General features: G+C 73.0%; 202 protein-coding genes, 7 tRNA genes, 4 pseudogenes and 1 riboswitch (1 of these 214 running past the window's edge). Of the genes and pseudogenes, 90 read left to right on the top strand and 123 right to left on the bottom strand.

The genetic code is table 11. From position 1 onward, the window contains the following. Window positions 1-562, bottom strand: the 5' portion of a protein-coding gene (locus LUZ64_RS01205; protein WP_095583289.1) for a methyltransferase domain-containing protein. Its footprint begins 404 nt before the window's first position; 562 of the gene's 966 nt are visible here — the first part of the coding sequence; the start codon lies at window positions 560-562; its stop codon lies beyond the left edge, outside the window. 95 nt (window positions 563-657) lie between these two features. On the opposite strand from LUZ64_RS01205, the gene LUZ64_RS01200 reads away from it, so the two are divergent. Then, on the top strand, window positions 658-1,062 hold the full coding sequence (locus LUZ64_RS01200) for a globin (RefSeq protein ID WP_095583290.1): 405 nt from the start codon (window positions 658-660) through the stop codon (window positions 1,060-1,062). Window positions 1,063-1,202: 140 nt separating this feature from the next. On the opposite strand, the gene LUZ64_RS01195 is transcribed toward LUZ64_RS01200, so the two are convergent. The 7 genes from LUZ64_RS01195 to LUZ64_RS01165 all read right to left on the bottom strand — a co-directional run bounded on the left by LUZ64_RS01195 (window position 1,203) and on the right by LUZ64_RS01165 (window position 10,796). Then, window positions 1,203-1,964, bottom strand: a complete 762-nt coding sequence (locus tag LUZ64_RS01195) for a DUF8010 domain-containing protein (RefSeq protein ID WP_095583291.1) — start codon at window positions 1,962-1,964, stop codon at window positions 1,203-1,205. Continuing rightward, entirely contained in the window at window positions 1,961-2,428 is a 468-nt protein-coding gene (locus LUZ64_RS01190; RefSeq protein ID WP_095583292.1) for an acyl-CoA thioesterase, read from the bottom strand. Before LUZ64_RS01190 ends, LUZ64_RS01195 begins: the two co-directional genes overlap by 4 nt. A 2-nt stretch (window positions 2,429-2,430) precedes the next feature. After that, window positions 2,431-4,095, bottom strand: coding sequence for an energy-dependent translational throttle protein EttA (gene ettA / locus LUZ64_RS01185; RefSeq protein WP_095583293.1), 1,665 nt, complete (start codon window positions 4,093-4,095; stop codon window positions 2,431-2,433). Between the two features lie 287 nt (window positions 4,096-4,382). After that, window positions 4,383-5,834, bottom strand: coding sequence for a Cys-Gln thioester bond-forming surface protein (locus tag LUZ64_RS01180; RefSeq protein ID WP_095583294.1), 1,452 nt, complete (start codon window positions 5,832-5,834; stop codon window positions 4,383-4,385). 234 nt (window positions 5,835-6,068) lie between these two features. Further along, complete coding sequence (locus LUZ64_RS01175) at window positions 6,069-6,656, bottom strand: single-stranded DNA-binding protein (protein WP_095583295.1); 588 nt, start codon at window positions 6,654-6,656, stop codon at window positions 6,069-6,071. Window positions 6,657-6,834: 178 nt separating this feature from the next. Continuing rightward, on the bottom strand, window positions 6,835-8,811 hold the full coding sequence (locus tag LUZ64_RS01170; protein WP_095583300.1) for a YfjP family GTPase: 1,977 nt from the start codon (window positions 8,809-8,811) through the stop codon (window positions 6,835-6,837). A 335-nt stretch (window positions 8,812-9,146) separates the two neighbouring features. Then, on the bottom strand, window positions 9,147-10,796 hold the full coding sequence (locus tag LUZ64_RS01165; protein WP_095583296.1) for a dynamin family protein: 1,650 nt from the start codon (window positions 10,794-10,796) through the stop codon (window positions 9,147-9,149). A 305-nt stretch (window positions 10,797-11,101) separates the two neighbouring features. On the opposite strand from LUZ64_RS01165, the gene LUZ64_RS01160 reads away from it, so the two are divergent. The 5 genes from LUZ64_RS01160 (at window position 11,102) to LUZ64_RS01140 (ending at window position 14,818) form a co-directional block, all read left to right on the top strand. Next, window positions 11,102-11,174 (top strand) — tRNA-Arg (locus tag LUZ64_RS01160). Between the two features lie 264 nt (window positions 11,175-11,438). Continuing rightward, window positions 11,439-11,960: a hypothetical protein gene (locus LUZ64_RS01155; protein WP_095583297.1), complete on the top strand. Its 522-nt coding sequence runs from the start codon at window positions 11,439-11,441 to the stop codon at window positions 11,958-11,960. Window positions 11,961-12,086: 126 nt separating this feature from the next. Then, on the top strand, window positions 12,087-12,929 hold the full coding sequence (locus LUZ64_RS01150; protein ID WP_095583298.1) for a DUF4097 family beta strand repeat-containing protein: 843 nt from the start codon (window positions 12,087-12,089) through the stop codon (window positions 12,927-12,929). A 93-nt stretch (window positions 12,930-13,022) separates the two neighbouring features. Continuing rightward, window positions 13,023-14,009: an ATP-binding cassette domain-containing protein gene (locus LUZ64_RS01145; RefSeq protein ID WP_095581659.1), complete on the top strand. Its 987-nt coding sequence runs from the start codon at window positions 13,023-13,025 to the stop codon at window positions 14,007-14,009. Continuing rightward, entirely contained in the window at window positions 14,006-14,818 is an 813-nt protein-coding gene (locus tag LUZ64_RS01140; protein ID WP_095581658.1) for an ABC transporter permease, read from the top strand. Before LUZ64_RS01145 ends, LUZ64_RS01140 begins: the two co-directional genes overlap by 4 nt. Before the next feature lie 327 nt (window positions 14,819-15,145). Here the strand turns inward: LUZ64_RS01140 and LUZ64_RS01135 are convergent, their stop codons facing one another. Next, window positions 15,146-15,385: a chaplin gene (locus LUZ64_RS01135; RefSeq protein ID WP_095581657.1), complete on the bottom strand. Its 240-nt coding sequence runs from the start codon at window positions 15,383-15,385 to the stop codon at window positions 15,146-15,148. A gap of 287 nt (window positions 15,386-15,672) precedes the next feature. Continuing rightward, complete coding sequence (locus LUZ64_RS01130; protein WP_232390278.1) at window positions 15,673-16,641, bottom strand: polyprenyl synthetase family protein; 969 nt, start codon at window positions 16,639-16,641, stop codon at window positions 15,673-15,675. Between the two features lie 797 nt (window positions 16,642-17,438). Here LUZ64_RS01130 and LUZ64_RS37045 point away from each other — a divergent pair. The 4 genes from LUZ64_RS37045 to crcB (LUZ64_RS01110) all read left to right on the top strand — a co-directional run bounded on the left by LUZ64_RS37045 (window position 17,439) and on the right by crcB (LUZ64_RS01110) (window position 20,543). Next, on the top strand, window positions 17,439-18,887 hold the full coding sequence (locus LUZ64_RS37045) for a styrene monooxygenase/indole monooxygenase family protein (protein WP_143593009.1): 1,449 nt from the start codon (window positions 17,439-17,441) through the stop codon (window positions 18,885-18,887). A gap of 371 nt (window positions 18,888-19,258) precedes the next feature. Further along, window positions 19,259-19,735, top strand: a complete 477-nt coding sequence (crcB, locus tag LUZ64_RS01120; protein ID WP_095578799.1) for a fluoride efflux transporter CrcB — start codon at window positions 19,259-19,261, stop codon at window positions 19,733-19,735. A gap of 104 nt (window positions 19,736-19,839) precedes the next feature. After that, a complete protein-coding gene (locus LUZ64_RS01115) occupies window positions 19,840-20,187 on the top strand; it encodes a DUF190 domain-containing protein (protein WP_232390311.1) in 348 nt (115 codons plus the stop codon). Further along, complete coding sequence (gene crcB, locus LUZ64_RS01110; RefSeq protein WP_232390280.1) at window positions 20,184-20,543, top strand: fluoride efflux transporter CrcB; 360 nt, start codon at window positions 20,184-20,186, stop codon at window positions 20,541-20,543. Before LUZ64_RS01115 ends, crcB (LUZ64_RS01110) begins: the two co-directional genes overlap by 4 nt. 5 nt (window positions 20,544-20,548) lie before the next feature. On the opposite strand, the gene LUZ64_RS01105 is transcribed toward crcB (LUZ64_RS01110), so the two are convergent. Then, complete coding sequence (locus LUZ64_RS01105; RefSeq protein ID WP_095584324.1) at window positions 20,549-21,496, bottom strand: LysR family transcriptional regulator; 948 nt, start codon at window positions 21,494-21,496, stop codon at window positions 20,549-20,551. Between the two features lie 88 nt (window positions 21,497-21,584). Here LUZ64_RS01105 and LUZ64_RS01100 point away from each other — a divergent pair, with 88 nt between their 5' ends. From LUZ64_RS01100 to LUZ64_RS01090, 3 genes are read left to right on the top strand one after another with little or no spacing between them, the layout of a single operon-like run. Beyond that, window positions 21,585-22,289 (top strand): succinate dehydrogenase cytochrome b subunit, encoded by a 705-nt coding sequence (locus LUZ64_RS01100; RefSeq protein ID WP_095584323.1) that lies wholly within the window; start codon window positions 21,585-21,587, stop codon window positions 22,287-22,289. Between the two features lies 1 nt (window position 22,290). Beyond that, entirely contained in the window at window positions 22,291-24,282 is a 1,992-nt protein-coding gene (locus LUZ64_RS01095) for a fumarate reductase/succinate dehydrogenase flavoprotein subunit (RefSeq protein ID WP_095584322.1), read from the top strand. Next, entirely contained in the window at window positions 24,282-25,052 is a 771-nt protein-coding gene (locus tag LUZ64_RS01090) for a succinate dehydrogenase/fumarate reductase iron-sulfur subunit (protein ID WP_095584321.1), read from the top strand. The genes LUZ64_RS01095 and LUZ64_RS01090 overlap by 1 nt, the downstream gene beginning before the upstream one ends. A 175-nt stretch (window positions 25,053-25,227) precedes the next feature. On the opposite strand, the gene LUZ64_RS01085 is transcribed toward LUZ64_RS01090, so the two are convergent. The 3 genes from LUZ64_RS01085 to LUZ64_RS01075 form a co-directional block, all read right to left on the bottom strand. Beyond that, window positions 25,228-26,925 carry a sigma-70 family RNA polymerase sigma factor gene (locus tag LUZ64_RS01085; RefSeq protein WP_443728951.1) on the bottom strand — a complete coding sequence of 566 codons (1,698 nt, stop codon included), beginning with the start codon at window positions 26,923-26,925 and terminating at the stop codon, window positions 25,228-25,230. A gap of 67 nt (window positions 26,926-26,992) precedes the next feature. Further along, on the bottom strand, window positions 26,993-28,510 hold the full coding sequence (locus LUZ64_RS01080) for a PH domain-containing protein (RefSeq protein ID WP_095584945.1): 1,518 nt from the start codon (window positions 28,508-28,510) through the stop codon (window positions 26,993-26,995). Then, complete coding sequence (locus tag LUZ64_RS01075) at window positions 28,507-29,034, bottom strand: PH domain-containing protein (RefSeq protein ID WP_095584946.1); 528 nt, start codon at window positions 29,032-29,034, stop codon at window positions 28,507-28,509. Before LUZ64_RS01075 ends, LUZ64_RS01080 begins: the two co-directional genes overlap by 4 nt. A gap of 87 nt (window positions 29,035-29,121) precedes the next feature. On the opposite strand from LUZ64_RS01075, the gene LUZ64_RS36840 reads away from it, so the two are divergent. Beyond that, a complete protein-coding gene (locus LUZ64_RS36840) occupies window positions 29,122-29,724 on the top strand; it encodes a TetR/AcrR family transcriptional regulator (RefSeq protein WP_232390282.1) in 603 nt (200 codons plus the stop codon). A gap of 248 nt (window positions 29,725-29,972) precedes the next feature. Here LUZ64_RS36840 and LUZ64_RS01065 read toward each other — a convergent pair whose 3' ends face one another. Beyond that, on the bottom strand, window positions 29,973-32,090 hold the full coding sequence (locus tag LUZ64_RS01065; protein ID WP_095581283.1) for an FUSC family protein: 2,118 nt from the start codon (window positions 32,088-32,090) through the stop codon (window positions 29,973-29,975). Between the two features lie 170 nt (window positions 32,091-32,260). On the opposite strand from LUZ64_RS01065, the gene LUZ64_RS01060 reads away from it, so the two are divergent. Beyond that, window positions 32,261-32,656 (top strand): VOC family protein, encoded by a 396-nt coding sequence (locus LUZ64_RS01060; RefSeq protein ID WP_095581282.1) that lies wholly within the window; start codon window positions 32,261-32,263, stop codon window positions 32,654-32,656. Window positions 32,657-32,684: 28 nt separating this feature from the next. On the opposite strand, the gene LUZ64_RS01055 is transcribed toward LUZ64_RS01060, so the two are convergent. From LUZ64_RS01055 to LUZ64_RS01040, 4 genes are all read right to left on the bottom strand, one after another. Then, the gene (locus LUZ64_RS01055) at window positions 32,685-32,891 is read right to left on the bottom strand and encodes a helix-turn-helix transcriptional regulator (RefSeq protein ID WP_095581281.1); all 207 of its coding nucleotides are present in this window, start codon (window positions 32,889-32,891) and stop codon (window positions 32,685-32,687) included. 442 nt (window positions 32,892-33,333) lie between these two features. Continuing rightward, window positions 33,334-34,335: a Gfo/Idh/MocA family protein gene (locus tag LUZ64_RS01050; RefSeq protein WP_211305013.1), complete on the bottom strand. Its 1,002-nt coding sequence runs from the start codon at window positions 34,333-34,335 to the stop codon at window positions 33,334-33,336. A gap of 17 nt (window positions 34,336-34,352) precedes the next feature. Then, window positions 34,353-35,375, bottom strand: a complete 1,023-nt coding sequence (locus LUZ64_RS01045) for a Gfo/Idh/MocA family protein (protein WP_095581279.1) — start codon at window positions 35,373-35,375, stop codon at window positions 34,353-34,355. Window positions 35,376-35,424: 49 nt separating this feature from the next. After that, the gene (locus LUZ64_RS01040) at window positions 35,425-36,342 is read right to left on the bottom strand and encodes a sugar phosphate isomerase/epimerase family protein (RefSeq protein ID WP_095581278.1); all 918 of its coding nucleotides are present in this window, start codon (window positions 36,340-36,342) and stop codon (window positions 35,425-35,427) included. 180 nt (window positions 36,343-36,522) lie between these two features. On the opposite strand from LUZ64_RS01040, the pseudogene iolC reads away from it, so the two are divergent. From iolC to LUZ64_RS01005, 7 genes and pseudogenes are all read left to right on the top strand, one after another. Next, window positions 36,523-37,515 (top strand): annotated as a pseudogene (iolC, locus tag LUZ64_RS01035) (5-dehydro-2-deoxygluconokinase); the annotation flags it as partial. Window positions 37,516-38,138: 623 nt separating this feature from the next. Further along, window positions 38,139-39,026: a Cgl0159 family (beta/alpha)8-fold protein gene (locus LUZ64_RS01030; RefSeq protein WP_095583384.1), complete on the top strand. Its 888-nt coding sequence runs from the start codon at window positions 38,139-38,141 to the stop codon at window positions 39,024-39,026. A gap of 41 nt (window positions 39,027-39,067) precedes the next feature. Then, on the top strand, window positions 39,068-39,949 hold the full coding sequence (iolB, locus tag LUZ64_RS01025; RefSeq protein WP_095583383.1) for a 5-deoxy-glucuronate isomerase: 882 nt from the start codon (window positions 39,068-39,070) through the stop codon (window positions 39,947-39,949). Next, window positions 39,946-41,841, top strand: coding sequence for a 3D-(3,5/4)-trihydroxycyclohexane-1,2-dione acylhydrolase (decyclizing) (gene iolD, locus LUZ64_RS01020; RefSeq protein WP_095583382.1), 1,896 nt, complete (start codon window positions 39,946-39,948; stop codon window positions 41,839-41,841). Before iolB ends, iolD begins: the two co-directional genes overlap by 4 nt. Window positions 41,842-41,860: 19 nt before the next feature. Next, window positions 41,861-43,354: a CoA-acylating methylmalonate-semialdehyde dehydrogenase gene (locus LUZ64_RS01015; RefSeq protein WP_095583381.1), complete on the top strand. Its 1,494-nt coding sequence runs from the start codon at window positions 41,861-41,863 to the stop codon at window positions 43,352-43,354. A 133-nt stretch (window positions 43,355-43,487) separates the two neighbouring features. Beyond that, window positions 43,488-43,775, top strand: a complete 288-nt coding sequence (locus LUZ64_RS01010) for a heavy-metal-associated domain-containing protein (protein ID WP_372472021.1) — start codon at window positions 43,488-43,490, stop codon at window positions 43,773-43,775. A 41-nt stretch (window positions 43,776-43,816) separates the two neighbouring features. Further along, window positions 43,817-46,075 (top strand): heavy metal translocating P-type ATPase, encoded by a 2,259-nt coding sequence (locus LUZ64_RS01005; RefSeq protein ID WP_095583379.1) that lies wholly within the window; start codon window positions 43,817-43,819, stop codon window positions 46,073-46,075. Between the two features lie 419 nt (window positions 46,076-46,494). Here the strand turns inward: LUZ64_RS01005 and LUZ64_RS01000 are convergent, their stop codons facing one another. From LUZ64_RS01000 to LUZ64_RS00980, 5 genes are all read right to left on the bottom strand, one after another. Beyond that, a complete protein-coding gene (locus LUZ64_RS01000; RefSeq protein ID WP_095583378.1) occupies window positions 46,495-47,781 on the bottom strand; it encodes a citrate synthase in 1,287 nt (428 codons plus the stop codon). A gap of 225 nt (window positions 47,782-48,006) precedes the next feature. Beyond that, window positions 48,007-50,214 (bottom strand): SF1B family DNA helicase RecD2, encoded by a 2,208-nt coding sequence (gene recD2, locus LUZ64_RS00995; protein ID WP_095583377.1) that lies wholly within the window; start codon window positions 50,212-50,214, stop codon window positions 48,007-48,009. A 222-nt stretch (window positions 50,215-50,436) separates the two neighbouring features. After that, window positions 50,437-51,339 (bottom strand): sugar phosphate isomerase/epimerase family protein, encoded by a 903-nt coding sequence (locus LUZ64_RS00990; RefSeq protein ID WP_095583376.1) that lies wholly within the window; start codon window positions 51,337-51,339, stop codon window positions 50,437-50,439. Further along, on the bottom strand, window positions 51,336-52,493 hold the full coding sequence (locus LUZ64_RS00985; protein ID WP_095583375.1) for a dihydrodipicolinate synthase family protein: 1,158 nt from the start codon (window positions 52,491-52,493) through the stop codon (window positions 51,336-51,338). Before LUZ64_RS00985 ends, LUZ64_RS00990 begins: the two co-directional genes overlap by 4 nt. Then, window positions 52,490-53,647 carry a Gfo/Idh/MocA family protein gene (locus LUZ64_RS00980; protein WP_095583374.1) on the bottom strand — a complete coding sequence of 386 codons (1,158 nt, stop codon included), beginning with the start codon at window positions 53,645-53,647 and terminating at the stop codon, window positions 52,490-52,492. The genes LUZ64_RS00985 and LUZ64_RS00980 overlap by 4 nt, the downstream gene beginning before the upstream one ends. 64 nt (window positions 53,648-53,711) lie before the next feature. Here LUZ64_RS00980 and LUZ64_RS00975 point away from each other — a divergent pair, with 64 nt between their 5' ends. From LUZ64_RS00975 to LUZ64_RS00965, 3 genes are all read left to right on the top strand, one after another. Next, window positions 53,712-54,515: a sugar phosphate isomerase/epimerase family protein gene (locus LUZ64_RS00975; RefSeq protein ID WP_095583373.1), complete on the top strand. Its 804-nt coding sequence runs from the start codon at window positions 53,712-53,714 to the stop codon at window positions 54,513-54,515. Window positions 54,516-54,587: 72 nt separating this feature from the next. Next, on the top strand, window positions 54,588-55,211 hold the full coding sequence (locus tag LUZ64_RS00970; protein ID WP_095583372.1) for a TetR/AcrR family transcriptional regulator: 624 nt from the start codon (window positions 54,588-54,590) through the stop codon (window positions 55,209-55,211). A 394-nt stretch (window positions 55,212-55,605) separates the two neighbouring features. After that, window positions 55,606-56,250: a hypothetical protein gene (locus LUZ64_RS00965; protein WP_211304954.1), complete on the top strand. Its 645-nt coding sequence runs from the start codon at window positions 55,606-55,608 to the stop codon at window positions 56,248-56,250. A gap of 72 nt (window positions 56,251-56,322) precedes the next feature. Here LUZ64_RS00965 and LUZ64_RS00960 read toward each other — a convergent pair whose 3' ends face one another. From LUZ64_RS00960 to speB, 5 genes are all read right to left on the bottom strand, one after another. Next, on the bottom strand, window positions 56,323-57,753 hold the full coding sequence (locus LUZ64_RS00960; RefSeq protein ID WP_095579640.1) for a S28 family serine protease: 1,431 nt from the start codon (window positions 57,751-57,753) through the stop codon (window positions 56,323-56,325). A gap of 223 nt (window positions 57,754-57,976) precedes the next feature. Further along, complete coding sequence (locus LUZ64_RS00955) at window positions 57,977-61,843, bottom strand: ABC transporter ATP-binding protein (protein WP_095579639.1); 3,867 nt, start codon at window positions 61,841-61,843, stop codon at window positions 57,977-57,979. Between the two features lie 283 nt (window positions 61,844-62,126). Beyond that, the gene (locus LUZ64_RS00950) at window positions 62,127-63,173 is read right to left on the bottom strand and encodes an esterase-like activity of phytase family protein (RefSeq protein ID WP_095579638.1); all 1,047 of its coding nucleotides are present in this window, start codon (window positions 63,171-63,173) and stop codon (window positions 62,127-62,129) included. A 159-nt stretch (window positions 63,174-63,332) separates the two neighbouring features. Continuing rightward, window positions 63,333-65,486 (bottom strand): potassium-transporting ATPase subunit KdpB, encoded by a 2,154-nt coding sequence (kdpB, locus tag LUZ64_RS00945; protein WP_372472015.1) that lies wholly within the window; start codon window positions 65,484-65,486, stop codon window positions 63,333-63,335. Window positions 65,487-65,702: 216 nt separating this feature from the next. Continuing rightward, a complete protein-coding gene (speB, locus tag LUZ64_RS00940; RefSeq protein ID WP_095579637.1) occupies window positions 65,703-66,683 on the bottom strand; it encodes an agmatinase in 981 nt (326 codons plus the stop codon). 179 nt (window positions 66,684-66,862) lie between these two features. Here speB and LUZ64_RS00935 point away from each other — a divergent pair, with 179 nt between their 5' ends. After that, window positions 66,863-67,657 (top strand): phosphatase, encoded by a 795-nt coding sequence (locus tag LUZ64_RS00935; RefSeq protein WP_095579636.1) that lies wholly within the window; start codon window positions 66,863-66,865, stop codon window positions 67,655-67,657. Between the two features lie 69 nt (window positions 67,658-67,726). Here the strand turns inward: LUZ64_RS00935 and LUZ64_RS00930 are convergent, their stop codons facing one another. From LUZ64_RS00930 to LUZ64_RS00915, 4 genes are all read right to left on the bottom strand, one after another. After that, window positions 67,727-67,966: a hypothetical protein gene (locus tag LUZ64_RS00930; RefSeq protein ID WP_095579635.1), complete on the bottom strand. Its 240-nt coding sequence runs from the start codon at window positions 67,964-67,966 to the stop codon at window positions 67,727-67,729. Between the two features lie 86 nt (window positions 67,967-68,052). Then, window positions 68,053-68,940 carry an acyl-CoA thioesterase II gene (gene tesB / locus LUZ64_RS00925; RefSeq protein WP_095579634.1) on the bottom strand — a complete coding sequence of 296 codons (888 nt, stop codon included), beginning with the start codon at window positions 68,938-68,940 and terminating at the stop codon, window positions 68,053-68,055. A gap of 10 nt (window positions 68,941-68,950) precedes the next feature. After that, on the bottom strand, window positions 68,951-70,108 hold the full coding sequence (locus tag LUZ64_RS00920; protein WP_095579633.1) for an acyl-CoA dehydrogenase family protein: 1,158 nt from the start codon (window positions 70,106-70,108) through the stop codon (window positions 68,951-68,953). A gap of 109 nt (window positions 70,109-70,217) precedes the next feature. Then, on the bottom strand, window positions 70,218-70,844 hold the full coding sequence (locus LUZ64_RS00915) for an SACE_7040 family transcriptional regulator (protein WP_095579632.1): 627 nt from the start codon (window positions 70,842-70,844) through the stop codon (window positions 70,218-70,220). A gap of 88 nt (window positions 70,845-70,932) precedes the next feature. On the opposite strand from LUZ64_RS00915, the gene LUZ64_RS00910 reads away from it, so the two are divergent. Genes LUZ64_RS00910 through LUZ64_RS00895 form a run of 4 tightly spaced genes read left to right on the top strand, consistent with a single transcriptional unit; the run spans window position 70,933 to window position 76,830 of the window. After that, window positions 70,933-72,564, top strand: a complete 1,632-nt coding sequence (locus tag LUZ64_RS00910; protein ID WP_095579631.1) for a carboxyl transferase domain-containing protein — start codon at window positions 70,933-70,935, stop codon at window positions 72,562-72,564. Window positions 72,565-72,577: 13 nt separating this feature from the next. Continuing rightward, window positions 72,578-74,725, top strand: coding sequence for an ATP-binding protein (locus tag LUZ64_RS00905; RefSeq protein ID WP_095579630.1), 2,148 nt, complete (start codon window positions 72,578-72,580; stop codon window positions 74,723-74,725). After that, entirely contained in the window at window positions 74,722-75,660 is a 939-nt protein-coding gene (locus LUZ64_RS00900; protein WP_095579629.1) for a hydroxymethylglutaryl-CoA lyase, read from the top strand. Before LUZ64_RS00905 ends, LUZ64_RS00900 begins: the two co-directional genes overlap by 4 nt. Window positions 75,661-75,663: 3 nt before the next feature. Next, window positions 75,664-76,830: an acyl-CoA dehydrogenase family protein gene (locus tag LUZ64_RS00895; protein WP_269755733.1), complete on the top strand. Its 1,167-nt coding sequence runs from the start codon at window positions 75,664-75,666 to the stop codon at window positions 76,828-76,830. Window positions 76,831-76,982: 152 nt separating this feature from the next. Here the strand turns inward: LUZ64_RS00895 and LUZ64_RS00890 are convergent, their stop codons facing one another. Further along, complete coding sequence (locus LUZ64_RS00890; protein WP_232390284.1) at window positions 76,983-78,617, bottom strand: beta-N-acetylhexosaminidase; 1,635 nt, start codon at window positions 78,615-78,617, stop codon at window positions 76,983-76,985. 202 nt (window positions 78,618-78,819) lie between these two features. Here LUZ64_RS00890 and LUZ64_RS00885 point away from each other — a divergent pair, with 202 nt between their 5' ends. The 3 genes from LUZ64_RS00885 (at window position 78,820) to glmS (ending at window position 81,974) form a co-directional block, all read left to right on the top strand. Further along, on the top strand, window positions 78,820-79,731 hold the full coding sequence (locus tag LUZ64_RS00885; protein WP_095579627.1) for a DUF4429 domain-containing protein: 912 nt from the start codon (window positions 78,820-78,822) through the stop codon (window positions 79,729-79,731). Between the two features lie 86 nt (window positions 79,732-79,817). Further along, entirely contained in the window at window positions 79,818-80,093 is a 276-nt protein-coding gene (locus LUZ64_RS00880) for a hypothetical protein (RefSeq protein WP_087928022.1), read from the top strand. A gap of 60 nt (window positions 80,094-80,153) precedes the next feature. Then, the gene (gene glmS / locus LUZ64_RS00875; RefSeq protein WP_095579626.1) at window positions 80,154-81,974 is read left to right on the top strand and encodes a glutamine--fructose-6-phosphate transaminase (isomerizing); all 1,821 of its coding nucleotides are present in this window, start codon (window positions 80,154-80,156) and stop codon (window positions 81,972-81,974) included. Window positions 81,975-82,374: 400 nt separating this feature from the next. On the opposite strand, the gene LUZ64_RS00870 is transcribed toward glmS, so the two are convergent. Continuing rightward, window positions 82,375-82,896, bottom strand: a complete 522-nt coding sequence (locus tag LUZ64_RS00870) for a universal stress protein (RefSeq protein WP_087928020.1) — start codon at window positions 82,894-82,896, stop codon at window positions 82,375-82,377. Window positions 82,897-83,382: 486 nt separating this feature from the next. Here LUZ64_RS00870 and LUZ64_RS00865 point away from each other — a divergent pair, with 486 nt between their 5' ends. From LUZ64_RS00865 to LUZ64_RS00830, 8 genes are all read left to right on the top strand, one after another. Next, entirely contained in the window at window positions 83,383-83,739 is a 357-nt protein-coding gene (locus tag LUZ64_RS00865) for a hypothetical protein (protein WP_095579625.1), read from the top strand. A 368-nt stretch (window positions 83,740-84,107) separates the two neighbouring features. Beyond that, on the top strand, window positions 84,108-85,490 hold the full coding sequence (locus tag LUZ64_RS00860) for a helix-turn-helix domain-containing protein (RefSeq protein ID WP_095579624.1): 1,383 nt from the start codon (window positions 84,108-84,110) through the stop codon (window positions 85,488-85,490). 5 nt (window positions 85,491-85,495) lie between these two features. Then, complete coding sequence (gene orn, locus LUZ64_RS00855) at window positions 85,496-86,101, top strand: oligoribonuclease (RefSeq protein WP_095579623.1); 606 nt, start codon at window positions 85,496-85,498, stop codon at window positions 86,099-86,101. A 101-nt stretch (window positions 86,102-86,202) separates the two neighbouring features. Beyond that, window positions 86,203-86,275 (top strand) — tRNA-His (locus tag LUZ64_RS00850). A gap of 378 nt (window positions 86,276-86,653) precedes the next feature. After that, window positions 86,654-87,988: an ABC transporter substrate-binding protein gene (locus LUZ64_RS00845; protein WP_095579622.1), complete on the top strand. Its 1,335-nt coding sequence runs from the start codon at window positions 86,654-86,656 to the stop codon at window positions 87,986-87,988. After that, entirely contained in the window at window positions 87,985-88,977 is a 993-nt protein-coding gene (locus LUZ64_RS00840) for a carbohydrate ABC transporter permease (protein WP_095579621.1), read from the top strand. Before LUZ64_RS00845 ends, LUZ64_RS00840 begins: the two co-directional genes overlap by 4 nt. A gap of 9 nt (window positions 88,978-88,986) precedes the next feature. Further along, window positions 88,987-89,919, top strand: coding sequence for a carbohydrate ABC transporter permease (locus LUZ64_RS00835; RefSeq protein ID WP_095579620.1), 933 nt, complete (start codon window positions 88,987-88,989; stop codon window positions 89,917-89,919). Window positions 89,920-89,962: 43 nt separating this feature from the next. Further along, entirely contained in the window at window positions 89,963-91,351 is a 1,389-nt protein-coding gene (locus LUZ64_RS00830; protein ID WP_095579619.1) for a GH1 family beta-glucosidase, read from the top strand. A 22-nt stretch (window positions 91,352-91,373) separates the two neighbouring features. On the opposite strand, the gene LUZ64_RS00825 is transcribed toward LUZ64_RS00830, so the two are convergent. Together LUZ64_RS00825 and LUZ64_RS00820 are read right to left on the bottom strand one after the other, a co-directional pair. After that, complete coding sequence (locus tag LUZ64_RS00825) at window positions 91,374-92,243, bottom strand: spermidine synthase (RefSeq protein ID WP_095579618.1); 870 nt, start codon at window positions 92,241-92,243, stop codon at window positions 91,374-91,376. 131 nt (window positions 92,244-92,374) lie between these two features. After that, on the bottom strand, window positions 92,375-92,812 hold the full coding sequence (locus LUZ64_RS00820; protein WP_232390285.1) for a hypothetical protein: 438 nt from the start codon (window positions 92,810-92,812) through the stop codon (window positions 92,375-92,377). Between the two features lie 305 nt (window positions 92,813-93,117). Here LUZ64_RS00820 and LUZ64_RS00815 point away from each other — a divergent pair, with 305 nt between their 5' ends. After that, window positions 93,118-94,548, top strand: coding sequence for an NsdA family TPR-like regulatory protein (locus tag LUZ64_RS00815; RefSeq protein WP_095579616.1), 1,431 nt, complete (start codon window positions 93,118-93,120; stop codon window positions 94,546-94,548). A 29-nt stretch (window positions 94,549-94,577) separates the two neighbouring features. Here LUZ64_RS00815 and LUZ64_RS00810 read toward each other — a convergent pair whose 3' ends face one another. Further along, on the bottom strand, window positions 94,578-95,180 hold the full coding sequence (locus tag LUZ64_RS00810) for a histidine phosphatase family protein (protein ID WP_095579615.1): 603 nt from the start codon (window positions 95,178-95,180) through the stop codon (window positions 94,578-94,580). Window positions 95,181-95,494: 314 nt separating this feature from the next. Here LUZ64_RS00810 and LUZ64_RS00805 point away from each other — a divergent pair, with 314 nt between their 5' ends. The 12 genes from LUZ64_RS00805 (at window position 95,495) to LUZ64_RS00750 (ending at window position 106,084) form a co-directional block, all read left to right on the top strand. Next, window positions 95,495-96,496 (top strand): phosphatase PAP2 family protein, encoded by a 1,002-nt coding sequence (locus LUZ64_RS00805; protein ID WP_095579614.1) that lies wholly within the window; start codon window positions 95,495-95,497, stop codon window positions 96,494-96,496. Next, window positions 96,402-98,117 (top strand): hypothetical protein, encoded by a 1,716-nt coding sequence (locus tag LUZ64_RS00800; protein WP_095579613.1) that lies wholly within the window; start codon window positions 96,402-96,404, stop codon window positions 98,115-98,117. The genes LUZ64_RS00805 and LUZ64_RS00800 overlap by 95 nt, the downstream gene beginning before the upstream one ends. After that, complete coding sequence (locus LUZ64_RS00795) at window positions 98,108-99,715, top strand: hypothetical protein (protein ID WP_095579612.1); 1,608 nt, start codon at window positions 98,108-98,110, stop codon at window positions 99,713-99,715. Before LUZ64_RS00800 ends, LUZ64_RS00795 begins: the two co-directional genes overlap by 10 nt. Window positions 99,716-99,776: 61 nt before the next feature. Beyond that, window positions 99,777-101,147 (top strand): AAA domain-containing protein, encoded by a 1,371-nt coding sequence (locus LUZ64_RS00790; protein ID WP_232390286.1) that lies wholly within the window; start codon window positions 99,777-99,779, stop codon window positions 101,145-101,147. 249 nt (window positions 101,148-101,396) lie between these two features. After that, complete coding sequence (locus LUZ64_RS00785; RefSeq protein ID WP_095579611.1) at window positions 101,397-101,630, top strand: hypothetical protein; 234 nt, start codon at window positions 101,397-101,399, stop codon at window positions 101,628-101,630. Then, window positions 101,611-102,135, top strand: a complete 525-nt coding sequence (locus tag LUZ64_RS00780) for a DUF6879 family protein (RefSeq protein WP_095579610.1) — start codon at window positions 101,611-101,613, stop codon at window positions 102,133-102,135. Before LUZ64_RS00785 ends, LUZ64_RS00780 begins: the two co-directional genes overlap by 20 nt. A gap of 22 nt (window positions 102,136-102,157) precedes the next feature. After that, window positions 102,158-103,006 (top strand): helix-turn-helix domain-containing protein, encoded by an 849-nt coding sequence (locus LUZ64_RS00775; RefSeq protein WP_095579609.1) that lies wholly within the window; start codon window positions 102,158-102,160, stop codon window positions 103,004-103,006. A gap of 62 nt (window positions 103,007-103,068) precedes the next feature. Next, a complete protein-coding gene (locus LUZ64_RS00770; protein ID WP_095579608.1) occupies window positions 103,069-103,356 on the top strand; it encodes a hypothetical protein in 288 nt (95 codons plus the stop codon). Between the two features lie 101 nt (window positions 103,357-103,457). Continuing rightward, window positions 103,458-103,943 (top strand): hypothetical protein, encoded by a 486-nt coding sequence (locus LUZ64_RS00765; protein WP_095579607.1) that lies wholly within the window; start codon window positions 103,458-103,460, stop codon window positions 103,941-103,943. A gap of 84 nt (window positions 103,944-104,027) precedes the next feature. Then, complete coding sequence (locus LUZ64_RS00760; RefSeq protein ID WP_095579606.1) at window positions 104,028-104,690, top strand: class I SAM-dependent methyltransferase; 663 nt, start codon at window positions 104,028-104,030, stop codon at window positions 104,688-104,690. Window positions 104,691-104,755: 65 nt separating this feature from the next. Continuing rightward, complete coding sequence (locus LUZ64_RS00755; RefSeq protein WP_095579605.1) at window positions 104,756-105,421, top strand: nucleoside/nucleotide kinase family protein; 666 nt, start codon at window positions 104,756-104,758, stop codon at window positions 105,419-105,421. 72 nt (window positions 105,422-105,493) lie between these two features. After that, window positions 105,494-106,084, top strand: coding sequence for a lytic polysaccharide monooxygenase auxiliary activity family 9 protein (locus LUZ64_RS00750; RefSeq protein WP_095579604.1), 591 nt, complete (start codon window positions 105,494-105,496; stop codon window positions 106,082-106,084). An 86-nt stretch (window positions 106,085-106,170) separates the two neighbouring features. On the opposite strand, the gene LUZ64_RS00745 is transcribed toward LUZ64_RS00750, so the two are convergent. The 5 genes and pseudogenes from LUZ64_RS00745 to LUZ64_RS00725 all read right to left on the bottom strand — a co-directional run bounded on the left by LUZ64_RS00745 (window position 106,171) and on the right by LUZ64_RS00725 (window position 109,610). Then, window positions 106,171-107,022, bottom strand: a complete 852-nt coding sequence (locus tag LUZ64_RS00745; protein ID WP_095579603.1) for a cytochrome c biogenesis CcdA family protein — start codon at window positions 107,020-107,022, stop codon at window positions 106,171-106,173. Between the two features lie 7 nt (window positions 107,023-107,029). Then, the gene (locus tag LUZ64_RS00740) at window positions 107,030-107,896 is read right to left on the bottom strand and encodes a DsbA family protein (protein ID WP_095579602.1); all 867 of its coding nucleotides are present in this window, start codon (window positions 107,894-107,896) and stop codon (window positions 107,030-107,032) included. Between the two features lie 77 nt (window positions 107,897-107,973). Further along, a complete protein-coding gene (locus tag LUZ64_RS00735; RefSeq protein ID WP_095579601.1) occupies window positions 107,974-108,411 on the bottom strand; it encodes a hypothetical protein in 438 nt (145 codons plus the stop codon). 310 nt (window positions 108,412-108,721) lie between these two features. Next, window positions 108,722-108,795: transfer RNA gene (locus LUZ64_RS00730), tRNA-Lys, on the bottom strand. A gap of 67 nt (window positions 108,796-108,862) precedes the next feature. Beyond that, window positions 108,863-109,610: pseudogene (locus tag LUZ64_RS00725) on the bottom strand (IclR family transcriptional regulator). 456 nt (window positions 109,611-110,066) lie between these two features. Between LUZ64_RS00725 and LUZ64_RS00720 the strand changes: the two are divergent. Then, window positions 110,067-111,164: an LLM class flavin-dependent oxidoreductase gene (locus tag LUZ64_RS00720; protein ID WP_095579642.1), complete on the top strand. Its 1,098-nt coding sequence runs from the start codon at window positions 110,067-110,069 to the stop codon at window positions 111,162-111,164. Window positions 111,165-111,361: 197 nt separating this feature from the next. Here the strand turns inward: LUZ64_RS00720 and LUZ64_RS00715 are convergent, their stop codons facing one another. Then, window positions 111,362-113,092 carry a putative bifunctional diguanylate cyclase/phosphodiesterase gene (locus LUZ64_RS00715; protein WP_095579641.1) on the bottom strand — a complete coding sequence of 577 codons (1,731 nt, stop codon included), beginning with the start codon at window positions 113,090-113,092 and terminating at the stop codon, window positions 111,362-111,364. Between the two features lie 436 nt (window positions 113,093-113,528). Here LUZ64_RS00715 and LUZ64_RS00710 point away from each other — a divergent pair, with 436 nt between their 5' ends. Continuing rightward, complete coding sequence (locus tag LUZ64_RS00710) at window positions 113,529-114,749, top strand: M6 family metalloprotease domain-containing protein (RefSeq protein WP_095579600.1); 1,221 nt, start codon at window positions 113,529-113,531, stop codon at window positions 114,747-114,749. A 61-nt stretch (window positions 114,750-114,810) separates the two neighbouring features. Here LUZ64_RS00710 and LUZ64_RS00705 read toward each other — a convergent pair. From LUZ64_RS00705 to LUZ64_RS00690, 4 genes are all read right to left on the bottom strand, one after another. After that, window positions 114,811-114,884: transfer RNA gene (locus LUZ64_RS00705), tRNA-Lys, on the bottom strand. A 56-nt stretch (window positions 114,885-114,940) separates the two neighbouring features. Beyond that, the gene (locus tag LUZ64_RS00700) at window positions 114,941-115,600 is read right to left on the bottom strand and encodes a bifunctional DNA primase/polymerase (protein WP_232390315.1); all 660 of its coding nucleotides are present in this window, start codon (window positions 115,598-115,600) and stop codon (window positions 114,941-114,943) included. A 515-nt stretch (window positions 115,601-116,115) separates the two neighbouring features. Further along, complete coding sequence (locus tag LUZ64_RS00695) at window positions 116,116-116,481, bottom strand: DUF8844 domain-containing protein (protein WP_095579552.1); 366 nt, start codon at window positions 116,479-116,481, stop codon at window positions 116,116-116,118. Window positions 116,482-116,577: 96 nt separating this feature from the next. Beyond that, window positions 116,578-117,702, bottom strand: a complete 1,125-nt coding sequence (locus tag LUZ64_RS00690; RefSeq protein WP_232390287.1) for a C40 family peptidase — start codon at window positions 117,700-117,702, stop codon at window positions 116,578-116,580. Between the two features lie 151 nt (window positions 117,703-117,853). On the opposite strand from LUZ64_RS00690, the gene LUZ64_RS00685 reads away from it, so the two are divergent. The 3 genes from LUZ64_RS00685 (at window position 117,854) to glxA (ending at window position 122,162) form a co-directional block, all read left to right on the top strand. After that, window positions 117,854-117,927: transfer RNA gene (locus tag LUZ64_RS00685), tRNA-Lys, on the top strand. A gap of 321 nt (window positions 117,928-118,248) precedes the next feature. Beyond that, window positions 118,249-120,141, top strand: coding sequence for a glycosyltransferase family 2 protein (locus tag LUZ64_RS00680; protein WP_232390288.1), 1,893 nt, complete (start codon window positions 118,249-118,251; stop codon window positions 120,139-120,141). Continuing rightward, window positions 120,138-122,162 carry a radical copper oxidase GlxA gene (glxA, locus tag LUZ64_RS00675; RefSeq protein WP_232390289.1) on the top strand — a complete coding sequence of 675 codons (2,025 nt, stop codon included), beginning with the start codon at window positions 120,138-120,140 and terminating at the stop codon, window positions 122,160-122,162. The genes LUZ64_RS00680 and glxA overlap by 4 nt, the downstream gene beginning before the upstream one ends. A gap of 152 nt (window positions 122,163-122,314) precedes the next feature. Here the strand turns inward: glxA and LUZ64_RS00670 are convergent, their stop codons facing one another. The 14 genes and pseudogenes from LUZ64_RS00670 to LUZ64_RS38070 form a co-directional block, all read right to left on the bottom strand. Next, the gene (locus tag LUZ64_RS00670) at window positions 122,315-123,364 is read right to left on the bottom strand and encodes a glycoside hydrolase family 6 protein (RefSeq protein ID WP_095582991.1); all 1,050 of its coding nucleotides are present in this window, start codon (window positions 123,362-123,364) and stop codon (window positions 122,315-122,317) included. Between the two features lie 185 nt (window positions 123,365-123,549). Continuing rightward, a complete protein-coding gene (locus LUZ64_RS00665; protein WP_232390290.1) occupies window positions 123,550-124,284 on the bottom strand; it encodes a sortase domain-containing protein in 735 nt (244 codons plus the stop codon). 63 nt (window positions 124,285-124,347) lie between these two features. Beyond that, window positions 124,348-125,151, bottom strand: a complete 804-nt coding sequence (locus tag LUZ64_RS00660; RefSeq protein WP_232390291.1) for a hypothetical protein — start codon at window positions 125,149-125,151, stop codon at window positions 124,348-124,350. Between the two features lie 186 nt (window positions 125,152-125,337). After that, window positions 125,338-126,117, bottom strand: a complete 780-nt coding sequence (locus LUZ64_RS00655) for an HAD-IIA family hydrolase (RefSeq protein ID WP_095583734.1) — start codon at window positions 126,115-126,117, stop codon at window positions 125,338-125,340. A 99-nt stretch (window positions 126,118-126,216) separates the two neighbouring features. After that, entirely contained in the window at window positions 126,217-127,302 is a 1,086-nt protein-coding gene (locus LUZ64_RS00650) for a 2-aminoethylphosphonate ABC transporter substrate-binding protein (RefSeq protein WP_232390292.1), read from the bottom strand. Window positions 127,303-127,340: 38 nt separating this feature from the next. Next, on the bottom strand, window positions 127,341-128,138 hold the full coding sequence (locus tag LUZ64_RS00645) for an ABC transporter permease (protein WP_095582986.1): 798 nt from the start codon (window positions 128,136-128,138) through the stop codon (window positions 127,341-127,343). Then, window positions 128,125-129,051, bottom strand: a complete 927-nt coding sequence (locus LUZ64_RS00640; RefSeq protein WP_095582989.1) for a 2-aminoethylphosphonate ABC transporter permease subunit — start codon at window positions 129,049-129,051, stop codon at window positions 128,125-128,127. Before LUZ64_RS00640 ends, LUZ64_RS00645 begins: the two co-directional genes overlap by 14 nt. After that, entirely contained in the window at window positions 129,029-130,111 is a 1,083-nt protein-coding gene (locus LUZ64_RS00635; RefSeq protein WP_095582990.1) for an ABC transporter ATP-binding protein, read from the bottom strand. The genes LUZ64_RS00640 and LUZ64_RS00635 overlap by 23 nt, the downstream gene beginning before the upstream one ends. Before the next feature lie 227 nt (window positions 130,112-130,338). Further along, the gene (locus LUZ64_RS00630; protein ID WP_095582987.1) at window positions 130,339-131,085 is read right to left on the bottom strand and encodes a phosphonatase-like hydrolase; all 747 of its coding nucleotides are present in this window, start codon (window positions 131,083-131,085) and stop codon (window positions 130,339-130,341) included. A gap of 4 nt (window positions 131,086-131,089) precedes the next feature. Further along, window positions 131,090-132,211 (bottom strand): TIGR03364 family FAD-dependent oxidoreductase, encoded by a 1,122-nt coding sequence (locus tag LUZ64_RS00625; protein WP_095582988.1) that lies wholly within the window; start codon window positions 132,209-132,211, stop codon window positions 131,090-131,092. Between the two features lie 163 nt (window positions 132,212-132,374). Next, a complete protein-coding gene (locus tag LUZ64_RS00620; protein ID WP_232390293.1) occupies window positions 132,375-133,184 on the bottom strand; it encodes a GntR family transcriptional regulator in 810 nt (269 codons plus the stop codon). Window positions 133,185-133,424: 240 nt separating this feature from the next. Continuing rightward, window positions 133,425-134,210, bottom strand: coding sequence for a hypothetical protein (locus LUZ64_RS00615; protein ID WP_232390294.1), 786 nt, complete (start codon window positions 134,208-134,210; stop codon window positions 133,425-133,427). Between the two features lie 360 nt (window positions 134,211-134,570). Beyond that, the gene (locus LUZ64_RS37705) at window positions 134,571-135,668 is read right to left on the bottom strand and encodes an ROK family protein (RefSeq protein ID WP_372472022.1); all 1,098 of its coding nucleotides are present in this window, start codon (window positions 135,666-135,668) and stop codon (window positions 134,571-134,573) included. 141 nt (window positions 135,669-135,809) lie between these two features. Further along, window positions 135,810-136,367 (bottom strand): annotated as a pseudogene (locus tag LUZ64_RS38070) (ROK family transcriptional regulator); the annotation flags it as partial. Between the two features lie 104 nt (window positions 136,368-136,471). Here LUZ64_RS38070 and LUZ64_RS00600 point away from each other — a divergent pair. Next, the gene (locus tag LUZ64_RS00600; protein ID WP_095584384.1) at window positions 136,472-137,656 is read left to right on the top strand and encodes a Gfo/Idh/MocA family oxidoreductase; all 1,185 of its coding nucleotides are present in this window, start codon (window positions 136,472-136,474) and stop codon (window positions 137,654-137,656) included. After that, the gene (locus tag LUZ64_RS00595; RefSeq protein WP_372472016.1) at window positions 137,653-138,153 is read left to right on the top strand and encodes a heme-degrading domain-containing protein; all 501 of its coding nucleotides are present in this window, start codon (window positions 137,653-137,655) and stop codon (window positions 138,151-138,153) included. Before LUZ64_RS00600 ends, LUZ64_RS00595 begins: the two co-directional genes overlap by 4 nt. A 295-nt stretch (window positions 138,154-138,448) precedes the next feature. Here the strand turns inward: LUZ64_RS00595 and LUZ64_RS00590 are convergent, their stop codons facing one another. After that, window positions 138,449-139,402, bottom strand: coding sequence for a MerR family DNA-binding transcriptional regulator (locus tag LUZ64_RS00590; protein WP_095584787.1), 954 nt, complete (start codon window positions 139,400-139,402; stop codon window positions 138,449-138,451). Window positions 139,403-139,535: 133 nt separating this feature from the next. Then, the gene (locus tag LUZ64_RS00585; protein WP_170116948.1) at window positions 139,536-141,158 is read right to left on the bottom strand and encodes an FAD-dependent oxidoreductase; all 1,623 of its coding nucleotides are present in this window, start codon (window positions 141,156-141,158) and stop codon (window positions 139,536-139,538) included. A 339-nt stretch (window positions 141,159-141,497) separates the two neighbouring features. Between LUZ64_RS00585 and LUZ64_RS00580 the strand changes: the two genes are divergently transcribed. After that, on the top strand, window positions 141,498-142,022 hold the full coding sequence (locus LUZ64_RS00580; protein ID WP_232390295.1) for a TIGR00645 family protein: 525 nt from the start codon (window positions 141,498-141,500) through the stop codon (window positions 142,020-142,022). On the opposite strand, the gene LUZ64_RS00575 is transcribed toward LUZ64_RS00580, so the two are convergent. The 3 genes from LUZ64_RS00575 to LUZ64_RS00565 form a co-directional block, all read right to left on the bottom strand. Beyond that, window positions 142,019-142,765, bottom strand: a complete 747-nt coding sequence (locus tag LUZ64_RS00575; RefSeq protein WP_170116950.1) for a TylF/MycF/NovP-related O-methyltransferase — start codon at window positions 142,763-142,765, stop codon at window positions 142,019-142,021. The two genes, LUZ64_RS00580 and LUZ64_RS00575, sit on opposite strands and share 4 nt — an antisense overlap. A gap of 101 nt (window positions 142,766-142,866) precedes the next feature. Continuing rightward, window positions 142,867-143,097: a DUF6255 family natural product biosynthesis protein gene (locus tag LUZ64_RS00570; RefSeq protein WP_095584774.1), complete on the bottom strand. Its 231-nt coding sequence runs from the start codon at window positions 143,095-143,097 to the stop codon at window positions 142,867-142,869. After that, on the bottom strand, window positions 143,094-143,462 hold the full coding sequence (locus tag LUZ64_RS00565; RefSeq protein ID WP_095584775.1) for a hypothetical protein: 369 nt from the start codon (window positions 143,460-143,462) through the stop codon (window positions 143,094-143,096). The genes LUZ64_RS00570 and LUZ64_RS00565 overlap by 4 nt, the downstream gene beginning before the upstream one ends. Window positions 143,463-143,705: 243 nt before the next feature. On the opposite strand from LUZ64_RS00565, the gene LUZ64_RS00560 reads away from it, so the two are divergent. Together LUZ64_RS00560 and LUZ64_RS00555 are read left to right on the top strand one after the other, a co-directional pair. Beyond that, window positions 143,706-144,572 (top strand): helix-turn-helix domain-containing protein, encoded by an 867-nt coding sequence (locus LUZ64_RS00560; protein WP_232390296.1) that lies wholly within the window; start codon window positions 143,706-143,708, stop codon window positions 144,570-144,572. Window positions 144,573-144,579: 7 nt separating this feature from the next. Further along, window positions 144,580-144,801 (top strand): DUF397 domain-containing protein, encoded by a 222-nt coding sequence (locus LUZ64_RS00555; RefSeq protein ID WP_095584777.1) that lies wholly within the window; start codon window positions 144,580-144,582, stop codon window positions 144,799-144,801. Here LUZ64_RS00555 and LUZ64_RS00550 read toward each other — a convergent pair. From LUZ64_RS00550 to LUZ64_RS00535, 4 genes are all read right to left on the bottom strand, one after another. Then, window positions 144,798-145,151, bottom strand: coding sequence for a hypothetical protein (locus tag LUZ64_RS00550; RefSeq protein WP_095584778.1), 354 nt, complete (start codon window positions 145,149-145,151; stop codon window positions 144,798-144,800). The two genes, LUZ64_RS00555 and LUZ64_RS00550, sit on opposite strands and share 4 nt — an antisense overlap. A gap of 64 nt (window positions 145,152-145,215) precedes the next feature. Then, window positions 145,216-146,085 (bottom strand): fumarylacetoacetate hydrolase family protein, encoded by an 870-nt coding sequence (locus LUZ64_RS00545; RefSeq protein ID WP_095584779.1) that lies wholly within the window; start codon window positions 146,083-146,085, stop codon window positions 145,216-145,218. Window positions 146,086-146,222: 137 nt separating this feature from the next. Beyond that, window positions 146,223-147,038, bottom strand: coding sequence for a membrane protein insertase YidC (gene yidC / locus LUZ64_RS00540; RefSeq protein WP_095584780.1), 816 nt, complete (start codon window positions 147,036-147,038; stop codon window positions 146,223-146,225). Between the two features lie 173 nt (window positions 147,039-147,211). After that, window positions 147,212-147,547: a DUF6412 domain-containing protein gene (locus LUZ64_RS00535; RefSeq protein ID WP_232390297.1), complete on the bottom strand. Its 336-nt coding sequence runs from the start codon at window positions 147,545-147,547 to the stop codon at window positions 147,212-147,214. Between the two features lie 504 nt (window positions 147,548-148,051). On the opposite strand from LUZ64_RS00535, the gene LUZ64_RS00530 reads away from it, so the two are divergent. Both LUZ64_RS00530 and LUZ64_RS00525 read left to right on the top strand, forming a co-directional pair. Then, window positions 148,052-148,699 (top strand): hypothetical protein, encoded by a 648-nt coding sequence (locus LUZ64_RS00530; protein WP_095584782.1) that lies wholly within the window; start codon window positions 148,052-148,054, stop codon window positions 148,697-148,699. Beyond that, a complete protein-coding gene (locus tag LUZ64_RS00525) occupies window positions 148,699-149,118 on the top strand; it encodes a hypothetical protein (protein ID WP_095584783.1) in 420 nt (139 codons plus the stop codon). The genes LUZ64_RS00530 and LUZ64_RS00525 overlap by 1 nt, the downstream gene beginning before the upstream one ends. Window positions 149,119-149,166: 48 nt before the next feature. Here LUZ64_RS00525 and LUZ64_RS00520 read toward each other — a convergent pair whose 3' ends face one another. From LUZ64_RS00520 to LUZ64_RS00510, 3 genes are all read right to left on the bottom strand, one after another. Continuing rightward, window positions 149,167-150,708, bottom strand: a complete 1,542-nt coding sequence (locus tag LUZ64_RS00520; RefSeq protein ID WP_232390298.1) for a sodium:solute symporter family protein — start codon at window positions 150,706-150,708, stop codon at window positions 149,167-149,169. Then, complete coding sequence (locus LUZ64_RS00515) at window positions 150,705-150,902, bottom strand: DUF3311 domain-containing protein (protein WP_232390299.1); 198 nt, start codon at window positions 150,900-150,902, stop codon at window positions 150,705-150,707. Before LUZ64_RS00515 ends, LUZ64_RS00520 begins: the two co-directional genes overlap by 4 nt. A gap of 135 nt (window positions 150,903-151,037) precedes the next feature. After that, window positions 151,038-152,318 carry a DUF445 domain-containing protein gene (locus LUZ64_RS00510; protein ID WP_232390300.1) on the bottom strand — a complete coding sequence of 427 codons (1,281 nt, stop codon included), beginning with the start codon at window positions 152,316-152,318 and terminating at the stop codon, window positions 151,038-151,040. A gap of 306 nt (window positions 152,319-152,624) precedes the next feature. Between LUZ64_RS00510 and LUZ64_RS00505 the strand changes: the two genes are divergently transcribed. After that, window positions 152,625-153,950, top strand: a complete 1,326-nt coding sequence (locus tag LUZ64_RS00505; RefSeq protein ID WP_095584785.1) for an SGNH/GDSL hydrolase family protein — start codon at window positions 152,625-152,627, stop codon at window positions 153,948-153,950. 162 nt (window positions 153,951-154,112) lie between these two features. On the opposite strand, the gene LUZ64_RS00500 is transcribed toward LUZ64_RS00505, so the two are convergent. The 4 genes from LUZ64_RS00500 to LUZ64_RS00485 form a co-directional block, all read right to left on the bottom strand. After that, window positions 154,113-154,826, bottom strand: a complete 714-nt coding sequence (locus tag LUZ64_RS00500) for a DUF1707 domain-containing protein (RefSeq protein ID WP_095584786.1) — start codon at window positions 154,824-154,826, stop codon at window positions 154,113-154,115. Window positions 154,827-155,047: 221 nt separating this feature from the next. Beyond that, entirely contained in the window at window positions 155,048-156,019 is a 972-nt protein-coding gene (locus tag LUZ64_RS00495; protein WP_095584655.1) for an ABC transporter ATP-binding protein, read from the bottom strand. Between the two features lie 18 nt (window positions 156,020-156,037). Beyond that, the gene (locus LUZ64_RS00490; RefSeq protein ID WP_095584654.1) at window positions 156,038-156,802 is read right to left on the bottom strand and encodes an ABC transporter permease; all 765 of its coding nucleotides are present in this window, start codon (window positions 156,800-156,802) and stop codon (window positions 156,038-156,040) included. 61 nt (window positions 156,803-156,863) lie between these two features. Then, window positions 156,864-157,664: an ABC transporter permease gene (locus LUZ64_RS00485; protein WP_095584653.1), complete on the bottom strand. Its 801-nt coding sequence runs from the start codon at window positions 157,662-157,664 to the stop codon at window positions 156,864-156,866. Between the two features lie 288 nt (window positions 157,665-157,952). Between LUZ64_RS00485 and LUZ64_RS00480 the strand changes: the two genes are divergently transcribed. Next, a complete protein-coding gene (locus LUZ64_RS00480; protein ID WP_232390301.1) occupies window positions 157,953-160,256 on the top strand; it encodes a transglycosylase domain-containing protein in 2,304 nt (767 codons plus the stop codon). 86 nt (window positions 160,257-160,342) lie between these two features. On the opposite strand, the gene LUZ64_RS00475 is transcribed toward LUZ64_RS00480, so the two are convergent. From LUZ64_RS00475 to LUZ64_RS00465, 3 genes are all read right to left on the bottom strand, one after another. Continuing rightward, window positions 160,343-160,663 carry a DMT family transporter gene (locus LUZ64_RS00475; RefSeq protein WP_232390302.1) on the bottom strand — a complete coding sequence of 107 codons (321 nt, stop codon included), beginning with the start codon at window positions 160,661-160,663 and terminating at the stop codon, window positions 160,343-160,345. Between the two features lie 30 nt (window positions 160,664-160,693). After that, a riboswitch (guanidine-III (ykkC-III) riboswitch) is annotated at window positions 160,694-160,764 on the bottom strand. 87 nt (window positions 160,765-160,851) lie between these two features. Further along, window positions 160,852-161,154: a GroES family chaperonin gene (locus LUZ64_RS00470; protein ID WP_087930644.1), complete on the bottom strand. Its 303-nt coding sequence runs from the start codon at window positions 161,152-161,154 to the stop codon at window positions 160,852-160,854. Window positions 161,155-161,310: 156 nt separating this feature from the next. After that, the gene (locus LUZ64_RS00465; protein WP_095580303.1) at window positions 161,311-161,631 is read right to left on the bottom strand and encodes a DUF3618 domain-containing protein; all 321 of its coding nucleotides are present in this window, start codon (window positions 161,629-161,631) and stop codon (window positions 161,311-161,313) included. Between the two features lie 165 nt (window positions 161,632-161,796). Between LUZ64_RS00465 and bcp the strand changes: the two genes are divergently transcribed. Then, the gene (bcp, locus tag LUZ64_RS00460; RefSeq protein WP_095580305.1) at window positions 161,797-162,264 is read left to right on the top strand and encodes a thioredoxin-dependent thiol peroxidase; all 468 of its coding nucleotides are present in this window, start codon (window positions 161,797-161,799) and stop codon (window positions 162,262-162,264) included. Between the two features lie 195 nt (window positions 162,265-162,459). Here the strand turns inward: bcp and LUZ64_RS00455 are convergent, their stop codons facing one another. Together LUZ64_RS00455 and LUZ64_RS00450 are read right to left on the bottom strand one after the other, a co-directional pair. Beyond that, complete coding sequence (locus LUZ64_RS00455; RefSeq protein WP_095580307.1) at window positions 162,460-163,701, bottom strand: sensor histidine kinase; 1,242 nt, start codon at window positions 163,699-163,701, stop codon at window positions 162,460-162,462. Then, on the bottom strand, window positions 163,701-164,228 hold the full coding sequence (locus tag LUZ64_RS00450; RefSeq protein ID WP_095580309.1) for a hypothetical protein: 528 nt from the start codon (window positions 164,226-164,228) through the stop codon (window positions 163,701-163,703). Before LUZ64_RS00450 ends, LUZ64_RS00455 begins: the two co-directional genes overlap by 1 nt. A 259-nt stretch (window positions 164,229-164,487) precedes the next feature. Here LUZ64_RS00450 and LUZ64_RS00445 point away from each other — a divergent pair, with 259 nt between their 5' ends. From LUZ64_RS00445 to LUZ64_RS00430, 4 genes are all read left to right on the top strand, one after another. Next, window positions 164,488-165,984, top strand: a complete 1,497-nt coding sequence (locus LUZ64_RS00445) for an MFS transporter (RefSeq protein ID WP_095580311.1) — start codon at window positions 164,488-164,490, stop codon at window positions 165,982-165,984. Between the two features lie 171 nt (window positions 165,985-166,155). Further along, window positions 166,156-166,779: an HNH endonuclease signature motif containing protein gene (locus LUZ64_RS00440; RefSeq protein WP_095580313.1), complete on the top strand. Its 624-nt coding sequence runs from the start codon at window positions 166,156-166,158 to the stop codon at window positions 166,777-166,779. Then, entirely contained in the window at window positions 166,776-167,621 is an 846-nt protein-coding gene (locus LUZ64_RS00435; protein ID WP_095580315.1) for an HNH endonuclease signature motif containing protein, read from the top strand. The genes LUZ64_RS00440 and LUZ64_RS00435 overlap by 4 nt, the downstream gene beginning before the upstream one ends. Window positions 167,622-167,672: 51 nt before the next feature. Further along, window positions 167,673-167,745: transfer RNA gene (locus LUZ64_RS00430), tRNA-Leu, on the top strand. A 59-nt stretch (window positions 167,746-167,804) separates the two neighbouring features. On the opposite strand, the gene rdgB is transcribed toward LUZ64_RS00430, so the two are convergent. From rdgB to LUZ64_RS00410, 4 genes are all read right to left on the bottom strand, one after another. Further along, window positions 167,805-168,407: an RdgB/HAM1 family non-canonical purine NTP pyrophosphatase gene (gene rdgB, locus LUZ64_RS00425; RefSeq protein ID WP_087927956.1), complete on the bottom strand. Its 603-nt coding sequence runs from the start codon at window positions 168,405-168,407 to the stop codon at window positions 167,805-167,807. A 56-nt stretch (window positions 168,408-168,463) separates the two neighbouring features. Beyond that, window positions 168,464-168,853, bottom strand: coding sequence for a hypothetical protein (locus LUZ64_RS00420; RefSeq protein WP_095580317.1), 390 nt, complete (start codon window positions 168,851-168,853; stop codon window positions 168,464-168,466). A 110-nt stretch (window positions 168,854-168,963) separates the two neighbouring features. After that, window positions 168,964-169,695 carry a ribonuclease PH gene (gene rph / locus LUZ64_RS00415; RefSeq protein ID WP_095580319.1) on the bottom strand — a complete coding sequence of 244 codons (732 nt, stop codon included), beginning with the start codon at window positions 169,693-169,695 and terminating at the stop codon, window positions 168,964-168,966. A 96-nt stretch (window positions 169,696-169,791) separates the two neighbouring features. Next, window positions 169,792-170,025, bottom strand: a complete 234-nt coding sequence (locus tag LUZ64_RS00410; protein WP_087927953.1) for a PTS sugar transporter subunit IIB — start codon at window positions 170,023-170,025, stop codon at window positions 169,792-169,794. Between the two features lie 238 nt (window positions 170,026-170,263). Between LUZ64_RS00410 and LUZ64_RS00405 the strand changes: the two genes are divergently transcribed. Together LUZ64_RS00405 and LUZ64_RS00400 are read left to right on the top strand one after the other, a co-directional pair. Then, the gene (locus tag LUZ64_RS00405; RefSeq protein WP_095580321.1) at window positions 170,264-171,577 is read left to right on the top strand and encodes a PTS transporter subunit EIIC; all 1,314 of its coding nucleotides are present in this window, start codon (window positions 170,264-170,266) and stop codon (window positions 171,575-171,577) included. Window positions 171,578-171,808: 231 nt separating this feature from the next. After that, window positions 171,809-173,098: a PTS transporter subunit EIIC gene (locus tag LUZ64_RS00400; protein WP_095580323.1), complete on the top strand. Its 1,290-nt coding sequence runs from the start codon at window positions 171,809-171,811 to the stop codon at window positions 173,096-173,098. Window positions 173,099-173,208: 110 nt separating this feature from the next. On the opposite strand, the gene LUZ64_RS00395 is transcribed toward LUZ64_RS00400, so the two are convergent. Next, window positions 173,209-173,961, bottom strand: a complete 753-nt coding sequence (locus tag LUZ64_RS00395) for an MBL fold metallo-hydrolase (protein WP_095580325.1) — start codon at window positions 173,959-173,961, stop codon at window positions 173,209-173,211. 260 nt (window positions 173,962-174,221) lie between these two features. Here LUZ64_RS00395 and LUZ64_RS00390 point away from each other — a divergent pair, with 260 nt between their 5' ends. Beyond that, entirely contained in the window at window positions 174,222-176,429 is a 2,208-nt protein-coding gene (locus LUZ64_RS00390) for an NACHT domain-containing protein (protein ID WP_095580327.1), read from the top strand. A 65-nt stretch (window positions 176,430-176,494) separates the two neighbouring features. Here LUZ64_RS00390 and LUZ64_RS00385 read toward each other — a convergent pair whose 3' ends face one another. From LUZ64_RS00385 to clpS, 6 genes are all read right to left on the bottom strand, one after another. Continuing rightward, window positions 176,495-177,445 (bottom strand): PLP-dependent cysteine synthase family protein, encoded by a 951-nt coding sequence (locus LUZ64_RS00385; RefSeq protein ID WP_095580329.1) that lies wholly within the window; start codon window positions 177,443-177,445, stop codon window positions 176,495-176,497. A 14-nt stretch (window positions 177,446-177,459) separates the two neighbouring features. Next, entirely contained in the window at window positions 177,460-177,747 is a 288-nt protein-coding gene (locus LUZ64_RS00380; RefSeq protein WP_095580331.1) for a MoaD/ThiS family protein, read from the bottom strand. Window positions 177,748-177,895: 148 nt separating this feature from the next. Continuing rightward, the gene (locus tag LUZ64_RS00375) at window positions 177,896-178,318 is read right to left on the bottom strand and encodes a M67 family metallopeptidase (RefSeq protein ID WP_095580333.1); all 423 of its coding nucleotides are present in this window, start codon (window positions 178,316-178,318) and stop codon (window positions 177,896-177,898) included. A 100-nt stretch (window positions 178,319-178,418) separates the two neighbouring features. Continuing rightward, complete coding sequence (locus LUZ64_RS00370; protein ID WP_095580335.1) at window positions 178,419-179,924, bottom strand: amino acid permease; 1,506 nt, start codon at window positions 179,922-179,924, stop codon at window positions 178,419-178,421. Window positions 179,925-180,298: 374 nt separating this feature from the next. Continuing rightward, window positions 180,299-180,892 carry a DUF2017 domain-containing protein gene (locus LUZ64_RS00365; protein ID WP_095580336.1) on the bottom strand — a complete coding sequence of 198 codons (594 nt, stop codon included), beginning with the start codon at window positions 180,890-180,892 and terminating at the stop codon, window positions 180,299-180,301. Beyond that, a complete protein-coding gene (gene clpS / locus LUZ64_RS00360) occupies window positions 180,892-181,203 on the bottom strand; it encodes an ATP-dependent Clp protease adapter ClpS (protein ID WP_087930643.1) in 312 nt (103 codons plus the stop codon). Before clpS ends, LUZ64_RS00365 begins: the two co-directional genes overlap by 1 nt. Before the next feature lie 164 nt (window positions 181,204-181,367). Here clpS and LUZ64_RS00355 point away from each other — a divergent pair, with 164 nt between their 5' ends. Further along, complete coding sequence (locus LUZ64_RS00355) at window positions 181,368-182,696, top strand: nicotinate phosphoribosyltransferase (protein ID WP_095580338.1); 1,329 nt, start codon at window positions 181,368-181,370, stop codon at window positions 182,694-182,696. 223 nt (window positions 182,697-182,919) lie between these two features. Beyond that, entirely contained in the window at window positions 182,920-183,513 is a 594-nt protein-coding gene (locus LUZ64_RS00350; RefSeq protein WP_095580340.1) for an isochorismatase family protein, read from the top strand. 37 nt (window positions 183,514-183,550) lie between these two features. Here the strand turns inward: LUZ64_RS00350 and LUZ64_RS00345 are convergent, their stop codons facing one another. Then, window positions 183,551-183,892, bottom strand: coding sequence for a hypothetical protein (locus LUZ64_RS00345; protein WP_095580348.1), 342 nt, complete (start codon window positions 183,890-183,892; stop codon window positions 183,551-183,553). Between the two features lie 211 nt (window positions 183,893-184,103). Beyond that, window positions 184,104-186,479, bottom strand: a complete 2,376-nt coding sequence (locus tag LUZ64_RS00340; RefSeq protein ID WP_232390304.1) for an immune inhibitor A domain-containing protein — start codon at window positions 186,477-186,479, stop codon at window positions 184,104-184,106. A gap of 357 nt (window positions 186,480-186,836) precedes the next feature. Between LUZ64_RS00340 and LUZ64_RS00335 the strand changes: the two genes are divergently transcribed. Continuing rightward, on the top strand, window positions 186,837-187,109 hold the full coding sequence (locus tag LUZ64_RS00335; protein WP_095580342.1) for a hypothetical protein: 273 nt from the start codon (window positions 186,837-186,839) through the stop codon (window positions 187,107-187,109). On the opposite strand, the gene LUZ64_RS00330 is transcribed toward LUZ64_RS00335, so the two are convergent. Both LUZ64_RS00330 and LUZ64_RS00325 read right to left on the bottom strand, forming a co-directional pair. Then, on the bottom strand, window positions 187,095-187,826 hold the full coding sequence (locus LUZ64_RS00330) for an RDD family protein (RefSeq protein ID WP_095580344.1): 732 nt from the start codon (window positions 187,824-187,826) through the stop codon (window positions 187,095-187,097). The two genes, LUZ64_RS00335 and LUZ64_RS00330, sit on opposite strands and share 15 nt — an antisense overlap. A 65-nt stretch (window positions 187,827-187,891) precedes the next feature. Continuing rightward, window positions 187,892-189,115, bottom strand: a complete 1,224-nt coding sequence (locus tag LUZ64_RS00325) for an RDD family protein (protein WP_308251436.1) — start codon at window positions 189,113-189,115, stop codon at window positions 187,892-187,894. Between LUZ64_RS00325 and LUZ64_RS37435 the strand changes: the two genes are divergently transcribed. Then, on the top strand, window positions 189,114-189,431 hold the full coding sequence (locus LUZ64_RS37435) for a hypothetical protein (protein ID WP_308251437.1): 318 nt from the start codon (window positions 189,114-189,116) through the stop codon (window positions 189,429-189,431). The genes LUZ64_RS00325 and LUZ64_RS37435 overlap by 2 nt on opposite strands. On the opposite strand, the pseudogene LUZ64_RS37430 reads toward LUZ64_RS37435, so the two are convergent. Beyond that, a pseudogene (locus LUZ64_RS37430) lies at window positions 189,386-189,481 on the bottom strand (DUF2510 domain-containing protein); the annotation flags it as partial. The gene LUZ64_RS37435 and the pseudogene LUZ64_RS37430 overlap by 46 nt on opposite strands. A 380-nt stretch (window positions 189,482-189,861) precedes the next feature. On the opposite strand from LUZ64_RS37430, the gene LUZ64_RS00320 reads away from it, so the two are divergent. Then, entirely contained in the window at window positions 189,862-190,272 is a 411-nt protein-coding gene (locus LUZ64_RS00320) for an SsgA family sporulation/cell division regulator (RefSeq protein ID WP_095581164.1), read from the top strand. A 93-nt stretch (window positions 190,273-190,365) separates the two neighbouring features. On the opposite strand, the gene LUZ64_RS00315 is transcribed toward LUZ64_RS00320, so the two are convergent. Both LUZ64_RS00315 and hppD read right to left on the bottom strand, forming a co-directional pair. After that, the gene (locus tag LUZ64_RS00315; protein WP_095581165.1) at window positions 190,366-191,733 is read right to left on the bottom strand and encodes an FAD-binding oxidoreductase; all 1,368 of its coding nucleotides are present in this window, start codon (window positions 191,731-191,733) and stop codon (window positions 190,366-190,368) included. Window positions 191,734-191,851: 118 nt separating this feature from the next. Further along, entirely contained in the window at window positions 191,852-192,994 is a 1,143-nt protein-coding gene (gene hppD, locus LUZ64_RS00310) for a 4-hydroxyphenylpyruvate dioxygenase (protein ID WP_095581166.1), read from the bottom strand. 121 nt (window positions 192,995-193,115) lie between these two features. On the opposite strand from hppD, the gene LUZ64_RS00305 reads away from it, so the two are divergent. From LUZ64_RS00305 to LUZ64_RS00285, 5 genes are all read left to right on the top strand, one after another. Next, window positions 193,116-193,583 carry an Lrp/AsnC family transcriptional regulator gene (locus LUZ64_RS00305; protein WP_095581167.1) on the top strand — a complete coding sequence of 156 codons (468 nt, stop codon included), beginning with the start codon at window positions 193,116-193,118 and terminating at the stop codon, window positions 193,581-193,583. Between the two features lie 66 nt (window positions 193,584-193,649). Further along, complete coding sequence (locus LUZ64_RS00300; RefSeq protein ID WP_095581168.1) at window positions 193,650-194,297, top strand: ABC transporter permease; 648 nt, start codon at window positions 193,650-193,652, stop codon at window positions 194,295-194,297. Then, window positions 194,290-195,594 (top strand): betaine/proline/choline family ABC transporter ATP-binding protein, encoded by a 1,305-nt coding sequence (locus tag LUZ64_RS00295; protein WP_095581169.1) that lies wholly within the window; start codon window positions 194,290-194,292, stop codon window positions 195,592-195,594. Before LUZ64_RS00300 ends, LUZ64_RS00295 begins: the two co-directional genes overlap by 8 nt. Then, the gene (locus tag LUZ64_RS00290; RefSeq protein WP_095581170.1) at window positions 195,591-196,505 is read left to right on the top strand and encodes an ABC transporter permease; all 915 of its coding nucleotides are present in this window, start codon (window positions 195,591-195,593) and stop codon (window positions 196,503-196,505) included. Before LUZ64_RS00295 ends, LUZ64_RS00290 begins: the two co-directional genes overlap by 4 nt. Window positions 196,506-196,626: 121 nt before the next feature. Then, window positions 196,627-197,610 carry a glycine betaine ABC transporter substrate-binding protein gene (locus LUZ64_RS00285; protein ID WP_095581171.1) on the top strand — a complete coding sequence of 328 codons (984 nt, stop codon included), beginning with the start codon at window positions 196,627-196,629 and terminating at the stop codon, window positions 197,608-197,610. Between the two features lie 153 nt (window positions 197,611-197,763). Here the strand turns inward: LUZ64_RS00285 and LUZ64_RS00280 are convergent, their stop codons facing one another. Further along, window positions 197,764-198,585, bottom strand: a complete 822-nt coding sequence (locus LUZ64_RS00280) for a YlbL family protein (RefSeq protein WP_095578839.1) — start codon at window positions 198,583-198,585, stop codon at window positions 197,764-197,766. 318 nt (window positions 198,586-198,903) lie between these two features. Continuing rightward, window positions 198,904-199,545 (bottom strand): IclR family transcriptional regulator, encoded by a 642-nt coding sequence (locus LUZ64_RS00275; RefSeq protein WP_095578840.1) that lies wholly within the window; start codon window positions 199,543-199,545, stop codon window positions 198,904-198,906. A gap of 338 nt (window positions 199,546-199,883) precedes the next feature. On the opposite strand from LUZ64_RS00275, the gene LUZ64_RS00270 reads away from it, so the two are divergent. Next, window positions 199,884-200,456, top strand: a complete 573-nt coding sequence (locus tag LUZ64_RS00270) for a thioredoxin domain-containing protein (RefSeq protein WP_143593013.1) — start codon at window positions 199,884-199,886, stop codon at window positions 200,454-200,456. Window positions 200,457-200,487: 31 nt separating this feature from the next. Here the strand turns inward: LUZ64_RS00270 and LUZ64_RS00265 are convergent, their stop codons facing one another. The 5 genes from LUZ64_RS00265 to LUZ64_RS00245 all read right to left on the bottom strand — a co-directional run bounded on the left by LUZ64_RS00265 (window position 200,488) and on the right by LUZ64_RS00245 (window position 206,968). After that, a complete protein-coding gene (locus LUZ64_RS00265; RefSeq protein WP_095578842.1) occupies window positions 200,488-202,278 on the bottom strand; it encodes a DEAD/DEAH box helicase in 1,791 nt (596 codons plus the stop codon). 140 nt (window positions 202,279-202,418) lie between these two features. Next, a complete protein-coding gene (locus tag LUZ64_RS00260) occupies window positions 202,419-203,852 on the bottom strand; it encodes an MFS transporter (protein WP_232390306.1) in 1,434 nt (477 codons plus the stop codon). A gap of 278 nt (window positions 203,853-204,130) precedes the next feature. Next, window positions 204,131-205,189, bottom strand: coding sequence for a YeiH family protein (locus tag LUZ64_RS00255; RefSeq protein WP_372472017.1), 1,059 nt, complete (start codon window positions 205,187-205,189; stop codon window positions 204,131-204,133). After that, window positions 205,189-205,743 carry a cysteine dioxygenase family protein gene (locus LUZ64_RS00250; RefSeq protein ID WP_095582680.1) on the bottom strand — a complete coding sequence of 185 codons (555 nt, stop codon included), beginning with the start codon at window positions 205,741-205,743 and terminating at the stop codon, window positions 205,189-205,191. The genes LUZ64_RS00255 and LUZ64_RS00250 overlap by 1 nt, the downstream gene beginning before the upstream one ends. 319 nt (window positions 205,744-206,062) lie before the next feature. Next, a complete protein-coding gene (locus LUZ64_RS00245; RefSeq protein ID WP_095582681.1) occupies window positions 206,063-206,968 on the bottom strand; it encodes a LysR family transcriptional regulator in 906 nt (301 codons plus the stop codon). 88 nt (window positions 206,969-207,056) lie between these two features. Here LUZ64_RS00245 and LUZ64_RS00240 point away from each other — a divergent pair, with 88 nt between their 5' ends. Beyond that, the gene (locus tag LUZ64_RS00240) at window positions 207,057-207,980 is read left to right on the top strand and encodes an alpha/beta fold hydrolase (RefSeq protein ID WP_095582682.1); all 924 of its coding nucleotides are present in this window, start codon (window positions 207,057-207,059) and stop codon (window positions 207,978-207,980) included. A gap of 88 nt (window positions 207,981-208,068) precedes the next feature. Beyond that, a tRNA-Cys gene (locus LUZ64_RS00235) sits at window positions 208,069-208,140 on the top strand. Window positions 208,141-208,173: 33 nt separating this feature from the next. On the opposite strand, the gene LUZ64_RS00230 is transcribed toward LUZ64_RS00235, so the two are convergent. From LUZ64_RS00230 to LUZ64_RS00165, 13 genes are all read right to left on the bottom strand, one after another. After that, complete coding sequence (locus LUZ64_RS00230; protein ID WP_095582683.1) at window positions 208,174-208,605, bottom strand: hypothetical protein; 432 nt, start codon at window positions 208,603-208,605, stop codon at window positions 208,174-208,176. 94 nt (window positions 208,606-208,699) lie between these two features. Next, entirely contained in the window at window positions 208,700-209,905 is a 1,206-nt protein-coding gene (gene mycP, locus LUZ64_RS00225; RefSeq protein WP_095582684.1) for a type VII secretion-associated serine protease mycosin, read from the bottom strand. Window positions 209,906-209,916: 11 nt separating this feature from the next. Next, entirely contained in the window at window positions 209,917-211,575 is a 1,659-nt protein-coding gene (locus tag LUZ64_RS00220) for a WXG100 family type VII secretion target (protein WP_095582685.1), read from the bottom strand. A 21-nt stretch (window positions 211,576-211,596) separates the two neighbouring features. Beyond that, window positions 211,597-212,088, bottom strand: a complete 492-nt coding sequence (locus LUZ64_RS00215) for a DUF2563 family protein (RefSeq protein WP_095582686.1) — start codon at window positions 212,086-212,088, stop codon at window positions 211,597-211,599. A gap of 95 nt (window positions 212,089-212,183) precedes the next feature. After that, entirely contained in the window at window positions 212,184-214,517 is a 2,334-nt protein-coding gene (locus tag LUZ64_RS00210) for a xanthine dehydrogenase family protein molybdopterin-binding subunit (RefSeq protein ID WP_095582695.1), read from the bottom strand. A 23-nt stretch (window positions 214,518-214,540) separates the two neighbouring features. Next, on the bottom strand, window positions 214,541-216,679 hold the full coding sequence (locus LUZ64_RS37425; protein WP_095582687.1) for a (2Fe-2S)-binding protein: 2,139 nt from the start codon (window positions 216,677-216,679) through the stop codon (window positions 214,541-214,543). Then, window positions 216,676-217,575, bottom strand: coding sequence for an FAD binding domain-containing protein (locus LUZ64_RS00195; RefSeq protein ID WP_095582688.1), 900 nt, complete (start codon window positions 217,573-217,575; stop codon window positions 216,676-216,678). Before LUZ64_RS00195 ends, LUZ64_RS37425 begins: the two co-directional genes overlap by 4 nt. Before the next feature lie 295 nt (window positions 217,576-217,870). After that, the gene (locus LUZ64_RS00190; protein ID WP_095582689.1) at window positions 217,871-219,565 is read right to left on the bottom strand and encodes a beta-N-acetylhexosaminidase; all 1,695 of its coding nucleotides are present in this window, start codon (window positions 219,563-219,565) and stop codon (window positions 217,871-217,873) included. A gap of 4 nt (window positions 219,566-219,569) precedes the next feature. Beyond that, on the bottom strand, window positions 219,570-220,427 hold the full coding sequence (locus LUZ64_RS00185) for a carbohydrate ABC transporter permease (protein ID WP_095582690.1): 858 nt from the start codon (window positions 220,425-220,427) through the stop codon (window positions 219,570-219,572). Beyond that, on the bottom strand, window positions 220,424-221,356 hold the full coding sequence (locus tag LUZ64_RS00180) for a carbohydrate ABC transporter permease (RefSeq protein WP_095582691.1): 933 nt from the start codon (window positions 221,354-221,356) through the stop codon (window positions 220,424-220,426). Before LUZ64_RS00180 ends, LUZ64_RS00185 begins: the two co-directional genes overlap by 4 nt. Further along, on the bottom strand, window positions 221,353-222,714 hold the full coding sequence (locus LUZ64_RS00175; RefSeq protein ID WP_095582692.1) for an extracellular solute-binding protein: 1,362 nt from the start codon (window positions 222,712-222,714) through the stop codon (window positions 221,353-221,355). The genes LUZ64_RS00180 and LUZ64_RS00175 overlap by 4 nt, the downstream gene beginning before the upstream one ends. Before the next feature lie 212 nt (window positions 222,715-222,926). Beyond that, window positions 222,927-223,220, bottom strand: a complete 294-nt coding sequence (locus tag LUZ64_RS00170; protein WP_078660579.1) for a DUF3039 domain-containing protein — start codon at window positions 223,218-223,220, stop codon at window positions 222,927-222,929. A gap of 132 nt (window positions 223,221-223,352) precedes the next feature. Further along, a complete protein-coding gene (locus LUZ64_RS00165) occupies window positions 223,353-223,958 on the bottom strand; it encodes a YqgE/AlgH family protein (protein ID WP_095582693.1) in 606 nt (201 codons plus the stop codon). 263 nt (window positions 223,959-224,221) lie between these two features. Here LUZ64_RS00165 and murA point away from each other — a divergent pair, with 263 nt between their 5' ends. Continuing rightward, on the top strand, window positions 224,222-225,562 hold the full coding sequence (gene murA / locus LUZ64_RS00160; RefSeq protein ID WP_095582694.1) for a UDP-N-acetylglucosamine 1-carboxyvinyltransferase: 1,341 nt from the start codon (window positions 224,222-224,224) through the stop codon (window positions 225,560-225,562). A gap of 243 nt (window positions 225,563-225,805) precedes the next feature. Here the strand turns inward: murA and LUZ64_RS00155 are convergent, their stop codons facing one another. Further along, the gene (locus tag LUZ64_RS00155; RefSeq protein WP_071961969.1) at window positions 225,806-226,087 is read right to left on the bottom strand and encodes an HU family DNA-binding protein; all 282 of its coding nucleotides are present in this window, start codon (window positions 226,085-226,087) and stop codon (window positions 225,806-225,808) included. A gap of 272 nt (window positions 226,088-226,359) precedes the next feature. Next, window positions 226,360-227,156 (bottom strand): NAD(P)-dependent malic enzyme (locus LUZ64_RS00150; protein ID WP_276522571.1); only part of this gene is annotated, 797 nt, incomplete at its 5' end.

The following is a 227,156-nucleotide window of genomic DNA, read 5'->3' as shown; positions in this document are numbered from 1 at the left end:
GTACGGACGGGAGGGCGCACGTCGCCATCGTGCGGTCGAAGGGGGCGCGGGAGGGGCAGCCGAGCGCCCCGTCACCGGTGACGACCGTGGGGTGGAACCCTGCCTCCGCGAGATGGGCGCGGGCGGCGTCGGTGATCTCCGCGTCGAGGTCGACGGTGGTGACGGCGGCGTCGCCGAGCCGGTGCGCGAGCAGCGCCGCGTTGTAGCCGGTGCCGGCGCCGATCTCCAGGACCCGGTGGCCGTCGTGGACGTCCAGGGCCTCCAGCATCATGGCCATCAGGGACGGCTGGCTGCTGGAGGAGATCAGCTCCCCGTCCCGGAGGTGGGTGGCCAGCGGCTCGTCCGCGTAGGCCCCGGTCAGCCAGGCGTCACGGCCCCGGGGGTCGGGGTCGTCGCGCGAGAGCCGCCGGTAGCCGCCGGGGACCCCCGCGTAGTACGCGGGGACGAACAGCTCCCTCGGCACCTCCGCGAAGGCGGCCCGCCACCGGGGGTCGGTGAGCTCCCCCTCGGCCTGGAGTCTTTCGACCAGCCGCTCCCGCAGGTCCGCGCTCAGCTCGCCCATGACTCCACTGTGCGCCGCTACGGGGCATCGCGCGAAGTACCGGCGGAGGTCCTAGACCGCCGGTCCTCGGCCGGTCGGTCTGAGACCATGGAAGGGTGAACAAGATTCCGCGCGGCACGCTTCAGGAGCAGACCTTCTACGAGCAGGTCGGCGGCGAGGAGACCTTCCGGCGCCTGGTCCACCGCTTCTACCAGGGGGTCGCCGAGGATCCCCTGCTGCGACCGATGTACCCGGAGGAGGACCTCGGCCCCGCCGAGGAGCGCCTGGTGCTCTTCCTCATGCAGTACTGGGGCGGTCCCCGCACCTACAGCGACAACCGCGGCCACCCCCGGCTGCGGATGCGGCACGCGCCGTTCACGGTGGACCGGGCGGCGCACGACGCGTGGCTGCGGCATATGAAGGTGGCCGTGGACGAACTGGAGCTGGCACCGGAGCACGCGGAGCAGCTGTGGAACTACATGACGTACGCGGCGGCGTCGATGGTGAACACGCAGGGCTGAGCCACAGCGACCGGGCCGACGACGTATCCAGCCCGTCCGGCGCTTGAGGCCCGGGGTCCGGGGCGGAGCCCCGGGTCGGGAAGGGGCGGGTAGGGGAAAGCCCCGCAGGGGACCCACCGCCCGGCCGACACCCCGCGACCTCAGGCCGGAGTGACCGTAAGCCCCGTGACCCCACCGGTCCGCACCGCCACCGACCCGTAAGGCGTGCGCAGCCGCAGCCATCCCCCCGCCGCGAACAGCGTCAGCGGCTCGGGCGCCAGCGCGACGCCCCCGCCGGCACGGGCCGGCTGCCGGGCCACCGCGCCCGTGGGGAGCGGTCGCAGGAACCCCAGGGACTGCGCGGCGTGCACCGCGCGCAGCGGCAGCCCCGTCTCCCCCAGCGTGCGGGACCAGATCTCACGGCCGATGCGGTCGCGCTCCCCGCGGGTGCGGTGCTGCTCGGGCAGCGCCTCGTCCCGCGCGCGGAACTCGGCCACGGCGGCGGCGACGGCGCCCCGCGCGGCGGTGACGTCGGGCAGGCCCTCGACGCGCTGCCAGCCGCCGCGCGGCGGCAGCACACCGGCCCAGGGCGGGCCGGTGACGGCGTCGGGAACGGTGATCTCCAGCCCACCGGAGGCCGTGCGGCCCGCGGTGTCCAGGGCGTCGGCGAGCTGACCGGCCGAGACCGTGGTGTCGAACGGCGTGTCCCCGGCGTCCCCGGCCAGCCGCGCGGTGCGTATGGCGAGGACCTCGAAGGACGGCGGACGGCCGAAGACGGCGAGCACGCCGCCGCCGGCCTGGAGCCGGACGGCGGCGGCACGGTCGTAGTGGATCAGCCGGGCCAGGAAGGCGACCAGGTCGGCCGCCTCCCCGGCGTCGGCGAAGCTCAGCCGCTGCCCGTACGGAGGCCGGTGCGCCGTCATGCGGCGACGGCCCCCTTCGCGGGCGTGCCGCCCGTCTCCTCCTGGCCCTCCCGGCCGGCGTCGTCCTGGTACTCCGCCAGGAACATCCGCTCCTCGGCGGTGATCCGGCGGGGCCGGCCGGCCGCGAAGTCGTAGGGCACGACGACGGTGGAGGCGCGGACGTAGACCTGCTCCTCGTCCTTCACCTCGTAGGCGACGGTCAGGGAGGCCGCGCCCACCTTCGTCACCCACGTCTCCACGGTCACCGGCGCATGCCGGTGGACCAGGGGACGCAGGTAGTCGATCTCGTGCCGGGCCACGACGGACCCGCCCTGGAACGACGTGCTGCCCTCACCCGGCGCCAGCCGGAACATGAAGTCGATCCGTGCCTCTTCGAGGTACCGGATGAAGACCGCGTTGTTCACATGGCCGAAGGCGTCCATGTCCGACCAGCGCAGGGGGCAGGAGTAGAGGTGGCGCGCCACGGTCAGCCCCGGGTGAGCTTCTTGTACGTGGCGCGGTGCGGACGGGAGGCGTCCGGGCCGAGGCGCTCGATCTTGTTCTTCTCGTAGGACTCGAAGTTGCCCTCGAACCAGAACCACTTGGAGTCGCCCTCGTAGGCCAGGATGTGCGTGGCCACTCGGTCCAGGAACCAGCGGTCGTGGGAGACGACCACGGCTGCGCCCGGGAAGTCGAGCAGGGCGTTCTCGAGCGAGGACAGGGTCTCGACGTCCAGGTCGTTGGTCGGCTCGTCGAGGAGGAGCAGGTTGCCGCCCTGCTTGAGGGTGAGCGCGAGGTTCAGGCGGTTGCGCTCACCACCGGAGAGGACCCCGGCCGGCTTCTGCTGGTCCGGGCCCTTGAAGCCGAACGCGGAGACGTAGGCGCGGGACGGCATCTCGACGTGGCCGACGTTGATGTAGTCCAGCTCGTCGGAGACGACGGCCCACAGCGTCTTCTTGGGGTCGATGTTGGCGCGGCTCTGGTCGACGTACGAGATCTTGACGGTCTCGCCGACCTTGATCGAACCGGCGTCCGGGGTCTCCAGACCCTGGATCATCTTGAACAGCGTGGTCTTACCGGCGCCGTTCGGGCCGATGACGCCCACGATGCCGTTGCGCGGCAGGGTGAAGGACAGGTCGTCGATCAGGACCTTCTCGCCGAAGGCCTTGGAGAGGTTGTTGACCTCGACGACGATGGAGCCCAGGCGCGGGCCCGGCGGGATCTGGATCTCCTCGAAGTCCAGCTTCCGCATCTTGTCGGCCTCGGCGGCCATCTCCTCGTAGCGAGCGAGACGGGCCTTGGACTTGGCCTGACGGCCCTTGGCGTTGGAGCGGACCCACTCCAGCTCTTCCTTGAGCCGCTTGGCGCGCTTGGCGTCCTTCTGGCCCTCGACCTTCAGACGGGCCTGCTTGCTCTCCAGGTACGTGGAGTAGTTGCCCTCGTAGGCGAGCGCGCGGCCGCGGTCGAGCTCCAGGATCCACTCGGCGACGTTGTCGAGGAAGTAGCGGTCGTGGGTGATCGCCACTACGGTGCCCGCGTACTTCGAGAGGTGCTGCTCCAGCCAGTTCACCGACTCGGCGTCGAGGTGGTTGGTGGGCTCGTCGAGCAGCAGCAGGTCGGGGGCTTCGAGCAGCAGCTTGCAGAGCGCGACACGGCGCTTCTCGCCACCGGAGAGGTTGTTGACCGGCCAGTCGCCGGGCGGGCAGCCCAGGGCGTCCATGGCCTGCTCCAGCTGGGCGTCGAGGTCCCAGGCGTTGGCGTGGTCCAGCTCCTCCTGGAGCTTGCCCATCTCGTCGAGCAGGGCGTCGGAGTAGTCCGTCGCCATCAGCTCGGCGATCTCGTTGAAGCGGTTGAGCTTCCCCTTGATCTCCGCGACGCCGTCCTCGACGTTCTCCAGGACGGTCTTGGACTCGTCGAGCTTCGGCTCCTGCATGAGGATGCCGACGGTGTAGCCGGGCGACAGGAACGCGTCACCGTTCGACGGCTGCTCCAGACCGGCCATGATCTTGAGGACGGTGGACTTACCGGCACCGTTGGGGCCGACCACACCGATCTTCGCACCGGGCAGGAAGCTCAGCGTCACGTCATCGAGGATGACCTTGTCGCCGTGCGCCTTGCGCGTCTTGCGCATGGTGTAGATGTACTCAGCCAAGAGAAACCGTCCGGCAATCGAGAAGGGCCAATGTGCGGCTCCGCCGCGTGAGGGCAGATACACCCCATCTTGCCGCACCGGTACCCCTTGACGGAAACGGGTTCGCCGACGATCTCACTCCGGTCCGGGCCCCGCGGCCGCCCGCCCGGTGGCCGGACGGGCGGGCGGGAGCCGGTGATCAGCGGATTCGGTCACCGGCCCCGCCCGGGGGCTCCCGGGTCGCCTCCCGGGTCACCGGCCTGGGGGCGCTCCCGGGCCGCCCCCAGGCCGCTACGGGCCGCTCCGGGTCACTCCCCGGAGGCCGCCTTCTCCCGCCGCAGGAGGTAGACCGCGCCGCTGCCGACGACGATCAGGGCGATCGCTATTCCGGTGAACGTCGGGTTGGCGTTGCCACCGCCGGTGACGGCCAGGTCACCGTCGACGGAGGCGTTGACCGTGCCCTTGCCCGTGCCGCCCGTGCCGCCCGTCGAGGCCGGGCTCATCCGGGAGGCGAGGGTGGCCTTGGTGCCGGCCCCGGCGCCACCGTCGGCGGTCGCCGCCGCGCCGGTCTCCGCCGTGGCGCAGTCCAGGATCCCGGAGAAGGTCCGGGCGAGGCCGTGCGGACCCCTGATCGTGAATTTGTACGCCTGGTCCTCGGCGACCTTGACGAAGATCGTCTCCGTCCGGCCGGCCGGGACGGTGTGCTTCGCCCCGTCCAGCTCGAAGGTGTAGGGGGCGTCGCCCTGGTTGTCGGCGGTGACCTCCACACCGCCCTTGGCGCAGTTCTTCCGGGCGGAAAGGGCCGGGATGGCGCCCTTCGTCGCCCAGGTCGCCGTGGCGGAGGCCGAGACCGTGCTCTGGCTGGAGCCGGCCAGGATCTGGGTCTGCGTCGTGGTGTGGTCCCCGATGAAGACCCGCCCGACCGGGACCTTGGTGGCGGCCATGGCCCGCAGGGCCAGGGAGCCGTCGCGGACGCCCGGCCGCACGTCGAAGAAGAGCTCGCCGCCGTCGCCCGTGGAGGTGACCGGCTTGCCGTCCTTGTCGACGATCCGCACGCCCTTCGCGGCGGCGTCGCCGGAGGGGGTGACGGTGACGTTGCTCGCGTTGGTGTGGACGGTGACCGGGCCGAGCTTCTGGCCGGACCGGCCGGAGACCGCCGACGGGGTCAGCTTGAGCGACGCCTCGGGCTCGTCGGTGTCGCGGGCGTTCTTGTAGAGGTAGTCGGCGAGCTTCTCGGCCGCGGGGTCCTTGGCGTCGACCGCGACGCCGTCGGAGTAGCGCCAGATGGCGACCTGGGTGCCGGCGGCGGCCGTGTCGGCGTCGAGCGCGCCCGTGTCGGCCTCCTTGGCGAGCGCGGCGAGGTCGTTCACCTGGGGGTAGGAGTGCTGGAGGATCCAGCGGATCTTCCCGGCGTTCTTGTTGGCGTGCAGGGACGACTCGCCCCAGCCCACCTCCTTGTACCGCGCGCCGTCCACCGTGTTGGTGAGTATGTCGACGCAGTAGGTCTGGAGCGAGCCGCCGCCGTCGACCTTCATCTCGAACAGACCGGCCGTCATCTCCCCGGTCTTGCGCCGGTCGTGGACGACGGCGGCGGAGCCCGCGGTGATCCTGCCGAGCGTGGCGGTGACCCCACCGCTGTTCTGCGGCGCGTCGTCCGCCGCCGCCGGGCCCCCCGCGGCTATCGTGCCTACCGAGGCCAGGCCCGATACCAGCGCCGCCGCTGCACAGCGGACAGCCCTCCGCCTCATGACAGAAATCATCGATTTCCTTCCGGGCGATCGCAGAACCAGTCGATGCGCCTCGCCAGCGAACTCAAAACTCAGACGCCCCCGTTGCCACGTGCTGCGAACGTGATCTTAAAGAGCGAGCCGGTCATGATCCCCACTCAGGGCACTGCTCAACCGATCCGAATCGGAATCGTTACCCTCACACGCCAGCTGACCTGGCATTATCGATAAATCACTGGGGCAAATCCCCCATTTCAAACCCCGCTTTCACCGGGGTGGCGGCCCGGCGTACGCGGGGGCTCCCCCGGGGGCCGGTACCGGCCCCGTGGCCGGTTCCGGGGCTCGCTCCGCCGTGGGGCCGGGCCCTCGATCCGACATCCGGTACGACGCCCGTTCCGGGGATCGTTCCGGCACGCTTTCCGGCGCCGCCGCCACCATCCGCACCGGCTCGATCGGCAGCGGCCTGGACGGCGACACCCTGCGGAAGGCCGAGGTGCCTCGCGCGAGGTCATGGCCGATCGTCGCGGCGTCGATGTCCGCCGACAGCCACCGCCGGCCCCCGGTCTCCCGGCCCTCCGGGCCTTCCCGGTCCTCCCGCTCCTGGATCCGCAACTTCCCGCGCACGATGACCGGTTCGCCGACACTGACCGACGCCACCACGTTCTCCGCGAGCGCCCGCCAGGCCCACACCGTGTAGAAGCTGGTGTAGGCGTCCGCCCACTCCTCCTTGCCGCGGTCCCAGCGGCGCACCGTCGCCGCCAGCCGGAACCGTGAGACGGCCGAGCCGTTCGCCGCCTCCCTGAAGTCGGGCTGTGTCGCGACGTTTCCCACGACCGTCACCACTGTCTCGTTCATCCGGACCGCCTCCCCCGCCGCCCCGCACCACGCGCCGTCCTCGCTGACGTGAGCTCATGCTGCCCGCCCCGCCGGGAGTTCGCCGGACCCTGTGGCCGGGCGGACGGTTGTGGACAACGCCACCCCCCACAGGAGCCCCGGCCATGCGAGTCCGCGACCCGGGCCCCGCACGCGACGGTCAGGCCCCGCCCGCGGCGATCACGAACTGGGCCCGTACCTCCCGGTACCGCAGGAGCTCCGCCGCGACCGGCTCCAGCACCCGTTCCCGGCCGCAGCCGGCCGCCACGCTCCGCAGCCGCCGTTCCGTCTCCAGCCCGTGCCGCCGTGCCGGCCCGCGCGCCACCACCCGGCACCCCCACTCCAGCGCGGGACCGCCGGCCCCGCCGCCCGTGAGGACGAGCCCGGCGACCCACCAGTCACCGGCGCACAGCCCGAACAGAGTCCCCATCAGCCACGCGGTGCCCAGCAGTTGCAGCGCCGAGAGCACCCACTGAGTGGTCGCCGCCACGGCCCACCAGCCGGGCCGCACCACCCGGGGCGCCCCACCGCCCCGGGTGCGCCACACGCCCGTACGCCCGGAGCCCGTACCGCCGAAGTCGCCGCGCGCCCCGGACGTACGCGCTCCACGGCCGCGTCCCGCCGCCACCGGCCCGCCCGCCATCAGGGCGCCGGCCGCCGCGTCGAGGGCGTCCGCCAGCCCTTCCGCGCCGCGGCCGGCCGCCTCGCGGACGGCCCGCGCCCAGGGGTCGGGCAGCCCGGCGGACGCCTCGCACGCGAGGGCCCGTACGGCCTGCTCCACCAGCGGGCGGGAGACGGTGCGGCGCGAGGACGGCTCGTGGCTGAGGACGGGGGCGGCGGGCCGGGGTACGGGGGTCTCCCGGGCGGCGACGTCGGGCGCCGCGCCGGAGGAGAAGTCCGGGAAGGCGTCGGGCAGGGACCCGGCGACGTACCCCGTGCCCGTACGAGCCCCTGTGCCGCACGCTCCCGCGTCCGTGTCCGATCCCGCGCCCATGCCCGTGCCCATGCCCGTGCCTGTGCCTGTGCCCGTGCCCGTACTCGTAGCAGGGCCGCCTGACAGGAAGCCGCCCCGGGCCGCCCGCTGCCGCCCGTACCAGCGCAGCGCCACCGTCCAGGGCGTCCCGCAGGCCCGTTCGGCGTCCCGCAGCCACGCGCGTTCCGCCGCCAGACCGGTCGCCTGGGCGCCGACGGCCTCGGCCAGCCGGTCCTCGAACTCCTGCCGCGCCCGGTCCGTAAGACCGGGCCGCCCGTCGGCCACGTACGCGGGCCGCAGGCGCGCCGAGACGCCGTCGACGTCGGCGATCAGCCGCCGCTCCGCGACCGTCCGGGCGGCGGTGAACTGCGCGAGGGTCTCCCGGAGTTCACCGAGGCCCTTACCGGTCAGGGCGGACAGGGCGAGCACGGTGGCCCCCGGCTCGCCGTGCTCGCCGAGCGCCAGCCCGTCCTCGTCGAGCAGCCGCCGCAGGTCGTCCAACACCTGGTCGGCGGCGTCCTCCGACAGCCGGTCGATCTGGTTGAGGACGACGAAGGTCACCTCCGCGTATCCGGCGAGGGGCCGCAGATAGCGCTCGTGGAGCACCGCGTCCGCGTACTTCTCCGGGTCCACCACCCAGATCACGGCGTCCACCAGGGCCAGCAGCCGGTCGACCTGTTCGCGGTGCCCGGCCGACGCCGAGTCGTGGTCGGGCAGATCGAGCAGGACGAGCCCGTGCAGCCCCGGGTCGTACGGGCGGACGGGCTGCCTGCGCGCCCTGGGCGGGATGCCGAGCCGGTCCAGGAGGCCGTCGGCCCGGTCGGCCCGGTCCGTCCAGACGCAGGCGATCGGGGCGGACGTGGTCGGCCTGCGCACCCCGGTGTCGGAGAGCTGGGTACGCGCGAGGGCGTTGAACAGCGTGGACTTGCCGCTGCCCGTGGCTCCCGCGAGCGCGACGACCGTAAGGTCGAGCGAAAGCCTCTGACGTGCGACGGCCTCTTCCAGGACGCGGCCCGCCTCGGCGAGCGTCCGCCGGTCCAGGCGGGCCCGCGAGAGCCCGACGAGCTCGCGCAGGGCGTCCAGCCGGGGCCGCAGGACGCCGCCGAGGCGGGGACCGGCGGAGCGGGAGTCGGGGGCGGTCTGCGGACGCGGGGGGACGCTCATGGGGAGCTGCGACTCCGCCTGCCGGGGCGTCCGTTCCGGGCGGGCGCGGCGGGCGATCAGCCCGTCGTCCCAGGCGCGGTGGAGGGCGGCGGCGTCGAGGCGGCGGCGCCCGTCGGCACCTTCTGACACTCCTGCACCTTTCACCTCTTCCGCCCCCTCCGGCCCGGCGGGGGGCTCGCCCGGGCGGCCGGAGCCCTCGGGACCGCCGCCGGGGCCGTCACCGGAACGGCCGTCGACGGGGCCGGCCGTGGCTCCGGCCGCGTGGCCGCCGGGTACGTCCACGTCGTGGCTGCCGGCGTGGTTGCCGGCGTGGCTGTCGGCCTGGGGCACGGCGGTCACCTCTCCCTCTGCAGTACGGACAGGGCGGCGATGAGGTCGACCTGATGATCGGGGGTGACGTCGAAGGCGTCGAGGGGCGCGGTACGGCGGTCCCGTTCGGCGTCGAGTACGCCCTCGACGCAGTCGGCGAGGAGCCGGCGGCCGCGGTCGCGGAGCCGCAGGACGCCCTGGGCGCCGAGGGCTTCGGCGAGGACCTCCCCGGCCTCGCCGCGGGCCCGGCGGCCGCCCAGCAGGGAGACGGCCAGCAGCGCGCCGATCCGGTCGGGGTCGACGCCGGCGCCGCGCTCCGCGACCCGTACCTCCTCCTCCGCGATCTCCTCCAGACAGCGCCGCCAGCGTCGTACGGCCACGCCGATCCGGCCCTCGGCACCGTCCGGGTCACGCGGGGCGAGCACGGTCCCGGCGGCCGGGTCCCCGGCGGAGGCGGTGGCGATGCTCTCGTCGGCGGCGGCGGCCGCGCAGCTCAACAGGGCGGTGAGGGAGCTGGTGAGCGCGGTGAGCAGCTCGTCCGCGGTGCTGTCGTGCGGGTGGCCGCGCCAGTGGGTGAGGGCGTCGCCGGCCAGCACCTCGCCCGCGGTGATCTCCCGCCCCACGCGGTCGGAGGCACGCCCGTACGCGTCCTCGACGCGCTGGAGCAGCCTTACGGACGCGGCGTGCTGCATCGCCGCGGCGGCGGCCAGGGCGGGCAGCCGGGAGCGGAGCGAGGCGAGGAGCCCGGCGACCGTGCGGGCGGAGGCGACCGTACGGGCGGCGGGGTCCTGGGCGCGCTGGTCGAGCCAGGCGCGCAGCCCCGCGACGGCGGTGGCGGGCAGCAGTCCGCTGCCGCCGCCCGCGGACTCGGGGAGTTCGGGGATGGTGAAGCTGGGCACGTCGTCGAGCCCGGCGGCGGCGAGCAGCGCCGCGTAGTGCCGGGACACCTCCAGGGCGACCTGGTGCGGTACCCGGTCGAGGACGGTGACGAGGGTGACGTCGTACTCCTTGGCGGTGCGCAGCAGGTGCCAGGGCACCGCGTCGGCGTACCGGGTGGCGGTGGTGACGAGTACCCAGATGTCGGCGGCGCAGATCAGCTCGGCGGCGAGCTCGCGGTTGCGCTCGACGAGGGAGTCGATGTCGGGGGCGTCGAGAAGGGCGAGTCCGCGCGGGAGGGTGCGGTCGGTCTCGATGCGCAGCGCGGGGAGTTCGCCGCCCCCGTCGTCCGTTTCCACGTCGAGGACGTCCGCCTCCTCGTCGTCGGCCTCGCCGGCGGCGTGCGGCTCGGGGACGGCTTTGTCCTGGACGGGCACCCAGATCCTGCGGAGCTCGGGCAGTACGCGGGTGCCGGCGAACCAGTGGTGGTCGTCGGGATGACAGACCAGCACAGGCGTACGGGTCGTCGGCCGTAGGACCCCCGCCTCAGTGACCCGCCGGCCCACCAGGGAGTTCACCAGGGTGGACTTGCCGGCTCCGGTGGAGCCCCCGACCACGGCGAGCAGTGGGGCTTCGGGGGCGCACAACCGGGGCACCAAGTAGTCATCGAGTTGCGCCAGGAGTTCGGCGCGGTTTCGCCGGGCGCGGGCGGCGCCGGGAAGGGGGAGCGGGAAGCGCGCGGCTTCGACACGATCACGCAGTGCGGTCAGCGCGTCGAGCAGCCGGGGCCGTACGTCCAAGGTCGCCACAGGTGCAGAATGCCCAATTCTGTGGTGATTTTGAAGCGTATGCCCCGTGGCGCGCGAGGCGTGGCGGATGTTGCTCAGGCATAACGAGTACACAACACCCGTCGCTTGATGCGTAAAAAACGATGCAAGATTCGTACCTGCCTGCGATTATCAGGACCGCTTCACCAAACCTCCACATCGTGGCACGGAGGTGAAGCAACCGGGACGAGGTGAGCGGAGCCCTATCCTTGTCCCCGGCAAGGTCACGGCACCACCGAGCCCGGGGCTTCAGCCGTCCGCGACCGCCGCACACACCGGCCCCCGTAGCTCAGTGGATAGAGCAGGCGCCTTCTAAGCGCTTGGCCGCAGGTTCGAGTCCTGCCGGGGGCGCTCTCTCCGCACCGCACGCCCCTCCCTCCGGGAGGGGCGTTTTTGCTGCTTGCGGCCTGACGCCAGGCGACACCCCCCTGGCGCCACTTGGCGCCACATGGCGCCATACCGTGCCGCCACACCTACGCACGCACGCGCCACTCCATCACGACCCCGACCACACTCTTCACGTTTCCGCAGGTGAGAGGACATCCACCCGCGTCCGACCACACGCGGCGCCACCCAGGCTTGCACATGGCGCCATCGTGGCGCCATGATGACGTCATGGACCTCACCCCGTATGTCGACACTCTCCGCCGCGAACTCGCGGTGGCCGCCGAAGCCGGCGGGGAGGGTGCGCGCGAGCTGGCGCAGCGGCTCACCGCTCCTTTGGAGTCGGCGACTCGTCTGACGATGCTCAATGTGCTTTCCGCCGCGATGGACGAGATCACCCGCGAGCTCGCCCCCGGGTCGGTCGACGTGCGGCTGCGGGGGCTGGACCCCGACTTCGTGGTGACGTTGCCGCCCGTCGACAGCGGCGCCTCGGTGGAACCGGCCGCGCCTGTCGAGCCGTTCAAGGCGCCGGCCCCTGTCGGCGGTGGTGACGAGGGTGGCACCGCCCGCGTCAACCTGCGTCTGCCGGCCCACCTCAAGGCCCGTGCCGAGGAGGCCGCGGGGCGTGAGGGGCTGTCGGTCAACGCGTGGCTGGTGCGTGCCGTGTCGGTCGCGGTCGACGGCGGCAGCCGGACGCGCGCGGCGGAGAAGCCCCGGACCATCGGACAGAGCATCACGGGGTGGGTGCGCTAACCGCGCTCCCCGCCGCGTCATTTCACCGCACCGCTCCACACCCGCACCGCTCCACACCCGCACCACTTCACCCACACCACGTCCCACCAGCGGGGACGCCCACGGACTCATGAGGACGGGACAGCCATGCCTTCTTTCGACACCCCCGAACCGATCTCGGCCACGGCGCGCGTGGAGGCCGGTTCCCTCCAGGTCGTCGCGGGCGATCGCCTCGACACCGTCGTCGAGGTGCGGCCCCGCGACCCGCAGAAGGACCGGGACGTGCGGACGGCCGAGCAGACCGAGGTGACGTACGCGAGCGGCGTACTGACCGTCAGGACGCCCAAGTCCAATCCGTTCGGCCGCACCGGCATCGTCGACGTGACGGTCGAACTGCCCACCGGCTCGCACGTCGACATGACCGGCGCCTGGACCCAGATCCTCGCCGACGGCCGGCTCGGCGAGGTCCAGGTGAAGACCTCGTCCGGCGACGTACGACTCGACAGCACCGGTCCGCTGAAGCTGACCGCCTCCCACGGTTCGATCACCGTGGACCGGGTCGAGGGCAAGGCCGAGATCACCACCAGCACCGGCAGCCTGCGCGTCGGCACCCTGCACGGCCCCGCCGTCCTCAAGAACTCGCACGGCACCACGATCGTCGGCGTCGCGACCGGCGAACTGCGGGTGAGCAACGCCAACGGCGACATCGAGATCCGGTGCGCCGAGGACTCCGTCACCGCCACCACCGCACACGGCACCGTGCGGGTGGGCGAAGCGGTCCGCGGCGTCGTCCAGTTGGAGACGTCCTACGGCGCCATCGAGGTCGGCATCCGGGAGGGCACCGCCGCCTGGCTCGACGTCAGCTCGGGCTCCGGCCAGGTGCGCAACACGCTCTCCGCGTCCGAGACCCCGGAGAAGTCCGAGGAGACCGTCGAGGTCCGCGCCCGTACGCGCTACGGCAACATCGACATCCTGCGCGCCAAGGGCTGAGCGTCCCCGCCCGCCTTCGCCCCTCGCCCCGGCCCGCCCCCACCCACTTCAGCCTTCAGCCTTCGAACGGAGGGCCCCATGCCTTCTTTTGTCATGCCCACATCCAGGCAGGATGACGTCCGCACGCCCCCGGCCGCCGTCTCCGCCCTCGGTCTGCGCAAGTCGTACGGCGACAAGACCGTCCTCGACGGCATCGACCTGCGCATCCCGGCCGGTTCGGTGTTCGCGCTGCTCGGGCCCAACGGCGCCGGCAAGACCACCGTCGTGAAGATCCTGTCCACGCTCGTCACCGCCGACGGCGGGCAGGCCCAGGTCGCGGGCCACGACGTCACCGCGTCACCGCACGGCGTGCGCGCCGCGATCGGCGTCACCGGCCAGTTCTCCGCCGTCGACGGGCTGATCACCGGCGAGGAGAACATGCTCCTCATGGCGGACCTGCACCACCTGTCCAAGCGCGAGGGGCGGCGGGTCACCGCCGAGCTCCTGGAGCGCTTCGACCTGGTCGAGGCGTCGAAGAAGCCCGCCTCCACCTACTCCGGCGGCATGAAGCGCCGCCTGGACATCGCCATGACGCTGGTCGGCGACCCGCGGATCATCTTCCTCGACGAGCCCACCACCGGCCTCGACCCCCGCTCCCGCCACAACATGTGGCAGATCATCCGCGAGCTGGTCTCCGACGGCGTCACCGTCTTCCTCACCACCCAGTACCTGGAGGAGGCCGACCAGCTCGCCGACCGCATCGCCGTGCTCAACGACGGGAAGATCGCGGCCGAGGGCACCGCCGAGGAGCTCAAGCGACTGGTCCCCGGCGGGCACGTCCGGCTCCGCTTCTCCGACCCCACCGCGTACCGGAGCGCCGCCCTCGCCCTGCGCGAGGTCCACCGGGACGACGAGGCCCTGTCGCTGCAGATCCCCAGCGACGGCAGCCAGCGCGAACTGCGCTCCCTCCTCGACTGGCTGGACTCCACCGGCATCGAGGCCGACGAGCTGACCGTGCACACCCCCGACCTCGACGACGTCTTCTTCGCCCTCACCGGCGGCGGCGACATGAACAACCAGCCGAAGGAGGCTGTCCGATGAGCTCCACCCTGGCTCCCGCCCGCCCGGCCCGGATCACCCTTGCCCTGCGCGACTCGTCCACGATGCTCCGCCGCAACCTCCTGCACGCGCGGCGCTATCCCTCCCTCACGCTGAACCTGCTGCTGACGCCGATCGTCCTGCTGCTGCTCTTCGTCTACATCTTCGGTGACGTGATGAGCGCCGGCATGGGCGGCGGCGACCGCTCCGACTACATCGCCTACATCGTGCCGGGCATCCTGATGATGACCATCGGAGGCACCGTGGTCGGGACCGCGGTGTCCGTCTCCAACGACATGTCCGAAGGCATCATCGCCCGCTTCCGCACGATGGCGATCCACCGCGGGTCCGTGCTCGTCGGGCACGTCATCGGCAGCGTGCTCCAGTCGGTCGCCAGCGTGGTCCTCGTGGGCGCCGTCGCCGTGGCCATCGGCTTCCGGTCCACGAACGCCACGCCCCTGGAGTGGCTCGCGGCGTTCGGGCTGATGGCCCTGGTCGCCCTGGCCCTCACCTGGATCGCGGTCGGGATGGGCATGGTCAGCCCGAACGCCGAGGCGGCCAGCAACAACGCGCTGCCGCTGATCGTCCTCCCGCTCATCTCCAGCGCCTTCGTCCCGATCGACGCGATGCCGGGCTGGTTCCGGCCGATCGCCGAGTACCAGCCGTTCACACCGGCCATCGAGACGCTGCGCGGCCTGCTGCTCGGCACCGAGATCGGTCACAACGGGTGGCTCGCGGTCGGCTGGTGCCTGGCCCTCTCCGCGCTCGGCTACTTCTGGTCGAAGGCGGTCTTCGACCGCGACCCGAAGTAGCCGGGCCGGCCGCCCGGGCCGCCTCCCGCGGCACGTACCGCCCGAGGGCGGCGCACCCCGACACCACGTCGGCGTACGCCGCCCCGGCCGCGTTCCCGGCCGCCCGCCCGGCCCGGGACCGCGCACCTCTCCGGACGCCGGCCCCTCCGTGGTCCGGCGGCCCGGCCCGTCTCCCCGGCTCCTCTCCCGGCTCCTCTTCACGGCCCCGGGAACAGCCATGGCGCCCGCGAAGGATCGAGGGCGCCACACGGGTGCGGTCCTGGACGGGCGCCCGGGACCGCCGGCTGCTCGCACATCATCCGCGGGTGGTCGCCCCGCGGGCCGGCGTCACGCGTTGATGCAGGTGTTGCCGGAAGCCGCGTTCAGCAGGCCGATGATGTCGATGGTGTTGCCGCAGAGGTTGATCGGCACGTGGACCGGGATCTGGATGACGTTCCCGGAGATGACGCCCGGCGAACCGGCGGCCACGCCCTTGGCGCCGGCGTCGGCCACGGCGCTGCCGGTCAGGCCCGCGAGCGTGGCGCCGACGGTGGCGGTCAGAACAGCTGTTTTGGCGATACGTGACATGCGGAGACACCTTTGCTCGGTCGTTCTGGAGGGCACCCGGCCGGTGACGGTCGGGGCCCGGATCAACGCCGATCGCTCGCAAAGGTTTCGTACATGGCGCGGACGGGTGATTCCTGATTCCACCCGTTCATTCCGGTCATTTCACCGGGGAGAGGGGAGAGCGGGACCGGTGGCCCCGGGAGGGCCCGGCAGGCGGCCCCGGGAGGGCACCCCCGGTGGCCCGGGCCCAGGGAGCGGCGGGCCCCGGCGCCGCCTGAGCGGCGCCTCGCCCCGCCCCCGCCCGTCCCTCACGCCGGCTCCGCCGCCATCCTCACCGCGAACGCCTCCAGCTCCTCCCGCCACCCGGCCGCCAGCCGCGCCGTCGCCGCCGTGCGCGAGGCCCGGTCGACCAGCTCCCGGATGAGGCGCTCCGCGATGCCCCGCTCCTCCCGCTCCAGGAGGATCTCCCGCAGCAGCTCCGCGTCCCAGTCGTACTCGGGACCGCCGTCGAGGAAGCCGCGCAGGCGCCAGGCCGCGTGCAGGGAACGGGCGTAGGCGTCGTACGGGGCCTCCAGGTCGGGGCGGTCGGCGAGCGCGGCGCCCAGGCGCAGCGGGTGACGGACTGCGTACCAGCCGGCGCCGCAGCCCCGGTCGCATCCCGATATGCACCGCCCCGGCCACGGGTCGTCGAGATACTCGGCGGCCATGGCCTCGTGGGCGTACGTGCCGACGGCCCGCTCCACGCGCATGTCGTCCCACAGCTGCCAGGCGGTCGCGGGCAGTCGTGCCGCGAGCCGGTCGGCGAGGGTGAGCGCGAGGTCGCCGGCGAGGGTGGCGGTGGACTCGCCGAAGCGCCGGGCCTCGCCCGCCCAGCCGTTCCGCTCGTGCTCGGCGGCCCGGCTGACGTGGAGGGCGGGGATGCCCCGGCGCAGGGCCGCGTTGTCCCGGACGTCACCGCGGATGAGGGTGCAGGTGTCGAGGAGTTCGAGCGCGGCCGCGGCGTCCACGGCCTCGGGGGCCTCGGGGTCGCCGCCGGCCGCGAGGTAGCCGGTGACGAGGACGAGCGGACGGACCCGGTCGACACCCACGGCGACGAGCTCGGCCAGGGACTCGATCAGTCCGGCGCCCCGGGTGTCGGCGGTCCGCCAGCGCCGGTGTTCGTCGTTGAGGAGCCCCCGCAGGCGCTCCTCGACCCGGTCGAGCATCCCGGCGCGCTGGAGCTGGGGCGCCATCTCCTGAGGCGCCACCGCGCGCGGCAGCCTGGGTTGCGTCGTCATCGTGTGCCTCCCTGGATCGGCTTCGGCCCTGCGACCGACCCTGCCGGGCGGATGCTCCGCTCTCATCGGCGGAGCGTGACCGGCCGTAAGACTTCCCATCGCAGCGCGCGGGAAGCGACGGTTTCCTGCCATACCGGAATGGGTCATGCCTGGGGCGCGCCGAGGGGCCGCAGGCCCTTTATGCGGGCGCCCCCCGGGTCTCCTGGTGCGCCCGTTGCGCGCTCTTGCCCCGCGAGGGGAGTTCCTGCCCTGGCCGACGGGCGTCGGGGGCGTGTGAATGTGGCTCATATTCGGCTGTTGCGCAGATGCGCGAAATCGGTCCGGCCGCGGACGGGGCTGACGGTGGGCGTACCGCGTCGCGCACCGCCGCACGTCACGGTCGTACGGCCCTTCGACCGGGCTCCGGAGGCGGGGCGCCCGGAGCCTCCGTCGGCCACCGGGATCGGTGTCCCTGGCACACATCAGGCCAATTCCCGGGGCCCCGGGCGAGGGGGGACCGGGAGGCGGGAGAGCAGGGAGTACGGGCGCGCCCGGTCCGGTCCCGGCACCCACGCGGCGTCTGTACACCGGGCGCCGGACGCCGCTACAACGGATGAGGACCCGGCTTTCCGACCATGGACGTGGCTCCGGACCAGGATTCCGGACCGTTCCGGACGAGGTCTCCGGACCGTTCCGGACGGGGATCGCGGACGTTCCGGACGAGGACTCCGGACCGTCGGCCGCCCACCTCGCGGCGGCCGCACGGCGCTCTCGCGACGGCCACGCGGCGGACGACCCCCGGGCCCGTGGAGGCGGCGGTGCGCAGGATCGCGATTGTCGGCGCGGGGCAGGCGGGGCTCCAGCTGGCCCTGGGCCTGCTGGCCGGGCGCGCTGACGGGGGTACGGGGAACGCCGGGGGCGGCGGCGGGGCCGCTGGTGACAGCGGAGGCAGCAGGGGCGCCTGGGACGTTGGGGGCGACGGAGGCACCGGGGACGCCCCGGCCACCGGAGGCAGCACCGGGGGCACCGAGAGCACCGGAAGCACCGCAGGCACAGGAAGCGCCGGCACCACCACCGGCACCCCCGGCTACGAAGTCACCGTCCACGCCGCCCGCACCCCCGAGCAGCTCCGGACCGGCCCCATCCTCTCCACCCAGATCATGTTCGGCCCCGCCCTCGCCCTCGAGCGCGCCGCCGGGCTGGACCTCTGGGACGCGGAGACGCCCCCGCTCACGAGCCTGCGGCTGGCCGCCGCCGACCCGCCCGGCACGCTGTCCGCCCGGATGGGCGCGACGCTCGACGAGCCCGCGCGCTCGGTCGACCAGCGGGTGAAGACGGCCCGCTGGCTGGAGCTGGTGGAGGAGCGCGGCGGCCGGGTGGAGTACGGCGCGGTCGAGCCGGACCAGCTGGAACGGATCGCCGCCGCGCACGACCTGACGGTCGTCGCCACCGGTCACGGCCCGCTCTCGGAGATCTTCGGCCGCGACGCGCGGCACAGCCCGTACGACCGCCCCCGGCGGCATCTGGCCGCGCTCTACGCGCACGGCGTGGCCCGGGACCCGGAGGCCCGCGGCGCGCAGGTGCGCACCAACCCGGTCGCGGACCTCGGGGAGTTCTTCGCGATGGAGGGCACGACCGTGTCCGGGCCGTGCGCGATGCTGCTGTGGACGGCGCGGCCCGGCGGCCCGTTCGACTGCTGGCAGGACCGCCCCGGTCCGGACGCGACGGCCGCGCGGACGCTGGAGCTGCTGCGCGCCCACGTCCCGTGGGAGTACGAACTGTGCGCGGGGCTGGAGCCGACGGACGCGGGCGCGGCGCTGGCCGGCGCGGTCACGCCCGTCGTCCGGCACCCGGTGGCGCGGGTCGGGGCGGACCGCCACGTCCTCGGCATGGCCGACGCGGTGGTTCTCAACGACCCGGTGTCGGGCCAGGGTGCCAACAGCGCGGCCCGCTGCGCCGACACCTATCTCCGGGCCGTGCTCGGCCACGGCGACCGGCCCTTCGACCGCACGTGGATGCTGCGGACGTTCGCCGCGTACTGGGAGCACGCCCGCCATGTGACGGCCTTCTCCAACATGCTGCTGGAGCCGCTGCCCGGGCACGCCGCACGGATCCTGGACGCCGCGGCCGGTCACCCCGAGGTGGCCCACCGGTACTTCAACGGCTACGCCGACCCGGCGAGCTTCCAGGACTGGTTCATGGACGCCGACCGGGCCGACGCGTATCTGACGGCCGTGACGGGGCGGGCGCCGGCGGGCAGCGCCTGAGCCCGCCGGAACGCAGGGCTCGGGAACCGAGGTCACGGGAGCCGCGGGCACGGGAGCCGAGGGCACAGGAACCGAGGCCACAGGAACCGAGGGCACAGGAACCCAGGCCACAGGAACCGAGGGCACAGGAGCCGAGGGGCGTCGGCGGCCCCTCGCGCCGTCCCGGTGCCCCGCCGGTAGCCTGGAATCCGGTGGCGGCCGTGCCGGTCACCCGCCGGTTCCCGGCCGTCCGGCCCCGGATCCGGCTGCCGGCCGGGCCGCCGCACGGCGGTGGGGCCCGCCGTACCCGAACCGCGGCGCGGACGCCGCCGACGGTCCCTACTTGCGAACGACCGCGCCTCCGCGAGGGGGTCTGCGAGTAGGAGGCGGAGATGGGCCCGTCACGGGCAGTGGCAGACAGCGCTCCCGGGCTGCGCGCGCCCGGCCGCGCCCGGCCCCGGCGGGACGGACAGGGAGCGGTCGTCTGCGCCGTGTCGCTCGGCGGCGGCCTGGGCGCCGCCGCCCGTTACGGCGCGGGCCTGCTGTGGCCGACGGCGGGCGGGGCGTTCCCCTGGACCACGTTTGTGGTGAACACCGTCGGGTGCGCCCTGATCGGCGTTCTCCTTACGGTCATCGCCGGGCTTCCGGCGCCCCACCGGCTGCTGCGCCCGTTCCTCGGCACCGGGGTGCTCGGCGGTTTCACCACGTTCTCCACGTACGCGGTGGACGTCGAGCGCCTGGCCGGGGACGGGCGGCTGCCGACGGCGGTGGCGTACTGCGTGGGCACGCCGGTCGCCGCACTGGCGGCGGTATGGGCGGCGGCGACGGCGACCCGGCGCCTCACGGAAGGATGGAGGAGGACGGGATGAACGCGAAGCCCCCGAACGGGACGCCGGGGCGAGGCGGGCCTTCTGACGGCCCGTCTCCCAACGGAACGCCGGGGCACGGCGCGCCCCCGCCCGGCACCGCCCCCCTGGTCCGCCGCCCCGCCTTCCGGCTGACGGTCTACCTCGGCGATTCCGACACCTGGCACCACCGCCCGCTCCACACGGAGATCGTGCACCGCGCCCACGCCGCGGGGCTGGCGGGCGCGAGCGTCTTCCGCGGTGTCGAGGGCTTCGGCGCCTCCTCCGTCGTGCACACCGCCCGGCTGCTGTCCCTGAGCGAGGACCTGCCGGTGGCCGTCGTGATCGTCGACACCGAGGAGCGCGTACGGGCGTTCCTGCCCGTCCTGGACGAGCTCCTGGGCGCGGACCGTCTCGTCGTCCTCGACGAGGTGGAGGTCGTCCGCCGGCCCGGCGGCGGGGGGCGCCCCGCGTGAACTGGCTGCTCGTCGTCGGCGGGGCCATGGTGGGCGCTCCCCTGCGCTATCTCACCGACCGGGCCGTGCAGGCCCGCCACGACTCCGTCCTGCCCTGGGGCACGTTCACGGTGAACGTCGTGGGCTGCCTGGTCCTCGGCGTCCTTACGGCCGCCGCCCCGTCGCACCTCCGCCTGCTCCTGGGCACGGGCTTCTGCGGCGCGCTCACCACGTACTCCACCTTCTCCTACGAGACCCTGAACCTGGCCACCACGGGCGCCCGCGGCTACGCGGCGGCGAACGCGCTAGGGAGCGTGGTGGTGGGTCTGGGCGCGGCGTGGGCGGGGGTCGGGCTGGGCGGGGCGCTGTGGGGATGACCGCATCATTCGAACGTGTGATCCTTCGACTGTTCCACGCCGGACCCGGCCGCGGGGCCAGTACCCTCCCGCACCCCCAGATGCTCCAGCAGCACCGCCCGCAGTTCCCTCGCCGCCCTGGGCGGTGCGACGTCCTTACGGTGGGCCACCGCGATCGTGCGCCGCATCCGGGTGCCCTCGAAGGGCGTGACGCGCAGGCCCGAGCGGGCCGCGACCATGCCCGGGACGACGGCGAGGCCGAGCCCCGCGCGGACGAAGCCCAGGACCGCGTCCATCTCACCGCCCTCGACGGTGAACACCGGCTCGAAGCCCGCCGCCCGGCAGGCCGCCGTGGTGATCTCGCGGAGGTCGTAGCCCCGCCGGAACATCACCATCGGCAGGCCCTCCAGGTCCGCCACGCGCAGCGCGCGGCGCCGGGTGGGCGGGGGCGCGGTGGGGGCCGAGACCACGACCAGGTCCTCGCGGAGCAGCTCCGTGGCGGCCAGGGCGGGGGCGCCGACCGCCAGCGGGGTGATGATCAGGGCCAGGTCGAGGCCGCCCGCCGCGAGGGTGCGGACCAGGTCCTGCGAGCCGCCCTCGTCGACGACGAGCTCGATGCCCGGGTAGCGGGCGTGGTAGGCGCGCAGCACGTCGGGGACCAGGCTCGCGCACAGGCTCGGCGGGGCGCCGAGCCGGACCCGGCCGCGCCGTAGCTGGACGACCTCCTCGACCTCGCGGCGCGCGGTCTCGGTGTCGGCGAGGATCTGCCGGGCCAGCGGCAGCAGCGCCTCGCCCGCGTCCGTCAGCGTGATGTTGCCCCGGGCCCGGTGGAAGAGGGCGGCGCCCAGCTCTCTCTCCAGGGCCCGGATCTGCTGCGAGAGAGAGGGCTGCGCGACGTGCAGCGCCTCCGCCGCGTGGGTGAAGTGACGGACTTCGGCGAGAGTCGCGAAATAGCGGAGCTGCTGAAACTGCACCCGAGCATCGTATATAGGCATTTCCTATCGAAACCAGCTCGACCATGTCTTGGACGGATCGAACCTCGCGGTCCTAGCGTCGTGTCCCATGGCACTGGCGACCCGGACGGAACGGCCTCCGTCCCTCATCGGCTCCGTGTGGCGCTCGACCGTCGGCAAGAAGGCGGTCATGGCGGTCACCGGCGTGATCATGCTGGCGTACCTGGTCGCCCACATGCTGGGCAACCTGAAGGTGTTCTTCGGGGCCGGGGAGTTCAACCACTACGGGGCCTGGATCCGCACCATCGGCGAGCCCTTCCTGCACCACAAGTGGTTCCTGTGGATCGCCCGGGTGGCCCTGAGCGCGGCGGTGGTGCTGCACGGCGTGGCCGCGTTCCAGCTGAGCCGCCGCGACCTCGCCGCCCGGCCGGCCAAGTACGCGCACACCCGGCGCCGGGCGAGCTACGCGACCCGCACGATGCGCTGGGGCGGCGTGATCCTCGGGCTCTTCATCGTCTGGCACATCCTCGACCTCACCACCCTCACGGTGAACCCCAACGCCGAGGAGGGCCGCCCGTACGAGAACCTCGTCGCGTCCTTCGACCGGCCGCCCGTCACCGCCCTGTACATCGTGGCGATGCTGGCCCTCGGGCTGCACATCCGGCACGGCTTCTGGAGCGCCGCGCAGACGCTGGGCGCGAACTCCCCGCGCCGCGACCGTCTGTTCAAGGCCCTCGCCAACGCCCTGGCACTACTGCTGACCTGCGGCTTCATCGCCGTACCCGTGGGAGTCATGACTGGAGCCGTGAGCTGAGATGGACGCATCCGAGGACGTACGGGGCGGCGCGCCGGACGCCGCGCCGGACGAGTACCACCACTACCGCGTCGGTGCCCCCCTCACCGACAGCAAGGCACCCGGCGGCCCCATAGCCGAGCGCTGGGACAAGCGCCGCTTCGAGGCCAAGCTGGTCAACCCCGCCAACCGCCGCAAGCAGACCGTCATCGTCGTCGGCACCGGCCTCGCGGGCGGCGCGGCCGGCGCGACCCTCGCCGAACAGGGGTACCGCGTCGTCCAGTTCTGCTATCAGGACTCGCCGCGCCGCGCCCACTCCATCGCCGCGCAGGGCGGCATCAACGCCGCGAAGAACTACCGCAACGACGGCGACTCCGTGCACCGGCTCTTCTACGACACCGTCAAGGGCGGCGACTTCCGCGCCCGCGAGTCCAACGTCCACCGGCTCGCCCAGGTCTCGGTGGAGATCATCGACCAGTGCGTGGCGCAGGGCGTCCCCTTCGCCCGCGAGTACGGCGGTCTGCTCGACACCCGCTCCTTCGGCGGCGTCCAGGTCTCCCGGACCTTCTACGCCCGGGGCCAGACGGGCCAGCAGCTGCTCCTCGGCGCCTACCAGGCACTGAGCCGGCAGATCGACGCGGGCAACGTCGAGATGCACGCCCGCACCGAGATGCTCGACCTGATCGTCGTGGACGGGCGGGCCCGCGGCATCGTCGCCCGCGACCTGGTCACGGGTGCCGTCGGCACCTACACGGCCGACGCCGTCGTCCTCGCCTCCGGCGGTTACGGCAATGTCTTCTACCTCTCCACCAACGCCAAGAACTCCAACGCCACCGCGATCTGGCGGGCCCACCGCCGCGGCGCCCACTTCGCCAACCCCTGCTTCACCCAGATCCACCCCACCTGCATCCCGCGCTCCGGCGACCACCAGTCCAAGCTGACGCTGATGAGCGAGTCGCTGCGCAACGACGGCCGCATCTGGGTGCCCAGGGCCAAGGGCGACACCCGCCCGCCGGCCGCGATCCCCGAGGACGAGCGCGACTACTACCTGGAGCGGATCTACCCCTCCTTCGGCAACCTCGTCCCGCGCGACATCGCCTCCCGGGCCGCGAAGAACGTCTGTGACGAGGGCCGCGGCGTCGGCCCGGGCGGCCAGGGCGTCTACCTCGACTTCGCCGACGCGATCACCCGCATGGGCCGCGAGGCCGTCGAGGCGAAGTACGGCAACCTCTTCGAGATGTACGAGCGGATCACGGCGGAGGACCCGTACGAGGTCCCCATGCGGATCTACCCGGCGATCCACTACACCATGGGCGGCCTGTGGGTGGACTACGACCTCCAGACCACGGTCCCCGGCCTCTTCGCGATCGGCGAGGCCAACTTCTCCGACCACGGCGCCAACCGGCTGGGCGCGTCCGCGCTGATGCAGGGGCTGGCCGACGGCTATTTCGTCCTGCCCTCCACCATCAACGACTACCTGGCCCGGCACCCGCACACCCCGGTCGACCCCGCCCACCCGGCCGTCGCCGAGGCGGTCGAAGGCGTCACCGGCAGGCTCGCCCGGCTGCTCGCCGTCGACGGCGACCGCACCCCCGACTCCTTCCACCGCGAGCTCGGCGAGCTGCTGTGGGACGAGTGCGGGATGGCCCGTACCGACGCCGGGCTCCGCAAGGCGCTGGGGCGCATCCCCGCGCTCCGGGAGGAGTTCTGGCGGCGCGTCAAGGTGCCGGGTACGGGCGAGGAGCTCAACCAGTCGCTGGAGAAGGCCAACCGGATAGTCGACTACCTGGAGCTGGCCGAGCTGATGTGCCTGGACGCCCTGCACCGCACGGAGTCCTGCGGCGGCCACTTCCGCGAGGAGAGCCGCACGCCGGAGGGCGAGGCCGCCCGTAAGGACGACGCGTTCTCGTACGCGGCGGCCTGGGAGTTCACGGGGACGGGCCGCGCGCCGGTCCTCCACAAGGAAGCACTGACCTTCGAGTACGTCCACCCCACCCAGCGGAGCTACGCGTAATGAAGCTCACCCTGCGCATCTGGCGCCAGCGCGCCGCCGACGCGGCGGGCGCCATGACCTCCTACGAGGTCACCGGCATCAGCGAGGACATGTCCTTCCTGGAGATGCTCGACCACCTCAACGAGGAGCTGATCCTCGCCGGCGACGAGCCCGTCGCCTTCGACCACGACTGCCGCGAGGGCATCTGCGGCGCCTGCGGCATGGTCATCAACGGCCGGGCGCACGGCCCGGAGCGGACCACCACCTGTCAGCTGCACATGCGGCACTTCGCGGACGGCGACACCATCGACGTCGAGCCGTGGCGGGCGGCGGCGTTCCCCGTCGTGAAGGACCTGGTCGTGGACCGGTCCGCGTTCGACCGCGTGATCGGCTCCGGCGGCTATGTCTCCGTCCCCACGGGCTCCGCGCCCGAGGCCCACGCGACGCCCGTACCCAAGCCCGTGGCCGACCTGGCCTTCGAACACGCCGAGTGCATCGGGTGCGGGGCGTGTGTGGCGGCCTGCCCGAACGGGTCGGCGATGCTCTTCACGTCGGCGAAGGTCGTACACCTGAACGTGCTGCCGCAGGGCGGGCCGGAGCGGGAGTCGCGGGTGCTGGACATGGTGGGGGCGATGGACGCGGAAGGGTTCGGGGGGTGCACGAACACGGGGGAGTGTGCGACGGCTTGCCCGAAGGGGATTCCTCTGCAGTCGATCGCGACGATGAACCGGGAGTTCTTGCGGGCGTCGCTGCGGGGTGGGCGTGGCGGGCGGGGCGGGCGCGGCGCGTAGCCCCTGCGGAGGCCTTTTCCCCTACCCGTCCCTTCCCGGGGGCTTCGCCCCCGGGCCCCCTTTCCGCGCTTCGCGCGGTGTCCTCAATCGCCGGACGGGCTGAAAATCAGCCCGTCCGGCGATTGAGGGCATTCGGGAAGGGGCGGGTAGGGGAAGAGCGGCCGGCACGGCACCTTCACCGCGCCCCGAACACCTGCGTCCACCGCGGTCCGCCCGGCGCGTGGTTCACGCCCACCCCGATCTCCTTGAACGAGCAGTTCAGGATGTTCTTCCGGTGCCCGTCACTGTGCATCCAGGAATCCATCACGGACGCCGCGGTCCGCTGCCCGTACGCGATGTTCTCCCCGTACGTGCTCCAGCGGTACCCCGCGGCCGTCACCCGCTCCCCCGGGCCCGCGCCGTCCGGGTTGGTGTGGTCGAAGAACTTGCGGGCAGCCATGTCGTCGGAGTGGCCCTGCGCGGCGGCGTCGAGCAGGCTGTTCTGGGTGAGGGGGCCGCAGCCGGCCTTGGCGCGTTCGGTGTTGACGAGGGACGTGACCTGCTGGGCGAGGCCACCGCCGCCCGTGACGCCACGGCCCTGGCCGCCGGACGGGGCCTTGGACTTCTTGGGCGCGGCGGACTCCGTCGTGGGGTCCGCCTTCGGCGACGGGGAGGCCGGGGAGCCGCTCGGGGACGCGCTCGCGGAGGCGGAGGCGGAGGAGGACGCGCTCGCCGAGGCGGAGGCGCTCGCACTCGCGGACGCGCTCGCCGAGGCGGACGTCGGGGACGGCAGCGCCGACCCCTCGGCGCCCAGCGGCCCGACCCGGCCGGGCAGTTCCTCGCCGGCCTTCACCGGCCGGTCCTCGCCGTCCGGGGAGCCGGTGAAGAGCTCCATACCGCCCACCACCCCGCCGCCCAGGAGGGCCAGCGCGGCCGCGCCGACCGCGACCCGCCCGGCCGTGCGTGGCCGTCGCGCGCGGTGGCCGCGGCCGCGGGCCGTTCCGTCGCCCGCGCCCGTACGCCGGCGCCCGGCGCCCGCCGCGGAGGGCACGGCCGTCGTGGCGGCGGTGGGGGCCATGGCGTCCGTGGCGACCACCGCGCCGCCGCCCCACCAGCCCAGCAGCGCGCCGGTGACCGGCACCAGGCCGAGGCCGACGAGGAGGCCCTCCGCGGGCACCAGCGCCGACCAGGCCCCACCGCAGGCGGCGCAGCCGCGCGCGTGGCGGGCGACGCGCTTGCGCCACAGGGCGGACGGGACCCCGTCCCAGGGGGCGGTGAGCTCGGCGAGCTCCCGGCAACGCGGGGCGGCGGCGAGGGCCCGTACGATCCCGCGGGCGGTGTCGAGCTGCTCCTTGGTGCGCTGCACGCGGACGGCCGTGTGCGCGGCGGACAGCTCCAGGGCGGCGGCGACCTCGGCGCGGGTGAGCTCGCCGGCGGCCTCCAGCCACCACAGGGACAGGACGGTCCGCTCGCCCTCGTCGAGCCAGCGGGTGGCCTCGGCGACCTCCTTGCGCTGCCCCTGGAGGCCGAGGCGGACGATGGTCAGGTCGACGAAGTCCGCGCGGGGGTCGGGGACCTCGGCGGCCTCCTGAAGGCCACTGACGGGTGCCTCGGGGCGGTCCCGCCAGTGGCTGCGTATCTGGTTGGTGGTGACGGCGACGAGCCAGGAGCGGAAGCGCGCGGGGTCGCGCAGCTCCTCCAGGCCGTTGATGACCCGGAGCATGGTCTCCTGCACCACGTCGTCGACGTCGGCGTGGCCGTTCAGCGCCCGCCCCACGATGTTGTAGACGAGTGGCAGGTAGGCGGCGACGAGCTGATCCTGCGCCGCCGGGTCCCCGGCTCGCGCCGCCTCGACCACGGCCACGTTCTCACTCTTCACGCTCCGCCACCTCATTCCGTTCGGTCCGACACATGGGAGACGCGAGAGGGTACGCGGGATAACGAGAAGTGGGAAAAAATCTTCAACGGGTGGACGGATGAGCGAGAAATTCCGCCAGGATGCCCGGAGTTGCCCTGTCCACGAAGACTGCCGCCTCCTCCGCCGACATATCCCGAATGCGGTATCCGTCCTCTCCCCCGGCGACGGCCGCCGTCGCGGTGACGAGCCCGTTCCGGCGGCCGAAGGGGGTGTCCGTGAACGTCCACGCCTGGACCGCCCGCCGCTCCAGGACCGTGGTCTCCCGGCCGAAGGTGCCCGACCGTACGACCAGGTGGCGGCCCCGCACCCCGTGCCCGAGGCCGCGGTGGGCGTCCCGGGCCAGGGCGTACGCGAGCGGCGCGGCCGACAGCGCGTAGCCCGCCGCGCAGTACAGCAGGACGGGCGTGAGCAGCCACCCGAGGACGGCGAGCGCCGCCGTGGGCAGCGCGACGGCCCAGGCGAGGGCGCGCACCACCCGCCGGCGGAGGGCCGCGCGCGGGTGGGGCCGCAGCGCGTCCGCGTCCAGGGCCTCGCCGGACCGGCCGAACGCCCCGGGGTCGTCCGCCCCGCCGTCCGTGCCGAGCACGCCCGCGCACACCCGCAGCGCCTGCGCGCGAGGAGCCGGCGGCAGGACGACGCTCCGCCGGCGGTTCTCCTCCCGGTCGCCGAGACCACCCGCCACCGCCCGTACGGAGGCGCCGCCGCCCATGCGCAGCAGCAGCGGTTCGCGCAGGGTCACGCCGCGCAGCCGGGCGCGTTCGACGGAGACGGATCGGGTGGTGAACAGGCCCCGGCGGACGCGCAGCGTGTCGGCGTCGGTCCACTCCAGGCGGTAGTTCCACCAGTTCTCGGCGTACAGCGCCACGGCGCCGACGACGCCGAGGAGGGTGACGGCGAGGAGGGCGAGCGGGACGGTGAGCCACAGCGCGCTGTGGCCGAACTCCTGGAAGGCCCGGCGTACGGGGCCGATCCGCCAGGGTTCGACGCCGATGCCGTCGAGGACCCGCCAGAGCGCGCCGGCGGTGGCGAGGACGCCGCCGAAGACCCAGAACGTGAGGGGGGCGTAGCGCAGCCGGCGGAGATCGGCGGTCGCGAGGAGGGGTTCGGCGGCGTCGTGGGCCCCGGCGCGGGCGAGGAGCTCGGCCCGCAGCCGTACCGCCTCGGGGCGGGCCAGGGCGTCCAGGGACAGCTCGCCGCCGTGGCCGCCGGTCCCGGCGCGCAGCACGGCGAGGCCGAGCAGGCGCTGGACGGGGTTGGCGGTGAGGTCGACGGTGCGGACGCGGTGCAGGGGTATCGCGCGCAGGCCGCGGGTGAACAGGCCGCTGCTGAGCTCGAAGGAGTCGGCGGTGACGCGGTAGCGGGTGCGCCGCCAGCTGATCAGGCCCGCGGTGGTGAGGCACGCGAAGACCGCGCCGACGACGCCGAGGGTGATCCAGGCGCGGGCGCCCGGACGGCCGCCGGTGGCGAGGGCGGTGAGGGCGAGCGAGCCGAGGGGCGCGCCCAGCCAGGCGCAGTGGACGAGGACGGTCCGGGGGTCGAGGGTGCGCCAGGGCGTGCTCACGAGGCGTCCCCCGGGATCAGGCGGGCGGCGTCGGCGACGCGCTCGGCCAGCAGCCGGGCGTCGGCGTCGGACAGGCCGGAGATCTTCACGGCGCCGGCCGTGGAGGCGGTGGTGACGGTGACCGTGGCGAGGCCGAAGGCCCGCTGGAGGGGGCCGCGCGTGGTGTCGACGGTCTGGACGCGGGAGAGCGGGGCGATCCGGCGCCGGTGCCGGCACCAGCCGCTCGCCGCGTACACCGCGGACCCGCCCAGCTCCCAGGCGTGGACGCGGTACCGCAGGCGCGGCATGGCCAGGAGGTAGCCGAGGGCGGGCAGCACGAGGACGACGAGCAGCAGGGGGCCGAGCCAGGGCAGGGCGCCGGGGAAGAAGAGCAGGGACAGGACGAACAGCGCGACGGCGGTGAGCAGCAAGGGGCCGCTGAGGGTGAGCAGGGCCTGGACGGTCCACCAGCGGCGGGCGCGGGGGTCGGCCGCGTGGCGCGGCGGCCGGAGCCCGGCCTGTGGGTGGTGCCGGTGTGCGGCCATCACTGCCCCCGATTCTTTTCCAAGTCAGTTGTATTGGCGGCGCTAAGCTATAGCAATACAGACGACTTGTGAAACGGAGGGACCGGCGTGCCGAAGCGCGTGGACCACGAGGAGCGCCGCGCCCGGATCGCGGAGGCGCTCTGGCGGATCGCCTGCGCGCGGGGGCTCGACGGCGCGAGCCTGCGGGACGTCGCGGCGGAGGCGGGCATCTCGCTGGGCCAGCTCCAGCACTACTTCGCCAGCAAGGACGACATGCTCGTCTTCGCCCTGGAGCACATCAGCGACCTCGCCGCGCGGCGCGTCGGCGAACGCCTGCGGGGGCTCTCCGGGGAGCCGTCGCCGCGCGACGTCCTGCTGGGGTCGGTGCGGGAGATGCTCCCGCTGGACGACAAAAGCCGTACGGGCCATCTCGTGCAGATCGCGTACTTCGTCCGGGCCGTCCACGACGAACGGCTGCGCCGCCACGCGAAGGAGGGCGTACCGGGGCTGCGGGCGTTCTTCGCGGGGCAGGTGCGGGAGGGGCAGGCGCGCGGGGAGGTGGCGGCGGACCGGGATCCGGAGGTGGAGGCGGCGTTGCTGATCGCGCTGGTGGACGGGTTGGCGAGTTACGCGGTGCTGGAGGTCTGGTCGGCGGAGGAGGCGCTGGGGTTGGTGGCGGGGCATCTGGATCGGCTGTTCGGGGTGCGGTGAGGGGGCGGGGCGGAGGATGCGCGGGTGGGGGGTGCGCGGGTGGGGGGTGCCGCTGCGCGGGGCTTCGTCCCCACCCCGCCCCTTCCCGCTGCTTCCGATGTGCGGCTCCGCCGCGTGGCGGGGGGCAAGCCCCCGGACCCCCGTTCCGCGCTCCGCGCGGTGTCCTCAAGCGCCGGACAGGCTGAAAATCAGCCCGTCCGGCGCTTGAGGACATTCGGGAAGGGGCGGGGAGGGGACAAAGCCACCCGCTACGGCCGCCGCGCCGCCCGGTTCCGACCCCCCGGCCCCGGGGACAGCGCCGTCGCCAGTTCCCCCAGCGCCTCCATCAGCAGCTCCGTACCCCGCACCGCCACCCCCGTGTCGCCCGCCTCCGCCCGCCACGCGTCGAGGGCCGCGCGCGGGGCGGACCAGTCGGGTTCGCGGCGTTCGCGGACGGCCGCGGCGGCGTCGGGGAGGGCGGTGCGGAGGGCGTCGGCGAAGGCGGCGGCGCCTTTGGACGGGTCGGTGGAGCGGTCCGGGAGGTGGGCCTCCATCAGCATCGTCGCCCGGCCCATCGTCGCGAGCGCGGACTCCGCCGCCCGCTCGGCGGTACGGGAGATGCCGCGGTGGCGCACGGGCTCGGTGAGGGCGCGGGCGGCCACATCCTCCCAGGCCGTGCGCGCCGCCCGGGAGTCGAGCAGCGCCTCGCGCACCCGCCGCGGCCTGGACTCGGCGGGTTCGGCGAACGCGCCGAGCACGGCGAGGGAGTAGCGCCCGTTGGCCTCCAGCCAGTCGGCCAGCCGGTCCCGCAGCCGGGGCGTCTCCCAGGTGGGGAAGAGGGCGTACGCGGCCATCGCGAGCAGCCCGCCCAGCAGGGTGAGCGCCACGCGCGCCTGCACGGTCTGCGACCAGCCCTCGCCCGCGATGCCGAGCAGGAAGACGACGTAGCCGGCGATGCAGGCCGACGCCACGCTGTAACCCGTGCCCATCAGCAGGTACATCAGCCCGATGCAGAGCACGGCCAGCGCCGCGCACACCCAGATGCCGGGGTGGAAGAGGGCCATCAGGGCGCCGGCGATCAGCACGCCGACCACGGTGCCCACGAAGCGGCCGACGCCGCGCGAGTACGTCTGCCCGAAGTCGGGCCGCATCACCATCACCGAGGTCAGCGGCACCCAGTAGCCGTGTCCCAGCGGGAGTGCGCTGCCGAGGGCGTAGCCGATCAGCGCGACGACCGCCGTCCGCACGCCGTGCCGGCCGATCGGCGAGGACCAGCGCGCCTCACGGCGCAGCGCGCGCAGGGCGACCGGCACCAGCCGGGGCACGGAGGGCCGCAGCAGGTGCCGGTGCTCCTTCCCGGCGTCCCGCTTCGGCTCCCCATTGCGCGGGGTGGTGGTGCGGACGGGCTCGTCGGTGGCCTCGACCGCGTCGCCGAGCAGGGCGATGAGCCGGAGCGCGGAGCGGCGCGCGGCGCCGTCGAGTACGGGCCCCGACTCGGGCACCTCCAGGGTGTCCACGGCCTCGGGCGAGAGCCGCACGGGTCTGCCCCAGCGGATGGCGCGCGCCACCGAGTCGAGGACGGAGGCCGCGGCGCCCAGCAGGTCGCGCGCCCGGTCGCGCTCGGGGCCCTCGGCGGGCGCGCCCAGCACGGGGTCGGCGAGCGAGGCGAGCACCGGCCTGATCCGCTCGGCGACGCCGCGCGGCCCGCCCAGCTGCCGCGGCCGGCTGCGGGCCTGGCGTGGTGTCAGCTCGGCGGCCTCGCGGGCGTCCATCAGCGGCTGCGGGTCGAAGCGGGCCACCGGGTCGTGCCGGAGCCGGCGGGCGTAGTCGGCCTCCGCGGCCAGCGCGTCGGCGAGCGCGTCCCGCTGGAGGCCCCAGGGTCTGATGGGCAGCAGCACGATGAGCGTGGCCTGGACGAGCCCGCCGAAGGCGATCAGCCCGGCGTGGTGCAGGGCGCCGGACACCGAGGTCGGCAGGGTGACGGTGACCAGCATGACGGCGATCGTCTGCGTCGCGACCAGGCCCGACACCGGGCCGATGGCCCACGCCATGCCCGCCAGCAGCGTCCAGACGCCCAGCAGCACGGCGAAGGCGAGGTGGTCGGCGGCGGCGACGTAGCCGAGGAAGGTGCTGACGGCGAGGCCGACGGCCACCGCGAGGGCCAGCACCGGCCGGGGCCGCCAGCTCCGCTGGAAGGTCGCCACGCCCGCGGCGAAGGCGCCGAACGCGGACGACACCGCCAGCTTCGGCGTCCCGAGCCACAGCATCAGCCCGATCACGATCGCGACGCCGAAGGTGCCGCGCAGGGCGAGGAGCGGCGTCAGGGTGGTCCGCTCGACCGTGAGACCGGCCCGAACGGACTTCCGTAGCGCACTCGACCAGGTCATGCCACGAGCTTACGATCCCGCCCGCACCGAACCGGACTGGGAGGCTCCGGCAGCGGGCGCGTCGGAGCCGCGAATACGTGTGATAGGAAACTGTCACGGCATCGCACGCTGCCACCGTCAGGGTGGAGCGCGGAGGTGTCCGTGAGGTGCCCGTTGGAGGCATTCCACCCATGTCAGTCGAGCTGAACCACACGATCGTCCACTCCCGCGACCGCGAGGCCGCCGCCGCCTTCCTGGCCGGGATCCTGGGACTGGAGGTCGGCGAGCCGGCCGGCCCGTTCCTGCCCGTCGTCACCGGCAACGGCGTCGCCCTGGACTACGCGACCGTCGCCCCGGAGAGCATCACCCCGCAGCACTACGCGTTCCTGGTGCCCGAGGCGGAGTTCCCCGCCATGTTCGAGCGGATCAAGGCGGCCGGGGCCGAGTTCTACGCCGACCCCGCCGGGCGGAGGCCCGGCGAGATCAACCGCAACGACGGCGGATACGGCGTGTACTTCCTGGACCCGTCCGGCCATTACATGGAGCTCCTCACCCGCCCGTACGGGAGCGGCGGGACGGAGGCGTAGCACCGGCCGGGTCCCCCTTCCGGGCCGGTCAGCCCTTCTGGCCGCGGCGGGAGCGGTTGCCGGGCCGCTCGGCGACCCAGGTGCGGATCGTGTCCGCGAACCAGTAGGGCTTGCCGCCCTCCGTGAGGTCGGGGGCGGGCAGCATGCCGTGCTTGCGATAGGTCCGCACGGTGTCGGTCTGCACACCGATGTGCGCCGCGATCTCCTTGTAGGACCAGAGTCGACGGTCGGTCATCTCTCGCGCCTCTCCGCCGTGCCGCGGCGACGGAGGGGGATCCGTAGGGGGAGCCACGGGACGGCTGTCTCGATCACTTGAGCCTGCGCCCGGGGAACGACGCAGAGTGACCGGGCGGGGACGGCTGTCGGACTCCTGTGACGCGAGGCTCGCGGAAACGTGACGCTCGTAACCGGAGGATGACGGTGGGGCGGGCGCGGAGCAGGCGCGGGTCCGCGCGACGGGCCCTGGTGCGGCGGTGTGCGGGCCGGGGACGGGTGGTGCCCGCGCTGCTCGGGCCCGACGCGGGCACGCCCCGGGCGCGGGCGGCGCCCTCCCGGCTCGCGCCGTGGCGGCACGGCTGCACGGCGGCACGCCTCGGGCGCGGGCGTGCCTCACACCGCCTCCGCACCGCCTCCGCACCGCCTCCGCACCGCTTCGGATCGCCCCGGATCGCCCCGGATCAGGAAGCCGCGGGCAGCCGCACCGGCCGTCCCTCCCGCCGGGACGTCTCGCAGGCCACGGCGATCCGCAGGGCGCGCAGCCCCTCCTCCCCGGGGCAGGGGCTGGGCTCCTCGCCCCGCACCGCGCGGACGAAGGCCGCCAGCTCCGCGCGGTACGCGTCCGCGAAGCGCTCCAGACAGTCCGCCCACGGCCGCTCCGGCGGGGCGGCCGCGCCCGGTTCGGCGGACGTCACGGGCGTACGGGCGTCCAGCCCGGCCACCCACTGGTCCCGCTCGCCGGACAGCTCCGTACGGACGTCGTAGCCCGCGCCGTTGCAGCGGGTGGCGGTGACCGTGACGAGGGTGCCGTCGTCGAGGGTGAGGAGGGCGCAGGCGGTGTCGACGTCCCCCGCCTCGCGGTAGAGGGCACCGCCCGCGTCCGAGCCCCGGGCGTACACCTCCACCACCTCACGCCCCGTCAGCCACCGGACGGCGTCGAAGTCGTGGATCATGCAGTCGTGGATCAGCCCGCCGGACCGGGCGAGGAACCCGGCCGGCGGCGGCGCCGCGTCCGAGGTGACGCAGCGGATGGTGTGCACCCGCCCCAGCGCCCCGCTCCGCAGGGCCTCGCGCGCCGTCCGGAATCCGGCGTCGAAGCGCCGCTGGAAGCCGATCTGGAGCAGGGTGCCCGCCGCCGCGGCCTCCCGCAGCGCGGCCTCCGTGCCCGCGACGTCCGGCGCGAGGGGCTTCTCGCAGAACGCGGGGAGCCCGGCCCGCGCGGCACGGGCGACCAGCCCGGCGTGCGCGGCGGTCGGGGCGGCGACGACCACCGCGTCGACGGCGTCCGCGGCGAACACCTCGTCCACCGCGCGCGCGGGCCGGGCGCCGGTCTCCCGGGCCACGGCCGCCGCCCGGTCCGGGTCGGCGTCCGCGACCAGCAGCCCGGCGACGCCGTCCGCGCCGGCCAGGATCGCCGCGTGCCGGGCGCCGATGCGCCCCGCGCCGACCAGCCCGATCCGCAGTCCCGCCCGCATCCGGCTCAGCCTCCGTACAGCGCGGGCCGCGCCGCCAGTTCCACGGCGACCCGGGCGCCCGTCGCCTGGGCCCGTACGCCCGCCTCGCAGACGGCCGCCGCCGCGTAGCCGTCCCAGACGCCCGGGCCCTCGGTCTCCCCGCGCCGGGCGGCGTCGACCCAGCGCCGCACCTGGCGGTCGTAGGCGTCCTCGAAGCGCACCACGTAGTCCTGGGCGATCTCGCCGCCCCAGCGGCCGGCCGCGGTCACGTACAGCCCGTGGGCGTCGCCGAGCCGGGCCGCGCCGCGCTCACCGACGGCCTCGCAGCTCACCTGGTAGCCGAAGCCGCAGTTGACGAAGATCTCCACGTCGACGACCGCGCCGCCGGCGGTCTCCAGGAGGACGAGCTGGGGGTCGCCCAGCCCTTCGGGCGCGCCCCCCGAGGGGCGGGGCCTCAGGACCGTGACGGCGGTGATCTCCTCGCCGAGCAGCCAGCGGGCCGCGTCGATCTCGTGCACCACCGAGTCGTTGATCATCATCTGTTCGGTGAAGCCGGGCGGGGTGGCGACATTGCGGTGCCGGCAGTGCAGCATCAGCGGCCGGCCGAGCCCGCCGCCGTCCAGCAGGGCCTTGAGCCGCAGGTATTCGGCGTCGTACCGGCGCATGAAGCCCACCTGTACGCGCCGGTGGCCGAGCCGGGCCTCGGCCTCCATCACCCGCAGCGCGGCCGCGGCGTCCGGCGTGAGCGGCTTCTCGCAGAGCACCGGCAGGTCGTGCGCGAGCGCGGCCAGCAGCGCCTCCTCGTGGGCCGGTCCGGGCGAGGCGATCAGCACCGCGTCCACGTCGGGCGCGGCCATGGCGGCGGCCGCGTCGGTGTAGGCCGTGCAGCCCGCGATGCCGCGGGCCGCGCCCTTGGCCCGGTCGCCGTCGATGTCGACCACGGCCGTCACCCGCGCGCCGCTGACGACCTCGTCGAGCCGCCGGACGTGATCGGCGCCCATCCGCCCGGTGCCGACGACGGCGACGCCCAGCGTGCTGTGCTGCGTCATGGTGTGACTCCTGACTCGTGCGGGTGGCTTCCGCGGGCCCGCCGGGGGCTCAGACGCCGCAGCCGCGCAGGAACGCCCTGGTGCGGCGGGCGATGGGCAGCGGGCGGTCCGGCGGGCACGGGTACATGTCCTGCTCCACGATGGCGAACAGCTCCGCGTCGAGCTTCGCGGCGGCGGCCAGGACGGGCTCCAGCGCCGGTACGCCGCGCGGCGGTTCGCACATCACGCCCTGGCGCACGGCGGGCCCGAACGGCGTGCCCTTGGCGACGACGTCCGCGAGGACCTCGGGGTCGACCTGCTTGAGGTGGAGGTAGCCGATCCGCTCGCCGTAGGTCTCGATGAGCTCGACGCTGTCACCGCCGCAGTACGCGTAGTGCCCGGTGTCCAGGCAGAGGCTGACGAGCGCGGGGTCGGTGGCGTCCAGGAAGCGCGCGACGTGGGCCTCGGTGTCGAGGTGGGTGTCGGCGTGCGGGTGGACGACGATGTCGAGCCCGTACGTCTCGCGGACCTCGCGGGCCAGCCGCTCCGTCCCGGTGGTCAGCTCCCGCCACTGATCGGCCGTCAGCTCGGGGTCCTCGATGCGCTCGGCGGTCCGGTCGTCGCGCCAGAAGGAGGGGATGACGACCAGATGGCGGGCGCCCGTCGCGCGCGTCAGCTCCGCGACCCGGCCGACGTGCTCCCACGTCGCGTCCCAGACCGCCGGGCCGCGGTGCAGCGCCGTGAAGACCGTGCCCGCGGAGACGGCGAGCCCGCGCCGCTCGGTCTCGTCGCGCAGCCGGGCCGGGTCGGTGGGCAGATAGCCGTACGGTCCCAGCTCGATCCACGCGTAGCCCGCGTCGGCGACCTCGTCGAGGAAGCGCCTCCAGGGGACCTGCGCGGGGTCGTCGGCGAACCAGACGCCCCAGGAGTCCGGGGCGGAGCCGACGCGGAGGCGGGGCGCGGATGAGGGCGGGGGGCTGGCGGACATGGGGCGGGTCTCCTCGGTCCTGGGCCGCGAGGCGGTTTCGTCCGAGCTTCCCCGTGGGGTGGGAAGGTGTCAAGGCTTCGTCCGGACATACGGACGTAACGTCAAGTCACCCCGAGAGTACGTCTATATGTAAGGACAATTCCTTGACATGGTCGTGCGGGCCCGGCTAGACCTGACCCCATGACCGAGCCGAGACCGTACGACCTGCTCGCCATGGGCAGGGTCGGGGTGGACCTCTATCCCCTCAGGACCGGTGTGCCGCTCGCGCGGGTCGACACCTTCGGGCGGTTCCTGGGCGGGTCGGCGGCCAATGTCGCGGTCGCCGCGGCCCGGCTCGGCCGCCGCGCGGCGCTCGTCAGCCGCACCGGTGACGACCCCTTCGGCGCGTACGTCCACGAGGCGCTGCGGGACTTCGGCGTGGACGACCGGTGGGTGACCCCCGTCCCCCACCTCCCCACGCCGGTCACGTTCTGCGAGATGTTCCCGCCCGACGACTTCCCGCTGTACTTCTACCGCCGGCCCAAGGCGCCCGACCTGGAGATCCGCACCGCCGAGCTGGACCTGGACGCCCTGCGCGCCGCCCGGATCCTCTGGGTGACGGGCACGGGGCTGTGCGAGGAGCCGAGCCGGGCGGCGACGCTGGCGGCGCTCGCGGCCCGCGCCAAGCGCGGCACGACGGTCTTCGACCTGGACTGGCGGCCGCTGTTCTGGGGCGGGGCGGGCGGCGCCTCGGCGGACGGCGGTGCCACGGGCGCCGCCGCGATGGCCGCGGCCCGGCCGTTCTACGCGGCGGCCCTCGCCCACACCACGGTCGCCGTCGGCAACGCCGACGAGTGCGAGGTCGCCACGGGCGAGCGCGATCCGTACGCGGCCGCGTGGTCCCTGCTCGACGCGGGCGTCGAGCTCGCCGTCGTGAAACGGGGGCCGAAGGGGGTCCTCGCCGTCCACCGCGACGGCACCACGGTCGAGGTGCCGCCGGTGCCCGTCGAGGTCGTCAACGGCCTCGGCGCGGGCGACGCGTTCGGCGGCGCGCTCTGCCACGGCCTGCTCGCGGGCTGGGACCTGGAGCGCGCCGTGCGCTACGCCAACGCGGCGGGCGCGCTGGTCGCCACGCGGATCGCCTGCTCGTCGGCGATGCCGACGGAGGAGGAGGTGGAGCTGCTGCTGGCGGCCCCGCCGCACGGCGGGGAGGGCCGCCCCGGAGCCGGGGGTACGGGCGCGGCCGGTGGCGGCCTGGACGCCCCTGCCCGCGGTGGCCCCGGCGGCCCGGCCGGGAGGGGTACGGGCGGCCCCGGCGCGGAGGGCACCGGCAGCCCGGCCGAAACGGGTCCGGACCCCGCCGAGGCCCCCACCGCCGACCCTGCCCACGCCGGTTCGGCCCCCGCCACAGGCACCACCGGCAGCCCAACCCACACCGGCTCGAACCCCACCGAGAGCCCCACCACCGGCCCAGCCCACGCCGGCTCGGCCCCCGCCACACACACCACCGGCAGCCCGGCCCACACCGGCTCGGCCCCCACCGAGAGCCCCACCACCGGCCCCGCCCACACCGGCTCGAACCCCACCGAGAGCCCCACCACCGGCCCCACCGGCGCCGGTTCGGACCCCGCCGCGGACATCACCGCCGGCCCGGTCGGCGCCGGGCCCGGCGCCCCGCCCGAAGGGCGTCCCGGAAGCCCCGCGGACGGCCCCCCGAAGGCCCCCGCTCCCCCGCCCCAGGCCCGTCGTGACGCCCGGTCCCGTGCCAAGGGCTCCCGTCGCAAGCCGCCCCGCCCCGGACAGGAAGCGCCCCGCCCGTGACCGTCGCCCTCGCCGATCTCGCCCGGGTGCGGGCCCGGCACCCCGAAGCCGTCGCCGAGGCCGCCGCCCGGCGGGCCCGGCGGCCCCTCGTCGGGGACAGCGGGCGGGTGATGATCATCGCCGCCGACCACCCCGCGCGCGGCGCCCTCGCCGTCGGCGACCGCCCCCTCGCCATGGCCGACCGCGCCGGTCTCCTGGAGCGGCTCTGCCTCGCCCTGTCCCGGCCTGGCGTCGACGGGGTCCTCGGCTCCGCCGACGTCCTCGACGACCTGCTGCTGCTCGGCGCCCTGGAGCACAAGGTCGTCATCGGGTCCATGAACCGCGGCGGACTCGCCGGCGCCGCCTTCGAGATGGACGACCGCTTCACCGGCCACCGCCCCGAGGACCTGGCCGGGCTCGGCTTCGACGCGGGCAAGCTGCTGCTGCGCATCGACCACGACGACCCCGGCTCGCTGCGCACCCTGCACTCGGCCGCCCGCGCCGTCGACGCCATGGCCGCCCTCCGGCTGCCCGTCTTCGTCGAGCCGTTCGTCTCCCGGCGGGTGGCCGGCCGGGTGGTCAACGACCTGAGCGCCGACGCCGTCGTCCGGTCCATCGCCATCGCCTCGGGGCTCGCCGGCACCTCCGCGTACACCTGGCTCAAGGTGCCGGTCACGGACGACCCGGCCGACATGGCCCGGGTGCTGGCGACCTCCACGCTCCCGGCCGTACTGCTGGGCGGTGACCTCGCGGACGGCCCCGGCGGCCGGGACGCGGCGTTCGAGAAGTGGCGTGCCGCGCTGCGGCTGCCGACCGTGCAAGGGCTCGTCGCCGGCCGCTCGCTGCTCTACCCCGCCGACGGGGACGTGGCGGGCGCCGTCGACACGGCCGTGGGACTGCTGTGACGCCCGTACCCCACGCGGCGTCAGGAGAGACGAGAAAACGGATGACCTTCGCGACCCCCCATCTCCCGGCCGGCAGCGCCGCCGACGGAGGCCCGTACACCCTGGACATCAGCCCGGAACAGGCCGGCTGGGAGTACTCCTCGCTGCGCGTCCTGGTCCTCGCGCCCGGCTCCACACACACCTTCACCTCGGGCGACAGCGAGTGGATCGTGCTGCCGCTGGCCGGCGGCTGCGCGGTGACCGTGGACGGGCGGCCCTTCGAACTGGAGGGCAGGAAAAGCGTCTTCGCCGGGGTCACCGACTTCGCCTACGTCCCCCGGAGCGCCCATGTGACCCTCGGGTCCCGGACGGGCGGGCGGTTCGCGCTGGCCGGGGCGCGCTGCGAGCGCCGGCTGCCCGCCCGCTACGGGCCGGCCGAGGCCGTCCCCGTGGAGCTGCGCGGCACCGGCTCCTGCTCTCGCCAGGTCAACAACTTCGCCGCGGCGGGCGCCTTCGAGTGCGACCGGCTGATCGCGGTCGAGGTCGTCACCCCGGGCGGCAACTGGTCGTCGTACCCGCCGCACAAGCACGACGAGCACCGGGCCGGCCAGGAGTCCGAGCTGGAGGAGATCTACTACTTCGAGATCGACGGCGACGCGGGCCTCGGCTACCACCGCGTCACCCCGTCCCGGCGCGGCGGCACGGACGTCCTCGCGGAGGTCCGCGACGGCGACGCGGTGCTGATCCCGGACGGCTGGCACGGCCCGTCGATCGCCGCGCCCGGACACGACATGTACTACCTCAACGTGATGGCGGGGCCCGGCCCCGAGCGGGAGTGGCTGATCCGCGATCACCCCGACCACGCCTGGATCCGCGCCACCTGGCCGGAGCAGCCGCTCGACCCGCGGCTGCCGTTCTACCTCGCGCCCGGGGAGATGACATGACCGTTCCGCACTCCCGGCGGCCGGGCCGCCGGCTCACCACGGCCCAGGCCCTGGTGGAGTTCCTCGCCCACCAGCACACCGAGCGCGACGGCCGGCGGCAGCGCCTGGTCACCGCCTGCTGGGGCATCTTCGGCCACGGCAACGTGGCGGGCGTCGGCCAGGCCCTCCTGGAGGCCGAGGGCGCGCTGCCGTTCCTCCAGGGCCGCAACGAACAGGCCATGGTGCACGCCGCCGTCGGCTACGCCCGGCAGAGCGACCGGCTCTCCGCCCACGCCGTCACCACCTCGATCGGCCCCGGCGCCACCAACCTCGTCACCGGCGCGGCCCTCGCCACGATCAACCGGCTGCCCGTCCTGCTGCTGCCCGGCGACACCTTCGCCACCCGGCCCGCCGACCCGGTGCTCCAGCAGCTCGAACACCCCGGCGCGGGCGACGTCTCCGTCAACGACTGCCTGCGGCCGGTGTCCCGGTACTTCGACCGGATCACCCGGCCCGAGGCGCTGATCCCGGCCGCCCTCCAGGCGATGCGGGTGCTGGCCGACCCGGTCGAGACCGGTGCCGTCACCCTGGCACTGCCGCAGGACGTGCAGGCCGAGGCGTACAACTGGCCGGAGGAGTTCTTCGCCGACCGCGTCTGGCACGTCCGCCGCCCGGCGCCCGCCGCCGACGCGCTCGCGGAGGCGGTACGGGCGATACGGGCGGCCCGGCGGCCACTGGTCGTCGCGGGCGGCGGGGTGGCCCACAGCGGGGCCGAGGACGCGCTGCGGGCGCTGGCCGACGCCACGGGCGTCCCGGTCGCGTCCACCCAGGCCGGCAAGGGGTCGCTGCACCACGCCCACCCGTCGGACGTCGGCGGGCTCGGCCACACCGGCACCGCCGTCGCCGACGCGCTCGCCCGCGACGCCGATCTCGTGCTCGGCGTCGGCACCCGCTACACCGACTTCACGACGGCGTCCGGGACCCTGTTCGCCGCCCCGGGCGTCCGCTTCGTGAACCTCAACATCGCCGCCGCGGACGCCCACAAGATGGCGGGGCTCGCGGTCGTCGCCGACGCCCGGGCGGGCCTCGCCGCCCTGGCCGAGGGGCTGGCCGGGCACCGGGTCCCGGCGGCCTACGAACGGGAGTACGCGGCGGGCAAGGCCGAGTGGGAGGCGGCCGTCCAGCGGGCGTACTCCTGGCGGGACGCGGACGCGCGGCCCACCCAGGCCCAGGTGCTCGGCGCGCTGGACTCCGTCGTCGGCGACGAGGACGTGATCGTCAACGCGGCCGGCTCGCTCCCCGGCGATCTGCACAAGCTGTGGCGGTCCCGCTCCCGCCGCCAGTACCACCTGGAGTACGGCTACTCCTGCATGGGTTACGAGATCCCCGCCGCGATCGGCGTGCGGCTGGCCGCGCCGGAGCGGCCGGTGTGGGCGCTGGTCGGGGACGGCACATATCTGATGATGCCGACGGAGCTGGTCACGGCCGTGCAGGAGGGCATCCCGATCAAGGTGGTGCTGGTCCAGAACCACGGCTACGCCTCCATCGGCGGCCTCTCGGAGCAGGTGGGCGCCGAGCGCTTCGGCACGGCCTACCGGTTCCGGGCGGCGGACGGCACGTACACGGGCGGGCCGCTGCCGGTCGACCTGGGGGCCAACGCCGCGTCCCTGGGGATGGCCGTGCTCCGGCCGCGCACGGTCGGCGCGCTGCGCGAGGCGCTCGCCGAGGCGCGCGCCGCCGAACGCCCCACATGTGTCTATGTGGAGACCGGAACAGCCGACACAGTGCCGGGCGCGCCTCCCGCCCAGGCGTGGTGGGATGTGCCTGTCGCCCAGGCCGCGACCCGCCCGGCGGCCCTTCGGGCCCGGGAGGAGTACGAGCGCCGCGCGTCGGCCCGCCGCCGGTACCTTTGAATGTGAGAGAGGCCGCAGCATGAAGACCGTCAACCACTGGATCGGCGGCAAGGCCGTCGAGGGCGCCTCCGGCACGTACGGGCCGGTGACCGACCCGGCGACGGGGGTGGAGACCACCCGTGTCGCGTTCGCCTCGGCCGACGAGGTGGACGCCGCCGTCGCCGCGGCCAAGGCCGCGTTCGCGACCTGGGGCGGCTCCTCGCTGGCGGCCCGCACGGCCGTGCTGTTCCGCTACCGCGCCCTGCTCGACGCGCACCGCGACGAACTGGCCCGGCTGATCACCGCCGAGCACGGCAAGGTGCACGCCGACGCCCTCGGCGAGGTCGCCCGCGGTCTGGAGATCGTCGAGCTGGCCTGCGGGATCACCACCCAGCTCAAGGGCGAGCTGTCCACCCAGGTGTCGGGCGGGGTGGACGTGGCCGCGATCCGGCAGCCGCTCGGGGTGGTCGCGGGCATCACGCCCTTCAACTTCCCGGCCATGGTGCCGATGTGGATGTTCCCGCTGGCCGTCGCCTGCGGCAACACCTTTGTACTGAAGCCGAGCGAGAAGGACCCGTCGGCCGCGTTCCGGCTCGCCGAGCTGGCCGCCGAGGCGGGTCTGCCGGACGGTGTGCTCAACATCGTCAACGGTGACCGGACGGCCGTCGACCGCCTCCTGGAACACCCGGACGTCGCGGCCGTGAGCTTCGTCGGCTCCACCCCGATCGCCCGTCACATCTTCACCACCGGCACGGCGAACGGGAAGCGGGTGCAGGCCCTGGGCGGCGCCAAGAACCACATGCTGGTCCTGCCCGACGCCGACCTCGACGCCGCGGCGGACGCCGCCGTCTCGGCGGCGTACGGCTCGGCCGGCGAGCGCTGCATGGCGGTCTCGGCGGTCGTCGCGGTGGGTGACACCGGGGACGAGCTGGTCGCCAAGATCCGCGACCGCGCCGGGAAGATCAGGATCGGCCCGGGCGACGACCCCGCGTCCGAGATGGGCCCCCTCATCACCAAGGCGCACCGCGACAAGGTCGCGTCCTATGTGGCGGGCGCCGCCGCCCAGGGCGCGGAGGTCGTCCTCGACGGCACCGGCCACACGGTGGAGGGGTACGAGAACGGCCACTGGATCGGCCTGTCCCTGCTCGACAAGGTGCCCACCGACGCGGACGCCTACCGCGACGAGATCTTCGGACCGGTGCTGTGCGTGCTGCGCGCGGAGACCTACGAGGAGGGGCTGGCCCTGATCAACGGCTCGCCGTGGGGCAACGGCACCGCGATCTTCACCCGTGACGGCGGCGCGGCCCGCCGCTTCCAGCTGGAGGTCGAGGCGGGCATGGTGGGCGTCAACGTCCCCATCCCGGTGCCCGTGGGCTACCACTCCTTCGGCGGCTGGAAGGACTCCCTCTTCGGCGCCCACCACATCTACGGCAACGACGGCGTGCACTTCTACACCCGGGGCAAGGTCGTCACGACCCGCTGGCCGGACCCGGCGGAGAGTTCGGTCGACCTGGGCTTCCCCAGCCACCGCTGACCCCGGCCGGGCGGTACCACCGCGTACGGACGACGAACCCCCGTGGGCCCTCGGCCCACGGGGGTTCCCCCGTTCCCGGGAGCCCTCGCCGGCCCCTCGGAGAAACGGGAAACCCTTCCCAAGGGAATACCCCCTGGGGGTAAGGTGTTCTCACTGTTGTACGACGTGTACGAGTACTGAGTACCGATCCAGCGAGGAGACCCCCATGAGCGCCACCACCGTCTACAAGGTCACCGGCATGACCTGCGGCCACTGCGAGTCGGCCGTCACCGAGGAGCTCTCCGCGCTCGACGGCGTCACCGCCGTGAAGGCCGTCGCCACCACCGGCGAGGTCACCGTCACCGCCACGGCCCCGCTGGACGACGAGGCCGTGCGCGCCGCCGTCGACGAGGCGGGTTACGAGCTCGTCGGCCGCGCCTGACACACAGCCACAACCCCCCACCCCACCCCCGGGAACACGCCATGAACAGCACGACCCCCCACCGGACGGCCCCGCCCCGGGCCGAGGTCGAGCTCGCCGTCGGCGGCATGACCTGCGCCTCGTGCGCCGCCCGCGTCGAGAAGAAGCTCAACCGGATGGACGGCGTCGAAGCCACCGTCAACTTCGCCACGGAGAAGGCGCGGATCGCCTTCGGCGAGGGGGTGGCGGTCGCCGATCTCATCGCGACCGTGGAGAGAACGGGGTACACCGCGGAGGTGCCCCGGGCCCCGGAGCCCGAGCCCGGCCCCGAGGCCGGGGCCGGGCCGGGCGACGGCGAGGCCCGGGGGCTGCGGCAGCGGCTCCTGGTGTCGCTGGCCCTGTCGGTCCCCGTGGTGCTGATGTCGATGGTCCCCGCGCTCCAGTTCGACAACTGGCAGTGGCTGTCGCTGACCCTGGCCGCGCCCGTCGTGGTCTGGGGCGCGCTGCCCTTCCACCGGGCGGCGTGGACCAACGCCCGGCACGGCGCCGCCACGATGGACACCCTGGTCTCGATCGGCACCCTCGCGGCCCTCGGCTGGTCGCTGTGGGCGCTGTTCCTCGGGACGGCGGGGATGCCGCACATGCGGCACTCCTTCGAGTTCACCGTCTCGCGCACGGACGGGTCGTCCGCGATCTATCTGGAGGCCGCGGCCGGGGTGACGACGTTCATCCTCGCCGGGCGCTGGCTGGAGGCGCGGTCCAAGCGGAAGGCGGGGGCCGCGCTGCGGGCGCTGCTGGAGCTGGGCGCCAAGGACGTGGCCGTGCTGCGCGGCGGGCGCGAGGAGCGGGTGCCGGTCTCCCGGCTGGCCGTCGGCGACCGCTTCGTCGTGCGGCCCGGGGAGAAGATCGCTACGGACGGCGTGGTCACCGAGGGCGCCTCCGCGGTGGACGCCTCGATGCTGACCGGCGAGTCGGCCCCGGTGGAGGTCGCCGTGGGCGACGCCGTGGCCGGTGCGACGGTGAACGCGGCGGGTCGCCTGGTGGTCGAGGCCACCCGGGTGGGCGCGGATACGCAGCTCGCGCGGATGGCCCGGCTGGTGGAGGACGCGCAGAACGGCAAGGCCGAGGTCCAGCGGCTCGCCGACCGGATCTCAGCCGTGTTCGTGCCCGTGGTGCTGGTGATCGCCCTGGGCACGCTGGCCGGCTGGCTGCTGGCCACGGGTGACGCGACGGCCGCGTTCACGGCCGCCGTGGCCGTGCTGATCATCGCCTGCCCGTGCGCACTGGGCCTCGCCACCCCGACGGCCCTCATGGTCGGTACGGGCCGGGGCGCCCAGCTCGGCATCCTCATCAAGGGGCCGGAGGTGCTGGAGTCCACCCGGCGGGTGGACACCGTCGTCCTGGACAAGACCGGGACGGTGACGACCGGCCGGATGGGCCTGCGGGACGTGGTCACCGCGCCAGGCGTGGCGGAGCGCGACCTGCTGCGGTTCGCGGGGGCGGTGGAGCACGCCTCCGAGCACCCGGTGGCGCGGGCCGTGGCGGCCGGCGCCGAGGAGCGGGCCGGTGGACTGCCGGCCGTGGAGCACTTCGAGAGCGTGCCCGGGCTGGGCGTGCGGGGCCTGGTCGAGGGGCGTGAGGTCCTGGTGGGCCGGGAGGCGCTGCTGGACGCGGCGGGCGCCCCGCTGCCGGCGGCCCTGGCTGAGGCCCTGGCCGCCGCCGGGGCCGAGGGGCGGACGGCGGTGGCGGTGGCCTGGGACAAGGAGGCACGCGGTGTCCTCGCCGTCGCCGACACCGTCAAGGACTCCAGCGCGCGAGCCGTCGCGGAGCTGCGCGCCCTGGGCCTCCGGCCGGTGCTGCTGACCGGGGACAACCGTGCCGTGGCCGAGTCGGTGGCCCGCGAGGTGGGGATCGACGAGGTGATCGCCGAGGTGCTGCCGGAGGACAAGGTGGCGGTGATCGAGCGGCTGCGGGGCGAGGGCCGTACGGTCGCGATGGTCGGCGACGGCGTCAACGACGCGGCCGCCCTGGCCACGGCCGATCTGGGGCTGGCCATGGGCACGGGCACGGACGCGGCCATCGAGGCGGGCGACCTCACGCTCGTCCGGGGCGACCTGCGGGTGGCGGCGGACGCCATCCGGCTGGCCCGCCGTACGCTCGCCACCATCAAGGGGAACCTCTTCTGGGCCTTCGGCTACAACGTGGCCGCATTGCCCCTTGCGGCGGCGGGCCTGCTCAATCCCATGATCGCGGGAGCGGCGATGGCCTTCTCGTCGGTGTTCGTGGTGTCCAACAGCCTTCGGCTACGAACCTTCACGTAGCCCACAAAAGAGACACAACACCCACACATTCACCCCTTGCCCTTGTACGTCCCTTATGGCAGGAGACCTAGATCACAGCCTTTGGGAGGTAACCATTGAGGGGGGTCGTGGGTCTAACCGGGCAGTGCTGGATCGTCTTGGGGGACGGTACCGGCCACGCGTGGCCGGGGCACGTACCCGGGGAGCTTTGAGCGGCCCTCCCGTACGTACGCGTCCCGGCAGATCGCGTCGGCACCGCGCACCGCGGCTCCCGGCCGGATCCCGTGGGGGGAATCCGTTCCGGGGTAAGGAAAGCGCCCCGCTCCGACCCGTGGGGGGATCGGCAGCGGGGCGCTTTTCTCTGCGCTGTCTCTTCGTGCGCTGTCTCTTCTGCGCTGTTTTCCTGCGCTACGGGCGGCTCAGCCGCGCGCGGGCACGTCTCAGCCGCGGGTGAGCGGGAGGTCGCGCTCGACGACGCCGGTGTAGATCTGGCGCGGGCGGCCGATACGGGAACCCGGCTCCTTGATCATCTCGTGCCACTGGGCGATCCAGCCGGGGAGCCGGCCGAGCGCGAAGAGCACGGTGAACATCTCGGTGGGGAAGCCCATCGCCCGGTAGATCAGACCGGTGTAGAAGTCCACGTTCGGGTAGAGGTTGCGCGAGACGAAGTAGTCGTCGGAGAGCGCGTGCTCCTCCAGCTTGAGCGCGATGTCCAGCAGCTCGTCGGACTTGCCGAGCGCCGAGAGGACGTCGTGCGCGGCAGCCTTGATGATCTTCGCGCGCGGGTCGAAGGACTTGTACACCCGGTGGCCGAAGCCCATCAGGCGGACGCCGTCCTCCTTGTTCTTCACCTTGCGGATGAAGGCGTCGACGTCGCCGCCGTTGGCCTTGATGCCTTCCAGCATCTCCAGGACCGACTGGTTGGCGCCACCGTGCAGCGGGCCCCACAGGGCGCTGATGCCGGCGGAGATCGAGGCGAACATGTTCGCCTGCGAGGAGCCGACCAGACGCACGGTGGAGGTCGAACAGTTCTGCTCGTGGTCCGCGTGCAGGATCAGCAGCTTGTCGAGGGCGCTGACGACGACCGGGTCCAGGTCGAACTCGGCGGCGGGCACCGAGAAGGTCATGCGCAGGAAGTTCTCGACGTAGCCCAGGTCGTTGCGCGGGTAGACCACCGGGTGGCCGACCGACTTCTTGTAGGCGTACGCGGCGATCGTCGGCAGCTTGGCGAGCAGCCGGATCGTGGAGAGGTGACGCTGCTGCTCGTCGAACGGGTTGTGGCTGTCCTGGTAGAACGTCGACAGCGCGCTGACCACGGACGACAGCATGGCCATCGGGTGGGCGTCGCGCGGGAAGCCGTCGTAGAAGCGCTTGACGTCCTCGTGCAGCAGCGTGTGCTGGGTGATCTCACCCTGGAACGCCGCCAGCTCGTCGGCGCTCGGAAGCTCACCGTTGATCAGCAGGAACGCCGTCTCCAGGAACGTGCTGCGCTCGGCGAGCTGCTCGATCGGGTAACCCCGGTAGCGCAGGATGCCCTGCTCACCATCGAGGTAGGTGATCGCGGACTTGTACGCGGCGGTGTTGCCGTACCCGGAGTCCAGGGTCACCAGACCGGTCTGGGCGCGGAGCTTGCCGATATCGAAGCCCTTGTCGCCGACGGTGCTGTCGACCACCGGGTAGGTGTATTCGCCGTCCCCGTACCGCAGTACTACAGAGTTGTCGCTCACGTCATCCCTCACCGACGTTGTGCCTCTTCTTCGAGGTGCCCTGACTACCCCTACCTTCCCCCATTTGGACGATGCACGTGCACTCGGGGTCGGCCATAGGGCCTAAAGGCGGCACTCAGTGCCGCCCAGCCTGGCCATACTGCCCCGTTCGCCCCGGTTGGTAAACCGTCTAGAGACGAATCCCACCTCCGGGCGCCCCGGGGAAGGACCCCGGGAGACGCCCCCTCAGCCTCCCGCGAGCCGGTGGTCCAGAGCCGTGCAGCGCCGCCCCGCGGACACCGTGCGCACCGCCTGCCCCAGAGCCTTACGGGACCCTACGAGCACTACGAGCCGTTTTGCCCGAGTCGCTGCGGTATAGAGGAGATTGCGCTGAAGCATCATCCAGGCGCCGGTGGTGACAGGGATCACCACGGCGGGGTACTCGCTGCCCTGCGAGCGGTGGATGGTCACGGCGTACGCGTGGGCCAGCTCGTCGAGTTCGTCGAAGTCGTAGCCGACCTCCTCGTCCTCGTCGGTGCGGACGGTCAGCCGCTGTTCCACCGTGTCCAGGGCGGTGACCACGCCCACCGTGCCGTTGAAGACGCCGTTCTCGCCCTTCTCGTAGTTGTTGCGGATCTGGGTGACCTTGTCGCCGACGCGGAAGACTCGGCCGCCGAAGCGCCGCTCCGGCAGATCGGGCCGGGCGGGGGTGATGGCCTGCTGGAGCAGGCCGTTGAGGGTGCCCGCGCCGGCCGGGCCGCGGTGCATGGGGGCCAGCACCTGGATGTCGCGGCGCGGGTCGAGGCCGAACTTCGCGGGGATCCGGCGCGCCGCCACGTCCACGGTCAGGCGGCCCGCCTCCTCCGTGTCCTCCTCGACGAAGAAGAAGAAATCCGTCATCCCTTGGGTGAGGGGCGGTGTACCGGAGTTGATGCGGTGTGCATTGGTCACCACCCCGGACTCCTGCGCCTGCCGGAAGATCCGGGTGAGGCGCACGGCCGGAACGGGGCTGCCGGGGGCGAGGAGGTCGCGCAGGACCTCTCCGGCGCCGACGGACGGCAGCTGGTCGACGTCGCCGACGAGCAGCAGATGGGCCCCGGGCGGGACGGCCTTGACGAGCTTGTTGGCCAGCAGGAGATCGAGCATGGACGCCTCGTCGACCACCACCAGATCGGCGTCCAGCGGCCGGTCCTTGTCGTAGGCGGCGTCGCCGCCGGGCTTGAGCTCCAGAAGCCGGTGGACGGTGGACGCCTCGGCGCCGGTGAGCTCGGCGAGCCGCTTGGCGGCCCGGCCGGTGGGCGCGGCCAGCACGACCTTGGCCTTTTTGGCGCGGGCCAGTTCGACGACGGACCGCACCGTGAAGGACTTGCCGCAGCCGGGGCCGCCGGTGAGCACGGCGACCTTGCTGGAGAGCGCCAGCCGCACCGCCTCGCGCTGCTCGGGGGCCAGCTCGGCGCCCGTCCGGCCGGCGAGCCAGGCCAGCGCCTTGTCCCACGGGACGTCCTGGAAGGCCGCGAGCCGGTCCTCCCCGGCCCGCAGCAGCCGGCCCAGCTGGGCGGCGAGGGAGATCTCGGCCCGGTGGAAGGGGACCAGATAGACGGCGGTGACGGGCTCCCCGCCGTCCGGGCCGGGCACGGTCTCGCGGACCACGCCCTCCTCCTCGGCGGCCAGTTCGGCGAGGCAGTCGATGACGAGGCCGGTGTCGACCTGGAGGAGCTTCACCGCGTCGGCGATCAGCCGCTCCTCGGGGAGGAAGCAGTGCCCCTGGTCGGTGGACTGGGAAAGGGCGTACTGCAGACCGGCCTTGACGCGGTCGGGGCTGTCGTGCGGGATGCCGACGGCCTGGGCGATGCGGTCGGCGGTGAGGAAGCCGATGCCCCAGACGTCGGCGGCCAGCCGGTAGGGCTGGTTGCGGGTGACGGAGATGGAGGCGTCGCCGTACTTCTTGTAGATGCGGACGGCGATGGAGGTGGAGACGCCGACGCCCTGGAGGAAGACCATGACCTCCTTGATGGCCTTCTGCTCCTCCCAGGCGGCGCCGATCATCTTCGTCCGCTTGGGGCCGAGTCCGGGCACCTCGATCAGGCGCTTCGGCTCGCGCTCGATGACGTCCAGGGTGTCCGTGCCGAAGTGCTCGGTGATGCGGTCGGCGATGCGAGGGCCGATGCCCTTGATCAGGCCCGAGCCGAGATAGCGGCGGATGCCCTGGATCGTCGCGGGCAGGAGCGTCGTGTAGTTCTCCACGGTGAACTGGCGGCCGTACTGCGGGTGGGAGCCCCAGCGGCCCTCCATCCGCAGGGACTCGCCCGGCTGCGCGCCGAGCAGGGAGCCGACGACCGTGAGGAGATCGCCGCCGCCGCGCCCGGTGTCGACGCGGGCCACGGTGTAGCCGCTCTCCTCGCTGGCATAGGTGATCCGCTCCAGGACCCCTTCGACCACCGCCATCTGTGCCATGCCCCGACGGTACCGCCGGAGTCCGACAGGAGTTCGGGCCTGTGGAGAACACGGGGACCACGGGAGAGAGAGCGAAAGGCCGAGGGGCCCGGTCCTGCGACCGGGCCCCTCGGGTACCCCCCAAAACCGGCTTCCTCCGAATCCCCCCGGATCCCTCCCCAGGAAGCCCGATGCCCAGTACGACCCGTCATCCCGGCAAAGGGTTGCGCCGCATTCAAAGAGTTATCTTTCCGTTACCGATGGTGGGATCGGAGGTGGTTCGCTTACCGCGGGTATCCCGGTGGCGTACCGCCGGTAGCGGTCCAGGACCTCCGCGAGCGCCTCGGCGCCGTCCCGCGCCCAGAGCGCGGGGCTGAAGATCTCGGTCTCGACGGGCCCCCGGTAGCCCGCCGCGTCGACCCGTTCGCGGAACCACCGCAGGTCCACGCAGCCGTCGCCGAGCTGCCCCCGGCCCAGGAGCACCCCTTCGGGCAGCGGGGTGACCCAGTCGGCGAGCTGGAAGGCGGCGATCCGGCCGCCCTCCCCGGCCCGTACGAGCTGTCCGGCCACCGTGTCGTCCCACCACAGGTGGTAGGTGTCCACCACGACGCCCACCTGGCCGGCGGGGAAGCGCTCCGCGAGGTCGAGGGCCTGCCGGAGGGTGGAGACGACCGAGCGGTCGGAGGCGTACATCGGGTGCAGCGGCTCGACGGCGAGCCGCACGCCGTGCCCGGCCGCGTAGGGCCCGAGTTCGGCCAGCGCGTCGGCGACCCGCTCACGGGCCGCGGCGAGGTCACGGTCGCCCTCCGGCAGGCCGCCGGGCACGAGGACGAGCGTGCGGGTGCCGAGCTCGGCGGCCTCCGCCACGGCGGCCCGGTTGTCGGCGAGCGCGGCCCGTCGGCGCTCGGGGTCGGCGGCGGTCAGGAAGCCGCCCCGGCAGAGGCTGCTGACGGCCAGTCCGGCGCCGCGCACGAGCCGGGCGGCGGCCGCGGGCCCGTACTCCCGCACGGGCCCGCGCCAGAGCCCCACATGGCGCACCCCGGCCGCCGCGCAGCCGGCGGCCAGCTCGGGGAGGGTCCACTGCCGCAGGGTCCGCTGGTTGAGGCTGAACCGCGGGTCGGGGAGCGCCCGGGCGCCGCCGCTCACCGGTCCACCCCGTGCACGGCGAGCAGCCGGGCCATCCGGTCCTGGGCGAGCGGCGGGTCCGGGAACAGGCCGAGGCCGTCGGCCAGTTCGTAGGCCCGCGCCAGGTGCGGCAGGGTGCGCGCGGAGTGCTGCCCGCCGGCCATCGTGAAGTGCCGCTGGTGCCCGGCGAGCCAGGCCAGCAGCACGACACCCGTGCGGTAGCAGTGGGTGGGCGGCTCGAAGAGGTGCCGGGCGAGGGCCACGGTGGGGTCCAGGAGGGCCCGGAAGCCGTGCCGGTCGCCCGCGTCGAGCAGCCGCGCGGCGTGGGCGGCGAGCGGTCCCAGCGGGTCGAAGACGCCGAGCAGGGCGTCGCTGTGGCCGTGCGCGTCGCCCTCGATCAGCTCCGGGTAGTGGAAGTCGTCGCCGGTGTAGCAGCGCACTCCGGCGGGCAGGCGCCGGCGCAGGGCCCGCTCGCGGTCCTTGTCCAGGAGCGAGACCTTCACGCCGTGGACCTCCGCCGGGTGGTCCGCGACGATCCCGAGGAAGGTCTCCATGGCGGCGTCCGGGTCGCGGCTCCCCCAGTAGCCCTCCAGGGCGGGGTCGAACATGGGGCCGAGCCAGTGCAGGACGACGGGCCGGTCCGTCTGCCGCAGCAGCTGTCCGTAGACCGCGCGGTAGTCGTCGGGTCCGGTGGCGACGGCCGCGAGCGCCCGGGAGGCCAGGAGGACGGCCTGCGCGCCCTCCCCGTCGACCAGGGCGAGCTGCTCCTCGTAGGCGGCGGTGACGTCCGCCAGGGTGCCGTACGGGGGCGTGAGCTGGTCCGTGCCGGCCCCGCAGACGACCCGGCCGCCGACGGCCCGCGCCTCGGCGGCCGAGCGGCGGATCAGCCGGGCGGCGGCGGGCCAGTCCAGGCCCGCGCCGCGCTGCGCGGTGTCCATGGCCTCGGCCACCCCCAGGCCGTGCGCCCACAGGTGGCGGCGGAAGGCCAGGGTGGCCTCCCAGTCGAGTGCGGCGGGGCCGTAGGGCGTGGTGTTGCCGAAGGGGTCGGCGACGACGTGGGCGGCGGCGAGGATCCTGCGGGAGGTGGGCGGTGTGCCCTGGGCGCTGAGCTCCAGGGGCAGGCAGCGGGGTTCGTACCGGCGCAGGGCCCCGGAGGCGTCGGGCAGCCGGATCACGGTCCGGTCACCCGCAGCGGCAGCCTGCGGCCCTCCCTGGCGGACCTCCGGGCCAGCAGGGCGAGCCGGACGCCCCGGGCGCCCGCGAGGAGGTCGTGCCGCCAGGGCCCGCCGAGCGCCACATGGCGCAGGAAGAGCTCCCACTGCGCCTTGAAGGCGTTCTCGAACGGCTCGTTGTCGGGGACCTCCTGCCATTGCGCGCGGAAGTCGCCGGCCGCCGGCTCGTCGGGGTTCCAGACCGGCCGGGGGGTGACCGAGCGGTGCTGGACCCGGCAGTGCCGGAGCCCGGCGACGGCCGAGCCCTCCGTGCCGTCGACCTGGAACTCCAGCAGCTCGTCGCGGTGGACGCGCACCGCCCAGGAGGAGTTGAGCTGGGCGACGGCGCCGCTCTCCAGCTCCAGGACGGCGTAGACCGCGTCGTCGGCCCGGGCCTCGTAGGGCTTCCCGTGCTCGTCCCAGCGGCGTGGGATGTGGGTGGCCGTGTGCGCCTGGACGGACCTTATGGGGCCGAAGAGCTCGCTCAGGACGTATTCCCAGTGCGGGAACATGTCGGAGGTGATGCCGTCGTCCTCCCCGCGGTAGTTCCACGACGGCCGCTGGGCGGGCTGCTGGTCGCCCTCGAAGACCCAGTAGCCGAACTCGCCCCGGACGGAGAGGATCCGGCCGAAGAAGCCGCCGTCGACGAGCCGCTTGAGCTTGCGGACGCCCGGGAGGAAGAGCTTGTCCTGGACGACGCCGTGCCGGACGCCGGCCGCGCGGGCGCGGTGGTAGAGGTCGACGGCGCCGCCGGCGTCGAGGGCGGTGGGCTTCTCGCAGTAGACGTGCTTGCCCGCGGCGATGGCCTTACGGAGCGCGGCCTCGCGGGCGGAGGTGATCTGGGCGTCGAAGTAGACGCCGACGGCCGGGTCGGAGAGGGCGCCGTCGAGGTCGGTCGTCCAGTGCTCCAGGCCGTACCGCCCGGCGAGCGCGCGGAGGCGGCCCGCGTCCCGCCCCACGAGCAGGGGCTCCGGCCACAGCCGGGTGCCGTCGCCGAGGTCGAGGCCGCCCTGCTCCCGGAGGGCCAGGACGGAGCGGACGAGGTGCTGGTGGTGGCCCATGCGGCCGGTGACGCCGTTCATGGCGATCCGCAAGGTTCTGGTGTCGGTGCCGGTCATCCCTGGGACCCCCTTCTGCCGTACAAGGAGCATTTCCCGCCCGCACCCGGGGAACCCGGTCCCCATGAAACTGGCTTTCTCCACCCTCGGTGTCCCCGGTCTGCCCCTCCCCGACGTGGCGCGGCTCGCCCGCGCGCACGGCTACGACGGCGTCGAGCTGCGCGCGCACCCGGAGGAACCGGTGCACCCGGGCTCGGGCCCGCGCGAGCGGGCGGCGGCCGCCGCGGAGTTCGCCGGGGCGGGCGTCGGGATCCTGGCGGTGGCCGGGTACGTCCGGGTCGCCTCGCCCGGGCCGGACGAGGCGGTGCTCGGGGAGCTGTCCGCGCTGGTCCGGCTCGCCGGCGACCTGGGCGCGCGGTACGCCCGGGTGTTCCCCGGCGGCGGGGACAGGCCGGCGGCGGAGGCCGACGCGACCGCCGCGCGGCGGCTGGGGGCCGTCGCGCCGCTCGCCGCCGACCTGGGCGTCCACGTCCTGCTGGAGACCCACGACTCGCACCGCCGGGCCCGGGACGTGGCGCGGATCCTGGGCCCGGTCGGGCACCCGAACGTCGGAGCGCTCTGGGACGTCCTGCACACCTGGCTCGGCGGCGAGACGCCGGCGCTGAGCTTCCCGCCGCTCTCCCCGCACCTGGGCTACGTCCAGGTGAAGGACGTAGCCTCGGCGGAGGACACCGCGCCGCTGCCGCTGGGGTCGGGGGTGCTGCCGCTGCCCGACTGCGCGCGGGTGCTCGGCCGCGCGGGCTGGGACGGCTGGCTGTGCTGGGAGTACGAGAAGCGCTGGTACCCGCAGGCGGCGGAGTTCCAGCAGCTGGCGGGGCCCGGCCGGGAGTACCTGCTGGGCCTCGTCGACGGCGCCCGGGCGTCCTGAGCCCGCCGTCCCTCGCCCCGGGCCCGGCGGCGGCCCGAACCGTATGATCGACAGGGCGAGAGGGCTGCACACATGACGGTGGACACCAAGGAACGGCTGATCGGCGCGGCGGAGACCGTCCTGCGGACCCAGGGGTACGCCAAGTCCAGCGCGCGGACGATCGCCAAGGAGGCCGGGGTCAATTCCGCCCTGGTCTTCTACCATTTCGGCGGGGTCGACCCGCTGCTGTTCGCCGCCCTGGACCGGTCCTCCGCCGAGCGGATGGCGGTGCTCGCCGACGCCGTCGCCGGCTGCCGGACCCTGGAGGACCTCACCGAGGCCGCCACCCGGATCTACCGCCACGACATCGAGGCCGGGCACCTCACGCTCTTCGCCGAGCTGGTGGCCGCCGCCGTGGCCAAGCCGGATCTGCGGGAGCAGATCCGGGTGCGGGCCGAGCCGTGGATCGCCTTCGTCGAGGAGACCCTGGAGCGGGTGATCGGCGGCACCCCGCTGGCCCGGCTGACCCCGCCGCGCGACCTGGCCAACGCGGCCATCACCTTCTACCTCGGCGTCAACCTCTTCACGGTCCTGGACGCCGACCGCTCGCGTACGGACTCGGTGTTCGCGATGGCCCGGCGGCTGGCGCCGCGCGCCCGTCTGCTGACCCGGCGGCTGCCCGCCCGGCTCGTCATCAAGCGGCGCGCGCACGGCTGACGCCCGCCCCGCGCGGAACCGCTCCGGGGCGCCGCCCGTCCAAGACGCGTGCTGTTGTCGAACGGCCGCCGGACGGTGTCGGCGCGCGCCCCCGGCCGCGTCGCCGGCCTCCCTCTCCGCCGCCCGCGGTCGACAGCGCACCGCCGCCGGCGCGCCCCCTTCCACAGCGCCGGTGGCGGCTCCCCGGGTACCGGGGCGCGTCCCGGCGTACGGACCCGTCGGCACGCCCCGCACACACCCCGTTCCGCCCGTCCCGGCCGCCCCGGCGCGCCCCGCACGTCTGGCGTGCGCCGGGCCCGGAGAGTCAGGCTGAAGCGCACGGGGCGGCACGGACCGGGGGGAGTCGCCGGGGTACGGGGCAGGACGCGCGGGGACGGCGGGAACGGGGGGACACATGCGCCATCGGGTGCGGCGGGCCGCGCTGCTCGCGCTCGTCCTGTTCGCGGCACCGGCGGTGGCGGTCCCGCTGGCCGGCTGCCAGATGCCGGTCCGGGCGGCCGGGGACGACCGGAGGGCCGTGGCGGCCTCGGTGCCGCCCTGGCCCGGGCAGCCGCGGCCCGGGGCCACGTTCCTGGGCCGGAGCGCCTGCGCGGGCGGCGGAGGGGCCGCCTTCACCGAGGTCTCGTGCGCGAGCGAGCGGGCCGTCGCCCGGGTCCTGGCCCGCTTCAACGGCCCGCGGGCCGACGGTCCCCGCTGCCCGGCCGCCACGGACTTCGTGCTGCACATCACCGCGGTCGACCGGGGCACCTCGGAGGAGGACAGCGCTCCGGAGGGCTACGCCTGCATGCGCAACCTCCAGGCGCCGCACCCCGGCGACCCGGGGCGGGGCGGCGGCCCGGTGACGGTGACCGGAGACTGCGTGTACACCGAGCGGCGGGGCGTGGTGAAGGAGACCGCCTGCGACGGCTCGGGCCGGCACGCGCCGGAGTACCGGGTGACGCGCGAGGTCGGCGCGCGGCCCGAGTGCCCGGCCTCGACCGACCTGTACGTACACGTCGGCGGCGGGACACCCGTCGGGTGCGCCCGCCGCCTGGTGTGAACTCAGGGGCCCGCCTCACGGACTCGGAGGGAGCCCTTCGGCCTTACGGCCGTCCTGGCCGCTCCGTTGTCCTTACGGACGGAGGCTGTTCTGCCGGTCGACGACCGGACGGTCGAGCTTCGCGTCGAACGGAGCAAGCGGCTTGGCGTGCGTGGCGTCCTTGCGGACGGCCGCGGGCGCGACGCCGGCCCACTCCAGGACCTCGGCCGTGGCCTTGGCCCGGTCGTCGGCGACGAGCTGGGAGATGTTCGCGCCGTGGTTGCCGCCGGGGGCGTAGAAGCGGTAGTCGTCCCGCGCGGCCGCGTTCCGGCCGAGGTTGAACGGCTCGCCGCTCCACGGGTCGTTCTGCCCGTAGACGAAGAGCATCCGCTCGCTGTCGTTGCGCACCCAGCGGTCGATGTCGGCCATCGCCCTGGGCTTGAACTTCATCGGGATGTCACGCGCCACGTAGTTGCGCGGGCTGTAGATCCCGGGGTAGCGCAGCAGGCCCTTCAGGTGCGGGGTCTTGAAGCTCGGCGCGCCGAGCTCGGTGCCCGCCTGGTAGTAGTACGGCGTGAACCGCTCCAGGCCCTGGTCGGTGTAGCCGTCGAAGCCCGAGATGGTGTCGATGAACTTGTAGAGCTCGTCCGTGGAGGCGCTGGTCGCGGGCACGGTCGCGCACTCGCTCTGGAGGTGGTACTGCCAGAACGCCCAGACCAGGTCCATCACGACGTTCTCGTACGCCTTGTCGGCGCTGCCGACGACCTTGAAGGTCTTGCCGTTGGCGTCGGCCCACTTCTGGTAGCGGTCGACGATCTCGTCACGGCGGACGAGCGCCTGCTTCTGCACGGAGTTGAGCTGGGTGCGGCAGGCCTGGTCGCCGACGTTCGCGAAGAACTTGTCGTAGGCCGAGTCCTCGTTGTTGTTCACGTCGTTGGGCGCGACGTAGGCGACGGTGCCGTTCATGTCGTCCGGGTAGAAGCGGCGGTAATACGTCGCCGTCATACCGCCCTTGCTGCCGCCGGTGGCCAGCCAGTTCTTGTTGTAGACGGGCTTGAGCGCCTGGTAGAGGCGGTGCTGGTCGCTGGCGGCCTGCCAGATGTCCAGCTTCGACCAGTCGGCGGGCTGGGGCCGGGACGGGGTGAAGAAGCGGTACTCCATCGACACCTGGTTGCCGTCGACGATCCGGGTGGGCTCGCTGCGGCTGGGGTTGGTGCTGACGTTGTAGCCGGAGGTGAAGAAGACCGTCGGCCGGTCGGTGGACTTGTTCAGCAGCGTGAAGCGCTGCTTGAAGGTCCCCTTGGCCGGGTTCCGGTGGTCGACCGGCTGGTCGTAGGTGAGGACGAGGTAGCGGTAGCCCTCGTAGGGCTTCTCCTCCACGAAGCTCATCCCCGGGATCGCGAGGACGCGTTCCTTGATGTCCTGCTCGGTGGCCGCGGCCGCCGTCCCCGCCGTGGCACCGCCGACACCGACGGTGCCCGTGAGCACCGCCAGCGCCAGCAGCCCTCTGAGCGCCTTGCGCATTCGCCCTCCCCTGGGTTCACACAGTTCGCCGTGAACCTACCGGGGGCGACATCGGCTGCACCAGACCCTCAGGCGTATCAACTGACCAGCCGACCGGTCGAATACCGGTCGGCTGGTCTCTTTCTCCTGGTCTGTCGTGCTCCTGGCCTGTGGTGCTCCCGGCCCGTCGTGCTCACGGTCCGTCGTGCTCCTGGTCCGTCGCGTGGAGGGCCGGCGCCGCCGGCTACGCGGCGACCGCCTCGCCCGTGAACGTCCGCCACAGCACGGCGTACCGCCCGTCCAGCGCCAGCAGTTCGTCGTGCGTGCCGTCCTCCACCACCCGGCCGCGGTCGAGGACCACGACACGGTCCGCGCGGGCGGCGGTGGTCAGCCGGTGCGCGACGACCAGCGTGGTGCGCCGGCCCGCCAGCTTCTCGGTGGCCTGGTTGACCAGCGCCTCCGTGGCCAGGTCCAGGGCCGCCGTGGCCTCGTCGAGCAGCAGGACGTCCGGGTCGACCAGCTCGGCGCGGGCCAGCGCGATCAACTGCCGCTGCCCGGCGGAGAGGTTGCGGCCGCGCTCGGCCACGGTGTGCAGATAGCCGCCGTCGAGCGTGGCGATCATGTCGTGCGCGCCGACCGCCCGCGCCGCGGCCTCGACCTCGGCGTCGGAGGCGTCCGGCCGCCCGTAGGCGATGGCGTCGCGGACCGTGCCGGGGAAGAGGTAGGGCTCCTGCGGGACGACGCCCAGCCGGTGCCGGTAGGCCGTGGCGTCCAGCTCGCGCAGGTCGTGCCCGTCGACGCGGACGGTGCCCGACGTCGGGTCGTAGAACCGTGCCACCAGCTTGACCAGCGTGGACTTCCCCGCGCCCGTCTCGCCGACGAAGGCCACGGTCTGCCCGGCCGGGACGCCGAGGTCGATGCCCGCGAGGGCCCGCTCGCCGTCGCCGTAGTGGAAGTGGACGTCCTCGAAGGTCACCGCGCCGCGGAGCTCCGTCACCGCGCGCGGCCGCGTCGCCGGCGGGGTGGTCGTCGTCTCCCGCAGCAGTTCACGGATCCGGCCGAGCGAGACCGTCGCCTGCTGGTAGCCGTCGAAGACCTGCGAGAGCTGCTGGACGGGCGCGAAGAACAGGTCGATGTAGAGCAGGTACGCCACCAGGGCGCCCGCCGTCAGGGTGCCGGCGCCCACCCGGTTCGCACCGACGATCAGCACCGCCGCGGCGGCCACGGACGACAGCAGCTGCACGAACGGGAAGTAGACCGAGATGAGCCACTGGCCGCGCACCCGCGCCCGCCGGTAGGCGTCGCTGCGCTCGGCGAACCGCCGCCCGTCGGCCGCCTCGCGGCGGAACGCCTGCACGATGCGGAGACCGGCGACGCTCTCCTGGAGGTCGGCGTTGACGAGGCCGACGCGCTCGCGGGCGAGCTCGTACGCCTTGACGCTCTGCCGGCGGAAGACGACGGTGCCGATCACCAGCAGCGGCAGGGTCGCGAAGACGACGAGGGCCAGGCCCACGTCGATGACCAGCAGGGCGACGAGTATGCCGAAGAAGGTGAGGACGGAGACGACGGCGGTGACGAGCCCGGTCTGGAGGAACGTGGACAGGGCGTCCACGTCCGTCGTCATCCGGGTCATGATCTTGCCGGTGAGCTCGCGCTCGTAGTAGTCGAGGCCCAGCCGCTGGAGCTGGGCGAAGATCTTCACCCGGAGGGCGTAGAGCACGCGCTCGCCGGTGCGGCCGGTGAGCCGGGTCTCCGCGACCTGCGCGGCCCACTGGCCGACCACGACCAGCAGGGCGAGGCCGGAGGCCACCCACACCGCGCCGAGCGCCAGGCGCTGGACGCCCTGGTCGATGCCGTGCCGGATGAGGACCGGCAGCAGCAGACCGGCGACCGCGTCCACGGCCACCAGCAGCAGGCTCAGGGCCAGCGGCCCGCCGAAGCCGCGCAGCAGCTGCCGCAGCCCGAACTCCTTCTCGGGCCGGGCGGCGCGCTCCTCGTCGACGTCGGGGGTGTCGGCCGCGGGCGGCAGCGCGGCCACCTTGGCGAGCAGCTCGGGCGAGGCCGGCATCCCGGCGAGGTCGGCGGGCGCGCCGTCCCCGGTACGGACCCACAGGGACGGGGTGACGCCGTCGACGACGGCCCGCTTGCGGGGGCGCGGCGCGGACGCGGGGGCGTCGTCCGGGACCCCGGTCTCCTCCAGCGGCTCCGCGACGAGGGTCCCGGTGAGCGCGGTCCCGCCGCCGGGGCCGCCCGCGAGCGCCCGGCCCGCGGGGTCCTTGCGGACCCCGGCCAGCTCCTCCGGGTCGGTCAGCAGTCTGCGGTAGAGCTCGCTGCGCTCCTCCAGCTCCTCCGCCGTGCCGAGGTCGGCCAGCCGCCCGTTGTCGAGGACGGCGATCCGGTCGGCCAGGGCCAGTGTCGAGGCCCGGTGGGCGATGAGCAGCGTCGTGCGGTCCGCGGTGACGGCGCGCAGCGTCTCGTGGATCTCGTGCTCCACCCGGGCGTCGACCGCGGAGGTCGCGTCGTCGAGGAGCAGCAGCCGGGGGTCGGTGAGGATGGCGCGGGCGAGCGCGATGCGCTGGCGCTGGCCGCCGGAGAGGGAGAGGCCCTGCTCGCCGACCTCGGTGTCGTACCTGTCGGGCAGCCTGGAAATGAAGCCGTCGGCCTGGGCGGCCCGGGCGGCGGCCTGGATCTGCTCGGCGGTGGCCTCCGGGTGCCCGTAGGCGATGTTGTCGGCGATGCTCGCGGAGAACAGGAAGCTGTCCTCGGGCACCAGCCCGATCGCGGCCCGCAGCGAGGGCAGCGTCAGGTCGCGGACGTCGTGCCCGCCGACTCTGACGGCGCCGCCGGTGGTGTCGTAGAAGCGCGGCAGGAGCAGCGCGACCGTCGACTTGCCGCTGCCGGACGCGCCGACGACCGCGACGGTCTCACCGGGCTCGATGCGCAGCGAGAAGCCGTCGAGGACCGGCCGCTCGGGGTCGTAGCCGAAGGTGACGTCGTCGAACTCGACGGTGGCGGGCGCGTCGTCGGGCAGCGCGTGGGCGCCCGGCCGCTCCTCGACGACCGGCTCGGTGTCGATCAGCTCGAAGACCCGCTCGACGCCGGCCCGGGCCTGCTGACCGACGGTCAGCATCATGGTGAGCATCCGCACCGGGCCGACGAGCTGTGCCAGATAGGTGGAGAAGGCGACGAAGGTGCCGAGCGTGATCTGCCCGCGCGTGGCCATCCAGCCGCCGACCGCCAGCATGGCGACCTGGCCGAGGGAGGGCACGGCCTGGAGTGCGGGGGTGTAGCGGGAGTTGAGGCGGACCGTGCGCAGCCGGCCCGCGAAGAGACGGCGGCTCACCTCGCGGAGCTTTCCGGCCTCCTGCTCCTCCTGGCCGAAGCCCTTGACGACGCGGACGCCGGTGACGGCTCCGTCGACGACGCCCGCGACGGCCGCCGCCTGCCCCTGGGCGTACCAGGTGGCGGGGAAGAGCTTGGTGCGGCTGCGCTGGGCGAGGAACCACAGGGCGGGTGCCACGGCGAGCGCGATGACCGTGAGCAGCGGCGAGAGGCTCACCATGACGACCAGTGAGATCACGAACAGCAGGATGTTGCCGATCATCATCGGCAGCATGAAGAGGAGGCTCTGCACCAGCTGGAGGTCGCTGGTGCCCCGGCCGACGACCTGGCCGGTGGAGAGGTCGTCCTGGCGTCGGCCGTCGAGGCGGGCGATCGAGGCGTACATCTCGGTCCGCATGTCGTGCTGGACGTCGAGGGCGAGGCGGCCGCCGTAGTAGCGGCGGAGGTAGGTCAGGCCGTAGACGACGACCGCGGCGACGACGAGGAGCGTCGCCCAGGGGGCGAGCGGGCGGTCGCCGGCGCCTATGACGTCGTCGATGATCAGCTTGGGTATGAGCGGGACGAGGGCCATGACGGCCATGCCGCCCAGCGAGGAGCCGAGGGCGAGCAGCACGGTGCGGCGGTATCGCCAGCAGTACCGTGCGAGCCGCCTGGCCCAGCCTTCTCCGACTTCCGTCGCCGCCGGTTCACCGGCTTCCGTCGCCGCCACCCGAGACCTCCCGCTGTCCTCTGCCACGGACGGCCCAACGCCGTGGGCTGCGGATTTCATCCCGCGGCAACATTGCGGCGGCGGTGACCGTGGGGATTCTTCCCCAGCCCCGCCCCTTCCCGAACCGGGGCTCCGCCCCGGACCCCGGTCCTCAAGCGCCGGACGGGCTGAAAATCAGCCCGTCCGGCGCTTGAGGACACCACGCGTCAGCGCGGAAGGGGGCCCGGGGGCTCGCCCCCGCCACGCGGCGGAGCCGCACATCGGATGCAGCGGGAAGGGGCGGGTAGGGGACAAAGCCCCGCGCAGCGGTGGCCGCGGAACCGCGAGGGCCGGGCCCCGGACGTCACGGCAACCGCGCCGTCAGCGCGTACAGCCGCGTCGTCTGGCGGACGCTCTCGTTGTCGTCGCTGACGAGGAGCAGGCGCAGGCGCCCGCCCCGGGCCCGGCCCAGGACCGCGAGTCCCTCGATGTTGTCCAGCAGCGGATTCGTCTGCGGCTGCTTCGCCGGGGCGCCCAGGGACGGGCACTCCCCCAGGTCGGCCAGCAGCCGCTTGCGGACCGGCCGGGTGCCGGGGCCGCCGGGGAGCGTCTCGACGCCGGAGGTGTCGCTCGCGCCGCGCGCGTCCGCGACGTAGAGCCGTACCGTGTTCCCCGTCCCGGGGGTGAACCCGCGCTCCAGGACGAGCAGCCGGCCGTCCCCCGCCTCCGTGACCTCGGAGACGCCGAGGCCGGGGTCGACCGGATAGCCGTACTGCCGGCCGAGCCGGAATTCCGGGGCGCCCGGGCCCGTACGGGAGCGTTCCCAGGTCTGGAACCGGACCGTCCGCCCGTCACCTGCCAGCGGACCCTCCATCGCGGCGAGGAGACTCCGGCCGCCGGGCCGGAGGGTGAGGCCCTCGAAGGTCTGGTTGGGCAGGGCCCGGCCCGCCGGGGCGGGCCGCAGCGCGCCGGGGACGGGCAGCCGCCCGAGGAGGGTCCCGTCGCGGGCGTACCGGCGGACGGACGGCTCGGTCTCGGAGGCGACCAGCCGGGTGCCGTCGCGGTCGACGGCGAGGGCCTCGGCGTCGACCGCGCCGCCCCGCTCGTCGGCGAGCGCCCGGGCACGTACGGGCCGGGCGGCGGTGGGTCCCCGCCGGACGTCCAGGGCGAAGAGCCGGGAGCGGTCGGAGAGGGCGGCGACCGTGCCGTCGGTGTCGGCGGCGAGGGCGGAGAGGTTGCCCACGTAGGAGCCGTCGAACGCGGTCTTGTCGAGGCCGTCGCCGTAGCCGTCGATCCGGACGTGCGGGGAGCAGGCCCGCGAGGGCGGCGCCGCGGCGGCCGGGCCGGGCGCCTGGGCGGCCGCCAGCAGCGCGACGGCGGTGACGGTGGCGAGCGTGGGTCGGATGCGCACGATAACCCCTCCCGGTACGGCCCTGGTCCGGCTGGGGCCGACGGTAGGGGGCCGGTGACGGGGCCGGGAAGACTTCCGGCGGCGTCACGGGGACGCCCGCGGGAACTTCCGGTGCGGGCCCGCGCGCCGCCCGTCCCGGTCCGGCCCGGCCCGGCCGCGTCAGATCCCGGGGAGGTACTGGATCAGCAGGTCGATGAGCTTGATGCCGGCGAACGGCGCGACGAGCCCGCCCAGCCCGTACACGCCGAGGTTGCGCCGCAGCAGCGCGTGCGCCCCGGCGGGGGCGTAGCGGACGCCGCGCAGGGCGAGCGGGATCAGGGCGACGATGACGAGGGCGTTGAAGATGATCGCGGAGGCGATGGCCGAGGTGGAGCTGTGCAGGCCCATGACGTTGAGCTTCTCCAGGCCCTCGTAGCCGGCCACGCCGCCGAACATCGCGGGGACGATCGCGAAGTACTTGGCGACGTCGTTGCAGATGGAGAAGGTGGTGAGCGCGCCACGGGTGATCAGGAGCTGCTTGCCGACCTCGACGATCTGGATGAGCTTGGTGGGGTCGGAGTCCAGGTCGACCATGTTCCCGGCCTCCTTGGCGGCCGAGGTGCCTGAGTTCATGGCGACGCCGACGTCGGCCTGGGCGAGCGCGGGGGCGTCGTTGGTGCCGTCGCCGGTCATGGCGACGAGGTTGCCGCCCGCCTGCTCCTCGCGGATCCGGGCCAGCTTGTGTTCGGGGGTGGCCTCGGCGAGGTAGTCGTCGACGCCGGCCTCGGCGGCGATGGCCTTGGCCGTCAGCGGGTTGTCGCCGGTGACCATGACGGTCCTGATGCCCATGCCGCGCAGCTCGGCGAAGCGCTCCGCGATGCCGGGCTTGACGATGTCCTTGAGGTGGACGGCGCCCAGGACGCGGGCGCCGTCCCGGTCCTCGACGGCGACGAGCAGCGGGGTGCCGCCGCCGGCGGCGATGGAGTCGACGATCCAGCCGGCCTCGGCGGGGACCCGGCCGCCGCGCCGGTTGACCCAGGTGGTGACGGCGGCGCCCGCGCCCTTGCGGATGCGGAGGAAGTCGCCCTCGTACGCGAAGTCGGCACCGCTCATCCGGGTCTGCGCGGAGAACGGGACGAAGCGGCCGTGGGCGAAGTCGGTGGCGTCGTGGTCGATGCCGTGGCGGCGGGCGAGGCCGACGATCGAGCGGCCCTCGGGGGTCTCGTCGGCGAGGGAGGCGAGCTGGGCGGCGTCGGCCAGGAGGTCGTGCGGCACGCCCTGGACGGGCACGAAGGAGGTGGCCTGCCGGTTGCCGAGGGTGATGGTGCCGGTCTTGTCGAGGAGCAGGGTGTTGACGTCGCCGGCGGCCTCGACGGCCCGGCCGGACAGGGCGAGGACGTTGCGCTGGACGAGCCGGTCCATGCCGGCGATGCCGATGGCGGAGAGCAGGGCGCCGATCGTGGTGGGGATCAGCGTCACCAGCAGGGCGACCAGCACGGTGATCGTCTGCGGGGCGCCGGCCCAGGCGGCCATGGGCTGGAGCGAGACCACGGCGAGGATGAAGATCACGGTGAGGCAGGCGAGCAGGATGTTCAGGGCCAGCTCGTTGGGGGTCTTCTGCCGGGTGGTGCCCTCGACCAGGGCGATCATGCGGTCGAGGAAGGTGTGGCCGGGGCGGGAGGTGACCCGGACGACGATGCCGTCGGAGAGCACCTTCGTCCCGCCCGTCACACCGGAGCGGTCGCCGCCCGCCTCGCGGATGACGGGCGCGGACTCGCCGGTGACGGCGGACTCGTCGACGGACGCCACACCGTCGACGACCTCCCCGTCGCCGGGGATCGTCTCACCGGCCGCGACGACCACGAAGTCCTGCGGGGAGAGCTCGGAGGCGGGGACCCGCTCCTCCTCCCAGTCGCGCCGGTCCATGCCGACCCGCCAGCGCCGCAGCCGGCGGGCGACGGTGCCGGAGCGGGTCCGGCGCAGCGACTCCGCCTGTGCCTTGCCGCGGCCCTCGGCGACGGCCTCGGCGAGGTTGGCGAAGACCACGGTGAGCCAGAGCCAGGCGCCGATCAGCCAGGCGAAGACGGAGGGGGCGAGCAGCGCGGAGAGCGTGGTGAGCACGGCGCCCACCTCGACGACGAACATCACCGGGTTCCTGACCATCACCCGGGGGCGCAGCTTGCGGACCGCGTCCGGGAGGGAGGCGATCAGCAGCTTGGGGTCGAGCGCGCCGCCGGCCACCTGGCGGTGGCGCCGCCGGCCCCGGCCGGGCGGGGGCGGGGCGGCCGGGCGCGGCGGGGTGACGTCCTGGTCGGGGAGCAGGTGCAGGGGCACGGCGTGGCCTTCGACGGAGGTGGGTGATCACCCCAGCCAACCGTTCGGACACGGTGTGTTTCCGTGTCCTTACGGGGCCTTGTCGCCCGGCGGCCCGGGCCTGACGTGCCTTTGACGCGCGGGCCGGAACCGTGTCCGCCGCGCGTGGTGTCCCGGGCCGCCGGAACGAACCGGCACCCTCCCCGGCCCTTCGGAAGGGCCGGAGGGTCCGGGACGTCAGCCGCGCGACGCCGCGATCTGCCGCGACATGATCGTCGTCAGCTCGTACGCCGCGTGCGAGGCCGCCACGGACGTGATCTCGGCGTGGTCGTAGGCCGGGGCGACCTCGACCAGGTCGGCGGAGACCAGGTTGCAGGAGGACAGGCCGCGGATGATCTCCAGCAGCTCGCGGGAGGTCAGGCCGCCCGCCTCCGGGGTGCCGGTGCCGGGCGCGTGGGCCGGGTCCAGGACGTCGATGTCGATGGAGATGTACAGCGGGCGGTCGCCGACGCGCCGGCGCAGCTGGTCGGCGATCTCGTCGACGCCACGGCGCATCACATCGGCCGAGGTGACGATGCCGAAGCCCATCTTCTCGTCGTCGGTGAGGTCCTTCTTGCCGTACAGCGGGCCGCGCGTGCCGACGTGGGAGAGCGCCTCGGTGTCGAGGATGCCCTCCTCGACGGCCCGGCGGAACGGCGTGCCGTGGGTGTACTCGGCGCCGAAGTAGGTGTCCCAGGTGTCCAGGTGCGCGTCGAAGTGCAGCAGGGCGACGGGGCCGTGCTTCTTGGCGACCGAGCGCAGCAGCGGCAGGGCGATGGTGTGGTCGCCGCCGAGGGTCATCATGCGGGCGCCGGTGCCGAGGAGGTCGTCGGCCGCGGCCTCGATCGTCTCGACGGCCTCGTCGATGTTGAACGGGTTGGCGGCGATGTCACCGGCGTCCGCGACCTGCGCGAGGGCGAAGGGCGAGGCGTCCTGGGCCGGGTTGTACGGGCGCAGCAGGCGCGAGGCCTCGCGGATGGCGTTGCCGCCGAAGCGGGCGCCGGGGCGGTAGGAGACACCGGTGTCGAACGGCACGCCGACGACGGCGACGTCCGTCGTGCCGACCTCGTCCAGGCGCGGCAGGCGGGCGAAGGTGGCGGGGCCGGCGTAGCGCGGGATGCGGGAGGAGTCGACCGGGCCGCGCGGTTCACGGGGGGCGGAGCCGTTCTGGGGGGTCATGCGGAAGCCTCTCGAAATCACGGACGCGTTACGGTCGTACCAACGCGGCGTCGGCCTTGCTGGACGTACCCGAGGGTAGGCAGGGCGGCGGATTCCGCACATGTACGTATCCGTGAGTCCGGCCCCGCCATATGGACACGACGTCCAGCGAAGCGCTCTCGGGGGAGACAATGAGCCGCATGCCGATACCCAGCCACGCACCCAGTCGCGCCGAACTGATCGACCACCTCGTCCGGACCCGTATCGCGGGGGACGTGGCGACCCCCCGGGAGAACAACCTCGATCACTACCGCCGGCTCGCGAACGGCGACCGCCGGTACTGGCTGGGCCTGGAGCTGGGCGACCGCTGGACGGACGAGCAGGACGTGCTGGCGGTGATGGCGGAGCGCTGCGGGGTGAGCGACGACCTCGACCACCGGGCCGGGCAGGACACCATCGACCCGGAGCTGACCGTCGACGCGCTGGACCGGATGGCGAACGTCCTGCGCAAGGCGGCGGAGGGCCGGCGGCGGGTGCTGTTCGCCACGGGCCACCCGGGCGCGCTGCTGGACGTGCACCGGCTGACGGCCGACGCGCTGCGCGCGGCGGGCTGCGAGGTCGTCCGGATCCCGGGCGGGCTGCTGGCGGACGACGGCTGCGTCGTGCAGTTCGCGGACGTCGCGGTGTACGAGGGCGGGGCGACGCTCTGGCACACCCATTCGCCGCACCCGATGACCGCGATCCTCGACGGGCTGCTGCGGGAGGGCCGCCCGCTACCGGAGCTGGTCGTCGCCGACCACGGCTGGGCGGGCTGCGCGGCCCAGCGCGGCATCGACGCCGTCGGCTACGCGGACTGCAACGACCCGGCGCTGTTCCTCGCGGAGGCGGAGGGCACGCTCCAGGTGGCGGTGCCGATGGACGACCACGTCGTCGACCCGCGGTACTACGAGCCGATGACGGCGTACCTGCTGGAGGCGGCGGGTCTCAGGGCGTAGCCGGGCCGGGCGGAGGGGCTTCCCCTCCGCCCGAGGCCGCCTCGGTCCCTCCGCCTCAGTCCATCCGGCTCAGTCCATCCGCCCGTTCCAGCCCCGGACCGCGCACCACGCGCCGGCCGAGAGCACGGCGAATTCACCTGTGCGCAGGGCGAGGCCGCTCACCAGCCGGGCGGTGCCGACCATGTCGAGGATCCGGCCGTGCAGGAAGAATCCCAGGACGATCGCGGCGGCGATCAGCAGCACGCCGCCGACGAGGAGCAGGGCCCGGAAGGCCCCCGCTATCGGCCTTCCGGTAGTCGTGCCGCCCATCGTGTGCCCCTCTCCCCCGCCGCCCCGTGCGACAACCCGCCGATCCTACCGGGGAGATGGCGGGCGCGGGGGTGCGAGACGGCCGGTCAGGAGCCCTCCCGGGGGCGCGGCACCCGGATCACTCCCTCCTGGATGACGGAGACGGCCAGCTGCCCGCCCTCGGTGAAGATCCGGCCCCTGGCGAGGCCCCGGCCACCCTGCGAGGTGGGGCTCTCCTGGTCGTACAGCAGCCACTCGTCGGCGCGGAACGGCCGGTGGAACCACATCGCGTGGTCCAGGCTCGCGCCGACGACGTCGCCGACCGTCCAGCCGCCACGCCCGTGGGCGAGCAGCACGGAGTCCAGGAGCGTCATGTCGGAGACGTAGGTGACCAGGCAGACGTGCAGCAGCGGGTCGTCCGCCAGTTTGCCGTTGGTCCGGAACCACACCTGCGACTTGGGCTCGCGGGGCTCCCCCACGCTGGCGAACGGGGGCTCGTCGGCGTAGCGCAGGTCGACGGCGGCCCGCGCGTCCGACAGCCGTTGCGCGACCTCCGGGTCGACGAAGCGGTGGGCGTGGCGGGGCAGCATCTCGGCGGCGGTGGGCAGCGAGAGCGGGTCCGGCGCCGACGGCATCGGCTCCTGGTGCTCCATCCCCTCCTCGTACGCCTGGAAGGACGCGGAGAGGTGGAAGATCGGCTGCCCGTGCTGGACGGCCACCACCCGGCGGGTGGTGAAGGAGCGTCCGTCGCGGATCCGGTCGACGGTGTAGACGATGGGCGCGCCGGGGTCGCCGGGGCGCAGGAAGTAGGCGTGCAGCGAGTGCGGCAGCCGCTCCGCGGGGACGGTGCGGCCGGCGGCGACCAGGGCCTGGGCGGCGACCTGGCCGCCGAAGACGCGCGGCACGACGGAGGGGCGGCTGGTGCCGCGGAAGATGTCCCGCTCGATCCGTTCGAGGTCGAGGAGGTCGAGCAGGTCCTGGAGGGATTCGTTCATCGCGCGCCGTCTACAGGCCCATCGACTTGGCGATGATGGAGCGCATGACCTCGCTGGTGCCGCCGTAGATGCGGCTGACGCGGGTGTCCGCGTAGAGGCGGGCTATCGGATATTCCATCATATAGCCGTAACCGCCGTGCAGCTGGAGGCACTTGTCGATGACGACGGCGGCCCGCTCGGTGGTGAAGAGCTTGGCGGAGGCGGCGTCGGCGGCGGACAGCTCGCCCGCGTCGTGGGCCTCCAGGGCGCGGTCGACGACCGCCTGCATCGCGTCGACCTCGGCCTTGCAGTCGGCGAGGACGAACTTGGTGTTCTGGAAGGCGGCGACGGACTGCCCGAAGACGGTGCGGTCCCGGCAGTACGCCTTGGCGAACTCGACGGCCGCGGCCGACTGGGCGTACGCGCCGACGGCGATGTAGAGGCGCTCCTGCGGGAGGTTGTGGCCGAGGTAGCCGAACGCCTTGCCCTCCTCGCCGAGGAGGTCCCCGACGGGCACCTTGACGTCGGTGAAGGAGAGTTCGGCGGTGTCCGAGGAGTGCAGGCCGAGCTTCTCCAGCTTGCGGCCGACGGCGTAGCCCTCGGAGGTGGTGTCGACGACCAGGATGGAGATGCCGGAGCGGCGGTCCTCGGGGGTGGGCGGCGCGGTGCGGGCGCAGACCAGGACGCGGTCGGCGTGGACGCCGCCGGTGATGAAGGTCTTGGCGCCGTTGAGGACGTAGTGCGTGCCGTCCTCGGAGAGCTTGGCGGTGGTCTTCATGCCGGCCAGGTCGGAGCCGGTGCCGGGCTCGGTCATGGCGATGGCGGTCATCATGTCGCCGGAGACGAAGGCGGGCAGCCAGCGTCGCTTCTGCTCCTCGGTGCCGTACGTGAGGAGGTAGGGCAGGCAGAGGGCGGTGTGGACGCTGCTGCCGCCGAAGCTGACGCCCGCGCGGGCGCACTCCTCGGCGACGACGGCCTGGAACTTGAAGCTGCTCTCGCCGGCGCCGCCGTACTCCTCGGGCACCTCGATGCCGAAGACGCCGAGCTCGCCGAGCTTCTTGTAGAAGTCGCGGGGCGCGGCGCCGGCCTCGCGCCACTCGTCGTAGACGGGCACGACCTCCGCGGCGATGAAGTCGCGGATGGTCTCCCGGAACGCCTCGTGGTCCTCGTTGTACACGGTCCGACGCATCCTGCCCCCTCGTCGCGCATGCCCGTCCGGACATGTCTAAGCGCTCGCTCAGGCGGCAAGTTACCCGGGGGTCATGTCGGCTGTCCAGAGTGCGCGGATCACCGGCAGGTCACTCCTCCGCGCCTCCGGTGAGGCTCGCGAGCGCCCCCAGCGCCAGCCTGCGCAGCAGGGCGGCGGTGGCGTCGCGGCCCGGGAGGGCGCCGGGGCGGCCGAGGTGCGGGGTGGAGTTGAGCAGCCCGAAGACGGCGTGGACGGCGGCCCGGGCCTCCGCCTCGCCCGCGCCGGGGTGCAGGGCGCGCACGACCTCGACCCAGAGCTCGACGTACTGGCGCTGGAGGGAGCGCACCAGCTTGCGGTCGGTGTCCCTCAGCTGGCCCAGCTCGCGGTCGTGGAGGGTGATCAGGGCGCGGTCGTCGAGGGCGAAGTCGATGTGCCCGTCGACGAGCGAGTCCAGCACGGCCGCCGGGCCGCCGCCCCCGCCGGTGGCCGCCGCCACCCGCTCCCGGCCGCCCGCGAGGAGCCGCTCGCTGATGCCCACCAGGAGCTCCGAGAGCATCGCATCCTTGCCGGCGAAGTGGCGGTAGAGGCCGGGGCCGCTGATGCCGACCGCCGCTCCTATCTCGTCCACGCCCACGCCGTGGAAACCGCGCTCGGCGAAGAGCCGCGCGGCCTCCTGGAGGATCCGCTCCCGGCGGGTGGGGGCGGCGGTCGAGGTGCGGGTCGCTACGTCAGTCACGAAAGTAATTCTAGACAGCGGCGTTAGTGGTCGTTAACCTGAAGGAAATGTGTTAACGCTCATTAACCGAGCAAGGGAGCTCGAGTACATGCAGCAGGCACCGGCGCTGGGGAGCGCCGCCGATCCGGCGTCCGACGCCTGGCGGGCCAACGAGGCCGCTCACCGCGAGCTGTCCGCGGGGCTGCGGGAGCGGCTCGCCGCGGCCCGGCTGGGCGGGGGCGAGAGGGCCCGGGAGAAGCACACCGCGCGCGGCAAACTGCTGCCGCGCGACCGGGTGGACGCCCTGCTGGACCCGGGCTCGCCGTTCCTGGAGCTGGCCCCCCTGGCGGCCGAGGGGATGTACGGCGGCGCCGCGCCGGCCGCCGGGGTGATCGCCGGGATCGGGCGGGTCTCCGGCCGCGAGACGGTGATCGTCGCCAACGACGCCACGGTCAAGGGCGGCACGTACTACCCGATGACCGTGAAGAAGCACCTGCGCGCGCAGGAGGTGGCCCTGGAGAACCGGCTGCCCTGCCTGTATCTGGTGGACTCCGGCGGCGCCTTCCTGCCGATGCAGGACGAGGTCTTCCCCGACCGCGAGCACTTCGGCCGGATCTTCTACAACCAGGCCCGGATGTCCGGCGCGGGCATCCCGCAGATCGCCGCGGTGCTCGGCTCCTGCACGGCCGGCGGCGCCTACGTCCCGGCGATGAGCGACGAGGCCGTGATCGTGCGGAACCAGGGCACCATCTTCCTGGGCGGCCCGCCGCTGGTGAAGGCCGCCACCGGCGAGGTCGTCACGGCGGAGGAGCTGGGCGGCGGCGAGGTCCACTCCAAGGTCTCCGGCGTCACCGACCACCTCGCCGAGGACGACGCGCACGCCCTGCGGATCGTCCGCACCATCGTCTCGACGCTCCCCGGGCGGGCCGCGCCGCCCTGGCCGGTGGAGCCGGTGGAGGAGCCCGCCGTCGACCCCGCGGGGCTCTACGGCGCGGTGCCCGTCGACCCCCGCACGCCCTACGACGCGCGGGAGATCATCGCGCGCCTGGTGGACGGCTCGCGGTTCGCCGAGTTCAAGGCCGAGTTCGGGCAGACCCTGGTGACGGGCTTCGCCCGGATCCACGGCCACCCGGTCGGCATCGTCGCCAACAACGGCATCCTCTTCGCCGAGTCCGCCCAGAAGGGCGCGCACTTCATCGAGCTGTGCGACCAGCGCGGCATCCCCTTGCTCTTCCTCCAGAACATCTCCGGCTTCATGGTCGGCCGGCAGTACGAGGCGGGCGGCATCGCCAAGCACGGCGCCAAGATGGTGACGGCGGTGGCCTGCACCCGCGTCCCCAAGCTCACGGTCGTCGTCGGCGGCTCCTACGGCGCGGGCAACTACTCGATGTGCGGGCGCGCCTATTCGCCGCGCTTCCTGTGGATGTGGCCCAACGCCAAGATCTCGGTGATGGGCGGCGAGCAGGCCGCCTCGGTGCTCGCGACCGTCAAGCGGGACCAGCTGGAGGCGCGCGGCGAGAAGTGGGCCGCCGAGGAGGAGGACGCCTTCCGCGCCCCGATCCGGGAGCAGTACGAGACGCAGGGCAGCGCCTATTACGCCACCGCGCGGCTGTGGGACGACGGGGTCATCGACCCGCTGGAGACCCGGACCGTGCTCGGTCTCGCCCTTACGGCGTGCGCGAACGCGCCGCTGCCCGCCAAGGACCCCATGGCGCCCGGCTACGGCGTCTTCCGGATGTAGGGGGATGCACACAGTGTTCGACACCGTCCTGGTCGCCAACCGCGGCGAGATCGCCGTCCGGGTGATCCGTACGCTCCGGAAGCTCGGCATCCGTTCGGTCGCCGTCTTCAGCGACGCCGACGCGGACGCCCGGCACGTCCGGGAGGCCGACACCGCCGTCCGGATCGGCCCGGCGGCCGCGGCCGAGAGCTATCTGTCGGTGGAGCGCCTCCTCGGCGCCGCCGCCCGCACGGGCGCGCGGGCCGTGCACCCCGGCTACGGCTTCCTCGCCGAGAACGCCGCCTTCGCCCGCGCCTGCGAGGCCGCCGGGCTCGTCTTCATCGGCCCGCCCGCCGGGGCGATCGAGCTGATGGGTGACAAGATCCGCGCCAAGGAGACGGTGCGCGCGGCGGGCGTGCCCGTCGTGCCCGGCTCCTCGGGCAGCGGGCTGACGGACGCCCAGCTCACCGCCGCCGCCCGGGAGATCGGCATGCCCGTCCTGCTCAAGCCCTCGGCGGGCGGCGGCGGCAAGGGCATGCGGCTGGTCCGGGACGAGGCCCTGCTGGGCGAGGAGATCGCCGCCGCCCGGCGGGAGGCGCGCGGCTCCTTCGGCGACGACACCCTGCTCGTGGAGCGCTGGATCGACCGGCCGCGCCACATCGAGATCCAGGTGCTGGCCGACGGGCACGGCGGCGTCCTCCACCTCGGCGAGCGCGAGTGCTCGCTCCAGCGCCGCCACCAGAAGATCGTCGAGGAGGCGCCCAGCGTCCTCCTGGACGAGGCCACCCGCGCCGCGATGGGCGAGGCCGCCGCGCAGGCGGCGCGCTCCTGCGGCTACACGGGCGCGGGCACGGTCGAGTTCATCGTCCCCGGCGAGGACCCCTCCGCGTACTACTTCATGGAGATGAACACCCGCCTCCAGGTGGAGCACCCCGTGACGGAGCTCGTCACCGGCCTGGACCTGGTCGAGTGGCAGCTGCGGGTCGCCGCCGGCGGGCGGCTGGGCCTCGCTCAGGAGGACGTCACCCTCACCGGGCACGCCGTTGAGGCGCGCGTCTGCGCGGAGACGGCCCGGGTGACCGGTGAGCGGGTCGACTTCCTGCCGTCGGCGGGCGCGGTGCGGCTGCTGGGCGAGCCCGCGGGCGACGGCGTCCGCGTCGACTCGGGCCTCTCGGAAGGCACCGAGGTCGGCACGGCCTACGACCCGATGCTCGCCAAGGTCATCGCCTACGGCCCGGACCGCCCGACCGCGCTGCGCAGGCTGCGGGCGGCGCTGGCGGAGACGGTCGTCCTGGGCGTCGACACCAACGTGGGCTTCCTGCGGCGGCTGCTGGCGCACCCGTCCGTCGTCTCCGGCGCCCTGGACACGGGGCTCGTCGACCGTGACGCGGCGTCGCTGGTGCGGACGTCCGTCCCGGCCGAGGTGTACGCGGCGGCGGGCCTGCTCCGGCAGGCGGGACTGGCGCCGGTGGCCTCCTCCGAGGGGCCGGGCGCCTGGGTGGACCCCTTCTCCGTCCCGACGGGCTGGCGCCTGGGCGGCGAGCCCGCGTGGACCCTCCACCACGTACGGGCGCCGGGTCAGGACCCGGTGACGGTACGGGTGCGCGGGACGGGGTCCCGCATGGAGGTCGCCCTGCCGGAGGGGCTCGCGGCCCCGGAGGGATCCGGGGAACCCGGCGCCGGGCTAGCTGCGGGCACGCCCGCCGGGCCCGGCACGGGCACGTCCCCCGGCCTCGGCACGGGCTCTCCCGCCCCGGCGCCCGGGGAGAACCCCGCCCCCGCGCGAATCGTGCGGCTCACGCCCACCACGCTCACCATCGAGCTGAACGGCCTCACCCACACCTTCACCCACGCCCGTGGCCCGGCCGGCACCTGGCTCGGGCGGGACGGTGACGCCTGGCACCTCCAGGACCACGACCCCGTCGAGGCCCTGGGCGGGTCCGGCGCCGCGCACGCCGGGGCGCTCACCGCCCCCATGCCCGGCACCGTCACCGTCGTCAAGGCCGCCGTCGGTGACACCGTGGCCGCCGGTCAGAGCCTCCTCGTCGTCGAGGCGATGAAGATGGAGCACGTCATCTCCGCCCCGCACGACGGCACCGTCACCGAGCTGGACGTCACCGCCGGCACCACGGTCGCCATGGACCAGGTCCTGGCCGTCGTCACCCCGCGGGAGGAATCATGATCGACGGACTGCCGATGCCCGTACCGGACCCCGGCCTCCCGGACCGCGTCCGGATCCACGAGGTCGGCCCGCGCGACGGCCTCCAGAACGAGAAGACGGTCGTACCGGTGGAGGTGAAGGCGGAGTTCATCCGCCGGCTCGCCGCCGCCGGCCTCGGCACCGTCGAGGCGACGAGCTTCGTGCACCCGAAGTGGGTGCCGCAGCTCGCCGACGCCGAGCGGCTGTTCCCGATGCTCGACGGCGTCGCCGCCCGCCTCCCGGTCCTGGTGCCCAACGAGCGCGGCCTGGACCGCGCCCTGGCCCTGGGCGCCCGGGAGGTCGCGGTCTTCGGCAGCGCGACGGAGTCCTTCGCCAAGGCCAACCTCAACCGCACGGTCGACCAGTCGCTGGACATGTTCGCCCCGGTCGTGGCCAGGGCGAAGGAGGCCGGCGCCGGTGTGCGCGGCTATCTCTCCATGTGCTTCGGCGACCCCTGGGAGGGCCCCGTCCCCGTCGAGGGCGTCGTACGGGTCGCCCGCCGCCTCATGGACCTCGGCTGCGACGAGCTCAGCCTCGGCGACACCATCGGCGTCGCCACACCCGGCCACGTCGGCGCCCTGCTCACCGCGCTCGGCACGGCCGGCGTGCCCACCGCCCGGCTGGCCGTGCACTTCCACGACACGTACGGCCAGGCCCTGGCCAACACCCTCGCCGCGCTCCGGCACGGCGTGACCACCGTCGACGCCTCCGCGGGCGGCCTCGGCGGCTGCCCGTACGCGAAGAGCGCCACGGGCAACCTCGCCACCGAGGACCTGGTGTGGATGCTCGACGGCCTCGGCATCGACACCGGCGTCGACCTCCGCCTGCTCACCGCCACCAGCGTGTGGATGGCCGACCGGCTCGGCCGCCCCAGCCCGTCCCGCACCGTGCGTGCCCTCGCCCCCCAGGAGAACTGAGCCATGTCGCTGGACCACCGACTGACCCCAGAGCACGAGGAGCTCCGCCGCACGGTGGAGGAGTTCGCCCACGACGTGGTCGCACCGAAGATCGGCGAGTACTACGAGCGCCACGAGTTCCCGTACGAGATCGTGCGGGAGATGGGCCGGATGGGCCTCTTCGGACTGCCCTTCCCCGAGGAGTACGGCGGCATGGGCGGCGACTACCTCGCCCTCGGCCTCGCCCTGGAGGAGCTCGCCCGGGTGGACTCCTCCGTCGCGATCACCCTGGAGGCGGGCGTCTCCCTCGGCGCCATGCCGGTCTTCCGCTTCGGCACGGAGGAGCAGAAGCGGCAGTGGCTGCCCGCGCTATGCTCCGGCGAGACGCTGGGCGCCTTCGGCCTGACCGAGCCGGAGTGCGGCTCGGACGCGGGCGGCACCCGCACCACCGCCCGGCTGGACGAGGCCACGGGCGAATGGGTGATCAACGGCACCAAGTGCTTCATCACCAACTCCGGCACGGACATCACGGGCCTGGTCACGGTCACCGCCGTCACCGGCCGCACCGCCGACGGCAAGCCGCTGATCTCCACGATCATCGTGCCCTCCGGCACGCCCGGCTTCACCGTCGCGGCCCCCTACTCCAAGGTCGGCTGGAACGCCTCGGACACCCGTGAGCTGAGCTTCTCCGAAGTCCGGGTGCCGGCCGCCAACCTGCTGGGCGAGCAGGGCCGCGGGTACGCGCAGTTCCTCCAGATCCTGGACGAGGGCCGGATCGCGATCTCGGCCCTGGCCACCGGCCTCGCCCAGGGCTGCGTCGACGAGTCCGTGGCGTACGCGCGGACCCGCCGGGCGTTCGGCCGGCCGATCGGCGACAACCAGGCGATCCAGTTCAAGCTGGCCGACATGGAGATGAAGGCCCACACCGCCCGCGTCTCCTGGCGCGACGCCGCGTCCCGGCTGGTGCGCGACGAGCCCTTCAAGAAGCAGGCGGCGATCGCCAAGCTCTACTCCTCGACGGTCGCGGTCGACAACGCCCGCGAGGCAACCCAGATCCACGGCGGCTACGGCTTCATGAACGAGTACCCGGTGGCCCGGATGTGGCGCGACTCCAAGATCCTGGAGATCGGCGAGGGCACGAGCGAGGTGCAGCGCATGCTGATCGCCCGGGAACTGGGCTTCGCGAGCTAGCCCTTACGGGCCCTCAAGCGCCGGAAAATCCAGCCCGTCCGGCGCTTGAGGACACCACCCACACCAGCCCGTCCGGCGCCCGAGGACACCACCCACACCAGCCCGTCCGACGCCTGAGGACATTCGGGAAGGGGCGGGTAGGGGAAAAACCCTCACCCCACCCACGGCACCTGCGGCGACCGGTAATAAGAAACCCCCATCGCCTCCCACCGCGGCCCCTGAGCCGCGAGCCGCACCCGATACCCGCCCCACCCATGCGTGGAGCGCGGCGACCACCCCAGCTCCGCGACCCCCGGCAGCCGCGGAAAGGTCAGATACTCGCGCTGCGCCCGGGTCGAGACCGTCTCCGTCCACAGCGGCGCCTCCACCCCCGCGACGGCGCTCTCCGGGACGCCCGGCAGATAGCTCCCCGGGTCCCAGTCGTAGGACCGCCGCACCTCGACCAGGCCGGCCCATTCCAGGCCCAGTGGGGTGTCCTTGGTGTACTTCATGTCGAGGTAGGCCCGGTCCGCGGGCGAGAGGACCAGCCCGGCGCCCGCCCGCACCGCGGCCACGACCTGCGCGCGCTCGGCGGCGCCGGTGCGGTCGTAGCCCCAGTACTGGAGGAGCGCGCCGGGCGCCGGCCGGGCCCCGGCCAGCTGGTGCCAGCCGGCCACCCGCTTGCCGTGCCGCGCGACGGCCCGCTGCGCCTTCTCCATGAAGGCCGCGTAGTCGGCGTGACCGGTGGAGTGCGCCTCGTCGCCGCCGATGTGCAGGGTGGGCCCGGGCGTCAGTTCCGCCAGCTCGCCGAGGACGTCGTCCACGAACTCGTCCGTGTCCGGCTTGCCCACGCACAGCGAGCTGAAGCCGACGGACGTGCCCGTATAGAGGGGTGGGGCGACGCCGTCGCAGTTCAGCCGGGCGTACGAGGCGAGCGCCGCGTTCGTGTGGCCGGGCATGTCGATCTCGGGCACGACCGTGACGTGGCGGCTCGCGGCGTACCGGACGATCTCGCGGTAGTCGTCCTTGTCGTAGAAGCCCCCGGGGCCGCCGCCCACCTGGGTGCTGCCGCCGTACGTGGCCAGCCGGGGCCAGGAGTCGACGGCGAGCCGCCAGCCCTGGTCGTCGGAGAGGTGCAGGTGGAGCGTGTTCATCTTGTAGAGCGCGAGCTGGTCGACGGTGCGCTTCACCTCGTCGACCGGGAAGAAGTGGCGGGCGACGTCGAGCATGGCGCCCCGGTGGGCGTAGCGCGGCACGTCGGTGACGGTGCCGCCGGAGACGGTCCAGGGGCCGGGCTGCCTGTGGTCGCGCTCCACGCGCGGGGGCAGCAGCTGACGGAGGGTCTGCACGCCGTGGAAGAGCCCGGCGGGCTCGCGGGCGCTGAGCGTCACGGAGCGGCGGGTCACCGTGAGGCGGTAGCCCTCGGCCCCGAGGGCCGGGTCCGGGTCGCCGAGGAGCAGCCGGATGCCGTCACCTCCGCCGGGGCCGCCGGTGGAGGTGACGGGCAGCGGATAGCCGGTGGAGGGGCGCAGCAGCGCCGCGAGCCGCCCGGCGATCCGGCGTGCCTCGGGTGCGTCGTGGGGCACCCGGATACGGGTGCGTGCGGTGATCTCGTAGGGGTCGCCGCCGGGGTGTACGGACGCGGGCGCCGGGATGACGTGGGTGAGCGGGACGGGCGTGGCGGGGCCGGGGGCGCCGTCGGCCGCGCGGGCCTGCGCGGTGCCGGCGAGGGCGGCGGCGACCAGCAGCAGGGCGGACAGCAGGCGCGGCGGGCGGGTCACGCGGGCCGTGCGGGAACGTCGTCTCACGAGGGTCCCTTCGGCGAGCTGCTCGGAGGAGGTCTCTCGGGCGGAGGAGGACTCGGGGGGCTCGGTGGAAAACACGCGCGCGGACGACCACTTGGCTACCGCCCGCCCCGCTCCGCGTCAAGCCTCCGCACCGCGCGGCGGGGTCGGGGCGAGGCGCGCCGCACCCCTCTCGGCGGGGCTCCCGCCTGCGAGAATTCCCCCCATGGCTGAGATCCTTCAGAAGGACGGCATGTGGACGTTCGACGGCGACACGATACGCATCGTGCCGGGCCGGGAGCGGGGCGTGCACGTGATGCGGCAGACGGTCGGGGAGCTGGCCGTGCCGCTGGTGGCGGTGGCGGGCATCGCCTTCGAACCGGGCCGCAAGAGCGGGCGGCTGCGGCTGCGGCTGCGTGACGGGGCCGATCCGCTGTCGCAGGTCACCCGGGGGCGGCTGGCGGACGCGGCGGACCCGTACCAGCTGGCGGTGGAGTCCGACCGGTCGGGCGTCGCGGAGTACTTCGTGGACGAGGTCCGCAACGCCCTGCTGCTGGAGCAGGTGCCGACGGGCTCCACGGACCGCTATCTGCTGCCGGGCCCGGGGGTGCCGCTGTCGGTGGGCGCGGGGGACGGCACGGTGGCCTTCGACGGGGAGCGGGTCCGCCTGGAGTGGAACTGGACGACGGAGGAGAGCAAGAGCTCGGCGGGGCCGCAGGTGCTGCCGCTCTCGCAGATCGCCTCCGTGGAGTGGCTGCCGTCCTCCGGGCTGGAGAACGGCTATCTGCGGTTCACGGTGACGGGGGCGCAGCCCAAGCTGTCGCCGAAGCACGATCCGTACGCCGTGGAGCTCTTCGGCTTCAAGAAGGACCCGCTGATGGCGCTGGCCGCGGCGGCGGTCACGGTCCGGATGCCGCATCCGTACGCGCCGGTGGCCCCGGTCGCGGAGACGGCCGTACCGGCGCTCGCCCCGGGCGGGGAGCGGGGGGCGGCGGCCGCCCCGGCCGCCGGGAACCAGGACGCCGATCATGACGCCCTGCTGCGCCGGCTGCGCGAGCTGGGTGACCTGCGTCATGCCGGTGTGCTCACCGAGGAGGAGTTCAGTGCGGCGAAACAAGCCGTTTTGAAGCGTTTCTAGTCACTCATCCCTCCGTTTTCATGGATCCCTGCCCGATATCGGGCAGGATTCTTGCGAATGACCCCGTTACCCATCAATATCAACGGGTGCTCGAACGCCGTATGACCCATGACGACCTGGTGGACCACCTGGTGCGCAGCACGCCGCTTCAGCGCGGCGAGGCCGCCCGGGTGGTCCTGGACGTCCTGGCGTACTTCGACGAGACGACCGAGACCTTTGTGCGCCGCCGGCACCGCGAGCTCCAGTCGGGCGGCCTGCACAACGCGGAGATCTTCGAGCGGATCGCGGCAGAGCTGCCGCACCGCGCGGTGGCTCCGCCGGAGCTCTCGCTGCGGCAGCTGCGCCGCATCGTCTACGGCTGAGAACGGCGGCTCCTGCCGCTGCCGAGCATCACTGATCGTTTGCCTGGGAGGGTCAACACCATGTGCGGAATCGTCGGATATATCGGTAAGCGCGATGTCGCGCCGCTGCTGCTGGAGGGCCTCCAGCGCCTGGAGTACCGCGGCTACGACTCCGCCGGTATCGCCCTGCACGCCGGCGGCAAGGCCGGCGGCCTGAAGACCGCCAAGGCCAAGGGCCGCGTCCGCGAGCTGGAGGCCCGCCTCCCCAAGCGCTTCGCGGGCACCACCGGCATCGCGCACACCCGCTGGGCCACCCACGGCGCCCCGAACGACGTCAACGCCCACCCGCACATGGACAACGACGAGAAGGTCGCCGTCGTCCACAACGGCATCATCGACAACGCCTCCGAGCTGCGCGCCCGGCTGACCGCCGAGGGCGTCACCTTCCTCTCCGACACGGACACCGAGGTCCTCGCGCACCTCGTGGGCCGCTCCCAGGCCGAGACCCTGGAGGAGAAGGTCCGCGAGGCGGTCCGCCACATCGAGGGCACCTACGGCATCGCCGTGCTGCACGCCGACTTCCCGGACCGCATCGTCGTGGCCCGCAACGGCTCGCCCGTCGTCCTGGGCATAGGCGAGAAGGAGATGTTCGTCTCCTCCGACGTCGCCGCCCTGGTCAGCCACACCCGCCAGGTCGTCACCCTCGACGACGGCGAGATGGCCACCCTCAAGGCCGACGACTACCGCACGTACACCACCGAGGGCTCCCGCACCTCGGCCCAGCCGACCACCGTGGAGTGGGAGGCCGAGTCGTACGACATGGGCGGCCACGACACGTACATGCACAAGGAGATCTACGAGCAGGCCGACGCGGTGGACCGCGCCCTGCGCGGCCGGATCGACGACCGCTTCTCCACCGTGCACCTGGGCGGCCTGAACCTCGACGCCCGTGACGCCCGCGCCGTGCGCCGGGTGAAGATTCTGGGCTGCGGCACCTCGTACCACGCGGGCCAGATCGGCGCGCAGATGATCGAGGAGCTCGCCCGGATCCCCGCCGACGCCGAGCCGGCCTCCGAGTTCCGCTACCGCAACCCGGTCGTGGACCCCGACACCCTTTACATCGCGGTCTCCCAGTCCGGTGAGACCTACGACGTGCTCGCCGCCGTCCAGGAGCTCAAGCGCAAGGGCGCCCGCGTCCTCGGTCTGGTGAACGTGGTCGGCTCCGCGATCGCCCGCGAGACCGACGGCGGCATCTACGTGCACGCCGGCCCCGAGGTCTGCGTCGTCTCCACCAAGTGCTTCACCAACATGGTGGTCTCCTTCGGCCTGCTCGCCCTGCACCTGGGCCGCACCCGTGACCTGTCCGTCGCCGACGGCAAGCGGATCATCGAGGGCCTGCGCAAGCTGCCCGCGCAGATCTCCGAGATCCTGGCGAACGAGGGCGAGATCGAGAAGCTGGCCGCGGAGTACGCCGACGCCAAGTCGATGCTGTTCATCGGCCGCGTGCGCGGTTACCCGGTGGCCCGCGAGGCCTCGCTGAAGCTCAAGGAGGTCTCGTACATCCACGCCGAGGCCTACCCCGCCTCCGAGCTCAAGCACGGCCCGCTGGCGCTCATCGAGCCGGCCATGCCGACCGTGGCGATCGTCCCGGACGACGAGCTGCTGGAGAAGAACCGCGCCGCGCTGGAGGAGATCAAGGCCCGCAGCGGCCGCATCCTCGCCGTCGCGCACCAGGTGCAGGAGAAGGCCGACCACACGATCGTGGTGCCGAAGAACGAGCACGAGCTCGACGCCATCCTGATGGGCATCCCGCTCCAGCTCTTCGCCTACCACACGGCCAAGGCCATGGGCCGCGACATCGACAAGCCGCGCAACCTGGCGAAGTCCGTCACGGTCGAGTAGGACCGGCCGCCGCCGGGCCCGGCTTCGGTCCGCCCGGCGCCGCACGGCCCCCATGAGGGGCCCTCAAGACCCGGACCCGCTCAACCTGTCTGCGGCGGGTCCGTACAGGACAGCCCTCCCCACGCGTACCACCCGGCGCGCGGGGAGGGCTGTTCCCCTTGCCGGCGTCGCCCTCCCGCCGGCGGTGATGCCGCCGGTTCCGGGAACCGTCACCTCCCGTCCGGCAGCACGTCGTCCGAGCGGTACCTACCCGTCACCGGGGCGCTCCCCACCTTCTACGCGCGGGTAGATTCCACGGGAATGTCCAGCGGGTGCGTGCCGCGGCGCGTCCGGCGGCCGTCAAGGACGGCACGCGCGGGCATCACCCGCACGAGGTGCCGGGGCCGAGGCGCCGGACCGGCTACGGGATGACCACGACGGGCCGCTGGGCGCGCCGCGCCAGCCGCCCCGCCACCGAGCCGAAGATCCGGCCGACCAGGCCGTGCGTGGAGCCGACGACGATGGCGTCCGCCGAATACTCCCGCCCGACTTCCTCCAGTTCATGGCAGATGTCCCCACCGCGCTCGACGAGGATCCACGGCACCTCCGACAGGTGGTCCGCGCAGGCCAGTTCCAGGCCCAGGACCTCGGTGCGGTGGTCGGGGACGTCCACGAAGACCGGTGGCTCACAGCCCGCCCACACGGTCGTCGGCAGCCGGTTGGCCACATGGACGATGATCAGCCCCGAGCCGGAGCGCCGGGCCATCCCGATTGCATACGCAAGCGCTCGCTCGCTCGAGGTGGAGCCGTCGAAGCCCACCACGACACCGTGCTGGAACGCCGGATCGCAGGAATGGCGTGTTTCTTCCGCCGCTTCGGGGTGCGCCGCGTGATCGGCGACCCGCTTGCGGTCCGCGGGTTCGGAGAATTCGTGACCGGCCATCGGTGTCTCGGCGAAGGAAGTCCTCGTGCGGAGGGGAAGGGCGGTGGGCTGGTTGGAGTTGTCAGGGGCTGTCGGGCGAGGTCGGAGGGACGCCGCCCGGGTGGATCAAGGACGGGAAATCCGTCCGGGATTCATCTTTTCAAGCACTTACCCATAAGGGTACGGCGACACTCATCGCCTGCCCAGGGCCCGCCGGGCACGGCGGAGCCGCCGGGGCGTTCCCCGGAGCATGCACGAGCCCGGGCCGTAGCGCAATGGCCCGGAGCGTCCCACCCGTACCGTCCCGGCACCCGTCCGGGCGCCGGGGCCGCGCCCTCGGCGAGGCCCCGCGGCGGCCCGGGCGCGACCCCGGCCCGACCCGGGCGCGGCCCGGGCAAGGCCCCCTCCGGCCCGCCGCCGCGTCCCCCCGATGCCCCTCCCGCAGTGACCCGGGCGGCGGGCCGGGCGTTGTACCACCGTCAGCCGCCGTCAGCAGGGAGCCGCTCCGTGCCCGGAACCCGTGATCACCACCGCGCCGACGACACCGGGGCAGACTCCCCCGATCCGGTGAGCGATGTGGTCCGCTGGGCGGCGTTCAGCTGCGCCCTCGTCCCCGTCGTCCTGCTGATGTGCGGTCAGTCCTTCGGCGGCGCGGCGGGCACGGCCGCCGGCCTGGTCGCCCTCACCTGCGCCTGCCGGGCCCTCCTGCGCCAGTCCGAGCGCACCGCCGCTCGGCTGTCTGCGGAGCAAAGCGTTCCGCACCGGGGCCGGCACGGCCGCACGGGCGGCGGCGCGCACCGCGGCGGACGCCATCAGGGTGCCTCCGGACCGGGCGATACGCCCGGTAGTACGTCCGGTGAATGACGCCTTCGTACGTATGGACCCGTTGGTTTTCAGCCAACTTCAGGCCGAACCCCTCACCTTGGCCTGAGCGGCCCCCAACAGCCGGTCGACCAGCAAGGAAAGGACCACCGGGGGCGGTTGCACCCTACGGGGATTGGGCATGGGCGAGAGGCGTACTTTTCACCGAGCCCTGCAAGTGCAACGCTTCGTGATCGAACGCTTCGCGCCAAGTTGTCATGTCGACATAGAGCCGGGTGGTGAACTGGTCACCGCGACTCCATGCGACGCAGTAGATTCGATCTTGGCCATGACCGGCGGGGGAACCGTTCAGGACCGAGGGGAAACGTGCAGGACCGAGAGGACTCGACCGCCGAGGGGGGCTTAGCGCCATGAGCCAGGACTCCACGACCGTACCGGAGACCACGCGCAAGCTCTCCGGACGCCGCCGCCGGGAGATCGTCGCTGTGCTGCTTTTCAGCGGCGGCCCCATCTTCGAAAGCTCCATTCCGCTCTCAGTGTTCGGTATCGACCGACAGGACGCTGGAGTCCCCCGCTACCGCTTGCTGGTGTGCGCGGGCGAAGATGTGCCATTGCGAACAACCGGCGGCCTGGAATTGACCGCACCGTACGGCCTGGAGGCACTCTCCAGGGCCGGCACCGTCGTCGTACCGGCCTGGCGGTCGATCACCCAGCCGCCACCGACCGCCGCACTCGACGCGCTGCGCCGCGCCCACGAGGAGGGCGCCCGCATCGTGGGCCTGTGCACCGGTGCCTTCGTACTGGCCGCCGCGGGGCTGCTCGACGGCAGGCCCGCCACCACCCATTGGATGTACGCGCCGACGCTCGCCAAGCGCTATCCGTCGGTCCATGTGGACCCGCGGGAGCTCTTCGTCGACGACGGTGACGTACTGACGTCCGCGGGCACCGCGGCAGGCATCGACCTGTGCCTGCACATCGTCCGCACCGACCACGGCGCCGACGCCGCGGGGGCCCTGGCCCGCCGGCTCGTCGTGCCGCCACGCCGAAGCGGCGGACAGGAGCGCTACCTCGACAGGTCTTTACCGGAGGAGATCGGTGCCGACCCGCTCGCCGAGGTCGTCGCCTGGGCGCTGGAGCACCTCCACGAGCAGTTCGACGTGGAGACCCTGGCGGCCCGTGCCTATATGAGCCGTCGCACCTTCGACCGGCGGTTCCGTTCGCTCACCGGCAGCGCGCCGCTGCAGTGGCTGATCACCCAGCGGGTGCTCCAGGCACAGCGGCTCCTGGAGACCTCGGACTATTCCGTGGACGAGGTCGCCGGGCGCTGCGGCTTCCGCTCGCCGGTGGCGTTGCGCGGCCACTTCCGCAGGCAGCTGGGGTCCTCCCCGGCCGCCTACCGGGCCGCGTACCGCGCGCGCCGGCCGCAGAACGGCTCGGCCGAGCGGCCGGAGCGGGGTGAGCGGCCGGACCGTACGGACCGGACCGAGCGCCACGACCGGTTCGACCGGCCGGACCCGGTGGAGCAGCGGAGCGGGGAGCCCTCGGTGCTGGGGCTGCGCAGGGCGGCCCTGGCCACCACCGCGCACGCCGTCACCGGAGCCGCCATGTCCGCACCGCCGCCCCATACCGGGCACGGCGGACACGGCGGGCATCCGGCCGGCCACGGTGGCGGACCCGGCGGGCACGGGGGCGGACACGCCGGGAACACTCCCGGCGGGCCGGACCCGGGCAAGCCGGACTCCGACCTCTACAGCCCACGCCTGCCCGGCCAGCGAGAACGCCCCGTAGGGTGAGACGCATGAACGATCGCATGGTGTGGATCGACTGCGAGATGACCGGGCTCTCGCTGTCGGACGACGCGCTCATCGAGGTGGCCGCACTGGTCACCGACTCTGAGCTGAACATCCTCGGCGACGGTGTGGACATCGTCGTCCGCCCGCCCGCCGAGGCCCTCGTCACCATGCCCGAGGTGGTGCGCCAGATGCACACGGCCTCCGGGCTGCTCGCGGAGCTGGACAAGGGCACGACGCTGGAGGACGCGGAGGCCCAGGTCCTGGCGTACGTCCGTGAGCACGTCCCGGAGCCGGGCAAGGCCCCGCTGTGCGGAAACTCGGTCGGCACCGACCGCGGTTTCCTCACGCGGGACATGCCGGCGCTGGAGAGCCATCTGCACTACCGGATCGTCGATGTGTCGTCGGTGAAGGAGCTGGCCCGCCGCTGGTATCCGCGGGCCTACTTCAACAGTCCCAAGAAGAGCGGCAACCACCGGGCGCTCGCCGACATCCGCGAGTCGATCGCCGAGCTCCGCTACTACCGCGAGGCGATCTTCGTGCCGCAGCCCGGCCCGGATTCGGACGCGGCGAAGGCCATCGCGGCCAAGCACGTCCTGCCCGTTCAGGCGTAGTGACGCAGCTCGCTCCCAGGACGCGGGTTACCTGGGAGCGAGCACCCCTGAAAACCCTGTACACTTTTTCTCGGCCGGTGGGAAACACACCAGCCGACATGGTGGGTATAGCTCAGCTGGCAGAGCACCTGGTTGTGGTCCAGGATGTCGCGGGTTCAAGTCCCGTTACTCACCCTGATCGAAGGCCCCGGTCCGCGGAAGCGGACCGGGGCCTTCGTCATGTGCGGCCCCCATGTGGGGGAGGCGGGTGCCCGCGCGTGAGCCGTGCGGGCGGCGCGAGGCGCGTGTGACCCGCGTCATATTTCGCGGCGCGCGGGTGGCATCGCGCGACGCGCCAGGGCTTCCTTGACTCTCCGCCGGGATCCGACGACTCTTCATCACATCGGCCCGGGGCTCCCTCCCTCCCCGTCCCCGGCACCGCCCGGTCCCCGTCTCCTATGTGCTCCGTCCGCCGTACGCCGTGTTCCGCCGGACGGGCGGCACGCCCGGCGAAGGCCCACCGCTTCACTCCGAGCCCACGAGTCCGTACGCCGAGGCACCAGGAGACACCCCATGCGCCGACGCTCCCGCACGCCCCCGCGCCGGATGGCGGCCGTCGCCGCCGTCGCGGCGCTCGGCGTGGGGCTGTCCGGGGCCTGCGCCCGGGACGACGGCGGCCTCGGCAGCGCGGGCGAGGGACCCGGCGGCGGCGCCCGGAGGACCACCGTCACCATCGGCACCTTCGGCGTCTTCGGTTACAAGCAGGCCGGGCTCTACGAGGAGTACGAGCGGCTGCACCCCGACATCACGATCAAGGAGAGCGTGATCGAGCGGAACGACGCCTACTACCCCCAGCTGCTGACCCACCTCGCGGCCGGCGGCGGCCTGTCCGACATCCAGGCCGTCGAGGTCGGCAACATCCACGACGTCGCCACCACCCAGGCCGACCGCTTCGTGGACCTCTCCCGGGCCGAGGGCGTCCGCGCGGACACCTGGCTGGACTGGAAGTGGGCGCAGGCGACCGCGCCGGACGGCCGGACGATCGGCCTCGGCACGGACATCGGGCCGATCGCCGTCTGCTACCGCAAGGACCTCTTCGCCAAGGCCGGGCTGCCCACGGACCGGGAGGGCGTCGGCCGGCTCTGGGCCGGCGACTGGCGGAAGTACCTGGAGACCGGCCGGGCCTACAAGAAGCGCGCGCCGGCGGGCACGGTCTTCACGGACTCGGCGGCCGGGATCTACAACGCCGCGATCCACGGCTACGCCGAGCGCTACTACGACCGCCGGGGCCGGCGGGTGTACCGGACGAGCCCCGCGGTCCGGGAGTCCTGGAACCTCGCGGTGCGGGCCGCGCGCGAGGGTCTGACCGCCCGCCTCAAGCAGTTCGAGAAGCCCTGGGACCAGGCGTACGCCAACGGCCGCTTCGCCACCGTCGCCTGCCCGCCCTGGATGCTCGGCTACATCAAGGAGAAGGCCGGCCCGGCGGCCGAGGACAAGTGGGACATCGCCCCCGCGCCCCGGCCCGCCAACTGGGGCGGCTCCTTCGTCACCGTGCCGAAGGCGGCCCGGCACCGGAAGGCGGCGATCGCGCTCGCGGTCTGGCTGACGGCGCCGGAACAGCAGGCCAGGCTCTTCGACCGGCAGGCGAGCATCCCCTCCACCCCGGCCTCGTACGCCATGCCGCAGGTGAAGGACGCGCGGAACCCGTACTTCGGCGACGCGCCCACCGGGCGGATCTTCTCGGCGGCGGCCCGGTCGGTCCCCCGGCTGGTGATCGGCCCCCGGGAGCAGCAGATCGGCACCGCCTTCACCGATGTGGGGATCCCTCAGGTGGAGCAGCAGGGCCGGTCCCCCGCGGCGGCCTGGAAGGCGGCGCAGAAGGAGATCCACAACGCGGTGGACGAATGACGGCCGCGACCGAGGCGGTGGGCGACCGCCCGGCGCCGCCGCCCGAGGACCTCGACCGGCCACGGCGCGGCGGGCCGCGCCCCTGGCGCAGCCGCCTCTACCGCTGGGACGTCCGCTTCAGCCCGTACGCCTTCGTCGCCCCCTTCTTCCTCTTCTTCTCGGCGTTCGGCGTCTTCCCCCTGCTCTACACGGGCTGGGCCTCGCTGCACCGGGTGGAGCTTTACGCCCCGGACCAGCTGGAGTGGGTGGGGCTGCACAACTACGCCCGGCTGCTGGGGGACGACTTCTTCTGGAACGCCCTGCGCAACACCTTCACCATCGGTGTCCTGTCCACCGTCCCCCAGCTGCTGATGGCGCTGGGGCTCGCCCATCTGCTGCACTACCGGCTGCGCGCGGCGTCCTTCTGGCGGGTCGCGCTGCTGACGCCGTACGCCACCTCGGTCGCGGCGGCGACGCTGGTCTTCGTACTGCTCTACGGGCGCGACTACGGGATGGTCAACTGGGCACTGGGCGCGGTGGGCGTCGGCCCGGTGGACTGGCAGAGCTCCGCCTGGTCCTCGCAGATCGCGGTCTCCTCGATCGTGATCTGGCGGTGGACGGGCTACAACGCGCTGATCTACCTGGCCGCGATGCAGGCCGTGCCGGACGAGCTGTACGAGTCGGCCGCGCTGGACGGGGCGTCGCGCGCGCAGCAGTTCCGGTACGTCACGGTGCCGGCGCTGCGGCCGACCATCCTCTTCACGGTGATCGTCTCGACGATCGGGGCGACCCAGCTCTTCGGGGAGCCGCTGCTGTTCGGCGGGGCGGGCGGGCAGAAGGGCGGGGCGTCGCACCAGTTCCAGACGCTGGGGCTCTACCTCTACGAGCAGGGGTGGTTCAACTTCCACCTCGGGCGCGCCTCCGCCGTCGCCTGGACGATGTTCCTGATCCTGCTGCTGATCGGCGCGGTCAATCTGCTGATCGCGCGAGGACTGCGGAAGACCCGGTGAGGGGCTGATGTGACGACGACGACCGGACGGCCCGCCGGCCGGGCGAAGGGCCCGCCGAGGGAGCCCGCGAAGGGGAGGGCCGGATCGAAAGGCCCGGCGAAGGGCAGGAGCGGGGGCGCGGGCAGGCAGTTGCGCGCCGGGCCGGTCACCTACGCGGTGCTGGTCCTGTTCACCGCCGGCTCGCTGTTCCCGCTGGTCTGGACGGCGGTCACCGCGTCCCGGGACAACGCCCGGCTCGCCCGGACCCCGCCGCCCTTCCGCTTCGGCGACCGGCTGCTGACCAACCTGGGCACGGCCTGGGGCGAGGCCCATATGGGCCTGGCGCTGTTCAACACGGTGCTGGTGGCCGGGGCGGTCGCGCTCGGCACCGTCCTCTTCTCGACGACCGCGGGCTTCGCCTTCGCCAAGCTCCGGTTCCGGTTCCGGAACGTCCTGCTGCTGACGACGGTCGGCACGATGATGGTGCCGCCCCAGCTGAGCGTCGTCCCCCTCTTCATGGTCGTCGCCGAGCTGCGGTGGACGAACGAGCTCCAGTCGGTGGTGCTGCCCACGCTCGTCAGCGCCTTCGGCGTGTTCTTCATGCGTCAGTACCTGGTGGAGGCGCTGCCCACCGAGCTGATCGAGGCGGCCCGCGTCGACGGGGCGAGCAGCCTGCGCGTGCTGTGGCACGTGGTGTTCCCGGTGGCCCGGCCGGCCATGGCCGTGCTGGGGATGCTCTCCTTCGTCCAGGCGTGGAACGACTTCTTCTGGCCGATCATCGCGCTGACCCAGGAGAACCCGACCGTCCAGGTCGCCCTCACCGGCCTCGGCCGGGGCTATGTGCCCGACCAGGCCGTGATCATGGCCGGTGCGCTGCTCGGCACCCTGCCGCTGCTGCTCGCCTTCACCCTCTTCGGCAGACAGATCGTCGGCGGCATCATGCAGGGCGCCGTCAAGGGCTGACCCCTTTCCCGTCCCTCTCCTCCCCCACACCGAGAGCGCATCCATGACCGTGAACTTCCCGCCCGGCTTCCTCTGGGGCGCCGCCACCGCCGCGTACCAGATCGAGGGAGCGGCACAGCAGGACGGCCGCACCCCCTCCATCTGGGACACCTTCTCCCACACCCCCGGCAAGGTCCTCGGCGGCGACACCGGGGACGTCGCCACCGACCACTACCACCGCCGCGCCGAGGACGTGCGCCTGATGGCGGACCTGGGGCTGGGCGCGTACCGCTTCTCCGTCTCCTGGCCCCGGGTCCAGCCCGGCGGGCGCGGCCCGGCCTGCCAGGCGGGCCTGGACTTCTACCGCGCGCTCGTCGACGACCTCCTCGCCCACGGCATCCGGCCGGTGCTGACCCTCTACCACTGGGATCTGCCCCAGGAGCTGGAGTCGGCGGGCGGCTGGCCGGAGCGCGGCACCGCGCACCGCTTCGCGGACTACGCGCACCTGGTCGCGGAGGCGCTCGGGGACCGGGTGGAGCTGTGGACGACCCTCAACGAGCCCTGGTGCAGCGCCTTCCTCGGCTACGGCTCCGGGGTGCACGCGCCGGGCCGGACCGACGACGTGGCGGCCCTGCGCGCCGCCCACCACCTCAACCTCGCGCACGGACTCGGCGCCCAGGCGCTGCGCGCCGCGCTGCCCTCCCGGGCGGCCGTCTCCGTCACCCTCAACCCCGGTGCGGTGCGCGCCCTCACCGACTCCCCGCCCGACCTCGACGCGCGGCGCCGGGTCGACGCCCTGGCCACCCGGATCTTCACCGGGCCCATGCTGCACGGGGAGTACCCGGCGGACCTGATCGCCGACACGGCGGGGATCACGGACTGGTCCTTCGTCCACGGCGGCGACGCGGCGGCCGTCCACCACCCCCTGGACTCACTGGGCGTCAACTACTACGCCCCGTTCCTGGTCTCCGGCCAGGCACCGGGCGCGGCCGGCCCACCGGCGGGCGAGCCCTCGCCGTGGCCCGGCGCCGGGGGCGTCACCTTCCACCGCCCGCCCGGCAAGCGGACCGCGATGGACTGGTCGGTCGATCCCACCGGCCTGTACGACCTGCTGACGCGGTTCGCCCGGGAGGCCCCCGGGCTGCCGCTGATGGTCACCGAGAACGGCGCGGCGTACGACGACAAGCCGGACGGCGAGGGCGCGGTGCACGACCCGGAGCGCATCGCCTATCTGCACGCCCATCTCGACGCGGTGCACCGGGCGATCGGCGACGGCGTGGACGTGTGCGGTTACTTCCTCTGGTCGCTGCTGGACAACTTCGAATGGTCGTACGGCTACGGCAAGCGCTTCGGCGCGGTGTACGTCGACTACGCCACCCAGGTCCGTACGCCCAAGTCCAGCGCCCGCTGGTACGAGCGGGTCGCCCGGACGGGCCAGCTGCCGCCGTTCTGAGCGGGCCGGGGCCGCCCGGGCCTCACTCGAAGACGGACGGCGGCGGGGCCGGCGAGGGGCGGGCGGAGGCGTCGGTGACGGGCGCCGCGCCGCCGGTGAAGTCGTCGAGGGCGCGCCCGTGTTCGACCCTGCCCTGGTTCGGGTCGGTGGCGGCGCGCCGGGTCAGCTCGGCGACCGGCAGCTCGCGGTCGGAGGCGAGCAGCACGGCGTTGCCGAAGCGGCGGCCGCGCAGCACGGCGGGGTCGGCGGTCAGGCACAGTTCGGGAAAGACGGTCCGTACGGTCGCGATCTGCGCCTTGACGTAGGCGAGGGGCGGGCCGTCGGCGAGGTTCGCCGCGTAGAAGCCGCCCGGGCGCAGCGCGCGCCGCACCTCGCCGGCGAATTCGACGCTGGTGAGGTGGGCGGGGGTGCGGGCACCGGCGAAGACGTCGGCGATGATCAGGTCGGCCCAGCCGTCGGGCACCTTGGCGAGCCCTTCCCGGGCGTCGCCGCCGCGCACCCGGATCCGCCAGCCGGCGTCCAGGGGGAGCTCGCGGCGGACGAACCGGACGAGCGGGGCGTCGATCTCCACGATCTGCTGGGTGGAGCGGGGCCGGGTGGCGGCGACGTAACGGGCGAGGGTGAAGGCCCCGCCGCCCAGGTGCAGGGCCTGGACGGGCTTGCCGGGCGGGGCGACGAGGTCGGCGATGTGGCCGAGGCGCCGCTGATAGGCGAAGTCGAGGTAGGCGGGGTCGTCGAGGTCCACGTGGGACTGCGGGGCGCCGTCGATCAGCAGCGTGAAGCCACGGGGGCGGTCGCGGTCGGGCCGCAGCTCGGCGACACCGCCCTCGACCTGCTCGGACGCCGCCTCGACGGCGCGTCCACGCCCTTGCTTCTGCTTGCCTTTAGCCACATGGCAAGTATCGCCCGGCACGGCCGGGCGGGCGGAACGCGGCCGGGAGCCCCTGGCCGGGAGAACCTATGGCCCGGGGAGACTCTGGCCGGGAGAGCCTATAGTCCGGGGAGACTCTGGCCGGGGAGTCCCTATCGACAGCGGTCCACGGCCTCGATGGTCCGCGCGGCCTCGCCCAGCGCGGCGCGGAGCACCGCCGGATCCGTCGCCTCCGAGAACGCCGCCTCCGGCGCGACCAGCCACCCCGTGCCCATGATCGGCGGCTCTTCGAGGCCCGGCTGCTCGCCCTGGCCGAAGGTCTGGGTGCAGGCGCTGCCCGGGACGTCCCAGGCGTCGGCCGTGCCGGGCGGCACGAGGAAGCCGAGGGTGTCGCACTCGCCGTCGTGGAGCACGGGGCCGACGCCGTCGCGCAGCCGCAGGATGTCGACGGCCTCCAGGCCCTGCCGGGCGGGGACGGTGACGAGGTCGCACGGGCCCGCGTCCAGGGTGACCTGGGGGACGCGGGGGGACGGGCTGTGGTCCTGACGCGGCTGGTGCAGGGCCGTCGTCCGCGAGCTGCTGATGTCCACTCCGGCCTCCACCAAGGGAAACCCCTCCTCCGCCGTGCCACTCCGCGTCGAGCGCGCTCCAAGGAGTTCAACGCCCGCGGGCGTCAACGGCTACGGTGCCATGCCGTCACAAAGGATGGCAGTTCATGGCGGATCACGGGTGAGATATCCCGTTTGTAGCTAAACAGGGTGTAGTGGGACCCCGTCAGCCGGTACGGTCTTCTCCGCCGCTACGGCAGCCGACAGGCGGCACAGAGGCTCCAGCACAGCCGCACGCCACGCGCCCACCGCGCGGGGCGCGCGCTCGCCAGGGAGAGGGTCCGGCCATGGCGTCGTCCCAAGCGCACCACCCGAACACGGCCTTCCGGCAGCTGCGCGGGGCCCGGTCGCCGGGCGAGTTCGCGGCGGCCGTCCGGCGGGCGGCCCGCGAGATCGGCGAGCAGGTCTCGTGCGACGCGCGCTACATCGGGCGGGTCGAGTCGGGGGAGATCCGCTGCCCCAATTACGCCTACGAGCGGGTGTTCAGGCATATGTTCCCCGGTCGCGAACCGGCGGACATGGGTTTCGTTCCACGAGACGTGGTACGCGGTCGGGGGGCGCGGGAGAACGCCGACGCGTCACCGGCAGGGCCCTCCGGCGGCCCCGCCGGCGGTACGGCCGACGGGACCGCCGGCGGCTCCGCCCACAGTCCCGACCGTCACAAGGAGAGCAAGGAGAGCGACGTGTTGCGTCGCGCGTTCATGACCGGCGGCACGGCCGCGGTGGCCACCGCCTCACTGGGTGCCTCGCTGGGCGCCTCGTTCGGCACCGCGTGGGCCGCCCCCGCCCCCCCGGCCGCCCGCGACCGGCGCCGCGCCGGGGAGGCCGAGGCCGTCGCCGTGGAACAGGCCGTACGCCGGATCCGCCTGCTCGACGACCGCCACGGCGCGGACGGCATCTACCGGCGCGCCGCCCGCCCGCTGCGCGTGGCCTACGAGCTGCTCGACGCGGACACCCGCCGGCAGTCGGTCGCGGACCGGCTGTACACGGGCGCGGGCGAGCTCTCCCTGTCCGTCGGCTGGCTGGCCCATGACTCGGGCCGGTTCTCCGACGCCCGCTCGCACTACGCGGAGGCGCTGGCCACGGCGCGGGTGGCCGGTGACGCGGCGCTGGAGGCGCACGCCTTCTGCAACACCGCCTTCCTCGCCCGGGACGCCGGGCGGCCCCGGGAGTCCGTACGAGCGGCGCAGGCGGCGCAGCGGGCGGCCCGCAGGCTGCCGTCGCCCCGGCTGATGTCGCTGCTGACCCTGCGCGAGGCGGGCGGCTGGGCCGGGCTCGGCGACCGGGTGGCGTGCGAGGCGGCGCTGCTGCGGGCCCGCGACCTCTTCGAGCGGGGGCCGGGCCCGGCCGACCCGGAGTGGATGTCGTTCTTCGGCCCGGCCGAGCTGGAGGGGCTGGAGGCGCAGTGCTGGTCGGCGCTGGGCGAGTGGGCCCGCGCGGCGGAGCACGCCCGGCGCGCGGTGGACCTCCAGGACCCGCACTTCGCCCGGAACACGGCGCTGTTCACCACCCAGCTCGCGGGCGACCTGGCGCGCGGCGGGGCGCCCGACGCGGCGGCGGTCGAGGGCGGGCGCGCCCTGGACCTGCTGGAGGACGTCCGGTCGACGCGGGTCCGCACGATGCTGGCGGCGACGGCCCGGCTGCTGCGCCGCCACCGCGCGGACCCGGTGGTCGCGTCGTTCCTGGAGCGGCACGAAGGGGCCGCGGTCGCCGTCTGAGGCACCGCCGCGACCCCCTCGGGCCGTGATCAGGCGAGGTGGCCGGTGTCGTTCCAGCGCTCGATGGCGGGCGCGCCGTAGGCCCAGCCGAGGATCGACAGCGACGTGGGGTCGAGGCGGATCCGGGAGGCGAAGGAGATGTCCAGGCCGAGCCAGCGGGCGCCGATCGTGCGCAGGATGTGGCCGTGGGCGAAGATCAGCACGTCGCGGTCGGCCGAGCGGGCCCATTCCACGACCTGGTCCGCGCGGGCCGCGACCTCGGCCAGGGTCTCGCCCTCGGGGACGCCGTCGCGCCAGATGAGCCAGTCGGGGCGGTCCGCCTTGATCTCGGCCGGGGTCCTGCCCTCGTACGCGCCGTAGTCCCACTCCATCAGGGCGTCCCAGTCGGTCGCCCGGTCGCCGAAGCCGGCCAGCTCGCAGGTCTCCTTGGCGCGCACCAGCGGGCTCGTACGGACCTCGGCGTCCCGCAGCCCGTCCCAGGGGGCGCGGTGCAGGCGCTCGCCGAGCAGCTTGGCGCCGCGGCGGCCCTCGTCCAGGAGGGGGATGTCGGTGCGGCCGGTGTGCTTGCCGGAGAGCGACCACTCCGTCTGTCCGTGCCGGGCCAGCAGGATGCGCGAGGTCGTCGAAGCCATGGAGGACCCAGACCCTTCAGAAGATTTCGGTGATTTTCACTACAGATCGCCATCCGGACCGGCAAGGCACCGGCGGCGACGATCTGTTCGCTTTTCCATCATCGCTCACACCTGTCACAGGCAACCCGCAGGTCAATCCGGGCGTCTCCCCTCCTGACCCGCCCCCTCCGGCCCTCACGCATCGTGACCAGGGCGGAACGGCAGGGGAACTCGGGGTTTCCGGTAAGCCGCGGGGCGGTGTGCGCGCGATGTGGCGTACACCGTACGGTTGCATGCGCGCTTATTGGCCGCCTGAACACATGGAGAGCGTCCGGATGTACCGCACACCACTGGGGAAGCGGCCGCGCTGGTGGACCGAGCTGCCGCTGATAGCCGTGGTGTACGCGGTGTACTCGGCGGGCCGACTGCTGGTCCGCGGCAATGTCCAGCCGGCGATCGACCACGGTCTGGCGATCCTCGACCTCGAGAAGACCTTCCGAATAAATTTCGAACACCCGCTCAACCGGCTGTTCACGGAGCACGCGTCCCTCGGCATACCCGCCGACTTCGCCTACGCCTCCCTGCACTACATCCTGACGCCCGCGATCCTCGTGTGGGCCTTCCGGCGGCGCCCGCGCGACTACCGCTTCCTGCGCAGCTGGCTGATGATCTCCACCCTCATCGGCCTCATCGGCTTCACCCTGCTGCCCACCTGCCCGCCCCGGCTGCTGGACGCCTCGTACGGATTCGTCGACACGATGGCCCAGTACGGCTCCTACGGCTGGTGGGGCGGCGACGCCAGCGCCCCGCGCGGCCTCGGCGGCATGACCAACCAGTACGCCGCGATGCCGAGCCTGCACGTCGGCTGGGCCCTGTGGTGCGGCGTCGTGATGTGGCGCTACGGGCGCACGACCTGGGCGAAGATCGCCGGCGTGGTCTACCCGGCGGCGATCACGCTGATAGTGATGGGCACCGCCAACCACTACTTCCTGGACGCCGTGGCCGGCGCCGCCGTCATGGGCGTCGGGCTGCTGCTGGCCAAGCCGGCGCTGCGCCTGGTCGACCGCGTACGGGAACGTTTCTCCGCCGCCTCGCGTCAGGAAACGGCCGGGACTTCCGCGAATGTCGGTGCCGGATGCGAGACTTCGGCGGGTACAGCGCCTTCCCGGGCGGCGGTCTCCGGTTCCGGGGCCGGAGCCGGCCGGCCGGGGGCGCCGGAGACATCTCGCGAGGCGGGCACCGGTGACCACATTCCCCGAGAGCACATCCCCCGACAGCAGTCCCGCGACGAGGCCGGCGACAGCCTCGCCGACGACGCTGCGGCAGCGGCTCGCTGAACTGCGCGGCCCCGCCGCGGCGCCGCGTCCGCTCGACGCGCGCGCCCTGGCGGCCCTGGCCGCCAACCCCGGCTGCCGCCGTCGGGTCCTGCTCGACGGCGCCGGGGTGGACAAGGGCGCGCTGGCCCGCGCCCTCGGCGCCCCGGCCACGCACGGGCAGTCGCAGTTCGCCATAGCGCGGGGCAACGTCTTCGAGGCACGGGTCAAGGCGGACGGCGGCGAGGCCCTGGTCCGCCTGCTCCACGACCGGCTGCGCGACGACTCCCCCGCGCCCGGCCCCGCGTTCCCGCCCCTCACCCCCGACCTGTCGGCGGCCGGCCCCGAGGGCCGCACGGCCCGCACGGCCCTGGCCCTGCGCGAGGCCACGGCCGCCGGACGGTGGACGGTCCTGGACCACCCCCTGCTGGCCCTGGAGGTCGCGGGCACCCCCGCCTATCTGGAGCCGGACGCGATCGTCGTCCACCCGGACGGCGACTGGACGATCGTGGAGATCAAGTCCTTCCCGATGATCGACGGCGCGGCGGACCCGGGCAAGGTCGGCGCGGCGGCCCGGCAGGCGGCGGTGTACGCGCTCGCCCTGGAGGGGGTGGCGGCTCGGATGGGCGGGGGCCCGGGGGACGGCGAGACGGCCTCGCCGGGCACTCCCGGGGGCGACACTCACCCGTCACCGCCCGCCGACGGGACGGTGCCGCCGACCCGAGGGGCGTACGACGAAGGCGATGCCGCACACCTGCCACCCACTCCGGACACCGGCCGCACAGCGGAAGCCGCACAGGGCGCCGACGACACTCCCCCAGCCGGTACCAGGGCGCTCCCGGCCCACGCCCCGCACGACGAAGGCGATGCCGCACACCTGCCACCCACTCCGGACACCGGCCGCACAGCGGAAGCCGCACAGGGCGCCGACGACACTCCCCCGACCGGCACCACGGCGGCCCCGGCCCACACCCCGCAAGACGAAGGCGCTGCTGCCGCACCCCTGCCACCCGCTTCCGACGGCGGCCCCGTGGCGGAGGCCCCGGTCGCTCCGCCGGCCGACGGCGCTTCCCGGGTCGGCCGCGCGGCCGGAGCGTCCGTGCGGGAGCGGGTGCTGCTCGTCTGTCCCAAGGACTTCTCCAATCTTCCCGACGCCGAGCTCGTCGACGTGCGCAAGCAGATCGCCACGACCCGGCGGCAGCTCGCCCGGCTGACGCGCGTCGAGGACATCGCCGCCGCCCTGCCCGAGGGCACCACCTTCGACCTTCGCCTCGCCGACGACGGCCGGACGGCGACCCGGCCCGCGGCGGAGCTGGCGGCCGCGGTCGAGGCGGCCCCGGCGGCGTACGCCCCGGACTGCCTCGCCGCGTGCGAGCTGGCCTTCCACTGCCGGGCCCGGTCGCGAGCCGCGGACGCGGTGGAGACGCTGGGCCGCGGGGTCCGCGGTGAGCTGGGCGGCCTGGCCACGGTGGGGGCGGTGCTCGCCGCCGCCCGGGGCGAGGAGGGCGATCCGGCGGATCCCGCCGTCGCCGCCCTGCGCCGCGCGGCGGCCCTGCGCGCGGAGGCGCTGGAAGTACTGTCCGCGTCCGGGAGCCGGGTCCGGACGACCGCGGGGGCGGCCGAGGAGGAGAGCCCGTGTCCCTGATCACCGCACTCGCCCGGATGGAGGCCGTCCGGGAAGGCCGGGCGCGCCCCCTGGCGACCGTGCGCCACCGGCATCTGGCCGAGCGCCCGATGGTCTTCGTGCCGCTGACCACCGCCGGTGAGGCCGGTGCCCCGCTGGGGGCGATGGTCGGTACGGAGCGGGACGCCCCGCTGCTGCTGGTCGTGCCGCAGCCCCGCGACCGGGACCTGCGGTTCGCGTTCCTCGCGGAGCTGGCCGACGCCGTGCTGCCGTACGTCGAGGGGTTCGCCGACGACGTCGAGCGGGAGCAGCGGAAGGAGACCGACCCGGAGACGGGCAAGAAGGTCCCGGTCGAGGTCGAGCTGTGCGCCGACGCCCCGCAGTTGCTGGTGCCGAGCGCGGCGGGCGTGGAGTACGTCCGGCTGCTCGGGCGGTCCATGCGCTTCCGGCGGACGGCCGAGCAGGACCCCGACAGCCCGTACCCGGCGCCGCCGCGCGTCCCGCTGCTGGGCCGCTGGCTGACGCACTTCGGGGAGCGTGCCCGGCTGCCCGGTTCGTCGCTGCTGCTGCCGATGACGCAGGTGCTCGCCCGCCACTGGGCGACGGGCCAGAGCGGCGTGGAGGACCAGCACCTGGGGGCGCTGCTCGGCTGGCTCGCGCCCCCGCCGGGGACGACGGGCGCGGAGGCGGCCCTCCGCGCGGAGCTGGCGCGCGACGCGGAGGGCCTGCTGCTGTGCCCGCCCGCCGGCCCGGCCACGGACCCGGTGTTCGACAACAGGCGGCTGGCCCCGGCGACGGCGCGCTACGACCGCGCCCGTGCGGAGGCCGCGGCCGCCCCGGAGGCCGCGCAGGCCGCGCAAGCCGCGCAAGCCGCGCAGGCCCCGCTGCACCGCGCCGAGCGGGAGATCCGCGCCCTCCTGGAGTCACAGCTCCGCCCGACGTGGGACGCCGTGTGGCAGGGCGTCGACCTGCTGCGCGCGCTCCCGGAGGGCGAGCGGGTGGCCGAGCGGTGGAAGCGCGACCGCTGGTCGTACACCTCGCACCGGGACCGGGTGGCGGCCGGTGAGCCGCCGCAGCCCCGGCGGGACGACGCGGTGACCGCGGCCCGCAAGCTCGCGGCGCGGGAGACGGCGCACGCCCGGCTGGAGGCGCAGGAGGCGCTGGACGACCCGCTGGTCATGGCGGGCCGGAGGCTGGCGGGCGAGGCGTTCGCGGGGGAGGTCACCGAGGTGGTGATGGAGTACTCGGAGGCGAAGGTGCCGCGCCCACGCCCGCTGGTGACGGTGCTCACGGACGACGGCCCGCTGCTGACGGAAGGCGTGAAGGTGCACCGGGTGCTGCCGGACGGCAGGGCGCAGACGGCGGAGTTCGTCGGCCACGCCCCGGACGGCGGCGGCGCGCTGACGGTCCGCCTGACGGGCGGCATGGGGCGTGGCAAGGTGCCCGACGAGGGGTCCGTGCCGGAGAAGGGCGACCGCGTCTGCTGGACGCTCTTCGAGCACGCGCCGCGCGGCGGCCCCGAGCTGCCCGATCCCGAGCGGACGCCCTGGACCCACGGCGGCCCGCCGGGCGAGGCCGCCGACGCCCCCGACCCGCTGACCGCGGAGGACCTGCTGTGAACACGACCGGAGCGGCTCCCGCCGTACGCCCGAGCGAGGCACGCCCGTACGGGGTGCGGCCGTGATCGTCCGGGCGGCGGGCACCCGCGCCTCCGACGCCTTCGACCCGTCCGCCGCGGCCGCCGCCGCGACGGACGCGATCCTCCGCGACACCCTGCGCGGCCCGCATCGCGGCGTCGTCGTCGACTCACCGCCGGGCGCCGGCAAGTCGACGCTCGTGGTCCGGGCCGCGCGCGAGCTGGCCGCCGCGGGCCGCCCGCTGATGGTCGTCGCGCAGACCAACGCCCAGGTCGACGACCTGGTGCTGCGGCTGGCCGCGAAGGACCCGGAGCTGCCGGTGGGCCGGCTGCACAGCAGCGAGGCGCGCCCGTACGACCGGGCGCTGGACGCGCTGCCGTCGGTGGTCACGTCCACGAAGGCCGCGGACCTCGCGGGGCTCGACGTCGTGGTCTCCACGGCGGCGAAGTGGGCGCACACCAAGGTCGCGGAGCCGTGGGGGCACGCGATCGTCGACGAGGCGTACCAGATGCGGTCGGACGCCCTGCTGGCCGTGGCGGGGCTGTTCGAGCGGGCGCTGTTCGTGGGCGACCCGGGGCAGCTCGACCCGTTCAGCGTGGTGGGGCCCGACGGCGCGGCGCAGTGGGCCGGCCTGTCGTACGACCCGTCGGCGAGCGCGGTCAGCACCCTGCTCGCGCACAACCCGGGCCTGCCGCAGCACCGGCTGCCGGTCTCCTGGCGGCTGCCGGCGTCCGCCGCGCCGCTGGTGTCGGCGGCCTTCTACCCGTACACCCCGTTCCGCAGCGGCACGGGCCACGGCGACCGCCGTCTGGCCTTCGGCGTGCCGTCCGACGGCTCGGGCCCGGACCGGGTGCTGGACGAGGCGGCCGCGTCGGGCTGGGGCCTGCTGGAACTGCCCGCGCGCAGGACGCCGCGCACGGACCCGGAGGCGGTACGGGCGGTGGCCCTGGTCGTCCGCCGGATGCTGGACCGCGGCGGCGCGGCGACGAGTGAGCTGTCCCCCGATCCGGTGCCGCTCACGGCCGACCGGATCGCCGTGGGCACGGCCCACCGCGACCAGGCGGCGGCCGTACGGGCGGCCCTGACCGAGCTCGGCGTGGACGGCGTCACGGTCGACACGGCCAACCGCCTCCAGGGCCGGGAGTTCGACGTCACGGTGGTCCTCCACCCCCTCTCCGGCCGCCCGGACGCGACGGCCTTCCACCTGGAGACGGGCCGCCTGTGCGTCCTGGCCTCGCGGCACCGGCACGCGTGCGTGGTGGTGTGCCGGGCGGGCGTCGAGGAACTGCTGGACGAGCATCCTTCGACGGATCCGGTGCGGCTGGGGGTGACGGTGAAGTTCCCGGACGGCTGGGAGGCAATGCTCACCACGTGGGACTTCTGGTCCGAGCACCGCGTGCGCTGGCGCCCGTAGTCACGGGATCGGAGGCCTCCGAAAACAAGATCGCACAACAGCACAGAGCAGGACTGCGCCCGCTGTCCGGCCCGACTGCCAGAAGGGCCGTGACCTGCACAGATACTCACCTCAAGAGAGTCCTGCTCGGCATTTCTCCGTGAGCACCCCTGCAAGTCTTCACGACGGTCGCACGCCCTCTTGACGGCAGGCCGGGTGAGTACGAGGGTCATGCAACCGATCGCTGCTGGCTCGACAACGGAGGTAGTTATGGCACTACGGTTCGTCGGGAAAGATCCGGAGTCAGGAGATCATGGCTCCCCGGCCGTCTGGGTCGACGAGAGCACGAAGGATCTCCTGCTCCAGGGCTGGGAGGCGGACGACCAGACGCGGAGGGCCTGCGCGGCGGACGTCTCGCAGCCCGACCACGAGGCAGTGATCCGGGTACCGAAGCGGATGGTCCAGCTTCTTAGGGAGGCTCTTGATGTCGCAGAGCTTGAATAGCTTTGCCGACCTGTTGCGGTCCGTAGAGCGCTCGGCAGTGCATCTGGAGATGCGCGACGCGTACGGGGTGGAGAACGAGATCGAGGGCTTCGCGGCCTGGAAGAAGGGGCACCGCCTCAATCCGGCAGATCGCGAGTCCTGGTGGCGGCCCTGGCTGGACCTGGTGCAGGAGGTCACGGGCAAGGGCGTGACCATGCGCCGTGCCCGCGTCGTGTCGGAGCCCGTCAGCGACTACATCCGCTTCGAGCACTCCGGGACGTTCACCAACGTCGCGGCCGGTGAGGACATCCGTTGGCTGCCGAGGCGGCAGGCGTCGGACCTCGCACTCCCCGGCAATGACTTCTGGCTCTTCGACGGTCGAGTGGTGCAGTTCAACATCTTCGACGGCAACGGCCGATGGGTGCAGACGGACCAGACGGAGGACGCCGCGACGGCGAGGCTCTGCGCGTCAGCCTTCGAAGCAGTGTGGGAGCGCGCCATCCCTCACGAGAAGTACACGGTCTGACGCGGGCCGGGTCGGTCAGCTCATGTCTTCGTCCCCCTTCTCCAGCGCCCAAGCGGCACGGGCTGCCATCGCGTCCCGCCTGGACGAGATCAGGAGAGACGCAGGGCTCACAGGACACGAGCTGGCCGCCCGGTGCGGCTGGCACAAGTCGAAGTCGTCGCGCATCGCCCGGGGCAGGACCCTGCCCTCCGATGACGACATCAGGTCATGGTGCGCGGCCTGCGGAGCCGAGGAACAAGCGGCCGACCTGATCGCCGCGTCCCGGACCGCCGAGTCGATGTACGTCCAGTGGAAGCAGATCCACCGCGACGGGATGCGCCGCGTTCACCAGAAGACGACGCCGCTCTATCAGCGAACCCGGCACTTCCGCGTGTACGCCTCGAATCTCATACCGGGGATGCTCCAGACAGCCGAGTACGCCACCGGCCTCCTCCGCTCCATCACGGAGTTTCAGCAGACTCCCGATGACGTCGAGGCTGCGGTGAAGGCACGCCTCGACCGTTCGCGGGTCGTGCGTGAAGGCGACCACCGGTTCGCCCTGCTCGTAGAGGAAGCAGTCCTCTACTACCGCGTGTGCGACGACGAGGCCATGGCCGGTCAGCTCGGCTACCTTCTCTCGGTCATGGCACAGGCGAACGTCTCACTCGGGGTGATCCCCTTCAGGGCTCGCCGGAGGATCTGGCCCCTGGAAGCGTTCTACGCCTTCGACGAGGGGCTGGTGGCCGTCGAGACGCTGACGGCCGAGATCAACGTGGCGGCACCCGGGGAGGTCGGTACGTACCTCAAAGCCTTCGCGGAACTGTCACAAATCGCCGTCCACGGCGCACAGGCTCGGGCCCACATCACCAAGGCCCTCGACTCCCTAGCCTGAATCTCTGCAACCGCGTGCAACTTTCTGGCAGTTACCCTCCTCGGGTTCCTAGCGTCTTCGCCATGACCACGGACATCGGAGCAGCCGCAAAGCAAGCCGACGCCTTCCTGGCAGGCAAGAAGAAGGCCGACGACACGGCTTTCATGCTGGGTCGAGTGCTGGCGGAGATGGGCATCCGGGTGGGCGACAGGGACTCGTGGCCGCAACTCATCGGCCGTGCGTCCCTCTCCGGCGAGCCGTCGGTCTTCCTGGGAACCGTGCCCCTGCCCACCGTGCGAAAGCTGATCAATGCGCTGATCTACGCCGAGTCGGAGCAGCGAAGCCAGCGCGACCAAGGCCACGGCGCCTAGCCCCGTGCCCTTCTGAAACCCCCGTCCCCGTCGCCCGCATAACGGCCGGCGGCTGGGGCGGGTTCCGGCGCACCACCCCGCTCCATCGAGGGAAAGGGAACATGGTGGCAACAGCACTCCGGACGCGGACCCGCGATCCGCGCATCATCCTCAACGCCGTGCAGGGACGAGTACCGCACCTGGTCACCGAGGTAGGGGTAGAGGACCTGTGGGAGCGCGAGGTTCGCTTGCTGCTGCGTGACAGCGTGGCCGTCCGCAGCCTCGCCGAACGCATCCTCGGACAGGGCATCGCCTACCTGATCACAGCCATGGAGAACCCCGGCGTGGGAATGGGCGTCGGGTACACCGTGGACATCGGCGTCCATCAGCTCATCCTCGACACGCCCCTCTACTTCGCCCTGTGCGAGGAGTACAACGGCGGGCGGTACAAGCACCACGCCCCGCTCATTGAGCGCCGCCGGGACGGCACCGTGATGCGCACGGCCGAGCTGCTGCGCGAGAACGGCTTCACCGTCGATGAGGAGCTGTGGTCGGTGGACGCGTCCGACTGCTCGCCGTGTGACAACAAGGTCCCCGACAGCCACTGACGCGGGACTAGAGTGCCCTCGCCCCGGACTCCGAACGAGGGGAGAGGGCACCCTCTTGCCCGCCCCGACATAGAGGAAACGCCGTTGCCCGCACGACACGACATCGAAAGCGAACGCGAACTCTGGGACACCTTCGCGGAGAGCACCAAGGACAAGGTGTTCGACGCTGACCCCGTCTTCTGCTGGACGCAGTACGCCGGGCACGGGCCAGGATCCGAACTGCTGGGAGACCCGGCAACCGCCCTGGAGATCGGATGCGGTACCGGGCGGGCGCTGGCCCACCTCGCGCAGCAAGGCGTGAATGCAACGGGCGTGGACCTCTCCCCCATCATGATCGCGAACACCGTTGAACGATGGGGACCACTGGGAGCGCGTTTCGTGTGCGCCGACGTGCTGGACCACCTGAGCACCACGACGGAGACCTACGACGCCATTTACTCGATCTTCGGGGCGGCCTGGTTCGCCGACCCCGCCAAGCTGCTCCCGCTCGCTGCCGAGCGGTTGAACCCGGGCGGCGTGCTCGCCTTCTCCCAGCCTCCGGCCATCCCTGGCGCGTACGGGCCACAGGGCATGTACAAGGGAGGGTTCGCGGGCCGGGCCATGTACACGTACCGGTACAGCTACACGCCCCGGAAGTGGGAGAACCTCCTCCTGAGGGCCGGATTCGAGGAGGCGGAAGTGTGGGTTCTCGGCGCCCCCGAGCCTGACCACATCGGGACTTTGATCGCTCGCGCTGTGGTGAGCTGAGCCGAAGCGAACCAAGGACGCCCCGGCCGTGCCGACCGGGGCGTTTCTTTGGTTGGTTAGAGGCCATGGGCCTCACCGAACTCGCCGCCGACGCCTGGCGCCTCGCCGTCACCCGCCCCCGCGCCGCCCTGGGCCTCGCCGGACCGCCCGGTGCCGGGAAGTCCACCCTCGCCAGGGCGCTCGTCGCCGAGGTCGACGCCCGGTACGGGACCGGCTCCGCCGCCTATCTGCCGCTCGACGGGTTCCACCTCTCCAACGCCCAGCTCGCGCGCCTCGGGCTGACCGACCGCAAGGGGTCCGCGCCGAGCTTCGACGTGTGGGGGTACGTCGAGCTGCTGCGCCGGGTCCTGGCGGAGGATGCCCCGGCCGGCCGCGAGGTGTACGTGCCGGATTACGACCGAGCCCTCCACGAGCCGGTCGCCGCCCGGCACGTCGTGCCGGGCACGGCGCGGCTGGTCGTGACGGAGGGGAACTACCTGGCCTGTGACGAGCCGGGGTGGCGGGACGCCCGCGGGTTGCTGGCCGAGGTCTGGTACCTGGAGACATCTGACGAAGTGCGTCAAGGACGCCTCCTTGAAAGGCAAAGGACCGGAGGGCGGGACGAGGCCGCCGCACGGGCGTGGGTGCAGGGCAACGACCACCCGAACGGCGAGCGGGTGAAGGTCTCGCGACCGAACTGCGACCGGATTCTTCCCACCGTTGGCCTGGACATGACTAACGGCCGGTACTAGCCTCCGACTTGGTCTAGACCGCATTTCACTCGGCTCACAGAACCCCCCACGTTCTTCCCGAGGAGCGACAGCATGCGCAAAAAGATCAGTGCGGCGGTCATCGGCATAGGCATCATCGGCGTCTCCGCCCTCTCCACCGGCGGCGCGAGCGGCCACGGCTACACCGACTCCCCGACCAGTCGGCAGGTGTACTGCGCCAACGGCACCGTGAAGAACTGCGGCGAGATCCAGTGGGAGCCGCAGAGCGTCGAGGGCTCCAAGGGCTTCCCGGCCCGCGGGCCCGCCGACGGCACCATCTGCGCGGGAGGCAACACCCGCTTCCGCGAGCTCGACGACCCGCGCGCGGGCCAGTGGCCCGCCACCAAGGTGACGGCCGGCCAGAGCCTCGGCTTCCGGTGGAAGATCACCGCCCGGCACGCGACCACGGACTTCCGCTACTACCTGACCAAGAGCGGCTACGACCCCCGCAAACCCCTGACCAGGGCCGACCTGGAGACCCAGCCCTTCCTGACCGTCCCCTACGGCGGCCGGGTGCCCGACGCCACCGTCACCCACCAGGGCACCCTGCCCGCCGGCCGGACCGGCAAGCAGCTCGTCCTCGCCGTCTGGACGATCGCCGACACGGGCAACGCGTTCTACGCCTGTTCCGACGTCCAGTTCTGACGGCGGCCGCCGTCGACGGCGGCGCTCGCCGGCCGCCCAGGGCCTTCCCGGCCCCCACCCGGGAAGGCCCGCCGGCCTTCCCGGGCTCAGCCGTCCTCAGGATCCTCCGGACCCTCCGGGTCGCGCTCCGGCCGGAGCGCGATCCGGGCCAGCACCCCGGCCACGGCCAGCGCGACCACCGCCAGCAGGGCGTAGTCCGGCACGGCGTCGCCCACCGCCGAGGCGAACTCCTCCAGACGCGATTCCTGGTCGGCGTCCAGCAGGCCGGGCAGGCCCGTCGTCCCGTCGTAGGCGAGGAAGAGCACGCCGATGCCGATGAAGAACAGACCGGACAGCAGCGACGTGGTGTGCAGCCGCAGCCGGCCCAGGCGCAGCTCACGCCCGCGCAGCCAGCGCCTGCCGCCGAGCCGGAAACGGTCCCAGCACAGGGCCAGGACGAACAGCGGCAGCGCCATGCCCAGGGCGTAGACCGCGAGCAGCGAGCCGCCGAGGAAGGGGTTGCCGCCGACCGCGCTCATGGTCAGCACCGCGCCCAGGATCGGCCCGGCGCAGAATCCGGCCAGCCCGTACACACAGCCCAGCAGGAAGGTCGACGCGGCCGAGCGCGGGGTGATCCGGCCGGCCGCGGCCTGGGCCCGCTTGGAGGCGAAGCCGAGGCCGAGGATCTGCGCGGCGCCCATCGCGATCACCGTCCAGCCGCCGATCGTGATCAGCAGCTCGCGGTGGCCGTTGAAGAGCCTGCTGGCCGCGCTGGAGGCGACGCCGAGCGGGACCAGCGTGGTGGCGAGCCCCAGGTAGAAGACGCAGGTCCGGGCCAGGAGCCGGCCCGGACTCGTCAGCGAGTAGGCGAAGAAGGCCGGCAGCAGCAGCGCGCTGCACGGGCTGACCAGGGCGAGGACGCCGCCGAGGAAGGCGGCGAGGTAACCGATGTCGGTCACGCCGCGGTCACTTCCCGCCCTGCTTCGCGGCCTTGGCCCGTGCGATCGCCGACTCGAACACGTCGAGGGGCTGGGCGCCCGCGATCGGCTGCCCGCCCACCAGGAACGACGGGGTGGACTTCACACCGATGGAGTAGCCCTCCTCCTGGTCCTTCTTCACGGCGGCCTCGGACTCCGGGCCGTTCAGGTCCGCGCGGAACCGGTCGAGATCGGCGACCCCGGCGGTGCGGGCCATGTCGGTGAGCTTGTCCTCGGCGAGCGCGTCACCCTTGCGGGTCTTGGCGTAGACCTCGTCGTGGAACTGCCAGAACTTGCCCTGCCGGCCGGCGGCCCAGGAGGCTCGGGCGGCCCGCTCGGAGTCCTTGCCGAAGATCGGGAAGTTGCGGAACTCGATGCGCAGCACGCCCTCGTCCACATACTTCTTGATCAGTTCGGGCTGGCTGTCGCGGGTGAACTTCCCGCAGTACGAGCACTGGTAGTCGGCGTACTCGACGAGCACGACGGGCGCGTCGGCCTTGCCGACGGCGAGGGCGTCGCCGTCCTGGCGGCGGGCGGCGGCCCGGTCGAGCTCGGCGTAGACCTTCTGCTGCGGGTCGGCGGAGGGCGCGGACCCGTCGGAGCCGGCGACGTGGCGGGTGCCGGAACCGGAGTTCTCGCCGATGGCGATGCCGGCGGCGACGAGCGCGACGACGAGGGCGAGGACCGCGCCGGCGGCCGCGAGACGGCGCGGGGTGAGGGCCGACCGCTTCTTGGCGGGCCGCTTCTTCGCGGACTGCTTCTCGGCGGACGGCTTCTTGGCGGACGGCTTCTTGGCGGATTGGCCGGACGGGCGCTCGGCGGGGCCGGACGAGGGGCGGGAAGGCGTGCGGGACATGAGAGAAGAGCTCCTGGGGCGTACGGACGCGAGGCATGCCGAAGCGCGGCCCGGTGCGCGGGCCGTGCGGGGCGGACCTAGATCCGTAGGACGGGGAGGAGCTCGGCGCAGCCGGCGACCGGCACGGGCGGCGCCCGGGGCGCGCCCGGCCGGGGCGCCGGGGCGGAGGACAGGGTGGCCCGCGTGGCGGCCGGCGCGGTGAGCGGATCGGCGTGTCCGGCGGGCGCGACGGCCTCGGCACCCTTGAGCGGGACATCCAGCGGGCGGCAGCTGCCGCCGGTGTCCCCGGATCCGGCCGCGGGCCGGGCCTCGGGGGTGCGCTCACCCCGCTCGCCGACCGGGACGGCCGAGGCCGCGGAGGCGGCGGGGGGCGCCGAGGCGGGCTGTACGGCCACCGCGGTGACGCCCGTACCCGTGAGCGGGGCGGAGGCCGCCACCGCCAGGGACGGGGCGAAGACCACCGAGAGGAGGAGCAGCAGCGCGGCGACGGCCGTCGGGCGGCGGTGCGACGTCATCTGCTTTCTCCTTCCTGGCCGGGGGGCCGGGCACGGTCCTCCGCTTCCTGGCGGGGGGCGGGGCCGGGCACGGTTCTCCGCGCGGCCGGTCACCCATGCTACGGGCCGGACCTCCGCACACGCCGCTTCACGTCACGGCCACCGCGTCGCCGGGCCGCCGCCCGCCGACGCCTCCCCCGCCCCATGTCAACGGCCCGCGCCCCATCGACCGGAAAATCGGGCGGAAACAGCGGGCGGCAGCACACCGGGCGCCGGGCGCCTGGGAACGACGAAGGCCCCTCACCATGGGTGAGGGGCCTTCGCCTGTCTGTGCGCCGCCAGGGACTCGAACCCCGGACCCGCTGATTAAGAGTCAGCTGCTCTAACCAACTGAGCTAGCGGCGCCTGCTGACAGAGATAAATATACCTGGTCCGGAGGGGTGCCCGTAACCACCCGCCTCCGGGGCCGTGATCAGAGCGCCATCGACAGCACCAGGGGAGCGGCCCGCCGGTTCAGCGTGGCGCAGCCGGTGGGCGTGCGAGAGCGGGAGGGAGAGTGCGACACAGCCGACCGCGAGCCCGGCCGTGACCGGGACGGCCGCGCAGACCGTGCCCACCGCGTACTCCTGGAGGTCGAGCACGGGGACCGTCGCGGGCTGGGCGTCGAGCTTGCGGAAGAGGATCTGCTCGTTGGTGATCGTCCGGGAGGTGAGCCGGGCGGTCTTGTGGCGCGCGAGGTGGTCGCGGCGGTCGTCGTGGTCGAGCTGGGTGAGCAGGCACTTGCCGATCGCGCTCGCGTGGGCGGCCGAGCGGAAGTCGACCCACTCGTTGACCTTCGGGGTGTGCGGACTGTCCGCGTACTGCGTGATCCGGACCTCGCCGTCGATGTAGCGGCTGAGGTAGACGGCCGCGCCGAGGGAGTCGCGCAGCGCCGTCAGGGACTGCTGGAGCTTGCGCTGGAGCGCCTTCTGCCGGTCGCCGCCGGAGCCGAGCAGGACCAGGGCGTCACCGATCACATAGGCGCCGTCGCTCACCCGCTCCACATAGTCCTCGCGGCGGAGCATCAGCAGCAGATGGGCGAGGTGGGCGGCGGGCAGGCCGGTCTCGCGCGCGATCTGGGCTTCGGTCACACCGCCGGTGTGCTTGACGACCGCCTCCAGTACGCGCAGTGCGTACTGCACCGAATGGAACGGCGCGGTCGGGTCGGGCTTGAGCGCCACGGTTTCCCCCTTGCGGGCTTTCCAGCGAGTGTCCCGCTCACCACGATAACGGCGAAAGTGTCGCTAAGGAGAGGGTGTTGAAGAGAACGGTGCCGACCTGTGAGCCGCTGTCCTGCACCGCGCCACCTTGGCATATGTCCATGTCATAGGGGGTGTGACGGCATGGCCGGAAAGAGATGGCCGGAAAGGCGGCGGGGACGGCCTGAGCGTGGGCCGGGAATAACCGGAGACTTACTCCGGTTGAGCTGGGGTGATCGGGGGACGGGACAACGGAGACCGGGATCCGCGCGCCCCCGAACGCTCCCGAGCGCCCCCTGGGTGGCTCCGCGCGACCACGAAAGACCGTGGACGCGCGAAGCGCCCGACCCGGAGCACCTGAAAAACCCGAAGCACCCGAAGCACCCGAAGCGCCTCAAGAACCTGAAGCACCCGAAGAACGAGGAAGGCGGACCCCACGTGGCCGAGGTACAGGACGACACCATCCGGGGCACGGCCCTGGGCAGCGCCCCCGTGCCGCTGTCCGTGCTGGACCTGGCGACCGTCGGCAGCGGCCGGACCGCCCGGCAGGCGCTCGGCACCACCGTGGAGCTCGCGCGGCTCGCCGAGCGCAGGGGCTACCACCGCTTCTGGGTCGCCGAGCACCATTCCATGCCCGGCATCGCCAGCTCCTCCCCGGCCGTGGTCCTGGCCCACCTCGCCGCCCACACCGACCGGATCCGCCTCGGCTCGGGCGGGGTGATGCTGCCCAACCACGCGCCGCTGGTCATCGCCGAGCAGTTCGGCACCCTGGAGGCACTGGCGCCCCGGCGCGTCGACCTCGGGCTCGGCCGCGCGCCGGGCACGGACGGCGCCACCGCCGCGGCCCTGCGCCGGACCGAGCGGCTCCACGAGGGCGCCGACGAATTCCCGCAGCAGCTCGCCGAGCTCACCCGGTTCCTGGACGACGACTTCCCCGACGGGCACCCCTACGCCCGTATCCACGCCGTGCCCGGCCCCGTCCAGGGCCGGGTCCCCGGTGGCGTCCAGCGGGCCGACCGCCCGTCCGTCTGGCTGCTGGGCTCCTCCGGCTTCAGCGCGCGGCTCGCCGGGGCGCTCGGGCTGCCCTTCTCCTTCGCGCACCACTTCTCCGCGGCCAACACCGTCCCCGCGCTCCAGCTCTACCGCGACTCCTTCCGGCCCTCCGAGGTCCTCGACCGCCCGTACGCCAAGATCGGCGTGCAGGCGTTCGCGGCCGACGACGCGAAGGAGGCCCGCCGCCAGGTCCTCAGCGGCGCGCTGGCGATGCTGCGGCTGCGCCGCGGCCGGCCGGGTCTGGTCCCGACGCCCGAGGAGGCCGAGGCGTACGCGTACGTCCCGGCCGAGCGGGACTTCGTCGACGAGTGGCTGGGCAACGTCGTCCACGGCACGCCCGACGACGTGCGCGACGGGCTGGACGCGCTGGTGAAGCGGACGGGCGCCGACGAGCTGATGATCACGGCCAACGCGCACGACCCCGGGGCGCGGCTGCGCAGCTACGGGCTCATCGCCGACGCGTACGGCCTGCCGGGCGCCTGACCACGGCGGCCCGGCCTGTTCTCCGCCGGTTCCTACGGGGGTGGGGCCGGCGGGTCCCGCCGTCCCCCTTTCACGGGGGACGGCGGGACGCTTCTCAGGGCAGGACACCTCTCAAAGGTGGGACGCCTCTCAAGGCAGGACGTTTCTCCGGGCGGGACGCCTCCCCGCGCCTGGCACCCCTCACGGCCGCACGCCCCTCAGGGTCGGACGCCCGGCGCGCCGAGCAGCGCGGAGATCGTGTCCGGGGGCACCGGCCGGGAGTAGAACCAGCCCTGGCCGGTGTCGCAGCCGATCCGGCCGAGCCGCTCCGCCTGCTCCGCGCTCTCCACACACTCGGCCGTGACCTTGATGCCGAGCCGGTGCGCGAGCTGGACGAGCGCCTCGACGATCGTCTCGTCCGCCGGGTTCGGCGGCTCCTCGGAGTGGAAGCCCCGGACGAAGGAGCCGTCGAGCTTCAGGGTGGAGACCGGCAGCCGGCTGAGGTAGGCGAGGTTGGAGTAGCCGGTGCCGAAATCGTCGATGGCGATGGCCACGCCCATGTCGCTGAGCTGCTGGAGCTGCTGGAGCGGACGGCCCGCCGAGCCCATCACGGCCGACTCGGTGAGCTCCAGCTGAAGCAGGCGCGGCGGCAGGCCGGTCTCGGTGAGGATCGCCGCCACGTCCGCGACCAGGTCGGAGTCCCACACCTGCCGCACGGCCACATTGACGCTGACCACGATCGGTTCGGCCGGGTGGGAAAGCTGCCAGTGCCGCGCCTGGCGGCAGGCGGTGGCCAGCACCCAGCGGCCGAGCGGGACGATCGCGCCCGTCTCCTCGGCCAGCCCGATGAACCGGTTCGGCGCGAGCATCCCGAACTGCGGGTGGTGCCAGCGCACCAGCGCCTCCACGCCCCGCACGACGCCGTCGCCGAGCCCCACCAGCGGCTGGTACTGGAGGACGAACTCGTTCCGCTCGACGGCCGGCCGCAGGGTGCTGGACAGCGCCTGACGGGTCATCCGGTGGGCGTTGCGCTCGGGGTCGAAGAGCGTCCAGCGGGCCTTGCCGTCGGCCTTCGCCCAGTACAGCGTGGTGTCGGCGGCCTGCATCAGCTCGGTGGCGTGGGTGCCGGCGGCCGGGCGCTCGACGACGCCGATGCTCGCCGACACCGCCAGCCGGTGGCCCGCCACGTCGAACGGCCGCTGGAGCGCGGCCTGGACGCAGCCGGCGAGGTCGACGAGCTGCTGGGTGCCGGTGGAGTTCTCGACCAGCAGCGCGAACTCGTCGCCGCCCAGCCGGGCGACCAGGTGGCCGCCGGGCGCCGCGCACTCGGAGAGCCGTCTGGCCACCGCCCCCAGCAGCCGGTCGCCGGCCCGGTGGCCGAGGGTGTCGTTGATGGCCTTGAAGCCGTCCAGGTCCAGATAGCAGAGGCCGATCCGGCCGCTGCCCCGGCCGTCGGCCGCCGTGGTCAGCGCCGTGGTCAGCCGCTCGAAGAACAGGCTGCGGTTGGGCAGCCGGGTCACCGGGTCGTGCATCCGCAGGTGCCGCAGCCGGGCCCGCAGATCGCGCCGGTCGCTGATGTCGGCGACGGACAGGAGGGTGTCGCAGCTGTCCGGCAGCGGGGTGACGATCACCTCGGCCCAGACGCCCTGGCGGCCCCCGTGCCGCTTCAGCCGCCGGGTGCAGTGCAGTCGTGCCCGGCGGCCGAGCAGCACCTCGCGGTACGCGCTCCAGGTGCGCGGGTCCTCGCGCAGCCCGGTGAAGTCGGCGGCCGGGTCGCCCGCGAGCCGGGCCGGATCGGTGCCCAGCAGCTCGCCGAGCGCGTGGTTGGCGCTACGCACCAGGCCGTCGCGGCCCACCACGGCCATGGCGAGCTGGGCGGCGTTGAAGGCGGCACGGAAATCACTTGATTCGTTACGTTGCGTTACCACAGTAGGCGTCGAGCCGGGCATGCCGCCCTGGCCGTCGAGGGTTCCGCTCACCGCTCGCTCCCGCATGGCATTCGTTCCGCACTGGCTTCGTAAGGGTCTCGTGGATCTCGTACGCGTGGCCGGACAAGGGCGTACGGCCGCCTGCCCGGGGAATCCGTGCTGGAAATGTGGCGATCATAGGGCGCTGCTGCGGACCGTTCCAGCGGCCCGGCCCGCAGCACCCGGGCCGCCTTCTCCGGTTTGTCCATTTCTGCACGACCGTGCGCGCCCCTGGCTGAGCCTGTTGTGTGGCGCCATGTCGATTGACCATCAGTGACTGAGTGTGATGTACCCAGAAGTCGGCTTAGTCACTCGACCGGGGTAACGGAACAGGGCATATCACCACAGAACCACTGAGGGTGGATGAGGTGTCCCGAATCCGTCCCGGGAGGTCGACGTGGTGCGTCCGCAGACACCCATGGGAGTGGACCGGTCACGGCTGCGCCGCTTCGGCGCCGTGGTGACCTCTCTCTGCGCGATCGCCACGACCGTCGTCGCGGTCCCCGCACGGGCCGTGGGTCCCGGCGGCCCTTGTGCGCTGCCGCGCAGCCAGGCCCACCACTCCGAGGGGCTCGACAGCTGGAACCCCGCCTATCCGCGGCCCGCCGGCCGGCTCGACGCCGTCATGATCTTCCTGTCCTTCCCGGACGCCAGCCCCGAGGTGGGGCCCGACCGGCTCGCGGCCGACCACTTCCCCGGCACCACCCGCTTCTTCGACCGGGCCTCCTACGGGCGCTTCGCCCTCCACGCCCACCCCCAGAACCGCTGGTTCCGGATGCCCCGCTCGGCCACCTCGTACCGCATACAGCGCGACTGGGACAGCGAGCAGCGCTCGCAGTACCTGCGGGACGCCATCGCCGCGGCCGACGCCGACGTGGACTTCAGCCGGTACGACCTCGTCTATCTGGTCGCCGACCCGGACGCCCCGGGCGTGGACTCCGACGCGACCAAGGTCGTCAACCTCGACCGCCCCCTGATGGCCGACGGCACGGCGCTGCGCCGCGTCGTCACCGTCTTCGAGCGGCACCCGCCCGACCGCAACGTCCTCGCCCACGAGACCGGGCACGTCATGGACCTGCCCGACCTCTACCACCGGCCCACGGACGGGAAGGGCGACTGGGACACCCACGTCGGGGACTGGGACCTCATGGGCAGCCAGTTCGGACTGGCCTCGGACCCCTTCGGCTGGCACAAGTGGAAGCTGGGCTGGCTCACCTCCGCCCAGGTGGCCTGCGTCCGCGAACCCGGCAGCAGCCTGCACACCCTCCAGCCGCTGGAGACGCCGATGCTGCCGGGCGGTGACGCCCGTACCCGCATGGTGGTGGTCCGTACGGGCCCGGAGAGCGCCGTCGCCATCGAGGCCCGCGCCGCGTACGGCAACGACACCGCCACCTGCACCGAGGGCGTGCTGGTCTACCGGATCCTGAGCGACACGCCCTCCGGCGGCGGCCCCGTCCAGGTGCTGGACGGCCACCCCGGGCGGCAGGCCTGCTGGGGCGAGTCGGTCTACCCGGCCCTGGCGGACGCCCCGCTGGGCGTCGGGGAATCCCTGACCTCGGAGGAGGACAAGGTCCGGGTGACGGTACGGGGCAGGACGGCGGGCGGGTCCTGGACCGTCGGGGTGACCCGGCGCCGCTAAGCGGGCGCGGGAAAACGACCGAGGGCCCCTCACCAGTGGTGAGGGGCCCTCGGTCTGTCTGTGCGCCGCCAGGGACTCGAACCCCGGACCCGCTGATTAAGAGTCAGCTGCTCTAACCAACTGAGCTAGCGGCGCCTGCTGACGTGGAAAACTTTAGCACCCTGATCCGGCGGAACGAAAATCCATACGTTTCAGCGGGGCGAAAGCGTGCTCGTGCTGGTCACAGGGGCGGGAGCGGGCGGCTCGGCGACCGGCCCGCCGAGGGGCGGCGTGGCCGGGGCGGAGGGGGCGGGCCCGGCCGGGGCGGCGTCGGCGGCCGCGCGGGCGACCCGGACGCAGGCCCAGAGCAGCACCTCGGCGTCGGGCAGCCAGGGGTGCCGCACCTCCGGGGCGACCAGCCAGCGGGAGGCGGGCGGCACCGGCTCCTCCTCGCCCTGCGGGTAGAGCGGGGGGACGGTCACCGCGTCGCCCGTGCCGTGGCACAGCAGCGGGGGCATCGCGCGGGCCCACTCCTCCCAGCCGAGCAGCGCGGGCAGCCGCTGCGCGGTGCCGGGGGCGGCGAACAGCAGCAGCCGGCCGCGCTGCACGGCGACCGGGCCGGAGCCGGGGCCGCCGGCCCATAAGCGGTCGAGCACCCGGCGGCCGAAGAGCGCGGGGACGCCGACGACGTCGAAGACGGTGCCGCAGGGCAGCACCAGGGGCGCTGCGGGGTTGTCCGCCCACAGGGCGTGCACGCTGCGCGGGAAACGGCTGGCCGACGCGAGCCAGTCGGCGCCGGCGAGGGTGACGTACGCGGCGGTGGGCGGCTGCGTACGGGGTCCGGGCGGGCCGGAACGGCGCTGGGCGGGGATCCTGGGCCGCTGCGGCGGGACGGGGCGGGTGGGGAGGTCGGGGGCGAAGGGGTGTGCGGTGGGGAAGCCGCGCGAAGGGGGGAACGGGGAGACGGGGACGGGGGGCGCGGCGGGGGCGGAGGGGAGCGATGCGGAGGGGAGGGAGGGGCGCGGGTCGCGCGGCCAGGAGCTCATGGCCCCATGTTCCGGGGCGGCGCCCCGCCCGCTCGCGGTAGTTACCGGAATTCGGGACACGGGCGCGGGTGGTGCGCTATCTTCCGCCGCGCATATGCCAAAGGCCCATGGTCGGACGTCCCCGCCGGGCCGACCCGGGACCGCCCCGTCCCGGACCGTCCGCCCCGGCCGCGCGGGGCTCCGCGGCTCACCCGGGTCCTGTCGGACCGCTCCGGGCTCCCGGCCCCCGGACTTCCCCGGGCAGCGTCCGGGCCCCGTTTCCTCCCGGCCGGGCCGCGGCCTTCCGGAGTCGCTCCGGGCGCCGCCGGGCCCCTCCCCCGGCCCGTGGCCCCCGTCCGGGCTCACTCCACCGTGCGGTTGCCCCGCAGCAGGTCACGGCCGAATTCGACCATCTTCTTCGTGTAGTCCTCGCTCCACTCGGCGCGCTCCGCGATCACGGCGGTCGGCAGCCGGTCGAAGCGGCGGGGGTCGGCGAGCTGTGCGGCGGCCACCGCCTGGAACTCGGTCGCCCGGTCGGCCGCCGCGCGGAAGGCCAGCGCCAGCTCGGTGGAGCGGGCCAGCAGCTCACGCGGGTCCTCGATGGACTCCAGGTCGAAGAAGTGCTCGGGATCGGCGACGGCCTCGGGCGGCTCGAAGAGCAGCTGCGCGGGCTTCAGGCGGCGCGGACCACTGTCGCGCGCGCCGGGAGCCGGCTTCGGCTCGCACATGTACATACCTCCAGGATCGTCTGCACCGCCCTCCATTGTCCTGCTCCCCGCAAGGGCGCCCACGGGGCGGGGGCCGTGCCCCGGCCGACGTCCCGGTCAGCGGACACGGCCGTACAGGTTCGGGTTGTAGTACGAGAACGTCGAGATGCGGACCTTGCGGCCGGGCCGCGGCGCCTCGATGTAGCGGCCACCGCCCAGATAGATCGCGGCGTGGTGGATTCCGGAGATCCGGCCGTTGTTCGTCCAGAACACCAGGTCCCCTCGGCGCAGCGCGCTCCGTGTGATCCGGATCGTCGCGCGGTACTGGTCCGCCGCGATCCGCGGGAGCCGGACGCCGGCCCGGCGGTACGCCTGCTGGATGAGGCCGGAGCAGTCCCAGCGGCGCGGGCCGACGCCGCCGAGGACGTACGGGTCGCCGATGTGGGCCAGCGCGAAGGCGATCGCGGCCTCCAGGTCGTGGCCACGGGCCGCCGGTGGCTGTCTGGCGGGCTTTCCGGGGCCCTGCGGCTCGGGCGTCAGGCCGTCCGGCGGCCGCGCGGGCGGCCTCGTCTCCTCGGTGCCCCGGCCGGTGACCGGCGGCAGCTTCAGCGAGGGGTCCTTCAGGGCCGGGTCCTCCAGGACGACGTCCGGGTCCCGGCCGGGGGTCTCGGGCGCCACGCCCGGGATGACCGGCGTGGCCGGCACGGCGTTCTGGTCCGGGCCGATGAAACTGCCGGACTGCTCCAGGGCGACCGAGGTCACACCCCCGCCCGTGCCGCCGCCGGTGCCGGTGCCCGTGCCCGTGCCGGTGCCCGTGCCGTCGGCCGGGGTCCCCGTCGCGGCACCGGCCGGGACGGCCGCCCCGCCGGTCGCCTCACCGGACCCCGTGGCCCCGGTACCGGTACCGGTACCGGTACCGGCGGGCGTGACCCCCGACGCCGCCGCCGGCGCCGGTCCGCCCGTCGTCCCGTCACCGCCGCCGGGCCCGGTCTGCGCCTGCTGCGCCTGCTGCACCGGGCCCGCGGGCCCAGGGTCCAGGACGGGCCCGGGGTCCCGGGGCCGGGCCCCCACCGGCAGCGCCCCCGCCCGTACGAGCCCCGCCGGCACCGCCCCCGCCCGTACGGGCCCCACCGGCCCGAACCCGGCCAGCACCAGGGCGCCCACCGCGGCCATGATCAGGCCCCGGACGGCACACCGGCGGCGGCCGCCGGGTGCGCCCTCGGTGAATGCCGTAGTCCGCACGGCGCAGCCGCCTTCCCTCGGGGCCGGGGCACAGCAGCTTCTCAATCGTCCGTACCAGCTTCATGTCATGAAATGCACTTTTTACACGATTCAGCCGAGTGGATGGTCAGGAGCACCCGCCAGGATCAGGTAGAGTTTTCTCTGTCAGCAGGCGCCGCTAGCTCAGTTGGTTAGAGCAGCTGACTCTTAATCAGCGGGTCCGGGGTTCGAGTCCCTGGCGGCGCACAGACAGAGGAAGACCCTCTCACCACTGGTGAGGGGGTCTTCCTCGTTCTTGCGGCACACGCGAACACTTCACCCCCATTCGTACGCCTCTCCGACCAGCGCACCGCTTTGCCCGGTAAACACCTTGTTTCACCCTTGCGATCATGAGCCGCGTTCGGAGATCCTGAACCGGGAGCGATCGCCCAACGTCATTCTGTGAGCAATGAGTTGGGGTGGCGCCGGGGGGGCCGGTGCCCTTGGGTCCGTACGGCCGAGGGGGGCCACCAGGACTCATGGACCGACTGACACACGCGGTCAGTATGTGTGCGGGGGGAATGACTCATGACGTCCACGCCTGCCGACGCCCGGAGGCAGCCCGGCCAGAAACCGGCGGCGCCGGTGCCGCCGCGCCCGCCCGGCCTGCCCGGGGGTGTGCCGCTCCAGCCCGGCCCCGGCCGGGCCTCGGCGCCACCGCCCCTGCCGCCCCAGCCACCCCCGCCGCCCCTGCCGCCACGGCCGTCGCAGCCGCCCGGCAGAGAGCGCCCCCGGTTCGACTACGAGCACTACAGCCGGCTCGCGGGCCCGCTGACCGAGCCGGATCCCGACCGCCCCTACCGGGTGCGCTACCGCAGCCTGCTGGCGGACGAGACGCACCGCGTCCTCGGCGCCCTGCTGCTCGGGGCCGCGCCCGTCGTCTCGGTGGGGCTGCTGGTGTGGCTGATGCAGCCCGCCCACTGGACCCACCGCGATCACGCCACCACGCTGATGCGGGTGCTGGACGGCGTGATGCTGGTGTCGATCGGGCTGATCGAGCTCTTCCGCACGCTGAACGTCACATCCAACGCCCATGCGACGCTCGTCGCGCGGGACCCCGTCCCGGTCGTCCCGGAGACCGGCACCAAAGTCGCCTTCCTCACCTCGTTCGTGCCCGGCAAGGAGCCGATCGAGATGGTCACCCGCACCCTGGAGGCGGCCGTCCGGCTGCGCCACCGCGGCCCGCTGCACGTCTGGCTGCTCGACGAGGGCGACGACCCGGAGGTCAAGGAGGTCTGCCGGCGGCTCGGCGTCCACCACTTCTCCCGCAAGGGCGTGGAGAAGTGGAACCAGCCGAAGGGCCCGCACCGGGCCCGCACCAAACACGGCAACTACAACGCCTGGCTCGACGCCCACGGCGACGACTACGACTTCTTCGCCTCCGTCGACACCGACCACGTCCCGCTGCCCAACTTCCTGGAACGGATGCTCGGGTACTTCCGTGACCCCGATATCGCGTTTGTCGTTGGACCACAGGTGTACGGGAACTACGATGCGGCCGTGACCAAGGCCGCAGAAAGCCAGCAGTTCCTTTTCCACGCCCTGATCCAACGCGCCGGAAACCGCTATGGCGCACCCATGTTCGTCGGCACCAACAACGCCGTCCGCATCCGCGCCCTGAAGGGCATCGGCGGGCTCTACGACTCGATCACCGAGGACATGGCCACCGGCTTCGAGCTGCACCGGCACCGCAACCCCGCCACCGGTCACAAGTGGCGCTCGGTCTACACCCCGGACGTCCTCGCGGTCGGCGAGGGCCCCAACGCCTGGACCGACTTCTTCACCCAGCAGCTGCGCTGGTCACGCGGCACATACGAAACCATTATCAAGCAGTTCTGGAAAGGGCCCTTCACCCTCACCCCGGGGAAATTCCTCAACTACAGCCTGATGGTCATCTATTATCCGATGACCGCACTCAACTGGATGCTGGGCGCCTTGAGCTGCGCGCTTTTCCTGGGGCTCGGCGCCTCCGGAATCCAGATCAATTCCGAGATCTGGATGATGCTCTACAGCGATGCCGCGGCCCTCCAGATCGGCCTCTACATCTGGAACCGCCGGCACAATGTCTCACCGCACGAACCGGAGGGCTCGGGCGGGCTGGCCGGCATGGTGATGTCCGCGCTGTCCGCGCCGATCTACGCCCGCTCGCTGCTGGACGCGGTGCTCCGGCGCAAGAGCGGCTTCGTGGTGACCCCGAAGGGCGATTCGGCCAGTCCCGACACCCTCTTCGGCACCTTCCGCATCCATCTGTTCTTCCTGCTGGTGTTCGGCGGCTCGCTCGTGGCGTCCTTCTGGCTCGGCCACACCCACGTCGCGATGCGCACCTGGGCATCGCTGGCCATCGTGATCACCCTGGCGCCGATCCTCGCGTGGTGCTGGACGCTGCGCCGTCCGAAGCAAGCCGTGGAGGCCCGCCGATGAACTACCGGCGCTACCGTGTCAGCCGCCGCACCCGACGCATGGCGGTCGGGTCGGCGGTCGTGCTCGTCCTGGCGGGGATGAACGGGCCGGCGATCTGGGGCTACGCCTCCGACCAGTACCACGAGTACAAGATCAACCAGCCGGAGTACAAGGAGCGGAACGGCCACTGGACCGTCGTCGACGTTCCCGAGGAATACCGGATCAACACCATCCACGCGGCCCTGCTGCACACCGGCAAGGTCCTGCTGATCGCCGGCTCCGGTAACAACGCCGCCAACTTCAAGGCCAAGTCCTTCCGCACGGTCCTCTGGGACCCGGTGAAGAACAGCTACCGGAACATCCCCACCCCCAAGGACCTCTTCTGCGCCGGCCACACCCAGCTGCCCGACGGCAAGCTCCTGGTCGCCGGCGGCACCCAGCGCTACGAGAAGCTGGGCGGCGACGTCACCAAGGCCGGCGGCCTGATGGTCGTCCACAACGAGGACCCCGACAAGCCGATGACCCTGCCCGCGGGCACCCGGTTCACCGGCAAGAAGAACGGCAAGACCTTCGAGTCCAAGGACCCCGTGCTCGTCCCCCGCGCCAAGAAGACGCAGGACGAGGAGAGCCGCAAGGTCACCGTCACGGTCAGCACCGCCCGTGTCTATGTGGAGGCCCTCGGCAAGGGCCACGAGTACGAGACGGGGCTCACGGACAACTACAGCGTCCGCGGCCTCAAGGGCACCGACGCCCGGAACATCTACGGCATCGCCAACAAACTCTCCTTCGACAAGAAGGACTTCCAGGGCATCAAGGACTCCTACGAGTTCGACCCGGTCGCCGAGCGCTACGTCACGATCGACCCGATGAACGAGGCCCGCTGGTACCCCACGCTGACCACCCTCCAGGACGGCCGGGTGCTGTCCGTCTCCGGTCTCGACGAGATCGGCCAGGTCGTCCCGGGCAAGAACGAGATCTACGACCCGAAGACCAAGAAGTGGGCCTACCTCCCCAAGGAGCGGTTCTTCCCGACCTACCCGGCCCTCTTCCTCACCGACAAGGGCCGGATCTTCTACACCGGCTCCAACGCGGGTTACGGCCCGGCCGACAAGGGCCGCGTCCCCGGCGTCTGGGACCTGGCCAGCAACGACTTCACCGAGGTGCCGGGCATGAGCGACCCGGACGTCCTGGAGACCTCGATGTCGGTCCTGCTCCCGCCCGCCCAGGAGCAGCGGTACATGGTCCTCGGCGGCGGAGGCGTCGGCGAGGACAAGAAGTCCACGGCGAAGACCCGCATCGTCGACCTGCGCGCCGCGCAGCCGCGCTTCCGCGACGGCCCCGACCTCTACGCCAAGGCCCGCTATCCCAGCAGTGTCATCCTCCCCGACGACACCGTGCTCACCACCAACGGCTCGGGCGACTACCGCGGGCGCAGCGACTCCAACGTCCTCCTCGCCGAGATCTACGACCCGAAGAAGGACTCCGCGCGCGCCGTCGCCGACCCGCTGGTCGGCCGCAACTACCACTCCGGCGCGCTGCTACTGCCCGACGGCAGGGTGCTGACCTTCGGCTCCGACTCCCTCTTCGGGGACAAGGCCAACAGCAAGCCCGCCACGTTCGAGCAGCAGATCGACCTCTACACCCCGCCCTATCTCCACCAGGGCGGCAAGCGCCCCGAGATCAAGGACACCGCGCCGCGGGCGGTGGAGCTGGGCGGGAAGACGAAGCTCCGCACGGTGCAGAAGCGGCCGTTGGTGAAGGTGCGGCTGATCCGGCCGGGGTCGTTCACACATGTCACCAACATCGAACAGCGGTCCATCGCGCTGGACTTCACGCGCGAGGCGGACGGGGTGTCGGTGACGCTGCCGAAGGACCCCTCGCTGGTGCCGCCGGGTTGGTACATGCTGACGGTCGTCGACGACCGGGGGGTGCCGGCGGAGGCGGTGTGGGTGCGGGTGCCGAAGGTGGAGGCGGAGGCGGGTGCGGGGAAGACGGACGGGAAGGGGGCGGGCGACGAGGAGGAGGCCGCGGAGGAGGAGTAGGCGGGGGGATTTCCCCTACCCGCCCCTACCCGATTCCCGGGGCTCCGCCCCGGACCCCGGCCGCGCTGACGCGCGGTGTCCTCAAACGCCCCCGGAGGGCCGTGGGGCCCGCCTCCGGCGGACCCGCAGGCCAGGATCGAACGCTCCGTCCCTCAGCGTGAATTGCGGGCCAGGTCCAGCGCGTACGACTCCCACCACTGGCCCGCGCCGGGGCCGCCCTTGCAGGTGCCGTCGGACTCGCCCGGGCGCTTCACCCAGAGGTACGCGTCCACCAGGCGGTCGCCCGTGCGGGTCGTCGGGGGTTCGCCGAGGGCGCGGCCGGAGGGGTTGCACCAGGCCTTCTCGTGGTCGGCGCCGTTGAGGGGGCCGTTGCCGTTGCGGCTGGTGTCGATGACGAAGTGCTTGCCGCCCAGCAGGTGCGAGAGCCTGCGGCCGTATTCCTTATTGGCCCGGGTGGTCTGGAAGTTGGAGACGTTGAGCGCGAAGCCGTCGGCACGCTCGATGCCGGCCCGGCGCAGGGGCCCGGCCATCCGGTCGGCGGGCGTCACCCAGCTGGGGTTGCCCGCGTCGAGGTAGACCTTCGTGCGCGGCAGCTGCTTGAGCTTGTCGACGGCTTCCTTCAGGAGGGCGAAGCGCTCCTCGTGGAACTGCTGGGGCGTGCAGCCGTCCTCGATGTGCGGGAGGGCGTCGGGCTCCAGGATGACCGTCGCGCCGCGGTTGCCGATGCCCCGGGCGGCCTGGTCCAGCCACTGCCGGTAGGCGTTGCCGTCGGAGGCGCCGCCCTGGGAGTACTGACCGCAGTCGCGGTGCGGGATGTTGTAGAGGACCAGCACGGCCACCCGGTCGGCCTTGGCGGCCGCCTCGGTGTAGCCGCGGGTCTGGCCCTCGGGGTCGTCCGGGCCGATCCACTCCGCGACCGGCTGGGCGGCGATCTTGCGGAGCAGCTCGGCCTTCCCGCTCTTGCCGCCCTTCCGGAGCTCACCGGCCCGCTTGGCCGCGGTGGACTCCGGATTCACCCAGAAGGGTGCACGCGCCTTGGGCTGCTGGGCGGGTGCCTGGGGTGGTGGCGCGCCCTTCGGCGGTGCCGCCGACGACGAGGAGGACGAACAGCCGGCGAGGACCAGAAGGCCCCCCGCCGCGGCTCCTGCCACGGCCAGGGCCGCGCGGGCCCCGCGTGTGCGGCCGGTGTAGCTGCCGTACATCCACTCCCCCTCGGGTGTACTTCCATTAGGGGTTCTGCCCACGCCCCGTCGGGACATGACCGGTCCCTTCAATGCTTGCACAGAGAGCCGGGCCACGGTGTGCGGTACGCCGACGACCGGGTGTCAAGTCGCCCCGATGGAGCAGTTGGTGAGCCGCGGGAGGCGCGGGGGGCCGGGGCGCGTTCTCAGGAGCGGCCGGCTCCGGTCAGGTAGGCGGACACGACGACGTTCGCGCCGTACGGGCCGTGGGCGCGGCCGCCGTTCCCGTCGCTCTCGCGGGCGATGAGGCGGAGCTCGGCGCGGTCGCGTTCGCGGGGCCCGTAGACCTTGTGGGCGTCGAAGTCGTCCTTGGTGTAGACGGAGACGTCCTCGACGGTGAACTCGGCGGTGGTGCCGTCCGCGCGGGTGACGGTGATCTCCGCGCCGGGTTCGAGGGCGGTGAGGTCGTGGAGGGCGGCGGCCGGGCGGCCGGTGCCGGTGTGCCCGCCGCGTCCGAGGTCTCCGACGAGGACGGCCGCGCCGGGGGCGCCGGGCTGGGGGCCGCGGTACCAGCCGACGGTGCCGGCGCGTCCGGGGGGCGGGGGCCCGGCGGTGCCCGGGGGGACCGGGCCCCGGTCCTCGACGGGGGCCCGGACGCCGACGGCCTCGATGGCGAGCCGCTGCGGGCGGGCGCCGGGCAGCGGGGCGTGGGCGGGCGGCAGCGGGTGGTCGGCGGGGCGGCCCGCGGCGGCGGCGTCACCGGCCGTGGGGGTGGCGGCCCCGTGCCCGTCGGTGGCCTGCCGCCCCCACAGCCACAGGGCCAGCAGGAGGAGGGCCCAGGCGACACCGGTCACCAGGCGGCCGCGGCCGCCGGTGCGCGGTGAAGGCGGGCGCGTCCCCGGTGGGGACGTGCGCGGTTCGGACGTGCGCGGTTCCGTCATGACATCGGCCGTCTTTCCCTCAGCCGCCACCGCTGCCCGCGGCGCCCGCTCCCGCCGCCCGCGTCACTGGTCGTCCTCCGTGCGCCGGCGGGCCGCCGCCTCGTTGCGGCGGCGGTGCCAGATCAGCCCGGCGGCGATCAGCGCGGTGGTGCCCGCGAGGACGAGGCCCGGGGTGCCGGGCTCGGCGGAGGCGAGGGAGGTGCTGCCGTTGCCCGCGGATACGGCGGAGACGGGGTCGACAGGGGCGGCGGGGGAGGCGGGGGCGTCGTGGGAGGTGCGCCCCTGCTCACCCTGGGCGGGGTGTGCGGCGCGGTCGTCATGGGCGGACCCCGGCCCGGCCGCGTACCCGGCCCCGGCCTCGGTGTTCAGGGCCCGGTTGCCGGGCCGCTCGGGCAGGGGTTCGTTCGCGTCGACGATCGTCAGCCGGCCCTCGGCGACGGCGTCGTGGCCGTCGCAGTCGACCCGGACGGCGTAGGTGCCGGGCGCGACGGTCGAGCGGACGGTCGCCTCGGCGAACAGGCCCGCGGAGTCCTTGTTCAGCCGGGTGTCGGCCACGAACGCCTCGGAGGTGGCCGTGGCCCGGTCGCTGGCGCAGCCCGCGAGGCGCAGCTGGACCTGGGCGCCGGGGTGGCTGGTGACCGGGGTCATCTCGATCGTCCCGGACATGGTGACGGGCCCGTAGTCGGCGTCGGCGCTGCCCGGGAAGCGGGCGGAGGGGTGGCCGGAAGGGTGGGCGTACGCGGGCGCCGCGCACACGGCGACGGCCGTCAGGGCCCCGCAGAGGGCCGCGCGGACGGAGAGCGCGGGGCGGCGGCGGTACGGGCGGTCGGGGGCCGTTCGGGACGGGACCGTTCGGGAAAGGGCCACGGTGAACCTCCTGGTACACCAGAAGGTTCACCCGGGCGGCCCGGCGGGCGCATCCGCTCCGTGGCGGCATTGCTCCATCCGGTGCCGGAACGGCCGCGGCACGCCGGTCGGCGTCGGACGAGCCGCATCGGAAGAGCCGCATCGGACGAGCCGGCGACGGACGAGGCCGGCGACGGCGTCGGCGCGTCAGACGAGGTCGACGAGGTCCGCGATGGAGTCGACGACGCGGGAGGGGCGGAAGGGGTGCAGGTCGACCTCCTCGGCCCGGGTCAGCCCGGTGAGGACGAGGAAGGTCTCCATCCCGGCCTCCAGGCCGGCCAGCACGTCGGTGTCCATCCGGTCGCCGATCATGGCGCTGGTCTCGGAGTGGGCGCCGATGGCGTTGAGCCCGGCCCGCATCATCAGCGGGTTCGGCTTGCCGACGAAGTAGGGGTCCCGGCCGGTCGCCTTGGTGATCAGCGCGGCCACGGATCCGGTGGCGGGCAGGGCGCCCTCGGCCGAGGGGCCCGTCTCGTCGGGGTTGGTGGCGATGAAGCGGGCACCGGCGTTGATCAGCCGGATGGCCTTGGTGAGCGCCTCGAAGGAGTACGTCCGGGTCTCGCCGAGGACCACGTAGTCGGGGTCGTGGTCGGTGAGGACGTAGCCGATGTCGTGCAGGGCGGTGGTGAGCCCGGCCTCGCCGATGACGTACGCGGTGCCGCCGGGCCGCTGGTCGTCCAGGAACTTGGCGGTGGCCAGGGCGGACGTCCAGATGTTCTCGACCGGCACGTCGAGCCCGATGCGCGCCAGGCGGGCGTGCAGGTCGCGCGGGGTGTAGATCGAGTTGTTGGTGAGGACCAGGAAGGGCTTGCCGGAGTCCCGGAGCCGCTTGATGAAGGCGTCGGCCCCGGGCACCGGGATGCCCTCGTGCATCAGCACACCGTCCATGTCGGTGAGCCAGGATTCGATCGGCTTGCGCTCTGCCACGGTGGGACTCCTGCCGTATGCGCCCCTCGCTGGGGCTGGGGACACCGGGGCGGCACCGCTCGTGCGCCGTCCCGGCACCCCCAGCCTAATCAGCCGCGGTCAGCTGCCGGTGGCGGCCTTCCACGCGGCGACGTAGGAGCCGAGGTTCTCGTCGATGTCCGCCCAGTCGGGCCGGAAGACCTCGACCCCGCGCAGGAGGCCGGCGAGCGCGCGGGCGGCCGGGTCGTCGGCCTTCACGTCCGTACGGGCCGCGAAGCCGCCGCCCGCGGCCGAGACGTCGCGCTGCACCTCCTCGGTGAGGAGGAAGTCGAGGAACTTCCTGGCGTTCTCGGCGTGCGGGGCGCCCTTGACGAGGCCGGCCGCGTAGGGGAGGGCGAAGGTGGTGGGCTTTCCGCTGTCCCCGGCGGGGAAGAAGATGCCCTGGTGGGGCATGGACCTCATGTTGGCGAAGTTCATCTGGACGTCGCCGTTGGCCACCAGGAGTTCTCCCTTGTCGACCTTGGGGGCGAGCTGTCCGGTGGAGCGCGAGGGGCCGACGTTGTTCCGCTGGAGGTCCTTGAGGTAGGCCATGGCGGGGTCCTTGCCGCCGAGGTCGTGCATGGCCTTGATCAGGACGGCGGTGCCGTCGCCCGCGACGCCGGGCGTGGAGTACTGGATCCGGCCCTTGAACTTCGGGTCGAGGAGGTCCTTCCAGGTCTTCGGCGGGGTGTCCTTGAGCTTCTCCGAGTTGCAGATGAAGCAGAAGTAGTTGCCGGCGATCGAGGTCCACTTGCCGGCGGGGTCCTTGTCGCCGTCCGCGACCTTGTCGGCGCCCTTGGGCGTGTAGGTGTCGAGCAGCTTCTTGCCGTCCGCCTGCTGGATGAACGGCGGCAGGGTGACGACCACGTCGGCTTTGGTGCGGGACCTCTCCCGGGCCAGGCGCTGGACGATCTCGCCGGAGCCGCCCTCGACGTATTTGACCTTGATGCCGGTCCCGCGTTCGAAGTCCTTGAAGACCTTGCCGTAGAAGCCGCCGCCGTCCTCGGCCTTGAGGCCGTCGGCGCTGTAGAGGGTGATCTCCTTGCCGTCGCCGCCGGAGGAGGTGCCGCAGCCGGTCAGGACGGCGCCGAGGGCGAGAGCGAGGGCGGCCGGGGCGGCGGCCGACCGGAGGGAGCGGGGAAGGTGCGGGCGGGGCGGGACGGGCATGACGGGACAGCCTTCTCGGGGAGGGAGCGGTCGGCGGCTCACCGGTAGGTGGCCTTCGTACGGATCCGGGCGACGGCGGACAGCGCGAGGAGCGTGGTGACCATCAGGACGACGGCGAGCGCGGCGCCGGAGAAGAGCGCGCCGCGGTCGGTGGCGGCGAAGACCTTGACGGGCAGGGGCAGCCAGTCCGGCGGGTAGAGCATCATCGTGGCGCTCAGCTCCCCCATGGACAGGGCGAAGCAGAGTCCGGCGGCGGCCGAGAGGGAGGGCAGCAGCAGGGGGAGCCGCACCCGCCACAGCACGTACGGCGGGCTCGCGCCGAGGCTCGCGGCGGCCTGCTCGTACGCCGGGTCGAGGCGGGTGACCGCGGCCGTCACGGACCGGTAGGCGAAGGCGGTCACGAGGACCGTGTGGGCGAGGACGACGATCGCGCGGGTGCCGTTGAGCAGCACGGGCGGCCGTGAGAAGGCCACGAGGAGCGAGAGGCCGACGACCACGGAGGGCACGGCCACCGGCAGCATGAACAGCAGGTCCATCGCCCGGCGGGCGCGCCCGCGCAGCGCGTGGGCGGAGAGCGCGGCCCAGGTGCCGAGGGCGAGGGCCAGGGCACTCGCCGCGGCGGCGGTCAGGAGGCTGGTGACGAGGGCGTCGAGCGCGTCGCCGCGGACGGCGTCCCGGTAGTGGCCGAGCGTCGGGCCGGAGGGGAGCGCGCCGCTCCAGCCGGTGGCGAAGGACGCGGCCACGATCACCAGGAAGGGCAGCGCGAAGACGGGGAGGAAGACGACGAGGAAGGCGGCCCATACGCACACGCGGGCGCGGCGGCTATGCACGAGCACGGCGGACTCCGTCCGTACGAGGGGAGCGTGAGGGGCGTGAGGGGCGTGAAGAGGGGGCGGCGGGGGCGGCCCGGGAGGAGAGGACCCGGTAGAGGCCGTAGAGCGCCACGGAGAGCGCGATGTCGACGACGGCGACGACGCACGCGCCCGGGTAGTCGCCGTCGAGGATCGCCTTGCCGTAGACGAGCGTCGGCAGCGTCGTCACGCCCTTGGCGCCGGTGAAGAGGACGATCCCGAACTCGTTGAGGCACATGACGAGGACGAGCGAGCCGCCCGCCGCGAGGGCCGGCAGCGCCTCGGGCAGGATCACCTTCCGGACGATCCGCGGGGCCTTGGCGCCGAGCGAGGCGGCGGCCTCCAGTTGCGCGGTCTCCACCTGCGAGAACGCGGCGAGGAGCGGCCGCATCACGAAGGGCGTGAAGTAGGTGACCTCGGCCAGGAGGACGCCCCAGGGCGTGTGCAGGAAGTCGAACGGGCCCTCGGCGGCGCCGGTCGCCCCGGTCCACAGGCCGTTGGCCATGCCGGCCGTCCCGTAGACGAAGAGGAGGGCGAGGGTGATGAGGAAGGAGGGGAAGGAGAGGAAGACGTCGATGAACCGGCTCAGCGCCTTCCCGCCCGGGAAGGGGACGAAGGCGACGACCAGCGCGAGGGCGAAGCCGAGCAGCAGCGCGCCGACCGTGGCGCCGACGGCGATGAGCACGGTGTTCCGGAGCGCGCCGCGGAAGGCGGACTCGGCGAAGACCTGCCCGTAGGCGGCGACGGAGTGGCCGCCGCCGTCCGGCGAGACGGACTGCTGGACGACGAGCGCGAGCGGATAGAGGAAGACGAGCCCGAGGACGAGGACGGGCGGGAGGGCGAGGACCCACCGGCGCCCGGCGCCCCGCTCTCCGCTACCCCGCCCGGCGGCGCCCATCCGCCGCACCCCCTTCGTCCTCACCCGCGCCGGCCGGGAGCAGCACCGCGTCCCGCGCGGCGAAGTGCAGGGACACCTCCGTGCCCGGCGGTGGCGTCTCGCGGAGCTCCCGCACGTCCGCCTCCACCCGGTGCCCGCCCACCTCGACGTACAGGCGGTGCGTCGCGCCCCGCCAGCGCAGCTCCGCTAGCGTGCCGCGCAGGACGTTCGGCCCGTCGCCGAGCCCGACCAGGTGCGGGCGCACGCACAGCGTGGCCGACGCCCCGGGCGCGGCGGAGGCGGGCACCGGCACGTCCAGCACCGTCCCGGCGAACTCCACGCCTCCGCCCGCCGCGACGGTCACCGGCAGCAGGTTCGCGTCGCCGACGAACGACGCCGTGAAGGCCGTGCGCGGGCGCCGGTAGAGGTCGTGCGGGGTGCCGCAGTCCTGGAGGCGGGCCCGGTCCATGACGGCGACGCGGTCGGCGAGGGTCAGCGCCTCGACCTGGTCGTGGGTGACGTACAGCATGGATACGCCGGGCAGTTCGCGGTGCAGGCGGGCGAGTTCCGCGAGCATCCCGGAGCGCAGCCGGGCGTCGAGCGCGGAGAGCGGTTCGTCGAGGAGGAGGACGTCCGGGCGGACGGCCAGCGCCCGTGCGATGGCGACGCGCTGCTGCTGTCCGCCGGAGAGTTCGCGCGGGTACCGCCTGGCGTAGGCGGCCATGCCGGTCGTCTCCAGGGCCTCGGCGACCCGCGCGGCGGTCTCGGCCCGCGGGGTGCGCCGCGCCCTCAGGCCGAAGGCGACGTTGGCGTCGACCCGCATGTGCGGGAAGAGCGCGTATTGCTGCACGACCATGCCGACGCCGCGCCGGTGCGGCGGAAGGTCGGTGACATCCCGGTCGCCGAGGAACACCCGCCCGGACGCCGGGCGGACGAAGCCGGCGACCGCTCGCAGCGCGGTGGTCTTGCCGGAGCCGGAGGGACCGAGGAGGGCCATGAACTCGCCTGGCCCGACGGTGAGATCGAGGGAGTCGAGCACGGTGTTCCCGCCGTAGGCGACGGTGACGCCTTCGAGACGGATGCCGGTGGCGGGCCGGTGGGTCCGGGGCGGGTCGGTCGTACGGGCCGCGCCGGTACCGGTGTCCGCCTCGGCGGTACGGGCCGCGGCAGGACCGGCGTCCGCCTCGGCGGCACGGGCCGCGGCAGGACCGCTGTCCGTGGCCGTGCCGGTGTCCGTGGTCCCGGTGACGGCGGTGTCCCGGGCCGCACGGGCTCTCCGGCCGGTACGGGCACCCCCGCCCGCCCGCCTCACGACCCGCGCTCCACCCGTGCGAGCACCCCGGGCAGTTCGGCGACCGAGGTGAGGACGTGGGTCGCGCCCGAGGCGCGGAGCGCGGCCTCGTCGTGGGCCCCGGTCAGGACTCCCGCGACCACGGCCGCGCCCGCCCGGCGCCCGGAGAGCACGTCGTACGAGGTGTCGCCGGCCACCGCGATCCGCCGGACGGAGTCCACGGCCCGGGTGCGCAGGAGAGCCGTGAGCACCATGTCCGGGTAGGGACGGCCGCGCCCGCCCGCGTCGGCGGGGCAGAGCGTGAGGTCCGCCAGGTCCGTCCAGCCGAGCGCGGCGAGGATCGCGTCCTGGGTGACCCGGGCGAAGCCCGTGGTGAGGACCACGGCGCGGCCGTCGGCGCGCATCCGCTCGATCGCCTCCCGGGCGCCCGGCAGGGGTGCGCAGCGGCCCGCGGCGACCGAGTCCCCGTAGGCGGCCTCGAAGGCGGCGTTGGCGCGCCGGGCCCGTTCCTCGTCGCCGCCGGAGAGGTGCCGGAAGACGGAGATCTTGGATTCGCCCATCGTGGCGCGGACGTAGGCGAGTTGTTCCGCGTGGGCCGGGCTTCCGGGCTCGGCGCCGAGGACGTGCGCGGCGGCGGCGAACGCCTGCTCGACGAGGCCGTCGTCGGCGACGGTCGTACCGGCCATGTCGAGCACGACGAGGCCGATCGCGCCGCCGGTGCTGTTGCCGGTGCTGGTGCCGGTTGTACGGAAGGTGTCGGTCATGTCCTCACCAGCCCAGCTCGTCGGCGGTCCGCTCGGCGATCGCCGGGGAGCAGGTCATGCCCCGCCCGCCGGGCCCGGTCACCAGCCAGACGTCGTCGCGCACCCGTTCCCGGTGCACGACGCGGGAGGTGTCGCGGCACTGCGCGTACACCCCGGCCCAGCGCCGTTCGGTCCTCGGCAGGGGGCGGCCGAGGAGCGCTTCGGCGGTGGCGGTCAGGTGCGCGTACGGGTCCTCCGTGACGTCGAAGGAGAAGGGTTCCGCGTATTCGTGGGTGTCGCCGATCGTCAGACCGCCGTCCGCGCGCTGGACCATGAGCAACTGCATCTTGTGCGCGGCGGCCACCGGGGGCTGGGGCCGGGCGGCGGCCATCGCGTCGAGGGCGGCGCCGCCGTAGGCGGGGTAGTAGCGGAAGCTGTCGGCGTCGGCGACGGAGCTGGTGAGCGCCTCGCCCAGCGGCGCGGTCTGCATCATCTGCAACCGCACGCGGCGTACGGGCAGTCCGGGGGCGAGTTCGCGCACCAGGCCGCCGAGCCACGCGCCCGTGCACAGCACGACGGCGTCGCCGGTGTGGGTGGTGCCGTGGTCGTCGCGGACGGCGTTCCCGCCGACGACGTCGCGGACCTCGCGGCCGCCGAGGAAGGTGTAGCGGCCGGAGGCGAGCAGCGCGTCCTTGAGGGCGCGCTGGGCGGTCCGGGGTTCGACGGCGGCGTCACGGGCGCACCGGAGGCCGCCGGCGAACTCGCCGCGCAGGGCGGGGTCGAGGGCGCGGACCTCGTCCGGTGTGAGGAGTTCGAGGCCGCGCGCCGCCGCGTCGGGCCGGGCCAGGGCGGCGCGGGCGACGGCCAGTTCGGCCTCGTCGGTGACGACCGTCAGGGAACCGTTGGCGCGGAAGCCGAGGCCGGGGACGTGGGCGGCGATCTCCTCCCACAGCTCGCGGGCGCGCAACGCGGTCTCCAGCTCCTCGCCGCCCGCCCGGCCGCTGACCCAGATCAGGCCGAAGTTGCGGACGGACGCGCCCCGGGCCTCCGGCTCCCGTTCGATGTGGACGACCTCGTGGCCGCGTTGGACTGCCTGCCAGGCGTGCATCGTTCCCAGGACGCCGGCTCCGACGACTATGACTCGCATACCTGGAACGGTCGTGGGGGCGGGTGTCGTGGAGGAGGCGGGGCGGTGACGGGGCGGTGAACCGACCCTCAAGGTTGGACTAGACCCGTTATTGTTTCGTTATTTGATGTTCGGGGATCAGAGCTGCCGGGGCCCGGGGGGGGAGGAGGGAGGGGGGAGGGGATCACGGACCGCCCGGAGAACCGCCCTCGCCGCGCAGATGTGTCGTGAACGAGAACCGGTCCCCCCGGTACAGCGACCGCACCCGCTCCAGTGGCCGCCCCTCCGTGTCCCGCGAGACCCGGTGGATGAGCAGCATCGGGAGCGCGGGCGGGGTCCCGATCAGCAGGGCTTCGCGGGGTGTGGCGAGGACGGTCTCCAGCCGTTCGTCGGCGTCGCCGAAGCGGATGCCGAGGTGCTCGCGCAGATAGCCGTAGAAGGACGAGTCGGGCGCGAACTCGGCGGCCAGCCGTGGGGCGCGTGCCACCGCGATGTAGGTGCTCTCCAGGCCGACCCGCTCGTCGTCGGCGAGCAGCACCCGCTCCATGTGCCAGACGGGCGCGCCCGGTTCGACGCCGAGGTCGGGGGCGAGGGCCGCCGGAGCGTCGAGCCGGTCCAGTCCGATGAGGTCACGGCCGGGCCGGCGGCCCTGGCGGCGTACGCCCTCGGTGTAGCTGGCGAGGGCGAGCGGCTGTTCGAGCTTCGGCCCCGCGACGACCGTGCCGCGCCCCATCCGGCGTAGGCGCCCCTCCAGCAACAGCTCGCGCAGGGCCTGCCGCAGGGTCTCCCGGGAGACCTCGAAGCGCGCCGCCAGCTCCCGCTCGGCGGGCAGCGGGCCGCCCTCGCCCAGTTCGTCGAGGAGGGCGGCGATCCGCGTCTTGACGGCGTAGTACTTGGGGATGCGGCCGTGTTCGGGGATGCCGGAGCGGACGGGGGCGCCGGGGGCGGGGCCGGCCGAGGGGGCCGGGGGGTCCGGGGGGTCCGTGACGTTCACGGCGCGATCCTCGCACTTGGGGGTGGGCGGGGGTGGGTGCGGGTGCGGGTGCCGCTGCGCGGGGCTTTCCCAAGCGCCGGACGGGCTGATTTTCAGCCCGTCCGGCGCTTGAGGACACCGCGCGAAGCGCGGAAGGGGGCCCGGGGCGGAGCCCCGGTTACGGGAAGGGGCGGGTAGGGGACAAGGCCCCGCGCAGCGGCACCCCCACCCACCCGCACCGCACCCGCACCCCGCCACCCCTCAGCGGCGCCGCGACCCGAACAACAACGACCCCCCGGCCAGAATCAACGCGAACGCCGCCGCCCCGATCGCGAACAACGGCCGCTGCGACCCCGTATCGGCCAGCGTCCGCCCCTCCCCCTCACCGGCCCCCTCAGAAGGCGCCGCCTCCCGCGACACCGACCGCTCCACCCCGAACGTGTAGTCGTTCGACTCCCCCACCCAGTCCCCGTCCCCCGCCCGCCGCTGCACGGCGGTGACGTTGAGCGTGACGGGACCCTCGGGGGCGCGGCCGGTGAAGCCGAGCCGCACGCGCACGGGAACCGAGCGGTGCGCGGGCACGGCGAACCCCGGGAAGTCGGGTGAGCGGCCTTCGAAGACGCCGACGTTCTCGGCCTCGTCGGTGCGCTCCAGTGTGACGGGCCGCCAGCGCGCGGCGGCGTCGTCGTAGAAGTCGAGACGGACGTCGCTCGGCTGGAGCATGCGGCCGCGGTCGGCGAGGACGGCGACGGGGTGCACGCCGCGGCAGTCGACGGCGGTGTTGTTGCGGAGCTCCAGCTGCCAGGCGTGCGGCGCGCCGCCGCGCTCGTACGCCTCGGGGCCGCCGCTCAGCCGCGCGGCGATCGGGAACGCGGAGCTGCCGGGTGCGGCACAGCCGGGTTCGACGGGGGCGCGGTCCCGGGGGCGGGCGGGGGCCGCGGCGGCGTCCGGGGGGCGGTCGTCGGGGTGCACGGGGGACGCGGGTGCCGCCGTCGTGAAGACCGCGAGCGCGGCGGCGCCGACGACGAGCGCGCGGGGCAGGGACATCACAGGGCCTTTGCGGTGGGGCGACGGGGGCAAGGGGGATCCGGGTGGATCCGCGGTGGGGCCCGGGGCGCGCGGACGGGGCGTCAGGGCTCCGGCGCTTCCGTCCTCCGGCGGACTCCGGGGAACTTCGGCGCGTTCCGGCACTTCTGGGCTTCCGGACGTGGACTTCTGGGCTTGTGGAGGTTCGGGCTTGTGAACGTCCGGGCGTGTGGACGTCCGGGCGTTTGGACATCCGGGCGTGCGTGCTTCCGGACACCCGGACTTCCGGACCCTTCCACCGCGAGACGGCCCACCACGGCGCGGCGCGGCCCGCTGACGCCGACTGGCCGTCACATACCACCTGATGTGACTATTTTCGTTTCATACGGACGGCGGGACAGACGTTCCGGGGTCACGCGGGGTGAAGGCCGTGGCGCCGGGCGCGCCCGCCCGTCCGAACAGGGGCGCGAGCACCAGCTCGGCCGCGCCCTCGACGACGGTCCGGTCGCCGCTCGGGGTGACGTCGACCGGCGCCGCGCCGGCCAGGACGGCCCGCACCCCGGCCACGTAAGGGCCGGGGTCGGCCAGCACGGTCCGGCCGCCGAGGAGCACGAGGTCGATGTCCAGGAGGCGTACGAGGTTGGCGGCGCCGATGCCGAGGAGGCGGGCGGCGCGGGCGGTGTCGCCGTCGGCGACGGCGGCCAGGCACAGCGCCTCGGCGCAGCCGTGGCCGCCGCAGGGGCACGGGGGCCCGTCGACCTGGAGCACTTGGTGGCCGAACTCCCCCGCGTCCGTGCGCGCGCCCCGGTGCAGGCTCCGGCCGAGCACGAGGCCCGCGCCCAGGCCCGTGCCGAGGTGGAGATAGGCGAAGGAGTCCGCGGCTCGGGGGGCGAGGCCGAGGGCGGCGGCGTTGGTGTCCTTGTCGACGACGACAGGCACGCCGAGCCGTTCGGCGAGGGCGTCGCGGAGGGGGAATCCGTCCCACTGCGGGAAGCCGGTGACCTTGCGCAGCACGCCACCGCGGTGGTCGAGGGGACCGGGGACGGCGACACCGATGCCGAGGAGGACCGGCCCACGGTCCTGGCCGGGGGCGCCGGTAACGCCGAGGCCCGGGGCACCGTCCGGGCCGGGGGCGGCGGCCACGCCGGAACCCGGGGCACCGTCCGAGCCGGGGGCGGCGACCACGCCGAAGCCCGGGGCGCTGTCCGAGCCGGGGGCCGCGACCACGCCGGAACCTGGGCCGCTGTCCGAGCCAGGGGCGGCGGCCACGCCGGAGCCCGAAGCAGCGTCCGGCCCGGGGTCACCGACCACGCCGGAGCCCGGGCCGCTGTCCGAGCCAGCGGCGCCGGCCACGCCGGAACCCGGGCCGCTGTCCGAGCCGGAGGCGGCGGCCACGCCGAAGCCTGAAGCAGCGTCCGGTCCAGGGTCACCGACCACGCCGGAACCCGGGCCACCGCCCAGCCCGGGAACAGCGGCCACCCCGAAGCCCGAAGCAGCGTCCGGCCCGGGGACGGCGGTTGCCCCGAAGCCCGGGTCACCGCCCGGACCGGGGGCCACGACCACGCCGGAACCCAGGCCACCGCCCGGCCCGGGAGCGGCGGCTGCCCCGGAGGCCGGGGCTCCGGCCGGGTGGGGAGCCGGGCCGCCTGGAGCCGGGCCGGTGGCCGCGCCCGGCGCCGTGCCAGGTGCGGCACCCGCACCCGCCCCGGCGCCCCTCCCCCCGCCGACGGCCGCCTCGGCCTCCGCCAGCAGTGCGCGGACCTCCTCCGTCACCACCCCCAGCACCCGCTCCGCGCCCGCGCCGAAGGCGAGCGGGGCCGTTCGGGTGGCGATCTCCGCTCCGGTGAGGTCGACGAGGGTCGCCGTCAGGGAGTCCCGGTCGAGGTGGAGGCCGACGGCGTGGGCGGCGCCCGGGACCAGGCGCAGGACCACGGGCGGCTTGCCGCCCGTGGAGGCGCGGCGCCCGGCGTCCGCGGCCAGGCCGGCGGCCCGCAGCCGTGCGGTGATCTTGCTGACGGCCTGCGGGGTCAGGCCCGTCCCCGCGGCCAGCTCGGCGCGGCTGGCGCCCTCCGCCCCGGCGTCGCGCAGCAGGCCGAGCACGACGGCGGTGTTGTGGTCGCGCAGCGCGGTGAGGTTGGCACCGGGCGCGGGAAGGGCGGCGGCGGAGGCGGGCTCGATGGGCCGTGTGGGAACGGTGCGGGAAGCGGGAAGGGGAGGCCTGTTCACCACTCCATTGTCGCCACCGCTTGCACTATCGCAACAGCGTTGCCAAAGTGGCTGGCATGGATGGCACCCCTCGCACCGACGGCACCCCCGCCTCCGGCGGCACTCCCGGTACCCCCGGCACCAGCCCCCGTACGCTCCGTACGCCCCGTACGCCCCTCCGGGTCGGCCTCATCGGCTACGGTCTGGCGGGCTCCGTCTTCCACGCCCCGCTGATCGCCGGCACCGAGGGCCTCGTCCTCGACACGGTCGTCACCGCGAACCCCGACCGGCAGCGCCAGGCAGCCGCCGAGCACCCCGGGGTGCGGACGGTCGCCGACACGGACGCGCTGTTCGCCCGCGCGGCCGGACTCGACCTGATCGTCATCGCCTCGCCCAACCGCACCCATGTCGCACTGGCCCGCACGGCCCTCGAAGCGGGGCTGCCGGTCGTCGTCGACAAGCCGCTCGCGGCGACGGCCGCCGAGGCGGAGGAGCTCGCGGAGCTGGCCGAACGGCGCGGGCTGCTGCTCGGCGCCTTCCAGAACCGCCGCTGGGACAACGACTTCCTCACCGTCCGGCGGCTCGTCCGGGACGGCGCGCTCGGCGAGGTGTACCGCTTCGAGTCCCGGTTCGAGCGGTGGCGGCCGCGGCCGAAGGGCGGCTGGCGGGAGTCCGGCGACCCGGCCGAGATCGGCGGGCTGCTCTACGACCTGGGCAGCCACGTCGTCGACCAGGCGCTGGCCCTGTTCGGCCCGGCGGCCACGGTCTACGCGGAGACGGACGTGCGCAGGCCGGGGGCCGAGGCCGACGACGACACGTTCATCGCCCTCACCCACACGAGCGGCGTCCGTTCCCACCTGTGGGTCAGCGCCACGACCGCGCAGCTCGGGCCGCGGTTCCGGGTGCTCGGCAGCGTGGCCGGCTATGTGAAGTACGGGCTGGACCCGCAGGAGGCGGCGCTGCGGGAGGGCAGGCGCCCGGCGGACGACCGCGCGGCGTGGGGCGTGGAGCCCGAGTGCGCGTGGGGCCGGCTGGGCTCCGGGGAATCCCCCCTCACGGGCGGCGGCGACCCCGTGCCGACCCTGCCCGGCGACTACCCCGCCTACTACGCGGCCGTCGCCGAGGCCCTGCGCACGGGCGGCGAGCCGCCGGTGACGGCGCGGGAGGCGGCGGAGGCGCTGCGGGTGCTGGAGGCGGCGCGGGTGTCGGCCACCGAGGGCCGGACGGTCCGGGTGCGGGAGGAAGAGGTGAGCGCGGTATGAGCACGGAGGACGTGACGGAGGCAGCGGACATGACGAACCCGTCGGACGAGGTCTCCCGCCTGGAGGCGGACGAACAGCGGCTGCTCTTCGACCACTTCGGCAACGACGACGCCTGGGAACTGGGCGCCCTCCTCGTCTCGCTGGCCCGCGAGCGCGGCGCGCCCGTCACCGTCGGCATCCGGCGCGGCGGGCAGCGCCTCTTCCACTGCGCCCTGCCCGGCACCTCGGCCGACAACGACGCCTGGATCGACCGCAAGTCCCGCGTCGTCGAACGCTACGCGGAGTCGTCGTACCTGGTGGGAGCCCGCTTCCGGGCGAAGGGCCGCACCTTCGAGGACGCGTCCCGGCTGGATCCGGACCGGTACGCGGCGCACGGCGGGGCGTTTCCGGTGCGGGTGCGGGGGGTTGGAGTGGTGGGGGTGGTGGCGGTGTCGGGGCTGCCGCAGGGTGACGATCACGCGTTGGTGGTGGAGGGGTTGGAACGGTTCCTGGGGTAGCAGGTGTGGGGGCGGGGGCGAGTGCGGGTGCGGGTGTGGGGGCGGGTGCCGGCACCGGGGCGGGGCGGGCCCTGCGGGCGGCTTTGTCCCCAGCCCCGCCCCTTCCCGAATGTCCTCAAGCGCCGGACGGGCTGAAAATCAGCCCGTCCGGCGCTTGAGGACACCGCGCGGTAGCGCGGAAAAGGGGGCCCGGGGGCGAAGCCCCCGGTTTCGGGAAGGGGCGGGTAGGGGACAAAGCCCCGCGCAGCGGCACCCCGCACCGCGCCCCGCACCCCACCGCCCCACCGGCCCCCGCTCAGCCACGCCCCCGCAACCACTCCAGCACCTGACCCGCATGAAGATCCGGCGGAAACACCGGATAAAACACATGCTCGATCCGCCCACCCCGCACCACCATCGTCAACCGCCTAAACAACTCCACCCCGTCCACCGCCGAAAACGTCGGCACCCCCAGCACCTCCGCCAGCTCCAGCCCCGGATCCGACAGCATCGAGAACGGCAGCCCCAGCCGCGACACCACCTCCCCCTGGTACGCGCTGTCCTGGCTCGACAGCCCGAACACCCGCTCCGCCCCCGCCTCCAGCAGCTCCTGGTGGTGGTCGCGGAAGCCGCACGCCTCCGGGGTGCAGCCGCGGGCGCCGGGGATGGCGTCCCAGCCCTCGGGGAGGTCGACGTCCGGGCGGCCGGTCAGCGGGTAGAGGTAGATCACGGTGCGGCCGGGGCCGAGACGGTCGAGCCGGACCGTCGAGCCGTCCGTGGCGGTCAGTTCGAGCGGCGGCAGGGCGAGACCGGGCAGGTGGTCGGCCGCGCCGTCGTCCTCGGGGACGGGCAGTCCGGCGGGAAGCCGCTCGTACGTGTCGCTCATGGGTTCTCCTCCGTCGCGGGTGGCGATGCTGTGGCGATAGGCGGACGCGCGCAACTGCGCGGCCAGGGCCGCCCGGCGGGCCGTGAGCCCGTCGATGCGACGCGTCAGGTCGTCGATGGCCTCGCGGTAACCGGCCATCGAGGACGGGCAGTCGTCGCCGTGCTCGCCCCCGGCCGCCAGGCACTCCAGGAACGGACGCGTCCGCTCCACCGGGATCCCCAGCTGCCCGAGGTTCCTGATCTCGCGTACGAGCCGGACGTCGCCCTCGGCGTAGTCCCGGTAGCCGTTGGCCAGCCGGTCCGGCGTGATCAGCCCCAGCGATTCGTAGTACCGCACCGCTTTGGTGGTCACACCCGCCCGGCGTGCCAGGTCGCCGATCCTCATGTCGTTCGCCGCCTCTCGCCTCACTTCCACCGACGCTAAACCTTGCCCTTGAGGGCAAGGTCAAGCGCGCGGACGCGCAAGGGTTCACGCCGAGGGGGCACGGCCCGCGCCCCCTCGGCCCGCCCGTGGCGGATCAGCCCACCGGCACCGCGTGGCCGGCCGCGCCCTCCGGCGCCCCGAACCACTCCCCCAGCGCCTCCGTCAGCCCTTCCACCGAGGTCGCCGCGTCCGTCGCCACATCCGCCGCCACATCCGTCGCCACATCCGCCGCCCAGGCCGTGAAGCCGTCCGGCCGGACGAGGAGCGCCGCCAGTCCCGGGCGGGACGGGCAGCCGGCCGTCACCACGTCGACGCGGCCCGCGTATCCCGCGGCGCGGGCCCGGAGCTCCGGGTCGCCGGTGAGGTCGAGCAGCAGCGCCCGGCCGCCGTGGAGGTGGTCCGCGAGACGGCTGCCGTCGGCGAGTTCGAGGTCCGGGGCGCTGCGGCCGGTCAGCGGGTGCCCGCCCGGCAGCGCGTACCGCACCGCGGCGCCGGAGAGCCGCGCGACGAGGTACGTCGTGCCCGCGACCGTCTCCGCCAGGTCGCTGACGATCCGGCGCAGGGCCCGCGACTGCGGGTCCGGGCGCATGGCCGCGATCTGGGACCGGGTCCAGTCCAGGACCCACGCGCCGACCGGGTGCCGCTCGGCCGTGTACGTGTCCAGCAGCGTCTCCGGCGCCCGGCCCGCGACCACGGCCGCGAGCTTCCAGCCGAGGTTCATCGCGTCCCCGATGCCCAGGCTCAGCCCCTGGCTGCCGAACGCGGAGTGCACGTGCGCCGCGTCACCCGCCAGCAGCACCCGCCCCTTGCGGTAGTCGGTGACCTGGCGGGCGTGGTCCGTGAAGCGGGTCGCGGTCCGCACCTCGGTGATCGTGACGTCCACGCCGGAGACACGGCGCAGCCGCGCCTGGAGGTCCTCGGCGGTCACCGGCGCCTCCCGGTCGGCGGGCGGGCCGTCGAGCTCCACGGTGACGACGCGGCCCGGCATCGGCCCGTAGGCGTACACCCCGGTGTCGGTGGCGGTCCAGCCGACCGTCAGGTCCTCGGCCCCGGTCATCTCCACCACCGCCTGGTGGCAGGTGATCTCCGGGTCCGTGCCGGGGAAGTCGAAGCCCGCGGCCTTGCGGACCGTGCTGCGCCCGCCGTCGCAGCCCACGAGCCAGCTCGCGCGTATCGTCCCGCCGCCGTCGCCGTCACCGTCACCGTCGCCGGTCCGCACGGTGACGCCCTCGGCGTCCTCGTCGAAGCCGGTGAGCTCCACCCCCCGGCGCACCTCGACGCCCAGTTCGTCCGCCCGCTCGACGAGCAGCCGCTCGATGTCCTGCTGGGCCACGAAGCTGACCTCGGCGGCGGGTCCGGCGTCACCGAGGCCCGGCTCCGTACGGTCGACCAGGTCGGCCCGGAGCATGATCCCCGCGAAGTGCCCCACGTACCGCATCCCTTGGCCGGTGGCGTCGGCACCGTCCCCGTCGTTCCGCTCGCTCATGAACGCCCGGAAGCGCTCCATCGACCGCCGCTGCACCTCGGCCAGCGCGGGCAGCATGCCCCGGCGGTAGAGCGCCTCCGCGCTGGGCGTGGTGATCGCCCCGCCCTTGACCGTCGGATCCACTTCGGTGAACCGCTCCAGGACGACCACCCGCGCGCCTCCGAGCCGGAGCTCGCAGGCCAGCATCAGACCGACCGGACCGCCCCCGGCCACCACTACGTCATAGTTCATGGCGGCCACTATGACGGAGGGACAAATCGCCCCTCACACCGCCCTGACCAGCCATAACAGGTGCCATTACGTCAAGGGGCAAGCCCCGCGCGGCCGCACGGAAACGACCCCCTCCCCGGTCACCTACACGAGGGAAGTCCGCGCCCACCGCCGCTAAGGCTCCACGGCGTGGGCATGGCTTTCCCGAGGGCCGCAGAACGCGGCGCCCGGAGGGATGCGATGGCCGGTCTCGGCAGGTTCAAGCCCTACACTCCAGGTCCTGGCGGTGAGACCGTCCCCTCTCTGGGGTACGCCCTCTTCGCCACCCGCTGGCTCCAAGCGCCCTTGTACTTCGGGCTCGTGGCAGCACAGGCCGTGTACGTCTACGAGTTCTTCGGCGAGCTCTGGAGTCTGGTCCACGGGGTGCTGACCGGGCACTCCGACGAGAACACCGTGATGCTCACCGTGCTCAAGCTCGTCGACGTCGTGATGATCGCCAACCTCCTCATCATGGTGATCGTCGGCGGCTACGAGACCTTCGTCTCCCGCATCGGCCTCCAAGGCCACAAGGACCAGCCGGAGTGGCTCTCCCACGTCAACTCCAACGTCCTCAAGGTCAAGCTCGCCATGGCGATCGTCGGCATCTCCTCGATCCACCTGCTCCAGATGTTCGTGAACATCCACCACACGCCTCAACGCGAGCTGATCTGGGGCACCGTGATCCACATGGCCTTCATCCTCTCGGCCTGCATCCTGGCCTATATGGCGGGCCCGATGGAGGCCAAGAGCCTCCCCGTCGAGCACTCCGGCCCGCCCGTCCCACCCCGGCGGACCCCCTCCCCGGAGCGTTCCGGCGAACCGCCCGGCCCGGTCGCGCCGCGCTAGCGCGCCGGCTCCTCCCGGTCGGTACGGGGCTGCCCCGGCGCCCTGCCCGGCCGCGGAAGGTTTACGTCGTCCGCCCGGTGCAGCCCGAGGCCGAGCGAGCCGGCGGCGGCCGTCGACACCACCCGCGGCAGCCGCGCCTCCCCGAAGTACTCACGGCACGCCGCCAGCACACCGGGCGCCTTCGGCTGAGCCGTGATCTCCCCGCCGGGGACGGCACACGGATCCGCGTAGTCGTCCAGGACGAGAACGGCGCCGGGCGCGAGCCGGGGCACGCACGCCTTCAGTCCGGTCAAGGTGGAGTCGTACCGGTCGGCGTCCAGATAGGCGAACGCGATCCGCTCGGGCAGCCCATGGGGCAAGGTGTCCGCCAGCCACCCGGCGTGGATGTGCGGACGGGCCAGCCCGAAGCGGTCGTGCAGGACGAGCACATCGCCGACCGCGCCGGTGAACTCCCCCGTCCGCAGATAGCCGGAGTCGTACGGACCGGGCGGCGGCAGCCCCTCGAACGCGTCGAAGGTGTGCACCTCCTTGTCGGGTCTGCGGGAGTCGTGAGCGTCGATGACGGCCCGCATCCACGCCGTCATCGCCCCGCGGAAGCAACCCAGCTCCACCACCGCGCCGACGATCCCGCGCTCCAGGACGCCCACCAGCTGGGCCTCCACGATCTCCATCCGGCCCCGGTTGACCGTCCGGGGCTGCTCGTACAACAGGGCGGCGCGCAGGGCGGCCCGTTCATCACCCATAGCCGCCATCCTGCCGGATCCCTACCGCTTTCACCCCAAAAATCCACAAACTCGCGGCAGCGTCACCGGCATCGCCGACCGGACGGGCCTCTCCCCCCTCCCTAGGCCACCTGGGCCCACCCCCACCACAGCGGGCGCCGCACCATGCGCGAGACCCACTCCGCCGCCGCGACGTCCGCCGCCCTGGCCCGCGCCGGGTCCGGCCTCACGGCCTCCGGCGGTTCCGGCAGCCGCAGCGGTCCGTAATCCGTGAAACGGACCGTTCCGCACTCCTCGCACCGCGACTCGCCTGCGGCGTGCGTCCAGCGGCCCCGGTGTTCGCACTTCCTCACGCCCTGCCTCCCGTCACGCGCCGCGTCACGTATCCCGCCCGCATGTGCGCCCGCCAGTGCCTACGCTGCGCTACGAGCGCGTCCCCGGCCTTGACCTCGTCCCCACCGGCCTTCGCCTCCCGCCAGGCCGCTTCCAGCTCGGGGCAGGTGGGGCATCCGTAGAGCCCGCCGACGGGTTCTGACGGCCAGAGGCCATCGGCCTGACGCTCTTCCCGGGTCGCCACCCGCAGTTCGGTAAAGGGGGCTTCCCATTCCGGCCCCCCGCCGGGTCGGCGCAGTTGGACGCGGCTCGCGGTGCCACCGACCACCTGCCCGATCCGGCCCTCCCGGATATCCATCACGAACGCTCCGTTCCGGTAGGCCACAGCCTTCACCCCTTCGCCTGGACCGAACCAACTCCGGGCATGCGAAGGGGATTCGACAACCCCGTGCGCATGCCGCAGCGCCCTCCTTACGATGCACCTAAGTCCGGTTTGACCTCAAACTCCAATTGGTAGAGCTGCAATTTGCAGCTCTACCAACTTTCGGGTGGCACCCGGCGCGATGAGCCGGAAGGCTCCCAACCGTCCCGGAGACTTGGGGGTGCCGGGGTCGACAGAGGAGGGGTTGTGGGGCAGCAGGCGCAGCGGACAGCTCGGCGTAGGAAGTTGGGTACCGCGCTCAGGGCAGCGAGGGAAGGCGCACAGATCAGCGTTGCGGGGGCAGCTGAAGCCGTCCGCGGCGACAGCTCGAAGATCAGCCGAGTGGAAACCGGCAGGCAGCGTCTCACCCGGTTGGAGTTGGACACGCTCCTGGACCTCTACCGGGTCACGGACGAGAAGGCCCGGGAATGGCTCATCGCCCTTGCTTCGGAGGACCGAAAGAGGACTTGGTGGGGTGAGCACCGGGATATGCTGCCCGGCGGATTCAAAGAAAACCTGACCCTTGAGTCTGATGCGGCAAGAATCGCGGTGTATCAGCCGCAGGTCGTCCCTGGCCTGCTGCAAACGCGCGCATACGCCAAAGCCGTCATGTCCGGATCCCCAGACCCGTGGACGGACGAAGACCTGGACTTCTACACGGATTTCCGAATCAAGCGCCAACGCGTCTTCGACCGCGAGAAACCCCCCCAGTATTTATGCGTCATGCAGGAGGGAGTGATCCGACAGCGGATCGGTGGTGCTGCAGTCATGGCGGCCCAGGTCCGGCGACTGTTGGCCATGAGCTGCCAACCGGGCATCGTGATCCAGATTGTCCCCTTCTCCCAGTCCACCTTCACCTGCTCAGGCAGCGCCTTCTATCTGTACTCGTACGCGGGCCCCATAGATCTCGACGTCGTCCAGATCTCGCTTCTCGACAGCGCGTTGTACCTGGAGGAGGATGAGGCCGTGGCGAAATATCGATGGGCTTTCGAGCGCCTTCGAGCTTCAGCGCTGTCGGCAGAGCAATCCGTCGAGCTGATGACATCAGTCGCGAATGGGCTTGAACAGGAGTGAGGTCTAAGTGATACGCCATGGTCTCCCGTCCTACATATGGCGCAAGTCCTCCTACAGCGAGACCACGGGCCCTACTTGCATCGAGATGCAGCTGACCCACGACGGCTCGATAGCTGTCGGCGACAGCAAAGACCGAACCCGAGGCGCCTTCATATTCACACCCCACGCCTGGGCAACCTTCCTGCACTCCATACGCACCGGCACCCTCCCCGCCCAAGGCCCCCGCTAGCCGTCAGCCCGTTCGTCCTTGCGGGCCTGGTACAGCCCCAGCGCACCCACCGCGGACCCCAGTACCACCAGCACCCCGCCCACCATCATGTGCCGCCCCATCGGCGGACCGCTGTGGGCCAGCGCACCCGACAGCTGGGCAGCCTGCACGCCGCCGCCGACGTGGCGCGGGGCCGGGTCGGCGACCAGGGCCGGGACGGGGATCCGCACCACCACCGGCTCAGGGGCCCGCACCCGGCCCGGCATCGTGAACGCGCAGAACAAGAACGTGGCCGCGACAGCGACCAGCACCGCGGCGGCCGGGCCGACGCGGCAGGGCCGGCGGCGGTGACGGCGGGGCGTTCCTCTCACCCTCCTATGCATATCCGGCTATATGCCGATTTGGAGACAATTCAGAACGCGGCACACCCGCCATTCACCCGCCCGGACGCGCGTCCTTCAGCTCCTGCCGCTGGCGGCCGAGGCCCTCGACCTCCAGCTCCACCACGTCCCCGGCCCTCAGGAACGGCTTGGGCTCGGGGCGGCCGACGGCGGAGCCGGCCGGGGTGCCGGTGGTGATGACGTCGCCGGGGTAGAGGGTCATGAACCGGCTGACGTACCGGACGACATGGGCGACGGGGAAGATCTGGTCGGCGGTGGTGCCGTCCTGCATGAGCGTGTCGTTGACCCACAGGCGCAGGGAGAGCGCCTGCGGGTCGGCTATCTCGTCGGGGGTGACGAGCCAGGGGCCGAGGGGGGTGAACGTCTCGCAGTTCTTGCCCTTGTCCCAGCTGCCGCCGCGCTCGAACTGGAAGGCGCGCTCCGTGACGTCGTGGGCGACGGTGTAGCCGGCGACGGCGGCGAGGGCCTCCTCGTCGGTGTCCAGGAGGCGGGCGGTGCGGCCGATGACGACCGCCAGTTCCACCTCCCAGTCCGTCTTCTCGCCGCCGTAAGGGACGAGCACGGTGTCGTCCGGGCCGACGACCGTGTCCGGGGCCTTGAGGAAGAGGACGGGCTCGGCGGGGATCGGGACGCGCGTCTCGGCGGCCAGGTCGCGGTAGTTCACGCCCACCCCGACGATCTTCCCGATGCGGGCGACGGGCGGGCCGGTCCGCAGGCCGACGGGGTCGAGGACGGGGAGTATGCGGGCGCCGACCGAGGCCCGTACGCGCTCCAGCGCGGCCCGGTCGGCCAGCAGCCGGCCGTCCACGTCGGGGACGACGGACGAGAGGTCGCGCAGCGTCCCGTCGTCCTCCAGCAGGGCCGGGCGTTCGCCGCCCGCGGGTCCCACACGCAGCAGCTTCATGGTGACGTCTCCCGAGGTCGTAGGGTCGGCCCGGACAGGCCCGTCCGGGCCGGCCGATGGGGACGGCCATCGAGCGACCGCTTGATCGTGCAAGAGCGGAGGAGCTCTCCGCAAGGGCCCTTTCGGACTGTGGACGGTTACGTGGCGGAACCGTGACGCCGTCCACGGCCCGCGGCGGGCGCCTTCGGCCCGGGGGTGCGCAGCCCGCGCAACAGGGCCCGCTCGGCCGCCGTCCATGTGCTGCTGGTCACCAGATAGAGCCCGGCGGCCAGGGGCACCAGGGCCACCGTGACGAGCATCCCGAAGGACAGCAGCGGGGCCACCTTGGCGAAGCCCGCCATGCCGGGCAGGGCCGGATCCCCGGCGGAGTCACCGCCCGCGGCACCGGCCTTCGCCGCCGCGCGCGCCGTCCGGTACGTCCAGGTGGCCACGGCCGCGACCAGGACGAACAGCCCCGCGTACACCAGACCTTGCGCCCCGAACGGTCCGCCGTGGCCCAGGGCGTCCGCCCAGCGGCCGCCCAGCCGGGTGCCCAGGAGTGTGCGGTCCAGCAGCTCGGCTCCGCCGGAGCCGGTGGAGAACAGGTGGAACATCGCGAACAGCACCGGCGCCTGCGCGAGCACCGGCCCGATGCCGGCGAACTGGGAGACGCCCGCCTTGGCGTGGAGCTCGCGCACCGCCCGCATCATCCGCTCGGGGTCACGGGAGTGCTTCCGGCGGAGTTCCGCGACGCGCGGGGCGAGCGCGGCCCGGGCCCGGTCGCCACGGGCCGCGGACCGTGCGAGCGGGTGCAGGGCGAGGCGTACGAGCAGGGTGAGCAGGACGACCGCGACGGCCGTACCGGAAGCGCCGAAGAGCGGGGCGAGCTTCTCGCCCGCCCACAGGAGCAGTGAACCGAGCGAAGAGAAAAGCGAGGAGAAAGGCGAAGCGGAAAGCGCGGTGAACGCGGACATGGAGAACCCTCCGGGGCCTCGTCGTGTCGGGAAAGTTAATTCGTCGACATGACGAGCCGTACGGCTCCGCGCGTCATCGCCGCACCGAAGAGACCGATCCGGAGTGGATCCGGAATCGATCGATCAGACCGGTCCGAGCAGCCGGATCAGCCGGATCGGAGCGGTCGGATCGGTCAGTGGCAGAACGCGGTCGTACGGCCCGTCCGGAGGGAACGGCCGGGTGCGCGGGGCCTGCGGCGGCCCCGGCCGTCGGGATCGCGCTGGGCGAGGAAGGCCGTGCGCAGCTCACGGTCCCGCATCGCCGTGCGTATGCGGGTCGGGGTGAGGGGGCCGCCCGTGCGCGCGGCGGCGACGGCGGCGTAGAGCAGGAGCGCGGAGACGGCGGCCACCGCTACGGCGCTCGCGGTGAGTGCGACGGCTACGGCGCCCATCAGGCCGCTCTGGCCGAGCAGGAGCTCCGCCAGCAGGAAGAGGAGCACGCCGGCGTACGCGCGGAACGCAGCGCTCATCCTGAACCCCTCCCCGGTCATCGCGCGACGGCATCGGGTGATGTCACGTCACTTCACTCACTCGTCCCGATGTTAGACCACCGCACTGACAATCGATCCGAGCCGCCGACGACCCGTGCCGGGCGACCGCCGGGCATCCGCCCGGCACCCCTCCGCCGCCCCTCCCCCACGCCCCGCGGCGCGGCGCCCCGTCCGCCACACCCCGAACATTCGAGCGGAAAATCGATCCGTGACATGAGAAGAATCGTTCCGCTGAGAACGGAAGAACTCCTTACGGTCGGGTAATCCCTAAGCTCAACCGGAACGCCTCCCGTACACGTACTACAGGCTTCGACAGACCTTTCCACATAGGTTCACCGAAGGTTGACGATCTGCTACGTTGGGTAGGCTCAAGATACCTCTGGGGGCACCATGCGGAGAAAAGAATTCGCCTTAGGCGTGCTCAGCGTGCTCGAGCCACCGGACCGGATGAATTCCGACCGGGACGGCTCGCGAATAACGCGAGTGCGAAGCTTCGACGAAGGGGCCGCGGCGCTGATAGCGGCCCTGCGGGAAGAAGAGGGAAAGCAGATCGCCGAGGCCGCGAGCGCGCGGCAGCGTGACGACGCCGAAAGAAATCCCGACCTCACCAGGCTGCGTCTGGTGGCGGTGGCCGGCAGCTTCCTCTCGGCGGTCTCGACCCTGGGATTCTGCTCGCTGGCCTTCGCCAGCGACGCCAAGTGGCCGCTGATCGGGGTGTGCACGGTCTCGGCCGCCGCCACCGCGGCCATCCTCATCTTCTACGCCGCGCTGCGGCGGTCCGTCGCCCGGAGGGCACTCCGGCTCCAGACGGCCCCGCCGATGGCGGTCACCCTGCGGGGCATGGCCGCCGAGCACGTGTCCAACCTGGAGGCCACCCGCCTCCTGCGGTGCAGCGAGCACGATCCCCAGCTCACCGACGCCATCCTCGTGGAGATCGTCCGCGAGTACACGGACGCCGAGCGGTCGCGCACGTCGCCGCCCGTCGGCGCGTCTCCCCCCACCGAGGCGCGGGCGGAGAGACAACGCACCTTCTCCAGCCTGGTGGGCAACGCCGCGAAGCCCGCCCATCAGAACCATTTGATAACCCGCACGCTCCGCAGGATCGCCTCGGATGTGAGCGGGACGAGCTGATGGCCAGAAACGGGGGAGCCATCAGCGTAAAGGTCGACACAGCTCACATCATCGAGCTGTCGAAAAACCTGGAGAACGTCGATCAGCGGACCCTCAGAAGGGCGATACGCGCCATCACTCTCGATTCCCGGCTGCATTTCCGGGGCGTCGTGCTCGGAAATGTCGTCATGGCGCTGGGTCATGTCATTTCCGGCGCCCTGGTCCTGGCCTATCTCTGGGTCGGGTACCAGATGGTCCTGAGGGACCACGCGGGGCTGTGCGTGGTGCTGTGCGGCCTGCCCGTGACGTCCGTGGCCTCGATCTTCATGCTCAAGAAGGTCCCGGCGACCCACGCCCTGGGGGCACTGGGCCGCCGCGTCATCGGGCTTCTCGGGCAGGGACAGGGGCCCGGCCCCGGACAGGGCGGCGGCGCGATCTGACGGCGGCCGCCGCCCGGCCGCCGCCCGGAACACCACCCGCGCCACCGGCTAAACCGTCACCCGGCCCGGGACCGATTCCTCCGGTCCCGGGTCCTTCGCGAGCACCTCCTCGTCCGGCCGCGCGTCGGCCGGGACCGGGCCGAGCCAGGAGACGGCGAGCGCCACCGCGACGTTCGCGACCAGCGCCACGGCCCCCGCGTTGACGCCCCACACGGGGTCGTTCTCGGTGAAGACCAGCGCGCACACCAGCGTCCCGCCCACGACGAGACCGCTCAGCGCACCCCACAGCGTCAGCTTCCGCCACAGCAGACCCAGCAGGATCATGGGCACGAGCTGGGCCATCCCCTCGTAGGAGATGAGGGAGAGGCGTACCAGGGTGTTGGGCGTGGCATAGGTGAGGATCAGGGCCAGGACGCCCGCCACCACCACGACGACCTGCGCGGCGAGCCGCTGCCGGTCGGGGCGACCGGCCAGGCGCGGGATCGCGCCGAGCACGCTCTTCCCCCACATCGTGCCGATGACCAGCATGAACACCGCCATCGGCACGATCGACGACAACGCCGCCGCGACCCCGATCACGCCGACCGTCCAGGCCGGCAGCGAGTCCACGACCAGCTTGAACAGCGCCAGGTTCGAGGACGCGCCGGTCAGCCCCGGCACCACGAAGATCGCCGCCATGCCGAGCAGCATCGGCACGAACAGCAGGACGTTGTAGAAGGGCAGCAGCATCGCGTTGCGGCGCAGGGCGTCGGCGTTCCGGGCGCCGAGGTAGCCGGCGACGGTCGTCGGGAAGATGACGACGGTCAGGGAGTTGAGGAAGCTCGTCGTCACGAACCAGCCGCCGCCCAGGCCGCTGCCGCCGTGCCCGGTGAAGGTCAGCCAGTCCGGCTTCTCCGCCACGACACGGTCCAGGAAGGGGCCGTAGCCGTCGAAGTAGTGCAGCGGCACATAGACGGCGAGGAAGCCGAGCGTGCCGATGACCAGGACGTCCTTGAGGACGGATACCCAGGCGCTGCCGCGCAGTCCGCTCACCACGACGAAGCCGGTGGTCACGGCGAAGGCGATGAAGTACGCCCAGTTCAGGCTGATGGCGCCGTAGGAGATCGTGGAGACGACCACGCCCATGCCGGTGATCTGGAGCTGGATGTAGGGCAGCAGGCAGACCGTCGCGAGGATCGCGACCAGGGTGCCCAGCCAGGGGCGGTCGTAGCGGTGGGCCACCATGTCGGTGATGGTGACGAGTCCGTGCCTGCGCGCGTACGACCAGAGGGTGGGGCCGACGACGTAGCCGAGCGCGTAGCCGCAGGACATGTACGCGATGACGTACAGGACGGGCGCGCCGTGGTTGTAGCCCCAGCCGGCCGCGCCGAGGTAGCTGAAGCTGGTGTAGCCCTCGCCCGCCATCAGCACCCAGATGAAGACCGTGCCCATGCTGCGGCCGCCCACGGACCACTCGGCGAGGCCGCCACCGGAGCCCCGGCCGCGCACGGCCAGGAGGCCGAGGGCGACGGTGAGGAGCATGAAGACGACGAAGACGGTGGTGGCGACGGTGGTGTCCGTCGCGCTCGCGCTCATGACGACGGTGTTCATACGCGGCCTCGTCGCTTGTCGCCGCGCCAGGCGAGGTAGACGGCCACGGGGGTGAGGAGCGTGGCGAGGAGGAGCCAGAAGAAGAGGAAGGGGAGGCCGAGGACGGTGGGGTGGACGCGGTCGGTGAGGGGGAGGGTGGCGAGGTAGAGGACGTAGGGGGCGAGAAGCCATAGCAAGGTGGGACGTTTCAGCACGGGTCGACACTAGGTCGTGACCGGGGGTATTTCCCCCAGCCCGCCCCTTCCCGATACCGGGGGCTACGCCCCCGGCCCCTCTCCCGCGCTCCGCGCGGTGTCCTCGATCGCCGGACGGGCCGAATCGTTCCCGTGCTACGCCCCCAGCAGCCTCGACGCCGTGTAGATGCACAGCCCCGCCAGCGCGCCCACCACCGTGCCGTTGATCCTGATGAACTGGAGGTCCCGGCCGATGTGGGCCTCGATCTTGCGGGACGTGTGCTCCGCGTCCCAGCTCGCCACCGTGTCCGTGATCAGGGCCGTGATCTCGTCGCGGTACGTCGTCACGACGTACACCGCCGCGTCCTCCAGCCAGCGGTCGGCCTTCGCGCGCAGGTGCTCGTCGGCCGTCATCCGCTCGCCGAGGGAGAGCAGACCGGCTCGGACGCGGAGGCGGAGCTCGCTGCGCTCGTCCTCGGCGGCGGCGACGATCATGGCGCGGACCGAGGCCCAGGCGGAGGCGATGAGGTCCTGGACCTCGCCCCGGCCGAGCACCTCGGACTTCAGCCGCTCGACGCGCGCCCGGGTGTCCGTGTCGGACCGGAGGTCGCCCGCGAAGTCGGCCAGGAAGCGGTCGACGGCCCCGCGCGCCGGGTGGTCGGGCATGTCCCGCATCTCCGTGACGAAGCGGAGCAGCTCCTTATAGACGCGCTCGCCGACCTTGCGGTCCACGAAGCGGGGCGTCCAGCCGGGCGCGCCGCCCGTGACCGCGCCCATCACGGAGTCGCCGTGCGTCACGAGCCAGTCGTGGGCCCGTACGCACACCAGGTCCACGACGCGGTGGTGGCCGCCGTCCGCGACGATCTTCTCCAGCATCGTGCCGATGCCGGGGGCGATCTCCTGGGCGTCGGCGCGCCGGGTGATGGCCTCTCCTACGACCGCCTGGACGTCGGAGTCCCGCAGCACGGTGAGCGCGCCGCGCAGGGCCGTGGCCAGCTCGGCCGTCACCCGGTCGGCGTGCTCCGGCCGGGCCAGCCAGGCGCCCAGGCGCGAGGAGATGCCGACGGCGCGCAGCCGGACCCGGACCACGTCGCCGGAGAGGAAGTTCTCGCCGACGAACTCGCCGAGGCTCTGCCCCAGCTGGTCCTTCTTGGTCGGGATGATCGCGGTGTGCGGGATGGGCAGGCCCATCGGGCGCCGGAAGAGCGCGGTGACCGCGAACCAGTCGGCCAGCGCGCCGACCATGCCGGCCTCCGCGGCCGCCGCCACATAGCCGGCCCAGGCGCCCGCGCCCGAGGACTGTCCCCATTTCGCAAGGGCGTAGACGAGCGCGACAAGGAGCAGAAGGCCCGTGGCGAGGGTCTTCATCCGGCGCACTCCGCGGCGTTTCTCCTCATCTGCGGCGCTATAGGTGAGACCGCCCACCGCAGTGGGCATCACCCATTCGGCGGCTGCCGAATCGTCACCTGGGGACCGTTCCATCCGCACCACCCGTTCCAGCCGTCCTCACGTGCATTGTCCCTACTCGACGTACTCCGGGAACGCACCGGGAGTTCCCGGCGTCTGACAAGTCGCATGTGACACGTTGCGTGATCCCATCGGCCGACAGGCGCGCCCCGAAGCCACCGTGGGATCATGGAACAGCGATCGGACCGCGAGGGCGCTGTTGCTGATCAGTCGCTGTTTTCGTCCCCGGTTCCGCACCGGAGCTACCCGCTCCGCCCTTCCCAGGAGACTCCCGCCATGAACAGGCCACCTCTGCCCCGCGGCGCGGCGTACGCCGTCCTCGCCGCGCTGGCGGCCGTGGTGATACTCGTCTCGACCGCGATATTCATCGGGGTCGGCGGCCAGGACGGTCAGGCCACGACGAGCACGCGCGACAACCACGGCACGGCCGAGCCGGCCGCGTCCGGCGAGTGGATCGGCTCCTGGGCCACCTCCCCTTCGGCGGCGGAGCCGAACACCTCCCGGGGCTACGCGGGCCAGTCCATCCGCAATGTGGTGCACACCAGCATCGGCGGCACCGGCGCCCGCATCCAGCTCTCCAACCTCTACGGCGCGCAGCCGCTGGCCGTCACCCATGCCTCGCTGGCCCTCGCGGCGAGCCCGGGATCCCCCGCCGCGGCGCCCGGCAGCATGCGCCGGCTGACCTTCGGCGGGCAGCCCACGGTGACCATCCCGGCCGGCCGCTCCCTGCTCAGCGACCCCGTCCGGCTCCTCGTCCCGGCCGCGGCCGATCTGCTCGTCACCACGTACTCGCCGACCCCGTCGGGCCCGGTGACGTTCCACCCGCACGCCCGCCAGCTCTCCTTCATGGCGCGCGGCGACCGGACGGAGGACGCCCAGGGCATCGGCTTCACCGCGAAGGGCCCCTACTGGCGGTACCTCACCGCTGTCGACGTCTGGACCCAGGAGTCGCACGGCGCGGTCGTCGCCATCGGCGACTCGATCACGGACGGTGTGACCTCCACCCTCGGCGCCAACCGCCGCTGGACGGACTTCCTGGCCGCCCGGCTGCGCACCGAGGCCGGGGCGCCGCGCTACGGCGTCCTCAACGAGGGCATCAGCGGCAACCGCGTCCTCCTCGGCAACTCCGGGCCGGCCCCGGTGAACAACCCGAGCGGCATCGACCGCTTCGACCGCGACGTCCTCTCCCGCACGGGCGCCCGCGTCGTCGTCATGGAACTCGGCATCAACGACATACTCCGCCGCCCGCAGCAGAAGGACCCGCAGCAGATCGTGAGCGGCCTCCGGCAGCTCGTGACGCGGGCGCACGCGCGCGGCATGCGAGTGGTCGGCTCGACGCTGATGCCCTTCGACGGGCACAAGGGCGCCGTGCCCAGCCAGGAGGCCACCCGGCAGGGCGTCAACGCGCTGATCCGGGCGGGCGGCGTCTTCGACGACGTCGTCGACTTCGACCTGGCGCTGCGCGACCCGGAGAACCCGGGGCAGCTGCTTCCGGCGTACGACTCCGGGGACCACCTGCACCCGAGCGACGCGGGGTACGCGGCGATGGCGCGGGCCGTGAACCTTGAGACGCTCAAGGGGCAGGCGGCGACGGCGCTCTGACGGGGGCCGGGGGCTGACCTGCGCGGTGCGGGGGTCTGACCTGCGGTGTCACGGCGAGCTCCGGGGGCTGTCCCGTCCCGACCCGGCTCCCGGCTCCGGGGCTCGCGCCGGGCCCGGCCCGGGCCGGCTCCGCCCCGGACCCGTTCCCTTCCTACTCCAGTCCTACTCCAGCGACTTGCGGCGCTCCTCGCGCCCGAGGCGGCGCTGCTCGCGGCGGTCCTCGCGGCTCAGCCTGCGCTCCTCACGGTCGGTCCGCTGGAGCCGCTCGCGCTCCTCCTTCTCCGCCTTCGTCAGCTTGCGCTCGACGGAGACGCCGCCCCAGATCGCCAGGCCGGTGATCCGCACGCGCGGGGAGCCAGGGGTGCCGGGGCCGGTCGCCTCGTCGCCGAAGCCGCCCATGATGCCGACGCCGCTGACCTGGACGTCCAGGTCCTTGGGCACGACGACGCTCATACCGCCCATGAGGGCGAAGCAGCGGATGACGATCTCGCCGTCCTCGAAGCGGGCCTCCCGCAGGTCGATCTCGCCGCCGCCCCACATGGTGAAGGCGGTGAACTTCCGCGGCACCGTCCAGCCGCCCTTGCGGTGGAAGCCGCCCCAGACGCCGACGGCGACCTTGGAGGTGCCCGTTCCGCCGATCCGGTCCCGCCAGGGGCCCGTGGTCACGGCCGGGGCGGGGGCCACGGATCCGGGTGCGGGGAGATCCCGTACGAGCGGCTCCAGCTCGCCGCGCGTACGGGCCTTGTAGGCCGCGTCGAGGCGCTGCTCGAACTCCTCCATGTCGAGCCGCCCCTCGGCGACGGCCTCGCGCAGGGCTTCGGTGATGCGCTCTCGCTCGGCGTCGGAGGCCCGCATGTCAGGAAGTTCGCTCATCATGCGGACCAGGGTAGGTCGTGGGGGTGGGGCTTTTTCCCCTACCCGCCCCTTCCTGAATGTCCTCAAGCGCCGGACGGGCTGAAAATCAGCCCGTCCGGCGCTTGAGGATCGGGGTCCGGGGCGGAGCCCCGGTTCGGGAAGGGGCGGGGAGGGGAAAAGGCCCGCCGCAGGCGCACCCCCGCACCCCCGCCCCGCACCCCCGCCCCGCACCCCACCCCCCGTCACAACCCCTTCCCACCCGCGTACATCCGCGCGATCACGTCCTCGATATCCGGCTCCCGCACCGACAGATCCACCAACGGATACCGCTCCGCCACCGCCGCCACGATCGGCGCCGCGCTCTGCCCCGTCCCGAACGCCAGCCACTGCCGCGGACCCTCCACCTTGACCGTGCGCGCGCCGGGCACGTCCTCGATCGGCGGGAGTTCGCGTTCCAGGTCGACGACGAGCGTGCGCTCGCTCTCGCCGGCCGCGTGCAGTTCGGCGAGGCCGCCGTCGTGGACCAGGCGGCCGTGGTCGATGACCATCACGCGCTCGCACAGCTGCTCGATGTCGGTGAGGTCGTGCGTGGTCAGCAGCACCGTCGTGCCGCGCTCGGCGTTGACCTCGCGCAGGAAGCCGCGGACCTTGGCCTTGCTGACGACGTCCAGGCCGATCGTCGGCTCGTCGAGGTAGAGCACCTCGGGGTCGTGCAGCAGGGCGGCGGCGATGTCCCCGCGCATCCGCTGCCCCAGGGAGAGCTGACGCACCGGCACGTCGAGGAGGGCGCCGAGGTCCAGGAGCTCCACGCAGCGGTCCAGGTTGGCGCGGTAGCGGGCCTCGGGGACCCGGTACATGCGGCGCACCAGGCCGTACGAGTCGCGCAGCGGCAGGTCCCACCAGAGGGTGGTGCGCTGCCCGAAGACCACGCCGATACGGTGCGCGAGCCCGGCGCGCTCGCGGGAGGGGTCGATGCCCGCGACGCGCAGCCGGCCCGCGCTGGGCGTCAGGATGCCCGTGAGCATCTTGATGGTGGTGGACTTCCCGGCGCCGTTGGGGCCGATGTAACCGACCATCTCACCGCGCCCGACGCGGAAGCCGATGCCGTCCACGGCACGCACCCGGTGCCGCTCGCGGCGCAGGAACCCGGCCTTGCGGCGGACGTCGAAGACCTTCTCGACACCGTCCAGTTCGATGAACCCGTCGTCGGACAACTCGTTCCCCGCCACCTCTCAGCTTCCCGTGCTCCGGTAGTTCCTCAGTCCCACCCGCCACAGCAGCCCCGCGGCCGTGAGCATCGCGAGCGCCACGCCCGGCCCGCAGAAGTCCACCCAGCCCGGCAGGCCCAGCGGGTCGTCCCGGCCCAGCATGCGCAGCACCGGGATCCAGTTGACGAAGGCGAGCGGCACCACGAAGGTCGCCCCGCGCACCAGTTCGCGGGCGAAGACCGCCGGCGGGTACTGGAGCATCGTCGAGCCGCCGTAGGTGAAGGAGTTCTGCACCTCGGAGGCGTCGGCCGCCCAGAACTGGAAGGCGGCGCCGGCGATGAAGACGGCGGCGAAGATACCGGCGCCCGCGATCACCGTCACCGCCGTGAAGAGGGCCTTCGCCGGGGTCCAGGCGACGTCCGCGCGCGCCACGCCCCAGCCGAGGACCAGCAGGCCCTGGGAGACCCGGCCGAGGCGGCGCAGCGCGAAGCGGTCGGCGGCGACCTGGGCGACGACGGGCGCGGGGCGGACCAGCAGGATGTCGAAGGTGCCGTCGCGGACGCGCCTGCCGACGCGGTCCATGTTGCCGAGGGCGAGGTCCGCCAGGCCCAGGGAGGTGCTCGTCGCCCCGTACAGCAGCGCGATCTCGGGCAGGGTGAAGCCGCCGAGCCGGTCGATGTGCGAAAACATGATCATGATGGCGACGAAGTCGAGGACACTCGCCGCGAAATTTCCGGCCGTCGTCATCAGGAAGGACGCGCGGTAGGCCATGGTCGAGCGCACCCACATCGCGACGATCAGCCCGTACGCGCGCAGGCCCCCGGAGACGCTCCGGGCCCGTGCGAGGGCGTCAGCCACCCTGCACCACCACCTTCCTGGTCGCCAGGGACTGCAGCGCCCGCCCGGCGCCCAGCAGCAGCGCCGCCCACAGGACCTGGAAGCCCAGCGCGCGGGCGAGGCCGGTCCCGGAGTGCGTGCCGAGCAGGACGTCCACGGGCACCTGGAGCATCGCCGCCCAGGGCAGCAGCCGGGCGATCTCGCCGAAGAGGCCGGGGAAGACGGTCAGCGGCAGCAGCATCCCCGAGAAGAACATGCACATCAGTGCGCTGATCATGTTGACGCCCTGGCCGTCGAGCAGCCAGAAGGCGCACAGGGCCACCAGGAAGCGCAGCGCGAAGCCCACCACGACGCCCAGCAGCGCCGAGAGGAGGAAGGCGAGCCAGCGCAGCGGGTCGGCGGGCAGCGACAGCTCGAAGGCGAGCGCGCCGACGGCCACCGGCACGGCGCCCCGGCCCAGCAGATGGAAGGCGGCCCGGCCGAGGTCGGCGGCGAGCCACCACAGCTGGAGGTCGGCGGGGCGGTAGAGGTCGACGGCGATGTCGCCGGTGCGGATGCGCTCCTGGAGCTCCTCCTGGAAGCCGCCGCCGAGCAGGGCCGCGGCGGCCAGCAGCCCCTGGCTCACCCAGACGAAGGTGAGGGCCTGGGACTGGTCGTAACCGCCGAGGTGCGGACGCTCGTCCCAGAGCGCGACGAAGGTGTAGGCGATGACGAAGCCGAACACGGTATTGGTGAAGACCCCCGCGGCGGTCGCGACGCGATACGTGGCATACCGCCGGAAACCGCTCACCGCCACGGCCGCGTAGAGCCGCATCCCGGGGCACCTCCCGTCGTTGAACCTCGATAGTCCGCCGCCTCCGAAGCGCAGGAGCTTAGCGGCCCCGTTCAGCCGCCGACCACGGCTTTTTCACTCCAAGGAGTGGTCGGCCCGACCCGGATGGCCCTTACCGGGCCGTCGCAGGTGCGCTACGCCCCCTCGGCGCGGAACGCATGATGCGAAAGTGTTTTACGGGGCGTAAGCCGCACGGCGAACCGCCCGACACAACACCGCCCTCACCGCGGTTGGCACAACCCCGGTGGCGGCCGAGGAGTCCCTACAGACATGAGCGACGAGCAGTCACAGCAGCGGCCGGCCGGCGGTGAGCACACCCGGCCGGCGGGCTGGTCGCCGGCGGACGGCACCGGGCCCGGCCGCAGAGGAAGACCCGGCCGCCCCAAGCGCACCGGCTGGCGCCGCCTGCTGCCGACCTGGCGCATGGTCCTCGGCGGCTTCCTGCTGATCGTCCTGCTCATCGCCGGCGCCCTCGTCGCCGGGTACATGCTGGTGCACATCCCCGCGGCCAACCGCGCGGCCGTCGCGGAGAGCAACGTCTACCTCTACTCCGACGGCTCCCAGCTCGCCCGCGACGGCGAGGTGAACCGCGAGAGCGTCTCCCTGAGCAAGGTCCCCCGGGACGTCCAGCACGCCGTGCTCGCCGCCGAGGACCGCGACTTCTACTCCGAGTCGGCCGTCAACCCCGAGGCCATGCTCCGCGCCGCCTGGAACACCGCCACGGGCAAGGGCAAGCAGTCCGGCTCCACCATCACCCAGCAGTACGTCAAGAACTACTACCTGGGCCAGGAGCAGACCGTCACCCGTAAGGTGAAGGAATTCTTCATCGCGATCAAGCTCGACCGCGAGCAGAGCAAGGACGAGATCCTCGAGGGCTATCTCAACACCAGCTACTTCGGCCGGAACGCCTACGGCATCCAGGCCGCCGCCCAGGCCTACTACGGCAAGGACTCCGACAAGCTGAACGCCGCGGAGGGCGCCTATCTGGCCACCCTCCTCAACGCCCCCAGCGCCTACGACGTCGGCGCCCACCCGGAGAACAAGCCGCGCGCCACGGCCCGCTGGAACTACGTCCTCGACGGCATGGTCAAGAAGAAGTGGCTCACCGCCGAGGAGCGCGCGAAGATGTCGTTCCCGAGCCCCGGCAAGTCCAAGCCGCGCCTCGGCATGTCGGGCCAGCGCGGCTATCTCGTCGAGGCGGTCAAGGACCACCTCACCAACAGCAAGATCGTCGACGAGCAGACCCTGGCCCGCGGCGGCTACCGCATCACCACCACCATCGACCGCGAGAAGCAGGACGCCTTCGTCGACGCCGTGCAGAAGCGGCTGATGGACGAGCTGAGCGAGAACCGCACGGTCGACCGCTACGTCAGGGCGGGCGGCGCCTCCATCGACCCCAAGACCGGCCGGGTCGTCGCCCTCTACGGCGGCATCGACTACACCAAGCAGTACGTCAACAACGCCACCCGCCGCGACTACCAGGTCGGCTCCACCTTCAAGCCCTTCGTCTTCACCTCGGCCGTGGAGAACGACTCCACCACCCAGGACGGCCGCGCGATCACCCCCAACACCGTCTACGACGGCACCAACAAACGCCCCGTGCGCGGACCCGCCGGACCGGTCGGCTTCGCCCCGGCCAACGAGGACGACCGCTCGTACGGCCGGATCACCGTCACCAAGGCCACCGACCTGTCCGTCAACGCCGTCTACGCCCAGATGGCCCAGGACGTCGGCCCCGCCAAGGTCAAGAACACCGCCGTCGCCCTCGGCATCCCCGAGAAGACCCCCGAGCTGATCGCCACCCCGTCCATCGCCCTCGGCGTCGCCACCGCCAGCGTCCTCGACATGACCCAGGCCTACGCGACCCTCGCCAACCACGGCAGACACGGCGCCTACACCCTGGTCGACAAGGTCGCCAAGGGCGGCGAGAGCGTCTCCCTGCCCGACAAGGACACCAAGCAGGCCGTCTCCCGCGAGGCCGCCGACACCACCACCGCGATCCTCCAGAGCGTCGTCGACAACGGCACGGGCGCCGCCGCCCAGGCCGCCGGGCGCCCCGCCGCCGGCAAGACCGGCACCGCCGAGGAGGACAAGGCCGCCTGGTTCGCCGGCTACACCCCCGACCTCGCCACCGTCGTCGCCGTCATGGGCCAGGACTCCGACACCGGCGACCAGAAGCCGCTCTACGGGGCGACCGGCCTGGACCGCATCAACGGCGGCGGCTACCCCGCGGAGATCTGGGCGTCGTACACCGCCGCCGCCCTGTCGGGCGCCCCCGTCAAGGACTTCGACCTGGACACCGCGAGCGGCGGCACCGTACCGCCGCTGGAGCCGACCGCCGGCTCCGAGCCCCCGGAGTCCCCCAGCGCCCCGCCGGCCACCACCGCGCCGCCGACCACCCCGCCGCGCACCACCGCGCCACCGCTGCCGCCCACCGGGCCGCCGACGTTCCCCGGCCCGCCGACGGGCCCCCCGACGATCCCGCCGATCTTCACCTTCGAGCCGGGGGAACGCGGCGGGCTGAACGGGAAGCACGGCATCGACAAGGGCGACCTGCTGGGTTACGACTACTGACGCGCGGAGGGGTGCGGAGGGGGTGCCCCGGAACCTCGGTTCCGGGGCACCCCCTCCGTCCCGTACGGGCTCGTGCGCGGCCGGCGTCAGTGGCCCGAGGTGACCTTCAGCCCCACCACCGCCACCAGCAGCAGCACGACGAAGAAGATCCGCGCGGCGGTCGCCGGCTCCCCCAGCACCACCATGCCCAGCACCGCCGCGCCGGCCGCGCCGATGCCCACCCACACGCCGTAGGCGGTGCCGATGGGGAGCGACTTCGCAGCCTGCGACAGCAGCATCATGCTGGCGGCGATACCCGCGACGGTGAACACGCTCGGCCACAGCCGGGTGAACCCCTCGGTGAACTTCATGCCGATCGACCAGCCGACCTCGAGCAGACCGGCGACGGCGAGCAGGACCCATGCCATGACGGCACCTCCGTGGAATCTACCTACAGGGGTGCGTCGTCTTGTCCTGACCCGGTACGGCGCGTCTCGTCGGGCTCTTACGACCGTATCAAAAAGGACGAAACGTGGGTAGCGGGGCCGGTTGCCCGGAAGCTGGATGCCCAGAGGCCCGGACGTCTGCAGATCCGGACGTCCAGAGGCCCGGACGTCTAGAGGTAGAGACCCGTGGAGTCGTCCGAGCCCTCCAGCCGCTCCGCCGCCACCGCGTGCAGATCGCGCTCGCGCATCAGGACGTACGCGACACCGCGCACCTCCACCTCCGCGCGGTCCTCCGGGTCGTACAGCACCCGGTCGCCGGGCTCCACCGTGCGCACGCTCTGCCCGACCGCCACGACCTCGGCCCAGGCCAGTCGGCGGCCCACCGCCGCCGTCGCCGGAATGACGATGCCGCCGGTGGACCGGCGCTCGCCCTCGGGAATGTCGGTCCGGACCAGCACGCGGTCGTGCAGCATCCGGATGGGCAGCTTGTCGTGGGTGGTATGCGTACTCACGCCCCTGACCGTACCTGGCCGCGCCCGCCCTCCGGGGCCCCAGGCCGGGATCCGCCGGGATCCGCCGGGATCCTCCCGGTTACGCCCCGTACCCGCGGGGCCCCGCGGGCGCCCTCGCTACGCCTTGTGACGACGCGAGGAGACCGTCAGCAGCCCGATCACGCCCACCGCCACCATGGCCACCGGCACGATCCGGTCCAGCCGGGGCGCGCCCTCCTCCGTCACGAACCGCGCCCGCACATCGGACACCAGCCGGTTCGCCGCCACATAGGCACGGCCCGCGGTGGCGTCCACCTTCGCGGCCACCTTGGCCTTCGCATCGCCCACGATCGTGCTCGGGTGCATCCGCATCCCGATCTCGTCGAGCGTCACGGCGAGCTCTTCCCGCCTGCGGGCGATGTCCGCCTCGATCTGCGCAGGGGTCCTGGCATCCGACACCGCGCTGCCTCCGTCGTCTCGATAAGAGTGATGATGAGTGATGACGACAGTCTGTCAGCTCGCCGGACGCCGTGCCCCGCGGCACCCCCGATCCACGTGGTGGCTAGTCTCGGGAGGCGGCGTCCGTCCCCGAGGCGCCGCCCCGAGGTCACGACGAGGAGAGTCATGAGCGAGCGACTTCAGCCCGGCGACACCGCCCCCGCCTTCACCCTGCCCGACGCGGACGGCAAGCAGGTCTCGCTCGCCGACCACAAGGGCCGCAAGGTCATCGTCTACTTCTACCCGGCCGCCCTCACCCCGGGCTGCACCAAGCAGGCCTGCGACTTCACGGACAACCTCGCCTTCCTCACCGGCCACGGCTACGACGTGATCGGCGTCTCCCCCGACAAGCCGGAGAAGCTCGCGAAGTTCCGCGAGAAGGAGCAGCTCCAGGTCACCCTCGTCGGGGACCCGGAGAAGAAGGTGCTGGAGGCCTACGGGGCGTTCGGCGAGAAGAAGCTGTACGGGAAGACCGTGACGGGCGTCATCCGGTCGACGATCATCGTCGACGAGGAGGGCAAGGTGGAGCGCGCCCTCTACAACGTGAAGGCCACGGGCCACGTAGCGAAGATCATCAAGGACCTGGGGCTGTAAGCCCACGGTCCGGGGTGCGGCCGTGGGTCCGGCCGTGGCCCCGTCGCGCTTCCGGCCCCGGCTCCCTCCGTGGCCCCCGGCCTTCGGCCGCCGGACGACTCGGAGAGCTCCGCGCCCGTCCGGCGGCTTACGGGGGCGCCTGCCGCGGGCGCGGCGCACCCGTACGGAACGGGGCGCGCCCGTACGGGAACGACCTCACTCGCCCGCCGCAGGCGGCTCCGCCTCCGGAAGGTCCAGGACCGCCCGCGCGCCGCCGCCCTCCGCCGTACCGAACTCCAGCCGTGCCCCCAGCACCACCGCCTGGCCCACCGCGATCGTCAGCCCCAGACCGTGCCCGGTGCCACGCTCCGGCGCCGCCGTACGGAACCGCCGCGGCCCCTGGTCGACCAGCTCCGGCGGATAGCCGTCACCGTGGTCGCGCACCGTGATCCGGGTGCCCTCCACCAGGACCTCGATCGGCGGCTTCCCGTGCTTCGCGGCGTTGCCCAGGATGTTCACCAGGATCCGCTCCACCCGGCGGGCGTCCGTCGCCACGATCCGGCCCTCGCCGACCACCTCGACCGACACCTCGTCGACCCCGCGCTGGCCCTGCGCCCGCTTCACGATCCCGCGCACCAGCGACGGCAGCTCCACCTCGTCGAGCTGCGCCCGCTCCCGGCCGGCGTCCAGCCGCGACACCTCCAGCAGGTCCTCGACCAGCACCCGCATCGTCTGCGCCCGCTCCCGGACCATCTCCACCGCCCGCGGGTGCGGCAGCAGCTCCGCCGAGGCCACCAGACCGGCCACCGGCGTCCGCAGCTCGTGCGCCACGTCCGCGGTGAACTCGCGCTCCGCCTCCACCCGCGCCGCCAGTGACGCCGCCATATGGTGCACGGAGCGGCCCAGCTCCGCGACCTCGTCCCGGCCGCCGGCCGCCAGCGCCTCCGGGTCCGGCGGCTCCCCCGCCGCGATCCGGCGGGCCGCCGCGGCACTGTGCCGCAGCCGCCGCGACAGGCTCTGCGCCACGAACCACGCGACCACCGCCATCAGCGCCACCGTGGACGCACCGGCCACCACCAGCGCCTTGTCCAGCGCCCGCTGGAGCGGATCGCGGTCCGGGTAGGGCGCCGACACCGACAGCACCTTCCCGCCCTCGACCTCCGTCGCCGCCCACACCCGGGGGTCGCCGCCGCCGCTGATGTACGTACCGGAACGGCCCTCGCGGACCGCCTCCATCAGCACGGGCGGCAGCGTGGAGTCGTCGAGCTGCGCGCCGAGCGCGAGCAGGCTGTCCCGCTGGTAGACCTGGAGCGCCGAGCTGAGCAGGCTGTCCTGGTACGACTGCGCCTGCCCGGCGCGCTCCACGGCCGAGATGTGGTGGACGGCGAGGCCGAGGACGACGACGGCGAGTGCGGTGACGAAGGAGATCGCGAGCGCGATCCGGCCACGGATTCCCATCACGCGATCGAGTACGTTTCCCGCGACTCGCCCAGCGGCGTGGCCCCCGTGTAGTCGACCTCCAGCCCGGTGAACGCCATCTTCCCGTCGACGTTCTTCGCGCCGTAGAGCCGGAAGCGCGCCGGGAAGGACGTCACACCCGCCCCGTTCGCTCCTCGTGACACCTGGACCACGCCATCGCCCTCGGCGCCGTCCACCGCGTAGTGCTCCCACGTGATGCCGCTCGCCACCATGCCGGCGTCCGCGCACGTCAGTGTGATGATCTCCGGCTCGACGACCGGCTCACCGAGCCCGCACTCCCGCACGCCCGGCGTCTTCGCCGGAGTGGCGTCGACCTTCGCCTCGCCCACGCCGCGCGGCGCCTTCGACTTCTGGGCCGCCGCCGTCTTCGGGGCGTCGGACACCGCGCTCGCCCGGTCCTGCGCCTGGCTGCACCACACGCCACCGAACGCCACGGCGGTCACCGCCGCGAAGACCGCCACGACGGTACGCGGACGGGCCCGGCGAGACTCCGCACGGTCGGCCATCGGCCTCTCTTCCTGGGTGAGGACGTGCTGCTGAGGGGGTGTTGTCCGCCCTCAGCTCTGAGGACGGTGAATTCGGGCGACGCGTTCCCTTCATGCCTATATCAGGTTCCCTTCCGCCCTGCCTCGTCCGAGTGACCTATCTCCCTCCCCTCCACCCCGGCGGTTTGAGCCGCCGCACAGCGCGCAGACGCATCACGCCCACCCGTACGAGCACTGTCGGCGCACCACGCGGCCGAGCCGAACGAGAGGAAGCCGAGCCGTGTCCACCGGCAGCAGCCCCGAGGCAGAGACCGAGACGACGACCGACCCGGCGGCGGTCAGACGCCACCCCGCCCTGTTCCGGGCCGTCGCCCGGCGCCGCAACCCCCCGCTGCGGCGCACCGACATCACCGTCACGGACGAGGCGACGGTGCGCCGGGCGGTGAAGGCGGCGGCCCTCGGCAACGCGATGGAGTGGTTCGACTTCGGCATCTACAGCTATCTGGCGGTGACCCTCGGGGACGTCTTCTTCCCTTCCGGCGACGACACCGTCCGGCTGCTGTCCTCGCTGGCCACGTTCGCCGTGGCGTTCCTGGTGCGGCCCCTGGGCGGCCTGTTCTTCGGCCCGCTCGGCGACCGTGTCGGCCGCAAGCGCGTACTGGCCCTGACCATGGTCCTGATGGCCGTCGGCACCTGTGCCATCGGGCTCATCCCCTCGTACGCGTCGATCGGCTTCTGGTCGCCGGTGCTGCTGATCTGCTTCCGGATGCTCCAGGGCTTCTCCACCGGCGGCGAGTACGGCGGCGCGTCGACCTTCATAGCCGAGTACGCGCCCGACAAGCGGCGCGGCTTCTTCGGCAGCTTCCTGGAATTCGGCACCCTCGCGGGCTACATCGGCGCGGCCGGTCTCGTCACTCTGATGAGCTCGACGCTCGGGTCGGCGGCCATGACGGACTGGGGCTGGCGCGTGCCCTTCCTGGTCGCCGGGCCGCTGGGCCTCGTCGGCCTGTACCTCCGGCTGAGGCTGGAGGACACCCCGGCCTTCCAGAAGCTGGAGGAGGAGAACGGCAACGGCGAGCGCGTCACCGGCGAGGGCACCGAACTGAAGCAGATCTTCACCACCCAGTGGTCGCGGCTGCTGCTGTGCGTCGTGCTGGCCGGCGCGTACGGCATCACGGACTACCTGCTGCTGTCCTACATGCCGACGTACCTCACCGACGAGCTCGGCTACGACGACGCCCACGGTCTGGTGATCCTGATCGCCACGATGGTCCTGCTGATGCTGCTGATCACCTTCGTCGGCCGCCTCAACGACCGCGTGGGCCGCAAGCCGCTGCTGATGGCGGGCATGGGCGGCTTCCTGCTGCTGCCCGTACCGGCGTTCCTGCTCCTGAAGCAGGGCGGTCTCGTGGCGGTCTCCGGCGGCATGCTGCTGCTGGGCCTCCCCCTGGTCTGCCTCCTCGGCACGATGTCCGCCGCCCTGCCCGCCCTCTTCCCCACCCCGGTCCGCTACGGCTCGCTGTCCATCGGCTACAACCTCTCGACGTCCCTCTTCGGCGGCACGACCCCACTGGCGGTCACGGGCCTGATCCACGCCACGGGCAGCGACATGGCCCCGGCCTTCTACACCATGGCCGCGGCCCTGGTCGGCATGATCGCGGTCGCCTGCATGCGCGAAACGGCCCGCCAGCCGCTGGAGGGCTCCCCGCCGTCGGTCTCGACGAAGGAGGAGGCGGCGGAAATAGTGACGTCCCGGGCGCCGGACCCGAAGTTCTGACACGTCCCGCCTTCGGCGTAACCGTCCGATGATCCCTTCGTTGAGGAGTTCGAGGCCGCGAACGTGTGGACGTGGCCGCGCCCAGGACTCTGCAGCCATTACCGGTGAGTGAGGGTTACCGGACGCGGCCGCGGGTCCGGACCCCTCCGCCGGTCAGTAAGGAGGGGAACCATGCCGGTCAGGTACACATACGAGTTGCTCGTCGAGGCCGCTCGTGACTCGACGTCGTACGACGAGGCGGTGCGGTGGTGCGGGGGCACGTCGACGCCGGGGAGCCGGACGTACATCCGGGCGAGGATGGCCGAGCTCGGGGTGGACACCTCGCACTTCGCGACGGGCCGGGTCCGCTACACGGAGGCGACGCTTCGGGAGCTGGTCGCTCTTTCGGGAAGCGTCGTGGAGGTGGTGCGGCGCCTCGGCATCAATCCGGTGGGTGGCAACCAGGCGCACATCGGGCGGCGGATCGCGGCGCTCGGCATCGACACCTCCCACTTCTCGATGGCGCGAACCGGGCCGAAGCGGGCTCCCAGGAGCCTGCTCACGATGGGATCGCCGTCGGACGGTCGCGTCTCGGGCCAGAGGCTGCGCCGGGCGCTGTTGAAAACCGGTGTGGCCGAGTCGTGCGCCGAGTGCGGCAACGACACGGTGTGGAAAGGCGAGCCCCTCCGGCTGGAGGTGGACCACATCAACGGCGACTGGTGGGACAACCGACCGGAGAACCTTCGCTTCCTCTGTCCCAACTGCCATGCGGTGACCGATACCTACCGCGGCCGGAAGCGAAGGAGGCAGGCATGACTCGCCGCGCCTGGTACACCGAGGACCGGCTGGCAAGGACGGCCGCCGCCTCCACCAGCCTCGTCGACATGCTGCGCAGACTCGACGCTCCCCTCGGCAGTGGGCCGCGCAGGTACCTCCGCAGCCGCCTCGACCACTACGGCATAGCCACAGGGCACTTCGTCGAGGAACCGCTCCCTCCCCGTGTGCGGCGCAGCTACTCCAAGGAACTGCTGGAGGAGGCGGCCGCCCGCTGCCACAGCATCCGGGAAATGCTCGATCACATGGGCGTTCCGCCGTACGACAGCGCGTACAACCACCTCAGCAGGAAGCTCGAGCGCTACGGCATCGACACCTCGCACTTCACAGGCAGGCGGGGAAACCGTGGGCCGGCACTGATTCCGGAGGGTGAGCTACGGAAAGCGGTCGCCGGGTCCTACAGCCTGGCCGGGGTGATGCGGGGGCTGGGACGGCCCAACGGCGGAGCGGGCCGCGCCTTGGCCAAGCGGAGCATCGCGGCGTACGGGATCTCCACGTCGCACTTCGTCGGGCAGGGGCACCAACGCGGACGGCCCTCACCTCGCCGGAAAAACGCCTCGCAGGTCCTCCGGAGGTTGCCGACCGGCTCGCCTCGGGCGAAAACCGTTCACCTCCGGCGGTCCCTCGACGAGCTCGGTGTCCCCCATATCTGCGCCAGGTGCGGCACAGGCGACACCTGGCAAGGCAAGCGACTCGTCCTGGAGATCGACCACATCAACGGTGACCGGCTCGACAACCGCCGCGAGAACCTCCGCTATCTCTGCCCGAACTGCCACTCGGTGACCAGCACCTGGTGTCGAGGAGGCCGACGGCGAATCTCGTAAGCTGCCGTCCCCGACCGCCAGGTTCGCGCAGTAAGGTAGGACGCGGTACACGCGCCCGTACGCCAAGGGCTGAGCGGCGATCTTTAGGTGGTCGTGTCTGTCGGTTCGAATCCGACCGGGCGCACTGATACCGACGGCCCGGCTCGCGCACTCCGCGAGCCGGGCCGTCGTCGTGTGCCTCCCTCAGCCCAACAGCTCCCGCACCACCGGCACCAGGCCCCGGAACGCCTTCCCCCGGTGGCTGATCGCGTTCTTCTCCGCCGGGGTCAGTTCCGCGCAGGTGCGGGTCTCGCCCAGGGGCTGGAGGACCGGGTCGTAGCCGAAGCCGCCGGTGCCCGAGGGCTCGTGGCGGAGGGTGCCCTCGAGGCGGCCTTCGACGACGCGCTCCGTGCCGTCCGGGAGGGCGAGGGCCGCGGCGCAGGCGAAGTGGGCGGCGCGGTGTTCGTCGGCGATGTCGCCGAGCTGGGCGAGGAGGAGGTCGAGGTTGGCCTTGTCGTCGCCGTGGGTGCCGGCCCAGCGGGCCGAGAAGATGCCGGGGGCGCCGTTCAGGACGTCGACGCAGAGGCCGGAGTCGTCGGCGACGGCGGGGAAGCCGGTGGCGCGGGCCAGGGCGTGGGCCTTGAGGAGGGCGTTCTCGGCGAAGGTGACGCCGGTCTCCTTGACGTCCGGGATCTCGGGGTAGGCGTCGGCGCCGACGAGCTCGACGTCGAGGCCCGCCTCCTCCAGGATGGCGCGGAGCTCGGTGACCTTGTTGGCGTTGCGGGTGGCGAGGATCAGGCGCTTCATGGGGGGATTATCCCGGGTGGTCCGGCCGCGTCCCCGCGGGGCCGCTCGCTCCGGGCTCACTTCGAGGTGCAGACCTTCGCCAGCTCGCCCGCAGCGTCCTTGACCGGGGTCAGGTCGGGCGCCTTGTTCTGCCGTTCGGCGTCGCGGACGTTGGTCACGGCCGTCTGGAGGTGGTCGAGGGCCTTGCTCACATCGGTGTCGTCGGTCTTGTCCTTGAGCTTCCTGGTGTCCTTCTCCAGGGTGTCCAGGATCTTGTCGGCCTTGCCGGGGTCCTGGGCGGCGTCCGTCACGGCCCGCTGGAGGTCGTCGACGTCATTGGTGATCTCGACGCCGAGACGGGCGCAGTCGACGGCCTTCTGCGCGGCGGAACAGCCGGCCGCGAGCGGCAGGGCGAGCGCGGCGGCGGCCAGGACGACGGCGGCCCTGGTGCGGTGGCGTGCGGGCATGGCGGTTACCTCCCGGTGGCGTGGCCACGGGCGTACGGCCGCGGAGCTCGCGATCGTACGCCCGTGTCTGTATTCCTAGGAACGCTCGTACACCGCCTTACGGTTGCCCGTCAGAGGGTGCGGGCGAGGGCCTCGCGCTGGGCGGCGTCGAGCTTGCCGCAGCCGGCGACGGCGAGGTCGAGGAGGGCGTCGAGCTCGGCGCGGGCGAAGGGCTGGGCCTCGGCGGTGCCCTGGACCTCGACGAAGCGGCCGTCGCCGGTGCAGACGACGTTCATGTCGGTCTCGGCGCGGACGTCCTCCTCGTAGCAGAGGTCGAGGAGGGGGGTGCCGTCGACGATGCCGACGCTCACCGCGCTGACGGTGCCCGTGAGCGGCTGCCGGCCGTGCTTGATCAGCTTCTTGCCCTGGGCCCAGGTGATGGCGTCGGCGAGGGCCACGTAGGCGCCGGTGATGGCGGCGGTGCGGGTGCCGCCGTCGGCCTGGAGGACGTCGCAGTCGAGGACGATGGTGTTCTCGCCGAGGGCCTTGTAGTCGATCACGGCGCGCAGGGAGCGGCCGATGAGGCGGGAGATCTCATGGGTGCGGCCGCCGATCTTGCCGCGGACGGACTCGCGGTCGCCGCGGGTGTTGGTGGCGCGGGGCAGCATCGAGTACTCGGCGGTGACCCAGCCCTCGCCGGAGCCCTTGCGCCAGCGGGGTACGCCCTCGCTGACGCTGGCGGTGCAGAAGACCTTGGTGTCGCCGAAGGAGACGAGGACGGATCCTTCGGCGTGCTTGCTCCAGCCACGCTGGATGGTCACGGGGCGGAGCTGGTCGGGGGTGCGGCCGTCGATGCGAGACATGGTGATGAGCCTATAGCCACCGGGGCATCGCGAAGGGCCCCGTTCCGGTTCGGTGGGACGAACCGGGCGCGGGGCCCTCGGCGGGAGCTCAGTGGCTCACATCATGTCTTCGATCTCGCCGGCGATCGGGTCGGCGTCGGTGCCGATGACGACCTGGATGGCGGTGCCCATCTTGACGACGCCGTGCGCGCCGGCGGCCTTGAGGGCGGCCTCATCGACGAGTTCCGGGTCGGCGACCTCGGTGCGAAGGCGGGTGATGCAGCCCTCGACCTCTTCGATGTTGTCGATGCCGCCGAGCCCGGCGACGATCTTCTCAGCCTTGGTGGCCATGTCCACTCCTGGTTGTCTCGGCCCTTCGGCGATCCCGCCGACCGGCTTTCACACGGTAACCCACGTTCAGCCCAACTACGCGGGCGTATGTCCGCCATCTGACGAAAGATGGCGTCCACAATGGCGATCACCCGGCGCTGCGCTCCGGGGGCCGGACAACACACCGCAAGTGGTCTACACCAGTATGCGCTAAAGCGCCGAGTGACTGTCGCCGGGGCGGCAGGCCGGGAGGACGCAGATGAGTTCGAACGCGGCGGCGGCGCCCCGGGAGAAGAAGTGGACGCAGGTCCTCTTCCAGAACCTCCAGAAGATGGGGCGCAGCCTCCAGCTGCCGATCGCGGTGCTGCCGGCGGCGGGCATCCTCAACCGGCTGGGGCAGCCGGACGTGTTCGGCAAGGACGGCCTGGGCTGGACGGACGTGGCGAAGGTCTTCGCGGGCGCGGGCGGCGCGCTGCTGGACTCGGGGCTGGGGCTGCCGCTGCTGTTCTGTGTGGGCGTGGCCATCGGGATGGCGAAGAAGTCGGACGGTTCGACGGCGCTGGCGGCGGTCGTGGGCTTCCTCGTCTACTTCTCGGTGCTGCACCAGTTCCCGGAGGACTGCCCGCGCGAGACGGTGTTCGGCGGGGCGGGGCTGTGGAGCGGGGTGTGCGTCTCGACGGGCGGTACGGCGGCCCCGGCGAGCTTCCAGAACCCGGGGGTGTTCGGCGGGATCGTGATCGGGCTGCTGAGCGCCTGGTTCTGGATGCGGTTCCACCGGGTGCGGCTGGTGGACTGGCTGGGCTTCTTCAACGGGCGGCGGCTGGTGCCGATCCTGATGTCGTTCGTGGCGCTGGTGTTCGCGGTGATCTGCCTGTTCGTGTGGCCGCCGATCGGTGACGCGCTCACGGACTTCAGCGAGTGGCTGTCGGACCTGGGGTCGGCGGGCGCCGGTGTCTTCGGCGTGGCGAACCGGGCGCTGCTGGTGGTGGGGCTGCACCAGTTCCTGAACACGTTCATGTGGTTCCAGTTCGGCGACTACACCAAGCCGGACGGGACGGTCGTGCACGGTGACATCAACCGGTTCCTGGCGGGTGACCCGGACGCGGGGCAGTTCACCACCGGGTTCTTCCCGATCATGATGTTCGCGCTGCCGGCGGCGGCGCTGGCGATCGCGCACTGCGCGAAGCCGCACCGCCGGAAGGTGGTGGGCGGCATGATGCTCTCGGTGGGCCTGACGTCGTTCGTCACGGGCATCACGGAGCCGGTGGAGTACTCCTTCCTCTTCATCGCTCCGGTGCTGTACGCGATCCATGCCGTGCTCACGGGTGTGTCGATGGCGGTGACCTGGGGTTTCGGGGTGCACGACGGCTTCAGCTTCTCGGCCGGCCTGATCGACTACGTGATCAACTGGGGGCTGGCGACGAAGCCGTGGCTGATCATTCCGATCGGGCTGTGCTTCGCCGTCCTCTACTACGCGATTTTCCGCTTCGCGATTACGAAGTTCGATCTGCCGACCCCGGGCCGGGAACCGGAAGAGGTGGCGGAGGAGATCGAACAGGAGAACGTGAAGTAAGGGGACAGTGACGCTGCGCCGGGATTCGCTTCCCGGCGGGACGGCCCCCGAGCCTTGGGCTCGGGGGCCGTTTCCGCCGTGCCGCTCCTGTGTGCGAGACCACGGGGAACTACGGATTCCTTTATCCCGGACTCACGTGCTACAACAGGTCTAAACCACTGAGTGGTGTAGACCAGATTGCGGGCCGTCCCCCCTTAACCCCCGAGCGCCCGCCTCACCTGGAGGAATCCGATGAGTAAGAGCGCCAAGGCGGCGAAGACGGCGCCTGTCGCCGCCGAGCCGGAGAAGAAGAAGTTCGGCGCCGGCGCGATGGCGATCGCCCAGCGCATCGGCCGCAGCCTGATGCTGCCCGTCGCGGTGCTTCCCGCCGCCGCGCTGATGGTCCGCCTCGGCCAGGACGACATGCTGGGCAAGGAGTCCCTCCCGGCGTTCCTGAACAAGATCGCCGAGTTTATGTCCGCCGGTGGTGGCGCCATCCTCGACAACATGGCGCTGCTGTTCGCCGTGGGTGTCGCGATCGGCTTCGCCAAGAAGTCGGACGGCTCGACGGCGCTGGCCGCCGTCGCCGGTTACCTGGTCTTCTCGAAGGTGCTGGCCACCTTCACCGACGGCAGCCTCCCGAAGAAGGCGGCCGTGGTCGACGGCAAGGTCGCCATGGTGGAGCAGGCGGTCGACGCCAAGGTGCTCGGCGGTGTCGTGATGGGCATCGTGGTCGCGCTGATCTACCAGCGCTTCTACCGCACCAAGCTGCCCGACTGGGCGGGCTTCTTCGGCGGCCGCCGCCTGGTGCCGATCCTGTCGTCCTTCGCGGGTCTGCTGCTCGGTGTGGTCTTCGGTTACATCTGGCCGGTGCTCGGCACGGGTCTGCACAACTTCGGTGAGTGGCTGGTCGGCTCCGGCGCGATCGGCGCGGGCATCTTCGGTGTCGCCAACCGCGGTCTGATCCCGGTCGGCATGCACCACCTGCTGAACTCCTTCCCGTGGCTCCAGGCCGGTTCGTACGACGGCCCCAAGGGCACCGTCAACGGTGACATCGCCCGCTTCCTCGCCGGCGACCCGAACGCCGGCCAGTTCATGACCGGCTTCTTCCCGATCATGATGTTCGCGCTCCCCGCGGCCTGCCTGGCGATCACCCACTGCGCCCGTCCGGAGAACCGCAAGGTCGTCGGCGGCATGATGTTCTCGCTCGCGCTCACCGCCTTCGTCACCGGTGTGACCGAGCCGATCGAGTTCACCTTCATGTTCGTCGCCCCGGTCCTGTACGCGATCCACGCGGTGCTGACCGGTGTCTCCATGGCCCTGACCTGGGCACTCGGCATGAAGGACGGCTTCGGCTTCTCCGCCGGCGCGATCGACTTCCTGCTGAACCTGGGTATCGCGTCCAAGCCGTGGCTGCTCGCCCTGGTGGGTCTGTGCTTCGCCGCGATCTACTATGTCGTCTTCCGCTTCGCGATCCTCAAGTTCAACTTGAAGACGCCGGGCCGTGAGTCGGAGGAGGAGTCCGCCGAACTCAAGGCGTGACCCCCGTGCGGTTCTGAACCGTGAATAAGAAATGCCCCCGGAATCCCTTGGATTCCGGGGGCATTTCCTTTGCACACCTTTAATGACGGCCATAACGGCCCAGCCAACAGCTAAATTTCATACACCGCGCCCGTACGCGCCAGTTCCGTCGGACCATCGAAGACGTCCCGCGCGTCCCGCAGGTTGGTCAGCGGATCGGTCCACGGCGGGATATGCGTGAGCACCAGCCGGCCGACCCCGGCGCGGGCCGCGTGCTCCCCCGCCTCACGGCCGTTGAGATGGAGATCCGGGATGTCCTCCTTGCCGTAGGTGAACGACGCCTCGCAGAGCAGCAGGTCCGTGCCGAGCGCGAGCTTGTGCAGCGCCTCGCAGGGGCCGGTGTCACCGGAGTACACCAGCGAGCGGCCGTCGTGCTCGATGCGGAAGGCGAACGCCTCGACGGGGTGGCGGACCACATCGGTGCGGATCGTCAGCGGGCCGAGGGCGAAGGCACCGGGCACGAGGGTGCGGAAGTCGAAGACCTCCCCCATGGAGCGCTCGTCGGGCACGTCGCCGTAGGCCGTGACCAGCCGCTGCTCGGTGCCCTCCGGCCCGTACACGGGCAGGGGGCCGGCGCGGCCGCCCTCGTGCCGGTAGTAGCGGGCGACGAAGTACCCGCACATATCGATGCAGTGGTCGGGATGCAGGTGGGACAGCAGGATGGCGTCGAGGTCGTAGAGACCGATGTGGCGTTGCAGCTCGCCCAGGGCGCCGTTGCCCATGTCGAGCAGCAACCGGAAGCCGTCGGCCTCTACGAGGTAGCTCGAACAGGCCGATCCCTCGGACGGGAACGACCCCGAGCATCCGACGACGGTGAGCTTCATACGGGCCTGAACCTCCGTGGGCCGGGTACGGGGGGCCATGCGGTCCGTCGAGCGTAAGGCGCGAATCAGGCGGTCGCTCCTCCACGAGCTGGGGTTGTGGTTGAAGTCACCGGTACGGACCCCTCTGCCGGTCGCGCGAAAGGGCTTCCGGGCGAATCGCCCGTCGGGGACGATGTCTTCCCGCATAGTCATGTGACCCGGCGGATCGTCACGTAATCCTGGCGCGTGACGGACGCGGGCCCCGGAACCTCAGGGGGCAGATGATGCGTCGTCCGTCCTTATCCCCGGCCTCCTCGACCCTCCTCTTCGTCATCACCACGGTGGTGCTCCCGCTCACTACCGGGGTCGCGGGCGCCGCGGTCCCCGAGAGCATCAAGCCCTACCTGGGGCTGGCCTGGCCCGTGGTCGGCCTGTCGGCGCTCGTCGCGGTGGTGCTGATGTTCCGCCGCCGCCCGCCGGTCACCGCCGACGACGACACCGGTCCCGCGCCCGCCACCGGAGGCGGAGGCCAGGGCGTACAGGCCGACGACCCGCGGCCGGCCCGCGCCGCGGACCAGCTCGCCCGGATCCTGCACGACCAGTGGTCCGTCGAGGCGGAGCTGCGCATGCTGCACCGGCCGCTGCACGTGCGCTGGTCCTCGACCCACCGGCCGGTGACCCCGGATCCCGAGACCCTGCTCGATCCGGACACGGTCGGCGGCCGGCCACTGCGATTACGGCTGCGGGGCGGCATCGGCCACACGGCCGGCATCGTCCCGGCCTTCACCCGGCTGCACCACAAACGACTGGTGATCCTGGGCGAACCAGGTGCGGGCAAGACGGTCGTGGCGATCCTGCTGACCCTCGGACTGCTGGCGCACCGGCGGGAGCACGACGCCGCGGTGCCGGTGCCGGTACTGCTCTCGCTCTCCTCGTGGGATCCGTACGCCGAGCATCCGCACACCTGGGTCGCCCGCCGGATGGTCGATGAGTACCGGGCGCTCGCCAACACGACGGCGTTCGGGCCGGACGCCGCCCGCCGGCTGGTGACCGAAGGCCGGGTCGTACCGGTCCTGGACGGGCTGGACGAGATGCCCCCCGCGCTGCACAAGGCCGCGCTCGACGCCCTCGACCGGCTCAGGCCCGGCGCGCCCCTGGTGGTCACCTGCCGCGGCACCGAATACGAGGCCGCCGTCGCCGCCGGGGGCACGGTGCTGGGCAGCGCGGCGGTGGTGGAGCTGGAGCCGGTGGGCGTGGCCGATGTGATCGCGTTCCTGCCCTCGGAGCGGACGGCCGGCGGCGAGCGCTGGGCCGCGACGGTGGCCCATCTGCGCGCGACCCCCGACGGGCCGCTGGCCAGGGCGCTGTCGTCACCGCTGATGGCTTCCCTGGCCAGGGTGGTCTACACGGGGCCGGACACCGATCCGGCCGAGCTGCTCGACCCCTCGCGGTTCGGGGACCCGGCCGCCATCGAGGACCATCTGCTGGACGCGTTCATACCGGCCGTCTACACCCACCGTCCGGCGCCTCCCGGGAACGGTCCGCCCCGCGCCGCCCCGCGGCGGTATCCGCCCGAACTGGCACACAAGTGGCTGACCTCCCTCGCCACGCACCTCCGCATGTGCGAGACCCGTGACTTCACCTGGTGGCAGCTGCACGGCTACCTCGCCCCGGCACGGCGCCGGATCCTCGTGCTGGTGCTCCAGCTCGTGGCCGGGCTCTTCGCGGGGTTGGGGCTCGCGCCGGGCGTGGGGTTCACGACCGGGATGCTCACCGGGCTCGCCGGAGGGTTCGGCAGCGGGCTGGTGTTCCCCGTGCCCACCCTGTTCACCCAGCCGGGATACGCCAACTTCCGGCTGCGCGGGCGGCTCCGGCTGCTCGTCAGGAAGCTGGCCCAGGGACTGGGCATGGGGCTGGTCTGCGGGGCCGGCGCGGTGCTCGCCGTCGGCCTCGCGACCGAGCTCGGCGCGGGCTTCCCCTGGGGGCTGAAGGCCGCGCTGGCCGCGGGGCTCGGGGCGGGGGCCGGGGTCGGGGTCGGTATCGGCGCCATGATGTGGCTGCACACCCCGGCGGACACCATCAGCGCGCCGAGCCCCACCGCCGTGCTGCGGCACGACAGGATCGCCGGTGCCGCCCGGGCCCTGGTCGAGTCCTTCGGATCCGGTCTGCTCACGGGCGTCCTGGTGGGCGGCCCGGGGTTCGGTCTGACGATCGGCGTCACCGTCGGGGTCGCGGCCGGGGTCGGCGGCGGGTTCGCGATGGGGCTCGCCCAACGGCTGGTCGCCCGGCGGAGGCTCGCCACCGACCCCGGGGCGTGGGGCTGGTTCACGTTCACCCGCGTCTGGCTGGCCCTGCGCGGCCGCTTCCCCTGGCGCCTGATGCCCTTCCTCCACGACGCCCACCGCCGAGGTGTCCTGCGGCAGGCGGGCGCGGTGTACCAGTTCCGCCACGCCCGCCTCCAGGACCGGCTCGCGCCGCCGCGCGAATGAGCACCGCCCGGCGGCGCGCCGGGCCCGCGCCCGTACGGCCCGTACCGCCGCGCCCGTACCGCCCGTCAGGCCCAGAGCTGGCCGTGCAGGGTCGCGACCGCTTCCTCGTCCGTGGCGGCGGTGTAGACGCCCGTGGACAGGTACTTCCAGCCGCCGTCGGCGACGATGAAGGCGATGTCGGCGCGCTCCCCGGCCCGTTCGGCCTTGCGGGCCACGCCGAGGGCGGCGTGCAGGACGGCGCCGGTGGAGACGCCCGCGAAGATGCCCTCCCGCGCGAGGAGTTCACGGGTGCGGCGGACGGCGTCCTCGGAGCCCACGGAGTAGCGGGTGGTGAGGACGGACGCGTCGTAGAGCTCGGGCACGAAGCCCTCGTCGAGGTTGCGCAGGCCGTAGACGACGTCGTCGTAGCGCGGTTCGGCGGCGACGATGGACACGCCGGGCACGTGCTCGCGCAGATAGCGGCCGACGCCCATGAGGGTGCCGGTGGTGCCGAGGCCGGCCACGAAGTGGGTGATCTCGGGGAGGTCGGCGAGGATCTCGGGGCCGGTGGTGGCGTAGTGCGCGCCGGCGTTGTCGGGGTTGCCGTACTGGTAGAGCATCACCCAGTCGGGGTGGCGCTCCGCCAGTTCCTTGGCCTGGCGCACGGCGGTGTTGGAGCCGCCGGCGGCGGGCGAGGGGATGATCTCCGCACCCCACATGGCGAGCAGCGCGCGGCGCTCCTCGCTGGTGTTCTCCGGCATCACGCACACCATGCGGTAGCCCTTGAGCTTGGCCGCCATGGCGAGGGAGATGCCGGTGTTGCCGGAGGTGGGCTCCAGGATGGTCGCGCCGGGGGTGAGCCGGCCGTCCTTCTCCGCCTGCTCGATCATGTGCAGGGCGGGGCGGTCCTTGACCGAGCCGGTGGGGTTGCGGTCCTCCAGCTTGGCCCAGACCCGGACGGTCTCGGACGGGGAGAGGCTCGGCAGGCGTACGAGCGGGGTGCCGCCCACCGCGGCGAGGGGGCTGTCGTAGCGCATGCCCGGGCCGCCGCTCAGGCCGTTCCGCCGGCCACGGCCGGGAGGATGGTGACGCTGTCGCCGTCGGTGAGCTCGGTGGAGATGCCGGCGAGGAAGCGGACGTCCTCGTCGTTGAGGTAGACGTTCACGAAGCGGCGCAGCTCGCCGCCCGCGGCCTCGTCGACGAGGCGCTCGCGGATGCCCGCGTGGCGGGTCTCGAGGTCCTTGAAGAGCTCGTCGATCGTGGCACCGCTGCCCTCGACGGCCTTCTCGCCGGAGGTGTAGGTGCGGAGGATGGTCGGGATGCGGACCTCGATGGCCATGGCTGTGCTCCTGTCGGAGTGCGGGGTCTGATCGCGCGGGACGCGGGGGCTCACATCGTGAGAACCATGGGCGCATCGTATCGATTCCTTGTGCGCGCCCCGGAAGTTCGTCCCGCGATGCGGACCTCGGCGTCTCACCACGCGGCGCTCAGTAGGCGTCGACGACCCGCACTTCCTCCTCCGTCACCACGCCGTCGACGATGCGGTACGAGCGGAACTGGAAGGGTCCGGCGTCATCGGTGTCGGCGGTGGAGACGAGGACGTAGTGGGCGCCGGGCTCGTTGGCGTAGGTGAGGTCCGTGCGGGAGGGGTAGGCCTCGGTGGCGGTGTGCGAGTGATAGATGATCACCGGCTCCTCGTCGCGGTCGTCCATCTCGCGGTAGAGCTTGAGGAGGTCGGTGGAGTCGAACTCGTAGAACGTGGGCGACCGGGCGGCGTTGAGCATGGGGACGAAGCGCTCGGGGCGGCCGGTGCCGGCCGGGCCGGCGACCACGCCGCAGGCCTCGTCGGGGTGGTCGGCGCGGGCGTGCGCGACGATCTGGTCGTACAGGGCCTGGGTGAGGGTCAGCATGCCCGACAGGATAAGCAGAGGGCCCGCCCGTACCGAGGGGTGGTACGGGCGGGCCCGGGTGCCGCGGGGGTCACGGCGTCCGGCCGTGACGCGAGGGGCGTCAGGCGACGTGCTCGGCCTCGGCGCGCGCGTCGGCGGCCAGCTTCGCGTAGTGCTCCGTGGACTTGCGCTCGAACGCCGCGGGGTTGCGGCGCTTGAGGACGAGGTAGGAGACGCCCATGATCAGGCCCCAGAGGGGGGCGCAGTACAGGGAGACCCGCGAGTCCTGGTCGATGCCCATCAGCACGATCACCATCAGGATGAAGGCGAGTGCGAAGTAGCTGGTCCAGGGTGCGCCCGGGGCCCGGAACTCGGACTGCGGGAGCTCGCCGCGGTCGGCCTTGCGGCGGTAGCGGAGCTGGGCCACGAGGATCATGATCCAGGCCCACATGCCGGAGATGGTCGCGAAGGAGACGACGTAGTTGAACGCCTCGCCCGGCCACTGGTAGTTGATCCACACGCCGACGAGCATGAGCACGGCGGAGAAGGTGGTGCCGCGCAGCGGCAGGCCGGTCTTGGTCAGCTGTCCGAAGAACTTCGGGCCCTGGCCGTTGAGCGCGAGGTCGCGCAGCATGCGGCCGGTGGAGTACATGCCGGAGTTGCAGGAGGACAGCGCCGCGGTGAGGACGACGAAGTTGACGATGCCGGCGCCGGCCGGGAGGCCGATCCGGGCGAACGCCTCGACGAAGGGGCTCTTGCCGGCCTCGAACGCGGTCCACGGGACCACGGACAGGATGATGATCAGCGCACCGATGTAGAAGACGGCGATCCGCCACGGGACGGTGTTGATCGCCTTGGGCAGGGTCTTCTTCGGGTCCTTGGCCTCGCCCGCGGTGACGCCGACGAGCTCGACGGCGAGGAAGGCGAACATCACGATCTGGAGCGTCATCAGCATGCTGGTGATGCCGTCGTCGCCGGCGAAGAAGCCGCCGTGGGACCAGAGGTTGCTGACGGAGGCGGTGTCCCCGGCGTCGGAGAAGCCGAGGGTGAGGACGCCGATGCCGATCAGGATCATGCCGATGATGGCGGTGACCTTGACCATCGAGAACCAGAACTCCAGCTCACCGAAGAGCTTCACGGAGATCAGGTTGGCGAGGTAGAGGACCACGGTGAAGATGAGCGCCGACACCCATTGCGGGATCGACTTGTCCCAGTAGTGCACATACGTGGCCGCGGCGGTCACCTCGGTGATTCCGGTGACGACCCAGAAGAGCCAGTACGTCCATCCGGTCACATAGCCGAAGAACGGGCCGAGGAACTCCCGTGCGTACTCCGAGAAGGAGCCGGACACCGGGCGGTACATGAGCAGCTCGCCGAGGGCGCGCATGATGAAGAAGATGACCAGGCCCGCGAGGGCGTAGGCCAGGATGAGGCTGGGTCCGGCCTTGGATATGGCCTTGCCCGCGCCGAGGAACAAGCCGGTGCCGATGGCGCCACCAATGGCGATCATCTGGATCTGTCGGTTGCCCAGTCCCCGCTGGTAACCCTCGGAAGCGCCATGTCCGCTTCCGTTCTGCCGTGCGGCCGCCGCGCTGGCGGTACGGTCCGCGACCTTCTCAGAGGTCATGGTGGTGCGCCTTTCTCCATACCGATCCGGCCATTGCGGATCGGGTCCAGATCCCCCCGGAAATGGAGTCCTGCATGCCGACGGTCGGTCGGCGGAGCGCTCCCGCCGTGACATGGGTGGCGTCACGGAGGCAGGTCGTGAAGATTTATCACGAGTGACACGGAGATCGTCCGGGCGGGTGTGAGGCACACCACTGGCGAAGTAGGACAAAAGTAAAAGTGGCGACCATAGGCCGCCACCACAGTGACGCGATCGTTATCCGAAAATGAGCGTTCGCTGAGCGGACACTCATGTCATGTTCATGAAAATTGCCCTATGAATTCATGACATACGGGCCCGCGGGGAACCCCGGACCGCCCCTCGGAGACCCGTCCCTACCCCGTCATCGCCTCGATCAACGTCTCTTGCAAGCCACCGAGCCAGAGATAGGCCATCACCATCGGCTTGCGCGGGTCCTCGTCCGGCAGCCGGAACAGCTCCTCGGTGTCGTCGTCCTCCCGCACCTCCAGCCGGGTGCCGATGGCGAGGCGCAGGTCGTTCAGCGCGCCGAGCCAGCGCCGGCACTCCTCCGGCGCCAGCCGCAGCACGGCACCGCCGCCGCCGGCCGGGGACAGGGTGTCCAGCGAGCCGACGACGCCCAGGGCGTCCTCGCGCTTGCGGGCGCGCAGGTCGTTCTCGGTGTAGCGGCGGAACTCGGAGGCGTACGCGCGCTCGCGCCGGTCCTGCTCGGCGCCCGGGTCGCCGTAGGCGTCCGGGAAGAGGCGGGCCAGCGCGGGGTCGGCGGGCGGCTCGCTCGGACCCTCGGCGAACAGCCGGGCCAGCGGGTCGGCCTCGTCCGGGCCCTGGCTCTCGCCCGGCCCGATCAGCTCCAGGAGCTGCACGGCCAGGCTGCGCAGGATGGAGATCTCGACCTCGTCCAGGGCGACGGCGGCCCCGCCGCCGGGCAGCGGCTCGAAGTGCCCGGCCATCAACGGTCCTGCGACAGGGTCGCCCAGAGGCCGTAGCCGTGCATCGCCTGCACGTCACGCTCCATTTCCTCGCGGCTGCCGCTGGAGACGGTGGCGCGGCCCTTGTGGTGGACGTCGAGCATCAGCTTGTGCGCCTTGTCCTTGGAGTAGCCGAAGTAGGCCTGGAACACATAGGTCACATAACTCATGAGGTTGACGGGATCGTTGTGGACCAGGGTCACCCAGGGAACGTCGGGCTCGGCCACGGCGAAGGGGGATTCGCCCGTCTCGGGTCGCTCGATCTCGACCGGTGCAACACTCACGCTTCCCATGCTGCCACTCACGGCCGCGCGATGCACAAAGGGGTCCCCACCCGGCACCGTGTCCGGCCGGGACCCGGCTCCGGCCGGGCTCCGGGCCCGTCGTCACCGTGCCCCTCGTCATGTCGATCACAGAAATCGTCACTCTGACGAGTATTGGGGGTAGCATCTGGACCATGAACGCTGCGGACTTGAGGCTGCCGGTGGACGTGCCGTCGACGGCCCTCTTCACGGACCGGTACGAGCTCACGATGCTGCAGGCCGCGCTGCGGGCCGGCACGGCCGACCGGCGCTCGGTCTTCGAGGTCTTCACCCGCCGGCTGCCCGAGGGCCGCCGCTACGGCGTCGTCGGGGGCACCGGCCGGGTGCTGGACGCCGTCGAGAACTTCCGGTTCGACAGCGGGGTGCTGGACTTCCTCGCCGACCGGCGGATCGTGGACGAGCCGACGCTCGCGTGGCTCGCCGACTACCGCTTCCGCGGGGACATCTGGGGCTACCCCGAGGGCGAGGTCTACTTCCCCGGCTCGCCGGTCCTGCGGGTCGAGGGCACCTTCGCCGAGGCGGTCCTCCTGGAGACCGTCATCCTGTCGATCCTCAACCACGACTCGGCCGTCGCCGCCGCGGCCTCCCGGATGGCCGTCGCCGCGGGCGACCGGCCGCTGATCGAGATGGGCGCCCGGCGCACGCACGAGCTGGCGGCCGTCGCCGCCGCCCGCGCCGCCTACGTCGGCGGCTTCGCCTCGACGTCCGATCTCGCGGCCGGCTTCCGATACAACATTCCGACCGTCGGCACCAGTGCGCATGCCTTCACACTGCTGCACGACAGCGAGCGGGACGCCTTCCGGGCCCAGGTCGACTCCCTCGGTGGAAGCACGACCCTGCTCGTCGACACCTACGACGTGACCGAGGCCGTCCGGATGGCCGTGGAGATCGCCGGCCCGGAGCTGGGCGCCGTCCGGATCGACTCGGGCGACCTGCTGCTCCTGGCCCACCGGGTGCGGCAGCAGCTGGACGAGCTCGGGGCGGCCAAGACGAAGATCGTCGTCACCAGCGACCTGGACGAGTACGCCATCGCCTCGCTGGCCGCCGCCCCCGTGGACGCGTACGGCGTCGGCACCCAGCTGGTGACCGGCAGCGGCCACCCCACCTGCTCGATGGTCTACAAGCTCGTGGCCCGCGCGGACGCGGCCGGCCCGGACGCCCCGCTGCGGCCGGTGGCGAAGAAGTCCATGGGCGGCAAGACCTCCATCGGCGGCCGCAAGTGGGCGGCCCGCCGGCCGGACGCCGACGGCGTGGCGGAGGCCGAGGTCGTGGGCACCGGCCCGGTGCCCGCGGAGCTCGCGGACCGGCAGTTGCTCGTCCAGCTCGTACGGGGCGGCGAGACCGTCGCGCGGGAGCCCCTGGACGCGGCGCGGGACCGGCACCGGGCGGCGCTGGCCGGGCTGCCGATGTCGGCGATACAGCTCTCGCGCGGCGAGGCCGTGCTGCCGACCGAATACATCTGAGCCCCCTCCCCGAGCCCCCTCCCGGAGACCCCGGCGGGAGGGGCCGGGGAGACGCCGGAAGGACGACCGGCGGCACCATGGGAGGGGGGTCGTGCGCCCCCGGTGCGCCGGACACCCTCTCCCATTACGCCGGAGGAGTCACTACCCTCGGTCACACAGCGACTTGATCCGCACTCTTGATCCGCACTGTCGGCCGAGGGCCCTTCCCTTAAGGATCCGCACTATGCAGCGTGCACTGATCGTCGTCGACGTGCAGAACGACTTCTGCGAGGGCGGCAGCCTCGCGGTCGCCGGCGGCGCCGACGTCGCCGCGGCCATCACCGACCTGGTCGGCGAGGCGTCCGCGGGCTACCGCCATGTGGTCGCCACCCGCGACCACCACATAGACCCGGGTGACCACTTCTCCGACCACCCGGACTTCGAGCGCTCCTGGCCCGCGCACTGCGTGGCGGGCACGGAGGGCAGCGGCTTCCACCCGAACTTCGCGCCGGTGATCGCCTCCGGTGCCATAGACGCCGTCTTCGACAAGGGCGCCTACACCGCGGCCTACAGCGGCTTCGAGGGCACCGACGAGAACGGCGTCTCCCTCGCGGACTGGCTGCGGGAACGGGGCGTGACCGAGGTCGACGTGGTGGGCATCGCCACGGACCACTGCGTGCGGGCCACGGCGCTGGACGCCCGCCGGGAGGGCTTCGTGACGCAGGTCCTGCTGGACCTCACGGCCGGGGTGGCCTCCGGGACCACGGAGCGGGCCCTGGAGGAGCTCCGGGACGCGGGCGTGGAGCTGAGCGGCAAGCCGGTCGTCCAGGGCGGCTGAGCCGGTCCCGGGCCCCTCGCGGCCGCCGGGGCGCCCGTCAGCCCCCGGAGGCGCCGTGCCCCGCGGGCTTGCGTAGGAGGCTCCGTATCGGGTGCCAGGACTCCGTGTCGTCGTCCGGGGCCGCGCGCCAGACCAGGCCGTCCGGGTGGTGCAGGACCGCCGTTATCTCGTCCGGAGTGGGCGGCTCGGTGTTCCCCCGCAGGTAGACCGCGCGCAGGCCCAGGTTGCGGAGCCGGGTGAGGGCCCGCTGGCGGTTCACGGCGTGCACCAGGACCCGGACCCGCCCGCCGGGCGCCCCGCTGCCTCCGGGCGGGCTGGGCAGCGACAGGGCGACGACCACACTGCCGCCCGGGAGCTTGGCGAATCCGCCTCCGGCCACCCACGCCACCTCTTCCCCTCGTCGCGCCCGTGCCGTCCGGCGCCCGGTCAGGGCCTGGTCAGGGCCTGACCGGAAGGCGTCGCGAGCCGGCTCCCGGGCGGGGGTGTCAATAACGGTCCCCCGCCGGTCATCTAAACGCGATCGGCCGCCGCCCGCTAGAGGGCGACGGCCGATACGTCTCTGACCTGCGAGAATGCCGATTTCTCGGGGTTTACTTACCGGAGGGGCCCACCTGGAGGGTCATCGTGGAGCCGCTCGGCGCCTCCGTGAGGATCTTGATCCGGGTGTTGGTGTCAGTAAGCTGCACGCCGCCGGTCGGGTTCGTCTTGTCGTAGTACGAGCCCTTGCGGTCGTCGAAGACCGGCGTGCCCAGCTTGCCCTTGACCCGGGCGGCGACGCCGTCCCGGTGCAGGGTGAAGCCGTCGGCCGGGAACCAGCTGAAGGTCGAGTCGTACGCCTGGACGCCGTTCTTCATCAGCGAGCCGTCGGCCCACTTCTCGGCCTTCGGGTGCGCGTCGACCGGCAGGATGCGGCCGACACCGGGGTGCAGGCCGACGTTGTTGTCGATCTGGGAGGTGTCCCACTTCCAGATCAACAGGCCGTTCTGGTAGGGGAAGTGCTCCACCCAGGACGGGCGGTCCTTGCGCCAGCCGAAGTTGTACGGGCCGACCTTGAGGGTCTTGTCGTACGACACGTACTGACGGTTCTCGGCGATGTAGTACTGCGCGTACTCCTTGGTGAAGGACTCACCGATGCGCGAGAAGCCCTTGGCCGTCCAGCCGTTGTCGTCGCCCTCGGCGCCGTCCGTGAAGAGCGGGGCGCCGTCGGCGGTGAGGGTCAGGGCGTCGGCGGTGAAGCCCTTGCCCGAGGTGCCGCCGTCCGTCAGGTAGCGGAAGCGCAGGTCGAACTTCTTGCCCGCGTAGGCGTCGAGCGGGTACGCGAGCTTCTTGTACGCGCCGGAGACCCCGGTCAGGGCGGGCTTGTCGGCGCCGTCGCGCGGGATGGACTTGCCGTCGGCGGTGCCGTCGAGCGGGGTCCAGTTGGCGCCGCCGTCCGTGGAGGCCTCGACGTACAGGTAGTCGTAGTTGGCCTCGATGTCCCACCAGCCGGAGAGGTCCAGCTGAGCCTTGGACTTGCCGGTGAGGTCGACCGAGCGGGTGAGGGTGTTCTTCAGGTCGTCGCCCTGACCGCCCCACCACTGCTTGGTGCCCTCGGCGGGCTTCACGACGTCGGTCCGGACCGCCTTGGCGGGCAGGTCGACGACGAGCGCCTGCTTGTCCTTGGTGTTGTACTCGGCCACGCCCAGCTTGTGCGTCGACTTCGTCGCCGCCTTCGCCTTGCCGTAGTTGAGCCAGCCGAGCTGGAGCTTGTCCCAGGCGCTCATGTCGCCGGGGAGGTCGCCGATGGAGTCCTTGCCGTTGCCCAGCCAGGAGCCGGAGGACATCAGCGACCAGTAGGCGACGGACGACTCGCCCTTGCCGGTGGTGTCGTACTCGTCGGGGAGGCCCAGGTCGTGCGCGTACTCGTGGGCGAAGACGCCGAGGCCGCCGTTCTCCGGCTGCATGGTGTAGTCGCCGACCCAGATGCCGGTGTCACCGATCTGGGTACCGCCCGCCTTGTTGCCCGCGGGGCCGGTGCGGCCGGTGTCGGCGCCGTAGGCGTACCAGCGGTGGGCCCAGATGGCGTCGGTCTTCTGCTTACCGCCGCCGGCGGACTCGTCCTCGCCGGCGTGCACGATCTGGAAGTGGTCGATGTAGCCGTCGGGCTCGTTGAAGTTGCCGTCGCCGTCGAAGTCGTTACGGTCCCACTGGTCATACTTGGCGAGCTCCGCCTTGACCTCGGCGTCCGAGCGGCCGGCGGCCTTCTGGTCCGCGGCCCACTGGTTGACGCCGTCGCGCACCAGGTCCCAGGCGCTCGGGCAGTTGGTGGAGCCGCAGTAGTTGGAGCCGTAACGGGCCTCGTTGTAGGGGACCTTGACCCAGTCCGTGACCTGGCCCTCGACCGAGTAGCGGCCCGAGGACTGCTTCTCGTAGTACTTGGCGAGGGACTCCTTGTTCTTGTCCTTCGAGAAGTACAGGTCCTGGAAGTGCTGCCGGTTGTAGTCCTTCTGCCAGGCCGTGCTGTTGTCCTTCGCACGGTCCGGCTGGTCTATCCGGTTGTGGGCGGGGCCGGGGGCGCCGCCGAACTTCTTGACGGGCGGCTTGGGGCCGTCGGGGCCGTCCGGGTCGTACATCGTGGTGTCGTCGACCTTGTCGCCGAACTCGACCAGGACGGTGAAGATGCGGTCGGTCTTCTCGCGGGCGAGCTCGACGTACTTGCCCTTGCCGAGCTGGACGACCTTCGACCCGCCGCGCTCCTCGGCGCGGGCGTCACCGGCTATCACCTTGTCGAGCGCGGCCTTGCGCTGCGCCTCGCGCTTCTTGGTGAACGGGCCCTTGAGGTCGTGCTCGACGCCGCGCCCGGTCTGCTCCGGGTCGCCGCGGACGACGCCGGCGGGGTGGTCGGCCCCGCTGCCGCCCGTAGCACCGGCCGCCTGAGCGAATCCGGCCGAAAGGGTCGTAGCGCCCAGCACGACGGCCGTGGCCACGGCCGCGGATCTGGCGACCCTCCGTTGGCTGCTTTTCACTTGTGTCTGTCCTCCCCAGTAACAACTGTGGAGGTATTTGATCGGAGAGGCTCCGGAAAAGACAGACCTTGACTGAAGGCGCTAGAGCAAGTACGTTATCCGACCTTTAAGTTGCGGATTTCGGACATCAACCGGCGCGTTGATCTCACCAGTTGGACAGCGCGATGCCGCCGTGCGCCCCCCGTGCTCCGGTACCGTGGGTTAGGTCACGCTTACCGGGAGTTCCGCTCGGGCAGACAGGACCGTAGAGTCGTTTTGCTGTACGTACCAGCCGACTCCGCTACCCCCCTGTTCATAGCCCCGAGGACGGATCCCGCCATGCCGCGTCCGACTCCCGCACAGATAGCCTATGGATCGGCCACCGTCGTCTTCTCCGCCCTCGCCATGCTGCTGTTCGCGCAGCCCGGCGCCGGGTTCGGGACGGCCCTCATCGCCCTTGTCTCGCTCGCGCTCGGACTCCTCGTCGCCGTCACGGTGCCGGTGTCACGCACGACCGGCCGCGTCCCCCGTGGGGAAGCGGCCGGAGCGCGTGAGCAGCGTGCGCCGCTGCCCGCGGAGTCCAGGGTGGGAGAGCACTCACTGCACCGTTGACACCACCACGGTCTTGGCGGCCTTGTCGTGGATGCACTGGTGATACGGGTCGTCCCAGGTGCACCACAGCACATTGATCAGCCAGAAGACGAAGCCACAGCACGGGACGACCTCGGGCAAGGAGTAGACGGCGGCGCGCGTCCAGCCCGGCCGCCCCTCCGGCACCGCTCCGTTGTCGAGCATCGCCACCCGGATCTGCATGGCCATCTTGCCGACCGTCTGCCCGCGGGTGGTGAGCATCAGGCCCTCGTAGACGAAGTAGACGACCGCGATGATGATGGACAGCCCGGTGGACTTGCCGCTGTCGTCCCAGGGGTCCCAGCCCCAGGTCGCGGCCGAGAAGACGACGGTCACCGGGACGGCGACGAGCAGGCCGTCGATGATCCGCGCGACCAGCCGCTTCCAGCGGCTGGCCAGCGGCGGCATGCCCGCGAGCGGGTCGGCGGCGCCGAAGCCGTCACCGTAGGGGTTGCCCGTCCCCCCGCCCGGGCCGCCGCCGGGGGCACCCGGATAGGCACCGGGACCACCACCGGGGGCGCCCGGATAGGGGCCGGGACCGCCTCCCGGGCCACCGGTGCCGCCCGTCCCGCCGGGGTACGGGGCGCCGGCGCCCTGCCCGCTCCCGGGTGAGGCGCCCCCGCCGGCGCCGCCGTAGGGCGGCGGCTCGGAGGGCCGCTTCTGGAACGGGTCGTCGTCGCGCGGCTGGTCGGTGCTCATGGCCCGAGTAGAACCCAGGCTTCCGGTGACCGCATCCGGCCGTATGCCGTTCGTGTCGCCCGCGCTCAGCCGCTCTTCGCGGCCACGAACGTACGGGCCGCCTTGTCGTGCCAGCACTGCCGCCAGGGCCGGTCGAACAGGCACCACAGGACGCCCAGCACCCCGGCGCCCAGGATGCCGAGCACCCCGTACACCAGCCAGCGGCGGAGCGCCGCCCCGAAGCCGGGGGTGTCGTGCGACTCGATGTCGAGGACGCGCACGCCGCACAGCTTCTTGCCCAGGGTGCGGCCCCATTTGGCAGTGGGCAGCGCCTCCAGGACCACTCCGGCGACGAGGAGCACGGCCAGCACGATGCCGAGGTAGGTGCCGGTGGTGCCGTCGAGCAGCCAGACGGTGACGGTCCGGCCGGACTGCTTGGCCTGCTCGACCTTGGTGTCGATGTGCTCGGCGGCCTTGCTCCACAGGGGCACGGCCGCGGCGGAGACGACGGCGCCCAGGACTGCGGAGTCGAGGAGGCGCGCGGCGAGCCGCCGGCCGAGGCCCGCGGGCCGGCCCTGCTCCTGCGCGGCCCGCAGGAAGGGGTCGTCCTTCGGCGGCTTCCACGGGGCGGGGGCGTCGGCCCCCTGGGGCCGCTGCCGGGCGAGCTGCTGCACCTGCTGGGCCCAGCCGCCCGCAGCGCCGCCGGAGACCGCCGCGGAGCGGTCGGACGCCTGGCGGTCGGACGCCTGGCGGTCGGACGCCTGGCGGTCGGAGGCCGCACGGTCAGGGGCGGAACGGTCGGACGCCGGGCGGTCGGGGGCGGAACGGTCGGCCGCGGGGCGGTCGGTGGAGGAGGGCGCGGGAGCGGGCAGGGCCTGGCGCTCCGGGGCGGCGGGCAGCGGCGCGGGACCGGCCTCCCGGGCCCGGGCGTCGGGCCACACCTGCGGTGCGGGCGCGGCCGCCGCGGTGGTCCGCGGGGGCTGCGCGGCCGTGCGCAGCTGGATGGTGCCCCGGCCGGAGGTGGCCGGGGTGGAGCGGGCGGAGGGCGCCGAGGGGACGACGGGCCGCTCCGGACGGATCGTCAGGGTGCCGTCGGCGCGGACCGGTCGCGGGCCCTCCGGATCCGCGCCGTCCGGGGTGGCGGCCGGGGCCCCGCCGGGCGCGGTGCCGTCCTGGCGGGGGTCGCGGGCGGCCGGGACGGCGGGCTCGGCCCAGCCGCCGCGGCGCTCGGGCGCACCGCCGAACCCCGCGCGCGGATCCGCCGCCTCCGCGCGGGCGTCGCGCAGCGCGGGCTCCTCGTCCAGGAACATGGGCCCGGTCTCCTCGGGCGACTGCCGGGCCGGGGGCATGGCCGCTGCGGCCGACGGGCCCGAGGAGCCCGACGAGGAAGCCGGGGTCTCCGGGGAGGGGAAGGGCGAGGAAGAAGGGGAGGGCGAGGAGGAAGGGGCCGAGGAGCGCCTCGGCGTGGGCGGTACGGGCGCGGCGAGCGCGGGGGCGGCCGGGGCGGCCCCGGGGGGCGGCGCGGGCATCGGCTCGCCCTCGGCGGGCGCGGGCCGGCTCGTGCCGGGCACCCAGGCCGTGCCGCTCCAATACCGGATATACCCAGGAATGGACGGATCCGGGTAGAAACCTTCGACGGGGCTGCTGTCGGCGGATCCTGAGTGAGGAGCGCTCATCGTGTCCGGTGTCCCGTATCTGCTCGGCCGTACTGGGTGTCATGTCTGGGCGGGCGGCTGGCACTGAGCAGTCTGCCGCACGCGCGCGTGCATCCTGCTGCGCGGCTCCGGTCCTCCGTGACCTCAATGCACAAAAGGCAACCCGGGGCGCTCCAGACAGGTCTACCAGACGGCTCTCCACTCTGCGGCCGTCCCGCGGGCGGGACCACTCACACGTGCGACCGGTGGCACGGCGTCAGCGCGCCGTACCCGCCGCTGAAAAGTTCGGATCGATCGGGCGAAGTCGCGTAATGCTGTGGGGGTCGGTGCGCTCCCTCCGGTGCGGGCCCGTTTCGCGAGGTGCCACGCAGCGAGAGAAGCAGAGCAGAGAGGGGCGCATCATGCACACCGTGGTGGAACGAGAGCTGGAGCTCAACCTGGTGCTGTCGCCGGACCACAGCATCCCCGTCCCGGCCCGGCTCAGCTACCGGTCGGCCGATCCGTACGCCGTCCACATCTCCTTCCACGTCACCTCGGACTCGCCGGTGAACTGGACCTTCGCCCGCGAGCTGCTGGTGGAGGGGGTGTTCCGGCCGTCCGGGCACGGGGACGTACGGGTGTGGCCGACGCACGCCGACGGGCGCAGCCTGGTGTGCATGGCGCTGTCCTCGCCGGACGGGGAGGCGCTGCTGGAGGCGCCCGCGTCACCGGTGGCGGCGTGGCTGGAGCGGACGCTGATGGCGGTGGCGCCGGGGTCGGAGCCGGAACGGCTCGCGCTGGACGAGGCGTTGCGCGAGCTGCTGGGCGCGTGAGGGGCGGGGGTTCCTGTGGTACGGGCCGCCGGGCGGGAGTCCGCGGACGGGTGGCCCGGAGGACAGCGGGCGGCCCGGAAGAAGACGGGTGGCTCAGAAGAGCTTGCCGGGGTTGAGGATGCCCAAGGGGTCGAAGACCTGCTTGAGCGAGCGCTGGAGCTCCAGCGCGACCGGGCCCAACTCACGGGCCAGCCAGTCCTTCTTCAGGACGCCGACGCCGTGCTCGCCGGTGATCGTGCCGCCCAGCTCCAGACCGAGGGCCATGATCTCGTCGAAGGACTCGCGGGCGCGGCGGGCCTCGTCGGCGTCGTCGGGGTCGAAGCAGACGACGGGGTGGGTGTTGCCGTCGCCGGCGTGCGCGCAGACGCCGATGAGCAGCCCGTGCTTGTCGGCGATGGCCGCGGTGCCGTCGAGCATGGCGGCGAGCCGGGAGCGGGGCACGCAGACGTCGTCGATCATCGTGGCGGACTTCAGGGACTCCAGGGCGGGGAGGGTCATCCGGCGGGCCTGGAGGAGGAGGTCGGACTCGGCGGCGGAATCGGCGGGCACGACCTCGGTGGCACCGGCGGCGGTGCACAGTTCGGCGACGGCGGCCAGGTCGGCCGCGGGGTCCGGGGTGTCGAAGGCGGCGAGGAGGAGGGCGGCGGTGCTCTCCGGAAGGCCCATGTGACCCATGGCGTTGACGGCCTGGACGGAGGTGCGGTCCATCAGCTCCAGCAGGGAGGGGGCGTGGCCGCGGGCCATGATCTCGCAGACGGCGTCGCAGGCGGCGGCGACGGAGGGGAACTCGGCGGCCAGCGCGAGGTGTTCGGGCGGCGCGGGCTTGAGGGCGAGGACGGCCCGGACGACGATGCCGAGGCTGCCCTCGGAGCCGACGAAGAGGCGGGTGAGGTCGTAGCCGGCGACGCCCTTGGCGGTGCGGCGGCCGGTGGTGAGCAGCCGTCCGTCGGCGAGGACGACGTCGAGGCCGAGGACGTACTCGGCGGTGACCCCGTACTTCACGCAGCACAGTCCGCCGGAGGCGGTGCCGATGTTGCCGCCGATGGTGCACTGTTCCCAACTGGAGGGATCGGGCGGATAGTAGAGGCCTTGTGCGGCGACGGCCCGGGAGAGCTCGGCGTTGACGACGCCCGGCTCGACCACGGCGATCCGGTCGACGGGATTGATCTCGATGACGCGGTCCATCTTGACGAGCGAGAGGACGACGCAGCCGTCGGTGGCGTTGGCCGCGCCGGACAGTCCGGTGCGGGCTCCTTGCGGGACGACGGGGACGCGCAGGGCGGTGGCGGTGCGCATGACGTGCTGCACCTGTTCGACGGTGCGCGGGAGGACGACGGCGGCGGCGGTGCCGGCGTCGCAGAAGCTGGCCATGTCCTTGGCGTACGCGCGTATGACGTCGGGGTCGGTGAGGACGGCTTCGTCGGGGAGGCCGTCGCGGAGCAGCTTGATCAGATCGCCCATGGGGGTTCTCTTCCCCTCCCCGCCCCTTCCCGTAACCGGGACTCCGCCCCGGGCCCCGGTCCTCGCGGGCCGGGCGAGCCGGATTCTCCGGCTCGCCCGGCCCGCGAGGAAGGCGGTGCTAGAGGTTCCCCCTCTTCTCCTGCTCGCGCTCTATCGCCTCGAAGAGGGCCTTGAAGTTGCCCTTGCCGAAGCCCATGGAGCCGTGGCGCTCGATCATCTCGAAGAAGACCGTCGGCCGGTCCTGCACCGGCTTGGTGAAGATCTGGAGCAGGTAGCCGTCCTCGTCGCGGTCGACGAGGATCTTCAGCTCGCGGAGGGTGTCGACGGGGACGCGGGTCTCGCCGGCCCAGTCGCCGAGGGTGTCGTAGTACGAGTCGGGGGTGTCCAGGAACTGCACGCCGGCGTCGCGCATGGCCCGGACGGTGGCGACGATGTCGTTGGTGGCGAGGGCGATGTGCTGCACGCCGGGGCCGTTGTAGAACTCCAGGTACTCGTCGATCTGGGACTTCTTCTTGGCGATGGCAGGCTCGTTGAGCGGGAACTTCACCTTGCGGGTGCCGTCCGCGACGACCTTCGACATGAGCGCGGAGTACTCGGTGGCGATGTCGTCGCCCACGAACTCCTTCATGTTGGTGAAGCCCATGACGTTGTTGTAGAAGCTCACCCACTCGTCCATCTTGCCGAGCTCGACGTTGCCCACGCAGTGGTCGATGGCCTGGAAGCGGCGGGGGCCGGGGGTCACGACCGGCTCGGCGGGCTCGAAGCCAGGGAGGTACGGGCCGGTGTAGCCGGTGCGCTCGACCAGGGTGTGGACGGTCCGGCCGTAGGTGGCGATGGTGGCGAGCACCACCGTGCCGTGCTCGTCGGTGAGCTCGTGGGGCTCCGTCACGCCCGTGGCGCCGTGCTCGACGGCGTAGGCGTAGGCGGCGCGGGCGTCCGGCACCTCGATGGCCAGGTCGACGACGCCGTCGCCGTGCTCGGCGACGTGCTCGGCGAGGAAGCGGCCCCGGTCGGTGGTGGCCTTGATGACGGAGGTGAAGACAAAGCGGGCGCTGCCGGACTCCAGGACGTAACTCGCCGTCTCACGGCTGCCGTTCTCCGGGCCGGAGTAGGCGACGCGCTTCATGCCGAAGGCGACGGAGTAGTAGTGCGCGGCCTGCTTGGCGTTCCCGACCGCGAAGACCACCGCGTCCATCCCCTTGACCGGGAAGGGGTCGGCCTGCCGTGCGGTGTGAAGGGTGTGATCCGTGGTCTGAGTCATGGCCGCAGCGTCCCGCCGATCCACAAGGTGCGCAATAGTTTGCGAATTCCCTGGGCATACTGCATAGCGTACGTGCGGTAACCCCGGACGTTCTGTACATGATGACCATAGGGAGGCGGGCATGGCGATCGATCGTTTGGACGGCAGGCTGATCGAGCTGCTCGCGGAGGAGCCGCGGATCGGGGTGCTGGAGGCGTCCCGCCGGCTGGGCGTGGCGCGCGGCACCGTGCAGGCGCGACTGGACCGGCTCCAGGCACAGGGGGTGATCCGCAGCTTCGGGCCGGAGGTGGACCCGGCGGCGCTGGGCTATCCGGTGACGGCGTTCGCCACGCTGGAGATCAAGCAGGGGCAGGGCGCGGACGTCCGGACGCATCTGGCGACCGTGCCGGAGGTGCTGGAGCTGCACACGACCACCGGGCACGGCGACATGCTCTGCCGGCTGGTCGCCCGCTCGAACGCCGACCTCCAGCGTGTGATCGACCGGGTTGTGGGTTTTGATGGCATCGTGCGGGCCTCCACGGCGATCGTGATGGAGAACGCGGTACCGCTGAGGATCATCCCGCTGGTGAAGCAGGCGTCGGAGGACTGACCGAGGACCGGCGGCCCCCGTCCGGGGCCGGGAGCCGGGGACCGACAGCGGCGAGGAGCGTGCCGGGTGACCTTCTGGGAGTACGTCGGCAGCCGGCACGAGCAGCTGCTGGCGGATACGTACCAGCACGCCAGCGCCGTCTTCCAGTGCATGGTCGTGGCCACGCTGATCGGGGTCGCCATCGGGGTGCTCACCTACCGCAGCGAGTGGGCGGGCAACCTCGCGGTCACCGCGACCGCGACGGTCCTCACCGTCCCCTCCCTGGCCCTGATCGGCCTGCTGATCCCGGTCACCGGCCTGGGCGTGGCCCCGACGGTCACGGCGCTGGTGCTCTACGGGCTGCTGCCGATCGTCCGGAACGCGATCGTCGGGCTGCGCGGGGTGGACCCCTCGCTGGTCGACGCCGCGACGGGCATCGGCATGTCGCGGTTCGCCCGGCTGTTCCGGGTGGAGCTGCCGCTCGCCTGGCCGCCGATCCTCACCGGGATCCGGGTCGCCACCCAGATGCTGATGGGCATCGCGGCGATCGCCGCGTACGCCTCCGGGCCGGGGCTCGGCAACGAGATCTTCCGCGGCATCTCGTCCCTGGGCAGTGCCAACGCGCTCAACCAGGTGCTGGCCGGGACGCTCGGCATCATCGTGCTCGCCCTGCTCTTCGACGCCGCGTACGTCCTGATCGGCCGGCTGACCATCCCTAGGGGGATCCGTGCCTGAGCCCACGCCCGCACCCTCCGGCGCGTCACCCGGCGCGGCCACCGCCGGGAAACCCGCCGGGAAGCCCTCCGGCGCCACGATCGAGCTGGAGAACCTCACCAAGCGCTACCCGGGCAACCCCACGCCCGCCGTCGACTGCGTGAACATGGAGATCAAGGCGGGTGAGCTGGTGGTCTTCGTGGGCCCGTCCGGCTGCGGCAAGACCACCACCATGAAGATGATCAACAGGCTGATCGAGCCGACCTCGGGCCGGATCCGCATCGACGACGAGGACGTCACCGACATGGACCCGGTGAAGCTGCGCCGCAAGATCGGCTACGCGATCCAGTCCTCGGGGCTCTTCCCCCATATGACCGTCGCGCAGAACATCGCGCTCGTACCGCGGATGACCGGCTGGCCCAAGGGCCGGACCGACGCCCGGGTGGAGGAGATGCTCGACCTGGTGGGGCTGGACCCCGGCGAGTTCCGGGGCCGCTATCCGCGGCAGCTGTCCGGCGGGCAGCAGCAGCGCGTCGGGGTCGCCCGCGCGCTCGCCGCCGACCCGCCCGTACTCCTGATGGACGAGCCCTTCGGCGCCGTCGACCCGATCACCCGGGACCACCTCCAGGACGAGCTGATCCGGCTCCAGCACGAGCTGCACAAGACGATCGTCTTCGTCACCCATGACTTCGACGAGGCCATCAAGCTCGGCGACCGGATCGCGGTGCTCCGCGAGCGTTCGCACATCGCCCAGTTCGACACCCCGGAGGCGATTCTCACCAACCCGGCCGACGACTTCGTCTCCGGCTTCGTCGGCGCGGGCGCGGCCCTCAAACGGCTCAACCTCACCCGGGTGCGCGACGTGGAGATCGTGGACGTGCCCACGGCCACCGTCGACGACCCCCTCCAGTCCATCTTCGACAAGCTGCGCGCAGGCACCACCAACGAGGTGCTGCTCCTGGACCGCCACCGCCGCCCGTACAAATGGCTGCGGCGGGGCGACCTGATGCGCGCCCGGGGCTCGCTGGCACGGGCGGGCACCCTCGTGCACGACACGGTCACCCGGGACGCGACGCTGCGCGACGCCCTGGAGGCGGTGCTCACCGACAACGCCGGGCGGGTCGCGGTGACGGGGCGGCGCGGCGAGTACGAGGGCGTGGTCGACATGGAGACGCTGATGAACTCGGTGCACGAACTGCTGGAGGAGGACCGGCTCGACGCGGTCGAGCACCAGCACCGGCTGGAGGAACAGCGGTCCCAGCAGACCCGCCAGGAGCAGGAAGGGATGCCGCCGGGCGAGCCGGAGGACCTCTCGTGACGCGGCGCGGCGACCGGCGCACGCCGGACGCGCGGCCCGCCGGGGAGCACGAGGTGCGGGGCATCGCCTTCCGCGACCCCGGGGAGGCCGTGGAGCCGGAGCCGCCCGAGGAGCCCGGGGCGTCCGCCGAGCGGCTCACCGGTCCCGGCCGGCGGATCACCTGGCAGCGGCTCGTCGTCCTGCCGGCGATCGTGGCCGCCGTCCTGCTGGCGACCTGGCTGTGGTTCCGGGGCGCCGAGCTCGACTCGATCGCCGAGAACTCCCTCGCGAACGGCAACGTCTGGCTGCGGCTGCGCCAGCACATCTCGCTGACCGTCGTCTCGACCTTCTTCGTCCTGATCATCGCGATCCCGCTGGGCGTGCTGCTCACCCGCCGCAGGCTGCGGCCCGCGGCCCCCCTGGTGATGGCCCTCGCCAACATCGGCCAGGCCACGCCCGCCATCGGCCTGCTGGCGCTCCTGGTCATCTGGCTGGGCATCGGCACCCGGGCCGCGCTGATCGGCATCGTCGTCTACGCGGTGCTGCCCGTCCTGTCCAACACCGTCGCGGGGCTGCGGGCCATCGACCCGACGCTGGTGGAGGCCGCGCGCGGGATCGGCATGTCGGCCGCCGGGGTGCTGCGCAAGGTCGAACTGCCGCTGGCCGTGCCGCTGATCCTCGCCGGGGTGCGCACCGCGCTCGTCCTCAACGTGGGCACGGCGACGCTCGCCTACTTCGGCGGGGGCGGCGGGCTCGGCGATCTGATCGCCTCGGGCATCACCAACCAGCGGATGTCCGTGCTGGTGCTGGGCTCGGTGCTGACCGTGGCGCTGGCGCTGCTGGTCGACTGGCTGGCGTCGCTGGCGGAGCTGCTGCTGCGGCCGCGCGGGCTGGAACCGGGCGGACCGGGGAGAGCGGGAGGCGAAGGATGAAAGGCGGGGACGAGGGGCGAGGCGTGGGGGACGACGGATGAGGGACGACGGATGAGGGGCAACGGACGAGGGGCGAGGCGTAAGGGGCAACAGATGAGGAGCGAGGCGTGAGGGGCGAGGGATGAGATGGCGCACGGCCGCGGCGGCGGCGTTCGCGGGCATGCTGCTCTCCCCGGTGGCGCTCGCCGGCTGCGGGCTGACCAGCGGCTCACCGATGGTCGACGACGTCCGGCCCGGCTCCGTCGGCCAGGGCCTGCCGCTCAAGGGCGCCGACCTGACCGTCACCTCCAAGAACTTCAGCGAGAACATCGTGCTGGGCCAGATCATGGGCCTGGCCTTCGAGGCCGCCGGCGCGAACGTCCTCGACCGGACCAACATCCAGGGCTCGATCGGCGCCCGCGAGGCGATCCGGTCCGGTGGCGCGGACGCCATGTACGAGTACACCGGCACCGCTTGGATCACCTATCTGGGTCACGACAAGCCGATCGCCGACCCCCAGGCGCAGTGGCGGGCCGTGGCCGAGGCGGACGTCCGCAACGGCATCGTCTGGCTGCCGCCCGCCACGCTCGACAACACGTACGCGCTGGCGCTGAACCGGGCCAACGAGAAGAAGTACGGCACGCGGACGCTCTCGGACGTCGCCCGGCTGTCCCGGACCGACCCCGGGGCGGTGTCGCTGTGCGTGGAGAGCGAGTTCGCGGCCCGCAACGACGGGCTGCCGGGCATGGCGAAGCGGTACGACATGCGCGTCCCGGCGTCGAGCGTGCAGAAGATGGACGGCGGGATCATCTACACCCAGGTCTCCGGGGGCTCCTCCTGCACCTTCGGCGAGGTCTTCACCACCGACGGCCGGATCAAGGCGATGAACCTGGTGGTGATGCGGGACGACAAGCACTTCTTCCCCAACTACAACGCCGCTCCCGAGATCAACGCCAAGGCGATGCGGAAGTACCCGTCGATCAAGGAGGTGCTGGACCCGATCACGGCGAAGCTGACCGACGACGTGGCGCGGGAGCTGAACGCGAAGGTGGATGTGGAGGGCGAGGACCCGCACGCGGTGGCGAAGGACTGGCTGGTGCGGGAGGGGTTCATCCGGGAGGGGTGAGGGCGGGGGGTGTGGGCGGGGGGCTTGCGTGTGCGGCGCGGGTGTCGGGGGCGGGGTCCGGGCGGCAAGGGTCCGGGCAGGATCTTTCCCCTGCCCGCCCCTTCCCGCGTCCGGGGCTCCGCCCCGGACCCCGGTCCTCCGAACGGGCCGGAGCTAGCAGGCCGGGACCTTGTCCTCCTGGCCCGACGCCAGGGCCCGCAGGGACGTCACCGCGTCGTCCAGCTTCTTCACGGGGACCAGGCGCAGCCCCTTCGGGAGGTTGGCCCGCGCGTCCGAGCACTCCGCCTTCGGCACGAGGAAGACGGTGGCGCCGTCGCGCCGGGCCGCCTGGGTCTTCAGCGGCACGCCGCCGACCGCGCCCACGGTGCCGTCCGGCGCGATCGTGCCCGTACCCGCGATCGTCCGGCCGCCGGTGAGGTCGCCGCCGCGGCCGTCGCCGTCGACCTTGTCGATGATCCCGAGGGTGAAGAGCAGGCCGGCGCTGGGTCCGCCGATGTCGGCGAGGCTGAGCCCGACCTTCACGTCCTTCGGGGACTTCCGCAGATAGCGCAGGGCGGCCTGGGAGGCGGCGTCCTGCGACTGCTTCATCTCGGCGGCGTTGTGCTCCGAGACCTCCTGGTCGGAGTCGCCGACGGGGTAGACGGAGTCGCGCGGCATCACGGCGCGGTCGCTGCGGAACCAGCCGCGCACGACGTCGGCCAGGCTGACGTCCACGTGCGGCCCGGTCGCCACGATCGTGGTCATGCGCAGCTCACCGCTGGTGGGGCGGGTGCCCGCGCCGTCGACGGTGATCACCGGCTTGCCCTTGTCCGCCCCCAGGACGTTCACGGTCGAGCCCGGCTGCGCGAGCGAGAACGGCAGGGGGACGAACGCGGCCACCGCGAACAGGGCGACGACGGGCGCGGCGCAGACCGCGAGGATCCGGGTACGCCCCGACGGGCGGGAGAACCGGGCGGTGGGAGTCTGAGCTGGCATGCAAGCGAATCTAGTTCACTCCCGCCCCTGCCGTGACAGGCAACCCTCGCGGTGCGGCCTCACCGGGCGGGTCGGGCCGGGGAGGCCGGCCGGGCGGGCCAGAGATCGGGCCGGCCGGGTCGGGCCGGCCGGACGGGCTCGGACGGGCCGGGCCAGGCCGCGTAGGCGGCCGGACGGCAGGCCGGCTCGGGCCGGGCCGGGAAGCCGGAGAGCCGGGCCGGGCCGGGCAGGACAGGCCAGGCAGGACAGGCCAGGCCTGGCAGGTCGCGAGCCCGGTGGGTCGGCCCGGGACGTGGGGAACCCCGGGCCGACCCGCGCTCACCGCAGCGCGTCGGCCACCTCCTTGGCCGCCTCCATCACCCGGGGGCCCACACGATCGGGGATCGAGTCGGAGAGCATGACGACGCCCACGCTGCCCTCGATGCCCAGGACGCCGAGCAGGGGCGCCGCCGCCCCACTGGCCCCGGCCTCCAGTTCGCCGTGGGTGAGGGCGTACCCGGGGTTGTCGGTCTCGCCCCGGCGGGCCGCGAGTATGGCCCGGCCGGCCGCCCCCCGGTCCAGCGGATGGCGGAACCCGGCCCGGTAGGCCACGTGGTAATCCGTCCACGTCGGTTCGACGACGGCCACCGCGAGCGCCTCGGTGCCGTCGACGAGCGTGAGGTGGGCGGTGGCCCCGATGTCCTCGGCCAGGGACCGCAGGGCGGGCAGGGCCGCCTCCCTGACCAGCGGGTGCACCTGGCGGCCGAGCCGCAGCACCCCCAGGCCGACCCTGGCCCGGCCGCCGATGTCACGGCGTACGAGCGCGTGCTGTTCCAGCGTGGCGAGCAGTCGATAGACCACCGTCCGGTTGACCCCGAGCTTGGTGGACAGCTCGGTGACGGTCAGCCCGTGATCGGTGTCGGCGAGCAGTTTGAGGACACGCAGTCCCCGGTCGAGCGTCTGTGAGGTCTCCGCGGTCACGGCGCCCCTCCTCCGATGAGTGGCGGCCCTTCGTCGCGGTGGGGTGCGCCGCCGGTCCCGTGCCGGCAGCGCGCGAGGAGAGGCCGCCGGCCGCTTTTCGCTTGGCACCGGCTGCGCTCCGCGGCGGCGCTGCCACGGGGCGTGTGCGTGACCGGCACCGTAGCGCCGCCGGTCCGCTCAGCGGAAGAGTCTGCCCGCGATCCGGGCGCCGCGTGGGATTTTGGCGATTATCGGGGGCGGGATTTCACTATGCGGACGGTTTGCGGGCCGGATCCGCTGAAACCACTGAGGCCGAAAATCACTGACGATCCGTCAAAGTCCGGCTTAAGGTGATCATCATGAAGACTTCCCGAATAGCCATGATCGTGGCCGCTGGTGTCCTTGTCCCCGCTGCCTTCCTCGCCTCCCCCGCGGCCGCCGACGAGCGGACGCCGACGACGGCCGCCGCCGAGCAGCAGCCCACGGCCGGCCGGGCCGTCATCAAGGTCGGATCCACCGGCCTCACCGTCAAGCCGGGGGGTACGGCCGACGTCGACGTGACGGTCGACAACTCCGCGAGCGACACGGACTTCGGAGTGGTCGGCCTGCCCACCAATATCTGGTTCGACGGAAAGCCGGGCCCGGAATGGAACGACGTGAAGGTGTCGTTCTGGAACGAGGAGGAGCACGCCTGGGTACCCACCTCGTGGGACCCCTCGAACAAGTTCGAGCTCCCGCGCCCCCGGCTGGACAAGCGCTCCACGGTCGGCTTCAAGCTCCGCTTCACCTTCGCGCCCGACGTGCAGCCGAGCCGGGGCGTCATCCAGTTCCTCGGGCTCTCCATGGACATGGAGAAGAACACCGCCACCGACCAGGCCACCTGGCCCACCGAGGTGAAGCTGCCCTTCACGGTCCTCCCCGCGGACCGCTAGCGCCGACCCGTGAACGGGCCGGCGCTGGGCGTCAGCGCATCCGCGTCGCCCACTCGCGCACCTTCTTGATGCGCTCGTTCAGCTGGCCCGCCGTCGCCTCCGCGCTCGGCGGGCCGCCGCACACGCGGCGCAGCTCGTTGTGGATCACGCCGTGCGGCTTGCCGCTCTGGTGGACGTAGGCGCCGACCAGGGTGTTCAGCTGCTTGCGCAGCTCCAGGAGCTCCTTGTGGGTGACCACCGGGCGCCGCTCGGCGGGAAGTTCGAGGAGGTCCGCCTCCGCGTCCGGCCGCTTGCGGCTGTGCGCGATCTGGCGGGCCTGCCGCTTCTGGAGCAGCATCTGCACCTGGTCCGGCTCCAGCAGCCCGGGGATGCCGAGGTAGTCCTGCTCCTCCTCGCTGCCCGCGTGCGCCTGCATGCCGAACTCGGCGTTGTTGTAGAGCACCCGGTCGAAGACCGCGTCGGACTCCAGCGCCTCGAAGGACAGCTGGTCGTCGGTGCCCGTTTCCTCGTCCTGCTGCCGCTCCGCCTCGGCGAGGAGCTTGTCCTCCTCCGCGTACGGGTCCTCCTCGCCGTCGCCCTTCTTCGGCTTGTCGAGGACGTGGTCGCGCTCGACCTCCATCTCATTGGCGAAGGTCAGCAGGTCGGGCACGGTCGGCAGGAAGACGGACGCCGTCTCGCCGCGCCGCCGGGAGCGCACGAAGCGGCCGACGGCCTGGGCGAAGAACAGCGGGGTGGAGATCGTCGTCGCGTAGACCCCGACGGCGAGGCGGGGCACGTCGACGCCCTCGGACACCATGCGGACGGCGACCATCCAGCGGGAGTCGGAGTGGGCGTAGTCGTCGATGCGCTGGGAGGCCCCGGAGTCGTCGGAGAGCACGACCGTCGCGCCCTCGCCGGTGATCTCCCGGATCAGCTTGGCGTAGGCGCGGGCGGACTCCTGGTCGGCGGCGATCACGAGCGCGCCGGCGTCCGGGATGGCCTTGCGGACCTCGGTCAGCCGGCGGTCGGCGGCGCGCAGGACGTTCGGCATCCAGTCGCCGCGCGGGTCCAGGGCGGTGCGCCAGGCCTGCGAGACGGCGTCCTTGGTCATCGGCTCGCCGAGGCGGGCCTCGATCTCGTCGCCGGCCTTGGTGCGCCAGCGCATGTTGCCGCTGTAGGAGAGGAATATGACCGGGCGGACGACACCGTCGGCGAGGGCGTTGCCGTAGCCGTACGTGTAGTCGGCGGCGGAGCGGCGGATGCCGTCGTTGCCCTCCTCGTACGTGACGAAGGGGATCGGGTTGGTGTCGGAGCGGAAGGGCGTGCCCGTCAGCGCGAGGCGCCGGGTCGCGGGCTCGAACGCCTCCATGCACGCCTCGCCCCACGACTTGGAGTCGCCGGCGTGGTGGATCTCGTCGAGGATGACGAGGGTCTTGCGCTGCTCGCAGCGGTTGCGGTGGAGCATCGGGCGGACGCCCACACCGGCGTAGGTCACGGCGACGCCGTGGTACTCGCGGCCGAGGGGGCCGGCGCTGTACTCGGGGTCGAGCTTGATCCCGACGCGGGCCGCGGCCTCCGCCCACTGCTTCTTCAGGTGCTCGGTGGGCGCGACCACGGTCACCTGCTGGACGACGTGGTGGTGCAGCAGCCAGGAGGCGAGGGTGAGGGCGAAGGTGGTCTTTCCGGCGCCAGGGGTCGCCACGGCGAGGAAGTCGCGCGGCTGCTCCTGGATGTACTTCCCCATCGCGCCCTCCTGCCAGGCGCGCAGCTTGTTGGCGGTACCCCAAGGGGCCCGGCCGGGGAAGGCGGGCGAGAGATGGTGGCTCGTGGTGGTGGTAGTCACGGTCTCCGTCGGCTGGTTCGGCGATCGGCAACCGCGCAAGCCTACCTGCGGTCGGATCGGCTCCCCGGGCTTACGCCCCGGGGACACCCGGGGGTGGGACCGAGGTCACACACCCCCGGGCGGCCGGCCGGGCGGGCCGGTCAGGCGTCACGCGGTGTGAGCCTCGTGGCGACGTACGCGCCCACCAGCGCGAACGCCGCCGCGAGGGCGAAGACCGCGACGAAGGCGGCCGGCGGGGCGGCCGCGCCGTGCTCCCCGGCGGTCGCCGAGCCGCCGCCGAAGGAGGCGAAGAGCACACCGGCGAGGCCGACGAGGGTGATGCTGCCGAGCGCGTCGGAGACCTGGAGGGAGGCCGAGTTCGCGCCCTCCTCGCCGGGCTTGGAGAGCCTGAGCAGCAGCACCGAGCCGCTGGAGATCGTCAGGCCCATGCCGTAGCCGCCGACCACCCAGGCCAGGGCGGCCGTCCACACCGGGACCCCGTCGGCCAGGACCGTCGCCATCAGGGCGATGGCCAGCGCCATCAGCCCCATGCCGAGGCTCATCAGCCGCTCGCGGTACGGCTCGGCGCGGGTGCGGCTCTGGGTGTACGAGCCGAGGGCCCAGGTCAGGCCGCCGCCGGTGAGGGAGAGCCCGGCCAGCGTGGCGGAGAGGCCGCGCTCGGTGACGAGCATCAGCGGGACGAAGCTCTCGGCGGCCAGGAAGGAGCCCTGGGCGAGACCGCGCAGCAGGACGACGGCGGGCAGGCCGCGGCCCGCGAGGAAGGTGCCGCGGGGCAGCAGCAGCCGGACGCAGGGGACGAGGAGGGCGAGTCCGGCGGCCGCGGGCAGCAGCGAGACGGGGCCGATGTCCTGCCCCGCGTACTGGAGCAGCCCCGCGCCCGCCGCGACGGCGAGGGCCAGCAGGATGCGGCGGCCGTCCATGGTCCCGGGGCGCTCGGCCGGCGGGAGGGCGCGCAGCGCGGGCAGCATCACCACGAGCGGCAGCAGGATCAGCACGGGGATGGCCAGGAAGACCCACCGCCAGCCGAGCTGCTCGGTGACGGTGCCGGCCACCAGCGGGCCGACGATCACGGGGACCACCCAGGCCGCCGAGAAGGAGGCCATCACCGCCGGGCGCAGATGTTCGGGGTAGGCCCGGCCCACGACGACGTAGAGCGCGACGATGACCAGTCCGCTGCCGATGCCCTGGACGCCGCGCGCGGCCACGAACATCCACATCTGCTGGGCGGAGCCCGCCAGGACCAGGCCGGTGCCGAAGGCGGCGATGCCGGTGAAGAGGGGGGCGAGCGGCCCGGCCCGGTCGCACCACTCGCCGGAGAACGCCATGGTGAACAGGCTGGCCGTGAAGAAGGCCGAGAACGAGAAGGCGTACAGCTCGATCCCGTCGAGCGCGCGGGCCGCCACCGGCATCGCCGTGTTGACCGCGCTGGCCTCGAAGGCGATGAGGGAGACGACGGAGATGATGCCGAGGGTGAGGGCGCGGTAGCGGCGGCCTAGGACGCCGTCGCCGGGGGCGGGGACGGGGGCAGGGGCGGGAGTGGGTATGGCGAGGTCGTCGGCGTCGGGAGCGGTCATGGGTGTCAGGGTAGGGAGGGAGGGGGGTGCGTGGCGCCTGTCGAACGACCGGAATCTCATCATCCATGAGCCCTAGGCCGACGGGCTGAAATCAGCCCGTCCGGCGTTTGAGGACACCGCGCGTCAGCGCGGAAAAGGGGGTCCGGGGGGCCTGCCCCCGGTTCGGGAAGGGGCGGGGCTGGGGAACACGCCGCCCGCAGGGCACGCGTACGCCCCGCATCACGTCACGCATCACGTCACGCATCACGTCGCGTCACGCGGCGTCACACCACGTCACATCACGTCGTCAGCAACACCCCGCCGTACGACGCCCCCGCGATCACCACCCACGAGCACAGCCCCAGCGCCGCCACCCGCCCACCCGTCCGCGCCAGCGACGGCAGGTGGACGGCGCTGCCCAGGCCGAAGAGGGCCGCGGCCAGCAGCAGTTCCTGTGCGTGCCCGGCGAGGTCGAGCGCGGCGCCCGGCAGCCACCCCGTGGTGCGGACGACGACCATGGCGAGGAAGCCGAGGACGAAGAGCGGGACGAGCGGAGGCCGCTTGCCGGACGCCTTCACCGGCCCCTTCCCGCGGTTGCGCACCGAGACGGCGACGGCCGCGACGAGCGGGGCGAGCAGGGCCACGCGCATCAGCTTGACCAGTACGGCGTCGGTGAGCGCGGCCGGCCCGGCGGTCTGCGCGGTGGCCACGACCTGGCCGACGTCGTGGACGCCCGCGCCGACCCAGCGGCCGAACTGGGCATCGTCGAGGCCGAGGGGGTGGTGCAGCAGCGGCAGGACGGCGATGGCGAGGGTGCCGCAGAGCGTCACCAGCGCCACGGACGTGGCCACGTCCTCCTCGTCGCTGCCCGACACCTCGCTGACCGCGCCGATCGCGGAGGCGCCGCAGATGGAGTAGCCGGTGGCGATCAGCAGCGGCTGGTCACCGCGCAGACCGAGCCGGCGCCCGAGCCACAGTGTTCCCCAGAAGGTGGCCGCGACCACGGCGACCACCATGGCGGCGGTGGCCCAGCCGAGGCCGAGCACGTCGTCGAGACCGAGCTTGAGGCCGAGCAGGACGACGCCGATCCGCATGAGCCGTTTGCCGGCCAGGGTCAGGCCGGGCCGGGCCGCCCCGCGCACCGCGGCCCGTACGCCGGGCAGGTGGGCGGAGGCGATGCCGAGCACGACGGCGGCGGTGAGCATCGGCACGGCCGGTACGAGCCGGTGGACGGCCCAGGCGACGGCGACGCCGCCGGCGGCCATGGCGAGCCCGGGGAGCTTGCCGGGGCCGGGGCGGCGCCCGGCGGCGGGGGCGTCCTGGCGGGGGGTGCCGGTCCGCGGGGTGAGGAGGGCCATCAGAGTTCGTCGGCCGGGAGGTCGTAGACGCGGCGGACGCTGGAGCCGAGGCGGGCGATGTCGGCGCCGTAGATGTGGAGGGAGACGGCGGTGGTGGAACAGGCGTTGCGCACACGGTGGATGTCGCCGGGGGGCGCGAAGCCGCAGACGTCGCCCTGGTGGTTGACGACGTCCTCGGTGGCGACGAGGCGGGCGGTCGTGCCGTCGGGGACGAGCCGGTAGCGGCGCTCGCTCTCGGTGCCCTGGTGGACTCCCGTGACGCACCAGGAGACATGGTCGTGGATGCTGGTCTGCTGGCCGGGCATCCAGACGAGGGCGACGACGGAGAAGCTGCCGTCGGACTCGGCGTGCAGGATGTGCTGCCGGTAGCGGTCGGGGTCGCCTTCGGTCTGTTCCGGGGTGAGGAGATCAGCGGCGCCGAGGTGCGCGGCGAGCCGCTCGCCGACGAGGTATGCCGTCGTGTCGGGCGGCAGGCCGCGGCCTACGGCCTCGCGCACGTCGTCGACGAGCTGGCCGAGGCGCGCGGTCGTGGGGGCTGCGGTGGGAGTGGTCATACGAGCAGCGTCGATGTGGCCGGATCCATCAGTCCAACGACAGTTTGTTGGCGGGATGCCAACGCCGGCTTATGGGTGGGTGCTCGGGGGAGCGCTGTCGGGGGTGCGGTGTGAGGCCGTCCGGGGTGCGAGCCCACACCGCCGGGGGTACGAGTCCCGCCGTCCGGGGTGCGGCGCCGTGCCCTCCGGGGCGGGGGTCCGGGGCCGTATATTTACGGGCCCGGAACCCCGAACCGCGCCGGAACCCCCTCCTCGGGCCCGCAAATACACGTAAGCGCCCCGGACCCCCGCCCCTGCGGTCCCGTCGCCTCCCGTCCGTTCAGCAGCCCACCCGCCGCGCGGCGACGGCGCGCAGCTCGTCGAGGACGAGGGCCGTGGCGGGCACGCGGAGGTGCTCACGCAGGACGTACGCGGAGACCTGCCGGCGGATGGCGGGGTCCAGCGCCCGGCCGGTGATCTTCTCGTGGCGGAGGAAGGACAGCACGAGCCCCGGCATCATCGCGACGCCCAGCCCCTCGGCGACGAGGGACTGTACGACGAGGTTGTCGTCCGTGGTGAAGGCGATGTCGGGCGCGAAGCCCAGCTCGGCGCACTCGTGCAGGAAGTTGGTGCGGCAGCGCAGACAGCCCGCGATCCAGCGCTCCTCGGTGAGGTCGGCCAGCTGGACGGCGCGGCGGCGGGCGAGGGGGTGCCCGGTGGGCATCAGGATGGTGAGCTGATCCTCCATCAGCCTGGTCTCGACGACCTCGTCCGGGACCTGTTCGCGCAGGCCGGGGTAGGTGAAGGCGAGGGTGATGTCGCATTCGCCGCGCACCAGGCGGTGTATGGAGTCCGGGGGCTCGCCCTCCAGCAGTTCGACCCGTACGCCCGGGTGGGCGGCGGCGAGGCCCGCCAGGGCCTCCGGTATCAGGGTGGCGCTCGCGCTCGGGAAGGCGCAGACGCGGACCCGGCCGGAGCGGAGCCTGGTCAGGGAGCTCATCTGCTGCTGGGCGGTGGTGAGACTGTCCAGGATCGTCTCCGCGTGCCGGGCGAGCGCCTCACCGGCCTCGGTGAGCCGCATCCGGCGGCCGACGCGGATGAAGAGCGGGGTGCCCACGGAGCGTTCGAGGGCCTTCATCTGCTGGGTGATCGCGGGTTGTGTGTACCCGAGGGCGCGGGCGGCGGCCGAGTACGAGCCGGCCGTGACCACCGCGTGGAACGTCTTGATGTGCCGCGAGTCGAACACGCCGGAATCATAAGCGGAATTTGGGATAGGAGGGGAGAGGGCGGGGGGTCGCTTCTGGATCAATGGATTTCTGGGGCAGGGTGGACATATGCCGCATAATTTGACTGATCGCCCACCGCGTGACCCCGCGTACTACACCTCGTACGACGGGACGGAGCTCGCCTACCGGGAGTCGGGGCCGCCGGACGCACCGCCTCTGATCTGCCTGGCCGGCGGGCCGGGCCGGGACGCCGCGTACCTCAGCGACCTCGGCGGCCTGGACGCGCGCTACCGCCTGGTGGTCCCGGACAGCCGCGGCACGGGCGCCTCCCCACCGGCCCCGGACCCGGCCGGCTACGCCTTCCCCGCCCTCGCCGAGGACCTGGAGGCACTCCGCCGCCACCTGGGCCTGGAGCGCTTCGCCCTCCTCGCGCACGACGCGGCGTGCGCCACGGCTCAGGCGTACGCGGCGGCGCACGGCGATCACCTGTCCCACCTGGTGCTGGTGACCCCCGGCTCCCGCCTCCAGGGCGAACTCCCCACGGACGCCGAGGAGATCTTCGAGTCCCGGGCGACGGAGGACTGGTGGGTGGACGCGTACGTCGCCGTCCACACCCTGCCCACGACCACGGACCTCACGGAGGTACGCGCCCTCCTGGCCCGCGCGGCCCCCATGGCCTACGGCCGCTGGGACGCCCCCCAACGGGCCCACGCGGCCACCGAACCCGACCAGCTAGGCCCGGTCCCCCGCGCCGGCTTCTGGCAGGGCGTCGACGAACCGTCCCGGCTCGCCCTCCTCGACCGCCTGCGCCACGTCGAGTGCCCGGCCCTCGTCGTCACGGGCGACCGCGACGCCCTCTCCGGCATGCGCGCGGGCGAACTCGTCGCGGCCTCACTGCCGAACGCCGTCCTCAGGCCGCTGCACGAGGTCGGGCACTACCCCTGGGTGGACGAACCGGAGCTGTTCCGGCCGCTGGTGGAGGAGTTCCTGAGCGGGCGAACACCCTCGACGCCCTCAAGTGGCGGGGCGTGAACGCGGCATGTCGGTCGTATGGCGGCCGTGCGGGACCCGTTGAACGCCCTCGGGAGGGGCCCTACTGTCGGTGGGGAAGGCACGACATGGCCGTGTGCCCGAGTGGTTGAGGGACTCGCCTGCAAAGCGAGTTACGCCGGTTCGATTCCGGTCACGGCCTCTGAGTACGCACCGACCCAGGCGGTCGCCATCCCTATCCCGGATAGCAGAGACCGTCGATCGGGCAGAACATCGCCCAGGTGAAGTTGTAACCGTCACGTATGGTCACGGGGTTCGGAATCGGGTCGAAGTTGACGTAGGACCCGGGGTCGGCCGTGGCGGTGAAGGTGACCACCGTTCCGACCTCGAAGCTCGCGGTGCAGGTGCCCTCAGGGTTCCACGGCGGGTCTTCGGACCCGTACGGGTCCCACGCCGTCGTGTGGCAGTTGATCCCGGCGGGCTGACTGGTGACGGTTCCACCGCCCCAGCCGTCGCTGATCCAGGCGGACAGCTCGGCGGTGACCCGGGCCTGGGGCTGGGACTGCGTCTGGGCCTGGACCGGGGCGACGGAAGCGATCGCGGCGGCCGTGGCGAGTGCGGTGACGATCCCCGTCGCGCGCCAGGCGCGGTTTCTGTTCTTCCTCATGGGAAGCTCCTCGGATCGAACCATTTTCGACCCCTGTCACCAGCCTATTCACCCCTTGGGGGATCTGCGACGGGAACGGGCCCCGGACCGTTCCTCAGGACCCGCCCGCCGCTTTGCGCCGCCGGGCGAGGACGATCGGAACGGTGACGGCCGCCGCGATGACGAGGGCGGCTCCGGCGCCTATGGCGATCCAGGAGGCGGGGGTGCCGTCGTCACTTTCGGCGGCGGCTTCGGGCTGCTTGTCCTTCGGAAGACCGTCGGCTTTGGTCTTGGAGTCCTCCGGCTTCGAAGGAGTGGAAGCGTCCGGGCCCGGCAGGGGGTTCACATCGGCAGGGCCGGGGTCACCCGGGTCCTTGAGGGCGATGCGAGGCCGGACGGCGCCGTAGCCGACGTAGTCGTCGCGCTTGGCACTGGTGGTGGTGCCGCCGGCGGTGTTGACGAGGACACGGGTGACCTGGTTCGCGGTCCAGGTGGGATGGACGGACCAGATGAGAGCGGCGGACGCGGAGGCGAGGGCGGCCGCGTCACTGGTTCCGTTGGTGCGGCAGACACCGGTGCGGCCGGCGCAGGCGCCGATGATCTCCACGCCCGGAGCAGCCAGATCGACCTGGGAGCCGCGCTGCGACCACGTCGCGGAATTGCCCTCCTGATCGAACGCCGCCACACCGATGACGCCGGGATAGGCGGCCGGGTAGCCCACCACATTGCTCTTGTCGCCCGTGTTGCCGACCGAGGCGAAGATCAGCTTCCCCTTGCTCAGGGCATAGGAGATGGCTTCCTCCTCCAATGTGCTCCGGCCTGGACTTCCCCGCGAGATGTTGATGATCCTGGCGTCCGACTCCGCCGCATACCGAATGGCATCGGCCGACGACTTGGAGTCCGCCTCGAAGTCCTTGCCCCCCACCCGGAGCGGGAGGATCTTCACCCCAGGGGCGAGGCCATAGGCCCCTGTGTCACCGCCCCTCTTTCCCGTTCCCGCGATCAAAGCGGAAACACCGGTGCCATGGCCTCGGGAATCGGTGTGCGCGTCGCCCGGCTCACCCGAGAAGTTCTTCCCTTCGAGCACCTGCCCCCGCAGATCGGGCAGGCTCGCGTCCACGCCGGAGTCGATGACCGCCACCGTGACTCCGGCGCCTGTGCTCGTCTCCCACATCTCTTCCGCGTGCATGACGTCCAGATGCCATTGGCGGGAGCGGATGGTGTCGGCGTGCGCGGGCGTGGCCGAGGCAACGACCAGCGAGGCGAGAACGGCGGCGGCCGTTCCCGCCCATGTCCCGCGTACGGCACGAGCACTGCGCATGTGGATGTCCTCTACTCGATGACCGGGGGCACGACGGGCTTGCTCTGTGCCCAGGTCTCCTCGTCCTCGACCAGGTAGTCGGGCCGTCGGCCACCGCCGCCCCGCCGCTCCGGCGTGGCGCCGCCAAGGCCCGCGCCGGGCATCATGCCGGCGGGCATGCCGTTCCTGGCCGTCGTGGTGCCGGTGCCCTCGCCCGGACCACGGACCAGGCCCGTGCCGCCCGGGGTGAAGGGGGTGCCCCCACCACCGGGGCGCTGCCCCGGCCGTCCTCCGACGATCCCGCCGGGGTCGGTGGCCATGTGGCGCCCCGCGCCGGTACCCGGACGGCTCGCCGGAGGGCCGGACACACCGGGGAAGCCCCCGCCCGCGCCGACGGGTCCGCTCATGGGCGGCCGGGTCTGCCCCTGCCGCTGCGTCGGCTCCGCGCCGAAGACGTTGCTCCGGCCGGGGTTCTGCGTGGGCCCGGACGTACCGCCGCGCGGCGCGGGCTGCCCGCCGATGATCCCGTCGTGAGGCGGGTTCGGCAGCCTGCCGCCCGGCCGAGGCGTAGGGCCGGGTGCGGGCTGGGGCAGACGGGTGTCCGGGCGCGGCACGGGGCCCGGCCCCGGCAGGCCCGGGCCAGGGGTTCTCGGCGCCGGTCGCCGCCCCTGGTCGGGGAGCCGGCCGTCCGGTCGCGGGCCCGGTCCGGGACGGCGGTCGGGACCCGGCCAGTTCGGCACGGGCGGAAGCGGCCCGGGAATGTGCGGCCTGCCGGTGTCCGGCGGGGTGACCGGGGGCCTGTCCGGCAGGGGGACCCGCGTCCGGGGAGTTGTGTCGACGCCACCGGAGAGGTCCAGGTCCGGACGGCTGCGCGGACGTTCGTCGTATCCGGGCGAACCCGGAAGCCCGGGGCCACCGCCGGCCGATCCTCCGGGGCCGTAGCCCGAAGGGCCCGCCCCCGAGGGGCCGCCGCCCGAATACCCCCCACCGCCACCGCCCGGCAGATCGACGTCCTCCGAGTCGTACTGGTCCCGCCGGGACGGCATCACCGCGTCCGGCATGGGCGGGAAGTTCGGCCTCTTCACCATCATGATCTGCGTACCCGTGTGCTGGTACGACTCCGCCAACGCCTTCATCCGGCCGGCGGCGTCGTGATGGGCCTCGCTCAACCGCTTCTGCGCGTCATAGGCGGCCTTCTGGTCCGGGCCACCCAGCTTGAGCCCCTTGTCCACGAGGTTGATCAGAGGGTTGGGCACCCCGCCGAAGACATAGGGGTGCGCCTTGACCCAGGAATCGACAAGAGCCTTGTCGGCCGCCGAGTACTTCGGCATCTTCGTCGCCTTGAGCAGATCAGCAGCCGCGTGCGTCATCCACGTACCGGCTGTCTCGGCGTATTCGCCGAGTCGCCCCGCCTCATTGCTCATGGAGACGCCCCACTTACGGAAGGCATCGCCGGCGGGGCCGGCCCAGACGACGCCGTCCACGTGCTCCTTGAGGTCGTCGCCGAGGTCTTTGATGGCCTTGCTCGCGCTCCCCAGCCTCTTGGCGATCTCTTCGACCCGCTTGCAGTCGGCATGCTCCACCATCGCCTGGAGCTTCTCGTGCGGGATGGTGAAGAAGTCCTGCTCGGTGTACGCCTGCGCGTGACGAGGGTCTTTGGCACTCTTCGGGGCCGGTGCGCGGTCTGCCATGGTGCGTCCTTTCCTCGTCGTCTAAGCCCGGGTCTTGCCGTGCGGCTGGCCGGGCGGGGTGAGCGGCGTACGTTCCCCCGTACGCGACGTGTTCTGGTGCTCCGCCGGGCCGTGCGGATCCAGCTTCGGGTCGTACTGACGCTGCATCCGGTCGTGGATCGCCCAGAGCTTGTCGCGCTCCTCAGCGTCCGTGTTGGCGTAGCCGCCGTGCGCGTCCAGTACCGCCGAACTCAAGGCGTCGATCTGGTCGTTCAACAGTTTGGCGAGCGTCGCGAGGTCGCTCTGGACGTCGTGGTAGACCTTGTAGAGCGCCCCGGCCGCGTTGAAATTCTTGCCGAGGGCGGCCTCGGACAGGCCCGTGTCGGCGACCTTCGTCGGTGCGCCGTCCGACTCCCCCAGCGTTGTCAAGAGGTCGTCGATCCGGCCCTTGAACTTCTTGAGGGAGGCCAACTCGGCGGCCAGGCCGCCCTTCGGCTCGTCCCCCGGTGCCCCGGGCTTCGCGTGCTCGGCCACGTCCGCTTTCTGCCTTCCCCCATTCACCCGCCGTCGCAGGTGACTTCACGCTACACACTAATACCGAGCGGTGACAGGCACATAAGTACGGCTACTCAGCCCGCCGTCACCACCGCCGCCTGCGGGCGGATCGGCAGGCGGTTGACCGGGCGGCCCGTCGCGGCGCGGACGGCGGAGGCGACCGCCGCCGGGGAGGTGACGACCGGGACGGCGCTGATGGCCTTGGCGCCGAAGGGGGCGACGACGTCGCGTTCCTCGACCAGCTTGACGATGCGGATGTCGGGGGTGTCCAGCGCCGTCGGCAGGGCGTAGCCCGTGAGGTCGGGGCGGCGGACCTGGCCGGCGGAGGTGCGGAGGTTCTCGGTGAGGGCCGCGCCGACGCCCTGGGTGATGCCGGCCTCGATGCGGGCCCGGGCCTGTGCCGGGTTGAGGACCCGGCCCACGTCCTGGGCGACGGCCATCTCCACCACGCGCACCGAGCCCAGCTCGACGTCGACGTCGACGACCGCGCGGACGGCGCAGAAGGCGAGGCCGACGAAGGCGTCGCCCTGGCCGGTCTCGTCCAGGGGCTCGGTCGGGTGGGGGCGGCACTGGGCGGTGGCCCAGAGTTCCTTGCCGTCCAGGGCCTCGCCCACCGTCGTGCTCAGCACGCCGTCGTACGAGGTGATCTTGCCGTCCGCGATGGTCAGCAGCTCCGTGGACATCCCGAACTGGGCGGCCAGGGGCTGGAGGAGCTGGGTGCGCACCATGCGGGCCGCCCGTTCCACCGCGCCGCCCGAGACCCAGGTGTGGCGGCTGCGCGCGCCGGGGCCGGAGGGGGGCTGGTCGGTGTCGACGGGGGCGACGTGGACCTCTTCGAGGCCGAGGACGTCCTGGACGATCTGCCGGGCGAGGGTGGTGAAGCCCTGGCCGGTCTCGACGGCCGCGCAGATGACGGTGGCGACCGAGCCCGTGACCTTGACCGTGGCCGTGGACACCTCGTCCGCGCCCTCCGCGCCCAGCATGTGGATCATGCCGAGGCCGTAGCCGACGCCGCGCCGGACCGCGCCGGGCTCACCGGCGCCGTCCGGGCCGCCGGGCAGCAGCCAGTCCTGGTCGGGGTCGTCCTGCGGGAGCGCGGGCAGCGGCTCGTCGCGGACTGCGCGAAGGAGTTCGGCCACGGGGGCCGGGCAGGTGACCGTCTGACCGGTGGGCAGCAGGTCGCCCGTGGCCATGACGTTGCGCAGCCGCAGCTCGGCGGGGTCCATGCCGAGCCGGGCGGCGAGCTTGTCCATCTGGCCCTCGTAGGCGGCGCACACCTGCATGGCGCCCTCGCCGCGGACGTGGCCGGAGGGCGGGTTGTTCGTACGGACCGCCCAGCCCTCGACGAAGGCGTGCGGGACGACGTACGGGCCGCAGGCGAAGGAGACGGCCGCGGCCAGGGCCTCGGCCGAGGAGTCCGCGTACGCGCCGGCGTCCAGCAGGATCTGCGCCTCGACCTTCACCAGCTTGCCCTCGGCGTCCGCGTGGTGGCGGTAGCGGAGCAGCGTGGGGTGGCGGTGCGGGTGGCTGAGGAAGGACTCCTCGCGGGTCGCGGCGAGCTTGACCGGGTGGCCGGTGCGCAGGGCCAGCAGGCCGAGCGGCAGCTGCATGCCCGGGTCCTCGCGGTCGCCCATCGCGCCGGGGACGCCCGTGACGACGACCTTGACGCGCTCCGGGGCCAGGCCGAAGCAGGCGGCGGCCAGATCGCGGTCGGCGTGCGGGTCGGTGGAGGCGGTGTAGATCTCCACGCCGCCGTCGGGGCGGGGCACGGCGAGGCCCGCCTCGGCGCCGATGGGCGCGGGGTCCTGGCGGCCGATGCGGTAGAGGCCCTCGACGACGACCTCACCGGTCGCCTCGGGGTCGCCGAAGCGCAGCGGGATGTGGCGGATCAGGTTGCCGTCGGGGTGCAGCGGCTCGGCGGAGAACGCCTGCTCGGGGTCGGTGACCGGGTCCAGGAGCTCGTACTCGACGGCGATGGCCGCGGCGGCGAGCCGGGCGGTGTCGGGGTGGTCGGCGGCGACGGCGGCGATCGGCTCGCCGTGGTGGCGCACGATCTCCGAGGCGAAGACGGGCCGGTCGGCGATGCGGCGGCCGTGCGCGGTGTCGCCGGGGACGTCGGCGTGGGTGACGACGGCCCGGACGCCCGGCATCCGGGCGGCCTCGGTGGTGTCGATGGAGAGGATGCGGGCGTGGGGGTGCGGCGAGCGCAGCACCGCGGCCCACAGCAGCCCCTCGGCCCACAGGTCCGCCGCGTAGGGGTAGATGCCCTGGGTCTTGGCGGCCGCGTCGGCGGCGGGGAGGGACACGCCGAGGCCGTGCGGCGGCGGCTCGGCGGCGCCGGCGAGGGCCGGCGAGGTGACGGGGGCCGTGGTGACGGCGCCGTCCGCCGCGCCCGCCGTTCCCGTCATGCCGCCCATGCCGCCCGTTCCCGTCATTCCATCGCCCTTCCGCTTCCGCCGCCGTGCGGGCCCGCCTGGTGCGGGATGCGTGCCTGGTCCGCGTCCGGCTGCGTCTCTTCCTGTGCCGCCGCCGACTCCGCGCGCTCCTCGACGACCTGGCGCACCGCGTCGAGCACGCCCCGGTAGCCGGAGCAGCGGCAGAGGTTGCCGCAGATGGCCTGGCGGGTCTCCAGCTCGGTGGGGGCGTGGTTGCCCTCGAGCAGGTCGTGCATGGTCATGGCCATGCCCGGCACACAGAATCCGCACTGCACGGCCCCGCAGTCGGCGAGCGCCCGCTGCACGTCCGAGGGCCGGCCGCCGGTGGCGAGCCCCTCGACCGTGCGCACCTCGGCACCGGCGGCGGTCGCCGCGGGCACCAGGCAGGAGGCGACGAGCCGGCCGTCGACCTGGACGGAGCAGGCTCCGCACTCGCCCTGCGAGCAGCCGTCCTTGGCCCCGGCGAGGCCGAGGCGCTCGCGCAGGACGTAGAGCAGCGACTCGCCGATCCAGGCGTCGGTCACGGGCCGGTCGGTGCCGTTGACCCGCAGGACGTACGAGGCGCAGGGGTGCTCCGTATGCGGGGGCTGCGGGGCGGGGACGTCCTCGGGGGCCGTCTCCGGAGCCGGGCCGTGGGCGGGTTCGAGGCCCGCGTCGAGGTCCCTGGAGAGGCCCGCGTCGAGGCCCGCGTCGGGCGCCGGGAAGGCATCGGGCGCCGGGAAGGCGTCGGCGCCCGGGTGCGCGGGCTCCGCGGCCGCCTCGGGGGTCTGCGCCGGGTCGGCCGCCGCCGACTGCTCCTGGTGCGTGTCCGCCGGGTTCCCCGGCAGGTGCGCGTCCGCCGGGCTCTCCGGCAGCTCGCGCGCGGGGGCTTCCGGCGGCGCGGCGTCGGCCACCGGCTCCGGCCCGTCGGCGGCCTGCTCCCCGGCGGCCGGGGCCTCGGCCACCGGCTCGGGCTTGGCGGGCGGTACGGGCTCGGGGCGGGCCGCCACGGGCTCGGGCTCGGCGGTGGGCACCGGGCCGGACGACGTCCACACGTTGGTCGGATGATCGCCCGTACCAGTGACACCGGTCGGGTGCGCGGAGCCGTCCGGAACCGGTCCGGCGGCCGGTTCGGCGGGCGGGACGGAAGCGGAGGGGAAGGCTGCGGCCATGGCTGCGGGCGGGCCCGGGACCGGGCCGGGCACCGCATCCGCAAAGGCGTCCAGGGGGTACTCCCCGGACCGCTCCGGCGTGTCGCCGGACGCGGCGGGGATCGACCACTGGCCGCTCGCGCCGGTGTCGCCACCCGGCGCGGCGCCCAGGGGGCCGCCCACGGACGCGGTCATGGGCGCGGCCGCCACCTGCTGTTCCCAGGCGCCGGGAGCGCCGCCGAGCACCGGCGCGGGGGCCGTCCAGTGCGTGCCGTGGCCGTCGGTGCCGTGCGGGTCCGGGTGCGGGTGGTGGCCGGTGCCGTGCGGGTCGCCGTGGAGGTGCGGGTCCACGTGCGGCCGCGGGGCGGTGCGGCCGTGCAGCAGGTACTCGCCGGACTCGTCCACCGGGTCGTCCCCGGCGGCCGGCACGGTCCAGTGCGCGTGGCCCGGGACCTGCCCGTAGTCGTGCGCCGGGGCCTGCTGCCCGAAGGTCCGGCCCGGGTCGTGGGCCTGGCCCTGACCCTGGCTCAGCCCCGGGTCCGCCGTGTGCGGGCCGTGCGCGCCGCCGTCGGCGAACGGCATCGCCCACTCCGCCGTGGCGTGCGGGTCCGCGCCGGTGCCCTCGCCGGGGGTGTGCGGGTGCTCGTAGGGCGCGGAGGCCGGTGCGCTCCACTCCCCCGTCCACTCCTGGACGGGCTCAGGGGCGCCCTGCGGCTCCGGGTGCTCCCCGCCGGGCCGCTGCGCCTCCGGCTGCTCCGGGTGCCGCTGTACGGGCGCCTGGGGCTGCTGCCAGGGCTCGCCGACGGGCGGGGTGTAGCCGCCTCCGCCGGTGGCGGCGAGGGGGTCCCAGCCGCCGGCGCCGGACAGCCCCGCGCCGGGGTGGGCGAGGAGCTCCGGCGGCAGTTGCAGGAAGGTGGTGCCCTCGTCGAACTCCCCGCCGCGCGGGATCGGCTGCCAGCCGCCGGGTCCGGCGGCCTGGGCGTGTCGCTGCTGTTCGTCACTCACGCGAGTGCCCTCCCCAGTGCTCGGCGGGCCAGAGTCGCCACCGTACGCCGCAGGTGCAGCGCCGCGGGCGGCAGGGTGCCCGGCTCGCCACCGTCGAGGGGGGCGGGCGCGGGGTCGGGAATGCAGGCGGCGGCCACATAGTCGCCGAAGGCCGCGCAGGCCTCGGGCGCGAGGGTGCGCTCGCCGTCCCAGTCGATGAGCGAGGCGACCCAGCCCTCGGCGTCGAGCGGGCGCAGCGGCATGGGCGCGACCGCGCCCACCGCGCACCGGACGTTGCGCCGGGCCGGGTCGAGGACGACGGCCACGGAGGCGACGGCGCGCCCCGGGCCCGTACGGCCGGTGGCCTTGAGGAAGGTCTGCGGGGCGTGCAGCAGCGGCACCCGGACGTAGCCGATCAGCTCGCCGGGGCGCAGCATGTCGAAGCCGGTCAGCAGGTGCCCGACGGGGATCTCGCGGCGGCCGCCGCCGGGGCCCGCGATGATCAGGGTGGCCTCCAGCGCGGCCAGCACGGGCAGCGCGTCGCCCGTGGGGGCGGCGGAGGCGATGTTGCCGCCGAGGGTGCCGGCGTTGCGGATCTGGGGCGGTCCGGCCGTGCGGGCGGCGGCCGCGAGCGCCGGGATGAGCGCGGCGAAGTCCGGCCGGCCCATCCGGGCGTGGGTGAGTCCGGCGCCGAGCAGGGCGTGGCCGTCCTGGTACTGCCAGCCGCGGATCTCGTTGATGCGGCCGAGGCCGACGAGGGCGGCGGGCCGGAGCAGCCCCGAGTTGACGGCGGCCATCAGATCCGTGCCACCCGCGACGGGCACGGCGGCGGGCATGGCGGAGAGTGCCGCCACGGCCTCGTCGAGCGAGCCCGGCAACGTCACCGTGTGCGCCGCCTGCGGTGCGTGCGTGGTCAACCCAGCTGCCCCTTCCCCGGTGGTCCCGACTGTTCCGCCTGATCCCGCCGTACGGTACGTGCTGTCGGCCCGGACGTGGCAACTCTGGCACATCTTCCGAGTCCGCCGTCGCGAGGGTCCACGAACCGCCGGTCCGTCCCCGGCCTGGCGAATGGTCCGCTTTTCAGCAGTGTTGCCACTCTGTACGGATTGCCATGATTAGGGGACTATCAGGGGCCCTTGTACGACTTACGGTGTGTGTGGAGGACCCACCGTGCCAGGGGGCCGGCGCGCGGACGGGGCGGTTCGGCACGGCTCACACGATCGGGGGCGCGCCGTCGATCGGGCGTCCGAGGAGGCCGGGCCGGCGCTGCCAGGGGCGGGGGCCGCCGGGTGGCCGGTAGTCGACGCCGAGGGCGTCCAGGCGGGCGTAATGGGCCGTCATCCGGCGCTCGAAGCCGCGGTAGTCGCGCTCCGCGGGCGCGGGCAGCGCGGACCAGACGGCCTCGGCGAAGGCGGCCAGGCGGGGGAACGCCTGGTAGTCGACGCGCTGCTGGGTCTCCGTCACCTCGGTCCAGAGGTTGGCCTGGGCGCCGAGGACGCGGGCGGCCGCCTCCCCGGTGAGCTCGGGCGGTACGGGCTCGAAGCGGTAGACGTCCTCCAGGGTGCGGACGTAGCCGATCGGTACCGGCTCGTCGGGCCCGTCGGCCTGCCGGTGGTCGAGGTAGACCCGCTGCTCGGGGCACATCACCACGTCGTGCCCGGCCTTCGCGGCGGCGACGCCGCCCGCGTAGCCGCGCCACGAGGAGACCGTCGCGCCGGGCGCCAGGCCCCCTTCCAGGATCTCGTCCCAGCCGACCAGCCGCCGGCCCCGCTCGGCGAGCCACCGGTCGAAGTGCCGGATGAACCAGCTCTGAAGCCCGTCCTCGTCGCCCAGCCCCTCCGTCTCGATCCGGGCGCGGGCGGCCGGGGACGCCTTCCACTGGTCCTTGGGGCACTCGTCGCCGCCGAGGTGGACGAAGGGCGAGGGGAAGAGTTCGAGGACCTCGGTGAGGACGTCCTCGTAGAAGGCGAGGGTGCGGTCGGTGGGGGCGAGGACGTTCGGGCTGACGCCCCAGGTGTCCCAGACGGACAGCGCGGCGGTGTCGACGACGTCGGTGTTGCCCAGTTCGGGGTACGCGGCGATGGCGGCCTGCGAGTGGCCCGGGACGTCGATCTCGGGGACGACGGTGATGTGCCGTTCGGCGGCGTACGCGACGATCTCGCGGATGTCGTCCTTCGTGTAGAAGCCGCCGTGCGGGCGCTCGTCCCACAGCGGTGACGCCCGGTGGCCGAGCTTGGTCCGCGCCCGCCAGGCGCCGACCTCCGTCAGCCTCGGGTAGCGGTCGATCTCCAGGCGCCAGCCCTGGTCGTCCGTCAGGTGGAGGTGGAGGACGTTGAGCTTGTGCGCGGCGAGCAGGTCGAGGAAGCGCAGCACCCCGTCCTTGGGCGTGAAGTGGCGGGCGACGTCGAGGAGGACGCCGCGCCAGCCGAACCGGGGCGCGTCCTCGACGACCACGGGAGGCAGCTCCCACTCCCGCTTCCCCGTGACCGACGCCCGCCGGAAGGCGGCCGGGCCGAGCAGCTGACGGAAGGTCTGCGCGCCCCGGAACACACCGGCCGCGCTCGCGCCGGCGATCTCGACGTGCCGGCCGTCGACGGTCAGGCGGTACGCCTCCGGGCCGTGCCCGTCGCCCTCGCCCTCGCCGAGCCCGGGCAGGATCCGCAGCAGGACCCGGCTCCGGCCGCCGCGGTGCGGCGCCAGCGGCAGGCCGGTGGCGGCGCCGACGGTCGCGCGCAGCCAGCGCGCGACGTGCTCGGTGCCGGGCCGCGCGTCCAGCCCCGTGTCCTCGCGGAGGACGTGGCCCGTCTCCCCGGGTACGGCCCTGACGCTCCGGGGCTCCGGGATCAGGTTCGTGCCGGTCGGGTCCGTACCGGCGTCCTTGCCCGTGTCCTTGCCGAAGTCACTCATGTCCTCAGTCCTTGACCGCTCCGCCGAGGCCCGACACGAGCCTCCGCTGTACGAGTACGAAGAAGACCAGCACGGGCACCGTCATGACGGTCGACGCCGCCATGATGCCGCCCCAGTCGTTGCCCTCGTCCTTGAAGAAGACGAGGAGCGCCATCGGCAGGGTGGAGTTCTCCGTGGCGCTGATGATGAAGGACTTCGCGAAGAGGAAGTCGTTCCAGGTCGAGATGAAGGAGAAGACGCTCGTCGCCATCAGGCCCGGGAGCACGAGCGGGAAGAGGATCTGCCACAGGAAGCGCGCGCGGCTCGCCCCGTCGAGGTACGCGGCCTCCTCCAGCGCCTCGGGCACGGCCCGGACGAAGCCGCGCAGCATCCAGATCGCGAAGGGCAGCGAGAAGGCGAGGTGCGGCAGGACCAGCGAGCCGAGGGTGTTGAGCCCGACGCCGGGCACCGCGTCGCCCACGTCCCGCATCAGGAAGAACAGCGGGATGGTGAGCGCCTCGACCGGCACCATCTGGGCCACCAGGAACATCACCAGCAGCGTCGTCCGGAAACGGAACCGGAATCGGGTCACGGCGGTGGCGGCGAGGAAGGCGACGAGCCCGGAGGCGAGGACCACGGCCCCCGCGACGAGCAGGCTGTTGAGGAAGTAACGGCCGAAGTCCTGCTGCTCGAAGACGCGCCGGAAGGCGTCGAGGGAAGGCCGCAGGGTCCATGGGCGCGGCTCGGCCGACCGCACCTCGTCCGCGGGCTTGAAGGCGGCGAGGACCATCCAGTACAGCGGGAAGGCCACCACAGCGGCCACCAGCAGGGCCGCGGCCTCCGCGGCGAGCCGCCACGGACGGCGAATCCGGAGGGCGGTCATATCTCCTCCCCCTGACGGCGCAGCAGCCTCAGGTAGCCGAGGGTGACGGCCAGCAGGATCAGCAGCATGACCACGCCGATGGCCGAGCCGAGGCTGTACTGCGAGGACGCGAAGGCCTTCTGGTAGGCGTAGACGTTGAGCGTGAGGTTCTGTCCGGCGATGCCGCCGCCGTTGGTCATCACATAGATCTGGGTGAAGACCTTGAAGTCCCAGATGACGGACTGGACGGTGACGACGACGAGGATCGGCCGGAGCATCGGTGCCATGACCCCGCGCCAGATCCGCCACTGCGAGGCGCCGTCGAGGGCCGCCGCCTCCAGCACCTCGGTGGGGATGGCCCGGATGCCGGCGTAGACGGTCACCATCACGAAGGGGAACGAGCACCAGACCACTTCGAGGAGGACGAGCCCGAAGGCGCTGTAGCGGTCGTACGTCCAGGAGTGGCCCTCGAAGCCGGAGAGGCCGAGCGCGCTCAGGGCCGCGTCGACCGGCCCCAGGTCGGGGTCGAAGAGGAAGAGCCACACCGTGGAGCCGGTGACGGCCGGGGTGGCCCAGGCGCCGAGGGCGGCGAGCATCAGCGCGAGCCGCGGCAGGGCCCGTACGCGGGTGAGGAGGACGGCCAGCGCGCAGCCGACGGCGAGCGTGGCGAGGACACAGGCGGCGGCGAAGACGACCGTCGCGAGGAGGACCTGCCGGAACTGGGGGTCCCGGAAGAGCTCGGTGTAGTTGCCCAGCCCCTGGAAGGAGGTGGGTTCGCCGCCGCTGACCTGGGCCTGGGTGTATTCGAGGAAGGAGATGAGGCCGAGCTGGTAGAGGGGGTAGACCAGCAGGCCGCCGATGAGGACGAGCGCGGGGGCGAGATAGAGCCAGGGCGTCCAGGCGCCGGTGCGGCGGCCACGAGGGTGGGTGCGGGTGTCGGCGGCCGTCATTTCCGGAACGCCGCGTTCATCTTCTTGGCGGCGCCCGCCGCGGCGGCGTCCAGGCTCCGGCGGCCGCTGACGATCTCCTGGAACATGACGGGCAGCACCTGCCCGGCGTCGACGGCGGCCCAGCCGGGCGTCGGGGGGACGGACCGGGCACCGGCGTCGAGCGTGTCCACGAAGGGCCGGACGAAGGGCTGCCGGCGGGCCGCGGCGGCGCGGACGTCGGTGAAAGTGGGCAGGAAGCCCATGGCGTCGAAGAGGTCGGCCTGGGATCGCTTCCCGGCCAGCGTCTTCATCAGGTCCACGGCGAGGGTGCGGTGGGAACTGCTCTTGAGGACGCCCAGGTTGTTCCCGCCGGCGAAGGCCGGGGCGATATCGCCCTCCGCCACGCCGGGCAGCGGTACGACCGCGTAGGCCCCCTTCACCTTGCCGTTCTCCACGGCACGATGGTTGAAGTCGCCCCCGATGGCCATGGCCGCCTTTCCGGAGGCGAAGGACTCGACCGTGGCGTTGCCGCCCATCTGCGCACAGCTGCTCGGCGGGCAGTTGTGGTCGCCGAAGAGGCCCGTCCAGGCGGCGATGCCCTTCTTCGTCCGCCCGTCCGTGAGCGTGGAGACGTAGCCGCGGCCCTTCTTCTCCGCGACGCCGCCGCCGTGCGCCCAGAGGAACGGCAGCGCGCCGTAGGTGTACGCGCCGCCGACGGCGAGCCCGTAGAGCCCGGGCCGCTCCCGGTGGACGCGGCGGGCGGTGGCGGCCAGCTCGTCCAGGGTGCGCGGCGGGCGCAGGCCGAGTTCCGCGAAGACGTCGGTGCGGTAGTACAGCGCCCGGACGCCCACGAACAGGGGCGCCCCGTACGCCTTGCCGTCCACGGTCACCGACCGGCGGGCCGCGGGGTCGGTGTCCTTCGCCTCGTCCCAGGCGGCGGTCTCGGCCGTGACGTCGGCCAGGCCGCCGTCCCGCACATAGCCGGCGGTGTCGGTGTTGCCGTACTCGATGAGGTCGGGGGCGCTGCGCGGGTCGTTGAAGGCGGCCTTGACGCGCTGGGCCCGGGTCTCGACCGGGATGTAGGCGACGTCGATCCGCACCCCGGGACGGTCCTTGGTGAACGCGGCGACGGCCCGGTCGACGACGGCGGCCTTGGGGGCGTTGTCGACCTCACGGAAGAGCCAGACCCGCAGGGTGCCGGTGGCCTTGTCGCCCCGGCCACCGGGCACGGCGGTCGAGGGCGCGCAGGCGGCCGCCGCGGTGAGCGCGGCGACCACGAGGCCGAGCGCCCGCGCGGCCCGGCCCGTACGGGGCGGCCGGGTCGTTCGGGCGGTCCCCCGGCCGGGTCTCGGGGCGGGTGGTGGTGACAGCGACGCCATGGGCTCCCCTCCCACGTCAAAGGCGTTGCAGTATGCGCAACACACGTTTCGCAGTGCACAACTGAGAGGAGGCTAGGGGCGCCCGGCCCGCCGGACAAGAGCAAACGGCCCCCGGAGCGCGGTCTCGCGCTCCGGGGGCCGTGGGAATCCTGGGGAAATGGCCCGGACGGGCCCGGACGGGCCCGGGCAGGGAGGCCCGGGAAGAACTCCGGTTACTTCTTGTCGCCGCCCTTGCCGCCCTTATCCTTGTCCCCGCCGGCGCCCATGCCGTCGAAGATCTCCTTGCACATGGGACAGACCGGGTACTTCTTCGGGTCACGTCCGGGGACCCAGACCTTGCCGCACAGGGCGACCACCGGCGATCCGGAGAGGGCGCTCTCCATGATCTTGTCCTTCTGGACGTAATGGGCGTAGCGCTCGTGGTCGCCGTCGCCGTGCGACACCTGCGGCGTCGGCTCTACGAGGGTGCCGGTCCCTGCCCCGCGCTCGGGCTCAAGAGTGCTCATGGTTTCCAAGAGTACTGGGGGGCGGGGCCTGGGACCGTTCCCCGGGCACGCCTGTCACCGCCCGTCGCGGGAGCCGCCGCCGGCCGGGCCGCCGGGGTGCGGGCGGGCGGCGTCCGGGCCGGGGCCACGCGCTCAGTTCAGGCTCGGGTCGTCCGGGTAGGTGGCGACCATCGCCAGCTCGTTGCGCTGGCGCCGGAGCACCGCCCGCCACAGCTGTCCGGGCTCGGGCGAGGAGACGTCGCCCGGCTCGGACTCCACGACGTACCAGGCGCCCTCGACCAGCTCCTCCTCCAGCTGGCCGGGTCCCCAGCCGGCGTACCCGGCGAAGATCCGCAGCGAGCCCAGGGCGGCGGCGAGCAGCTCCGGCGGGGCCTCCAGGTCGACGAGGCCGATGGCGCCGTGCACCCGGCGCCAGCCGAGCGGGCCGTCCCCGGTGGTGGCGCCCTTCTCCCCCTTCGCCCCCTTGTCATGGGCCTCCCCCGGCACCACTCCGACGCCCAGCGCGGAGTCCAGCGAGACCGGGCCGCCCTGGAAGACCACACCCGGCTCGCCCGTGAGGGACGCCCACGACTCCAGGATGTCGGCCACCCCGACCGGCGTCGGGCGGTTGAGGATCACGCCGAGGGAGCCCTCCTCGTCGTGGTCGAGAAGCAGCACCACCGCACGGTCGAAGTTCGGGTCAGCGAGCGCCGGTGTCGCGACAAGCAGCCGTCCTGTGAGCGAGGACACCTCGGACATGGGCACATGATCCCGCATTTCGGGCCGTTGCGGAGGGTGGACGACCACTCCGGCGGGACATGGGACCCCGGAAACGGGGCAGGGGGTACCGGGAAAGGGGAAAGCGAGGCCACGGAGATAACCGGTAGCGACCATTCCATTAACGCAGCGTGTTGTTGCGAAGCCATGACATACCCGTAGCCCCCTTACGCACACAGGAGGGCCCTCCGGTCGCATTACCCTTTCTTCTTGCCCCCCTGCCCAACTCCAGGAACGCGAGATCCATGACCGGCCCTGACGATGTACTGCTTGTCCACGGCGGCACCCCGCTCGAGGGCGAGATCCGTGTCCGCGGCGCGAAGAACCTCGTGCCGAAGGCCATGGTCGCCGCGCTGCTCGGCAGCGGACCGAGCCGGCTGCGCAATGTCCCCGACATCCGCGACGTGCGGGTGGTCCGCGGTCTGCTCCAGCTGCACGGTGTGACGGTCCGCCCGGGCGACGAGCCCGGCGAGCTGATCATGGACCCCTCCCATGTGGAGAGCGCCAACGTCGCCGACATCGACGCGCACGCCGGCTCCTCGCGCATCCCGATCCTGTTCTGCGGCCCGCTGCTGCACCGGCTGGGCCACGCGTTCATCCCGGGCCTGGGCGGCTGCGACATCGGCGGCCGGCCGATCGACTTCCACTTCGAGGTGCTCCGCCAGTTCGGCGCGACCATCGAGAAGCGCGAGGGCGGCCAGTACCTGGAGGCCCCGCAGCGACTGCGCGGCTGCAAGATCCGCCTGCCCTACCCCTCGGTCGGCTCGACCGAGCAGGTGCTGCTGACCGCCGTCCTGGCGGAGGGCGTCACGGAGCTGTCCAACGCGGCCGTCGAGCCGGAGATCGAGGACCTCATCTGCGTACTGCAGAAGATGGGCGCGATCATCTCCATGGACACCGACCGCACCATCCGGATCACCGGTGTGGACTCCCTCACGGGCTACAACCACCGCGCCCTGCCGGACCGCCTGGAGGCGGCCTCCTGGGCGTCCGCGGCGCTGGCCACCGAGGGCAACATCTACGTCCGCGGCGCCCAGCAGCGGTCGATGATGACCTTCCTCAACACCTACCGCAAGGTCGGCGGCGCCTTCGAGGTCGACGACGAGGGCATCCGCTTCTGGCACCCGGGCGGCTCGCTCAACGCCATCGCGCTGGAGACCGACGTCCACCCCGGCTTCCAGACGGACTGGCAGCAGCCGCTGGTCGTGGCCCTGACGCAGGCCTCGGGCCTGTCGATCGTCCACGAGACGGTGTACGAGTCCCGGCTCGGCTTCACCTCCGCGCTCAACCAGATGGGCGCGCACATCCAGCTCTACCGCGAGTGCCTGGGCGGCTCGGCCTGCCGCTTCGGCCAGCGCAACTTCCTGCACTCGGCGGTCGTCTCCGGCCCGACCAAGCTCCAGGGCGCCGACCTGGTCATCCCCGACCTCCGCGGCGGCTTCTCGTACCTGATCGCGGCCCTGGCCGCCCAGGGCACGTCCCGGGTGCACGGCATCGACCTGATCAACCGCGGCTACGAGAACTTCATGGAGAAGCTCAAGGAGCTCGGTGCGAACGTCGAGCTGCCGGGCGGCGCGGAAGCCTGAGCCGCGACCCTGTCCGGTCCGCGGCCGGTCCGCGGCCGCGCCTGAGGCCACGACGGCTCTGAGCTGCGAAGCTCTGGCGCGGCCCTGACGGCCCGTAAGCGCCTGTACCGACCACGGAGGTCGGTGCGGGCGCTTTCGCGCGTCTACGGGCCCTTACAGGCCCGTCATGGGCCATGTCCAGGCCGTGGCACGCCAAAAGGGCGGCCACCCCCGTGGGGTGGCCGCCCTTTCGCGCTGAGGGACTTACTTGCCCTTGGCGGCTTCCTTGAGCTTGGAGCCCGCGGAGACCTTCACGCTGTAACCGGCGGCGATCTGGATCGGCTCGCCCGTCTGCGGGTTACGAGCGGTGCGAGCGGCACGGTGGGTGCGCTCGAAGGTCAGGAAGCCGGGGATGGTGACCTTCTCGTCGCCCTTGGCGACGATCTCGCCGACGGTCTCGGCGAGCGCGGCCAGGACGGCGTCGGCGTCCTTGCGGGTCACCTCGGCGCGGTCGGCCAGCGCGGCCACCAGCTCACTGCGGTTCATGTTGTACTCCCGTGTTCTTCTTGCCAATGAGGCGTGAGATCGAAGCCGATGCTGCCAGGGCCCTCGGACAGTCCCCGGACCCGGGTCTGTTGCCAGACCCTCGCGCCCGGTTACGCATCCTGCCCCCACCAGTGGCGGGAAAGCCAATCCGGCACCCTGGAGAGTCACACGGAAAGCGGCACAGCCTCGGATACAGCCGCATTTCCGCGGCTGATTTCTGCCCGACACCTTATGGGCAGGTCGCGGGCCCCGAGGCCCGCGACGCGCCGTCGTCAGACGGTCGTGGTGCCCGTCACAGCCGTGCCGGCGGCCTTCGCGGCCTCCCGGACGGCACCCGCGACGGCACCCGCGACCTTGTCGTTGAAGACGCTGGGGATGATGTAGTTCGCGTTGAGTTCGTCTTCGGCGACGACGTTGGCGAGGGCGCGGGCGGCGGCGAGCATCATGTCGGTGTTGACGGTGCGGGACTGGGCGTCGAGGAGGCCGCGGAAGACTCCGGGGAAGACCAGGACGTTGTTGATCTGGTTGGGGAAGTCGGAGCGGCCGGTGGCGACGACGGCGGCGGTCTGGCGGGCGATGCCGGGGTCGACCTCGGGGTCGGGGTTGGCGAGGGCGAAGACGATCGCGCCGTCGGCCATCGCGGCGACGTCCTGGCCGCTGAGGACGTTGGGGGCGGAGACGCCGATGAAGACGTCGGCGTCGCGGACGGCTTCCTTGAGGGTGCCGGTGATGCCTTCGGGGTTGGTGTTGTCGGCGATCCAGCGCAGGGCGGTTTCGGGGCCGGCGTCGACGAGGTCGGGGCGTGCGGCGTGGACGACGCCGTGGATGTCGGCGACGACGGCGTGCTTGACGCCGGCGGCGATGAGGAGCTTGAGGATGGCGGTTCCGGCGGCGCCGGCGCCGGACATGACGACGCGTACGTCGCCGATGGACTTCTCCACCACGCGCAGGGCGTTGGTGAGGGCGGCGAGGACGACGATGGCGGTGCCGTGCTGGTCGTCGTGGAAGACGGGGATGTCGAGGGCTTCGCGCAGGCGGGCTTCGATCTCGAAGCAGCGGGGGGCGGAGA

Source organism: Streptomyces albireticuli (assembly GCF_021228125.1).
In the GTDB taxonomy this organism is placed as follows: Bacteria; Actinomycetota; Actinomycetes; order Streptomycetales; family Streptomycetaceae; genus Streptomyces; species Streptomyces albireticuli.
This window is presented reverse-complemented; position numbering and strand designations above follow the sequence as displayed.

Bases quoted from the DNA above. Each gene is read 5' to 3' on its own strand.
- LUZ64_RS01195 (WP_095583291.1), bottom strand. From the start codon at position 1,964: ATGACGGCGCACCGGCCTCCGTACGGGCAGCGGCTGAGCTTCGCCGAC.
- LUZ64_RS01180 (WP_095583294.1), bottom strand. From the start codon at position 5,834: ATGATTTCTGTCATGAGGCGGAGGGCTGTCCGCTGTGCAGCGGCGGCG.
- LUZ64_RS01175 (WP_095583295.1), bottom strand. From the start codon at position 6,656: ATGAACGAGACAGTGGTGACGGTCGTGGGAAACGTCGCGACACAGCCC.
- LUZ64_RS01170 (WP_095583300.1), bottom strand. From the start codon at position 8,811: ATGAGCGTCCCCCCGCGTCCGCAGACCGCCCCCGACTCCCGCTCCGCC.
- LUZ64_RS01155 (WP_095583297.1), top strand. From the start codon at position 11,439: ATGGACCTCACCCCGTATGTCGACACTCTCCGCCGCGAACTCGCGGTG.
- LUZ64_RS01150 (WP_095583298.1), top strand. From the start codon at position 12,087: ATGCCTTCTTTCGACACCCCCGAACCGATCTCGGCCACGGCGCGCGTG.
- LUZ64_RS01145 (WP_095581659.1), top strand. From the start codon at position 13,023: ATGCCCACATCCAGGCAGGATGACGTCCGCACGCCCCCGGCCGCCGTC.
- LUZ64_RS01140 (WP_095581658.1), top strand. From the start codon at position 14,006: ATGAGCTCCACCCTGGCTCCCGCCCGCCCGGCCCGGATCACCCTTGCC.
- LUZ64_RS01135 (WP_095581657.1), bottom strand. From the start codon at position 15,385: ATGTCACGTATCGCCAAAACAGCTGTTCTGACCGCCACCGTCGGCGCC.
- LUZ64_RS01130 (WP_232390278.1), bottom strand. From the start codon at position 16,641: ATGACGACGCAACCCAGGCTGCCGCGCGCGGTGGCGCCTCAGGAGATG.
- crcB (WP_095578799.1), top strand. From the start codon at position 19,259: ATGGGCCCGTCACGGGCAGTGGCAGACAGCGCTCCCGGGCTGCGCGCG.
- LUZ64_RS01100 (WP_095584323.1), top strand. From the start codon at position 21,585: ATGGCACTGGCGACCCGGACGGAACGGCCTCCGTCCCTCATCGGCTCC.
- LUZ64_RS01095 (WP_095584322.1), top strand. From the start codon at position 22,291: ATGGACGCATCCGAGGACGTACGGGGCGGCGCGCCGGACGCCGCGCCG.
- LUZ64_RS01090 (WP_095584321.1), top strand. From the start codon at position 24,282: ATGAAGCTCACCCTGCGCATCTGGCGCCAGCGCGCCGCCGACGCGGCG.
- LUZ64_RS01085 (WP_443728951.1), bottom strand. From the start codon at position 26,925: ATGAGGTGGCGGAGCGTGAAGAGTGAGAACGTGGCCGTGGTCGAGGCG.
- LUZ64_RS01075 (WP_095584946.1), bottom strand. From the start codon at position 29,034: ATGGCCGCACACCGGCACCACCCACAGGCCGGGCTCCGGCCGCCGCGC.
- LUZ64_RS01065 (WP_095581283.1), bottom strand. From the start codon at position 32,090: ATGACCTGGTCGAGTGCGCTACGGAAGTCCGTTCGGGCCGGTCTCACG.
- LUZ64_RS01060 (WP_095581282.1), top strand. From the start codon at position 32,261: ATGTCAGTCGAGCTGAACCACACGATCGTCCACTCCCGCGACCGCGAG.
- LUZ64_RS01055 (WP_095581281.1), bottom strand. From the start codon at position 32,891: ATGACCGACCGTCGACTCTGGTCCTACAAGGAGATCGCGGCGCACATC.
- LUZ64_RS01045 (WP_095581279.1), bottom strand. From the start codon at position 35,375: ATGACGCAGCACAGCACGCTGGGCGTCGCCGTCGTCGGCACCGGGCGG.
- LUZ64_RS01040 (WP_095581278.1), bottom strand. From the start codon at position 36,342: ATGTCCGCCAGCCCCCCGCCCTCATCCGCGCCCCGCCTCCGCGTCGGC.
- iolB (WP_095583383.1), top strand. From the start codon at position 39,068: ATGACCTTCGCGACCCCCCATCTCCCGGCCGGCAGCGCCGCCGACGGA.
- iolD (WP_095583382.1), top strand. From the start codon at position 39,946: ATGACCGTTCCGCACTCCCGGCGGCCGGGCCGCCGGCTCACCACGGCC.
- LUZ64_RS01015 (WP_095583381.1), top strand. From the start codon at position 41,861: ATGAAGACCGTCAACCACTGGATCGGCGGCAAGGCCGTCGAGGGCGCC.
- LUZ64_RS01005 (WP_095583379.1), top strand. From the start codon at position 43,817: ATGAACAGCACGACCCCCCACCGGACGGCCCCGCCCCGGGCCGAGGTC.
- recD2 (WP_095583377.1), bottom strand. From the start codon at position 50,214: ATGGCACAGATGGCGGTGGTCGAAGGGGTCCTGGAGCGGATCACCTAT.
- LUZ64_RS00980 (WP_095583374.1), bottom strand. From the start codon at position 53,647: ATGACCGGCACCGACACCAGAACCTTGCGGATCGCCATGAACGGCGTC.
- LUZ64_RS00975 (WP_095583373.1), top strand. From the start codon at position 53,712: ATGAAACTGGCTTTCTCCACCCTCGGTGTCCCCGGTCTGCCCCTCCCC.
- LUZ64_RS00970 (WP_095583372.1), top strand. From the start codon at position 54,588: ATGACGGTGGACACCAAGGAACGGCTGATCGGCGCGGCGGAGACCGTC.
- LUZ64_RS00965 (WP_211304954.1), top strand. From the start codon at position 55,606: ATGCGCCATCGGGTGCGGCGGGCCGCGCTGCTCGCGCTCGTCCTGTTC.
- LUZ64_RS00960 (WP_095579640.1), bottom strand. From the start codon at position 57,753: ATGCGCAAGGCGCTCAGAGGGCTGCTGGCGCTGGCGGTGCTCACGGGC.
- LUZ64_RS00955 (WP_095579639.1), bottom strand. From the start codon at position 61,843: ATGAAATCCGCAGCCCACGGCGTTGGGCCGTCCGTGGCAGAGGACAGC.
- speB (WP_095579637.1), bottom strand. From the start codon at position 66,683: ATGACCCCCCAGAACGGCTCCGCCCCCCGTGAACCGCGCGGCCCGGTC.
- LUZ64_RS00935 (WP_095579636.1), top strand. From the start codon at position 66,863: ATGCCGATACCCAGCCACGCACCCAGTCGCGCCGAACTGATCGACCAC.
- LUZ64_RS00930 (WP_095579635.1), bottom strand. From the start codon at position 67,966: ATGGGCGGCACGACTACCGGAAGGCCGATAGCGGGGGCCTTCCGGGCC.
- tesB (WP_095579634.1), bottom strand. From the start codon at position 68,940: ATGAACGAATCCCTCCAGGACCTGCTCGACCTCCTCGACCTCGAACGG.
- LUZ64_RS00920 (WP_095579633.1), bottom strand. From the start codon at position 70,108: ATGCGTCGGACCGTGTACAACGAGGACCACGAGGCGTTCCGGGAGACC.
- LUZ64_RS00910 (WP_095579631.1), top strand. From the start codon at position 70,933: ATGCAGCAGGCACCGGCGCTGGGGAGCGCCGCCGATCCGGCGTCCGAC.
- LUZ64_RS00900 (WP_095579629.1), top strand. From the start codon at position 74,722: ATGATCGACGGACTGCCGATGCCCGTACCGGACCCCGGCCTCCCGGAC.
- LUZ64_RS00895 (WP_269755733.1), top strand. From the start codon at position 75,664: ATGTCGCTGGACCACCGACTGACCCCAGAGCACGAGGAGCTCCGCCGC.
- LUZ64_RS00885 (WP_095579627.1), top strand. From the start codon at position 78,820: ATGGCTGAGATCCTTCAGAAGGACGGCATGTGGACGTTCGACGGCGAC.
- glmS (WP_095579626.1), top strand. From the start codon at position 80,154: ATGTGCGGAATCGTCGGATATATCGGTAAGCGCGATGTCGCGCCGCTG.
- LUZ64_RS00870 (WP_087928020.1), bottom strand. From the start codon at position 82,896: ATGGCCGGTCACGAATTCTCCGAACCCGCGGACCGCAAGCGGGTCGCC.
- LUZ64_RS00860 (WP_095579624.1), top strand. From the start codon at position 84,108: ATGAGCCAGGACTCCACGACCGTACCGGAGACCACGCGCAAGCTCTCC.
- orn (WP_095579623.1), top strand. From the start codon at position 85,496: ATGAACGATCGCATGGTGTGGATCGACTGCGAGATGACCGGGCTCTCG.
- LUZ64_RS00845 (WP_095579622.1), top strand. From the start codon at position 86,654: ATGCGCCGACGCTCCCGCACGCCCCCGCGCCGGATGGCGGCCGTCGCC.
- LUZ64_RS00840 (WP_095579621.1), top strand. From the start codon at position 87,985: ATGACGGCCGCGACCGAGGCGGTGGGCGACCGCCCGGCGCCGCCGCCC.
- LUZ64_RS00830 (WP_095579619.1), top strand. From the start codon at position 89,963: ATGACCGTGAACTTCCCGCCCGGCTTCCTCTGGGGCGCCGCCACCGCC.
- LUZ64_RS00815 (WP_095579616.1), top strand. From the start codon at position 93,118: ATGGCGTCGTCCCAAGCGCACCACCCGAACACGGCCTTCCGGCAGCTG.
- LUZ64_RS00810 (WP_095579615.1), bottom strand. From the start codon at position 95,180: ATGGCTTCGACGACCTCGCGCATCCTGCTGGCCCGGCACGGACAGACG.
- LUZ64_RS00805 (WP_095579614.1), top strand. From the start codon at position 95,495: ATGTACCGCACACCACTGGGGAAGCGGCCGCGCTGGTGGACCGAGCTG.
- LUZ64_RS00785 (WP_095579611.1), top strand. From the start codon at position 101,397: ATGGCACTACGGTTCGTCGGGAAAGATCCGGAGTCAGGAGATCATGGC.
- LUZ64_RS00780 (WP_095579610.1), top strand. From the start codon at position 101,611: ATGTCGCAGAGCTTGAATAGCTTTGCCGACCTGTTGCGGTCCGTAGAG.
- LUZ64_RS00775 (WP_095579609.1), top strand. From the start codon at position 102,158: ATGTCTTCGTCCCCCTTCTCCAGCGCCCAAGCGGCACGGGCTGCCATC.
- LUZ64_RS00770 (WP_095579608.1), top strand. From the start codon at position 103,069: ATGACCACGGACATCGGAGCAGCCGCAAAGCAAGCCGACGCCTTCCTG.
- LUZ64_RS00765 (WP_095579607.1), top strand. From the start codon at position 103,458: ATGGTGGCAACAGCACTCCGGACGCGGACCCGCGATCCGCGCATCATC.
- LUZ64_RS00755 (WP_095579605.1), top strand. From the start codon at position 104,756: ATGGGCCTCACCGAACTCGCCGCCGACGCCTGGCGCCTCGCCGTCACC.
- LUZ64_RS00750 (WP_095579604.1), top strand. From the start codon at position 105,494: ATGCGCAAAAAGATCAGTGCGGCGGTCATCGGCATAGGCATCATCGGC.
- LUZ64_RS00740 (WP_095579602.1), bottom strand. From the start codon at position 107,896: ATGTCCCGCACGCCTTCCCGCCCCTCGTCCGGCCCCGCCGAGCGCCCG.
- LUZ64_RS00735 (WP_095579601.1), bottom strand. From the start codon at position 108,411: ATGACGTCGCACCGCCGCCCGACGGCCGTCGCCGCGCTGCTGCTCCTC.
- LUZ64_RS00715 (WP_095579641.1), bottom strand. From the start codon at position 113,092: ATGCCCGGCTCGACGCCTACTGTGGTAACGCAACGTAACGAATCAAGT.
- LUZ64_RS00710 (WP_095579600.1), top strand. From the start codon at position 113,529: ATGGGAGTGGACCGGTCACGGCTGCGCCGCTTCGGCGCCGTGGTGACC.
- LUZ64_RS00695 (WP_095579552.1), bottom strand. From the start codon at position 116,481: ATGTGCGAGCCGAAGCCGGCTCCCGGCGCGCGCGACAGTGGTCCGCGC.
- LUZ64_RS00680 (WP_232390288.1), top strand. From the start codon at position 118,249: ATGACGTCCACGCCTGCCGACGCCCGGAGGCAGCCCGGCCAGAAACCG.
- glxA (WP_232390289.1), top strand. From the start codon at position 120,138: ATGAACTACCGGCGCTACCGTGTCAGCCGCCGCACCCGACGCATGGCG.
- LUZ64_RS00670 (WP_095582991.1), bottom strand. From the start codon at position 123,364: ATGTACGGCAGCTACACCGGCCGCACACGCGGGGCCCGCGCGGCCCTG.
- LUZ64_RS00665 (WP_232390290.1), bottom strand. From the start codon at position 124,284: ATGACGGAACCGCGCACGTCCGAACCGCGCACGTCCCCACCGGGGACG.
- LUZ64_RS00650 (WP_232390292.1), bottom strand. From the start codon at position 127,302: ATGCCCGTCCCGCCCCGCCCGCACCTTCCCCGCTCCCTCCGGTCGGCC.
- LUZ64_RS00640 (WP_095582989.1), bottom strand. From the start codon at position 129,051: ATGGGCGCCGCCGGGCGGGGTAGCGGAGAGCGGGGCGCCGGGCGCCGG.
- LUZ64_RS00630 (WP_095582987.1), bottom strand. From the start codon at position 131,085: ATGACCGACACCTTCCGTACAACCGGCACCAGCACCGGCAACAGCACC.
- LUZ64_RS00625 (WP_095582988.1), bottom strand. From the start codon at position 132,211: ATGCGAGTCATAGTCGTCGGAGCCGGCGTCCTGGGAACGATGCACGCC.
- LUZ64_RS00615 (WP_232390294.1), bottom strand. From the start codon at position 134,210: ATGTCCCTGCCCCGCGCGCTCGTCGTCGGCGCCGCCGCGCTCGCGGTC.
- LUZ64_RS00600 (WP_095584384.1), top strand. From the start codon at position 136,472: ATGGATGGCACCCCTCGCACCGACGGCACCCCCGCCTCCGGCGGCACT.
- LUZ64_RS00595 (WP_372472016.1), top strand. From the start codon at position 137,653: ATGAGCACGGAGGACGTGACGGAGGCAGCGGACATGACGAACCCGTCG.
- LUZ64_RS00590 (WP_095584787.1), bottom strand. From the start codon at position 139,402: ATGAGGATCGGCGACCTGGCACGCCGGGCGGGTGTGACCACCAAAGCG.
- LUZ64_RS00585 (WP_170116948.1), bottom strand. From the start codon at position 141,158: ATGAACTATGACGTAGTGGTGGCCGGGGGCGGTCCGGTCGGTCTGATG.
- LUZ64_RS00575 (WP_170116950.1), bottom strand. From the start codon at position 142,765: ATGGGTGATGAACGGGCCGCCCTGCGCGCCGCCCTGTTGTACGAGCAG.
- LUZ64_RS00545 (WP_095584779.1), bottom strand. From the start codon at position 146,085: ATGAAGCTGCTGCGTGTGGGACCCGCGGGCGGCGAACGCCCGGCCCTG.
- yidC (WP_095584780.1), bottom strand. From the start codon at position 147,038: ATGTCCGCGTTCACCGCGCTTTCCGCTTCGCCTTTCTCCTCGCTTTTC.
- LUZ64_RS00535 (WP_232390297.1), bottom strand. From the start codon at position 147,547: ATGAGCGCTGCGTTCCGCGCGTACGCCGGCGTGCTCCTCTTCCTGCTG.
- LUZ64_RS00525 (WP_095584783.1), top strand. From the start codon at position 148,699: ATGGCCAGAAACGGGGGAGCCATCAGCGTAAAGGTCGACACAGCTCAC.
- LUZ64_RS00520 (WP_232390298.1), bottom strand. From the start codon at position 150,708: ATGAACACCGTCGTCATGAGCGCGAGCGCGACGGACACCACCGTCGCC.
- LUZ64_RS00510 (WP_232390300.1), bottom strand. From the start codon at position 152,318: ATGCCCACTGCGGTGGGCGGTCTCACCTATAGCGCCGCAGATGAGGAG.
- LUZ64_RS00505 (WP_095584785.1), top strand. From the start codon at position 152,625: ATGAACAGGCCACCTCTGCCCCGCGGCGCGGCGTACGCCGTCCTCGCC.
- LUZ64_RS00500 (WP_095584786.1), bottom strand. From the start codon at position 154,826: ATGATGAGCGAACTTCCTGACATGCGGGCCTCCGACGCCGAGCGAGAG.
- LUZ64_RS00490 (WP_095584654.1), bottom strand. From the start codon at position 156,802: ATGTGGGTGCGCTCGACCATGGCCTACCGCGCGTCCTTCCTGATGACG.
- LUZ64_RS00485 (WP_095584653.1), bottom strand. From the start codon at position 157,664: ATGCGGCTCTACGCGGCCGTGGCGGTGAGCGGTTTCCGGCGGTATGCC.
- LUZ64_RS00480 (WP_232390301.1), top strand. From the start codon at position 157,953: ATGAGCGACGAGCAGTCACAGCAGCGGCCGGCCGGCGGTGAGCACACC.
- LUZ64_RS00475 (WP_232390302.1), bottom strand. From the start codon at position 160,663: ATGGCATGGGTCCTGCTCGCCGTCGCCGGTCTGCTCGAGGTCGGCTGG.
- LUZ64_RS00470 (WP_087930644.1), bottom strand. From the start codon at position 161,154: ATGCTGCACGACCGCGTGCTGGTCCGGACCGACATTCCCGAGGGCGAG.
- bcp (WP_095580305.1), top strand. From the start codon at position 161,797: ATGAGCGAGCGACTTCAGCCCGGCGACACCGCCCCCGCCTTCACCCTG.
- LUZ64_RS00455 (WP_095580307.1), bottom strand. From the start codon at position 163,701: ATGGGAATCCGTGGCCGGATCGCGCTCGCGATCTCCTTCGTCACCGCA.
- LUZ64_RS00450 (WP_095580309.1), bottom strand. From the start codon at position 164,228: ATGGCCGACCGTGCGGAGTCTCGCCGGGCCCGTCCGCGTACCGTCGTG.
- LUZ64_RS00440 (WP_095580313.1), top strand. From the start codon at position 166,156: ATGCCGGTCAGGTACACATACGAGTTGCTCGTCGAGGCCGCTCGTGAC.
- LUZ64_RS00435 (WP_095580315.1), top strand. From the start codon at position 166,776: ATGACTCGCCGCGCCTGGTACACCGAGGACCGGCTGGCAAGGACGGCC.
- rdgB (WP_087927956.1), bottom strand. From the start codon at position 168,407: ATGAAGCGCCTGATCCTCGCCACCCGCAACGCCAACAAGGTCACCGAG.
- LUZ64_RS00420 (WP_095580317.1), bottom strand. From the start codon at position 168,853: ATGCCCGCACGCCACCGCACCAGGGCCGCCGTCGTCCTGGCCGCCGCC.
- rph (WP_095580319.1), bottom strand. From the start codon at position 169,695: ATGTCTCGCATCGACGGCCGCACCCCCGACCAGCTCCGCCCCGTGACC.
- LUZ64_RS00410 (WP_087927953.1), bottom strand. From the start codon at position 170,025: ATGGCCACCAAGGCTGAGAAGATCGTCGCCGGGCTCGGCGGCATCGAC.
- LUZ64_RS00405 (WP_095580321.1), top strand. From the start codon at position 170,264: ATGAGTTCGAACGCGGCGGCGGCGCCCCGGGAGAAGAAGTGGACGCAG.
- LUZ64_RS00400 (WP_095580323.1), top strand. From the start codon at position 171,809: ATGAGTAAGAGCGCCAAGGCGGCGAAGACGGCGCCTGTCGCCGCCGAG.
- LUZ64_RS00395 (WP_095580325.1), bottom strand. From the start codon at position 173,961: ATGAAGCTCACCGTCGTCGGATGCTCGGGGTCGTTCCCGTCCGAGGGA.
- LUZ64_RS00390 (WP_095580327.1), top strand. From the start codon at position 174,222: ATGATGCGTCGTCCGTCCTTATCCCCGGCCTCCTCGACCCTCCTCTTC.
- LUZ64_RS00385 (WP_095580329.1), bottom strand. From the start codon at position 177,445: ATGCGCTACGACAGCCCCCTCGCCGCGGTGGGCGGCACCCCGCTCGTA.
- LUZ64_RS00380 (WP_095580331.1), bottom strand. From the start codon at position 177,747: ATGGCCATCGAGGTCCGCATCCCGACCATCCTCCGCACCTACACCTCC.
- LUZ64_RS00375 (WP_095580333.1), bottom strand. From the start codon at position 178,318: ATGCTGACCCTCACCCAGGCCCTGTACGACCAGATCGTCGCGCACGCC.
- LUZ64_RS00370 (WP_095580335.1), bottom strand. From the start codon at position 179,924: ATGACCTCTGAGAAGGTCGCGGACCGTACCGCCAGCGCGGCGGCCGCA.
- LUZ64_RS00365 (WP_095580336.1), bottom strand. From the start codon at position 180,892: ATGGCCGGGCACTTCGAGCCGCTGCCCGGCGGCGGGGCCGCCGTCGCC.
- clpS (WP_087930643.1), bottom strand. From the start codon at position 181,203: ATGGGAAGCGTGAGTGTTGCACCGGTCGAGATCGAGCGACCCGAGACG.
- LUZ64_RS00355 (WP_095580338.1), top strand. From the start codon at position 181,368: ATGAACGCTGCGGACTTGAGGCTGCCGGTGGACGTGCCGTCGACGGCC.
- LUZ64_RS00350 (WP_095580340.1), top strand. From the start codon at position 182,920: ATGCAGCGTGCACTGATCGTCGTCGACGTGCAGAACGACTTCTGCGAG.
- LUZ64_RS00335 (WP_095580342.1), top strand. From the start codon at position 186,837: ATGCCGCGTCCGACTCCCGCACAGATAGCCTATGGATCGGCCACCGTC.
- LUZ64_RS00330 (WP_095580344.1), bottom strand. From the start codon at position 187,826: ATGAGCACCGACCAGCCGCGCGACGACGACCCGTTCCAGAAGCGGCCC.
- LUZ64_RS37435 (WP_308251437.1), top strand. From the start codon at position 189,114: ATGGGCCCGGTCTCCTCGGGCGACTGCCGGGCCGGGGGCATGGCCGCT.
- LUZ64_RS00325 (WP_308251436.1), bottom strand. From the start codon at position 189,115: ATGTTCCTGGACGAGGAGCCCGCGCTGCGCGACGCCCGCGCGGAGGCG.
- LUZ64_RS00320 (WP_095581164.1), top strand. From the start codon at position 189,862: ATGCACACCGTGGTGGAACGAGAGCTGGAGCTCAACCTGGTGCTGTCG.
- LUZ64_RS00315 (WP_095581165.1), bottom strand. From the start codon at position 191,733: ATGGGCGATCTGATCAAGCTGCTCCGCGACGGCCTCCCCGACGAAGCC.
- hppD (WP_095581166.1), bottom strand. From the start codon at position 192,994: ATGACTCAGACCACGGATCACACCCTTCACACCGCACGGCAGGCCGAC.
- LUZ64_RS00305 (WP_095581167.1), top strand. From the start codon at position 193,116: ATGGCGATCGATCGTTTGGACGGCAGGCTGATCGAGCTGCTCGCGGAG.
- LUZ64_RS00285 (WP_095581171.1), top strand. From the start codon at position 196,627: ATGAGATGGCGCACGGCCGCGGCGGCGGCGTTCGCGGGCATGCTGCTC.
- LUZ64_RS00280 (WP_095578839.1), bottom strand. From the start codon at position 198,585: ATGCCAGCTCAGACTCCCACCGCCCGGTTCTCCCGCCCGTCGGGGCGT.
- LUZ64_RS00270 (WP_143593013.1), top strand. From the start codon at position 199,884: ATGAAGACTTCCCGAATAGCCATGATCGTGGCCGCTGGTGTCCTTGTC.
- LUZ64_RS00260 (WP_232390306.1), bottom strand. From the start codon at position 203,852: ATGACCGCTCCCGACGCCGACGACCTCGCCATACCCACTCCCGCCCCT.
- LUZ64_RS00255 (WP_372472017.1), bottom strand. From the start codon at position 205,189: ATGGCCCTCCTCACCCCGCGGACCGGCACCCCCCGCCAGGACGCCCCC.
- LUZ64_RS00250 (WP_095582680.1), bottom strand. From the start codon at position 205,743: ATGACCACTCCCACCGCAGCCCCCACGACCGCGCGCCTCGGCCAGCTC.
- LUZ64_RS00240 (WP_095582682.1), top strand. From the start codon at position 207,057: ATGCCGCATAATTTGACTGATCGCCCACCGCGTGACCCCGCGTACTAC.
- LUZ64_RS00230 (WP_095582683.1), bottom strand. From the start codon at position 208,605: ATGAGGAAGAACAGAAACCGCGCCTGGCGCGCGACGGGGATCGTCACC.
- mycP (WP_095582684.1), bottom strand. From the start codon at position 209,905: ATGCGCAGTGCTCGTGCCGTACGCGGGACATGGGCGGGAACGGCCGCC.
- LUZ64_RS00220 (WP_095582685.1), bottom strand. From the start codon at position 211,575: ATGGCAGACCGCGCACCGGCCCCGAAGAGTGCCAAAGACCCTCGTCAC.
- LUZ64_RS00210 (WP_095582695.1), bottom strand. From the start codon at position 214,517: ATGACGGGAACGGCGGGCGCGGCGGACGGCGCCGTCACCACGGCCCCC.
- LUZ64_RS00190 (WP_095582689.1), bottom strand. From the start codon at position 219,565: ATGAGTGACTTCGGCAAGGACACGGGCAAGGACGCCGGTACGGACCCG.
- LUZ64_RS00185 (WP_095582690.1), bottom strand. From the start codon at position 220,427: ATGACCGCCCTCCGGATTCGCCGTCCGTGGCGGCTCGCCGCGGAGGCC.
- LUZ64_RS00180 (WP_095582691.1), bottom strand. From the start codon at position 221,356: ATGACGGCCGCCGACACCCGCACCCACCCTCGTGGCCGCCGCACCGGC.
- LUZ64_RS00175 (WP_095582692.1), bottom strand. From the start codon at position 222,714: ATGGCGTCGCTGTCACCACCACCCGCCCCGAGACCCGGCCGGGGGACC.
- LUZ64_RS00170 (WP_078660579.1), bottom strand. From the start codon at position 223,220: ATGAGCACTCTTGAGCCCGAGCGCGGGGCAGGGACCGGCACCCTCGTA.
- LUZ64_RS00165 (WP_095582693.1), bottom strand. From the start codon at position 223,958: ATGTCCGAGGTGTCCTCGCTCACAGGACGGCTGCTTGTCGCGACACCG.
- murA (WP_095582694.1), top strand. From the start codon at position 224,222: ATGACCGGCCCTGACGATGTACTGCTTGTCCACGGCGGCACCCCGCTC.
- LUZ64_RS00155 (WP_071961969.1), bottom strand. From the start codon at position 226,087: ATGAACCGCAGTGAGCTGGTGGCCGCGCTGGCCGACCGCGCCGAGGTG.